Annotated in this window: 224 protein-coding genes and 1 tRNA gene (2 of these 225 only partly in view); 139 read left to right on the top strand and 86 right to left on the bottom strand. The window is 72.0% G+C overall.

Translation table 11 applies throughout. The annotated features are described in order from the left end of the window. The 14 genes from FBY23_RS13325 to der all read left to right on the top strand — a co-directional run. On the top strand, positions 1–1,987 hold the 3' portion of the coding sequence (locus FBY23_RS13325; RefSeq protein ID WP_141798582.1) for an RNA helicase. Its footprint begins 554 nt before the window's first position; 1,987 of the gene's 2,541 nt are visible here — the last part of the coding sequence; its start codon lies beyond the left edge, outside the window; it ends in the stop codon at positions 1,985–1,987. Between the two features lie 190 nt (positions 1,988–2,177). Beyond that, a complete protein-coding gene (locus tag FBY23_RS26420; protein ID WP_222117813.1) occupies positions 2,178–2,366 on the top strand; it encodes a hypothetical protein in 189 nt (62 codons plus the stop codon). 81 nt (positions 2,367–2,447) lie between these two features. Further along, positions 2,448–3,122 (top strand): DUF6766 family protein, encoded by a 675-nt coding sequence (locus FBY23_RS13335; protein WP_141798583.1) that lies wholly within the window; start codon positions 2,448–2,450, stop codon positions 3,120–3,122. Positions 3,123–3,230: 108 nt separating this feature from the next. After that, positions 3,231–4,271 (top strand): ParA family protein, encoded by a 1,041-nt coding sequence (locus FBY23_RS13340; RefSeq protein WP_396954495.1) that lies wholly within the window; start codon positions 3,231–3,233, stop codon positions 4,269–4,271. 2 nt (positions 4,272–4,273) lie between these two features. Continuing rightward, complete coding sequence (locus FBY23_RS13345; RefSeq protein ID WP_141801040.1) at positions 4,274–4,597, top strand: hypothetical protein; 324 nt, start codon at positions 4,274–4,276, stop codon at positions 4,595–4,597. Between the two features lie 7 nt (positions 4,598–4,604). Beyond that, positions 4,605–5,453 carry a ScpA family protein gene (locus tag FBY23_RS13350; protein ID WP_222117814.1) on the top strand — a complete coding sequence of 283 codons (849 nt, stop codon included), beginning with the start codon at positions 4,605–4,607 and terminating at the stop codon, positions 5,451–5,453. Then, the gene (scpB, locus tag FBY23_RS13355) at positions 5,446–6,087 is read left to right on the top strand and encodes an SMC-Scp complex subunit ScpB (protein ID WP_141798585.1); all 642 of its coding nucleotides are present in this window, start codon (positions 5,446–5,448) and stop codon (positions 6,085–6,087) included. Before FBY23_RS13350 ends, scpB begins: the two co-directional genes overlap by 8 nt. Beyond that, positions 6,077–6,829, top strand: coding sequence for a pseudouridine synthase (locus FBY23_RS13360; RefSeq protein WP_141798586.1), 753 nt, complete (start codon positions 6,077–6,079; stop codon positions 6,827–6,829). The genes scpB and FBY23_RS13360 overlap by 11 nt, the downstream gene beginning before the upstream one ends. A gap of 16 nt (positions 6,830–6,845) precedes the next feature. Further along, positions 6,846–7,667, top strand: a complete 822-nt coding sequence (locus FBY23_RS13365) for an AraC family transcriptional regulator (RefSeq protein ID WP_141798587.1) — start codon at positions 6,846–6,848, stop codon at positions 7,665–7,667. Beyond that, positions 7,664–8,071 carry a VOC family protein gene (locus FBY23_RS26690; protein WP_141798588.1) on the top strand — a complete coding sequence of 136 codons (408 nt, stop codon included), beginning with the start codon at positions 7,664–7,666 and terminating at the stop codon, positions 8,069–8,071. The genes FBY23_RS13365 and FBY23_RS26690 overlap by 4 nt, the downstream gene beginning before the upstream one ends. A 25-nt stretch (positions 8,072–8,096) precedes the next feature. Further along, complete coding sequence (locus tag FBY23_RS13375; protein ID WP_260805950.1) at positions 8,097–9,182, top strand: prephenate dehydrogenase; 1,086 nt, start codon at positions 8,097–8,099, stop codon at positions 9,180–9,182. 10 nt (positions 9,183–9,192) lie between these two features. Further along, entirely contained in the window at positions 9,193–9,858 is a 666-nt protein-coding gene (gene cmk / locus FBY23_RS13380) for a (d)CMP kinase (RefSeq protein WP_260805951.1), read from the top strand. After that, positions 9,855–10,550 (top strand): 1-acyl-sn-glycerol-3-phosphate acyltransferase, encoded by a 696-nt coding sequence (locus tag FBY23_RS13385; RefSeq protein ID WP_141798589.1) that lies wholly within the window; start codon positions 9,855–9,857, stop codon positions 10,548–10,550. Before cmk ends, FBY23_RS13385 begins: the two co-directional genes overlap by 4 nt. Then, positions 10,543–11,883, top strand: a complete 1,341-nt coding sequence (gene der, locus FBY23_RS13390; RefSeq protein ID WP_141798590.1) for a ribosome biogenesis GTPase Der — start codon at positions 10,543–10,545, stop codon at positions 11,881–11,883. The genes FBY23_RS13385 and der overlap by 8 nt, the downstream gene beginning before the upstream one ends. Before the next feature lie 44 nt (positions 11,884–11,927). On the opposite strand, the gene FBY23_RS13395 is transcribed toward der, so the two are convergent. Then, entirely contained in the window at positions 11,928–13,091 is a 1,164-nt protein-coding gene (locus FBY23_RS13395; protein WP_141798591.1) for a steroid 3-ketoacyl-CoA thiolase, read from the bottom strand. A 171-nt stretch (positions 13,092–13,262) separates the two neighbouring features. Between FBY23_RS13395 and FBY23_RS13400 the strand changes: the two genes are divergently transcribed. The 5 genes from FBY23_RS13400 to FBY23_RS13420 all read left to right on the top strand — a co-directional run bounded on the left by FBY23_RS13400 (position 13,263) and on the right by FBY23_RS13420 (position 17,391). Next, complete coding sequence (locus FBY23_RS13400) at positions 13,263–14,501, top strand: cytochrome P450 (protein WP_141798592.1); 1,239 nt, start codon at positions 13,263–13,265, stop codon at positions 14,499–14,501. A gap of 75 nt (positions 14,502–14,576) precedes the next feature. After that, a complete protein-coding gene (locus FBY23_RS13405; RefSeq protein WP_141798593.1) occupies positions 14,577–15,254 on the top strand; it encodes a response regulator transcription factor in 678 nt (225 codons plus the stop codon). 1 nt (position 15,255) lies between these two features. Further along, positions 15,256–16,545, top strand: coding sequence for a HAMP domain-containing sensor histidine kinase (locus tag FBY23_RS13410; RefSeq protein ID WP_141798594.1), 1,290 nt, complete (start codon positions 15,256–15,258; stop codon positions 16,543–16,545). A gap of 85 nt (positions 16,546–16,630) precedes the next feature. Continuing rightward, positions 16,631–17,170, top strand: coding sequence for a PepSY domain-containing protein (locus FBY23_RS13415; RefSeq protein ID WP_141798595.1), 540 nt, complete (start codon positions 16,631–16,633; stop codon positions 17,168–17,170). A gap of 35 nt (positions 17,171–17,205) precedes the next feature. After that, positions 17,206–17,391 carry a hypothetical protein gene (locus FBY23_RS13420; protein ID WP_141798596.1) on the top strand — a complete coding sequence of 62 codons (186 nt, stop codon included), beginning with the start codon at positions 17,206–17,208 and terminating at the stop codon, positions 17,389–17,391. A 15-nt stretch (positions 17,392–17,406) separates the two neighbouring features. Here the strand turns inward: FBY23_RS13420 and FBY23_RS13425 are convergent, their stop codons facing one another. Genes FBY23_RS13425 through FBY23_RS13450 form a run of 6 tightly spaced genes read right to left on the bottom strand, consistent with a single transcriptional unit; the run spans position 17,407 to position 23,337 of the window. Then, on the bottom strand, positions 17,407–18,504 hold the full coding sequence (locus FBY23_RS13425) for a glutamate--cysteine ligase (protein ID WP_141798597.1): 1,098 nt from the start codon (positions 18,502–18,504) through the stop codon (positions 17,407–17,409). A 54-nt stretch (positions 18,505–18,558) separates the two neighbouring features. Next, positions 18,559–19,326, bottom strand: a complete 768-nt coding sequence (gene map / locus FBY23_RS13430) for a type I methionyl aminopeptidase (protein ID WP_141798598.1) — start codon at positions 19,324–19,326, stop codon at positions 18,559–18,561. Positions 19,327–19,336: 10 nt separating this feature from the next. Continuing rightward, a complete protein-coding gene (locus FBY23_RS13435) occupies positions 19,337–20,098 on the bottom strand; it encodes a hypothetical protein (RefSeq protein WP_141798599.1) in 762 nt (253 codons plus the stop codon). A 45-nt stretch (positions 20,099–20,143) separates the two neighbouring features. Then, positions 20,144–21,307 carry a thiolase domain-containing protein gene (locus FBY23_RS13440; protein WP_141798600.1) on the bottom strand — a complete coding sequence of 388 codons (1,164 nt, stop codon included), beginning with the start codon at positions 21,305–21,307 and terminating at the stop codon, positions 20,144–20,146. After that, positions 21,307–22,359: a thiolase domain-containing protein gene (locus tag FBY23_RS13445; RefSeq protein ID WP_141798601.1), complete on the bottom strand. Its 1,053-nt coding sequence runs from the start codon at positions 22,357–22,359 to the stop codon at positions 21,307–21,309. The genes FBY23_RS13440 and FBY23_RS13445 overlap by 1 nt, the downstream gene beginning before the upstream one ends. Positions 22,360–22,377: 18 nt before the next feature. Beyond that, positions 22,378–23,337, bottom strand: a complete 960-nt coding sequence (locus tag FBY23_RS13450) for a Zn-ribbon domain-containing OB-fold protein (protein WP_141798602.1) — start codon at positions 23,335–23,337, stop codon at positions 22,378–22,380. 79 nt (positions 23,338–23,416) lie between these two features. Between FBY23_RS13450 and FBY23_RS13455 the strand changes: the two genes are divergently transcribed. The 4 genes from FBY23_RS13455 to FBY23_RS13470 are packed head-to-tail and all read left to right on the top strand — an operon-like array spanning position 23,417 to position 27,038. Then, a complete protein-coding gene (locus FBY23_RS13455) occupies positions 23,417–24,460 on the top strand; it encodes an LLM class F420-dependent oxidoreductase (protein ID WP_141798603.1) in 1,044 nt (347 codons plus the stop codon). A 41-nt stretch (positions 24,461–24,501) separates the two neighbouring features. After that, positions 24,502–24,891: a hypothetical protein gene (locus FBY23_RS13460; protein WP_141798604.1), complete on the top strand. Its 390-nt coding sequence runs from the start codon at positions 24,502–24,504 to the stop codon at positions 24,889–24,891. A 57-nt stretch (positions 24,892–24,948) separates the two neighbouring features. Beyond that, positions 24,949–26,547: a fatty-acid--CoA ligase FadD8 gene (fadD8, locus tag FBY23_RS13465; RefSeq protein WP_260805952.1), complete on the top strand. Its 1,599-nt coding sequence runs from the start codon at positions 24,949–24,951 to the stop codon at positions 26,545–26,547. 17 nt (positions 26,548–26,564) lie between these two features. Then, positions 26,565–27,038, top strand: coding sequence for a hypothetical protein (locus FBY23_RS13470; RefSeq protein WP_141798605.1), 474 nt, complete (start codon positions 26,565–26,567; stop codon positions 27,036–27,038). Positions 27,039–27,061: 23 nt separating this feature from the next. Here the strand turns inward: FBY23_RS13470 and FBY23_RS13475 are convergent, their stop codons facing one another. Then, positions 27,062–27,490, bottom strand: coding sequence for a hypothetical protein (locus FBY23_RS13475; protein WP_141798606.1), 429 nt, complete (start codon positions 27,488–27,490; stop codon positions 27,062–27,064). 32 nt (positions 27,491–27,522) lie between these two features. Then, positions 27,523–28,215, bottom strand: a complete 693-nt coding sequence (locus FBY23_RS13480; protein WP_141798607.1) for a hypothetical protein — start codon at positions 28,213–28,215, stop codon at positions 27,523–27,525. A gap of 65 nt (positions 28,216–28,280) precedes the next feature. On the opposite strand from FBY23_RS13480, the gene FBY23_RS13485 reads away from it, so the two are divergent. Beyond that, positions 28,281–28,895 carry an HAD family hydrolase gene (locus tag FBY23_RS13485; RefSeq protein ID WP_141798608.1) on the top strand — a complete coding sequence of 205 codons (615 nt, stop codon included), beginning with the start codon at positions 28,281–28,283 and terminating at the stop codon, positions 28,893–28,895. Here the strand turns inward: FBY23_RS13485 and FBY23_RS13490 are convergent. The 3 genes from FBY23_RS13490 to FBY23_RS13500 form a co-directional block, all read right to left on the bottom strand. After that, the gene (locus FBY23_RS13490; RefSeq protein ID WP_141798609.1) at positions 28,882–29,301 is read right to left on the bottom strand and encodes a hypothetical protein; all 420 of its coding nucleotides are present in this window, start codon (positions 29,299–29,301) and stop codon (positions 28,882–28,884) included. The two genes, FBY23_RS13485 and FBY23_RS13490, sit on opposite strands and share 14 nt — an antisense overlap. Further along, positions 29,289–33,080, bottom strand: coding sequence for a hypothetical protein (locus FBY23_RS13495; protein WP_141798610.1), 3,792 nt, complete (start codon positions 33,078–33,080; stop codon positions 29,289–29,291). Before FBY23_RS13495 ends, FBY23_RS13490 begins: the two co-directional genes overlap by 13 nt. A 153-nt stretch (positions 33,081–33,233) precedes the next feature. Further along, positions 33,234–34,016, bottom strand: a complete 783-nt coding sequence (locus FBY23_RS13500) for a crotonase/enoyl-CoA hydratase family protein (RefSeq protein WP_141798611.1) — start codon at positions 34,014–34,016, stop codon at positions 33,234–33,236. A gap of 47 nt (positions 34,017–34,063) precedes the next feature. Between FBY23_RS13500 and FBY23_RS13505 the strand changes: the two genes are divergently transcribed. Genes FBY23_RS13505 through FBY23_RS13525 form a run of 5 tightly spaced genes read left to right on the top strand, consistent with a single transcriptional unit; the run spans position 34,064 to position 38,990 of the window. Beyond that, the gene (locus tag FBY23_RS13505) at positions 34,064–35,707 is read left to right on the top strand and encodes an acyl-CoA synthetase (protein WP_141798612.1); all 1,644 of its coding nucleotides are present in this window, start codon (positions 34,064–34,066) and stop codon (positions 35,705–35,707) included. Further along, positions 35,707–36,813, top strand: a complete 1,107-nt coding sequence (locus tag FBY23_RS13510) for a nitronate monooxygenase family protein (protein WP_141798613.1) — start codon at positions 35,707–35,709, stop codon at positions 36,811–36,813. Before FBY23_RS13505 ends, FBY23_RS13510 begins: the two co-directional genes overlap by 1 nt. 36 nt (positions 36,814–36,849) lie before the next feature. Continuing rightward, the gene (locus FBY23_RS13515; RefSeq protein WP_141798614.1) at positions 36,850–37,776 is read left to right on the top strand and encodes a hypothetical protein; all 927 of its coding nucleotides are present in this window, start codon (positions 36,850–36,852) and stop codon (positions 37,774–37,776) included. A gap of 47 nt (positions 37,777–37,823) precedes the next feature. After that, complete coding sequence (locus FBY23_RS13520; RefSeq protein ID WP_141798615.1) at positions 37,824–38,312, top strand: hypothetical protein; 489 nt, start codon at positions 37,824–37,826, stop codon at positions 38,310–38,312. Positions 38,313–38,336: 24 nt separating this feature from the next. After that, positions 38,337–38,990 carry an SDR family oxidoreductase gene (locus FBY23_RS13525; protein WP_141798616.1) on the top strand — a complete coding sequence of 218 codons (654 nt, stop codon included), beginning with the start codon at positions 38,337–38,339 and terminating at the stop codon, positions 38,988–38,990. 9 nt (positions 38,991–38,999) lie between these two features. Here the strand turns inward: FBY23_RS13525 and FBY23_RS13530 are convergent, their stop codons facing one another. Next, positions 39,000–39,638, bottom strand: a complete 639-nt coding sequence (locus FBY23_RS13530; protein ID WP_141798617.1) for a maleylpyruvate isomerase N-terminal domain-containing protein — start codon at positions 39,636–39,638, stop codon at positions 39,000–39,002. Positions 39,639–39,735: 97 nt separating this feature from the next. On the opposite strand from FBY23_RS13530, the gene FBY23_RS13535 reads away from it, so the two are divergent. After that, positions 39,736–41,241, top strand: a complete 1,506-nt coding sequence (locus FBY23_RS13535; protein ID WP_141798618.1) for an LVIVD repeat-containing protein — start codon at positions 39,736–39,738, stop codon at positions 41,239–41,241. A 28-nt stretch (positions 41,242–41,269) separates the two neighbouring features. On the opposite strand, the gene FBY23_RS13540 is transcribed toward FBY23_RS13535, so the two are convergent. After that, complete coding sequence (locus FBY23_RS13540; protein ID WP_141798619.1) at positions 41,270–42,280, bottom strand: acyl-CoA dehydrogenase family protein; 1,011 nt, start codon at positions 42,278–42,280, stop codon at positions 41,270–41,272. 11 nt (positions 42,281–42,291) lie between these two features. Next, a complete protein-coding gene (locus tag FBY23_RS13545; protein WP_141798620.1) occupies positions 42,292–43,482 on the bottom strand; it encodes an acyl-CoA dehydrogenase family protein in 1,191 nt (396 codons plus the stop codon). A gap of 37 nt (positions 43,483–43,519) precedes the next feature. Between FBY23_RS13545 and FBY23_RS13550 the strand changes: the two genes are divergently transcribed. From FBY23_RS13550 to FBY23_RS13560, 3 genes are read left to right on the top strand one after another with little or no spacing between them, the layout of a single operon-like run. Continuing rightward, on the top strand, positions 43,520–44,662 hold the full coding sequence (locus tag FBY23_RS13550) for a Rieske 2Fe-2S domain-containing protein (protein WP_141798621.1): 1,143 nt from the start codon (positions 43,520–43,522) through the stop codon (positions 44,660–44,662). Between the two features lie 15 nt (positions 44,663–44,677). Further along, positions 44,678–44,980: a hypothetical protein gene (locus tag FBY23_RS13555; protein WP_141798622.1), complete on the top strand. Its 303-nt coding sequence runs from the start codon at positions 44,678–44,680 to the stop codon at positions 44,978–44,980. 27 nt (positions 44,981–45,007) lie between these two features. Beyond that, a complete protein-coding gene (locus tag FBY23_RS13560) occupies positions 45,008–46,105 on the top strand; it encodes a ferredoxin--NADP reductase (protein WP_141798623.1) in 1,098 nt (365 codons plus the stop codon). 72 nt (positions 46,106–46,177) lie between these two features. Here the strand turns inward: FBY23_RS13560 and FBY23_RS13565 are convergent, their stop codons facing one another. Both FBY23_RS13565 and FBY23_RS13570 read right to left on the bottom strand, forming a co-directional pair. Next, on the bottom strand, positions 46,178–46,567 hold the full coding sequence (locus tag FBY23_RS13565) for a hypothetical protein (RefSeq protein ID WP_141798624.1): 390 nt from the start codon (positions 46,565–46,567) through the stop codon (positions 46,178–46,180). Positions 46,568–46,647: 80 nt separating this feature from the next. Continuing rightward, positions 46,648–48,588, bottom strand: a complete 1,941-nt coding sequence (locus FBY23_RS13570; RefSeq protein WP_141798625.1) for a GMC family oxidoreductase — start codon at positions 48,586–48,588, stop codon at positions 46,648–46,650. Between the two features lie 45 nt (positions 48,589–48,633). Here FBY23_RS13570 and FBY23_RS13575 point away from each other — a divergent pair, with 45 nt between their 5' ends. After that, entirely contained in the window at positions 48,634–49,242 is a 609-nt protein-coding gene (locus tag FBY23_RS13575; RefSeq protein ID WP_141798626.1) for a DNA-3-methyladenine glycosylase I, read from the top strand. Here the strand turns inward: FBY23_RS13575 and FBY23_RS26695 are convergent. After that, positions 49,226–50,176 carry an NUDIX domain-containing protein gene (locus tag FBY23_RS26695; protein WP_141798627.1) on the bottom strand — a complete coding sequence of 317 codons (951 nt, stop codon included), beginning with the start codon at positions 50,174–50,176 and terminating at the stop codon, positions 49,226–49,228. The two genes, FBY23_RS13575 and FBY23_RS26695, sit on opposite strands and share 17 nt — an antisense overlap. A gap of 646 nt (positions 50,177–50,822) precedes the next feature. On the opposite strand from FBY23_RS26695, the gene FBY23_RS13585 reads away from it, so the two are divergent. After that, positions 50,823–52,250: a hypothetical protein gene (locus tag FBY23_RS13585; protein WP_186348230.1), complete on the top strand. Its 1,428-nt coding sequence runs from the start codon at positions 50,823–50,825 to the stop codon at positions 52,248–52,250. A gap of 18 nt (positions 52,251–52,268) precedes the next feature. Here the strand turns inward: FBY23_RS13585 and FBY23_RS13590 are convergent, their stop codons facing one another. Both FBY23_RS13590 and FBY23_RS13595 read right to left on the bottom strand, forming a co-directional pair. Next, positions 52,269–52,940, bottom strand: coding sequence for an MBL fold metallo-hydrolase (locus FBY23_RS13590; RefSeq protein WP_141798628.1), 672 nt, complete (start codon positions 52,938–52,940; stop codon positions 52,269–52,271). Then, positions 52,937–53,632, bottom strand: coding sequence for a maleylpyruvate isomerase family mycothiol-dependent enzyme (locus tag FBY23_RS13595; RefSeq protein ID WP_160158235.1), 696 nt, complete (start codon positions 53,630–53,632; stop codon positions 52,937–52,939). Before FBY23_RS13595 ends, FBY23_RS13590 begins: the two co-directional genes overlap by 4 nt. A gap of 148 nt (positions 53,633–53,780) precedes the next feature. On the opposite strand from FBY23_RS13595, the gene uvrA reads away from it, so the two are divergent. Genes uvrA through FBY23_RS13610 form a run of 3 tightly spaced genes read left to right on the top strand, consistent with a single transcriptional unit; the run spans position 53,781 to position 57,746 of the window. Beyond that, positions 53,781–56,798, top strand: a complete 3,018-nt coding sequence (gene uvrA, locus FBY23_RS13600) for an excinuclease ABC subunit UvrA (protein WP_141798630.1) — start codon at positions 53,781–53,783, stop codon at positions 56,796–56,798. 34 nt (positions 56,799–56,832) lie between these two features. Beyond that, positions 56,833–57,321 carry a Rieske (2Fe-2S) protein gene (locus FBY23_RS13605; RefSeq protein WP_141798631.1) on the top strand — a complete coding sequence of 163 codons (489 nt, stop codon included), beginning with the start codon at positions 56,833–56,835 and terminating at the stop codon, positions 57,319–57,321. Continuing rightward, the gene (locus tag FBY23_RS13610) at positions 57,318–57,746 is read left to right on the top strand and encodes a Rieske (2Fe-2S) protein (RefSeq protein ID WP_141798632.1); all 429 of its coding nucleotides are present in this window, start codon (positions 57,318–57,320) and stop codon (positions 57,744–57,746) included. Before FBY23_RS13605 ends, FBY23_RS13610 begins: the two co-directional genes overlap by 4 nt. On the opposite strand, the gene FBY23_RS13615 is transcribed toward FBY23_RS13610, so the two are convergent. Beyond that, on the bottom strand, positions 57,647–59,020 hold the full coding sequence (locus tag FBY23_RS13615; RefSeq protein WP_186348231.1) for a pyridine nucleotide-disulfide oxidoreductase: 1,374 nt from the start codon (positions 59,018–59,020) through the stop codon (positions 57,647–57,649). The two genes, FBY23_RS13610 and FBY23_RS13615, sit on opposite strands and share 100 nt — an antisense overlap. Before the next feature lie 67 nt (positions 59,021–59,087). On the opposite strand from FBY23_RS13615, the gene uvrC reads away from it, so the two are divergent. The 9 genes from uvrC (at position 59,088) to FBY23_RS13660 (ending at position 67,701) form a co-directional block, all read left to right on the top strand. Next, entirely contained in the window at positions 59,088–61,046 is a 1,959-nt protein-coding gene (gene uvrC / locus FBY23_RS13620; RefSeq protein ID WP_141798633.1) for an excinuclease ABC subunit UvrC, read from the top strand. Further along, complete coding sequence (gene rapZ, locus FBY23_RS13625) at positions 61,039–61,905, top strand: RNase adapter RapZ (protein WP_222117816.1); 867 nt, start codon at positions 61,039–61,041, stop codon at positions 61,903–61,905. The genes uvrC and rapZ overlap by 8 nt, the downstream gene beginning before the upstream one ends. Further along, positions 61,898–62,878: a uridine diphosphate-N-acetylglucosamine-binding protein YvcK gene (yvcK, locus tag FBY23_RS13630; protein WP_260805953.1), complete on the top strand. Its 981-nt coding sequence runs from the start codon at positions 61,898–61,900 to the stop codon at positions 62,876–62,878. The genes rapZ and yvcK overlap by 8 nt, the downstream gene beginning before the upstream one ends. A 22-nt stretch (positions 62,879–62,900) precedes the next feature. Further along, positions 62,901–63,887, top strand: coding sequence for a DNA-binding protein WhiA (gene whiA / locus FBY23_RS13635; RefSeq protein WP_141798635.1), 987 nt, complete (start codon positions 62,901–62,903; stop codon positions 63,885–63,887). A gap of 89 nt (positions 63,888–63,976) precedes the next feature. Next, the gene (gene gap, locus FBY23_RS13640; protein WP_141798636.1) at positions 63,977–64,975 is read left to right on the top strand and encodes a type I glyceraldehyde-3-phosphate dehydrogenase; all 999 of its coding nucleotides are present in this window, start codon (positions 63,977–63,979) and stop codon (positions 64,973–64,975) included. 4 nt (positions 64,976–64,979) lie between these two features. Continuing rightward, positions 64,980–66,194, top strand: a complete 1,215-nt coding sequence (locus tag FBY23_RS13645) for a phosphoglycerate kinase (RefSeq protein WP_260805954.1) — start codon at positions 64,980–64,982, stop codon at positions 66,192–66,194. Continuing rightward, a complete protein-coding gene (tpiA, locus tag FBY23_RS13650; RefSeq protein WP_141798637.1) occupies positions 66,194–67,012 on the top strand; it encodes a triose-phosphate isomerase in 819 nt (272 codons plus the stop codon). The genes FBY23_RS13645 and tpiA overlap by 1 nt, the downstream gene beginning before the upstream one ends. A gap of 27 nt (positions 67,013–67,039) precedes the next feature. After that, positions 67,040–67,276 carry a preprotein translocase subunit SecG gene (gene secG, locus FBY23_RS13655; protein ID WP_141798638.1) on the top strand — a complete coding sequence of 79 codons (237 nt, stop codon included), beginning with the start codon at positions 67,040–67,042 and terminating at the stop codon, positions 67,274–67,276. 65 nt (positions 67,277–67,341) lie between these two features. After that, positions 67,342–67,701 carry an RNA polymerase-binding protein RbpA gene (locus FBY23_RS13660; RefSeq protein ID WP_141007576.1) on the top strand — a complete coding sequence of 120 codons (360 nt, stop codon included), beginning with the start codon at positions 67,342–67,344 and terminating at the stop codon, positions 67,699–67,701. Positions 67,702–67,726: 25 nt separating this feature from the next. Here FBY23_RS13660 and pgl read toward each other — a convergent pair whose 3' ends face one another. From pgl to FBY23_RS13695, 7 genes are all read right to left on the bottom strand, one after another. Beyond that, positions 67,727–68,458 carry a 6-phosphogluconolactonase gene (gene pgl / locus FBY23_RS13665; RefSeq protein ID WP_141798639.1) on the bottom strand — a complete coding sequence of 244 codons (732 nt, stop codon included), beginning with the start codon at positions 68,456–68,458 and terminating at the stop codon, positions 67,727–67,729. Beyond that, a complete protein-coding gene (gene pgi, locus FBY23_RS13670) occupies positions 68,455–70,101 on the bottom strand; it encodes a glucose-6-phosphate isomerase (protein ID WP_141798640.1) in 1,647 nt (548 codons plus the stop codon). The genes pgl and pgi overlap by 4 nt, the downstream gene beginning before the upstream one ends. A 5-nt stretch (positions 70,102–70,106) precedes the next feature. Next, positions 70,107–71,225 (bottom strand): transaldolase, encoded by a 1,119-nt coding sequence (gene tal, locus FBY23_RS13675; protein WP_141798641.1) that lies wholly within the window; start codon positions 71,223–71,225, stop codon positions 70,107–70,109. A gap of 43 nt (positions 71,226–71,268) precedes the next feature. Next, positions 71,269–73,380, bottom strand: a complete 2,112-nt coding sequence (gene tkt, locus FBY23_RS13680; RefSeq protein ID WP_141798642.1) for a transketolase — start codon at positions 73,378–73,380, stop codon at positions 71,269–71,271. Positions 73,381–73,471: 91 nt separating this feature from the next. Next, positions 73,472–74,653: a nitrilase-related carbon-nitrogen hydrolase gene (locus tag FBY23_RS13685; RefSeq protein WP_141798643.1), complete on the bottom strand. Its 1,182-nt coding sequence runs from the start codon at positions 74,651–74,653 to the stop codon at positions 73,472–73,474. Next, positions 74,650–75,978, bottom strand: coding sequence for a M20 family metallopeptidase (locus tag FBY23_RS13690; RefSeq protein WP_141798644.1), 1,329 nt, complete (start codon positions 75,976–75,978; stop codon positions 74,650–74,652). The genes FBY23_RS13685 and FBY23_RS13690 overlap by 4 nt, the downstream gene beginning before the upstream one ends. Next, positions 75,975–77,690, bottom strand: a complete 1,716-nt coding sequence (locus tag FBY23_RS13695) for an amidohydrolase (RefSeq protein WP_141798645.1) — start codon at positions 77,688–77,690, stop codon at positions 75,975–75,977. Before FBY23_RS13695 ends, FBY23_RS13690 begins: the two co-directional genes overlap by 4 nt. 102 nt (positions 77,691–77,792) lie before the next feature. Between FBY23_RS13695 and FBY23_RS13700 the strand changes: the two genes are divergently transcribed. Together FBY23_RS13700 and FBY23_RS13705 are read left to right on the top strand one after the other, a co-directional pair. Beyond that, complete coding sequence (locus FBY23_RS13700; RefSeq protein ID WP_160158236.1) at positions 77,793–78,392, top strand: TetR/AcrR family transcriptional regulator; 600 nt, start codon at positions 77,793–77,795, stop codon at positions 78,390–78,392. Between the two features lie 109 nt (positions 78,393–78,501). Further along, positions 78,502–79,419: a heme o synthase gene (locus FBY23_RS13705; RefSeq protein ID WP_396954517.1), complete on the top strand. Its 918-nt coding sequence runs from the start codon at positions 78,502–78,504 to the stop codon at positions 79,417–79,419. Positions 79,420–79,433: 14 nt separating this feature from the next. On the opposite strand, the gene FBY23_RS13710 is transcribed toward FBY23_RS13705, so the two are convergent. The 6 genes from FBY23_RS13710 to FBY23_RS13735 all read right to left on the bottom strand — a co-directional run bounded on the left by FBY23_RS13710 (position 79,434) and on the right by FBY23_RS13735 (position 85,120). Continuing rightward, complete coding sequence (locus FBY23_RS13710; RefSeq protein ID WP_260805955.1) at positions 79,434–80,312, bottom strand: heme A synthase; 879 nt, start codon at positions 80,310–80,312, stop codon at positions 79,434–79,436. Positions 80,313–80,314: 2 nt separating this feature from the next. Then, entirely contained in the window at positions 80,315–81,082 is a 768-nt protein-coding gene (locus tag FBY23_RS13715) for an ABC transporter permease (protein ID WP_260805956.1), read from the bottom strand. Continuing rightward, the gene (locus FBY23_RS13720) at positions 81,079–82,017 is read right to left on the bottom strand and encodes an ABC transporter ATP-binding protein (protein WP_260805957.1); all 939 of its coding nucleotides are present in this window, start codon (positions 82,015–82,017) and stop codon (positions 81,079–81,081) included. Before FBY23_RS13720 ends, FBY23_RS13715 begins: the two co-directional genes overlap by 4 nt. A 23-nt stretch (positions 82,018–82,040) precedes the next feature. Next, positions 82,041–83,732 (bottom strand): NAD(P)/FAD-dependent oxidoreductase, encoded by a 1,692-nt coding sequence (locus tag FBY23_RS13725; protein WP_141798649.1) that lies wholly within the window; start codon positions 83,730–83,732, stop codon positions 82,041–82,043. Continuing rightward, positions 83,729–84,547, bottom strand: coding sequence for a carbon-nitrogen hydrolase family protein (locus FBY23_RS13730; RefSeq protein ID WP_222117817.1), 819 nt, complete (start codon positions 84,545–84,547; stop codon positions 83,729–83,731). The genes FBY23_RS13725 and FBY23_RS13730 overlap by 4 nt, the downstream gene beginning before the upstream one ends. A 117-nt stretch (positions 84,548–84,664) precedes the next feature. Further along, positions 84,665–85,120 carry an Lrp/AsnC family transcriptional regulator gene (locus tag FBY23_RS13735; protein ID WP_141798650.1) on the bottom strand — a complete coding sequence of 152 codons (456 nt, stop codon included), beginning with the start codon at positions 85,118–85,120 and terminating at the stop codon, positions 84,665–84,667. Positions 85,121–85,163: 43 nt separating this feature from the next. On the opposite strand from FBY23_RS13735, the gene FBY23_RS13740 reads away from it, so the two are divergent. From FBY23_RS13740 to FBY23_RS13785, 10 genes are all read left to right on the top strand, one after another. After that, on the top strand, positions 85,164–85,529 hold the full coding sequence (locus tag FBY23_RS13740; protein ID WP_141798651.1) for a hypothetical protein: 366 nt from the start codon (positions 85,164–85,166) through the stop codon (positions 85,527–85,529). Further along, positions 85,522–85,941, top strand: coding sequence for a hypothetical protein (locus FBY23_RS13745; protein ID WP_141798652.1), 420 nt, complete (start codon positions 85,522–85,524; stop codon positions 85,939–85,941). The genes FBY23_RS13740 and FBY23_RS13745 overlap by 8 nt, the downstream gene beginning before the upstream one ends. Positions 85,942–86,120: 179 nt before the next feature. Next, a complete protein-coding gene (locus FBY23_RS13750) occupies positions 86,121–86,780 on the top strand; it encodes a metalloregulator ArsR/SmtB family transcription factor (protein ID WP_141798653.1) in 660 nt (219 codons plus the stop codon). Next, positions 86,777–88,195 carry a Fe-S cluster assembly protein SufB gene (gene sufB / locus FBY23_RS13755; protein WP_141798654.1) on the top strand — a complete coding sequence of 473 codons (1,419 nt, stop codon included), beginning with the start codon at positions 86,777–86,779 and terminating at the stop codon, positions 88,193–88,195. The genes FBY23_RS13750 and sufB overlap by 4 nt, the downstream gene beginning before the upstream one ends. Continuing rightward, on the top strand, positions 88,195–89,364 hold the full coding sequence (sufD, locus tag FBY23_RS13760) for a Fe-S cluster assembly protein SufD (protein WP_141798655.1): 1,170 nt from the start codon (positions 88,195–88,197) through the stop codon (positions 89,362–89,364). The genes sufB and sufD overlap by 1 nt, the downstream gene beginning before the upstream one ends. Then, positions 89,361–89,696 carry a non-heme iron oxygenase ferredoxin subunit gene (locus FBY23_RS13765; protein ID WP_141798656.1) on the top strand — a complete coding sequence of 112 codons (336 nt, stop codon included), beginning with the start codon at positions 89,361–89,363 and terminating at the stop codon, positions 89,694–89,696. The genes sufD and FBY23_RS13765 overlap by 4 nt, the downstream gene beginning before the upstream one ends. Continuing rightward, on the top strand, positions 89,693–90,460 hold the full coding sequence (sufC, locus tag FBY23_RS13770; protein WP_141798657.1) for a Fe-S cluster assembly ATPase SufC: 768 nt from the start codon (positions 89,693–89,695) through the stop codon (positions 90,458–90,460). Before FBY23_RS13765 ends, sufC begins: the two co-directional genes overlap by 4 nt. Before the next feature lie 2 nt (positions 90,461–90,462). Further along, complete coding sequence (locus FBY23_RS13775) at positions 90,463–91,734, top strand: cysteine desulfurase (protein WP_141798658.1); 1,272 nt, start codon at positions 90,463–90,465, stop codon at positions 91,732–91,734. Positions 91,735–91,736: 2 nt separating this feature from the next. Further along, positions 91,737–92,204 (top strand): Fe-S cluster assembly sulfur transfer protein SufU, encoded by a 468-nt coding sequence (gene sufU, locus FBY23_RS13780; protein ID WP_141798659.1) that lies wholly within the window; start codon positions 91,737–91,739, stop codon positions 92,202–92,204. After that, a complete protein-coding gene (locus FBY23_RS13785) occupies positions 92,201–92,593 on the top strand; it encodes a metal-sulfur cluster assembly factor (protein ID WP_141798660.1) in 393 nt (130 codons plus the stop codon). The genes sufU and FBY23_RS13785 overlap by 4 nt, the downstream gene beginning before the upstream one ends. Positions 92,594–92,597: 4 nt before the next feature. Here the strand turns inward: FBY23_RS13785 and FBY23_RS13790 are convergent, their stop codons facing one another. Next, positions 92,598–93,092 carry a DUF1472 domain-containing protein gene (locus FBY23_RS13790; protein WP_141798661.1) on the bottom strand — a complete coding sequence of 165 codons (495 nt, stop codon included), beginning with the start codon at positions 93,090–93,092 and terminating at the stop codon, positions 92,598–92,600. A 51-nt stretch (positions 93,093–93,143) separates the two neighbouring features. Continuing rightward, positions 93,144–93,656 carry an SRPBCC family protein gene (locus FBY23_RS13795; RefSeq protein ID WP_222117818.1) on the bottom strand — a complete coding sequence of 171 codons (513 nt, stop codon included), beginning with the start codon at positions 93,654–93,656 and terminating at the stop codon, positions 93,144–93,146. A gap of 61 nt (positions 93,657–93,717) precedes the next feature. Here FBY23_RS13795 and FBY23_RS13800 point away from each other — a divergent pair, with 61 nt between their 5' ends. Beyond that, on the top strand, positions 93,718–94,356 hold the full coding sequence (locus tag FBY23_RS13800; RefSeq protein WP_141798662.1) for an acVLRF1 family peptidyl-tRNA hydrolase: 639 nt from the start codon (positions 93,718–93,720) through the stop codon (positions 94,354–94,356). On the opposite strand, the gene FBY23_RS13805 is transcribed toward FBY23_RS13800, so the two are convergent. Together FBY23_RS13805 and FBY23_RS13810 are read right to left on the bottom strand one after the other, a co-directional pair. Further along, positions 94,340–94,795, bottom strand: coding sequence for a GNAT family N-acetyltransferase (locus FBY23_RS13805; protein WP_141798663.1), 456 nt, complete (start codon positions 94,793–94,795; stop codon positions 94,340–94,342). The two genes, FBY23_RS13800 and FBY23_RS13805, sit on opposite strands and share 17 nt — an antisense overlap. A gap of 196 nt (positions 94,796–94,991) precedes the next feature. After that, positions 94,992–95,465, bottom strand: coding sequence for a GbsR/MarR family transcriptional regulator (locus FBY23_RS13810; RefSeq protein ID WP_141798664.1), 474 nt, complete (start codon positions 95,463–95,465; stop codon positions 94,992–94,994). 54 nt (positions 95,466–95,519) lie between these two features. Between FBY23_RS13810 and FBY23_RS13815 the strand changes: the two genes are divergently transcribed. The 3 genes from FBY23_RS13815 to FBY23_RS13825 are packed head-to-tail and all read left to right on the top strand — an operon-like array spanning position 95,520 to position 98,888. Beyond that, entirely contained in the window at positions 95,520–96,425 is a 906-nt protein-coding gene (locus FBY23_RS13815; RefSeq protein ID WP_141798665.1) for an ABC transporter ATP-binding protein, read from the top strand. Then, positions 96,422–97,972: an ABC transporter permease gene (locus tag FBY23_RS13820; RefSeq protein ID WP_141798666.1), complete on the top strand. Its 1,551-nt coding sequence runs from the start codon at positions 96,422–96,424 to the stop codon at positions 97,970–97,972. Before FBY23_RS13815 ends, FBY23_RS13820 begins: the two co-directional genes overlap by 4 nt. A 10-nt stretch (positions 97,973–97,982) precedes the next feature. Then, a complete protein-coding gene (locus FBY23_RS13825; protein ID WP_141798667.1) occupies positions 97,983–98,888 on the top strand; it encodes a phosphotransferase in 906 nt (301 codons plus the stop codon). 11 nt (positions 98,889–98,899) lie between these two features. On the opposite strand, the gene FBY23_RS13830 is transcribed toward FBY23_RS13825, so the two are convergent. Next, complete coding sequence (locus FBY23_RS13830) at positions 98,900–99,865, bottom strand: neutral zinc metallopeptidase (RefSeq protein ID WP_260805958.1); 966 nt, start codon at positions 99,863–99,865, stop codon at positions 98,900–98,902. 68 nt (positions 99,866–99,933) lie between these two features. On the opposite strand from FBY23_RS13830, the gene FBY23_RS13835 reads away from it, so the two are divergent. Genes FBY23_RS13835 through FBY23_RS13845 form a run of 3 tightly spaced genes read left to right on the top strand, consistent with a single transcriptional unit; the run spans position 99,934 to position 102,747 of the window. Beyond that, on the top strand, positions 99,934–101,532 hold the full coding sequence (locus tag FBY23_RS13835) for an ABC-F family ATP-binding cassette domain-containing protein (protein ID WP_141798668.1): 1,599 nt from the start codon (positions 99,934–99,936) through the stop codon (positions 101,530–101,532). 46 nt (positions 101,533–101,578) lie between these two features. After that, a complete protein-coding gene (locus tag FBY23_RS13840) occupies positions 101,579–102,166 on the top strand; it encodes a helix-turn-helix domain-containing protein (RefSeq protein ID WP_141798669.1) in 588 nt (195 codons plus the stop codon). After that, the gene (locus FBY23_RS13845; RefSeq protein WP_141798670.1) at positions 102,163–102,747 is read left to right on the top strand and encodes a DUF6036 family nucleotidyltransferase; all 585 of its coding nucleotides are present in this window, start codon (positions 102,163–102,165) and stop codon (positions 102,745–102,747) included. The genes FBY23_RS13840 and FBY23_RS13845 overlap by 4 nt, the downstream gene beginning before the upstream one ends. Before the next feature lie 137 nt (positions 102,748–102,884). Here FBY23_RS13845 and FBY23_RS13850 read toward each other — a convergent pair whose 3' ends face one another. From FBY23_RS13850 to FBY23_RS13865, 4 genes are all read right to left on the bottom strand, one after another. After that, positions 102,885–105,443, bottom strand: a complete 2,559-nt coding sequence (locus tag FBY23_RS13850; protein ID WP_141798671.1) for an ABC transporter permease — start codon at positions 105,441–105,443, stop codon at positions 102,885–102,887. Beyond that, complete coding sequence (locus FBY23_RS13855; RefSeq protein WP_141798672.1) at positions 105,431–106,183, bottom strand: ABC transporter ATP-binding protein; 753 nt, start codon at positions 106,181–106,183, stop codon at positions 105,431–105,433. Before FBY23_RS13855 ends, FBY23_RS13850 begins: the two co-directional genes overlap by 13 nt. 71 nt (positions 106,184–106,254) lie before the next feature. Further along, the gene (locus FBY23_RS13860; RefSeq protein WP_141798673.1) at positions 106,255–107,340 is read right to left on the bottom strand and encodes an S-adenosylmethionine:tRNA ribosyltransferase-isomerase; all 1,086 of its coding nucleotides are present in this window, start codon (positions 107,338–107,340) and stop codon (positions 106,255–106,257) included. Positions 107,341–107,343: 3 nt separating this feature from the next. Next, the gene (locus FBY23_RS13865) at positions 107,344–108,057 is read right to left on the bottom strand and encodes an SDR family oxidoreductase (RefSeq protein WP_141798674.1); all 714 of its coding nucleotides are present in this window, start codon (positions 108,055–108,057) and stop codon (positions 107,344–107,346) included. Between the two features lie 86 nt (positions 108,058–108,143). Between FBY23_RS13865 and glpK the strand changes: the two genes are divergently transcribed. Genes glpK through FBY23_RS13880 form a run of 3 tightly spaced genes read left to right on the top strand, consistent with a single transcriptional unit; the run spans position 108,144 to position 112,182 of the window. Continuing rightward, positions 108,144–109,667 (top strand): glycerol kinase GlpK, encoded by a 1,524-nt coding sequence (gene glpK / locus FBY23_RS13870; protein WP_141798675.1) that lies wholly within the window; start codon positions 108,144–108,146, stop codon positions 109,665–109,667. Beyond that, positions 109,664–111,421, top strand: a complete 1,758-nt coding sequence (locus tag FBY23_RS13875; protein ID WP_141798676.1) for a glycerol-3-phosphate dehydrogenase/oxidase — start codon at positions 109,664–109,666, stop codon at positions 111,419–111,421. Before glpK ends, FBY23_RS13875 begins: the two co-directional genes overlap by 4 nt. Then, complete coding sequence (locus FBY23_RS13880; RefSeq protein WP_141798677.1) at positions 111,421–112,182, top strand: SDR family oxidoreductase; 762 nt, start codon at positions 111,421–111,423, stop codon at positions 112,180–112,182. Before FBY23_RS13875 ends, FBY23_RS13880 begins: the two co-directional genes overlap by 1 nt. Here the strand turns inward: FBY23_RS13880 and FBY23_RS13885 are convergent. After that, positions 112,068–112,982: an SURF1 family protein gene (locus FBY23_RS13885; protein ID WP_260805959.1), complete on the bottom strand. Its 915-nt coding sequence runs from the start codon at positions 112,980–112,982 to the stop codon at positions 112,068–112,070. The two genes, FBY23_RS13880 and FBY23_RS13885, sit on opposite strands and share 115 nt — an antisense overlap. Positions 112,983–113,059: 77 nt before the next feature. On the opposite strand from FBY23_RS13885, the gene moaA reads away from it, so the two are divergent. Next, the gene (moaA, locus tag FBY23_RS13890; RefSeq protein ID WP_141798678.1) at positions 113,060–114,052 is read left to right on the top strand and encodes a GTP 3',8-cyclase MoaA; all 993 of its coding nucleotides are present in this window, start codon (positions 113,060–113,062) and stop codon (positions 114,050–114,052) included. Positions 114,053–114,114: 62 nt separating this feature from the next. Here the strand turns inward: moaA and FBY23_RS13895 are convergent, their stop codons facing one another. The 3 genes from FBY23_RS13895 to FBY23_RS13905 all read right to left on the bottom strand — a co-directional run bounded on the left by FBY23_RS13895 (position 114,115) and on the right by FBY23_RS13905 (position 115,668). Then, positions 114,115–115,044: a DUF559 domain-containing protein gene (locus FBY23_RS13895; protein WP_141798679.1), complete on the bottom strand. Its 930-nt coding sequence runs from the start codon at positions 115,042–115,044 to the stop codon at positions 114,115–114,117. Between the two features lie 152 nt (positions 115,045–115,196). Beyond that, a complete protein-coding gene (locus FBY23_RS13900; RefSeq protein ID WP_141798680.1) occupies positions 115,197–115,385 on the bottom strand; it encodes an acetone carboxylase in 189 nt (62 codons plus the stop codon). Beyond that, positions 115,375–115,668, bottom strand: a complete 294-nt coding sequence (locus FBY23_RS13905) for a DUF3099 domain-containing protein (protein ID WP_141798681.1) — start codon at positions 115,666–115,668, stop codon at positions 115,375–115,377. Before FBY23_RS13905 ends, FBY23_RS13900 begins: the two co-directional genes overlap by 11 nt. 42 nt (positions 115,669–115,710) lie before the next feature. On the opposite strand from FBY23_RS13905, the gene FBY23_RS13910 reads away from it, so the two are divergent. The 3 genes from FBY23_RS13910 to fabI all read left to right on the top strand — a co-directional run bounded on the left by FBY23_RS13910 (position 115,711) and on the right by fabI (position 117,532). Next, positions 115,711–115,926, top strand: coding sequence for a dodecin (locus tag FBY23_RS13910; RefSeq protein WP_141798682.1), 216 nt, complete (start codon positions 115,711–115,713; stop codon positions 115,924–115,926). A 110-nt stretch (positions 115,927–116,036) separates the two neighbouring features. Next, complete coding sequence (gene fabG / locus FBY23_RS13915; protein ID WP_141798683.1) at positions 116,037–116,747, top strand: 3-oxoacyl-ACP reductase FabG; 711 nt, start codon at positions 116,037–116,039, stop codon at positions 116,745–116,747. Between the two features lie 2 nt (positions 116,748–116,749). Beyond that, a complete protein-coding gene (gene fabI, locus FBY23_RS13920) occupies positions 116,750–117,532 on the top strand; it encodes an enoyl-ACP reductase FabI (RefSeq protein ID WP_141798684.1) in 783 nt (260 codons plus the stop codon). Positions 117,533–117,536: 4 nt separating this feature from the next. Here fabI and FBY23_RS13925 read toward each other — a convergent pair whose 3' ends face one another. After that, positions 117,537–118,211: a TIGR02206 family membrane protein gene (locus tag FBY23_RS13925; protein ID WP_222117819.1), complete on the bottom strand. Its 675-nt coding sequence runs from the start codon at positions 118,209–118,211 to the stop codon at positions 117,537–117,539. 18 nt (positions 118,212–118,229) lie between these two features. Here FBY23_RS13925 and FBY23_RS13930 point away from each other — a divergent pair, with 18 nt between their 5' ends. After that, positions 118,230–118,739 (top strand): histidine phosphatase family protein, encoded by a 510-nt coding sequence (locus tag FBY23_RS13930; RefSeq protein ID WP_260805960.1) that lies wholly within the window; start codon positions 118,230–118,232, stop codon positions 118,737–118,739. Between the two features lie 340 nt (positions 118,740–119,079). Here the strand turns inward: FBY23_RS13930 and serB are convergent, their stop codons facing one another. Both serB and FBY23_RS13940 read right to left on the bottom strand, forming a co-directional pair. Next, positions 119,080–120,300: a phosphoserine phosphatase SerB gene (serB, locus tag FBY23_RS13935; RefSeq protein WP_141798686.1), complete on the bottom strand. Its 1,221-nt coding sequence runs from the start codon at positions 120,298–120,300 to the stop codon at positions 119,080–119,082. Between the two features lie 34 nt (positions 120,301–120,334). Then, positions 120,335–121,051 (bottom strand): hypothetical protein, encoded by a 717-nt coding sequence (locus tag FBY23_RS13940; RefSeq protein ID WP_141798687.1) that lies wholly within the window; start codon positions 121,049–121,051, stop codon positions 120,335–120,337. Between the two features lie 41 nt (positions 121,052–121,092). On the opposite strand from FBY23_RS13940, the gene FBY23_RS13945 reads away from it, so the two are divergent. Genes FBY23_RS13945 through FBY23_RS13960 form a run of 4 tightly spaced genes read left to right on the top strand, consistent with a single transcriptional unit; the run spans position 121,093 to position 124,233 of the window. After that, entirely contained in the window at positions 121,093–121,890 is a 798-nt protein-coding gene (locus FBY23_RS13945; protein ID WP_141798688.1) for an ABC transporter ATP-binding protein, read from the top strand. A gap of 29 nt (positions 121,891–121,919) precedes the next feature. Continuing rightward, a complete protein-coding gene (locus FBY23_RS13950; RefSeq protein ID WP_141798689.1) occupies positions 121,920–122,393 on the top strand; it encodes an NfeD family protein in 474 nt (157 codons plus the stop codon). After that, entirely contained in the window at positions 122,390–123,448 is a 1,059-nt protein-coding gene (locus FBY23_RS13955) for an SPFH domain-containing protein (RefSeq protein WP_141798690.1), read from the top strand. The genes FBY23_RS13950 and FBY23_RS13955 overlap by 4 nt, the downstream gene beginning before the upstream one ends. Next, positions 123,445–124,233, top strand: a complete 789-nt coding sequence (locus tag FBY23_RS13960) for a sulfite exporter TauE/SafE family protein (protein ID WP_141798691.1) — start codon at positions 123,445–123,447, stop codon at positions 124,231–124,233. Before FBY23_RS13955 ends, FBY23_RS13960 begins: the two co-directional genes overlap by 4 nt. A 90-nt stretch (positions 124,234–124,323) precedes the next feature. On the opposite strand, the gene FBY23_RS13965 is transcribed toward FBY23_RS13960, so the two are convergent. Then, positions 124,324–124,716, bottom strand: a complete 393-nt coding sequence (locus FBY23_RS13965) for a hypothetical protein (RefSeq protein ID WP_141798692.1) — start codon at positions 124,714–124,716, stop codon at positions 124,324–124,326. 48 nt (positions 124,717–124,764) lie between these two features. On the opposite strand from FBY23_RS13965, the gene FBY23_RS13970 reads away from it, so the two are divergent. Then, positions 124,765–125,190, top strand: a complete 426-nt coding sequence (locus FBY23_RS13970) for a DUF4190 domain-containing protein (RefSeq protein ID WP_141798693.1) — start codon at positions 124,765–124,767, stop codon at positions 125,188–125,190. Here the strand turns inward: FBY23_RS13970 and FBY23_RS13975 are convergent. Continuing rightward, positions 125,175–126,140, bottom strand: coding sequence for an alpha/beta hydrolase (locus FBY23_RS13975; RefSeq protein ID WP_141798694.1), 966 nt, complete (start codon positions 126,138–126,140; stop codon positions 125,175–125,177). The two genes, FBY23_RS13970 and FBY23_RS13975, sit on opposite strands and share 16 nt — an antisense overlap. A 216-nt stretch (positions 126,141–126,356) precedes the next feature. Here FBY23_RS13975 and FBY23_RS13980 point away from each other — a divergent pair, with 216 nt between their 5' ends. The 4 genes from FBY23_RS13980 to FBY23_RS13995 all read left to right on the top strand — a co-directional run bounded on the left by FBY23_RS13980 (position 126,357) and on the right by FBY23_RS13995 (position 130,169). Then, on the top strand, positions 126,357–127,070 hold the full coding sequence (locus FBY23_RS13980; protein ID WP_160158237.1) for a PP2C family protein-serine/threonine phosphatase: 714 nt from the start codon (positions 126,357–126,359) through the stop codon (positions 127,068–127,070). 88 nt (positions 127,071–127,158) lie between these two features. Beyond that, positions 127,159–128,313, top strand: a complete 1,155-nt coding sequence (locus FBY23_RS13985; protein ID WP_141801053.1) for an LLM class flavin-dependent oxidoreductase — start codon at positions 127,159–127,161, stop codon at positions 128,311–128,313. Further along, on the top strand, positions 128,310–128,957 hold the full coding sequence (locus FBY23_RS13990; protein ID WP_141798696.1) for an FMN reductase: 648 nt from the start codon (positions 128,310–128,312) through the stop codon (positions 128,955–128,957). Before FBY23_RS13985 ends, FBY23_RS13990 begins: the two co-directional genes overlap by 4 nt. A gap of 60 nt (positions 128,958–129,017) precedes the next feature. Beyond that, a complete protein-coding gene (locus tag FBY23_RS13995; protein WP_141798697.1) occupies positions 129,018–130,169 on the top strand; it encodes an acyl-CoA dehydrogenase family protein in 1,152 nt (383 codons plus the stop codon). Between the two features lie 169 nt (positions 130,170–130,338). Here the strand turns inward: FBY23_RS13995 and FBY23_RS14000 are convergent, their stop codons facing one another. Further along, the gene (locus tag FBY23_RS14000) at positions 130,339–130,866 is read right to left on the bottom strand and encodes a YbhB/YbcL family Raf kinase inhibitor-like protein (protein WP_141798698.1); all 528 of its coding nucleotides are present in this window, start codon (positions 130,864–130,866) and stop codon (positions 130,339–130,341) included. A 71-nt stretch (positions 130,867–130,937) separates the two neighbouring features. On the opposite strand from FBY23_RS14000, the gene cobA reads away from it, so the two are divergent. Both cobA and FBY23_RS14010 read left to right on the top strand, forming a co-directional pair. Beyond that, on the top strand, positions 130,938–132,170 hold the full coding sequence (gene cobA / locus FBY23_RS14005) for a uroporphyrinogen-III C-methyltransferase (RefSeq protein ID WP_260805961.1): 1,233 nt from the start codon (positions 130,938–130,940) through the stop codon (positions 132,168–132,170). A 10-nt stretch (positions 132,171–132,180) separates the two neighbouring features. Further along, entirely contained in the window at positions 132,181–132,996 is an 816-nt protein-coding gene (locus FBY23_RS14010; RefSeq protein WP_141798699.1) for an RNA methyltransferase, read from the top strand. On the opposite strand, the gene FBY23_RS14015 is transcribed toward FBY23_RS14010, so the two are convergent. Beyond that, positions 132,993–133,886 carry a LysR family transcriptional regulator gene (locus FBY23_RS14015; RefSeq protein WP_141798700.1) on the bottom strand — a complete coding sequence of 298 codons (894 nt, stop codon included), beginning with the start codon at positions 133,884–133,886 and terminating at the stop codon, positions 132,993–132,995. The genes FBY23_RS14010 and FBY23_RS14015 overlap by 4 nt on opposite strands. 90 nt (positions 133,887–133,976) lie before the next feature. Between FBY23_RS14015 and mdlC the strand changes: the two genes are divergently transcribed. The 5 genes from mdlC (at position 133,977) to FBY23_RS14040 (ending at position 139,925) form a co-directional block, all read left to right on the top strand. Continuing rightward, a complete protein-coding gene (gene mdlC, locus FBY23_RS14020) occupies positions 133,977–135,575 on the top strand; it encodes a benzoylformate decarboxylase (protein ID WP_222117820.1) in 1,599 nt (532 codons plus the stop codon). A gap of 14 nt (positions 135,576–135,589) precedes the next feature. Further along, on the top strand, positions 135,590–136,837 hold the full coding sequence (locus FBY23_RS14025; protein WP_141798702.1) for an aromatic acid/H+ symport family MFS transporter: 1,248 nt from the start codon (positions 135,590–135,592) through the stop codon (positions 136,835–136,837). Next, entirely contained in the window at positions 136,834–138,222 is a 1,389-nt protein-coding gene (locus FBY23_RS14030; RefSeq protein ID WP_141798703.1) for an aldehyde dehydrogenase family protein, read from the top strand. The genes FBY23_RS14025 and FBY23_RS14030 overlap by 4 nt, the downstream gene beginning before the upstream one ends. Positions 138,223–138,318: 96 nt before the next feature. Further along, the gene (locus tag FBY23_RS14035; RefSeq protein WP_141798704.1) at positions 138,319–139,434 is read left to right on the top strand and encodes a dihydrodipicolinate reductase; all 1,116 of its coding nucleotides are present in this window, start codon (positions 138,319–138,321) and stop codon (positions 139,432–139,434) included. After that, positions 139,434–139,925, top strand: coding sequence for a carboxymuconolactone decarboxylase family protein (locus FBY23_RS14040; RefSeq protein WP_141798705.1), 492 nt, complete (start codon positions 139,434–139,436; stop codon positions 139,923–139,925). Before FBY23_RS14035 ends, FBY23_RS14040 begins: the two co-directional genes overlap by 1 nt. A 3-nt stretch (positions 139,926–139,928) precedes the next feature. Here the strand turns inward: FBY23_RS14040 and FBY23_RS14045 are convergent, their stop codons facing one another. The 3 genes from FBY23_RS14045 to FBY23_RS14055 are packed head-to-tail and all read right to left on the bottom strand — an operon-like array spanning position 139,929 to position 142,897. Beyond that, positions 139,929–140,846: an alpha/beta hydrolase gene (locus FBY23_RS14045; RefSeq protein ID WP_141798706.1), complete on the bottom strand. Its 918-nt coding sequence runs from the start codon at positions 140,844–140,846 to the stop codon at positions 139,929–139,931. Between the two features lie 24 nt (positions 140,847–140,870). Beyond that, positions 140,871–141,476 carry a peptide deformylase gene (def, locus tag FBY23_RS14050; protein ID WP_141798707.1) on the bottom strand — a complete coding sequence of 202 codons (606 nt, stop codon included), beginning with the start codon at positions 141,474–141,476 and terminating at the stop codon, positions 140,871–140,873. Positions 141,477–141,496: 20 nt separating this feature from the next. Next, the gene (locus FBY23_RS14055) at positions 141,497–142,897 is read right to left on the bottom strand and encodes a hypothetical protein (RefSeq protein ID WP_141798708.1); all 1,401 of its coding nucleotides are present in this window, start codon (positions 142,895–142,897) and stop codon (positions 141,497–141,499) included. A 162-nt stretch (positions 142,898–143,059) separates the two neighbouring features. Between FBY23_RS14055 and FBY23_RS14060 the strand changes: the two genes are divergently transcribed. The 3 genes from FBY23_RS14060 to FBY23_RS14070 all read left to right on the top strand — a co-directional run bounded on the left by FBY23_RS14060 (position 143,060) and on the right by FBY23_RS14070 (position 147,155). Next, complete coding sequence (locus FBY23_RS14060) at positions 143,060–144,496, top strand: hypothetical protein (RefSeq protein ID WP_141798709.1); 1,437 nt, start codon at positions 143,060–143,062, stop codon at positions 144,494–144,496. A 71-nt stretch (positions 144,497–144,567) separates the two neighbouring features. Beyond that, the gene (locus FBY23_RS14065; protein ID WP_141798710.1) at positions 144,568–145,938 is read left to right on the top strand and encodes an acyl-CoA dehydrogenase family protein; all 1,371 of its coding nucleotides are present in this window, start codon (positions 144,568–144,570) and stop codon (positions 145,936–145,938) included. Beyond that, positions 145,938–147,155 carry an acyl-CoA dehydrogenase family protein gene (locus tag FBY23_RS14070; protein ID WP_141798711.1) on the top strand — a complete coding sequence of 406 codons (1,218 nt, stop codon included), beginning with the start codon at positions 145,938–145,940 and terminating at the stop codon, positions 147,153–147,155. Before FBY23_RS14065 ends, FBY23_RS14070 begins: the two co-directional genes overlap by 1 nt. Positions 147,156–147,436: 281 nt before the next feature. On the opposite strand, the gene FBY23_RS14075 is transcribed toward FBY23_RS14070, so the two are convergent. Continuing rightward, positions 147,437–148,462, bottom strand: a complete 1,026-nt coding sequence (locus FBY23_RS14075) for a galactokinase family protein (protein ID WP_141798712.1) — start codon at positions 148,460–148,462, stop codon at positions 147,437–147,439. Positions 148,463–148,485: 23 nt separating this feature from the next. On the opposite strand from FBY23_RS14075, the gene FBY23_RS14080 reads away from it, so the two are divergent. Both FBY23_RS14080 and FBY23_RS14085 read left to right on the top strand, forming a co-directional pair. Then, entirely contained in the window at positions 148,486–149,043 is a 558-nt protein-coding gene (locus tag FBY23_RS14080; RefSeq protein WP_141798713.1) for a nucleosidase, read from the top strand. Beyond that, positions 149,040–149,897, top strand: coding sequence for a patatin-like phospholipase family protein (locus FBY23_RS14085; RefSeq protein WP_222117821.1), 858 nt, complete (start codon positions 149,040–149,042; stop codon positions 149,895–149,897). The genes FBY23_RS14080 and FBY23_RS14085 overlap by 4 nt, the downstream gene beginning before the upstream one ends. Positions 149,898–149,918: 21 nt before the next feature. Here the strand turns inward: FBY23_RS14085 and FBY23_RS14090 are convergent, their stop codons facing one another. The 3 genes from FBY23_RS14090 to FBY23_RS14100 form a co-directional block, all read right to left on the bottom strand. Beyond that, positions 149,919–150,512 (bottom strand): LysR family transcriptional regulator substrate-binding protein, encoded by a 594-nt coding sequence (locus tag FBY23_RS14090; RefSeq protein ID WP_141798715.1) that lies wholly within the window; start codon positions 150,510–150,512, stop codon positions 149,919–149,921. Positions 150,513–150,550: 38 nt separating this feature from the next. Continuing rightward, complete coding sequence (locus FBY23_RS14095; RefSeq protein ID WP_141798716.1) at positions 150,551–150,826, bottom strand: Fe-S cluster assembly protein HesB; 276 nt, start codon at positions 150,824–150,826, stop codon at positions 150,551–150,553. Positions 150,827–150,888: 62 nt separating this feature from the next. Further along, a complete protein-coding gene (locus tag FBY23_RS14100; RefSeq protein ID WP_141798717.1) occupies positions 150,889–151,257 on the bottom strand; it encodes a DUF4267 domain-containing protein in 369 nt (122 codons plus the stop codon). Positions 151,258–151,365: 108 nt separating this feature from the next. Between FBY23_RS14100 and FBY23_RS14105 the strand changes: the two genes are divergently transcribed. The 5 genes from FBY23_RS14105 to FBY23_RS14125 all read left to right on the top strand — a co-directional run bounded on the left by FBY23_RS14105 (position 151,366) and on the right by FBY23_RS14125 (position 154,097). Continuing rightward, positions 151,366–152,310: a helix-turn-helix domain-containing protein gene (locus FBY23_RS14105; RefSeq protein ID WP_141798718.1), complete on the top strand. Its 945-nt coding sequence runs from the start codon at positions 151,366–151,368 to the stop codon at positions 152,308–152,310. An 88-nt stretch (positions 152,311–152,398) separates the two neighbouring features. Next, positions 152,399–152,647 carry a hypothetical protein gene (locus tag FBY23_RS14110; RefSeq protein ID WP_141798719.1) on the top strand — a complete coding sequence of 83 codons (249 nt, stop codon included), beginning with the start codon at positions 152,399–152,401 and terminating at the stop codon, positions 152,645–152,647. 3 nt (positions 152,648–152,650) lie between these two features. Continuing rightward, positions 152,651–153,280, top strand: coding sequence for a class I SAM-dependent methyltransferase (locus FBY23_RS14115; protein WP_141798720.1), 630 nt, complete (start codon positions 152,651–152,653; stop codon positions 153,278–153,280). Between the two features lie 71 nt (positions 153,281–153,351). Continuing rightward, a tRNA-Leu gene (locus FBY23_RS14120) sits at positions 153,352–153,440 on the top strand. Between the two features lie 84 nt (positions 153,441–153,524). Continuing rightward, positions 153,525–154,097, top strand: a complete 573-nt coding sequence (locus FBY23_RS14125; RefSeq protein WP_141798721.1) for a DUF488 family protein — start codon at positions 153,525–153,527, stop codon at positions 154,095–154,097. 23 nt (positions 154,098–154,120) lie between these two features. Here FBY23_RS14125 and FBY23_RS14130 read toward each other — a convergent pair whose 3' ends face one another. The 3 genes from FBY23_RS14130 to FBY23_RS14140 form a co-directional block, all read right to left on the bottom strand. Next, the gene (locus FBY23_RS14130) at positions 154,121–154,726 is read right to left on the bottom strand and encodes a hypothetical protein (protein ID WP_141798722.1); all 606 of its coding nucleotides are present in this window, start codon (positions 154,724–154,726) and stop codon (positions 154,121–154,123) included. Continuing rightward, complete coding sequence (locus FBY23_RS14135; RefSeq protein ID WP_141798723.1) at positions 154,723–155,787, bottom strand: serine/threonine-protein kinase; 1,065 nt, start codon at positions 155,785–155,787, stop codon at positions 154,723–154,725. Before FBY23_RS14135 ends, FBY23_RS14130 begins: the two co-directional genes overlap by 4 nt. Before the next feature lie 70 nt (positions 155,788–155,857). After that, positions 155,858–156,829, bottom strand: coding sequence for an AraC family transcriptional regulator (locus FBY23_RS14140; RefSeq protein ID WP_141798724.1), 972 nt, complete (start codon positions 156,827–156,829; stop codon positions 155,858–155,860). Between the two features lie 70 nt (positions 156,830–156,899). Between FBY23_RS14140 and FBY23_RS14145 the strand changes: the two genes are divergently transcribed. From FBY23_RS14145 to FBY23_RS14160, 4 genes are read left to right on the top strand one after another with little or no spacing between them, the layout of a single operon-like run. Continuing rightward, positions 156,900–158,369 (top strand): NAD(P)/FAD-dependent oxidoreductase, encoded by a 1,470-nt coding sequence (locus FBY23_RS14145; RefSeq protein ID WP_141798725.1) that lies wholly within the window; start codon positions 156,900–156,902, stop codon positions 158,367–158,369. Beyond that, on the top strand, positions 158,366–160,042 hold the full coding sequence (locus FBY23_RS14150; protein ID WP_141798726.1) for a GMC oxidoreductase: 1,677 nt from the start codon (positions 158,366–158,368) through the stop codon (positions 160,040–160,042). The genes FBY23_RS14145 and FBY23_RS14150 overlap by 4 nt, the downstream gene beginning before the upstream one ends. 9 nt (positions 160,043–160,051) lie before the next feature. Then, a complete protein-coding gene (locus FBY23_RS14155) occupies positions 160,052–160,672 on the top strand; it encodes a LysE family translocator (protein WP_141798727.1) in 621 nt (206 codons plus the stop codon). Next, on the top strand, positions 160,669–161,178 hold the full coding sequence (locus FBY23_RS14160; protein ID WP_141798728.1) for an aminoacyl-tRNA deacylase: 510 nt from the start codon (positions 160,669–160,671) through the stop codon (positions 161,176–161,178). The genes FBY23_RS14155 and FBY23_RS14160 overlap by 4 nt, the downstream gene beginning before the upstream one ends. On the opposite strand, the gene FBY23_RS14165 is transcribed toward FBY23_RS14160, so the two are convergent. Beyond that, the gene (locus FBY23_RS14165) at positions 161,141–161,836 is read right to left on the bottom strand and encodes a hypothetical protein (protein ID WP_141798729.1); all 696 of its coding nucleotides are present in this window, start codon (positions 161,834–161,836) and stop codon (positions 161,141–161,143) included. The genes FBY23_RS14160 and FBY23_RS14165 overlap by 38 nt on opposite strands. A 40-nt stretch (positions 161,837–161,876) precedes the next feature. Here FBY23_RS14165 and FBY23_RS14170 point away from each other — a divergent pair, with 40 nt between their 5' ends. From FBY23_RS14170 to FBY23_RS14180, 3 genes are all read left to right on the top strand, one after another. Then, positions 161,877–163,220, top strand: a complete 1,344-nt coding sequence (locus FBY23_RS14170) for a M20/M25/M40 family metallo-hydrolase (RefSeq protein WP_141798730.1) — start codon at positions 161,877–161,879, stop codon at positions 163,218–163,220. 92 nt (positions 163,221–163,312) lie between these two features. After that, a complete protein-coding gene (locus FBY23_RS14175; RefSeq protein ID WP_141798731.1) occupies positions 163,313–163,867 on the top strand; it encodes a PAS domain-containing protein in 555 nt (184 codons plus the stop codon). Then, positions 163,864–165,084, top strand: coding sequence for a methyl-accepting chemotaxis protein (locus FBY23_RS14180; protein WP_141798732.1), 1,221 nt, complete (start codon positions 163,864–163,866; stop codon positions 165,082–165,084). The genes FBY23_RS14175 and FBY23_RS14180 overlap by 4 nt, the downstream gene beginning before the upstream one ends. A gap of 14 nt (positions 165,085–165,098) precedes the next feature. Here FBY23_RS14180 and FBY23_RS14185 read toward each other — a convergent pair whose 3' ends face one another. Next, positions 165,099–165,332: a DUF5703 family protein gene (locus FBY23_RS14185; RefSeq protein WP_396954496.1), complete on the bottom strand. Its 234-nt coding sequence runs from the start codon at positions 165,330–165,332 to the stop codon at positions 165,099–165,101. Beyond that, positions 165,329–166,282 carry an aldo/keto reductase gene (locus FBY23_RS14190; RefSeq protein ID WP_141798733.1) on the bottom strand — a complete coding sequence of 318 codons (954 nt, stop codon included), beginning with the start codon at positions 166,280–166,282 and terminating at the stop codon, positions 165,329–165,331. The genes FBY23_RS14185 and FBY23_RS14190 overlap by 4 nt, the downstream gene beginning before the upstream one ends. 87 nt (positions 166,283–166,369) lie before the next feature. On the opposite strand from FBY23_RS14190, the gene FBY23_RS14195 reads away from it, so the two are divergent. Beyond that, positions 166,370–167,212: an undecaprenyl-diphosphate phosphatase gene (locus FBY23_RS14195; protein WP_260805962.1), complete on the top strand. Its 843-nt coding sequence runs from the start codon at positions 166,370–166,372 to the stop codon at positions 167,210–167,212. A 102-nt stretch (positions 167,213–167,314) separates the two neighbouring features. Here FBY23_RS14195 and corA read toward each other — a convergent pair whose 3' ends face one another. Beyond that, positions 167,315–168,295 (bottom strand): magnesium/cobalt transporter CorA, encoded by a 981-nt coding sequence (gene corA / locus FBY23_RS14200; protein ID WP_141798735.1) that lies wholly within the window; start codon positions 168,293–168,295, stop codon positions 167,315–167,317. Positions 168,296–168,325: 30 nt separating this feature from the next. Between corA and FBY23_RS14205 the strand changes: the two genes are divergently transcribed. The 4 genes from FBY23_RS14205 to mshC are packed head-to-tail and all read left to right on the top strand — an operon-like array spanning position 168,326 to position 171,625. Continuing rightward, positions 168,326–169,054: a histidine phosphatase family protein gene (locus FBY23_RS14205; RefSeq protein ID WP_141798736.1), complete on the top strand. Its 729-nt coding sequence runs from the start codon at positions 168,326–168,328 to the stop codon at positions 169,052–169,054. 9 nt (positions 169,055–169,063) lie between these two features. After that, positions 169,064–169,630, top strand: coding sequence for a DUF3090 domain-containing protein (locus FBY23_RS14210; protein WP_141798737.1), 567 nt, complete (start codon positions 169,064–169,066; stop codon positions 169,628–169,630). Further along, positions 169,627–170,367 (top strand): SCO1664 family protein, encoded by a 741-nt coding sequence (locus FBY23_RS14215; RefSeq protein WP_260805963.1) that lies wholly within the window; start codon positions 169,627–169,629, stop codon positions 170,365–170,367. Before FBY23_RS14210 ends, FBY23_RS14215 begins: the two co-directional genes overlap by 4 nt. 22 nt (positions 170,368–170,389) lie before the next feature. Further along, positions 170,390–171,625, top strand: coding sequence for a cysteine--1-D-myo-inosityl 2-amino-2-deoxy-alpha-D-glucopyranoside ligase (mshC, locus tag FBY23_RS14220; RefSeq protein ID WP_141798738.1), 1,236 nt, complete (start codon positions 170,390–170,392; stop codon positions 171,623–171,625). A 111-nt stretch (positions 171,626–171,736) separates the two neighbouring features. Here the strand turns inward: mshC and FBY23_RS14225 are convergent, their stop codons facing one another. After that, positions 171,737–172,582 carry a PAC2 family protein gene (locus tag FBY23_RS14225; protein WP_396954518.1) on the bottom strand — a complete coding sequence of 282 codons (846 nt, stop codon included), beginning with the start codon at positions 172,580–172,582 and terminating at the stop codon, positions 171,737–171,739. Between the two features lie 218 nt (positions 172,583–172,800). Here FBY23_RS14225 and metH point away from each other — a divergent pair, with 218 nt between their 5' ends. Beyond that, complete coding sequence (gene metH, locus FBY23_RS14230) at positions 172,801–176,433, top strand: methionine synthase (protein WP_396954519.1); 3,633 nt, start codon at positions 172,801–172,803, stop codon at positions 176,431–176,433. Positions 176,434–176,442: 9 nt separating this feature from the next. On the opposite strand, the gene FBY23_RS14235 is transcribed toward metH, so the two are convergent. Further along, the gene (locus FBY23_RS14235) at positions 176,443–177,105 is read right to left on the bottom strand and encodes a LysE family translocator (RefSeq protein WP_260805965.1); all 663 of its coding nucleotides are present in this window, start codon (positions 177,103–177,105) and stop codon (positions 176,443–176,445) included. 96 nt (positions 177,106–177,201) lie between these two features. On the opposite strand from FBY23_RS14235, the gene FBY23_RS14240 reads away from it, so the two are divergent. Then, positions 177,202–178,656, top strand: coding sequence for a PLP-dependent aminotransferase family protein (locus tag FBY23_RS14240; protein WP_222117822.1), 1,455 nt, complete (start codon positions 177,202–177,204; stop codon positions 178,654–178,656). Positions 178,657–178,665: 9 nt separating this feature from the next. Beyond that, positions 178,666–179,319: an HAD family phosphatase gene (locus FBY23_RS14245; RefSeq protein ID WP_260805966.1), complete on the top strand. Its 654-nt coding sequence runs from the start codon at positions 178,666–178,668 to the stop codon at positions 179,317–179,319. Here FBY23_RS14245 and FBY23_RS14250 read toward each other — a convergent pair. Then, positions 179,282–180,196, bottom strand: a complete 915-nt coding sequence (locus FBY23_RS14250) for a PD-(D/E)XK nuclease family protein (RefSeq protein WP_141798742.1) — start codon at positions 180,194–180,196, stop codon at positions 179,282–179,284. The genes FBY23_RS14245 and FBY23_RS14250 overlap by 38 nt on opposite strands. 75 nt (positions 180,197–180,271) lie before the next feature. On the opposite strand from FBY23_RS14250, the gene FBY23_RS14255 reads away from it, so the two are divergent. The 3 genes from FBY23_RS14255 (at position 180,272) to arc (ending at position 184,279) form a co-directional block, all read left to right on the top strand. After that, positions 180,272–181,402: a site-2 protease family protein gene (locus tag FBY23_RS14255; protein WP_260805967.1), complete on the top strand. Its 1,131-nt coding sequence runs from the start codon at positions 180,272–180,274 to the stop codon at positions 181,400–181,402. A gap of 17 nt (positions 181,403–181,419) precedes the next feature. Next, the gene (locus tag FBY23_RS14260) at positions 181,420–182,385 is read left to right on the top strand and encodes a tRNA (adenine-N1)-methyltransferase (RefSeq protein ID WP_141798743.1); all 966 of its coding nucleotides are present in this window, start codon (positions 181,420–181,422) and stop codon (positions 182,383–182,385) included. Between the two features lie 130 nt (positions 182,386–182,515). Next, positions 182,516–184,279: a proteasome ATPase gene (gene arc / locus FBY23_RS14265; RefSeq protein ID WP_141798744.1), complete on the top strand. Its 1,764-nt coding sequence runs from the start codon at positions 182,516–182,518 to the stop codon at positions 184,277–184,279. Here the strand turns inward: arc and FBY23_RS14270 are convergent. The 8 genes from FBY23_RS14270 to FBY23_RS14305 form a co-directional block, all read right to left on the bottom strand. Further along, complete coding sequence (locus FBY23_RS14270; RefSeq protein WP_141798745.1) at positions 184,276–185,631, bottom strand: M20/M25/M40 family metallo-hydrolase; 1,356 nt, start codon at positions 185,629–185,631, stop codon at positions 184,276–184,278. The genes arc and FBY23_RS14270 overlap by 4 nt on opposite strands. Continuing rightward, a complete protein-coding gene (locus FBY23_RS14275; protein ID WP_141798746.1) occupies positions 185,628–186,680 on the bottom strand; it encodes a branched-chain amino acid aminotransferase in 1,053 nt (350 codons plus the stop codon). Before FBY23_RS14275 ends, FBY23_RS14270 begins: the two co-directional genes overlap by 4 nt. A 10-nt stretch (positions 186,681–186,690) precedes the next feature. Continuing rightward, the gene (locus FBY23_RS14280) at positions 186,691–187,782 is read right to left on the bottom strand and encodes a low specificity L-threonine aldolase (protein ID WP_141798747.1); all 1,092 of its coding nucleotides are present in this window, start codon (positions 187,780–187,782) and stop codon (positions 186,691–186,693) included. Continuing rightward, entirely contained in the window at positions 187,779–188,516 is a 738-nt protein-coding gene (locus tag FBY23_RS14285) for an aldolase/citrate lyase family protein (RefSeq protein ID WP_160158238.1), read from the bottom strand. The genes FBY23_RS14280 and FBY23_RS14285 overlap by 4 nt, the downstream gene beginning before the upstream one ends. Beyond that, positions 188,513–189,232, bottom strand: coding sequence for an aspartate/glutamate racemase family protein (locus tag FBY23_RS14290; RefSeq protein ID WP_141798748.1), 720 nt, complete (start codon positions 189,230–189,232; stop codon positions 188,513–188,515). The genes FBY23_RS14285 and FBY23_RS14290 overlap by 4 nt, the downstream gene beginning before the upstream one ends. A 117-nt stretch (positions 189,233–189,349) precedes the next feature. After that, positions 189,350–190,870 carry a PucR family transcriptional regulator gene (locus tag FBY23_RS14295; protein ID WP_141798749.1) on the bottom strand — a complete coding sequence of 507 codons (1,521 nt, stop codon included), beginning with the start codon at positions 190,868–190,870 and terminating at the stop codon, positions 189,350–189,352. Then, positions 190,867–191,919 (bottom strand): DUF917 domain-containing protein, encoded by a 1,053-nt coding sequence (locus FBY23_RS14300; protein WP_141798750.1) that lies wholly within the window; start codon positions 191,917–191,919, stop codon positions 190,867–190,869. The genes FBY23_RS14295 and FBY23_RS14300 overlap by 4 nt, the downstream gene beginning before the upstream one ends. Next, positions 191,912–193,498 (bottom strand): hydantoinase/oxoprolinase family protein, encoded by a 1,587-nt coding sequence (locus FBY23_RS14305; protein ID WP_260805968.1) that lies wholly within the window; start codon positions 193,496–193,498, stop codon positions 191,912–191,914. The genes FBY23_RS14300 and FBY23_RS14305 overlap by 8 nt, the downstream gene beginning before the upstream one ends. 255 nt (positions 193,499–193,753) lie before the next feature. On the opposite strand from FBY23_RS14305, the gene FBY23_RS14310 reads away from it, so the two are divergent. The 7 genes from FBY23_RS14310 to FBY23_RS14340 are packed head-to-tail and all read left to right on the top strand — an operon-like array spanning position 193,754 to position 202,462. Then, positions 193,754–194,809 (top strand): sugar ABC transporter substrate-binding protein, encoded by a 1,056-nt coding sequence (locus FBY23_RS14310; RefSeq protein ID WP_141798751.1) that lies wholly within the window; start codon positions 193,754–193,756, stop codon positions 194,807–194,809. 10 nt (positions 194,810–194,819) lie between these two features. Next, entirely contained in the window at positions 194,820–196,379 is a 1,560-nt protein-coding gene (locus tag FBY23_RS14315; RefSeq protein ID WP_141798752.1) for a sugar ABC transporter ATP-binding protein, read from the top strand. After that, positions 196,376–197,371 (top strand): ABC transporter permease, encoded by a 996-nt coding sequence (locus tag FBY23_RS14320; RefSeq protein ID WP_141798753.1) that lies wholly within the window; start codon positions 196,376–196,378, stop codon positions 197,369–197,371. The genes FBY23_RS14315 and FBY23_RS14320 overlap by 4 nt, the downstream gene beginning before the upstream one ends. A gap of 42 nt (positions 197,372–197,413) precedes the next feature. Beyond that, positions 197,414–198,979: a hydantoinase/oxoprolinase N-terminal domain-containing protein gene (locus FBY23_RS14325; protein WP_222117823.1), complete on the top strand. Its 1,566-nt coding sequence runs from the start codon at positions 197,414–197,416 to the stop codon at positions 198,977–198,979. Further along, the gene (locus FBY23_RS14330) at positions 198,976–200,055 is read left to right on the top strand and encodes a DUF917 domain-containing protein (RefSeq protein WP_141798754.1); all 1,080 of its coding nucleotides are present in this window, start codon (positions 198,976–198,978) and stop codon (positions 200,053–200,055) included. Before FBY23_RS14325 ends, FBY23_RS14330 begins: the two co-directional genes overlap by 4 nt. After that, positions 200,052–201,257 carry an amidohydrolase family protein gene (locus FBY23_RS14335; RefSeq protein ID WP_141798755.1) on the top strand — a complete coding sequence of 402 codons (1,206 nt, stop codon included), beginning with the start codon at positions 200,052–200,054 and terminating at the stop codon, positions 201,255–201,257. The genes FBY23_RS14330 and FBY23_RS14335 overlap by 4 nt, the downstream gene beginning before the upstream one ends. After that, a complete protein-coding gene (locus FBY23_RS14340) occupies positions 201,254–202,462 on the top strand; it encodes a cysteine desulfurase-like protein (RefSeq protein ID WP_141798756.1) in 1,209 nt (402 codons plus the stop codon). The genes FBY23_RS14335 and FBY23_RS14340 overlap by 4 nt, the downstream gene beginning before the upstream one ends. Before the next feature lie 223 nt (positions 202,463–202,685). Here FBY23_RS14340 and FBY23_RS14345 read toward each other — a convergent pair whose 3' ends face one another. Further along, positions 202,686–203,501, bottom strand: a complete 816-nt coding sequence (locus FBY23_RS14345) for a DUF1206 domain-containing protein (protein ID WP_160158239.1) — start codon at positions 203,499–203,501, stop codon at positions 202,686–202,688. A 104-nt stretch (positions 203,502–203,605) separates the two neighbouring features. Here FBY23_RS14345 and dop point away from each other — a divergent pair, with 104 nt between their 5' ends. From dop to FBY23_RS14370, 5 genes are all read left to right on the top strand, one after another. Further along, complete coding sequence (gene dop, locus FBY23_RS14350; RefSeq protein ID WP_141798758.1) at positions 203,606–205,114, top strand: depupylase/deamidase Dop; 1,509 nt, start codon at positions 203,606–203,608, stop codon at positions 205,112–205,114. Between the two features lie 78 nt (positions 205,115–205,192). Beyond that, positions 205,193–205,390: a ubiquitin-like protein Pup gene (locus FBY23_RS14355; RefSeq protein WP_141798759.1), complete on the top strand. Its 198-nt coding sequence runs from the start codon at positions 205,193–205,195 to the stop codon at positions 205,388–205,390. 6 nt (positions 205,391–205,396) lie between these two features. After that, entirely contained in the window at positions 205,397–206,251 is an 855-nt protein-coding gene (prcB, locus tag FBY23_RS14360) for a proteasome subunit beta (RefSeq protein ID WP_141798760.1), read from the top strand. Between the two features lies 1 nt (position 206,252). Then, the gene (gene prcA / locus FBY23_RS14365; RefSeq protein ID WP_141798761.1) at positions 206,253–207,146 is read left to right on the top strand and encodes a proteasome subunit alpha; all 894 of its coding nucleotides are present in this window, start codon (positions 206,253–206,255) and stop codon (positions 207,144–207,146) included. Positions 207,147–207,315: 169 nt separating this feature from the next. Beyond that, complete coding sequence (locus tag FBY23_RS14370; RefSeq protein ID WP_141798762.1) at positions 207,316–208,278, top strand: hypothetical protein; 963 nt, start codon at positions 207,316–207,318, stop codon at positions 208,276–208,278. Positions 208,279–208,323: 45 nt separating this feature from the next. On the opposite strand, the gene FBY23_RS14375 is transcribed toward FBY23_RS14370, so the two are convergent. Beyond that, on the bottom strand, positions 208,324–209,673 hold the full coding sequence (locus FBY23_RS14375; RefSeq protein WP_141798763.1) for an FAD-dependent oxidoreductase: 1,350 nt from the start codon (positions 209,671–209,673) through the stop codon (positions 208,324–208,326). A 44-nt stretch (positions 209,674–209,717) separates the two neighbouring features. Between FBY23_RS14375 and pafA the strand changes: the two genes are divergently transcribed. The 8 genes from pafA (at position 209,718) to FBY23_RS14415 (ending at position 219,124) form a co-directional block, all read left to right on the top strand. Next, positions 209,718–211,079, top strand: coding sequence for a Pup--protein ligase (gene pafA / locus FBY23_RS14380; RefSeq protein WP_141798764.1), 1,362 nt, complete (start codon positions 209,718–209,720; stop codon positions 211,077–211,079). A gap of 39 nt (positions 211,080–211,118) precedes the next feature. Then, complete coding sequence (locus FBY23_RS14385; protein WP_260806580.1) at positions 211,119–212,225, top strand: FKBP-type peptidyl-prolyl cis-trans isomerase; 1,107 nt, start codon at positions 211,119–211,121, stop codon at positions 212,223–212,225. Further along, positions 212,206–213,168 (top strand): YafY family protein, encoded by a 963-nt coding sequence (locus tag FBY23_RS14390; protein ID WP_141798766.1) that lies wholly within the window; start codon positions 212,206–212,208, stop codon positions 213,166–213,168. The genes FBY23_RS14385 and FBY23_RS14390 overlap by 20 nt, the downstream gene beginning before the upstream one ends. A gap of 94 nt (positions 213,169–213,262) precedes the next feature. Beyond that, positions 213,263–214,270, top strand: coding sequence for a YafY family protein (locus FBY23_RS14395; protein WP_141798767.1), 1,008 nt, complete (start codon positions 213,263–213,265; stop codon positions 214,268–214,270). Between the two features lie 59 nt (positions 214,271–214,329). Continuing rightward, positions 214,330–214,611, top strand: coding sequence for a twin-arginine translocase TatA/TatE family subunit (tatA, locus tag FBY23_RS26850; RefSeq protein WP_141798768.1), 282 nt, complete (start codon positions 214,330–214,332; stop codon positions 214,609–214,611). Positions 214,612–214,614: 3 nt separating this feature from the next. After that, on the top strand, positions 214,615–215,457 hold the full coding sequence (gene tatC, locus FBY23_RS14405; RefSeq protein ID WP_141798769.1) for a twin-arginine translocase subunit TatC: 843 nt from the start codon (positions 214,615–214,617) through the stop codon (positions 215,455–215,457). A gap of 20 nt (positions 215,458–215,477) precedes the next feature. Further along, on the top strand, positions 215,478–216,347 hold the full coding sequence (locus tag FBY23_RS14410; RefSeq protein WP_141798770.1) for a diacylglycerol kinase: 870 nt from the start codon (positions 215,478–215,480) through the stop codon (positions 216,345–216,347). After that, positions 216,344–219,124, top strand: a complete 2,781-nt coding sequence (locus FBY23_RS14415) for an RNA helicase (protein WP_141798771.1) — start codon at positions 216,344–216,346, stop codon at positions 219,122–219,124. Before FBY23_RS14410 ends, FBY23_RS14415 begins: the two co-directional genes overlap by 4 nt. A 4-nt stretch (positions 219,125–219,128) precedes the next feature. Here the strand turns inward: FBY23_RS14415 and FBY23_RS14420 are convergent, their stop codons facing one another. Continuing rightward, positions 219,129–219,488 carry a MarR family winged helix-turn-helix transcriptional regulator gene (locus FBY23_RS14420; RefSeq protein WP_160158240.1) on the bottom strand — a complete coding sequence of 120 codons (360 nt, stop codon included), beginning with the start codon at positions 219,486–219,488 and terminating at the stop codon, positions 219,129–219,131. An 89-nt stretch (positions 219,489–219,577) separates the two neighbouring features. On the opposite strand from FBY23_RS14420, the gene FBY23_RS14425 reads away from it, so the two are divergent. Beyond that, entirely contained in the window at positions 219,578–220,654 is a 1,077-nt protein-coding gene (locus tag FBY23_RS14425; protein ID WP_260805969.1) for a substrate-binding domain-containing protein, read from the top strand. Here the strand turns inward: FBY23_RS14425 and FBY23_RS14430 are convergent. The 4 genes in view from FBY23_RS14430 to FBY23_RS14445 are tightly spaced (at most 55 nt apart) and all read right to left on the bottom strand, a layout consistent with a single transcriptional unit that may run on beyond the window. Then, positions 220,651–221,322: an urease accessory protein UreD gene (locus FBY23_RS14430; RefSeq protein ID WP_160158241.1), complete on the bottom strand. Its 672-nt coding sequence runs from the start codon at positions 221,320–221,322 to the stop codon at positions 220,651–220,653. The genes FBY23_RS14425 and FBY23_RS14430 overlap by 4 nt on opposite strands. Positions 221,323–221,377: 55 nt before the next feature. Next, positions 221,378–222,085 carry an urease accessory protein UreG gene (gene ureG, locus FBY23_RS14435; RefSeq protein WP_141798774.1) on the bottom strand — a complete coding sequence of 236 codons (708 nt, stop codon included), beginning with the start codon at positions 222,083–222,085 and terminating at the stop codon, positions 221,378–221,380. After that, the gene (locus FBY23_RS14440) at positions 222,078–222,737 is read right to left on the bottom strand and encodes an urease accessory protein UreF (protein ID WP_141798775.1); all 660 of its coding nucleotides are present in this window, start codon (positions 222,735–222,737) and stop codon (positions 222,078–222,080) included. Before FBY23_RS14440 ends, ureG begins: the two co-directional genes overlap by 8 nt. Positions 222,738–222,746: 9 nt before the next feature. Next, positions 222,747–223,346, bottom strand: the 3' portion of a protein-coding gene (locus tag FBY23_RS14445; RefSeq protein WP_141798776.1) for an urease subunit alpha. It continues 1,107 nt past the right edge of the window; 600 of the gene's 1,707 nt are visible here — the last part of the coding sequence; the start codon falls outside the window, past its right edge — the gene reads right to left on this strand; the stop codon is at positions 222,747–222,749.

The raw sequence follows: 223,346 nt of genomic DNA on the forward strand, positions 1-223,346 counted from the left end.
CGACACGACGATCGTCGACCAGGCCGAACGCCCCGTCCCGCTGGACTTCTCGTGGTCGCTCGAGCCGATGGGGGAGAAGCTGGAGGAGCTGGTCACCACCGGCCAGGGCCCGGTCTACGTCGTCCACTTCACCCAGGCCGCGGCCGTCGAGCACGCCGTCTCCCTGCTCAGCGGACCCGGGCGCCTGGACACCGTGCTGCCTCGGGAGCGCAAGGAGCAGATCGCCGAGCGGATCGCCGGCGTCCGCTTCGCCGCCGGCTTCGGCAAGACGCTCAACAAGCTGCTGCGGCAGGGGATCGGCGTCCACCACGCAGGCATGCTGCCGCGCTACCGCCGCCTGGTCGAGCAGCTCGCCCAGGCCGGGCTGCTGACGGTCATCTGCGGCACCGACACCCTCGGTGTCGGCATCAACGTCCCGATCCGCACGGTGCTGTTCACCGGTCTGGCCAAGTTCGACGGGTCGCGGCAGCGGGTGCTGCGCACGCGCGAGTTCCTCCAGATCGCCGGCCGGGCGGGGCGAGCGGGCTACGACACGGCCGGCTACGTCGTCGTCCAGGCCCCCGAGCACGTCATCGAGAACGAGAAGGCCAAGGCGAAGTCCGAGGCCAAGAACGCGGCACTGAGCCCTGAGAAGAGGGCGAAGAAGAAGTCGAAGCCCCAGCTGAAGAAGCCCCCCGAGGGCACGGTCGTGTGGAGCGAGCAGACCTTCGCGAAGCTGGTCGAGGGCAAGCCGGAGCCGCTGAAGTCGCAGATGAAGGTCGACAACGCGATGCTCGTCAACGTGGCCTCCCGCGAGGAGGACGCGTTCCCGGTCATGCGGCGGCTGCTGACCGACAACCACGAGGACCGGCGCAGCCAGCTGCGACTGGCCAAGCGGGCGGTGCGGCTGGCCCGCAGCCTGGTCGCCTCCGAGGTGCTGACCCGGCTCGACCAGGTCGACGGGTTCGGCCGGCGCTACGTGCTGACCGAGGCGCTGCCTGCGGACTTCGCGCTCAACCAGCCGCTCTCGCACTTCGCGCTCGCGGTGCTCGACGTCCTCGACCCCGACAGCGACACGTTCACGCTCGACGTCGTCTCGGTCGTCGAGGCGACCCTCGAGGCGCCGCGGCCGCTGCTGATGGCCCAGCGCCACGCCGCCCGTGGCGAGGCGATCGCGGCGCTCAAGGCCGACGGCGTCGAGTACGACGAGCGGATGGCCCTGGTCGAGGACATCACCTGGCCCGAGCCGCTGGGCGAGCTGCTCGAGCCGCTCTTCGAGACCTACCGCGAGCGGCACCCGTGGCTGGTGCCGGACGCGCTGGCGCCGAAGTCCGTCGTCCGCCAGATGTGGGAGCAGGGGATGGGGTTCACCGACCTCGTCTCGCGCTACCAGGTGGCCCGGTCCGAGGGACTGGTGCTGCGCTACCTCACCGACGCCTACCGCGCGCTGCGGCAGACCGTACCGGCGTCCTACCGCACCGAGGAGCTCGAGCTCCTGACCGAGTGGCTGGGGGAGACGGTCCGTCAGGTCGACTCCTCGCTGCTCGACGAGTGGGAGGCGCTCAACGACCCCGACCACGCGACCCGCCAGGTCAGCCACCACGAGCCGCCGCCCCCGCCACGACCGCTCAGCCAGCAGGGCCGGGTGTTCGAGGTGATGGTGCGCAACGCGCTGTGGCGCCGGGTCGAGCTCGTCGCGCGCGACGACCTCGACGGACTGGCCGCGCTCGAGCCCGAGGGATCCGAAATGACCTCGGACCGTTGGGATTCCGCGCTCGACGGGTACTACGACGAGCATGAACGGCTCCTCACCGATGCCGATGCCCGCGGACCGGCGCTCCTCGTCGTCGACAAGAGCGCGCCGGGGGAGTGGCGCGTCGTCCAGACCCTGCACGACCCCGAGGGGCATCACGACTGGGTCATCGAAGCGGTGGTCGACCTCGCCGCCTCCGACGAGGCGGGCGAGGCCGTCGTTCGCACGGAGGCGATGCGCGCCCTGGGCGGCTAGCGCGACCCTGCTCGCGCTCGCCCTGTCCGGCTGCGGCGGCGACGCCGACCGGGACCGAGCCGTCGCGCAGGTCACCCAGCAGTTCCAGGCAGCCGTCGACGCCGGGGACGGGGTCGGCGCCTGCCGGCTGCTCGCACCCGCGACCCGCGACACCCTCGAACGCGACGCGCAGGCCGCCTGCGCGGCCGCCGTGCTCGACGAGGACCTCCCGCCTGCCGGCGACGACGTCGACACCGAGGTCTACGGCACCGCGGCCCAGGTCCGGACCGGCACCGACACCGTCTTCCTGGGCCGGTTCGACCACCGCTGGCGGGTGATCGCGGCGGGCTGCGAGGCCTCGGGCGACGCGCCGTACCGGTGCGCGGTGGAGGGAGGCTGAGGTGAAGGCCCTGTTCATCACCTACGCCCTGGTCATCACGATCGGCATCGTGCTGCTCCTCCTGGCGGGATCGCGGCACACATGAAGCGTTTCGTGACCCTCAACGCACTGGGCCTCGCGTTCGGCGTCCTGTTCCTCGCCACCCTCGGTGCCCAGGCAGTCGCGGGCTGGCAGTCGTTCAACGACCAGCAGGTCGCTGCCCAGGTCGGCACCATCGGCCTCGGCGACTACGTCACCTCCACCGACTACGCCGTCGCCGTGGCCGAGAACTGGCAGAGCGAGTTCCTCCAGTTCCTGCTCTACCTGCTCGCCACGGTCTGGCTGCTGCAGCAGGGCTCGCCGGAGTCCAAGCAGCTCGACAAGGCCGGCCTGGAGAGTGACGAGGACCAGATGGTCGGTGAGTACGCCCGTCCGGACTCACCGGCCTGGGCGAGGGCGAGCGGCTGGCGCCGTCACGTGTACGGCACCTCGCTGGCCCTGGCGATGGGCACGATCTTCGTCTGCTCGTGGCTCGTCCAGTCGGTCGCCGGTCGGGCGGCGTACGACGAGCAGCGGCTCCAGGACCTGCGCGACCCGGTCAGCTGGCCGGCGTACGTCAGCTCCGCGGACTTCTGGGAGCGCACCCTGCAGAACTGGCAGTCGGAGTTCCTCGCCGTCGGCGCCATGGCGGTGTTCTCGATCTACCTGCGCCAGCGCGGGTCCTCGCAGAGCAAGCCGACCGGGGCCCCGCACGCGGCCACCGGCATCGACGGCTGACCGACGCGCGGCGCGCCTCCCGAATGTCGCCGTGTCGACATTGTTGGATGGAGGAGTCCCGGGCTCTGGGGAAGGAGCCCGCAACCACTCCAGACAAAGGTGAGGGCAATGGCCGGCTTCTACGGAGGATCCAGTGCACCCGACATGCCGCCGAGGATGCCGATCCCGGCACCCGGCAGCGACGTACCGCTCGGCACGGAGGACGCAGCCGTGACCAGCGACGCGACGCGCGAGGACGCGATGACGCTGCAGTTCCCGCTGCCCGACCGGAACGCGCCCGAGCCCGCCTCGGTGCAGACCGTGACCGGCGAGCTCGGCCCGACCGGGCGCCCGATGCCGGTGCTCCCGGACCCCAAGCCGGTCACCGCCCACGGTCACGCCCGGGTCATCTCGATGTGCAACCAGAAGGGTGGGGTCGGAAAGACCACGACCACCATCAACCTGGGCGCCGCACTGGCCGAGTACGGCCGCAAGGTGCTGCTGGTCGACTTCGACCCGCAGGGCTCGCTCTCGGTCGGCCTCGGCCTCAACCCGCACGAGATGGAGAGCACGGTCTACAACCTGCTCATGGACCCCGAGGCCACGCTCGACGAGGTCGTCGTGCCCTCCGGTGTGCCCGGCATGGACCTGCTGCCCTCCAACATCGACCTGTCGGCCGCCGAGGTGCAGCTGGTCCACGAGGTCGCCCGCGAGCAGACGCTGCAGCGCGTCCTCGCCCCGGCGATCGAGGAGTACGACGTCATCCTCATCGACTGCCAGCCCTCGCTCGGCCTGCTGACGGTCAACGCGCTCACCGCCTCCGACGGCGTGATCGTGCCGCTGGAGTGCGAGTACTTCGCGCTGCGCGGCGTGGCGCTGCTCAAGGCCACCATCGACAAGGTCAAGCAGCGGCTCAACCCCGGCCTCGAGGTCGACGGCGTCCTCGGCACCATGTTCGACGGCCGCACCCTGCACGGCCGCGAGGTGCTCGAGCGCCTGGTCCAGGCCTGGGGCGACAAGGTCTTCCACACCGTCATCCGCCGCACCGTGAAGTTCTCCGACTCCACCGTCGCGGGCGAGCCGATCACGTCCTACGCCTCCGGCTCGAGCGGGGCGGAGGCGTACCGCCAGCTCGCGAAGGAGGTGGCGCTGAGGTGTCTCGACGTGTGAGCATGCCGGCCGCGGACGACCTGTTCCGGCCCACCGGCGACTCGACCGGGCCGGCCGTCCGCGCCGTCCCCGACCCGCCGGCCGACGTACCCGACAAGCCCCAGAAGGGCCCGTCCGGCCGGGTCCGCCACGAGGAGAAGATCACCGTCTACGTCTCCTCCGCGGAGCTGATGGAGCTGGAGCGGGCCCGGCTCACGCTGCGCGGGGAGCACGGCATGGCGGTCGACCGCGGCCGCCTGGTCCGCGAGGCGCTGCACCTGGTCCTGGGTGAGCTCGAGGCCGAGGGGGAGGGCTCCGCGCTGGTCAGGCGCCTGCGTGAGTCATGATGCAGGCGTGAGCGAGGTCGAGGCGGGCGCCGAGCCCGGCGAGCAGCACGGTGGCTTCGCCGTACGCCTGGCGAACTTCGAGGGCCCCTTCGACCTGCTGCTGAGCCTGATCTCCAAGCACAAGCTCGACGTCACGGAGATCGCGCTCTCGAAGGTCACCGACGAGTTCATCGCACACATCAAGGAGCTCCCGGACGACTCGCTCGAGGAGACGACGTCCTTCCTGCTGGTCGCGGCGACCCTGCTGGACCTCAAGGCAGCCCGGCTGCTGCCGGCGGGCGACGTGGAGGACGAGGAGGACCTGGCGCTGCTGGAGGCGCGGGACCTGCTCTTCGCGCGCCTGCTGCAGTACAAGGCCTACAAGCAGGTCGCGGCCGTCCTCGACGAGCGGCTCCAGGCCGAGTCCCGCCGCTACCCGCGCGCGGTCGGGCTCGAGGAGCGCTACGCCGGCCTGCTGCCCGAGGTGTTGATCGGGATCGGCCTCGACCAGTTCGCGGCGCTGGCGGCCAAGGCGATGACACCCCGGCCCGAGCTGCAGCTGACCCTGCACCACATCCACGCCCCGACGGTCAGCGTGCGCGAGCAGGCCGCGATCGTGGTCGATCGGCTGCGCCGCAGCGGCACGCTCACCTTCCGGGCGCTGTGCGGCGACTCGCCGGACACCCTGACCACGGTGGCACGGTTCCTGTCCCTGCTCGAGCTGTTCCGCGAGGGGGCGGTCGCCTTCGACCAGGTGACCCCGCTGGGCGAGCTGTCGGTCCGCTGGACCGGCGACGAGGCGGTCGACGTGGAGGACCTGATCACCGACGAGTTCGACGGGGCGGCACCGCCCGAGGAGGAGCCCACCGATGAGTGAAGAGCCCCTGGCCCCGCCCGTGGCCGAGCTGCGTCCCGCGCTGGAGGCGGTGCTGATGGTCGCCGACCAGCCGCTCGACGCGGTGGCGCTGGCGACCGCGGTCGGCCACCCGGAGCCCGAGGTCGTCGCTGCGCTCGCCGCCCTTGCGGCGGAGTACGACGACCAGGGCCGCGGCTTCGAGCTGCGCAATGTCGCCGGCGGCTGGCGCTACTACACCCGCGAGGAGCTGGCACCCGTCGTCGAGGCGTTCGTGCTCGAGGGTCAGCAGGCCAGGCTCACCCAGGCCGCGCTGGAGACGCTCGCGGTCGTGGCCTACCAGCAGCCGGTCTCCCGCGCGCGGGTCTCGGCCGTGCGCGGGGTCAACGTCGACGGCGTGATGCGGACCCTGCTCAGCCGCGGGCTGGTCGAGGAGGCCGGCCGCGACGGGGAGCACGGCGCGACTCTCTACCGGACCACGAGCTACTTCCTGGAGCGCATCGGCATCGTCTCGCTCGACGAGCTGCCCGACCTGGCGCCGCACCTGCCCGAGCTCGCCGACGTCGAGGAGGAGCTGCGCGAGAGCGTCGCTGAGCCGGCCGCCGCGGACGCCGACGAGCCCGCGCCGGTGGCCGAGGAGGACGACGATGACGCGTGACATCGCCGTCGACGACGACGGCCAGATCCGCCTGCAGAAGCTGCTCGCCCAGTCCGGCGTGGCCTCCCGGCGCCGCTGCGAGGAGCTGATGCTCGAGGGCGAGGTCGAGGTCGACGGTGAGGTCGTGACCCGGCTCGGCACCAAGGTCGACCCGCGCACCGCGGTGATCAAGGTGTCCGGCAAGCGGCTGCCCCCGATCTCCGACCACGTCTACCTCGTGCTCAACAAGCCGCGCGGGGTCGTGTCCACGATGTCCGACCCGCAGGGGCGTCGTACGCTCTCCGACCTGGTGGCCGACCGGCCCGAACGCCTGTTCCACGTCGGGCGGCTCGACACCGACACCTCGGGCCTGCTGCTGCTCACCAACGACGGCGACTTCGCCCACCGGATGGCGCATCCGTCGTTCGAGGTCGAGAAGACCTACGTCGCCGAGGTCGCCGGCCGGCTCGCCAAGGGCACCGTCGCAGAGCTGCTCGCCGGCGTGACGCTGGAGGACGGCCCGGTGGAGGTACGCCGGGCGCGGGTGATCGACACCTCGACCGACAAGTCGATCATCGAGCTGGTCATCCACGAGGGCCGCAACCGGATCGTGCGCCGCCTGCTCGACCAGGTCGGGCACCCGGTGCGCCAGCTCAGCCGCACCAGGTTCGGGCCGATCGAGCTCGGCACGCTCGGCGGCGGCAGGCTGCGGGAGCTGTCCGACGACGAGCTCGGCCAGCTGCTGGAGCTGGTCGGGCTCTAGAATCTACGGTGGTCGGATGATCCCGGCTCCACCGGTGCCCGCGGCCCTGCGGGGGTATGTCGTCGCACGCATCCCGTACGACGTCGACTTCGGCGCGCCCGGCATGCACCGCGGGCTGCCGTCGACCACGATCACCCTGGTGCTCCCGCTCGACGACCCCCTCCGGGTCTCGTGGGCCGGGCGTCCGGCGAGCCTGCACTCCGCCTGGGCGTCCCTGTCCGGGCTGCACACCGAGCCGGCGGCGATCCACCACGACGGCTCGCAGCGCGGGGTCCAGGTCGCGCTGACGGTCGAGGGGGTGCGGGTGCTGCTCGGGAGGCCGGCGGCGGACCTGTCGGGAGCGCTGACCGACCTCGACGAGGCCGTCGTACCGCAGGCGTTGCGGGACCTGCCCGAGCGGTTGCACGCGCTGGCGTCCTGGCCGGCGCGGGTCGCGCTGGTGGACCGGACGCTGGCGGGGCTGGCGGCGCGTGGGGGAGACCCGGCCCCGCGGGCCGAGGTCGCGCACGCCCTCGCGCTGCTCACGTCGGGGAACCGGGTGGCGGAGGTGGCCGAGGAGGTCGGCTACAGCCGGCGCCGGCTCGGGACGCTGGTGCGGGCGGAGTGCGGGCTCGCGCCCAAGGCGTTCCAGCGGGTAGCGCGGTTGGAGACGGCGCGTGGGCTGCTCGGGCACCGTCCGCTGGCGGAGGTGGCCGACGCGTGCGGGTACGCCGACCAGGCGCACCTGACGCGCGAGTGGACCGCGCTGGCCGGGTGCACGCCGACGACGTGGCTGCGCGAGGAGTTCCCGTTCGTTCAAGACCGCGACGACGACGGGGGAGCAGGCTTGCAGGCATGACAACGACAGCTACCTCCGCAGCAACCGTCCGCCTCTGGGCCGCGATGCAGTTCCGCGATGTCGACACCATGACCGCGTGGCTGCGCGGGATCGGCTTCGTCGAGCACGCCACCCACCGCGACGACGCCGGCACCGTCGTGCACGCCGAATGGCTCTGGCCCGGCGGTGGCGGGATCATGTTCGGCGCCGTGCGGCCCGATGCCCCGCTCCAGCCGGCGGGGAGCGCCGCCGTCTACCTCGTCACCGACGACCCCGACGCCGTCTTCGACGCCGCCGTCGCGGCCGGGGCCGCGGTGGAGCGCCCGATGGTCGACCAGGACTACGGCGGCCGCGGCGGCAGTGTCCGCGACCCCGAGGGCAACCACTGGTCCTTCGGGTCCTACCAGCCCGGCGCGGACGGGTGAGCCCGATCCCACTAGCCTTGCCTGCGTGTCCGAGACGAGCCTGACCAGTCCGCTCACCGGCCCGGTCGAGATCGTCGGGACCGGGTTGATCGGCACCTCCATCGCGCTGGCCTGCCGACGCGCGGGCCTCGAGGTGCTGCTGACGGACACCACGTCCGACCACGTGCGTACGGCGACCGGGCTCGGCGCCGGTCGCGCACGCACGGCGGACGACGTCCCGCAGCTGGTCGTGGTCGCCGTACCGCCCGACGCGCTGGGCAGTGTCATCAACCAGGTCCTCGACGCCGTCGGCCACGACACGGTGGTCACCGACGTGGGCAGCGTCAAGGCCGGTCCGCTGGCCGCGGTGGCCGGGCACGCGGCGATCGGCAGGTACGTCGGCAGCCACCCGATGGCCGGCACCGAGCACTCCGGTCCGCTCTCGGCCAATGCCGAGCTCTTCGACGGCCGCCCGTGGGCGATCACTCCCGGGCCGGACGCCACCGCGTCGGCGACCCGCGTGGTCGAGGCGCTGGCGCTGGTGTGCGGCGCGGTGCCGGTGCACCTGAGCCCGGTCGAGCACGACCGCGCGGTCGCGCGCACCTCGCACGTCCCGCACCTGATGGCCTCGCTCGTCGCCGGCACCCTGGCCGGCGCCTCGGCCGACCACCTGGCCCTGTCGGGCACCGGTGTGCGCGACGTCACCCGGGTGGCCGGCGGCGACCCGCGGCTGTACAGCCAGATCATCAGCGGCAACGCGACCGCGGTCGCCGCGCTGCTCAGCGAGGTCCGCGACCGGCTGGACCTGGCGCTGGAGGCGGTCGCCGGGGGCGACCGGGTCGGCCTGGAGTCGCTGCTGGCCTACGGGCAGGCCGGCACCCGGGCGATCCCGGGCAAGCACGGCGCGGCGCCGGAGCCGATGGAGGCCGTGCGGGTGGCCCTGCCCGACCAGCCGGGCGGGCTGGCGCGGCTGTTCGCGGACGCCGGCGACAGCGGCGTCAACATCGAGGACGTGCGCATCGACCACGACCCCGGTCGCCCCGTCGGCCAGGTCGAGCTCGACGTCGTCGTGGGCCGTGCCGAGGAGCTGCGGGCCGCTCTGGAGTCGAGGGGCTGGGTGACTCACCGGTAGGGTGCCGCCCGTGAGTGTGCCGGTGAACGTGGTCGTAGCAGTTGACGGAACCTCCGGCTCGGGCAAGTCCAGCACGTGCCGCGCGGTCGCCGACCGGCTCGGCCTGCGCTACCTCGACACCGGGGCGCAGTACCGCGCCATCACCTGGTGGATGCTCGACCAGGGTGTCGACGTGCACGACCCGGCCGCGGTGGCCGCCCGCGCCTCCGAGCCGGTCCTCGTCTCCGGGACCGACCCGCTCGCGCCGACCATCACGGTCGACGGCCGCGACGTCTCCGTCGAGATCCGCAGCGACGAGGTCAACGGCGCGGTCTCGCCCGTGAGCGCGGTACCCGAGGTCCGCACCCGGCTGGTGGGCCTCCAGCGCGCCCTGATCGGCGCCGGCGGCATCGTCGTGGAGGGCCGCGACATCGGGTCCGTGGTCTGGCCGCAGGCCGAGCTCAAGGTCTACCTCACCGCCGACCCGGCCGCCCGCGCCGCCCGCCGCGCCCTGGAGAACGGTGGCGCCGACGTCACCGCCACCCAGGAGTCGCTGCTCGCCCGCGACAAGATCGACTCCGGCCGGGCCGTCGCCCCGCTGACCATGGCCGAGGGCGCGGTCCACGTGGACTCGACCGAGCTGAGCCTCGACGAGGTCGTCGACGTCGTGGTGGGCCTGGTGATGGAGCGCGTGTGAGCGCGCACGAGGTCCGGCGACCCGCTCGCTGGCTCCTGGTCCGGGGACGGCCGGCCTCGCGGTGGCTGATCCGGCGCCGGTACGACGTCCGGGTGCACCACCCGGACCGCTTCCCCGCCCACGGGGCAGCGGTGGTCGCGGGCAACCACATCGGGTTGGTTGACGGACCACTGATGGCGATCTTCGCGCCGCGACCCGTGCACGCGCTGACCAAGATCGAGATGTTCTCGGGCCCCTTGGGCCCGTTCCTGCGGGCGTCGGGGCAGATCCCGCTCGACCGCGACCACACCGATCCGGCGGCCGTGCGGACCGCGCTGCGGGTGCTCCGCGACGGCCACGCGGTGGGCGTGTTCCCCGAGGGCACGCGGGGGCCGGGGGACCTCGAGCGGATCCACGGCGGGGCGGCGTACCTGGCGCTCGTGACGGGGGCACCCGTCGTACCGCTGACCTTCCTGGGATCCCGTGACCCCGGCGGCTCGAGCAGCTCGCTGCCCCACAAGGGGGCCCGGATCGACATCGTCGTGGGGGAGCCGTACGCCGTCGATGCGGCTCCGTGGCCCCGGACGCGGGAGAATGTCCGTCTGACCTCGGCCGCGCTGCGCACCCACCTGCAGCAGCAGCTGGCCGAAGCCCTGGACGAGACGGGGCGGCGCCTGCCCGGACCGCTCCCGCAAGGAGAACGTGATGAGTGAAGACACCCCGACCGGGGTGGTCCCGGTGCTGGCCGTCGTCGGCCGCCCGAACGTCGGCAAGTCGACCCTGGTGAACCGGATCCTCGGCCGCCGCGAGGCCGTCGTCGAGGACATCCCCGGCGTGACCCGCGACCGTGTGTCGTACGACGCCGAGTGGGCCGGGCGGGCGTTCACGCTCGTCGACACCGGTGGCTGGGACCCCGACGCGCGCGGCATGGCCGAGCGGATCAAGGTCCAGGCCGAGGTGGCCGTCACCCTGGCTGACGCCGTGCTCTTCGTGGTCGACGCATCGGTGGGCATCACCGACGCCGACGAGGCCGTCGTCCGGGTGCTGCGCAAGTCCGGCAAGCCGGTCGTGCTGGCCGCCAACAAGGTCGACGACGAGCGGGCCGAGGCCGAGGCCCACGGCCTGTGGAACCTCGGCCTCGGCGAGCCGTTCTCGGTCTCCGCGCTCCACGGCCGAGGCTCGGGCGACCTGCTCGACGCTGTGCTGTCGGTGCTGCCCGAGGCGCCCGACAGGGTCGAGCAGGAGCTCGGCGGCCCCCGCCGGATCGCCATCGTCGGTCGCCCCAACGTCGGCAAGTCCTCGCTGCTCAACAAGCTCGCGGGCGAGGAGCGGGTCGTCGTCGACAACGTCGCCGGTACGACGGTCGACCCGGTCGACGAGCTGGTCTCGCTCGGTGGCCGCGAGTGGCGCTTCATCGACACCGCCGGCATCCGCAAGCGGGTCAAGGAGGCCTCGGGCCACGAGTACTACGCGTGGCTGCGCACCTCCACCGCGATCGAGCGGGCCGAGGTGTGCGTGCTCGTGCTCGCCGGCAACGAGTCGATCGCCGAGCAGGACATGCGGATCCTGCAGGAGGTCCGCGAGGCCGGCAAGGCGCTCGTCATCGCCTTCAACAAGTGGGACCTCGTCGATGCCGAGCGCCGCTACTACCTCGACCGCGAGATCGACCGCGACCTCGTGCAGGTGCAGTGGGCGCCGCGGATCAACATCACCGCGAAGACCGGCTGGCACATCGACCGGCTCGTGCCCGCACTCGACCGCGCCATCGAGGGTTGGGAGACCCGGATCTCCACCGGCTCCCTCAACGCCTTCCTCGGCCGCATCGTCGCGGAGCACCCGCACCCGGTGCGGGGCGGCAAGCAGCCTCGGATCCTGTTCGGAAGCCAGGTGCAGAGCGCGCCGCCGGTGTTCAAGCTGTTCACCACCGGCAAGCTCGACCAGGGCTACGAGCGGTTCATCGAGCGCCGGCTGCGCGAGGAGTTCGGGTTCGTCGGCACGCCGATCGAGATCAAGGTGCAGCCGCGGGAGAAGCGCGGCCGACGCTGAGCAGTCGGCTGACCCGGGCGTTCGCCCGGGCCAGCCGGGCGAGGTCAGATCCGCTCGATGACGGTGCCGGTCGCCATCGCACCGCCGGCACACATCGAGATCAGCGCGGTGCCCTGGTCGCGCCGCTCCAGCTCGTGCAGCGCGGTGGTGATCAGCCGCACGCCGGTGGCCCCGACCGGGTGACCGAGCGCGATAGCACCTCCGTTGACGTTGACCTTGTCCAGGTCGACGCCGTGGACGCCGGCCCAGGAGAGCACGACGGACGCGAACGCCTCGTTGACCTCGAACAGGTCGAAGTCGCCGATCGCCATGCCGGTCTTCTCGAGCAGTCGCGCAGTGGCGTCGATCGGGCCGTCGAGGTGGTAGTAGGGGTCGGACCCGACCAGGCACTGCGCCTTGATCCGGGCCCGCGGGGTCAGGCCCAGGGCGCGCGCCCTGTCCTCGTCCATGATCAGCAGCGCGGCCGCACCGTCGGAGATCTGCGAGGAGGTGCCGGCCGTGTGCAGACCGTCCTCGAGCACGGTGCGCAGGCCGGCCAGGCCCTCGGCGGTGGTCTCGCGCAGGCCCTGGTCGGCGTCGACGAGACGGGTCTCACCGGTCGGCTTGCCCTCGTCGTCGAGCACCGGCGCCTCGATCGCGGCGATCTCGCGCTTGAAGCGGCCCTCGTCGACGGCGACCCGGGCCTTGGCCTGGGAGGCGAGGCCGAGCGCCTCGAGGTCGGCGCGGGTGAGGCCGCGGTTCCTCGCGATCCGGTCGGCGGCCTCGAACTGGTTCGGCATGTCGATCGACCAGTCGTCGGGGCGCGGGTCGCCCATCCCCGGCGGGACGTTGGCGCCCAGCGGGATGCGCGACATCATCTCCACGCCGCAGGCGATACCGACGTCGATGGTGCCGGCGGCGACCATGTCGTTGACCAGGTGGGCGGACTGCTGTCCCGAGCCGCACTGCGCGTCCAGCGCGGTCCCCGCGGTCGCCATCGGCAGCCCGGCGTACAGCCACGCCCGGCGCACCATGTCGTTGGACTGCTCGCCGGCCTGGGTGACGCAGCCGCCGACCACCTGCTCGACGAGCGCCGGGTCGACCCCAGCGCGACGGAGCACCTCGGCCTGGATGAAGCCCAGGGTCTGGGCCGGGTGCAGGCCGGCCAGCCAGCCCTTGCGCTTGCCCAGGGGGGTGCGGACTGCTTCGACGATCACAGGGTTGCCCATGTCCGCACGGTAGCACCGAAGTAGAACACGTTCTAGCCAGTGTCCCGTCGTGATCCGCGCCACGGGAAAAGTCCTTTCACGAAACCCTTTCGTATTGGCGCGATGCTTTGTACGGTGGCTCTAGAACGTGTTCCACCCCCCATGGTCGTCCAGTAGCGAAAGGTTCGTCGCGTGACCGAGCTCCTCATTCCGGAGGGATGGGATCCCACCGATCCCGACATCAACGAAGTGGCCCTGCCGCACGACGAGTTCCGTGCGCTGCGGGCCAACGAGCCGATCCGCTGGATCGAGCAGGTCCCCGAGGCGCGCGCCGGCTTCCTCGACACCGGCTACTGGGCGCTGACCCGCCACGCCGAGGTCCGCCAGGTCTCCAAGGACAACGAGAACTGGTCGGCCATGGAGAACGGCGTGATCATCCGGTTCGCCCCGGACATGACCCGCGACCAGGTCGAGGTCCAGCGCGCGATGCTGATCCACCACGACCCGCCGGACCACACCCAGATGCGGGGCATCGTCTCGCGCGGCTTCACCCCCCGCGTGATCGCCGCCCTCAAGACGGTCCTGGAGGAGCGGGCCCGCGAGATCGTCGCCGACGCCGTGGCCAAGGGTTCCGGCGACTTCGTCGAGGACATCGCCGCCGAGCTGCCGCTGCAGGCGATCGCCGACTTCCTCGGCGTACCGCAGGAGGACCGCAAGAAGCTCTTCGAGTGGTCCAACCAGATGATGGGGTACGACGACCCCGACATCGGCGCCGACCCGGCGGTCGCGTCCATGGAGATCCTCGTCTACTTCGACCAGCTCGCCAACGAGCGCCGGGCGAACCCGCAGGACGACATCGTCACCAAGCTGATCAGCGTCGGCGCCGACGACGACCACGGTGCGCTGACCAACGACGAGTTCGGCTTCTTCGTGATCCTGCTGACTGTGGCGGGCAACGAGACCACGCGCAACGCGACCAGCCACGGCATGCACGCCTTCTTCGAGCACCCCGACCAGTGGGAGCTGTGGAAGAAGGAGCGCCCGGAGACGGCCATCGACGAGATCGTCCGCTGGGCGACCCCGGTCACCGTCTTCCAGCGCACGGCCAAGAAGGACACCGAGCTGGCCGGCCAGGCGATCAAGAAGGGCGACCGCGTGGCGATGTTCTACGCGTCCGCGAACTTCGACGAGACCGTCTTCGAGGATCCGTTCAAGTTCGACATCATGCGCGAGAACAACCCGCACGTCGCGTTCGGCGGCCACGGCGCGCACTACTGCCTCGGGGCGAACCTCGCGCGCCTGCAGATCAACCTGATCTTCAACGCGATCGCCGACCTCGCGCCCGACATCGAGCTCGTCGGCAAGCCGCGTCGGCTCCGCTCCGGATGGCTCAACGCCATCAAGGAGATGCAGGTCAACTACACCAAGTAGCGCACCTCTTCAGCGCAGGTTCAGGGTGGCTCCGCGACAATGGGGCCACCCTGAGCCGTTTCTCCCGGAGGTCGCATGCGTGTCCTGGTCGTCGACGACGAGCGACGGCTCGCCCGCACGCTGCAGGTCGGGCTCGGTGCCGAGGGCTTCGCCGTCGACCTCGCCCACGACGGCACCGACGGGCTGTGGCTGGCCCGCGAGAACGCGTACGACGCGATCGTGCTCGACCTGATGCTGCCCGGGATCAACGGCTACCAGGTGTGCCGGGCACTGCGCGAGGAGGGCAACTGGACCCCGATCCTGATGCTCACCGCCAAGGACGGCGAGTGGGACCAGGTCGAGGGCCTCGACACCGGAGCCGACGACTACCTGACCAAACCGTTCTCCTTCCCCGTGCTCGTCGCCCGGCTGCGAGCGGTCGCCCGGCGAGGTGCGCGGGAGCGCCCGACGGCACTGGAGATCGGCGACCTCGTCGTCGACACGGCCGCCCGGCGGGTGCACCGCGGGGACGTCGAGATCGGGCTGACCGCCCGCGAGTTCTCGGTACTGGCCTTCCTCGCGCGGCACAAGGGCGACGTGGTGTCCAAGCGCCAGATCCTCGACGCCGTCTGGGACGGCGACTTCGAGGGCGACCCCAACATCGTCGAGGTCTACGTGCGTCACCTGCGCAACAAGGTGGACCGGCCCTTCGGCCGGGGCGCGATCGAGACCCTGCGCGGCGCCGGGTACCGCCTCGCGAGCGACGGCGGCTGACATGCGGTTGCGCACGACGCTCGCCGCGGTCCTCGTCGTGGCGGTGGCCCTCGTGGTGGCCGCGGTGCTGCTCGTGCTGGCGGTGCGCTCCTCGCTGCGCGACGCGGCCGAGACCACCGCGGAGCACAGGGCGAGCGACCTCGTGACCCAGGTTGACTCCGGACGGCTGCCCGAGCCGGGGGAGACCGACGACGAGCCCGACGATGTCGTCTGGCAGGTCACCGGCGCCGACGGGCAGGTCGTCGTCGCGTCCGGGTCGCTGAGCGGCCGGATCCCCGTCGAGGACGGCGAGGTCGTCGCCCTTCGCGGCGGCGAACACCGCTACGTCGTCGTCACCGAGGACACCGGGGCCGGTGGCGTGGTCGCGGTCGCCGCGTCTCTCGAGGACCTCGACGAGACGACCGCCGCATTGGTCGTCCCCCTGCTGCTCGGCGTTCCACTGCTCCTCGTCGTCGTCGGCGCGACCACCTGGCTGGTCGTCGGGCGCGCACTGCGTCCCGTCGACCGGATCCGGGCCGAGGTCGAGCGGATCAGCGGATCCAGCCTGGAGCGGCGGGTCCCGGTGCCGACGGGCAAGGACGAGATCGGTCGCCTGGCCCGCACCATGAACCTGATGCTCGGTCGCGTGCAGGAGGCGAGCGAGCTGCAGCAGCAGTTCGTCTCCGACGCCTCCCACGAGCTGCGCTCACCGGTGGCCAGCCTGCGCCAGGTCGCCGAGGTCGCCCAGGCCCATCCCGGCGCACTGCCGGAGGGAGAGCTGGCCGCGACGGTGCTGGAGGAGTCGCTGCGGATGCAGCTGCTCGTCGACCAGCTGCTCGTGCTGGCCCGGGCCGGCGAGGGCGCGCCCAGGATGCGGCGGGTCGACGTCGACGTCGACGACCTGGTGCTGCTCCACGCCCGCCGCGGAGGACGGCCGTGCCCCGAGATCGACACGGGCGGGGTCGGCCCGGGCCGGGTCCGTGGCGACGCCGTGGCCCTGGGGCAGGTGGTGCGCAACCTGCTCGACAACGCCGTGCGTCACGCCGACCGGCGCGTGGTCGTCGGGGTGCGCCAGCAGGACGACAGCGTCGTGGTGAGCGTCGAGGACGACGGCCCCGGCGTGCCGGCGGCCGAGCGGGAGCGGGTCTTCGAGCGGTTCCGGCGCCTGGACGAGGCCCGGGCCCGCGACGCCGGCGGCAGCGGACTCGGTCTGGCCATCGTCCGTGAGGTCGTGGCCGCCCACGGGGGCTCGGTCGTGCTGGACTCGTCGCCGCTCGGGGGCGCGCGGTTCGTCGTACGGCTGCCGGGCTGAAGGCCCCTTCAGGAAGGTTCAGCAGGGGTTCAGCGAGAGGGTGCCAGAGTCGGAGCCGAACATCCCCTCCGAGACAAGGAAACCCATGAACACCGCACGCCTGCGCAGCAAGCGCGTCCTCATCCCCGCCGTCGTCGTCGTGGCCGTCCTGGCCGTGGGCGGCACGGTGTGGGCGGCCTCCGGCGACGACGAGGTCGGTGGCGAGGAGCGCGACCGGGTTGCCGCCGCAGCCGAGAAGGCCGCCGGCGGCGGCGAGGCCGTGTCCGTCGAGAAGAGCGACGACGCGGGCGAGGCCTACGAGGTCGAGGTACGCCGCCCCGACGGGACCGAGGTGGACGTCACCCTCGATGAGGACCTCGCCGTCGTCGGCCAGGAGAGCGACGACGATGACACGGACGACAACGACGTGAACGACGCCGACGACCGGGTGCTCACCGCCGAGGAGCGGGACTTCGTCGAGAAGGCGGCGCTGGACGCCGTCGGCGGCGGCACCCTGCTCGAGGCGAGCGCGAGCGACGACCCGGGCGTGGCCTACGAGGCCGACGTGCGCGACACCCAGGGCGTCGAGTGGAACGTGGACCTCGACGCGGCCTTCGCCGTCGTCCAGAAGACCGAGGATCGTTGATCCTCCCGAGGGACCCGATGGAGTAGCGTTCGTTCGTGCAGGACGCCGAGCATCAGGAGGACGACGCGATGAGCGAGATCAACGCCGAGCAGTTCCCCGGTTTCTCCGAGAACCACTACCAGCACGGGATGCACTCCCTTGCCTGGGTCTCACTATGGGTGATCGTCGGACTCGGCGTCGCCTGCGGCATCTTCGGCTTCATCTGGGGCGTCAGCCACTGATCCCCTCCGACCTGGTCAGCCGGCGTTCGTGCGGCTGACCAGGTCGTCGACCACCGCCGTCATGCTGCCGCCGCTGCGCTCGTAGCTGGCCCGCTGTCGGGTCGCGCCACCCTCGGCCAGGACTCGCGGCACTCCCCTCCGCACGACCTCGTCGTCGCCGTACGCAGCCAACGGGTCCGCGACGACGGCGACCAGGTGGTTCAGCACCTCTCGCGCCGGGGCCAGGTCGCCCGTCACCGGGTCGAGCAGCCGCTCGGTCAGGCCGTAGCGCGCCGCGCGCCACCGGGCCGCGCGGAGCAGCTCGGCCCGCCAGTGACCGCTGGGCAGCCCGTCGCCGTCGACCTCGCGGGAGACCAGCGCGCGGGCCAGCACCGCCACCAGGACCGCGTCGTCGGGATCGGTGCACACGTCGGCGATCCGCACCTCCACCGTCGGCTGGTGGGCCGAGAGGCGGGCGTCGAAGTACAGCATCCCGTCGTCCATGGCGGCGCCCGAGGCCACCAGGGCGCGGCCGAGGGCGTGGTACGAATCGGCCGAGCCGAACCGCTCGGTCGAGCACGCGCTGGGCCAGTGCGCCCAGGCCTCGGCCCGCCATGACGCATAGTGCGTGTCGCGGCCGTGGAAGTACGGCGAGTTGGCGCTGATCGCCAGCAGCACCGGCAGCCAGGGCGTGATCGCGTCGATGGCGCGCACGCCCTGCTCGTCGGAGTCGACCTGGACGTGCACGTGCTGCCCGCAGGTCCCGCCGGGGCGGGCGATCTCCCCGAAGGTCGCCACCATGGCCAGGTAGCGGTCATCACGGGTCGTGCGGGGCGGGCCGCCCTGCAGCGGCACGGCACCGGTGGCTGCGGTCCGCGCTCCCACCGCCTCGGCGGCCCGGCGGGCGCGGTCCCGGAGCCGGACCAGGTGGCGGCGCAGGTCCGCCGCGTCGCGGACCGGGGGCGTGCGGGTCTCGAGCTGGTGCGCGAACAGCTCGTGGTCGAGCTCGTCGGCGGGTTCCGGGTCGTGCTCCGCGGCGTACCTCAGCACCTGCTCGGCGCGCGACGTCGTCGCCCGGGTCTCCGGATCGACGAGGAGCAGCTCCTCCTCGACGCCCAAGGTGCGCCGCTCCATCCCACCTCCCGACCGCTCGGGTCGTGGGGATGGAGGTACCCCGAAGCGAGGGGGTCAGTCGCGGGCGGTGAGCACCAGCGGGTCGCCGGAGGTGATGGCGACGGTGTGCTCGGCGTGCGCGCCGCGCGAGCCGTCGGCGCTGCGGATGGTCCAGCCGTCGGGGTCGAACACGATCTCGTCGGTGGTGTGCAGGAACCACGGCTCGATCGCGATGACCAGGCCCGGGCGGAGCTTGATGCCGCGGCCGGGGCGGCCGTCGTTGGCGACGTGCGGCTCACCGTGCATGGTGCGGCCGACGCCGTGGCCGCCGAACTGCAGGTTGACCTGGAGGCCGGCCGCGTGGGCGACGTCGCCGATGGCGGCCGAGATGTCGCCGAGGCGGTTGCCGGCGCGGGCGGCGGCGATCCCGGCGGCGAGGGCCTGCTCGGTGGTCTCGATCAGGCGGAGGTCCTCCTCGCGCGGGGTGCCGACGACGACCGACAGGGCGGAGTCGGACACCCAGCCGTCGACCGAGGCGGCGAAGTCGACGGACAGCAGGTCGCCGTCGCGCAGCGTGTAGTCGTGGGGGAGACCGTGCAGCACCGCGTCGTTGACCGACGTGCACAGCACCTTGCCGAACGGGCTGGCGCCGAAGGACGGGTGGTAGTCGATGTAGCACGACTCGGCACCGGCGTCCTTGATCATCTGGTGCGCCAGGGCGTCGAGCTCGAGCAGGTTGACGCCGACCGCGGCCTTCTCGGAGAGGGCCTGGATCACCGAGGCGACGAAGCGCCCGGCCGGACGCATCTGCTCGATCTGGGTGGGGGTGCGCAGCTCGATCACGGGGACGAGCCTACTGACCCGAGGAGGCGTCCCCGGCATCCACGACGACCGCGCTGTGACTGGACGCGTCGTCGGCGTCGAACACGATCCCGTCGAGGTGGCGGGTGCCGGGCTGGACGCTGCCGGCCAGGGACATCTCGGCGCCGGGCGGTACGTCGACGCCGGCCGAGTAGGTGTCGCCCTGGGCGGGGTCGGACACGTCGGCGCTGCCCCACTCGCCGTCCAGCACCGACTTCACCGTGATGTCGTCGAGCTCGATCGTGCGGTCACTGCGGTTCTCCACGTCGAAGGCGAAGGTGCAGTCGAGGTCGTCGGTGCCGGCGTACTCCGAGTCGTCGGGGTGGCACTCGAGCGAGGTGACCTTGATCCGCAGGTCGCCGTCGTCGGTGGTGAACCACTCGCCGACCTCGGCGCTGGGGTCGGGCGGGTCGACGGTGTCGAACCAGTCGCCGAGGTAGCGAAGCGTGTAGTACGAGACCACCGCGGACACGGCGAGCGCGGCGACCGAGAGGCCGATGCCCCAACCCGCGAGGTGCGCCGGACGTGCCAGTCTGCGGGCGCGGATCACGCCGGCGACGCCGAGGCCGATCCCGATCACTGCCAGGACCACGGAGACGACGTTGACGAGCGGGACGACGGCGACGCAGATCGCCACGATGCCGAGGACGAACGCTGCTACCGCCTGGCCGTTGCCGGGTGACGCGGGAACCGGCGCGGCGCCGTACGGCGGTCCGGGCGGCGGGGGCGGCGGCGGGTACGACGCGTCACTCACGTCGTGAACCTAGCCGTCCCCGCGCCGGCCGAAACCGCAGGTGGGTCAGTTCGTCGGCTTGTCGGCGCCGACGACCCACATCGCGAAGAACTGCGACCCGCCGCCGTACGCGTGGCCGAGCGCCTTGCGGGCGCCGTCGACCTGGTGCTCGCCGGCCGCGCCGCGGACCTGGAGGGCGGCCTCACCGAAGCGGAGCATCCCCGAGGCGCCGATCGGGTTAGAGGAGAGCACGCCGCCCGAGCAGTTGACCGGGATCCGGCCGGTCATCGCGGTCTCGCCGGCCTCGGTGAGCTTCCAGCCGTCGCCCTCGGCGGCGAAGCCGAGGTTCTCCAGCCACATCGGCTCGAACCAGGAGAACGGCACGTAGATCTCGGCCGCGTCGATCTCGTCGATCGGCGAGGTGATGCCGGCCTGCTTCCACAGCGCGGCCGCGGCGTCGCGACCGGCCTGGGGGTTGACCTGGTCGCGCTCGGCGGCCGTGGTGGCCTCGGACCGCATCACGGTGCCGTGGATCCACGCCGGGTTCGGCGAGGTCCTCGCGGTGTCCTCGTCGACGATGACCAGCGCGCAGGCGCCGTCGCTCGAGGGGCAGGTCTCGTCGTAGCGGATCGGGTCCCAGAGCATCTGCGAGGCCAGCACCGACTCGACGGTCGTGCCCTCGTTGTGCAGGTGGGCGTAGGGGTTCTTCAGCGCGTTGTTGCGGTCCTTGGCGGCCACGACCGCGCCGATGTGGGTGGGCGCCTGGGAACGGCGGATGTAGGACCGCACGTGCGGCGCGAAGTAGCCGCCCGCTCCCGCGTGGACGGGCATGTTGAACGGCAGCGGCACCGAGAGCGCCCACATCGCGTTGGACTCGGACTGCTTCTCGTAGGCGACCGTCAGCACGCGCTTGTGGACGCCGGCCTGGACCAGTGACGACGCGACGATGGCGGTCGAGCCGCCGACCGAGCCGGCCGTGTGGACCCGGAGCAGCGGCTTGCCGGCCGCGCCGAGCGCCTCGGCGAGGAACAGCTCGGGCATCATCACGCCCTCGAACAGGTCGGGTGCCTTGCCGACGACGATCGCGTCGATGTCGTCGAGCGTCAGGTTCGCGTCGACGAGCGCGCGGTCGATGGCCTCGCGGCACAGGCCGGCCATGGAGACGTCCTCACGCTTCGCGCGGTGGTGCGTCTGGCCGACGCCGATGATCGCTGCAGGCTGCTTGCCCATCAGATCTTTCCTTCCAGGGTGCACACGAGGTTCTGCTGCAGGGCAGGACCGCTGGTGGCGTGGGCGAGGGTCTTGTCGGCCTCGCCGGACCAGACCCTCTTCGCGGCCTCGCCGACGCGGATGCCCCCGCCGGAGAACATCGGGTTGCTGGCCAGCGCGCCGCCGGACGGGTTGATGACGACGTCGTCGCCGAGCCCGAGCTCCGTGCGCAGGATGAGCTCCTGGTGGCTGAACGGGGCGTGCAGCTCGGCCACCTCGACGCCGCCGAGGTCGAGCGCGGCACCGGCCCGCTGGGCCGACGGCGACCGGGTGAGGTCGCGCACACCCATGCCCATCGGGTCGACGTAGTGCGAGATGCCGGTCAGCCAGGCGGGACGCTCGCGGACCTCGCGGGCCCTGTCTCCGGCGGCGAGCACCAGGGCCGCCACGCCGTCGGTGACCGGGGAGCAGTCGTGCTTGCGCAGGGGGTCGGCGTACATGGGCCGCGCGAGCAGCTCCTCGACCGACGAGCCGCCCTTGCGGATGGCGTGCTCGTTCTTCTCCGCGTCGGTCAGCGAGCGGTTGGCGACCTCGGCCATCGCACGCTCGTCCCAGATCCCGGCGTCGATGCCCGCGCGGGCCTGGAGACCGGCCAGGGACACGGTGTCCGGCCACAGGGGCGTCATCGTGTAGGGCTCGAGCTGGAGCGCGAGGGTGCGGCGCAGGACTCCGGCCGAGCTCTTGCCGAAGGCGTAGACGAGGGCGGTGTCGACCTCGCCCGTCTGGATCTTGAGCCACGCCTCGTACATGGCCCAGGCGAGGTCCATCTCGACGTGGGACTCGTTGACCGGTGGGATGACGCCGATCGCGTCGACCGCCTGGACGAACGAGAACGAACGTCCGGCGAGGTAGTCGGAGGAGCCGGAGCACCAGAACCCGACGTCCTTGCGGGTCCAGCCGGTCTGCTCGTAGAGCTCCTTGAAGACCGGAACGAGCAGCTCCACACAGGTCGGGGACCCGTCGAACTCAGGCATCTGTCGCTGGGCGAACCCGACGACGGCGACGTCACGCATCTGTCCTTGTCTCCCGTCTCAGAGGTGGTGCTTGTAGGTGTCGAAGTCGGCGTCCGGTTCCCCGGTCGGCGCGAAGTGGTCGATGTTCTCCAGGGAGTAGGCCCACTCGTCCTTCGGCTTCCAGACCGCCTTGACCCGCATGCCCATCCGCACCTCGTCGGCGGGGACGCCGAGGATCAGGTGCAGCACGGCGATGTCGGCGCCGTCGAGGAGGACGTACGCCGAGACGTAGGGCGGGGTGATCTTCTGGCCGAGGAAGGGCACGTTGACGACGCAGAACGTCGTGATCGTGCCGGTCTGCGAGAGCTCGATCTCCTCGACGGTCGGGGTGCCGTCGGAGGGACAGGCACTGCGCGGCGGGACGTAGACCTTCTGGCAGGTCGGGCAGCGCTGGCCCATGATCCGGCCCTCGTTGAGGCCGCGGTAGAACAGCGACTCCTCCGGGGAGGCTGCGTACTGGTAGTCGAGCGAGACCGGGGTCACCACACCGGTGACCGGCTCGTCGCCGGCGGCGGTCGGGACAGCGGCCTCGGCCTCGCCGGGAGCCAGGGGCTCGAAGCACGCGATGTCGTTGATGTGACCGACCCGCTCCGCGGCCCAGCGCACCCGCACCCGCATGCCGGTGGTGACCTCGGCGGGTGACGCGACGTCCAAGGCGTGCAGGAAGGGCACGTCGGCGCCGTCGAGGGTGACCAGGGCGAAGGCGAACGGCCGGTCGAACGGCTGGTCCTTGACCGGTTCGGGGACCCAGGTCCACGACGTGACGGTGCCGACGGAGGAGACCTCCGTGAAGTCGGTCGTCGCCTCGTGGGTGACGGGGTCGAACTCGAGCGGGGGGACGACGACCTGACCGGTCGAGGTCCGGCCGCCCACGACGACGCCGTCGCGGAGTCCGGAGAGGAAGCGACCGACGACGGGGCCGGTCGACCGGGTGTAGTCGAAGGCGACCGTGACCGGCGCCGAGAGGGTGCGACTCATGGTCGAAGTGAAACATGTTCTGCCAGAAAGTGAAACACGTTCTAGAAATGGATCTGGTCGATCCGTCATGATGCGGAGCATGAAACTGGGCTTGCAGCTGGGTTACTGGTCCGCGCAACCGCCGCAGGGCGTCGGCGAGCTCGTCGCCGCCGCGGAGGGCGCGGGCTTCGACGCGATCTTCACCGCCGAGGCGTGGGGGAGTGACGCGTTCACGCCGCTGGCCTGGTGGGGCCGTGAGACCTCCCGGGTCCGGCTCGGCACCTCGATCGTGCAGATGTCGGGCCGCACGCCGACCTCGATCGCCATGCACGCGCTGACGCTCGACCACCTCACCGGTGGACGGGTGATCCTCGGCATGGGTGTCAGTGGTCCGCAGGTCGTCGAGGGCTGGTACGGCGTGCCGTTCTCGAAGCCGCTGGCCCGCACCCGCGAAGTGGTCTCGATCATCCGCCAGGTGCTGGCCCGCGAGGCGCCGGTGACCAACGGCGGCCCGCACCACCCGCTGCCCTACGACGGACCCGGCGCCGTCGGCCTCGGCAAGCCGCTCAAGCCGATCGTGCACCCACTGCGCGCCGACCTGCCGATCTGGCTGGGTGCGGAGGGCCCCAAGAACGTCGCCCAGACCGCTGAGATCGCCGACGGCTGGATCCCGATCTTCTACACGCCCAAGAGCGCCGGGATGTACCAGCCGTGGCTCGACGAGGGCTTCGCCAGGCCCGGCGCCCGTCGTACCCGTGCCGACTTCGAGATCGCCGCCACCTGCCACCTGCAGGTCGTCGAGACGCCTGCGCAGAAGCAGATGGTGATCGACGGGATGAAGCCGTTCGTTTCGCTCTACATGGGCGGCATGGGGGCCAAGGAGCAGAACTTCCACCACCAGGTCTTCACGCGGATGGGCTACGGCGAGCTGGCCGACGAGGTCCAGGAGCTCTACCTGTCGGGCGAGAAGGACAAGGCCACCGCGCTCATCCCCGACGAGCTGGTCGACGACATGCACATCATCGGCACGCCCGGCGAGGTGCGCGAGCGGGTGGCGCAGTGGGAGGAGACGGGCGTGACCACGCTGCTGCTGTCGTGTCGCAGTGCCGACGAGATCCGGGGGATCGCGGAGCTGCTGGCCTGATCGCTGGTCGTTGTCGGCGGCGCGGGCTACCGTCCTGTCGCATGAGGCGCGAGCCGCACGAGAACGTCGCCACGGTGCTGGTCGATCCTGCCCTGCTGCCGGATCTCGAGCTGGAGCTGGTCGAGCTCGACCTGTGGGCGTGGCCGGTCCGCTCGGCGCCCATCTGCGCCGACGGTCCGCGCACCGAGTTCCAGGTGCGCCGCCGCCTCGTCGAGGCGCAGCGCGGGGCGTGGGACTGCGCGGCCGACTGGGTGCCGGTGTGGATCAGCTTCGGCGAGCGCTGGGCCAGCGGCGACGACCCGCTGCCGTGGGCCGCGCACCGCGCTCTGTGGGACCTGCTGGACGCGCACGCCGACCGGGTCCGGTTCCACCGCCGACTCGGCGGGGTGCGGCCGCTGGTCGCGCCGGTCGAGCGGCGACCGGCCGGCTGAGGCGCCCCGTCGGTAAGGGTCCTTGCTCGTGGATAGAACACGTTCTAGTCTGCGAGGGTGACCGACACGCTCCGCATGCCTGCCCACAACGGCCACCTGATGGTCGCTGCCCTCAAGCGCCACGCGAACCGCCCGATCGTGCACCTCGGCGACGTGACGCTGACCGGCAAGGAGACTGCGGACCGGATCTCGCAGTACATCCAGGCCTTCGAGTCGCTCGGCGCCGGGCGAGGTACGCCGGGCGCGCTGCTCGCGCTGAACCGCCCCGAGGTGCTGTTCATCCTCGGCGCAGGGCAGACCCAGGGCTTCCAGCGCACCTCGCTGCACCCGCTCGGCTCCGCCGACGACCACGCGTACGTCATCAACGACGCCGGGATCACCACGCTGGTCATCGATCCCTACTTCGCCGCCCGCGCGGTCGAGCTGCTGGGCAAGTGCCCGGGCCTCAAGCAGGTCCTGACCATCGGCCCGGTCCCGCCGGAGCTCGCCGAGGTCGGCACCGACCTGACCGAGGTGGCGGCGTCGTTCGAGCCGCAGCCGTTCCAGGCCGCGCTGCTCGAGCCCGACCACATCACGTCGATCACCTACACCGGCGGCACCACCGGCAAGCCCAAGGGCGTGATTGGCACGGTGCGTGCGTTCTCGACCATGGCGCAGGTGCAGATGGCCGAGTGGGAGTGGCCCGAGGAGCCGCGCTTCCTCATGTGCACGCCGCTCTCCCACGCCGGCGCCGCCTTCTTCGTCCCGGTCGTGCTCAAGGGCGGCACCCTGTTCGTGTCCTCGCGGTTCGACCCGGCCGAGGTGCTGGCGACCATCGAGGAGAAGCGGATCAACTCGCTGATGCTCGTGCCGACCATGCTCTACGCGCTGATGGACCACCCGGACTCGCGCACCCGCGACCTGTCGTCGCTGGAGACCGTCTACTACGGCGCGTCCGCGATCAACCCGGTCCGGCTCAAGGAGGCCATCGAGCGGTTCGGCCCGATCTTCGCCCAGTACTACGGGCAGTCCGAGGCGCCGATGGTGATCAGCTACTTTCCGAAGGGCGACCACGTCGACGCCTCGGGTGCGCCGATCGAGTCCCGGCTCACCTCGTGTGGACGGCCCTCGGCGTACCTGCGCGCGGCGCTGCTCGACGAGGCCGGCAACCCGGTCGCGCCGGGCGAGCCGGGCGAGATCTGCGTCGCCGGACCGCTCCTGTCGGCCGGCTACTGGCAGCTGCCCGAGGCCACCGCCGAGACCTTCCGCGACGGCTGGATGCACACCGGCGACGTCGCGCGCGAGGACGAGGACGGCTTCTGGTACATCGTGGACCGCACCAAGGACATGATCGTCACCGGCGGCTTCAACGTCTTCCCGCGCGAGGTCGAGGACGTCATCGCCGAGCACCCGGCGATCGCCCAGGTCGGTGTCATCGGTACGCCGCACGAGAAGTTCGGCGAGGCGGTCACCGCGGTGGTGGTGCTGCGTGAGGGCTTCGAGCTCACCGACGAGGTCGTCGCCGAGATCAAGGACGCGGTCAAGGAGCGCAAGGGCTCCGTGCAGTCGCCCAAGGACGTCCTTGCCGTCGACGCGCTGCCGCTCACCGCGCTCGGCAAGCCGGACAAGAAGGCGCTGCGCGCACGGTTCTGGACGGGGGAGCGCTCCGTCGGCTGAGTGCTAACGTCCCCGACATGCGTCGACTCTCTCGGGCACTCGCCGTCGCGGTCGTGGCCCTCGCCGTCCTGTTCACCGCCTCGCCCGCGCCGGCTCAGGCGGCTGCCGGTCCCGACGGCAGCTACACCGCAGGGGAGACGCCGACCGAGCCGAACCCGCTCGACCGCCTGGACATCCGGTTCAAGGTCGCCAAGAACGGTCGCAAGGTGAAGGGCTGGCTGGTCACGATGAACGTGGTCTGCGGGCTCGACGTGAAGCTCGTGCAGCAGACCATGCCGACCATGAAGGTCAAGAAGAACGGCCGGTTCAGCAGCGTCTTCGCCGGCACCCAGGACAACGGCACGTCGTACCACATCGAGGTCGGCGGCAAGCTCATCGCGAAGAAGCGCAAGGTCAAGGACGGCACGCTGTCCTACGAGGTCGGCTCCTGCCGCCGCGGCACCGACCCGGCGAGCCCGCTGCGCTGGGCGGGCAGGCGCACCGGTCACTGACGTGTCGGACCGTGCCGGTGGGCCTATGACTCGCCGGCAAGGAGCCGCTCCCAGACCCGCTCGGGGATCCGGTCGAGCAGGGCCTCCATCATCTCCAGCTTCGCGTCGACCTCGGCCGGCGCGTGGCGGCCCGGACTGACGACGAGCAGCGAGTCCCCCGTGATGCGCCAGGTGAGGTCCGGGTGGTGCCTCACGACCTCGCGCACGTCGGAGAGCAGGACGTCGATGGCGAACTCCGGACTCGGTGAGCGGACCGTGAAGTGGCCGTCGAAGGCGGGATCTCCGATCTCGATGTCGCCCCCTGTGAGTCCGTCGGCCCAGCGACCGAGCAGCGTGGTCGGCCCCACGAACAGGTCGGGCGCCCGGAGGCCGAGGCTGCCGGCCTCGACGGAGTAGAAATGCTGGTTGTTGTTCTCGCCGATGACGTCCGTGTACTGGTAGTCGAACGCCACGAACGGGCGCCCTTCGCGCCGGTCGACTCCTCTCAGCGCGCCTGCTCACCGCGCAGGCGCTCCCAGACCCGCTCCGGGATCCGGTCGAGCAGGGCGTCCATCAGGTGCAGCTTGGCGTCGACCTCGGCCGGGGTGTGCTCACCGGCGCGGATGACGAGCAGCGAGTCGCCGGTGATCCGCCAGGCGACGTTCGGGTGGTGCTGCATGACCTCGCGCACGTCGGAGAGCAGGACGTCGACCGCGAAATCCCGCACGGGGGAGCGCACCGTGAAGTAGGCGTCGAACGCCGGGTCGCCGATCTCGATGTCACTGCCGCTGAGGGAGCTGATCCAGCGCCCCACCATCGTGGTCGGGCCGACGGAGAGCGGCGGTGCCTGGACGCCGAGGTTGATGGCCAGCACGGAGTGGACGTGGCGGCTCGTGCTGTCGCCGCTGCCTGTCGTGTGGTGGTAGTCGAAGGCGGTGAACGGGCGCCCGTCGTGGCGCCCGATGAGGACGTTGACGGCCTGGCGGGAGTGCCCGCTCCCGAAGGGCGCACCAGTGAAGCGGTCGACCAGGCCGGGGTCGTTCGGCCGATACTCCCACTCCCGCGCCCACGCCAGGCCGGCCAGGCCCTGCCGCCGCTCGGCCGCGCGCTTCATGCCGGCGGACACGCCGAGGACCAGCAGCACGATGACGGCGACGAAGACCAGGCCGAACACGGCGAAGACGAGGAGGGCAGCCATGGCGCCATCCTGCCCCGTCGCCGCCCGCCCACGCCTCGCCGGACACGGGTGGATAGCGTGCGGCCATGGCGGATCTCGTCGTCGGGTTCGATCTCGACCTGACCCTCATCGACACCGTGCCCGGGTTCCGGGACGTGCTGCTGGAGCTCGGCCGCGAGCTGGGCGTGGACTTCCCGGTCGAGGAGATGACCGACAGGCTCGGGCCGCCGCTCGAGATGCTGCTCGCGCCGTACCTGCCGGCAGACGTGATCCCGGCCGCGGGCGACCGGTTCCGCGCGCTCTACCCCGACCACGCGATCGCCAACGTGCCGGTGCTGCCGGGCGCGCACGAGGCGATCGCCGCCGTACGACGCCACGGCGGGCGGGTCGTCGTGGTCACCGGCAAGTACGCCCCCAACGCCCAGCTGCACCTGGACCACACGGGCCTCGACGTCGACCTGCTCGAGGGCTGGGTCTGGGGCGTCGGCAAGGCCGGCGTGCTGCGCCGCGAGGGCGCCTCGGTCTACGTCGGCGACCACGTCCACGACGTCGAGGGTGCCCTGGCCGCCGGCGTCACCAGCGTGTCCGTGCTGACCGGCGGGTGCACCGCCGCCGAGCTCGTCGCCGCCGGCACCCACGCCGTGCTGGACGGTCTCGATGAGTTCCCGGACTGGCTGGCCGGCTACGTCAGCACTCGCTGAGGATCCAGGCCGTCACGGCCTGGCTGTCCTCGGAGAGCCCGGACGACAGCGCGGCCAGCTCTGCGGTGTTCGCCGGGGTCGGGTCCGCCAGCAGCTCCTGCGCGGCGCGGAAGCCCGCGCCGAGCGCGGTCAGCGCCTCGTCGACGTCGTCCGGCGCGTCCTCCTTGAGCGCGTCCAGCTCGGTCACGAGGTCCTCGACGGCCGTCGCGTCCTCGGGGGAGTCCTTGCCGTCGTAGAGCGCCGTCTGGGCGTCGGTGATCCGCTGCGCGGTGGCAGCGAAGCGGTCGCACTCGACGGTGATGTCCGTGACGGGTGCGGACGGGTCGGGCCCGGCCTGCTCCGGGGTGTCGTTGCACCCGGAGCAGGCCAGCGCGAGGGCGGCGAGCGCCAGACCTACACGAGCCACTGACACTCGGGGTACACCTTGATGTTGTTGCCGTAGGGCGAGAGGAAGTAGGCGATGATGTCCAGCCCGAAGTCGGGCAGCGACAGCCCGAGCAGGTTGATGTCGGGCGTGATCAGCCAGGCCGGCGTGTGTGTCCCGTCGCCGGCGGGCTGGCCGAGCGTGAACGTGTTGCCCGGTGTCGTGTAGCCCGGTGCCGGGCGGACGTCGAACGAGACGCCGCAGTCCGCGATCCCGAAGTGGATGATCGGCAGGTGGAGTGCACGCTCCTGCACGTTCTGGTTGATGTGCCAGCGCGGCGCGACGTTGCCGAACGGGATCGAGGCGTGCGGGATGTCCACGATGGTGATCGTGTCCGTACCGAGCGGGTCGGGCCAGTCGATGAAGACCGAGAACCTCTCCTCGAGGTCGACCGTCAGGTCGGTGTCCTGGCCGAACGTGAACGTCCCGAAGTCGCCGTCGAGGCCGGTGGTGAAGCCCAGGCGGAGGTTGACGTCCGAGAAGTCCGTCAGACCCAGCGTGACCCGGTGGATCTTCAGGTCGGCCGACAGGTTGCCCCGGTTCTGGAAGAAGCCGGTCTGACCGTCCTCACCGCTGCCCCAGTCGAGGGAGATCGACTTCTGGACCCGCCCGGCCGCCTCCAGGGCGAAGGCGTGGGTCGCCGGCGCGGAGGTGATGTGTAGGCGGGCCCCGATCAGGTCGGCCGTGACCAGCTGGCCGAGGTCGGTGACGTCGAGCGTCACCGCGGCGGCGGCGTCGACGGGGTCGGCGATCCTCGCCGAGGCGAAGGCGTCGATGTCGAGGCCGGGGGAGAAGGCCGTCATCGTGAAGACCGGCGCGTCGACGGTGGTGCCGCTGCCGGCCTGGGTCTTCTTGCCGATCAGCAGGTCGACCGTCTTCGGTACGTCGTGCAGGTGCACGGACGCGGCGAAGTCGAGGTCACCCACGTGCTTGTACGCCGCCGTGATGTCGCTGATGCCCTGGTCCATCGCGACGCCGACCTCCTTCGTGTCGGCCCCGAAGGAGGCGTCCACGCTGATGGTCTTCGGGATCGCGCTGATGGTCAGCTGCGCCTCGTCGGTGTTGTCGTACTGCGCGTTGGCCGTGAACGCCCCGAGCGTCTCGCTGGCGACGTAGTCGATGCCGATGGTGTGCTGGCCGTCGGGCTCGGTGCGCGTGACGATCGGGCCGAAGGTGAAGTCGACGGGGTTGGCCGTCGGGATGCCCTGGGTCAGGTAGAGGCTGAGCGGCTTGGGCGCGAGCGCCTGCAGCTTGGCGTCGACCACCAGGGTGCCGTTGGTCGGGTGGAAGCCCGTCACCGTGTAGGTGCCGTGGGTCGAGTCGAGGTCGAGACCCGTCGGCAGTCCGGTCAGGTAGAGCTTGGCCCGGACCGCCTTGTCGGACCCGCTCGCACCGTCGCGGACGGCGACACCGTGGACCTGTGGCGGCACGGGCGTGGCGGCCAGCGCGGCGGCCTTACCTGCGGCGACCGACAGCGTCAGGTCGGGGTTGGTGTTGCCTTCGTAGGTGATCCGGCCGCCCTCGCTGCGCAGTGTGACCTGCGACGGCAGGTTGCTCAGCTGGCCGGAGGCGACGACGTCGCCCTGCGCCAGGTGCGCCTCCGCGGCGAAGGCGAAGATGCTGTTGTCACCCATGTCGAGCCCGGCCTCGAAGCCACCGCCGTCGCCGTCGTCGGGCAGCTTGGAGAACGCCGCCCGGCGCAGGTTGCTGATCTTCAGGCTGGCGTCGAGGTTGCCCGAGGCCTCGTCGTAGTACGCCGCGAGGTGGTCGCCCGACAGCGTCGAGAACGTCTCGTGGTTGGTGACATTGGCGACGATCGAGCCGATGCCCCCCGCAGGTGCCTCGAAGAGGACGTCGCCGTCCGCCCAGGAGGCGTTCCACTTCGCCGGGATCGAGGTGATCGCCAGACCCGCGTCGAAGTCGCGGTCCGTGCCGAGCGTCGCGGCCGTGAGATGTGCGGTGGCCGCGGCGCTCGTGGTCGCGGTGTCGGCGTCCCAGTCGAGGACGGAGCCCTTCCCGTCGAAGAGCACCTCGGCGTGCGCCGGGATGCCGAGTACCTCGGCCGTGATCCGGTCGCCTCCCATCCGCTCGACGCCGGCGTACACCTTGTCGATGGAGTCGCTGGCGTCGTAGGTGATCAGGTCGCCGTCGAGGTCGACCGACATGTGCTTCGGGATGCCGTTGACCCGGTAGACCGCGTGGTCGACCTCCGTCGGCCTGGTGATGTCCGGGGTGGTCGTGTCGGTCGCCTCCACGAGGGCGATCTCGTCGTTGGCGGTGTACTCGATGTTCTGGTGCGTGCCCTGGCGGGTCAGGTCGACGCGCACCGACGACGGCAGCTTGTCGACCGTCGCGGTGAACCGGCGGTCGCTGTCGACGGGGCCCGACGTCGTGGCCTGGTCGATGACGGCGTCGACGCGGGTCGCGGTCGGGGTGTTGACCGTGATCGTGTCCTTGCTGCCGGTGCTTCGGTGCGTCATCTGGGCGCCCACGTCGAGCGTGGTCGGGAACGGGCTGAGCTGCACGGAGCCGGTCAGCGGGTCCTGCTCGGTCAGCGGTACGCCGCCGCTGCCACCGGTCAGCGACTTCACGCCGAACGTGATCGCCTCCGTCGGGCCGGGGTTGGTCGACGTGACGTCCGCTGCGATCTTGATGTCGCCCGTGATGGCGTCGACGATGTTCTTGAGCATCACCCGCGCGGTGCTGTTGCCCCCGAGCGTCGAGGCCCGGCCGTCGATCCCGACGGTGACTCGCTTCTTCACGATCGGGGTGTCGTAGACGGCGAACACGTGCGCCGGGAGCGGACCGCTGTTGGGCGCGATCCGCTGGACTGCGAACCGGGCGCCCACGTCGATCAGGTTGGTCACCGGGTTGAGCTGACCGAGCACGTCGGGCAGGTGGTCACCGGTCACGTCGGCCGGCACCGGGACGCCCACGGGCAGCGAGATGCTGCACGACAGGGTCATGGTCGGTGACTCGGCGCAGATCTTGTAGAAGAGCGGCGAGAGCAGGTTCACGACCGGCAGTGTGAACAGCTTGCCCTGGACCTTGCCGACCTCCTGCAGGAGCTCGTCGAGTGCGTCGAGCACCAGCGGGACGAGCGGCAGCGACGTGAGCGTGTCGTTGAAGCTCGGGGGGAGGCCTGCGGTGACGGCGCTCGACGTCCGGGCGGACGGAGCGGCCTTCGAGGTGCGCGGCAGCTGCGCGGAGGTCAGGCTCGGCGCCTCCGCGAGCTCCTCGGCGACGTCGTCCAGCGCCTCGCCGGTCTGGTCACGGTTCACCGGCGGCAGGTCGGAGGCGGGCGGCGTCTCGGCCGGTTCGTTCATGTCCTCCTTGAGCTGCTCTGTGCCCTCCTTGCCGAAGATCACCATCGCGACCCCGGCGAGGTAGGTCTCGCGCTCCTGCGCGGTCGGCGTCGTGTGGGTGACGGCGAGCAGGTCCTCGAGGAGACAGGAGCTCAGCCACAGCTGGGTGGGCTCGGGCAGTGCGTGGAAGCCCTCGGCGAGGATGTCGGCAGGAACCTCCTCCAGCGCGACGAAGTCCTTGCGCCAGGCATTGTCGGTGAACCGTGGCGACCACAGCTCGACGAAGCGGTCACGGTTCTCCGCTGTCGTGCCCTCGGTGGGCGGCGGTTCGGCGCAGCGTACGGCGCTGCCGCCGGCCTGCGCCGGGAGGGGCGCGGCATGCGCGGCCCCCGGGTTGACGAGGACGGCCAGCAGCACGGCCGAGGAGAGCGCAGCGCAAAGGGTCCGAGGGCGCACGGAGGTCACCTGCCGAATCGGGGGGATCGGGAGCAGAGCAGGATGTGGCGGTGCTCACTATCTTCTCGTGAGCGCCCGGGCGCCATAGCCCGTTCGAATCATTGTCCCGCCACGGCCGTGCCCGCTCCCGACCCGCGACCGGTCAGCGACTGATCAGCGACCCCGGAACTGCGGAGCCCGCTTCTCGAGGAAGGCACGCGGGCCCTCCTTGGCGTCCTCGGAGGAGAACACCGCGGCACCGATCTTCGCGTCGTCGGCCCAGCACTCCTCCTCGTGCTTGCCCTCGGAGTCGCGCATCGTCTTGAGGATCGCCTGGACGGCGAGCGGGCCGTTCGCCGCGATCCGGTCCGCGATCTCGTGCGCCTTGGCCAGCGCCTCGCCGTCGGGGACGACGTGGCCGATCAGGCCGAGCTCCTTGGCCTCGGGAGCGCCGAGGGTGCGCCCGGTGAGCAGCAGCTCGGCGGCGACCGTGTAGGGGATCTGCCGGGGGAGCCGTACGGCGGAGCCGCCGAGCGGGTACAGCGACCAGCGCGCCTCCGCGACGCCGAACTTGGCCGACTCGCCCGCGATCCGGATGTCGGTGCCCTGCAGGATCTCCGTTCCGCCGGCGATGGCGGGGCCCTCGACCGCGGCGATCAGCGGCTTGGTGAGCCGGAAGCCCTTGAGCAGGCCCTTGATCGTGGTCGGGTCGTAGGCGCCGGACTCGAAGCTCTCCGAGGGCGGCTTGTCGTCGGCAGCCTTGAGGTCCATGCCGGCGCAGAAGTACCCGCCGGCGCCGGTGAGGATGCAGACCCGGATCTCCGGGTCCTCGTTCACCCGGTCCCAGGCGGCCTCCATGATCCGCAGCATCTCGCTCGACAACGCGTTGCGGCGCTCCGGGCGGTTCATCGTGACGACCAGCTTGTGGCCGTCCTGCTCGACGAGGCAATCACTCATGTGAACAACGCTAGCGAAAAAGTGAAACGTGTTCTACTGTCGGCCTCGTGGCCCTGAACATCGCCGATCTCTTCGAACACGCCGTCGACGCCGTTCCCGACAAGCCCGCCGTCCAGGTGGGTGACGACGTCATCTCCTTCGCCGAGCTGGAGGCCGAGTCCAACAGGCTCGCGCACTACCTGCAGGCGCAGGGCATCGGAACGGGCGACCACGTCGGCCTCTACGCGAAGAACAGCATCGAGCACGTCATCGCCCTGATCGGGATCCTCAAGGTCCGGGCGGTCGCGATCAACGTCAACTACCGCTACGTCGCCGGCGAGCTCGAGTACCTCTTCGACAACGCCGACCTCGTCGGCCTGGTCCACGACCGCGTGTATGCGCCGCTGGTCGCCGAGGTGCTGCCCAAGGTCGGTGCCATGAAGGCCGTGATCGCGGTGCCCAACCCGCTCGAGCCCGGCGACGAGAGCGACCTGTCGTCGTACGGCGGCGTCACGCTCGAGGAGGCGGTCGCCGGCCAGTCCGCCGCCCGCGACTTCGGCGAGCGCAGCCCCGACGACATCCACATCATCTACACCGGCGGGACCACCGGCTTCCCGAAGGGCGTCATGTGGCGCCACGAGGACTTCTGGCGGGTGCTCGGCGGCGGCATCGACTTCATGACGGCCGAGCCGCTCGAGGAGTACGACCAGTCCAAGAAGGCGCTGCAGGACAGCCTGGTCACGCTTCCCCTCAGCCCGCTCATGCACGGCGGCGCCCAGGCCTCGCTGCTCATGCACCTGTTCGCCGGCCAGGTCACCATCCTGGAGCCGAAGTTCGACCCGGTCCGCACCTGGGACCTCGTCGACAAGCACGGCGTGCAGATGCTCTTCATGACCGGCGACGCCATGGCGGTGCCGCTGATCGACGCCTACGAGGCCGGTGGGTACGACGGCCAGACCCTGTTCGCCATCGCCTCCAGCGCCGCGATCTTCTCCAAGTCGGTGAAGGAGCGCTGGATGAAGCACTTCCCCAACGCCGTCTTCACCGACTCGGTCGGCTCCTCGGAGACCGGCTTTCAGGGCACCGGCCTGCAGGACGCCAGCGCCCTGTCCACCGACGGCCCGGTCGTCTCGATCCCGCCGACCACCGTGATCCTCGGCGACGACAACCGGCCGCTCGACCCGGTCAAGGACGTCGGCAGGATCGGCCGGACCGCTCGCTCGGGAAACGTGCCGGTCGGCTACTACAAGGACCCCGAGAAGTCCGCCAAGACCTTCGTCGAGATCGACGGCGTGCGCTACTCGATCCCCGGCGACAACGCCCGGATCGAGGAGGGCAACCGGATCACCCTGCTCGGCCGGGGCTCCAACTGCATCAACACCGGTGGCGAGAAGGTCTACCCGGAGGAGGTCGAGCAGGCGATCAAGGCGCACCCCGGTGTGTACGACGTCCTGGTGGTCGGCCTCCCCGACGAGAAGTACGGCCAGAGCGTCGCCGCCGTCGTCGAGACCCGCCCGGGACACGAGGTCGAGCTCGAGGAGCTGCGCACCTTCCTGCGCGCGCACCTGTCCGGCTACAAGCTGCCCCGCGCACTGACCATCGTCGAGGAGATCCCGCGCAACGCCACGGGCAAGGCGCAGTACCCGCGGGCCAAGGAGCTCGCGCTGGCCTCCCGTGAGCAGCGCGCAGAGAACGAAGGAGCGAACGCCTGATGCACACCGCCCTGTGCGATGCCTTCGGCATCGAGTACCCGATCTTCGCCTTCACCCCCTCCGAGCACGTCGCGGCCGCCGTCTCGCGCGCCGGTGGCCTGGGTGTGCTGGGCTGCGTCCGGTTCAACGACACCGACGAGCTCGACCGCGTACTGACCTGGATGGACGAGAACACCGACGGCAAGCCGTACGGCGTCGACGTGGTCATGCCGATGAAGATCCCCACCGAGGGCACCTCGGCCGACCTGTCGTCGTACATCCCCGAGGACCACAAGAAGTTCGTCGACGAGACCCTGCTCAAGCTCGGCGTGCCGCCGCTGCCGGAGGGCGAGGGCCGTGAGGGCGTCCTCGGCTGGCTGCACTCCGTGGCCCGCTCGCACGTCGACGTCGCGCTGCAGCACCGCCCGGTCCTCATCGCCAACGCGCTCGGCTCGCCGCCGGTCGACGTGATCGAGCAGTGCCACGAGGCCGGGCTCAAGGTCGCCGCGCTCGCTGGTGCGCCGAAGCACGCGCTGAGCCACGTCGCCAACGGCGTCGACATCATCATCGCCCAGGGCTACGAGGCCGGCGGGCACACCGGCGAGATCGCCAGCATGGTGCTCACGCCTGACATCGTCGACGCGGTCGGCCCGGACGTCCCGGTCCTCGGTGCCGGCGGCATCGGCTCGGGCCGCCAGATCGCGGCCTCGCTCGCGCTCGGCGCGCAGGGCGTGTGGACCGGCTCGATCTGGCTCGGCACCGAGGAGTACCGCAACCTCGCCGGCAACAAGGGCTGGGAGACCGCGTTCCTGCGGGCCACCTCGTCCGACACGGTGCGCACCCGGATCTACACCGGCAAGCCGGCCCGGCTGCTCAAGACGAAGTGGACCGAGGCATGGTCGGAGGAGGACGCTCCGGCGCCCCTCCCGATGCCGCTGCAGAACCTCCTCGTCGCCGACGCCCACAACCGGATCAACGCCTCCGGGGACCCCGACGTGATCTCGATGCCCATCGGGCAGATCGTCGGCCGGATGAACGAGGTCCGCCCGGTCGCCGAGGTCGTCGCCGACCTGGTGGCCGAGTTCGAGGCGACGGTCAAGAAGCTCGACGGGATCGCGGGGATCTGACGGATCTTTTCGCCGTACCGGCCGCACCAGTACGGCGTGACCGACTCCTCCCTCCTCCCGTGGGGCTTCGACGACATCGCTGCGTTCGGCGCCCGCCCTCACCTCGCCCCGCACCGGCTGCACGAGCAGCCGATGTTCACCGACGACGCCCTCGCCGACCTGCTGGACCGGCTGCCGCGGTCGGTCGTCCATCCGTACACGATGGGCGACGACCCGGCGCGCCCGGACCAGTGGCGGCGCGGTGCCGAGACCGACCTGCCGGGCAAGGAGCTCCTGGAGGTCGTCGCCCGCGGCCACCTGTGGCTCAACCTGGTCGGCATCGACCGCCACGACTCTGAGCTCGCCCGTCTCGTCGACGAGCTGTATGCCGGGATCCGCGCGCTGGTGCCCGGCTTCGCCCCGATCCGCACCTCGGCCACGCTGCTGCTGTCCTCGCCGTCGGCGATGGTCTACTACCACGCCGACAACCAGCCGAACCTGCTGTGGCACCTGCGCGGACACAAGCGCGCCTACGTGTACCCGTGCACCCAGCGGTTCGTGAGCGACGAGAACCTCGAGCGGCTGGTGGCAGGGGAGACCGAGGAGGAGCTGCCGTTCGACCTCGGGTACGACGAGCAGGCCGCGGTGCTCGACCTCGAGCCGGGCCAGGTCGCCTGGTGGCCGCAGAACAGCCCGCACCGCGTCGAGAACCTCGGCGACATGAACGTCTCGCTGTCCACGGAGCACTGGACGGCCGCCTCGGTGCGCCGCGAGCACCTGTGGACGGCCAACTACTACCTGCGCAACCGGCTCGGCCGGGTGCCGCGCTCGACCCGCGAGCACGGCCTGCTCCCGGCCGCCAAGGTCGCGGCGATGCGGCTCGGTCGCCGCGCCGGCGTGCTCGCGCCCGGGCGGCAGCGGGGACTCGTCCCGACCTTCACCGTCGACCCCGAGGTGCTCTCGGGGGTCGGCGGGCTCGGCTGAGCCTGCGTACTCAGCCGGATCCGGGCCCGGGTGCGCAGGATCGGAGCATGACCACACGCCTGCGTCCCGTCCTGCTCGCCCTCGTCCTCGCGCTTGCGCTCACCGCCTGCGGCAACGTGGTCACCGCCGACGTCATCGGTACGACGGCCGTCACCGTCGGCGCCGACGGCCGGCCGGTCGCGCTGGTCCGGGTGTGCACGGGTGGCATCGACACCGTCCAGGTCCTCGGTGACCGCGTCGGGCTGGCAGACGACGACCCGAACCCGGTCCTCGGGACCTGGCGGGCGGGTAGCGGGCACGACGGCACCGTCGAGCTGGTCCTCGGCGCCACCAACGACGGGTGGAGCGGTCCCGAGGAGCTCTCGCTCGACGACGACCGCACCTACGTGCTGAGCGCCCTCGACTCCGCAGCGGACGCCGAGGCCACCCAGGTGACCTTCACGCCGGTCCAGCTCGCGTCCCTGGCTCCGGGCGAGGTCGTCGTACGTGACGGCGAGGTCGTGCCGCGGGCCGAGGCCACCAGCTGCCCGGAGTAGCGACTACTCATCTAGGTTGGTGCCATGACCCGCAACGTGCTGATCGCCGGAGCCGGACCCGGGGTGAGCGGCTCGCTCGCCCGCCTGTACGCCGCGGAGGGCGGCTCGGTCGGCCTGCTGGGCGCCGAGGAGGACGTCCTCACCCAGCTGCGGGGCGAGGTCGAGGCCGCCGGGGCGCTCGCCGGCTCGTCGGTCGTCGACCTCACCGACGATGCCGCCACCCGCGCGGCCGTGACCCGGATGGGGGAGCACGTCGGTCACTTCGACGTCGTCCACTTCAACCCCTCGGCGTACCGCGAGAAGGACCCGCTGAGCCTGAGCCCCGACGAGCTGCTCGCGGACGTGCGCCTCGGCGTCGGCGCGCTGCTCTCGGTCCTCCAGGCCGCCCGTCCGTTCATGGGGCCCGGCGGCAGGGTCACGGTGACCGGGAGCATGGCCGCGGACACGCCGTGGTTCGGCGCGGCGTCACTGGGCGTGCAGAAGGCCGGGGTGCAGAACCTGGTGCGCAGCATCGACGCGACGCTGAAGGGCGACGGCATCCGCGCGGTCTCGGTGACCGTTCGCGGCCTGCTGAAGAAGGAGGGCCCGTTCGCGCCCGACAACGTGGCGCGCGCGTTGCGGGCCGCGATCGACCAGGACGAGGCGGACTGGCGCGCCGAGGTCCCCTACACCGGCTGAGCCTGGATCTCAGAAGGCAGAGACGTCCCCCGGCGCCCGCTGCGGCCGGCTGAGGGCCCGCACGAGTGCCACCTGCCCGTGGCGGCGTACGGCGACCGCGCTCAGCAGCGCGAGGACGTCGGCGACCACGTCGTCGGGGAAGTCGGGCGTCTCGACACCGACGCTGCTCGCCAGGTCGTCGGCGTGCACGACGATCTCCATCGCGCGGGTGACGAGGAAGTCGCTCGTGGAGAGTGACCAGCCCTGCCAGGGGATCCGGACCTGGTCCGGGATCCGGCGGTGGTGGTCGCGGAGCAGATCGGGCAGGCGCTCGAGTGCGGCGGTGCCGTGCGCGATGACGTCGTCCGGCCCGGTGCCGGCGGCGGCGTCGGCACCCTCGCGGATCGTCACGTTCACCTCGTCGTCGGGGCCGGCCTCGACCCAGGCCGCGCGGGCGTAGTGCTCAAGCAGTGGGATCGGCGGCTCCGCGACCGGCTCCATCTCCAGCAGCCGCACCGTGTTGCCGGCCTGCTGGACCAGGTGGTGCGCCAGGCCGCCCACGGACATCCCCGCGCACGAGCTCTCCTCGAGCCAGCCGGCCTTCACCTCGGTGCTCGAGGCGAGGTCGAGGGCGATCCGGGCGGCATCGACGAACGAGGCGTGCTCCATGCCCGCACACTAGCCACGGGTCGGTGGTCGACGTGAGCGCCGTCACCGTGCGAGGGTGGGCGCACTCGGCGGCCGGGGCCGCCCTACCGCAGACGACATGGGGGTCGCCATGGTGCACGAGGACACGACGCAGCGCACGGGCAGCCGGCCGCACGCGGTACGCCGGCTGGGCCTCGCCGCGGTGGCGGCCACGGTGGTCCTCGCCGGGGCGGTGCTGACGGCGGGCTCCTCGCAGGCCGACCTGTCGCTGAGCGGCGTGCCGCGCGCGACCTGCGCCACCGGCGACCTGCCCGAGACCGCGCAGCAGGGCCGGGTGCCGGCGGCCGACTACACGTCGGGGCGCGCGGCCCAGGGCTACCGCTGCAACACGGTGCAGGTCGGGCACCACGGCAAGCGCTCGGCGCTCGGGTCGGGCGGCTACAAGGTGCAGCGCTACACCGACGTCACCGGCCGCACCTGTGCCTACTACGACTCGGCGATGATGGTCGGCCTCAACCTGCCGGGCCTGCTCACCGGCGGTGCGGGCCTGGGCGTGGTCGTGCTCGACATGACCGACCCCGCCCATCCGGTGAAGACGGCCAACCTGATCACGCCCGCGATGCTCCAGCCGCACGAGTCGCTGCTGGTCAACCAGGAGCGCGGCCTGATCGCCGCCGTCATGGGCACCCTGGCGACCGCGCCGGGCGTGCTCGACGTGTACGACGCCAGCCAGGACTGCCGCCACCCGCGGCTGATGTCCACGACGCTGTCCGGCGTGATGGGCCACGAGAGCGGCTTCGCGCCCGACGGCCGGACCTTCTGGACCGCCGGCGCCGCGGGCTTCACGCTCACCGCCGTCGACCTCACCGACCCGCGGCGACCGCGCGTGCTGAAAACGAAGACCGGGGTGGTCTACCACGGGCTGCGGCTCTCCGACGACGGCCGCACCATGTACGTCGCCAACATCGGCAGCCCCAGCATCCTCACCGGCGGCCTGCTCGAGGGCGCCGGGCTCGACGTCCTCGACGTCTCCGACATCCAGGACCGTCGCCCGGACCCGGCCATCCGCACGCTCTCGCGGCTGACCTGGGACGAGTCGTCGATCCCGCAGGTCGCCGAGCCGTTCACCCGCGACGGGCGGCAGTACGTCCTCGAGGTCGACGAGTTCAGCGACCTGTTCGGTGACTTCTCACGCATCAACTCGCCGAAGAGCCCGGTCGGGGCCGCGCGGATCATCGACGTGACCGACCCGCGCGCGCCCTCCGTCGTCTCCAACGTGCGGCTCGAGGTCCACGACCCGTTGCTGCGCGCCGACGTGATGGGCGACCCCGGCGCCCGGATGATCGTGCGCAGCTACACCGGGCACTACTGCTCGCTGCCGACCCGCGACGAGCCGCGGATCGCCGGCTGCTCGATGATCGGCTCCGGGCTGCGGCTCTTCGACATCTCCGACCTGGCCCACCCGCGCGAGGTCGGCTACTTCAACCAGCCCGGCCCCGACGGCGGCGCGGCGCTCTCGCAGCCCGCATGGGACGTGGAGCGCCAGCAGGTCTGGTACACCGACCTGGACGAGGGCTTCTTCGCGGTCGGGCTGCAGGGACCGGCCGCGGCGCTGCTGCCCTGACCGGGCGGCTCAGGGCAGCAGCCGGCGATCAGGACGCGAAGCTGCGGCCGATCGCCAACGCCTGCTCGGTGGCGCCCCCGAAGAGGAACTCGAAGCGCTTGCCGCTGGTGAAGTAGCGGTGCGCCTCGCCGTCCAGGTCGATGCCGACGCCGCCGTGCACGTGGACCGTGGTGTGCGCGATCCGGTGGCCCGCGTCGGCGGCCCAGAGCTTCGCGGTCGCGACCTCGGTCGCGGCCGGCAGGCCCTCCTCGAGGCGCCAGATCGCCTGCCACAGCGTGAGTCGCTGGCCGAGGACGTCGATGAACCCGTCGGCCAGGCGCTGCGAGACGGCCTGGAAGGTGCCGATCGGGCGACCGAACTGCTCGCGGGTCTTGGCGTACTCCGAGGTCAGGCGCAGCGCACCCTCGGTCACGCCGAGCTGCTCGGCCGCGGCGAGCGCGACGAGGAGCTGGCCGAGGCGCTCGGGCGCCTCCGGCCCGCCGACCTGGGTGGCCGCGGCGCCGGAGAGGGTCACCAGCGCAGCCACGTCGCCGTCGCTGGTCCTCTGCGCGACCCGCTCGACGCCGGGCGCCGTCGCGTCGACGAGGTGGACGCCCACTCCGGACGGACCGGTTGCGGTGACGAGCAGCGCATCGGCAGCCATGCCGGCCCGGACCAGGGTCTTGGTCCCGCTCAGCGCACCGGACGCGTCCGCCGTGACGGTCGGGGAGGCGGGCAGGTGCGCGCGCTCCTCGGCCACCGCGGCGGCGTACAGCTTGCCCGAGTCGGCGGCGTCACCGAGCGCGGCGAGGCAGGCGGCGTGCACGGCGAGCGGCACGGGTGCGACGCGCTTGCCGCACTCGACCAGCACGCGCGCGACCATGACCAGGTCCAGCTCGGTCCAGTCGAAGGCGTCGCCCAGCGTCGCCCACAGGTCGCGGTCGAACCGGTCGCCGCCGGCCTCGACCTCCTTGAGCCGCTCGTTGGTGGTCTTGTCAGCGAGGATCTGCGCGGCCAGCTCGGCGGCCTCGTCCTGCTCGGGGGTGAAGAGGAAGTCCATGTCCGTGCTCCTCAGGCTCGCTTGGCGGCGGGCAGGCCGAGGCCGACGTACCCGATGATGTCTCGCTGGATCTCGTTGGTGCCGCCGCCGAAGGTCATGACCAGCGACGAGCGGTGGAAGCGCTCGAGGCGGCCGGCGAGCACGGCGCCGGGGGAGTCGCCGGTGACTCCGGCGTGCGGCCCGACGACCTCCATCAGCGAGCGGTAGACCTCGGTCGCCAGCTCGGAGCCGTAGATCTTGGTGGCCGACGCCTCCGCCGGCGACAGGGGTACGCCGTGGTCGGCGTCCGCGGCCAGCTTCCAGTTGATCAGGGTCAGCGCCTCGATCCGGGCGTGCGCGCGGCCGAGCGCGATCTGCACCCACTCGGTGTCGATGACGCGGCTGCCGTCGGGGTTGTGCGTCTCACGGGCCCAGTCCTTGACCAGGGTCAGCGAGTGCTGGAGGGGGGCGGCCGAGGTCAGCGCGACCCGCTCGTGGTTGAGCTGGTTGGTCATCAGCGCCCAGCCGCCGCCGCGCTCGCTGACCAGGTTGGACGCGGGCACCCGGACGTCGGAGTAGTACGTCGCCGACGTACCGACCCCGGCGACGGTGTGGACGGGGGTGTAGGACACGCCCGGCGCGTCGGCCGGGACCAGGATCATCGACAGGCCCTTGTGGCGGGGCGCGTCCGGCTCGGTGCGGCACGCCATCCAGAGCCAGTCGGCGTACTGGATGAGCGAGGTCCACATCTTCTGGCCGTTGATGACCCACTCGTCGCCCTCGAGCGTCGCCTTGGTCTTCAGCGAGGCGAGGTCGGTGCCGGAGCCGGGCTCGGAGTAGCCGATCGAGAAGTGCAGCTCGCCGGCGAGGATCTTCGGCAGGAAGTACTCCTTCTGCTCCTCGCTGCCGTAGCGCATGATCGTCGGTCCGACGGTGTTGAGCGTGAGGTAGGGGATCGGCACGCCGGCGATCGCCGCCACGTCGGTGAAGATCAGCTGCTCCACCATGGAGCGGGCCTGGCCGCCGTACTCCTTCGGCCAGCCGATCCCGAGCCAGCCGTCGCTGCCGATCTGGCGGATGACGTCCTTGTAGACACCCGCCTCGCCGAACTCGCCGGTGGCGGACGCCAGGCCGGCGCGGATCTCGGGGGTGACGAGCTGGGCGAAGTACTCGCGAAGCTCCTCGCGCAGGGCCACCTGCTGCGGCTCCAAGTCGATGTGCATGTTGTCACCTTAACGTCAAAACTGTAACGTGTTCTACATGAGCGACACGCGACTTCTCGACCAGGGCACCGTGCCGATCCGCTTCGCTCGCGGCTGGCACTGCCTGGGGCTGGCCTCGGACTTCGCCGACGGCAAGCCGCACGCCGTCCACGGGTTCGGCACCAAGCTGGTCGTGTGGCAGGGCGGCGACGGCGAGCTCAACGTGCTCGACGGCTACTGCCGCCACATGGGAGGCGACCTGACCCAGGGCGAGGTCAAGGGCGACAACATCGCCTGCCCGTTCCACGACTGGCGCTGGGGCGGCGACGGCAAGTGCAAGGAGATCCCGTACGCGCGGCGCGTCCCGCTGCGGGCCCGCACGCAGCGCTACGAGACCGTCGTGCGCAACGGCCAGCTGCTGATCTGGCACGACCCGGAGGGCTCGGCGGCCGACCACGACATCCTGCCGCCGGAGCTGCCCGAGGTGATGTCGGACGCGTACACGCCGTGGTCGTGGAACACCAAGGAGATCAACGGCTCGCACTGCCGTGAGCTGATCGACAACGTCGCCGACATGGCGCACTTCTACTACGTGCACTTCGCGTTCCCGACGAGCTTCCGCAACATCTTCGACGGCCACACCGCGACCCAGTTCATGGAGTCGAAGGGCCGCCCCGACACGATGGGCGGTGGGTACGGCGACGAGAACTCGACCCTCAAGTCGGTCGCGACCTACTACGGGCCGTCGTACATGATCAACTGGCTCGAGGTCGACTACAAGGGCTTCGTCACCGAGGTCATCCTGATCAACTGCCACATCCCGACCGGGCCCGAGTCGTTCCTGCTGCAGTACGGCATCACGGTCAAGAAGCCCGAGGGCCTCGACGAGAAGACCTGCGCCTACATCGCCGAGCGCTACACGGAGTCCTTCGGTGACGGCTTCCTCCAGGACGTCGCGATCTGGGAGAACAAGGTCGCCGTGCAGAACCCGCTGCTGTGTGAGGAGGACGGCCCGGTCTACCAGCTGCGTCGCTGGTACGAGCAGTTCTACGTCGACGTCGCCGACATCGCGCCCGAGATGACCGACCGGTTCGAGTTCGAGGTCGACACCACCAAGGCCAATGAGTACTGGCACGCCGAGGTCGCCGAGAACCTCGCCAAGCGGGCGGCCGCCGAGGCCGCCGCGCCCGCGGACGCCTGAGGCCGGCGACGCGCGATGGCATCGTTCGTCCCGACCAGCGAGGAGACCCTCGACGACCTGCGGCGCTACACGGAGGACCGGCTGGTCGACGTGGCCTGCCTGGACTGCCTGGCGCGGGTGCGGGTCAAGAAGAACAGCGACCACCAGACCTCCGTGCAGTGGAGCGCAGAGGCGAGGTCGGCGTGTCAAGAGTTCGTGCGACGAGATCAGCGTCCCGGCGGACGGGACGTGCACAAGCCGTGCACGCGGCTGATGGCTAGCATCGACGACGCAGTCCGGGCCGGAGATGTCCCGGTCGGCGCGTACGACGGCTACTGAGCCATCTGTTCGAGGAGTGGGAGTTTCGTGGACATCGAGTCCTTCGTGCTGGACGTCGTCGGTGTGGTCGAGGAGACCGCCGACGCGAAGTCGATCAGCTTCGCCGTGCCCGCGGGCCAGGAGGAGACGTTCGACTACAAGCCCGGCCAGTTCCTGACCGTGGCGGTGCCCAGCGACCAGACCGGGATCGCGGCGCGGTGCTACTCGCTCTCCAGCAGCCCCCACGACGGCGGTCCGCTCACCGTCACCGTCAAGCGCACGGCGGAGGGGTACGCGTCCAACTGGATCTGCGACAACCTCGAGGTGGGCGACACGCTGCGTGTGCTCCCGCCGTCCGGCATCTTCACCCCGGCCTCGATCGACGCCGACCTGCTGCTCTTCGCCGGCGGCTCCGGTGTGACGCCGATCATGTCGATCACCCGTACCGCCCTCGCGCACGGCAAGGGCCAGATCGTGGTCTTCTACGCCAACCGCGACGAGTCGTCGGTCATCTTCGCCGCCGAGCTCACCCGCCTGGCCGCCGAGAACCCCGAGCGCCTGCAGGTCATCCACTGGCTCGAGTCCGTCCAGGGCCTGCCGACCGAGGCCCAGATGAAGGCCTTCGCGTCGCAGTACGGCGGCTTCGACTCCTTCGTCTGCGGCCCGGCGCCGTTCATGAAGATGGTCACCACGGTCCTCAAGGACCTCGAGGTGCCCCGCAGCCTGCGCCACCAGGAGAAGTTCGTCTCCCTGGGCGGCAACCCGTTCGGCGACCTGGAGGAGCTGCAGGCCGTCGAGGCCGAGATCGCCCTCGCCGAGTCCGACGACGACGGCCCGGGTTCCGACGTCTTCGCCGACGCCCCGGCCGGCCCGGTCAAGCTCGAGGTCGAGCTCGACGGCGAGGAGTACACCTTCGACGACTGGGACCCGCGCACCAAGATGCTCGACTTCTTGGAGTCGAAGGGCGTCAAGGCGCCGTACTCCTGCCGTGAGGGTGAGTGCTCGGCCTGCGCCATCCGCCTGATCGAGGGCGACGTCAAGATGGTCTACAACGACGTGCTCGACAACGACGACCTCGAGGACGGGATCCGCCTGGGCTGCCAGTCGGTGCCCTTGACCGACACCGTGAAGGTGAGCTACTCCTAGAGACGACAACGGCCACCGGCTGCACCCCCCTAGGATGCAGCCGGCGGCCGTCGGTCTGTGTGGCTACCGGCCTCAGGCGGTCGGGGCCGGGGTGGCCGGCTGGGCGGCCAGGCACTTGTCGAGGCGCGCCTGCGCGTGCTCGACGCGCTGCACCTGGAACTTCTTGGCCTTCTGGACGTGCTGCTTCTTCTCCTTGGCCGTGGCGAGCTCGGCCTTGGCGTTGCGCTTCTCCTGGGCCGTGTCGGAGGCCTTGACCTCGGCCTTCGCCTCGGCGACGGCCTCCTTCTTGGCGGCGAGCTTCGCGGTCAGCGACTCGAGCTTGGCCTCGGCCTTGTCGAGCTGCGCCTGCTGCTTCGCGCAGGGGGCGTCGGTGGGCGGCGCGGCCACGGCGCCGGTCAGCGGCGCGACGGTGAAGCCGAGGGCGAGCACGGCCGCGGCGGCGGCGGTACGGGCGAGAGTCATGGGTGACGCTCCTTTTCGTTGGTCGAATCGTTCGTCACCCGGTACATGTCGCTGACCGGCCCGTGCGTTACATCGCTGCCTCAGCGCATCCGGGCGGCGAGCCTGGTCGCGGTCATGTGGGCGATCGACTCGATCGAGATCATCGGGTTGACGCCGGAGGCGGTCGGGAAGCAGGAGCCGTCGGCGACGTACAGCCCCTCGACCTCCCACGTGCGTCCGTCCGGGTCGACCGCGGACGTGTCGCGCGAGCCGCCCATCCGTGCGGAGCCCATGATGTGGAGCGCGGCGAGGGCGAGGGTGGCGGGCGCAGCACCGGCCGCGCGCAGGTCCTGCTCGAAGGTCGTGGCGGAGCCGCGGACGCCCGGCTCGTAGCTGACCGTGCGGTGGTGGGTCGAGGCGATCCAGCGGGCGCCGGCGGCCTCCGCGATCCGGGCGCCACCGACCAGGCCCTGGACTAGGTGGTCGGTGTCGCGCGGGGACAGCCGGTAGCGGACGACGGGCTCGCCGTGCCGGTCGACCTGCACGGTGCCGCCCGGGTCGCGGTCGCGCACGATCACGGCGACGCCCAGCGTGTGCCGCAGCTCGTTCATGCGGCGCCGGAAGTCCTCGGCGCCGCGCCAGTTGACGAAGCCGGTGCCGAACGCCGGCGTCAAGGGGGCGGTCTCGAAGAGCACGCCGTACCCGTCGCCGTCGAGGTCGGTGAGCGCATCGACGTACCGGCTCTGCATGGCGCCCACCCATCCGTCGACAGGCTCCTCCATCCGGCCCCAGACGGCGGTGGCGGGGTGCAGGCGGAGGTGGCGGCCGATGTTGGGGTTGGTCAGCCCGCTGCGCTGGAGCAGTGCCGGGGTCTGGATCGCGCCCGCCGCGACCACGACGGCGCGGGCGCGGACCTGGACCCGGTGGCCGTCCGCGGTGACGCCCTCGATCCCCGTCGCGCGCCCGAAGCTCGTCGTGACGGTGCGGACCGTGACACCGGTGCAGATCCGGGCACCCGCGTGGGCCGCGTCCTCGAGCCAGGTCTTCGCCGTGGACTGCTTGGCCCCGAGCCGGCAGCCCATCCCGCACCGGCCGCACTCGACGTCCTGGTCGCACCCGACCACGTTGCGCGGCATCGCGCCCACGTCCCAGCCCAGCGCCCGGGCGCCCCGCTCGAGGATCGCGTCGCGCGGGGCAGCCTTGTCGTGGTCGGTGTTGACGCCGAGGCGGGTGCACACGGCGTCCATCGAGGCGGCGTACTCACCGGTGGCGAACTGGGGTACGCCGTGCCCGGCCCACTCCTCGCGCACGCGGTCGGGTGTGCGGAAGGAGGTCGAGTAGTTCACGACGGTGCCGCCGCCGAGGCCCCGCCCGGCCAGCAGCGCCACCTGGCCCTCCGCCGTCGACTGCGGGCTCAGGGCGTAGAGCTCGAGGAAGCCGGTCTCCTCGCTGCCGTCGAAGTGCCGCTCGTCGTGCAGGCCGCCCGCCTCGAGCACGACGACGTCGAGCCCGGCGGCCGCGAGCACCCCGGCCGCCGTACCGCCGCCGGCGCCGGAGCCCACCACGACCACGTCGCAGCTCATCGTCGTGTCATGGGTCAGCGGCATCGGCCGGACCACCGGCGTCGGCGGGTCGGCGCGGACCCCGAGCGGGCCCGGGTAGCCCATCTCGTCCCACAGCGCCTGGCCGCCGGTCATGAAGTAGGGGAGCAGGCTCGCGGTCTTGAGGCCCTGGAAGAGCACCCGCTTCGCACCCACGCGGCTGTCGGACAGCGACAGCAGGACCTGCTCGCGCGCCGACTGGTCGAGCTCGGAGAAGCGGCGGGGGCGCCCGGCGAGGGCCAGCCCGAGCGCGCGGCTGTCCCACGCGTCGAGGAGCGCCCGCAGCTGTCGTACCTCGCCGGTGCGCGGGTTCGCCTCCGCGATCCGCAGCGCCAGCTCGTGGGCGCCGACCTCGGTCGGGGCCGGGACGCCGTCGCCACCGGGGGCGAAGGTGTCGGCGATGAGGCCCATGGCCCTGACCTGCCGCGCAGTGAACGCCATGACGGGACTGTAGGGCGTGTCGGTGGGTCGTGGGAGGGTCTCGGCATGACTGCTGCTGTGCCCGGTCCCGACGGCCTGCCCCGCTGCCCGTGGGCCGTCAGCGCCCCGGAGTTCCCCGCCTACCACGACACGGAGTGGGGCTTCCCGGTCGTCGACGACCAGCGGCTGTTCGAGAAGGTCAGCCTCGAGGGCTTCCAGTCCGGCCTGAGCTGGCGCACCATCCTGGTGAAGCGTCCCGCCTTCCGCGCCGCCTTCGCGGGCTTCGCCTTCGACGTGGTCGCGGGCTACGACGAGGCCGACGTCGCCCGGCTGCTCGCCGACGCCGGGATCGTGCGGCACCGCGGCAAGATCGAGGCGGTGATCAACAATGCCGGCCGCGCGCTCGACCTGGTCGAGGAGCGCGGCTCGCTGGCGGCGTACTTCTGGGGCTTCGAGCCGCCCCTGTCCGAGCTGGGCGACCCGCAGACCCTCACCACCTCGCCGGCCGCCGTCGCGATGTCGAAGGACCTCAAGAAGCGCGGCTGGCGGTTCGTCGGGCCGACCACCGCGTTCGCGTTCATGCAGGCGATGGGGCTGGTCAACGACCACGTCGCGGGGTGCGTGACCCGCGAGGAGGTCGCCCGCGCCCGGGCCGGCTTCACGCCCCCGGCGTGAGGGGCTGCGCCTCGACGACCCAGATCGTGTTGCCATCGGCATCGGCGACGGAGAACATCAGCGGCACCGGGCCCTCGCCGCCCATGAGCTCGCCGACGGCGACCCCCTCGTGCGAGAGGCGGGACCGCTCCCCGCGGACGTCCGTCGCCTCCACGCCGACGGCGCCCCCGCCCGGCGCGGAGCCGTCCCAGGCGACGTTGAGCGCCAGTACCGCGACCGATCCCGGCGGTGCGACCTCCACCCACCGGCCGGCGGCCTCGCCCTCGCCGAACGCGAGGTCCGAGCGCAGCTCCCAGCCGAGCGGTCCGGTGTAGAACGCGACGGCGGCGTCCTGGTCGGCGACGGTGAACATGGCGGTGGCGAGCGAGGTCACGGTGGTCACCTCCCGAGACTCCCACAGCGGTTCCACGCCGTGAAGCCACGCGCCCAGCACCGCCACGGTGTCCGGCACGAACTCCCGCGTCGCCAGCATCTCCCGCAGCCGCTCGACGCTCACCCACTCGCCCCAGGCGACCTCCTCGGCCTGCCAGGTGATCGGGCCGTCGTAGACGCAGGTGTAGGCGAACGCGTGGTACGACGTGTGCGCGTCGGTGTAGTCGTCCTCGCCCAGCGGTTGGAGGTCGACACCGGTGACCCCGAGCTCCTCGGCCGCCTCGCGCACCGCGGCGTCGTACGGCTCCTCGCCGGCCTGGAGTACCCCGCCGGCCGCGAAGTCGTAGCAGCCGGGGAAGACGTCCTTGGTGTCGGTGCGCCGGTGGACGTAGACCTCGCCCGCGCTATTGCGCACCACGACCAGGGTCGCCGCGTGGCGCAGGTTCCGGGCCCGCATCTGTGAGCGCGGCACCGACTCGCCGGTCGGGCGGCCGTCGGCGCCGTACAGGGCGACCTGTTCCTCAGCGGGTCCGGTCGGGGCGTCGTGGGACGGTCCAGGCATGTCCTCATCCTTCCGTCTCGGTGGTTGCGGTGCGAGGAGCGCCCGCGACGAGCCTCGGAACCTCCGGGCAATCCGCGCTGACTGTCCGCGGGCTTCGGCTGCATAGCCGGCACAGTGCGGTAAGGCGCAGCAACGACGAAGGTCCGTAGGAGCCGGGTTCTGCGGTCGGCTTGCGGTTCCCGCCAGGAGGTCGAGGAGGTCGCGCCGCGACCGTCACGAGACCACCGCAACCGACCTCGCCCGATGGTTGAGGCGCGAGGAGCGTCAGCGACGAGCCTCGAAACCACCGGCCATTCCCGCGGACTGTCCACGGGCTCCGGATGCGTAGGTGGTCGCGTTCCGAAAGGCGGCGACGAAGAACGTCAGGAGGTCGCCGGGTCCCGCGGTCGGGCTGCGGTTCGCGCGCCCGGAGGTCGAGGAGGTCGCGCAGCGACCGTCACGAGACCACCGGGGCCGTACGTGGCAACTGTCCGCGGGCCTCGGGTACGTAGCCGGTCGCGTTCCGAAAAGCAGCGACGAAGACGGTCGGGAGGTCGCCGGGTTCCCCGGTCGGGATGCGGTCTGCACGGTCGGAAACCCCTAGAAACAAGGCGAAAGTCTCCTCCAACCTCTTGGAGTCGAACATATGTTCTAGTAGAATGGGTGCATGATCTCGGACCTCTCGGATGCCACGCCGGAGCAGCTGCTCCGCGCGGCCGAGGACGGCGTCCGGGATCGGCGGAAGGCCGAGGTCCGGCAGCTCGAGCTGCTGCTCGCGTGGGCCGACCTCCACTCGGGTGACCCGCAGGCCGAGCCCGGCGCGGTACCAGTGAGGTTCGGCGGACCGCGGCTGATCAGCCTGGGTGGGGACGGGACTCCGGAGGTGGCCGACCTGGCACTGGTGGAGATGGCGATCGCCCGTCACGAGCACGTGCTCTCGACCCGTGGCGCCCTCGCCGATGCGTTCGACCTGCGCCACCGCCTCCCTGCCGTGTGGGCCGGGGTCCGCGCGGGACGGTGCGAGGTGTGGGTGGTGCGGCGGGTTGCACGGATGTCCCGCACGCTCGACCGCCACCAGATCAGGATCGTCGATGAGGCTGTCGCTGCCGCGTTGGACGAGTCGCCGTCGCGGATCCTGGCCATCGCGGAGGCCAAGGTGATCGAGGCCGACCCCGCCGCCCACCGGGCCCGGGTCGAGAAGAACCAGCAGGACAAGGGTGTCTGGTACCCCAAGGCGCGTCCCGGGTCCCAGGTCGACGACGCCGACAACACGGCCGGTGTGGGAACGGTGTTCGCGCGGCTCGACGAGGCCGACGCCCTCGCCCACCAGCACACGGTCGACGACCTCGCGGCTGCCCTCGCCGAGCACGCCGACGTCCCCGAGGGCGCCGAACCACTGTCGATGGAGCTCTGGCGGGCCGAGGCGTTCGCGATGCTCGCCGACCCGGCTGCTGTCCTCGCGTTCCTCCACGACATCAACGACACCCCGGGCACCTCGGAGGTCGAGGAGGTTGCGCAGCAACCGTCACGAGACCCCCGCCGGTCCGCGGAGATCGTTGTCCACGTCGCGCTCGACGACACCGGCGCCCTCGGACCCGTTGCCCGGGTCGAGAGCCTCGGCCCACGACTCCTCACCCAGGTGAGCGACCTCCTGGGTCGCCACGCGGCGATCAGCGTGCAGCCGGTGATCGACCTGCACACCGGACGGTCGGTCAACGGCTACGAGCACCCCACCGACGTCAAGCACCGCACCCAGCTACGCACGGTCGGCGACGTGTTCCCCCACGCCACCGGCCTCTTCACGCGCAGCGGCCGGGCACCGGACCACGACCACACCGTCGCCTACGACAAGCACGGACCACCCGGCCAGACAGGCGACCACAACGACACCCCACTCACCCGACACCACCACCGAGCCAAGACCCACGTGCCCGGCTACACGGTGCTGCAGCTCGGACCCGACAAGTGGATCTGGGGCACACCCCACGGCCTCTACAGGCTCGTCACCAGCGGCGGCACCACCGCGATCACCCGTGCCGAGTACCAGCTCCACGCCCAGGACGCGATCGTCCTCGCGGAGGGCTACGCCGCCTGAGGGTGGCGCACCTCGGGCCTACCAGCCCCGCTCGCGCCACTCCGCGACGTGCGGCCGCTCGACGCCGAGCTGCGAGTCGTTGCCGTGGCCCGGGTAGAACCACGTGTCGTCCGGCAGCGCGCCGAACAGCTTCGTCTCGACGTCCCCGATCAGCGACACGAACGCATCGGCATCGCCGAAGGTCCCGCCGACGCCGCCGGGGAATAGGGAGTCGCCGGTGAACAGGTGGGGATGCCCGGCGGGGTCGCGGTAGAGCAGGCAGATCGAGCCGGGGGTGTGGCCGGTGATCCGGATGACCTCGAGCTCGCAGGAGCCGACCGGCACCCTGTCGCCGTCGGTGACGCGCCGGGAGACCGGGACGCCGGTCTGCTCGGTGATGGCGTCGGCGTCGGGCTCACCCGCGACGACCTCCGCCCCCGTCTGTCGTACGACGTCGGCCAGCGCCCGGTGGTGGTCCCAGTGCTGGTGGGTGGTGAGCACGGCCGACAGCCCGTCCGCGCCGATGAGCGGGAGCAACACGTCGGGCGAGGCGGCGGCGTCGATGAGGACCTGGTCGCCGGTGTCGGTGCAGCGCAGCAGGTAGCAGTTGTTCGACATCTTCTCGTCGACGGCGACCTTCGTGATGGTCAGCCCGGCCAGCTCGCGCACGTCGGCGGGACCGCCGACCGTGACCTCTCCGGTGTAGCTCATCGTCCCTCCAGGCTCGGCAGCGTTCCGGTCGTGCTCGAGACTACTGGCGCCGCGGTGCGGCCGGTCGCCCACCAGGCGAGGGCGCCGAGCGGGCCGCTCACGGTCGGGGCGTCGGCGGCGGGGGAGCCGAAGGCCCAGCGGGCGGGCTCGTCGGTGGCGACGACGTGGAAGCCGGGGCCGTCGTACCGCTCGGCATCGTCGTGCAGGAACGTCATCGCGGTGCTCGGCGGCCAGTCGGAGGCGGAGTAGCCGGCGCCGAGGTCGGCGTGGTGGATCTCCACCTCCCTCAGCCGGAGGTGCGGTACGGCGTTGGCGGACATCAGTCGTCCGCCGGGGGTGCGCTCGAAGGTCGTGCCCGGGGCCAATCCGGCGGCGACGTCGAGCACCGCGGCGAGGCTCGCGGCCCCGGCGACCAGGCGCGCGAGGACCTCCTGCGGGGTCGCGGTGGCGAGCACGGCGATGTCGCCGTCCCTCGCCTCGTCGGAGGAGTACATGCTCGCCGGAGCACCGTCGCGGATGCCGCGGAGAACCCCGGCGAGGCTCTCGGCGTTGAGCGCGAGGTGGGCGAGCACGTGGCCGCGGCTCCAGCCGGTGCACAGCGACGGGGCGGCCCAGTCGGCGGCGGGCAGGGCGCGGGCGGTGGCGAGGAGCCGGTCGGTGGCGGCGGCGAGGGTGGAGGTGGGGGAGGTCACGCCCCCATCATCCACATCCCGGCCTGCGCGAACAGCGCGGGTGTCGGTGCCGGGTGAGAGGCTGTTCCCTGTGCGTCGCGGCTTGCCCGCCGGCGTACGATGGCGAACACTTGTTCGAAGACGTCGAGACTCTCAAGAGGGACCGGTAGTGACCGATCAGCTGATCATCCGTGGGGCACGCGAGCACAACCTCAAGGACGTCTCGATCGACCTTCCCCGCGACTCCCTCATCGTGTTCACCGGCCTGTCCGGCTCGGGCAAGTCCAGCCTCGCGTTCGACACGATCTTCGCCGAGGGCCAGCGGCGCTACGTCGAGTCGCTGTCGGCCTACGCCCGACAGTTCCTCGGCCAGATGGACAAGCCCGACGTCGACTTCATCGAGGGCCTCTCGCCCGCGGTCTCGATCGACCAGAAGTCGACGTCCAAGAACCCCCGCTCGACCGTCGGCACGATCACCGAGGTCTACGACTACCTCCGTCTGCTCTACGCCCGAGCCGGCCGCGCCCACTGCCCGACCTGCGGCGCGCCGATCGAGCGGCAGACGCCGCAGCAGATCGTCGACCGGATGCTCGCGCTCGAGGAGGGCACCCGGTTCCAGGTGCTGGCGCCGGTCGTCCGCGGCCGCAAGGGCGAGTTCGTCGAGCTGTTCCGTCAGCTGCAGTCCCAAGGCTTCTCCCGGGCCCGCGTCGACGGGGAGACGCACAACCTCGACAACCCGCCCACGCTCGACAAGAAGTACAAGCACACCATCGACGTCGTCGTCGACCGGCTCGCGGTCAAGGAGTCGGCCAAGCGCCGGCTCACCGACTCCGTGGAGACCGCGCTCGGCCTGGCCGGCGGACTGGTCGTGTTCGACCTCGTGGACAGCACCGAGCCCGGGGGCCAGGAGCTCAAGTTCTCCGAGAAGATGGCGTGCCCCAACGACCACCCGATCGAAACCGACGACCTCGAGCCGCGCTCCTTCTCGTTCAACTCGCCCTTCGGCGCCTGCCCTGCCTGCACCGGCCTCGGCACCCGGATGGAGGTCGACCCCGAGCTGGTCGTCCCCGACCCGACCGCGACCCTGGCCGAGGGTGCGCTGCAGCCGTGGAGCCACGCCCACGTCGCCGACTACTTCGGCCGGCTGCTGATCGCGCTCGGCGAGGAGCTCGGCTTCGACGTCGACACGCCGTGGGAGCAGCTCACGCCCAAGGCCCGCAAGGCGATCCTCGAGGGCCACCCGACCAAGGTGCACGTCGTCACCCGCAACCGCTACGGCCGCGAGCGCTCCTACTACGCCGACTTCGAGGGCGTGCGCACGTACGTCGAGCGCCGCCACCGCGAGGCCGAGAGCGACACCAGCCGGGAGCGGTTCGAGGGCTTCATGCGCGAGGTCCCGTGCCCGGTGTGCGCCGGCAGCCGGCTCAAGCCAGTGTCGATGTCGGTGACCCTCGGCGCCCGCGACAGTGCTGACGGACGCGGCGGCAAGAACATCGCCGAGGTCTGCGCACTGCCGATCAACGAGGCCGCCGCCTACCTCGCCGACCTCGACCTGTCGCCGCGCGAGCGCCAGATCGGCGAGCGGGTGCTCAAGGAGATCCAGGAGCGGCTCAACTTCCTGCTCGACGTGGGCCTCGACTACCTCTCGCTCGACCGGCCCTCGGGCTCGCTGTCGGGCGGTGAGGCCCAGCGGATCCGGCTCGCGACCCAGATCGGCGCCGGCCTGGTCGGCGTCCTCTACGTCCTCGACGAGCCGTCCATCGGTCTCCACCAGCGAGACAACCAGAAGCTGATCGAGACCCTGGTCCGGCTCAAGGACCTCGGCAACACCCTGATCGTCGTCGAGCACGACGAGGACACCATCCGGGTCGCCGACTGGATCGTCGACATCGGGCCCGGTGCCGGCGAGCACGGCGGCCAGGTCGTCCACTCCGGCACGGTCAAGGACCTGCTCGAGCACCCCGACTCGATGACCGGGCAGTACCTCTCCGGTCGTCGCGAGATCCCCGTGCCCGCCATCCGCCGTCCGCGGACCAAGGGCCGCGAGCTCAAGGTGATCGGCGCCCGCGAGCACAACCTGAAGAACGTCGACGTCGCGTTCCCGCTCGGCGTCTTCACCGCGGTCACGGGCGTGTCCGGCTCCGGCAAGTCCACGCTGGTCAACGACATCCTCTACACGTCGCTGGCCAAGCAGATCTACAACGCCCGCGCCATCCCCGGACGCCACCAGAGGATCACCGGCCTCGAGCACGTCGACAAGGTGATCCACGTCGACCAGTCGCCGATCGGCCGCACCCCGCGGTCCAACCCGGCGACCTACACCGGCGTCTTCGACCACGTCCGCAAGCTGTTCGCGCAGACGCCCGAGGCGAAGATGCGCGGCTACCAGCAGGGCCGGTTCTCGTTCAACGTCAAGGGCGGCCGCTGCGAGGCGTGCGCCGGCGACGGCACGATCAAGATCGAGATGAACTTCCTGCCGGACGTCTACGTCCCGTGCGAGGTCTGCCACGGCGCCCGCTACAACCGCGAGACGCTGGAGGTGCACTACAAGGGCAAGACCATCGCCGAGGTCCTCGACATGCCGATCGAGGAGGCGCAGGAGTTCTTCGCCGCCGTGCCGGCGATCGCGCGGCACATGACCACACTGACCGAGGTCGGGCTGGGCTACGTCCGGCTCGGGCAGCCGGCGACCACGCTGTCCGGTGGCGAGGCGCAGCGGGTCAAGCTCGCCGCCGAGCTGCAGAAGCGGTCCACCGGGCGCACGGTCTACGTGCTCGACGAGCCGACCACCGGCCTGCACTTCGAGGACATCCGCAAGCTGCTCGGCGTGCTGTCCGGCCTGGTCGACAAGGGCAACACCGTCCTGGTCATCGAGCACAACCTCGACGTCATCAAGACCGCCGACTGGCTGATCGACATGGGTCCCGAGGGTGGCTCCCGCGGCGGCACCGTGGTCGCCGAGGGCACGCCCGAGGACATCGCGGCGACCGCGGGCAGCCACACCGGCGCCTTCCTCAGGCCGCTGCTCGAGGGACGCTCCGCGCGCCAGCCGACGGGCCTCAAGCGGGCCCCGGCAGCGGCGGTCAAGGCACCGGCCAAGAAGGCCGCCGCCAAGAAGACGGCAGCGAAGAAGGCGCCCGCCAAGAAGGCACCTGCGAAGAAGAGCGCGGCGAGGGCGGGCTCATAGGTCGCTCTCAGGAGCGGACCGTAGCCTGACGCCCATGACTTCCTCGGTGAGCAGGAGACGGGCCCTCGCGGGCGCCGCCACCCTCGGTGTCGGCGTCCCCCTGCTGGCGGCCTGCGGCGACGACTCGACCGCCGCCACGGACCCGGCGACGACCCCTGACCCCACCTCGGCCGCGCCCACGACGGCGCCGACGACCGCGACCACGACCGCCGACGCCGGCGCTGCGACCGGGGGCGCGACCGGCCTGGTCGCCGCGGCCGACGTGCCGGTCGGCGGTGGCGTGGTCCTCAAGGCCGAGGAGATCGTGGTGACCCAGCCGACCGCGGGCGACTACAAGGCGTTCTCGGCGCTGTGCACCCACCAGGGCTGTCTGGTCGGCTCGGTGAGCGACGGCTCGATCCACTGCCCGTGCCACAACAGCCTGTTCTCCGCGGCCGACGGGTCCGTGGAGAGCGGTCCGGCGAGCGGTCCGCTCGCCGCGGTCGCGGTCAACGTCGTCGACGGGCAGGTGCAGCGCGCATGACGCCGCGTACGACGATCGGTGAGGTCCGCGCCAGCCGCCGCATCGTCTTCTCCGGCCTGGGTGCCCTCGGCGTCGCCACCGCCCTGGCCGGGTGCGCCGGCAGCGACGGCGGCTCGACGAAGACGAAGGTGAGCGCCGGCACCGAGCTCGCGACCACGTCGGAGGTCCCGGTCGGGGGCGGCATCATCCTGGCCGACCAGAAGGTCGTGATCACCCAGCCCACCGCGGGGACGTACGACGCGTTCAGCGCCGTGTGCACCCACCAGGGTCTCCTGGTGACCTCGGTCGAGGACGGCACCATCCACTGCGCCAACCACGGCTCGTCCTACTCCGCGACCACCGGTGCGGTCGAGGGCGGCCCGGCGCCGTCGGCATTGGCGAAGGTCGACATCAAGGTCGAGGGCAACAAGATCCTCGCCGCCTGATCGGCGGCCGACCGGCGCCACGCGCGATCCCTCGGCGACACCCTGCGGTCGAGCCGCGCGTCGAGGACCTGCCGCGCCTCGTCGTACCGGCCCGCGCGGAGCAGCGCCGCGATCCGAGCCTCCTCGACGATCTCGCGCTGGGCGTCCGACCCGCCGAGTCGCCACGTCGACGATGCGAGAGCCGCGAGCCGGTCGGCGGCGGCCGAGGAGCGACCGGCCGCGAGCAGGCCCAGCGCCGTCGCCAGCGGAGCGACCACCTCGCGGTGCGTCGGACTCGGGTGGTGGGCGCACCAGGCGGCCAGGTCCCGCAAGCCCGCCCGGTCGCCGGTGGCCAGCAGCGCGACCGCCGCGTGCAGACCCAGGAACGCCGTCCCGGGCCGCTCGAGCACGTCGCGGCCGGTGTCGGCGACGACCTCCGCGAGCGGAGGCACGTCGGTGGCGTCCGGGGTGATCGCCCAACGGAACAGCAGCGACCCGCTGTCGACGAGTGCTCGGCAGCCGACCGCCTGCCGCGGCTGGAGCTGGCGCTCGTACCGCGCGCGGACCGCTGCGAGGTCGCCGATCGACAGCTCGTGCAGGGCGGCGTGCCAGGAGAAGTGGGTGAGGCTGTCGGTCGAGGCACCGTCGCCGAGGATCCAGCCGTCCATCCACGCCAGCCCGGCCGCGTGGTCGCCCGTCTCGTAGTGGGCGTGCGCCCGGGCATGGGCCGCGTGGCCGCCCGAAGGCTCGGCTGCCAGGGAGCGGCAGGAGAGCTCCATCGCGTCGTCGAACCGACGCTGCTCCTGGCGCACGAACGCCATCAGGCCGGTGATCCAGGGGTCGTCGCCGTACGCCGGCGCCGCGTCCTCCACGATCCGCCACGCCTGCTCGGGGACGTCGGTGACGCCGGCGAACGCGATGGTCGGCATGGCGACCGAGAGCAGCAGCGCATCCCTCGGGTACGACGCCAGGTGGGCCACCAGCGGCGCCGGGTCGCCGACCAGGTGCCGCTCGATCGCGTGCACGTGGCTGCGCTCGCGCTCGCTCGCCCGCGCGGCGTGCAGCCGGGCGTCCGCGAGCCGGGCCGCGATGTCGACCTCGACGCACATCTCGTGGCCGAGCAGCGCGAGCGCCGCGTGCCCGACGGCGAAGGTCGGGTCGAGGGCGACGGAGGCGGCGATCCGGTCGGCGGCGCCGGAGCGCAGCCGCAGCAGGTCGCGGATCCCGCCGACGTAGGCGTCGGCGGCCAGGGGGCCGGTGGTGAGCTCGTAGTCGTAGGCGTCCCGACATCGCATAACTGTAGTAAAGCACGCGACTAACGCGAATAAGGAGGTGTCGGCGCCGCTCCGTAGGGTTGTGGGCGTGTCACCCGCGCTGAGCTACCGGCCGAAGGCCGGCTCGATCCCCACCCAGCCGGGGGTCTACCGGTTCCGTGACCGCAACCAGCGGGTGATCTACGTCGGCAAGGCGAAGAACCTGCGCGCCCGGCTGTCGTCGTACTTCCAGGACATCGGCAACCTGCACCCCCGCACCGCCACGATGGTCACGACCGCGACCTCGGTGGAGTGGACGGTCGTGGGGACCGAGGTCGAGGCGCTGCAGCTGGAGTACTCCTGGATCAAGGAGTACGACCCGCGGTTCAACGTGAAGTACCGCGACGACAAGTCCTACCCGTGGCTCGCGGTCACCGTGTCCGAGGAGTTCCCGCGGGTGATGGTCGGGCGCGGCGCGAAGCGCAAGGGCACTCGCTACTTCGGCCCCTACGGGCACGCCTGGGCCATCCGCGAGACCGTCGACATCCTGCTGCGCGTCTTCCCGATGCGCTCGTGCAGCAACGGCGTGTTCAAGCGGTCCAGCCAGATCGGGCGGCCCTGCCTGCTCGGCTACATCGACAAGTGCTCGGCGCCCTGCGTCGGCAACATCACGCCGGAGGACCACCGGGCGATCGTCGACGACTTCTGCGAGTTCATGGCCGGGCGCACGCGTCCGTTCATGAGGCGCATCGAGCAGGAGATGTACGCCGCGTCCGACGCCCTCGACTTCGAGAAGGCCGCGCGGCTGCGCGACGACCTCGGCGCGATGAACAAGGCGCTGGAGAAGCAGGCCGTCGTCTTCGGCGACGGCTCGGACGCCGACGTGATCGCGCTGGCCGAGGACCCGCTCGAGGTCGCGGTGCAGGTGTTCTACGTGCGCGGTGGCCGCATCCGCGGCCAGCGGGGCTGGGTCGCGGACCGCACCGACGACGGCGACACCGCCGCCCTGGTCGAGGACTTCCTGCTCCAGCTGTACGCCGGCGTCGCGCCCGAGGACGTCCGCGACGCCGTCCCCAGGGAGATCCTGGTGCCCGCCCTCCCGGCCGAGCACGCGACCTTCGAGCAGCTGCTCTCGGACCTGCGTGGCGCGAAGGTCGAGATCCGGGTCCCGCAACGCGGCGACAAGAGGACGCTGCAGGAGACGGTGGCCCGCAACGCCACCGAGTCACTCGCGCTGCACAAGACCAAGCGGGCCAGCGACCTGACCACCCGCAACATCGCGCTCGGCGAGATCGCGGAGGCGCTGGAGCTCGACGAGGCGCCGCTGCGCATCGAGTGCTACGACGTCTCCCACATCCAGGGCACCGAGATCGTCGCGTCGATGGTGGTCTTCGAGGACGGCCTGGCGCGCAAGGGGGAGTACCGCCGCTTCGTGATCAAGGACCAGGACGGCTCCGACGACGTCAAGGCGATGCACGAGGTGATCACCCGCAGGTTCCGCCGGCTGCTCGACGAGCAGGCGCGCTCGGAGCTGCGACCCGGCGACCCCGACGCCGGCACCGGCCCGATGCTGGTCGACCCCGACACCGGCCGGCCGCGGAAGTTCGCCTACGCGCCGGGGCTGGTCGTGGTCGACGGCGGTGCGCCCCAGGTTGCCGCGGCCCAGCGGGCGCTCGACGAGCTCGGCATCGACGACATCCCGGTCTGCGGCCTCGCCAAGCGGCTCGAGGAGGTCTGGGTGCCGGGCGAGGAGGACCCGGTCATCCTGCCGCGCACCTCCGAGGGTCTCTACCTGCTGCAGCGGATCCGCGACGAGGCCCACCGGTTCGCCATCACGCACCACCGCAACCGCCGCTCCAAGTCGATGGTCGAGAGCCTGCTCGACGACGTACCAGGCCTGGGGGAGGTACGCCGCAAGACGCTGCTGCGCCACTTCGGCTCGCTGCGCAAGCTGCGTGCCGCCACCGTGGAGGAGATCGCCGCCGTCCCCGGGGTGGGGCCGCGCACGGCCACCGCCATCAAGGAGGCCCTCGACGGCGGAACTGGGCACAATGACGCCCATGGATGAGACGCACGGTCAGCTCGTGGTCGTCACCGGCATGACCGGTGCCGGCCGCAGCACCGCGGCCAAGGAGCTCGAGGACCTCGGCTTCTTCGTCGTCGACAACCTCCCGCCCGGTCTGCTGCCCGAGGTGGTCCGCCTCGTCGACGAGAGCCACGGCCCGGCCCAGCCGGTCGCGGTCGTGGTCGATGTCCGGTCCGGCTCCTTCTTCCAGGGCCTGCGCAGCGCGATCGCCCACGGCGTCGCCGGCCGGGTCACCACCCTGGTCTTCCTCGACGCGACCGACGACGTGCTGGTCCGCCGCCAGGAGGCCGCGCGGCGCCCGCACCCGCTGCAGGGGGGCGGCAGGCTGCTCGACGGGCTCCAGCGCGAGCGCGGCGTCCTCGCCGACCTGCGCTCCGAGGCCGACCTGGTCATCGACACCAGCAGCCTCAACGTGCACCAGCTCACCGACCGGATCGCGGAGTCTTTCGGCACCCGCGAGACGACGCAGCTGCGGGTCTCGGTGATCAGCTTCGGCTTCAAGTACGGCATCCCGGTCGATGCCGACCACGTCGCCGACATGCGGTTCCTGCCCAACCCGCACTGGGTCCCCGAGCTGCGACCCCGCACCGGGCAGGACGCCGAGGTGTCGGCGTACGTCCTCGGCCGGCCGGGTGCCGCCGAGTTCGTCGATGCCTACGTCCCCCTGCTGTCCGGGGTCGCGGAGGGCTACCTGCGCGAGGGCAAGCGATTCATGCGGGTCGCGATCGGCTGCACCGGCGGCAAGCACCGCAGCGTGGCGATGACCGAGGAGATCGCCCGCCGGCTGGGGGAGCAGGGGTACGTCGCCCGCGCCATCCACCGCGACCTGGGCCGTGAGTGAGCGCGCGCAGGCGGTCGTGGCGCTCGGCGGCGGGCACGGCCTGCACGCCTCCCTCAGCGCCCTGCGCCACCTCGTCGACGACCTGACCGTCGACGAGCTGACCGCCGTGGTCACCGTCGCCGACAACGGCGGCTCGTCGGGCCGGCTGCGTGGCGAGTTCGGCGTGCTGCCGCCCGGCGACCTGCGGATGGCGCTGGCCGCGCTGTGCGGCGACGACGAGTGGGGCGACACCTGGGCGAAGGTGCTGCAGCACCGCTTCGAGGGCGACGGCGAGATGCGCGGCCACGTGGTCGGCAACCTGCTCATCGTCGGCCTGTGGGAGCTGCTCGGCGACCACGTCGACGCCCTCGACTGGGTCGGCCGGCTGCTCGGCGCCAAGGGCCGGGTGCTGCCGATGGCGATGACGCCGATGGACATCACCGCCGAGGTGCGCGGCCTGGTCGCCGGCGATCCCGACGCCCTCACCGCGGTGCGGGGACAGGTCGAGGTCGCCACCACCGACGGCGTGATCGCCGCGATCGCCCTCGAGCCCGCCGACCCGGAGGTGAGTCCCGCGGTTCTGGACGCGATCGGCGCTGCCGACTGGGTGGTCCTCGGGCCCGGCTCGTGGTTCAGCAGCGTGCTGCCGCACCTGCTCGTCCGGCGGCTGCGCGAGTCCCTCGTCGCGACCGACGCCCGCGTGGTCGTCGTGCTCAACCTCGAGGAGCAGGCCGGCGAGACCGGCGGCTTCGGGCCGGCCGACCACCTGGCCGTTCTCGCCGAGCACGCCCCGGACCTGGGCATCGACGTGGTGCTGGCCGACCGCACCTCGGTCGCCGACGACCTCGCCGAGCTCGAGGAGACGGTCGCGGCCCTCGGTGCCCGGCTCGTCATCGACGACCTGGCGATCGGCGACGGGACGCCGCGGCACGATCCCGTGAGGCTCGCCACGGCGTACGCCCACGTCTTCGGCAGCGCCGAGTGGGGTTGTTGACCCGCGTGGGAGGATCGCCCCTATGGCGATGACGGCACAGGTCAAGGCGGAGCTCGCCAACATCCCGGTGACGAAGGTCTGCTGCCGCAAGGCCGAGGTCGCCTCGATGCTGCGCTTCGCCGGCGGGCTTCACATCGTGGGCGGCCGGATCGTCGTCGAGGCCGAGCTCGACACGGGTGCGGCCGCACGCCGCCTCCGCAAGGACATCTCCGAGATCTACGGCCAGGGCTCCGAGGTCGTCATGGTGCAGGGCAACGGCCTGCGCAAGGGCAGCCGCTACATCGTGCGGGTCGTCAAGGACGGCGAGGCGCTGGCCCGCCAGACCGGCCTGCTCGACCAGCGCGGCCGCCCGGTCCGCGGCCTGCCGCCCGCCGTCGTGTCCGGTGGCGCCTGCGACGCCGTGGCCGCTTGGCGCGGTGCGTTCCTGGCCCACGGCTCGCTCACCGAGCCCGGCCGCTCCTCGTCCCTCGAGGTCACCTGCCCCGGCTCCGAGGCCGCGCTCGCCCTCGTCGGCGTCGCCCGCCGCCTCGGCATCCAGGCCAAGGCCCGCGAGGTGCGTGGCGTGGACCGGGTGGTCATCCGCGACGGCGACGCCATCGGCCAGCTGCTCGCGCGGCTCGGCGCCCACGAGACGCTGATGGCGTGGGAGGAGCGCCGGATGCGGCGCGAGGTCCGGGCCACCGCCAACCGGCTCGCGAACTTCGACGACGCCAACCTGCGCCGCTCCGCCCGCGCCGCCGTCACCGCCGGCGCCCGGGTGCACCGGGCCATGGAGATCCTCGGCGACGAGGTCCCCGACCACCTGAAGATGGCCGGCGAGCTGCGCCTCGAGCACAAGCAGGCCTCGCTCGAGGAGCTCGGTCAGCTGCACGACCCAGTGCTGACCAAGGACGCCATCGCCGGCCGGATCCGCCGGCTGCTGGCCATGGCCGACAAGCGGGCCGAGGAGCTCGGCGTACCGGACACCGAGGCGTCGCTGACGCCCGAGATGCTCGCCGGCGACGCCTGAGCCGCCCCGCGCGCGACCGCTGACGCGGTTGGAGCCTCCGGGATAGGGTCGGAGGACCGGCAAGGTCCCGCTCTCCCAGGAGGTTCGCAGTGACTGTTCGCGTAGGCATCAACGGCTTCGGTCGGATCGGCCGCAACTTCTTCCGCGCGGTGCGCGCGGGTGGTGCGGACATCGAGATCGTCGGTGTCAACGACCTGACGGACACCGCGACCCTGGCCCACCTGCTGAAGTACGACTCGATCCTGGGGCCGCTGGATGCCGACGTGCACGCCAGTGACGGCGTGATCGTGGTGGGCGACGCGGAGATCAAGGTCTCGGCCGAGCGGGACCCGGCCGCGCTGCGGTGGGGCGAGCTGGGGGTCGACGTCGTGGTCGAGTCGACCGGGTTCTTCACCGACGCGACCAAGGCGCGGGCGCACGTCGACGGCGGCGGGGCGAGGAAGGTGATCATCTCGGCGCCGGCCTCGAACGAGGACGTGACGATCGTGATGGGCGTCAACCACGAGGCCTACGACCCGGCCGCGCACACGGTGATCTCGAACGCCTCGTGCACGACGAACTGCCTGGGTCCGATGGCCAAGGCGCTCAACGACGGCCTGGGCATCGTGAAGGGTCTGATGACCACGGTGCACGCCTACACCGCGGACCAGAACCTGCAGGACAACATCCACAAGGACCTGCGCCGGGCCCGGGCGGCGGCGTTGAACATCATCCCGACCTCGACGGGTGCGGCGAAGGCGATCGGGCTGGTGCTGCCCGAGCTCAAGGGGCGCCTCGACGGCTACGCGCTGCGGGTGCCGACCCCGACGGGCTCGTTGACCGACCTCTCGTTCGAGGCGTCGCGGGAGACGAGTGTGGAGGAGGTCAACGCGATCGTGAAGGCGGCTGCCGACGGCCGTTACCTGGTCTACTCGACCGACCCGATCGTGTCCTCCGACATCGTGACCAACCCGGCCTCGTGCATCTTCGACGCGCCGTTGACGAAGGTGATCGGCAACCAGGTCAAGGTCGCGGGCTGGTACGACAACGAGTGGGGCTACTCCAACCGGCTGGCCGACCTGATCACGCACGTGGGCACTACGCTCTGACCCCGTGACTGAGTTCAACGGCCTTCGCCGCGAGTTCCTGGACAGTGTCAGCGGCAAGCGGGTCCTGGTCCGCTCGGACCTCAACGTGCCGCTCGACGGCACCCGGATCACCGACGACGGCCGGATCCGGGCGAGCGTCCCGACGATCCGGGCGCTGGCCGACGCCGGCGCCCGCGTGGTCGTCATGGCGCACCTCGGCCGGCCGAAGGGCGAGCCGGACCCGGCCTACTCCCTCGCGCCCGTGGCCGCCCGCCTCGGCGAGCTGCTCGGCGCCCCCGTCGCCTTCGCGACCGACACCGTCGGCGCCTCGGCCCGGGAGACCGTGACCGCGCTGCAGGACGGCCAGGTGGCGCTGCTCGAGAACGTCCGGTTCAACGCCGGCGAGACCAGCAAGGACGACGCCGAGCGCGGTGCCTTCGCCGACCAGCTCGCCGGCCTGGCCGGTGCTGACGGGGCCTTCGTGTCCGACGGCTTCGGTGTCGTGCACCGCAAGCAGGCCAGCGTGTACGACGTCGCGCAGCGCCTCCCGCACGCCATGGGCGGCCTGGTCGCAGCCGAGGTCGAGGTGCTGCGTCGCCTCACCGTGGACCCGGAGCGCCCGTACGTCGTCGTGCTCGGCGGGTCGAAGGTCTCCGACAAGCTCGGCGTGATCGACAACCTTCTCGGCAAGGCCGACAAGCTGCTCATCGGCGGCGGCATGGTGTTCACCTTCTTGCGCGCCGACGGCCTCGAGGTCGGCAACAGCCTGCTCGAGGAGGACCAGCTCGACACCGTGCGCGCCTACCAGGACCGCGCGAAGGAGCTCGGCGTCGAGATCGTGCTGCCCACCGACATCGTCGTGGCCGACAGCTTCGGCGACGAGGCCTCGGCCCGCGTCGTCGCTGCCGACGCCATCCCGGCCGACAGCCTCGGCCTCGACATCGGTCCCGAGTCCGGCAAGGCCTTCGCGGCCGCGCTCGCCGACGCGCGGACGGTCTTCTGGAACGGCCCGATGGGCGTCTTCGAGCAGCCCGCCTTCGCCGAGGGCACCCGGGCCGTCGCCGATGCGCTGACCAAGGTCGACGGCCTCTCGGTCGTGGGCGGCGGCGACTCCGCGGCCGCCGTACGCACCCTCGGGTTCGACGAGGCCGCGTTCGGCCACATCTCGACCGGCGGCGGTGCGAGCCTCGAGTACCTCGAGGGCAAGGAACTCCCCGGCATCACGGTTCTGGAGGACTGATGGTTTCGACAAGCTCAACCACCGGGGCTGCGCGCACCCCGCTCATGGCGGGCAACTGGAAGATGAACCTCAACCACGCCGAGGCCGTGGTGCTCGTGCAGAAGCTGGCGTGGACGCTGTCCGACAAGCGGCACGACTACGGCAAGGTCGAGGTCGCGGTGATCCCGCCCTTCACCGACATCCGGTCGGTGCAGACGCTGATCGACGGCGACCGCCTCTCCATCCGGTACGGCGCCCAGGACGTCTCCCAGCACGCCGGCGGTGCCTACACCGGCGAGATCTCGGCGGCGATGCTCGCCAAGCTGGGGTGCTCGTACGTCGTGGTCGGCCACTCCGAGCGACGTCAGTACCACGCCGAGACCGACGCGGTCGTCAACGCCAAGGCCAAGGCGGCCCTGGCCGAGAAGATCACGCCCATCGTGTGCGTCGGCGAGGGCCTCGAGGTCCGCCAGGCGGGCGGGCACGTCGAGTTCACCAACGCCCAGGTCGAGGGCTCCCTCGACGGCCTGACCAAGAAGCAGGTCGCCGGACTGGTCATCGCCTACGAGCCGGTCTGGGCGATCGGCACCGGCGAGGTCGCGACCCCCGACGACGCGCAGGAGGTCTGCGCGGCCATTCGCGAGCAGGTCCGCAAGAGCCACGGCGACGAGGCGGCGGACGCCGTCCGGATCCTCTACGGCGGCTCGGTGAAGGCCGCGAACGTCGCCGGCATCATGGCCAAGGCCGACGTCGACGGCGCTCTCGTGGGTGGCGCGAGCCTGGAGGCCGACGAGTTCGGGGGAATCTGCCGGTTCTACGACATGCCGGTGCTGTCCTAGCACCGGGCCTGACGTAGGATTCCTGGCGTGTCGACGCTTCTGACTGTGCTGCTCATCGTGACGAGCCTGATCATGATCCTGCTCGTGCTCCTGCACAAGGGGCGCGGCGGTGGTCTCTCGGACATGTTCGGTGGCGGTGTGTCGAGCTCGCTCGGCGGATCCTCGGTCGCTGAGCGCAATCTCGACCGGTTCACGGTCGGCATCGGCGTGATCTGGTTCGCCTGCGTGATCGCGCTGGGCCTCCTGCTCGCCTATCAGAACTGACAGCACAGATCGCTTTGCAACCGACCCGGGCACCGGGTCGTCCGAGGGCTTGAGGAGAGAATCCGTTGGCTGGTGGTGGGAACGCGATCCGCGGTAGTCGCGTCGGTGCGGGTCCGATGGGCGAGGCCGAGCGCGGTGAGGCCGCGCCTCGTCAGGCGGTCACGTACTTCTGTGCGAACGACCACCGTTCGGTGATCACCTTCTCCGTCGAGGCGTCCGTCCCGGACTCGTGGGACTGCCCCAAGTGCGGCCTGCCCGCCGGCCTCGACTCGGAGAACGCGCCGCCGGCACCGAAGATCGAGCCCTACAAGACCCACCTCGCCTACGTGAAGGAGCGCCGCTCCGACAAGGAGGCGGAGGTCATCCTCGACGAGGCGATCCAGCTGCTCCGGTCGCGCCGGAAGTCCGGCGAGATCATCTTCTGAGGCGTCAGTACGCTCCAGCAGGCTCCTAGAGCTGGCTGGCGGCGTCGCGGTCGAGGAACCAGACGGTCTCGGCGGTGCCGGTGACGCCCCGGGCGGGCGTCTCGGCGATCGAGCCCTCGTCGGCGAGCGCTCGTCGTACGGCGTCGGCCTTGCCCTCGCCGCTGACCAGGAACCACACCGACTGTGAGCGGTTGAGGGCCTCGAAGGTCAGGCTGACGCGGTCCGGTGGCGGCTTGGGGGAGTCGTGCACGGCGACGGTGATGGTGCCCGTGGCCTCGAGCCCGGGATGCCCGGGGAACAGCGAGGCGACGTGGCCGTCCGGACCGAGGCCGAGCATCAGCACGTCGAAGTCGCCGCTGCCGTCGGCACGGAGCGTGTCGGCGTACGCCGTCGCGGACTCCTCGGCGGAGCCCACCTCGGTCGAGGAGGGGGCGGTGTGCACCCGGTGCGCGCCGACCTCGTCGAGGAAGGCGGTCCTGGCCTGGTTGAGGTTGCGGTCGGGGGAGTCGGCCGCGACGAAGCGCTCGTCGCCGAACCAGAGCACGACGGCGCCCCAGTCGACCCCGGACGCGGGGGCGAGGCGGGCGATCTCGCGGTGGACGGCGTCCGCGATCGTGCCTCCGGTGAGCCCGACGTTCGGCACGTGCCCGGCGGCCTGGGCGTCGGCGATCCGGTTGAGGAGCTCGCCGGCCACGGCGGTCGCGAGGGTGTCGGCGTCGGGGTGGACCTCGACGAGGGGTGGCGGGGTCTCGGTCATGGTGCGCGGTGCTCCCGGTAGTAGTCGATCATCGCCCGCGTGGACGCGTCCTGCTCGGCGAGGACGGCGGCGTCGCCGGCGAGGCCCGGGGCGATCTGCAGCGCGAGCTGCTTGCCGAGCTCGACGCCCCACTGGTCGAAGCTGTCGATGCCCCACACGGCGCCCTGGGTGAAGGTGATGTGCTCGTAGAGCGCGATCAGCTGGCCGAGCACGGACGGCGTCAGCGCCGGCGCCATGATCGAGGTGGTGGGCCGGTTGCCCGAGAACACCCGGGCCGCGACGATCGCCTCCGCAGTGCCCTCCGCGCGGACCTCCTCGGCCGTCTTGCCGAACGCCAGCGCCTTCGTCTGGGCGAGGAAGTTGGCCAGTAGCAGCTCGTGCACGTCGGTGTCGCCGTCGGCGAGCGGGTACGCCGGCGTGGCGAAGCCGATGAAGTCGGCGGGGATGAGCCGAGTGCCCTGGTGGATGAGCTGGTAGAACGCGTGCTGCCCGTTGGTGCCGGGCTCGCCCCAGAAGACCTCGCCGGTGTCGGTGGTGACGGGGGAGCCGTCCCAGCGCACGCTCTTGCCGTTGGACTCCATGGTGAGCTGCTGGAGGTACGCCGGGAACCGGTGCAGCAGCTGGGAGTACGGCAGGACGGCGTGGGACTGGGCACCGAGGAAGTTGGTGTACCAGACGTTCAGCAGGCCCATCAGCATCGGCACGTTGTGCTCGACCGGCGCCGAGACGAAGTGGTCGTCGACGGCCCGGAAGCCGCCGAGGAACTCCTCGAACCGCTCGGGACCGATCGCCACCGCGAGCGACGTGCCGATCGCGGAGTCGACGGAGTAGCGCCCGCCGACCCAGTCCCAGAACCCGAAGGCGTTGGCCGGGTCGATGCCGAAGGCCTCGACCTTGTCGAGCGCTGTGGAGACCGCGACGAAGTGGCGCGCGACCGCCTCGTCGCCGGCGCCGAGGCCCTCGAGCAGCCAGGCCCGGCACAGCCGGGCGTTGGTGAGGGTCTCCAGGGTCCCGAAGGTCTTGCTGGAGACGATGAAGAGCGTCGTGGCGGGGTCGAGGCCGGCCAGCTCCTGCGCCGCGTCGGTCGGGTCGATGTTGCTGATGAACCGGCACTCCAGGCCAGCCTGCACGTAGGGCTTCAGCGCCTCGTAGGCCATCACCGGTCCGAGGTCGGAGCCGCCGATGCCGATGTTGACGACCGTGCGGATCGGCTGCCCGGTGAACCCGCGCCAGGCGCCGGAGCGGACGTCGTCAGCGAACGCGTAGACCCGGCGCAGCACGGCCCGGACCTGCTCCACGACGTCGGCGCCGCCGACCTCGAGGTCGGAGCCCGCCGCGCGCCGCAGGGCGGTGTGGAGCACCGCTCGGTCCTCGGTGACGTTGATGTGCTCGCCGCGGAACATCGCGTCGCGCTGAGTCGGGAGGTCGACCTCGCCGGCCAGCGCCTGGAGCGCCTTCCAGATCTCCGGGGTGACCAGGTTCTTGGACAGGTCGACGCGCAGGTCGCCCGCCTGCACGGTGGACCTCGTCACCCACTCGGGGTCGGCGAGCATCCGGCGCAGGTCGGGCCGGAAGTCCGAGGCGAGGTCGGCGAGCCGGCCCCAGGCCTCGGTCGTGGTCGGGTCGACGGGAGCCGCGCCCACGGAGGTCAGGCTCCGGCCCGGCCCGAAGTCGCCGCCATCTGCGCCTCGACGGTGGCGACCAGCTCGGTCCAGGAGACCTTGAACTTGTCGACGCCCTCGGTCTCGAGGACCCGGAACACGTCGTCGAGGTCGATCCCGGCAGCCGACAGCCGGTCGAAGACCTCCTGGGCGTCCGCACCCTTGCCGCTGACCTGGTCGCCCGTCACGTCACCGTGGTCGGCGAACGCCATCAGCGTCTTCTCCGGCATCGTGTTGACCGTGTCGGCCACGACGAGGTCGGTGACGTAGAGGGTGTCGGGGTACGCCGGGTTCTTCACGCCGGTCGAGGCCCACAGCGGGCGCTGCGGGTTCGCGCCGGCCGCCGCCAGCGCCTGCCAGCGGTCGGAGGCGAGGACCTCCTCGAACGCCGCGTAGGCGAGCCGGGCGTTGGCCACGGCCGCCCGGCCCCGCAGGGCGAGTGCCTCGTCGGTGCCGATCTTGTCGAGGCGAGCGTCGATCTCGGTGTCGACTCGCGAGACGAAGAAGGACGCGACCGACTGGATCGTGCCGAGGTCGATGCCGGCGTCGCGGGCCTGCTCGAGGCCGGCGAGGTAGGCGTCCATGACGGCGCGGTAGCGCTCGACGGAGAAGATCAGGGTGACGTTGACGCTGATCCCGGCCGCGATGGTCGCCGTGATCGCAGGCAGGCCCTCGAGGGTCGCCGGGATCTTGATCAGCGCGTTCGGGCGGTCGACGGCGGCCCACAGCGCCTTCGCGGAGGCGATGGTGGCGTCGGTGTCGTTGGCCAGGGTCGGCTCGACCTCGATCGAGACCCGGCCGTCGGCCGGGTGGCCGGCAGCCACCGGCGCGAGCACGTCGCACGCGTTGCGGACGTCGTCGGTGGTGAGCGCGAAGATCACCTGGTCCACGCCCATGCCGCCCTCGACGAGCTGACGCACCTGGGCGTCGTACCGCTCACCGTTGGCGATCGCCCCGGCGAAGATCGTCGGGTTGGTCGTCACGCCGACGACCGAGCGCTCGCGGACGAGGTCGGCGAGGTTGCCGGTCTCGATCCGCTCGCGCGACAGGTCGTCGAGCCAGATGGACACCCCCGCGTCAGCGAGGGCCTTGAGTCGATCAGTCATCGGTTCCTCCTTCTGCGGTGGCTTCTGTGGTGCGGTGCCCGGTTCAGTCCCGGGCAGCCGCCGCGATGCTCTCGCGGGCGGCCTGGACGACCGCCTCGGGCGTGAACCCGAACTCGCGGAACAGGGTTCCGGCGTCCGCGCTCGCACCGTAGTGCTCGATGCTGACGATCCGGCCCTTGTCGCCGACGTACTCGCGCCAGCCCTGCTTGATGCCGGCCTCGACGGACACCCGCGCCTTGACGGTCGGCGGGATCACGCTGTCACGGTAGGCCTGGGTCTGCGCGTCGAACCACTCGAGACAGGGCATCGAGACCACCCGGGCGTGGATGCCCTCGGCCGCGAGCTGGGCGCGGGCCGCGACGGCGTACTGCACCTCGGAGCCGGTCGCGATCAGGACGACGTCGGGCTGGCCGCCCTCGGCCTCGAGCAGGACGTAGCCGCCCTTGGCCACGTCGTCGGTGGTCGCATAGCCCTCGGCGCCGCGGGGGAAGGTCGGGACGTTCTGGCGGCTCAGGATCAGGCCGGCGGGACGGTCGCTGTTGCGGAGCACCTGCAGCCAGGCGGCGGCCGTCTCGTTGGCGTCGGCCGGACGGACGACGTCGAGGCCGGGGATCGCGCGCAGGGCGGCGAGGTGCTCGATCGGCTGGTGGGTCGGGCCGTCCTCGCCGAGTCCGATCGAGTCGTGCGTCCACACGTGCACGACCGGGGCGCCCATCAGCGCGCCCACGCGGACCGCGCCGCGCATGTAGTCGGAGAAGGTGAGGAAGGTGCCGCCGAAGACGCGGGTGCCGCCGTGGACGGCGATGCCGTTCATGATCGCGCCCATGCCGTGCTCGCGGATGCCGAAGTGGAGCACGCGGCCCTGGTAGGGGTCGGCCGGCCACTCCTCGACGCCGCGGTCGAGCGGGAGGAAGGACTTGGCGTCCTTGATGGTCGTGTTGTTGGAGCCGGCGAGGTCGGCGGAGCCGCCCCACAGCTCGGGCATCACGCCGGCGATGGCGTTGATGACCTTGCCGGACGCGGCCCGGGTCGCGACGCCCTTGGCGTCGGCCTCGAACACCGGCAGGGCCTCCTCGATGCCGTCGGGCAGGCGGCGGTCCTTCATCCGGTGCAGCAGCGCGGCCTGCTCCGGGTTCGCCTCGGCCCAGGCGTCCCGCTCGGTCTGCCACTTGGTCTGCCAGGCCTTGCCGCGCTCGACCAGACCACGGGTGTGGACCAGGACGTCGGCAGGGACCTCGAAGGTCTTCTCCGGGTCGAAACCCAGCACCTTCTTGGTGGCCGCGACCTCGTCGGCGCCGAGCGCGGAGCCGTGGGCGGCCTCGGTGTTCTGCGCGTTGGGCGCGGGCCACGCGATGACGGTCTTGAGGACGATCAGTGACGGCTTGTCGGTGACCTCGTCGGCGACCTTGAGGGCGTCGTACAGCGCCGGCACGTCCTCCTCGTAGTGGGCCAGGTCGTTGTGGTCGTTGCCAGTCCAGTCGACCGTCTGGACGTGCCAGCCGTAGGCCTCGTAGCGCTTCGCGACGTCCTCGTTGAACGCGATGTGGGTGTCGCCCTCGATCGAGATCCGGTTGGCGTCGTAGACGACGGTGAGGTTGCCGAGCTCCTGGGTGCCGGCGATCGAGGACGCCTCGCTGCTGACGCCCTCCTCGAGGTCGCCGTCGGAGGCGAGGACGTAGACGTGGTGGTCGAACAGGGACGGGCCGTCGCCGGCCTCCGGGTCGAGCAGGCCCTTCTCGCGCCGGGCGGCCATCGCCATGCCGACCGCGTTGGCCAGGCCCTGGCCGAGCGGGCCGGTGGTGACCTCGACACCGGCGGTGTGGCCGTACTCGGGGTGGCCCGGGGTCTTGCTGCCCCAGGTCCGCAGGGCCTCGAGGTCGCCGAGCTCGAGGCCGAAGCCGCCGAGGAAGAGCTGGGTGTAGAGCGTGATCGAGGAGTGGCCGCAGGACAGGACGAACCGGTCGCGGGCGATCCAGGCCGGGTCGGCGGGGTCGTGCCGCATCACCTTCTGGAACAGCAGGTAGGCAGCGGGAGCCAGGCTCATCGCCGTACCCGGGTGGCCGTTGCCGACCTTCTGCACGGCGTCCATCGCGAGGACGCGGGCGGTGTCAACAGCCTTGCGGTCGAGGTCGGTCCACTCGAGCTCCGGGATCATGGCTCCGAGCCTACCGAGCGGCGTGCGCGGAGGGACAACCGCGTGGTGCCCGTCCGGCGGGCTGCCGGACGGACACCACGGTGGGATGCTCCTAGCGCCAAGCGGACAGGATCGCGTCCAGGTCGCCATCGGCCGGGGTGGGGTGGTGGCGGGCGCCCGGGAACCGCGTGGACGGCTCCACGTAGGTCCCCCTGGCGACCAGCCGGCTGATGTTGGCGCGGTAGATCTCGTCCACCTCGGCGTGCCGCCCGGGTTCGGTGTCCAGCCACAGGTTGGCGGGGTGGATCGGGTGGTCGTACATGCGACGGAAGAGCTCGGTCCGCACGTCCTTGAGCCAGTTCGAGTTGAGGTTCATCATCCGGAACTGGCGCAGCGCCTCGATGTCCACGGGCGCCGCGATGATCGCGTTGGCGCCCGACGACGACCGGGCCACCACGTGGCCGTTGTAATCGACGATGTGCCCGTTGCCCCCGGCGATGTCGACAGGGTGCTCGGCCGCAGGAGAGGAGTAGACCGGGCCGGTGTTGGGGCACAGCATGTAGAGACTGTTGAAATGGGCGTGCGCCCGGTTCTGCAGCAGCCAGGTGCCGCCGTCGTCGGGGCCGGACGTCGTCATCGGGACCGCCTCGCTGGGCCGGTAGACGAGCTCTGCGCCGTTGAGCGCCAGGGCCCGGACCGCTTCCGGGTACTCGCCGTCGCTGCAGCAGATCGTGCCGATGTTGCCGATGTCCGGCGTGCGCAGCACGGGGTAGAAGGCGTCGATGCCGTCGCCGAACAGCTCCACCCAGCGGTCGTAGACGTCGTGCGGTGTGCACGAGTGCTCCCGGCACCACACGTGGTTCTTCGCGGCCCGATGGACGATCTCGCCGCTGGGTGAGACGACCACCATCACGTTGAAGAACCGGTCCTCGATCACCTCGGGCCAGCGCGCCTTGCACTGGACGATCACGTAGGTGTCGTACATCCGCGCCAGCTCGGCGATCCGATCGGTCTCCGGACCGGGGATGTCGATGAAGAGGTCGCGGGCGCTGCGGACGTGGGGAAGGTCGTAGATCTCGTCGGTGAAGCCGGTGAGTGCTCCCTCGGAGAGGGCCACGAGCCTGACCGGCATGTTGATGCCGACGATCGACACCGCCGCATGGAATGCCTCCTCGATGGTGTCGAGGTTGCGAGCGATGTGCTCGCGGGCGCCGATGCCGTGGACGAACGTCGAGAGCCCGACCGCCAGGTACGGCGCGATCGGTGTGCTGGGCGCTGAGAGGGGCGCGGTCATGCGACACCGCACCAGCGGATGGCAGCCGTCGCGTAGGACTTCGCTGCGCAGACGATCTCCTCGATCGCGCACCGCTCGTCGACGGCGTGTGCCATGGCCAGAGCCCCGGGGCCGAGGCCGACAGCGGGGATGCCGGCGGCCGTGAACCAGGTGAGGTCCGTGGCGCTCGGGAACGGTCGTACGTCGGGTTCCCCCGCGTACGCCGTGCCGGCGGTGGCCTCCGTCCGGGCATCGACGACGACTTGGCAGAACGGATCGTCCCGGTCGGTCCGGCCGCCGGGATAGTGCATCGGCCAGTCGACCGCTGGCGGGTTGCGTCGCAGCCACGGGTCGGCCCCGGCCGCCGTCGCGATGGTCGCGGTGATCTCCGCCTGGACCGTGGCGACCTCGACCGACGGCGGGTAGAAGATGGCGTAGTCGAGCGTCGTCTCGTCCGGGATGAAGGCGACGTTGCGCGCAGCCCGGGCGCCGCCGTCGATGACGTCGAGGCCGATGGTGAACTGGCCGGGCTCGAACAGCGGGTCGGTGAGCGTCACCTCCCACTCCTCCTCCAGCCGGCGCAGCGCGTCGTGGAGGAGCAGAGCGCCGTCGAGGGCGCTGGCGGCGATCGGCTCGGCGTCCGGGCTCCCGCGCAGCTGTGCGCGCATCAGTGAGCGGGCGGAGGCGTGGCCCGTCTTGCCGGTGACGGTGATCCGCATGACCAGCACTCCGGGCGTGGCGGGCATCACGCTGAGCGGGCCGACGGCGCCGGTCGGCTCGGCGATGATCGCGCCGTGCGCGGTGTAGCCGTTGCCGAGGACGAGCGAGGTGCCGAGGTGGTGCTCGAGGTTCTCCTCGCCTGCGACGCCCTGCAGGATCAGGTCGCCGCGCAGGCGGACGCCGGACTCGTGCAGCGCGCGGGCCGCGAAGGCCTGCGCCACGAGCCCGCTCTTCATGTCGACGGAACCGCGACCCCAGACGTGGGTGCCGTCGACGTGCCCCGCGAAGGGGTCGTGGGTCCATGCGGCGGCGTCCCCGGCCGGGACGACGTCCAGGTGACCGTTGAGGATCAACGAGCGGCCGCCGCCGGTGCCGCCGACCACGCCCACGACGTTGTCACGGCCGGGAGCCTCGCCGAACAGCTCGACGTCCGCGCCCGCCTGCCGGTAGTGCCTCCCGAGCAGCTGGGCGACCTCGGTCTCGCCGCCGACCGTCTCCTCGTAGTCCTGGTCGGGATAGGTCGGGTTCACGCTCTGGATCGCGATGGCCTCCTGGAGCGTGGTGACCAGCTCCTCGCGCAACGCGTCGATCCGACCCAGTACGAGGTCGACCTTGGTCGCGATCATGCCGTCAGCTCCTTGCTGTCGTGGACGATCTCGCCGCCCAGGTAGGTCCGCAGCACGCGCGTGTCGCGGAGGTCGTCGATGTCGCAGGTGAGCGGATCGCGGTCGACGACGACGACGTCGGCGTGCTTGCCGGGCGCCAGGGAACCCACCTCGTCCCAGCCGATGACGCTCGCCGCTCCCGACGTCCACATCCGCAGCGCGTCGAGGCGCGACACGCTCTGGTCGGGGCCGTCGTTGCGGTGGTTGCTGCCCGCGAACCGGTGGGTCTGGGCGAGCTCGATCTGCTCCCAGGGGTTCTTCGGGCCCCAGTCGGAGCCGCCGGCCAGCTCGAGACCATGGTCCAGCAGCCGCTGCAGCGGCTCGAGGTCGCGCCAGGCGTGCTCGCCGATCCGCTCGCCGTACATCGCGCCCTTGCCCCAGGCGAACCCGGCACTGGTGGTGACCTTGAAGCCGAGCTCCTTGTAGCGACGGGCCTGGGCGGGCGTGATCGTGATCGCGTGCTGGAGGATCCAGGCCTGGTCGCGGAAGTCGTGGTCCCGCACGACCCGCTCGGCGATCTCGAGGAAGTCGTCGTGCTCGCGGAAGGCGCCGAGGCACACGTTGCCGCGGATGCCCTCGCTCGCGCAGAACCGGACGAAGGCCTCTTCCTTCTCGACCGAGATGAAGCGAGTGCCACGGGTACGCCGGCCGAACGGGTCGAGCGCCGGCTCGTAGGTCGCGTAGTAGCCGGAGAAGCACGGCCCGCCGGGGCTGATGGTGAGGCCGTTGAACCGGAGCAGCTCGTCGGACACGTCGCTCACCTGCGCGGCGAGCTGGGGGAGCCGGGCCGCGAACTCCTGGTCAGACAGTGGGTCGAACGGGTAGAAGATCACCGACTCGACGTCGAGCGTGGCGAGGACGCGCATGGTGAGGGCGCCGGACTCGCGCAGGTGCTTGTAGAGGCCCAGGTGCTCAGGCTCCATCGCGTGGCCCTCGTAGGCGGTCGTGACGCCCTGGGCGGTGAAGCGCGCCATCTCGGCGAGCGTGCCGGCAGCGGCGTTCTCCAGGTTCGGTGGGGGGAGCTTGGTGAGCAGCTGCCCCCAGAACGGGTCGTAGGTGTAGTAGTTCGTCACCGGCCCGCGCAGGATGCCGGTCAGCTCGCCGTCGTCGGTCTTCTCGAGCTGGACGTCGCTGACCTGGTCGGGGATGAAGGCAGTGAGCCCGAGCGCCTTGAGTCCTGCGCTGTTGAACGCGACGACGTTGGGCATCCGTGGCGCCCACGCCTGGATCATCACGGGGTGCTCGCTGGTGGCTGCATCGAGCGTCCAGCGGGTCGGGAGATGCCGCTCCGCCAGGTCCTTCTCGTTGCGGCGGATGAAGTAGTGCGGCTCGCCGACGGGAGTGCAGATGATCCACTCGCCGGCCGGTGTCGTGGCGGCCTTGGCGCGGATCCGGGCGACGATGTCGGCGTGGTCGACGGCGTCGGTCAGGTCGACGAGGCCGCCCGCGAGCATCCCGAAGTGCATGACGTGCGGGTGGGTGTCCACGAGGCCGGGCATCACGACCCCGCCGCCAGCGTCGACGCGTTCAGCGCCCGCACCGGCGAGGTCCTCCATCGGCCGGCGGTCGCCGACGGCGAGGACCCGGCCGCCGGAGAGCACGACGGCCTCCGCCTCGGGCCGGTCCGGATCCATGGTGAGCACCCGCCCACCGGTGATGAGTGTGTTGGTCATGCGTGGCCTTTCGTCGCGGTCGAGAAGTGACGTGCGCCACCGTAGTCCTGTTTTCTCCAGATGGAGAAGAGTGTCGCGAAAACTCGTCGCTACGATGCGGTCATGAGCTCGACCTCCTCGGTGCGCGAGCCCCGGATGGCCAGGGGTGTGGCTCGACGCGACGCGCTGCTCGACGCGGCGGTCCGCTTGCTGGCCCGCGACGGAGTCGCCGCGCTGACCCACCGGTCGGTGGCTGCTGAGGCAGGGACGACCCACGGAAACGCCCGGTACTACTTCGGGACGCTCGACCAGCTGCTCGACGAGGCTCTGCGCCGGCTCGCCTCTCGGCAGATCGACGAGGTCCGCGCGCTCTTCGAGGAGCTGCCCGACATCGACGTCGCCGAGAGGGTCGACCGCCTCGCGTCGTACGTGATGGACGCGCTCACGGTCGACCGCGATGCCGCGATCGCGCGCTACGAGCTGTTCCTCGGGGCTGCCCGACGACCGGAGCTGCGCGCCAGTCTCGACGAGTGGGGCGCGACCCAGCGGTCGGCGTTCGCGGGCGAGCTGCGCGGTGCCGGCGTCGCGGACGCGGAGGCTGCGGCTGCCGACCTGCTCACGGCTGTCAACGGCCTTGTGCTCGAGCACCTGGCCCTGCCGGTGGACGACTTCGAGGACGCGCGGCTACGGCCGTTGATCGCGAGATTCTTCCCACAGCCGTGAGCGGCCCTGTCCGCTTTCGGCCCGGGGATGTCGTCGGGCTACACTCGGAGCGCTTCTGCCACTGTTTGCGAGGACTTCCGTGACCTACGTCGACCCGACCAGCCCCGAGCTGCTGTCCGGTGACGAGGGACCGCAGAAGGCGACCCTCCGTGACGTCGTGATGGCGTACGTCGGCCTGACCAAGCCGCGCGTCATCGAGCTGCTGCTCCTCACGACCGTCCCGGTCATGTTCTTCGCCGCGCGGGGCGTGCCCGCGCTGGGCCTCGTGGTCGCGACCGTCATCGGCGGGACGCTCTCGGCGGGGTCCGCCTCGGTCTTCAACTGCGTCTACGACCGCGACATCGACGAGCAGATGCGTCGTACCCGCCGCCGGGCGCTGCCGCGTCACATCGTCTCGCCCGGTGCCGCGCTGGTCTTCGGCGTGGTCCTCGGCGTGCTCTCGACAGTGATCCTGTGGGCGTGGGTCAACCCGCTCTCGGCGATCCTGTCGGTCTCCGCCAACGCGTTCTACGTGTTCGTCTACACGATGCTCCTCAAGCGTCGTACGACCCAGAACATCGTCTGGGGCGGCATCGCCGGCTGCTTCCCGGCCCTGATCGGCTGGACCGCGGTCACCGGCGAGCTGTCCTGGGTGCCCGTCGTGCTGTTCCTCGTGGTCTTCTTCTGGACGCCCCCGCACACGTGGGCGCTCGCGCTGCGCTACCGCGAGGACTACGCCCAGGTCGACGTGCCGATGCTGCCGGTCGTGAAGTCCGCCCGCGTCGTCTCATTCCAGATCGTCGTCTACTCGTGGGTGATGGTCGCGACCTCGCTGGTGCTGTGGCCGGTGGCCTCGACCGGCCCGGTCTACCCGATCGCCGCTGCGGTGCTCGGTGCCGTCTTCCTTGCCCAGGCCCACGGCCTGCACCGCCGGGCCCGCACCTCCGACGAGCTGAGCGTGCTCCAGCCGATGCGGCTGTTCCACTCGTCGAACCTGTACCTCTCGCTGCTCTTCGTCGCCGTCGCGATCGACCCGCTCCTGCACTGAGACCGAGCTCGAGCTCAGCGGCGGCGGGTGGTGACGACCACGCGGGCGAGGCCGGCGGCGACGAGCGCGGCGCCCAGCATGTGCAGGCCGACGAGGATCTCGGGCAGGTCGGTGAAGAACTGGACGTACCCGAGCAGGCCCTGGGCGAGCTCGACGCCGAGCAGGGCCGCGGCGAAGGTGGCCACCCAGCGGTCGTGCCGACGACGGGCGGCGAGCAGCAGCGACAGGGTCAGCACGACCAGCACGCCGACCGAGATGCCGTGGACGTGGGAGACCACCTCCGGGTCCAGTCCGGTACGACGGGACTCCAGGTCGCCGGAGTGGGGCCCGGAGCCGGTGACCACGGTGCCGAGCCAGAGCACCACCCAGCCGACGGCGAAGGTGGCCCAGGCGAGCCGGCGCACCGCACCGGAGGCCACGCCACGTGCGGGGCCGGTCAGGTCGTCGAGCACCCACACGCACACCCCGACCATGGCCATCGACACCAGGAGGTGGCCGGCCACGACCCAGGGGTTGAGGTCGGTGAGCACGGTGATGCCGCCGACGATCGCCTGGGCGGGGATGCCGGCGAGGATCACCAGGCCGAGGGTGCGCACCCGACCGGCGCGCTGCCACACCGCGACCACGAAGGCGAGGGCGATGGCCAGCAGGACGTAGGTGAGCAGCCGGTTGCCGAACTCGATGACGCCGTTGATGCCGAGCGCCGGGTGGGTCGTGTACGACTCCTCGGTGCACTTCGGCCACGTCGGGCAGCCGAGGCCCGAGCCGGTGAGCCGGACGGCACCGCCGGTCACGACGATCCCGATGTTCGCGACCAGGTTGGCCCACGCCAGCGGCACGAGCCGCGCCTCCAGCGCTCGCTGCAGGTCGGTCAGTCGGGTCGCGGTGCTCACGGTCACTCCCACTTGAAGGTTCGGGCGGTCAGGGCGGAGCCGAGGACGGTCCAGGCGAGCAGCACCACGAGGTCGCGTACGGCGACCGAGCCGTCGCACGCAGCGCGGACCGCCTCGCCGAGAGCGCCCGAGGGCAGCCAGCGCACGACGTCGCCGAGCCCGCCGTACAGCGAGGCGGGCAGGATCACGGCGCCGCCGGCGAGCAGCAGCAGGTAGACGAGGTTCGCGGCGGCGAGGGTCGCCTCGGCGCGCAACGAGCCGGCCAGCAGCATGCCGAGCGAGGCGAAGGCGGCGGTCCCGAACAGCGCGGCGACCACGAGCAGGAGCGCGCCGCCGACGCCCGACGGACCGGACCAGCCCAGGGCCAGGCCGACGCCGCCGATGACGACGAACTGGAAGACCTCGACGAGCAGCAGCGCGAGCACCTTGCCGCCGAGCAGCGTGGCGCGGGACAGGGGAGCGGTGCCGAGGCGCTTGAGGACGCCGTACCTGCGCTCGAAGCCGGTCGCGATCGCCAGCGAGGTGAACGCGGTGGACATGATCGCCAGCGCGAGCACACCGGGGGTCAGTACGTCGATCGGGCGGCCGTCGAGGTCGAAGCCGACTCGCTCGACGCCGCGGACCGAGCCGATCAGCACGATCACCGGGATCACCACGGCCAGCAGCAGCTGCTCGCCGTTGCGCAGCATCAGCCGCGCCTCCATCCCGGCCTGCGTGATCAGCTGGCGGACGACGGGAGCGGCGCCGGGCGCCGGGGCGAAGGTGCTCACAGCGACTCCCTGCCGGTCAGCTCGAGGAACACGTCCTCGAGGTTGCGCTGGCCCAGCGACAGCGACTCGGGCAGCACGTCGTGGGCGGCGCACCAGGAGGCGACGGTGGCGAGCGTGGTGCTGTCGGCCGGACCCGACAGCTGCAGGCTGAGCGGGTCGAGCACGGTCAGCTCGGTGCCGTCGCCCAGCGCGCGGACCAGCTCCTCGGGCGCACCCGGAGGGAAGGGCTGGGTGACGACGATCCGGATCGTGGCGACGGTGCCGCCGCGGGTCAGCTCGAGCGGGGTGCCGCTGGCGACGAGGCGCCCGCGGTCCAAGATGTGCACCCGGTCGGCCAGCCGCTCGGCCTCCTCCAGGTAGTGCGTGGTCAGTACGACGGTCACCCCGTCGGCCCGCAGCTCCTCGAGCAGGTCCCACACGGCTCGCCGGATCTGCGGGTCCATGCCGGCGGTCGGCTCGTCGACGAACACCAGCTCCGGACGCCCGATCAGGGCGAGGGCCAGGCCCAGCCGCTGCTGCTGGCCACCCGAGAGTCGTCGGTACGGCGTGCGCCCGCACTCGTGCAGCGCCAGCCGCTCCATCAGCAGGCCCACGTCCTGGGGCCGGGCGTGCAGGCGGGCGAAGTGCTGGAGCATCTCCTCGGCCCGCGCGCCGCTCCAGGCGCCACCGGACTGCAGCATCACGCCGATCCGCGGCAGCAGCTCGGCCCGCTGGCGCACCGGGTCCAGGCCGAGCACCCGGACGGTGCCGCCCTGGGCCCGCCGGTAACCCTCGCAGGTCTCCAGGGTGGTGGTCTTTCCGGCCCCGTTGGGACCGAGGACGGCGGTGATGGTGCCGCGCTCGACAGTGAGCGACAGGCCGTCGACGGCGACCGTGTCGCCGTACCTCATCACCAGTCCGTCGACCTCGACAGCAAGGTCAGCAGCGTGAGGCACGGCGACAGTCTAGGAACGCCCGGTCAGAGCCCGTCCGGCAGGGCCACGGGTGCGAGGTCGGCGAACCTGTCCCCCGGACCGGGGTTGCCCGGGGCGCTGCCTCCGCCGAAGTGACGCACGACACCCCACACCGCGTTGAGGGCGGTGGTGACCGCGCCCTCGGCCCAGCCGGCGGTCCAGGAGATGTCGTCGCCGGCGAGGAAGATGCCGCGCCGGTGGGCGGGCAGGTCGTCCTGCACGAAGTGCGAGAACAGTCGCCGTTGGTAGCGGTAGTGGCCGGGCAGGTTGGCCTTGAACGCGCCCATGAAGTTGGGGTCGGACTCCCACGACACGGTGATCGGGTCGCCGACGATGTGCGAGGCGATGTCGACGTCGGGATAGATCTTGCGCAGCGAGTGCAGCTGGAGCCGCACCCGCTCCTCGACCGGCAGCGCCAGCCACTTCAGCGCGTCGTCGTTCCACGTGTAGGACAGGCAGATCGAGGCGGCGCCGTCGTCCTCGAGGAGGTACGTCGCCCGGTTCAGCCGGTCGGTGAGCGTCATGCTCATCACGTCGCGCCCGGTGGCCGGGTCGACGTCCTTCCAGAACGGCCGGTCCACGCGCACGAACGTCTTCGACGACTGCATGTAGTGGGTGCGCTCCATCGCCATCCACAGGTCGGGGGAGAAGAGCGACTCGTCGACGTCGATCCGCGCGGACAGCAGCCAGACCTGGCAGGTGACCACCACGGCGTCGTAGGAGCGGGTGCTGCCCCAGCGGTCGGTGACCTCGAACCGCCCGTCGTCGGACCCGTCACGGGCGATCCGGGCCACCCCGGGCAGCGGGGAGCCGCCGTGCAGGCTCTCCAGCGAGGTACCGGCCGGCCAGTGCGCGCACTCCGGCGTGTCCTGCCACAGCCCGACGGGCAGCTGCTGGGCGCCGCCGTGGATCATCTGGTGGTCCTCGTCGGCGTTGGTGAAGATCACCCGGAGGATCTCGAGCATCGAGTTCGGGAAGTCGGTGTCCCAGCCGCCGGTGCCGAAGCCGACCTGGCCGAACACCTCGCGGTGCCGGAAGCTGCGCGAGCCGAACGCCTTGGAGTTGGCGAGGAAGCCGGAGAAGGTCTCCTCGTCGAGGCTGAGGACCAGCTCGTTCCACAGCTCCTTGAGCCGGGGCACGTCGCGCCCCGCAATCGCGCGCTGGGCGTCGGCGAAGCCGATCTCGCCGAGGGCCTCGTGCCACGCGTCGGCGACGTCCTTGAGGAAGTCCGGCAGGTCGTCGTACCCGCGGGCGTAGAAGGACTCGCCGCCCAGCTCGACGACCGTGCTCGGGGTCGCCTCGGACAGCGGGTTCGGGAACGGCGAGGTGCGCAGACCGAGGTGGTCGATGTAGTGGAACAGGGCCCGCGATGAGAGTGGGAAGCGCATCCCGCCGAGCTCGGCGACGGGTCCGTGCGGACCGCCGAACGGCTGCGAGCGCAGCCGCCCACCGATCCGGTCGGCCTCGTAGACGACCGGCCTGAGGCCCAGGCGCATCAGCTCGTAGGCGGTGACCATGCCCGAGAGGCCGCCACCGATGATCGCGACCTCGCGGCCGTGGTTCTCGGCGGGGACCGAGCCGAGGCCGTCGGGGTGGGCCAGGTGCTCGTCGTACTCGAACGGGAAGTCGGGGCCGAGCATCGTCACCGGCGCCGGGACGGTGTGGGCCGGGTCGGGCGTGGTCTGTCCGGTCGTCATCGGGTCAGGCCTCCGTAGACCTCGGGCCGGCGGTCGGCCAGGTGGGTGTTGGCGCGGCGCGCGTCGTCGAGCGCGGCGGAGGTGAGGGTGCCGACCACGAGGCCGGCCCGGTCGTCCGCGCGGGCGAGGTCGACGCCGTCGGGGCCGACGACGCAGCTCAGCCCGGTGTAGGTCAGGTCGTTCTCGGAGCCGGCCCGGTTCGCGTAGGCCACGGCCATCTGGTTCTCGAAGGCACGGGCCGGGACGATCAGCGTGCTGACCGCGTCGTACGGCGCCATCAGGGCGGTCGGGCAGGCCAGGAGGTCGGCACCGGCGAGGGCCACCATCCGCACCTGCTCGGGGAACTCGACGTCGTAGCAGACCAGGAGCCCGACCCGGTACCCGTCGACCTCGCCGACCGCAGGCGTCCCGTCGCCGGGGACGTAGGCGCCGGCCTCGTCGGGACCGTAGAGGTGCGCCTTGCGGTGCCGGGCCAGCACGGTGCCGTCGCGGTCGACGAGCTCGGCGGCGATGTGGACCTGCTCGCCGTCGCGCTCGGGCCAGCTCCATGCGATCGCCAAGCCGTGCTTGCGGGCGATCTCCGCGACGGCGGCCGCCATCGGGCCGCCGGCGGGCTCGGCCAGCTCGGCGGCCTGCGGGGCGATGTCGTAGCCGGTGAGGGTCAGCTCGGGGCACACGAGCAGGCGGGCGCCCGCGAAGGCGGCCTCGGCGGCAGTGGCGTCGAGGGAAGCGAGGGCGGCGGGTACGTCGAGCAGCGGCCCGTCGGGCTGCCAGGCGGCGACGACCAGCGCGTCGGCACGGGGGGTGTCGGTCACCCGACAAGACTAGGAACGCGGCGGCACAAGATCGAGGCGTGCACGTTGCTCGCTTGCGACGATCCGTTGCGCCGATCTCACCGTCTGCAGTGATCTGTTGCGCCACCGGGCGAGGATTCAGTCGGGAAGGCTGCCCTGCTCGCGTCGTACCAGCGGCGAGAGCACCAGCTCGCTCCTGGTGCGGGCAACGAACGGCTCGCCGGCGATCCGCTCCACGACCTGCTCGAAGTGCCGGATGTCGGAGGCGTGGATGTGCAGGATCGCGTCCGCCTCCCCGGTGACCGTCGACGCGGAGACCACCTCGGGCACGTGGTCCACCGCCGCCAGGATCTCCGCCGGCGTCGTCGAGCCCTGGCAGTAGATCGACACGTAGCCCTCGGTCGACCAGCCGACCACCGCCGGGTCGACCCGCACGGTGAAGCCGGTGATCGCGCCCGACGCCACCAGGCGGTCCACCCGCCGCTTGACGGCCGGCGCGGACAGCCCGACCCGGTGTCCGATCTGCGCGAACGTGGCGCGGCCGTCCTCCAGGAGGGCGCCGACGATCAGGCGGTCGAGCTGGTCGAGCTGCATGCGGGTCATTGTTGCGGAACGTCACCGGTCTACGCTGACCGCCGTGAATCCCTGGCTGTACGGCGTCGCGCTGGTCCTCGCGGGCGCCCTCGCCGTCCTCCTCGTGGTCGACCTGGTCCGCGACCGGGCCGCGCAGGACTCCCACTTCATCGGTCTGGCCGTGGTCGAGGTCGTGATGCTCGTCCAGCTGGTCGGGGGAGTGGTCGCCCTGGCCCGCACCGAGCGCGACATCGAGGGCGCGGTGTTCGTCAGCTACCTGGTCACCAACCTGCTGGTCCCGGTCGTCGCCGCCTTCTTCGCACTCGCGGAGCGCTCCCGGGTCGGTACGACGATCCTGCTGCTCGGCGTGGCGACCGTCGCGGGCCTCGAGGCCCGGCTGTGGGACGTGTGGAGTGGTCCGGGTGCCTGACCGATCCGCACAGCCGTCACATCCCCTCTCCCAGGGCTGGGGCCGCGCCCTCGTCTTCGTCTACGGCCTGTTCGCCGTCGCCGCCACCGGCCGCTCGGCGGTCCAGCTCGGCATGGAGCCCGACAAGGCACCGCTGGCGTACTCCCTCTCGCTCGTGGCCGCGGTCCTCTACCTGGTCGCGACCACCTGCCTGCTCCTCGGCGGCAGCACCGGCTGGCGGGTGGCCGGGATCGCGGTGACCATCGAGCTGCTCGGCGTGCTCTCTGTCGGCACGCTCAGCTATCTCGCCACGGACCTGTTCCCCGACAAGACCGTCTGGTCGCACTTCGGCCAGGGCTACGGCTTCCTGCCGCTCGTGCTGCCCTTCGCCGGGCTGGCCTGGTTGCGCCACACGAGTCCCGCGCGCAGTTAGTGGCCGGTCGGAGTGCTGCGGTTTGGTCCCAAACCGCAACATTCGGGGCCGAAAACCTGCGGTTTGGGACCAAACCGCAACAATTCCGGCGCCGACCCAGCGGGTGAGGCAGGCCTGAGTAAGCCTTACCTTCCTTGAACCGCCGGAATCAATAACGGCACACTGCTGTTGTGGAATTCATGACCGAGACCGACCAGCCGACGCGGCAGCGCGTCGCGCGGGCGATCCTGGTCAACGGTCCGTCCACCGCGGCGGCGCTCGCCGAGCGCCTCGAGCTGACGCCCGCGGCCGTGCGGCGCCACCTCGACCAGCTGCTCGCCGAGGGCGCGGTCGACGCCCGCGACCCCCGTCCGGTGGGCTCGCGCGGCCGGGGCCGGCCGGCCAAGGTGTTCGCGCTCACCGAGCGTGGCCGCGACGCCTTCGACCAGCAGTACGACGACCTGGCCACCGAGGCGCTCCGCTTCCTGGCCGAGACCGGCGGCGACGACGCCGTCCGGGCCTTCGCCGAGCGGCGGGCGTCGTTCATCGAGGAGAAGTTCCCGGTCGTCGCCGCCGCCAACCCGGGTGCGTCGCCCGCGCAGGTGCTGGCGCTGGTGTTCTCCGACGAGGGGTACGCCGCCGCCGTGCGCGAGCTGCCGGTCGTGGGGGAGCAGCTGTGCCAGCAGCACTGCCCGGTCTCCCACGTCGCCCACGAGTTCCCCCAGCTGTGCGAGGCCGAGACCGAGGCCATCGGCCGGGTCCTCGGCACCCACGTCCAGCGCCTGGCCACCATCGCCCACGGCGACGGGGTGTGCACCACGTGCATCCCCTCAACACAGAAGGAGCAGGTCACGCCATGACCTCGATCGAAGAGCTGAACCCCGAGCTCAAGGGGATCGGTCGCTACGACTTCGGCTGGTCCGACAAGAACGACGTCGGTGCCAACGCGAAGCGCGGCCTCAACGAGGACGTCGTACGGGACATCTCCTCGAAGAAGAGCGAGCCGGGCTGGATGCTCGACCTGCGCCTGAAGGGCCTCAAGCTCTTCGACCGCAAGCCGATGCCGACCTGGGGCTCCGACCTCAGCGCGATCGACTTCGACAACATCAAGTACTTCGTGCGGTCCACCGAGAAGCAGGCCCAGAGCTGGGAGGACCTGCCCGAGGACATCAAGAACACCTACGACAAGCTCGGCATCCCGGAGGCGGAGAAGCAGCGCCTGGTCGCCGGCGTCGCCGCGCAGTACGAGTCGGAGGTCGTCTACCACCAGATCCGCGAGGACCTGGAGGAGCAGGGCGTCCTCTTCCTCGACACCGACACCGCGCTGAAGGAGCACGAGGAGCTCTTCAAGGAGTACTTCGGCACCGTCATCCCCGTCGGTGACAACAAGTTCTCCGCGCTCAACACCTCGGTGTGGTCGGGTGGCTCCTTCATCTACGTCCCCAAGGGTGTGCACGTCGACATCCCGCTGCAGGCCTACTTCCGGATCAACACCGAGAACATGGGCCAGTTCGAGCGGACGCTGATCATCGTCGACGAGGACGCCTACGTGCACTACGTCGAGGGCTGCACCGCGCCGATCTACTCGTCGGACTCGCTGCACTCCGCGGTCGTCGAGATCATCGTCAAGAAGGGCGGCCGCTGCCGCTACACGACCATCCAGAACTGGTCGAACAACGTCTACAACCTCGTCACCAAGCGCGCGGTCTGCGAGGCGGGCGCGACGATGGAGTGGGTCGACGGCAACATCGGCTCCAAGGTCACCATGAAGTACCCCGCCGTCTACCTGATGGGCGAGCACGCCAAGGGCGAGACGCTGTCGATCGCGTTCGCCGGCGAGGGCCAGCACCAGGACGCCGGCGCGAAGATGGTCCACGCCGCGCCCCACACGTCCTCCTCGATCCTCAGCAAGTCGGTCGCCCGCGGTGGCGGTCGTACGTCCTACCGCGGCCTGATCCAGGTCAACGAGGGCGCCTACGGGTCGAAGTCCAACGTGCTGTGCGACGCGCTGCTGGTCGACCAGATCAGCCGCTCCGACACCTACCCGTACGTCGACATCCGCGAGGACGACGTGTCGATGGGCCACGAGGCGTCCGTCTCGAAGGTCTCCGACGACCAGCTGTTCTACCTCATGTCGCGTGGCATGGAGCAGGACGAGGCGATGGCGATGATCGTGCGCGGCTTCGTCGAGCCGATCGCCAAGGAGCTCCCCATGGAGTACGCCCTCGAGCTGAACCGACTGATCGAGCTGCAGATGGAAGGTGCCGTCGGCTGATGACTGCCGAAGTTCTCGAAGGTGCTCTCGAGAAGGTCGAGAGCCACCTCCACCCCGAAGGATCCTTCGACGTCGACGCCCACGAGGTGCCGACCGGTCGTGAGGAGATCTGGCGGTTCACGCCGCTCAAGCGGCTGCGCGGGGTCCACACGGACGCCGCGCTGGACGGCTCGTCGTTCAAGGTCGAGGCCGACCTCGCCGACGGCGTGACCGCCCGCACCGTCGCCGCTGCGGACTCGCGGCGCGGCTCGTCGGGCTTCGTCCCGCTCGACCGGATCTCCGCCCGCGTCTGGGAGGCCGCGAGCTCGGTCTACGAGGTCGAGATCCCCGAGGAGGCCGTCGTCGAGGGCGCCTCGACGATCCGGCTCACCGGCACGGGCACCGACCACGCCACGGCCGCGCACCTGCTGGTGCGCGCCGGACGGTTCAGCAAGGCCACCGTGGTGGTCGTCTACTCCGGGTCCGCGACCTGGGCTGAGAACATCGAGGTCGTCGTCGAGGACGGCGCCGACCTGACGTTCGTCACGGTGCAGGACTGGGAGGACGACGCGGTCCACGTCGTCAGCCAGCGTGCCCGGATCGGTCGCGACGCCGCCCTCAAGCACGTCGCCGTCACCTTCGGTGGCGACGTGGTGCGCAGCGACAGCACCGCCGACTACGCCGGACCGGGTGGCTCCTACGAGGGTCTCGGTCTCTACTTCGCCGACGCCGGCCAGCACATCGAGCACCGCCTGTTCGTCGACCACACCGCGCCGCGGACCAAGTCCAACGTGGTCTACAAGGGCGCGCTGCAGGGCGAGAAGGCGCACACCGTGTGGATCGGCAACGTGCTGATCCGCAAGGTCGCCGAGGGCATCGAGACCTACGAGGAGAACCGCAACCTGGTCCTCTCCGACGGCTGCCAGGCCGACTCGGTCCCCAACCTGGAGATCGAGACCGGCGAGATCGAGGGTGCGGGGCACGCCTCCGCGACGGCCCGCTTCGACGACGAGCAGCTGTTCTACCTGCGCTCGCGCGGCATCTCCGAGAAGGAGGCGCAGCGCCTGGTGGTGCACGGGTTCTTCAACGACCTGATCCGCAAGATCGACGTCCCGGAGATCGAGGAGAAGCTCCTCACCACCGTCGAGGCCGAGCTCGCCAAGAACGTGCTGCGCGAGGTCGGGCAGTGAGCTTCGAACGCGCCTGCTCGCTGGCCGACGTACCGGCCGACGAGGCCCTCGCGGTCACCGTCGACCGCTACGACGTCGCCATCGCCCGCGACGGCGACGAGGTCTTCGCCCTGCAGGACCTGTGCTCGCACGCGGCCGTCCAGCTGAGCGAGGGCGAGGTCGCCGACTGCACCATCGAGTGCTGGCTGCACGGGTCGACCTTCGACCTGCGCACCGGCAAGCCCACCAGCCTCCCGGCGACCGAACCGGTCGCCACCTTCCCTGTCGAAGTGCGTGACGGCGACATCTACGTCGACGTCACCACGACCCTGAACGGAGTCACCCCCGCATGAGCACCCTCGAGATCAAGAACCTGCAGGTGTCCGTGGACACCGAGGACGGCGCCAAGGAGATCCTCAAGGGCGTCACGCTGACCGTCAAGGACGGCGAGACCCACGCGATCATGGGCCCCAACGGCTCGGGCAAGTCGACCACGGCGTACTCCATCGCGGGCCACCCGAAGTACACGATCACCGGCGGTGAGGTGCTCCTCGACGGCGAGAACGTGCTCGAGATGACCGTCGACGAGCGCGCCCGCGCCGGCCTGTTCCTGGCGATGCAGTACCCCGTCGAGGTCCCCGGCGTCTCCATGTCGAACTTCCTGCGCACCGCCAAGACCGCCGTCGACGGCGAGGCGCCCAAGCTGCGCACCTGGGTCAAGGACGTCAACGGCGCCCTCGACCGGATGAAGCTCGACACCGCGTTCTCCAGCCGCTCGGTCAACGAGGGCTTCTCCGGTGGTGAGAAGAAGCGCGCCGAGATCGCCCAGCTCGACCTGCTCGACCCGAAGTTCGCGATCCTCGACGAGATCGACTCCGGCCTCGACATCGACGCGCTCAAGGTCGTCTCCGACGGCATCAACGACTACGCCGGCCGCGAGGGCAAGGGCCTGCTGCTGATCACGCACTACACGCGGATCCTGCGCTACGTGAAGCCGGACGTCGTGCACGTCTTCGTCGACGGCCGGATCGCCGAGTCGGGCGGACCGGAGCTGGCCGACGAGCTCGAGGCCAACGGCTACGAGAAGTACGTCGGCACCCAGGCAGCCGGGGTCTGACCATGACCCTGGAGGGGCTCCTCCCCGAGCTGGCGGTCATCCGCAAGGACTTCCCGATCCTCGAGCGCACGCTCGCGGGCGGGCTGCCGCTGGTCTACCTCGACAGCGCCAACACCTCGCAGAAGCCGCAGGTGGTCATCGACACGATGGTCGACCACCTCGAGCGCCACAACGCCAACATCGCCCGCGCCATGCACCAGCTCGGCGCGGAGTCGACCGAGGCCTTCGAGGCCGCGCGCGACAAGGTGGCGGCGTTCATCGGTGCGCCCGACCGCGACGAGGTGATCTTCACCAAGAACGCCTCCGAGGCGCTCAACCTGGCCGCCAACACGCTGGCCTGGGCGGGCCCGCGGCAGGTCGGTGCGGGCGACGAGGTGGTCATCACCGAGATGGAGCACCACTCCAACATCGTGCCGTGGCAGCTGCTCACCCAGCGCACCGGCGCGACGCTGCGCTGGTTCGGGCTCACCGACGACGGACAGCTCGACCTGTCGGGCATCGACGAGCTGATCAACGAGCACACCAAGGTCGTCTCGTTCACCTGGGTGTCCAACATGCTGGGCACGATCAACCCGGTCGCTGAGCTCACCCGCCGCGCGCACGCGGTCGGCGCCATCGTCGTCGTCGACGCGTCGCAGGCCGCGCCGCAGCTGCCGATCGACCTGGCCGCGATGCCGGTCGAGGAGCGCCCCGACCTGGTCGCCTTCACCGGCCACAAGGTCGTCGGACCGACCGGCATCGGCGTGCTCTGGGGCTCGCGTGCGGTGCTCGACGAGCTGCCGCCGTTCCTCGGTGGCGGCGAGATGATCGAGACCGTGCGGATGGAGGGCTCGACGTACGCCGGCATCCCGCACAAGTTCGAGGCCGGCACCCCGCCCATCGTCGAGGCGATCGGTCTCGGCGCCGCGGTCGACTACCTCGGCCACATCGGGCTCGACGCGATCCACGCCCACGAGCAGGCGATCACCGGCTACGCCCTCGAGGGCCTGCAGTCGGTCAAGGGCCTGACCGTGCTCGGCCCGCTCGACGCCGCCCAGCGCGGCGGTGCGATCTCCTTCGAGCTCGACGGCGTGCACCCGCACGACATCGCGCAGGTGCTCGACAGCCGCGGCGTCGCCGTACGCGCCGGCCACCACTGCGCCAAGCCGGCCCACGCCCGCTTCGGTGTGCAGGCCTCGACGCGGATGTCGTCGTACCTCTACACGGAGCCGCGCGAGATCGACGCCCTGGTCGAGGCGCTGGAATACACCCGCTCCTACTTCAAGTTGGACTGAGGATGACAGCGCAGGATCTAGACGCCCTGTACCAGGAGATCATCCTGGACCACTACAAGAACCCCCACGGCAAGGGGCTTCGTGAGCACGCCGACCACACGGCCGAGGTGCACCACGTCAACCCGACCTGTGGCGACGAGGTGACCCTGCGGGTCCACCTGGCCGACGGGGTCGTCGACGACGTGTCGTACGACGCCCTCGGCTGCTCGATCTCGCAGGCCTCGGCCTCGGTGCTCCACGACCTGGTCGTGGGCAAGAGCGTCGACGAGGCGATGGCGATCCACCAGGAGTTCCTGACCCTGATGCAGGGCAAGGGCGCGGTGGAGCCCGACGAGGACGTGCTCGAGGACGGGATCGCGTTCGCCGGTGTGGCGAAGTTCCCGGCCCGCGTGAAGTGTGCCCTGCTGTCGTGGATGGCGTGGAAGGACGCGACGGCCCAGGTCGTCGCAGGAGACGGAGACAACTCATGACCGAGTCCATCGACAACAGCGACCTGCCCGAGGTCCCCGAGGCCGGCGGCTCGACCAACGCCTCGACCAACGCCTCGACCAACGTGGCGCTGGCCGACATCGAGGAGGCGATGAAGGACGTCGTCGACCCCGAGCTCGGCATCAACGTCGTCGACCTCGGCCTGGTCTACGGCATGCACGTCGACGAGAACACCAACCTCGTCCTCGACATGACGCTCACCTCTGCGGCCTGCCCGCTGACCGACGTCATCACCGACCAGACCAACTCCGCGCTCGAGGGCCTGGTCAACGACGTCGCCATCAACTGGGTCTGGATGCCGCCGTGGGGTCCCGACAAGATCACCCCCGACGGCCGCGAGCAGCTGCGCGCACTGGGCTTCAACGTCTGATCGGTCAGGAGCAGCGGCCCGTGCCGTAGCGCCAGACGAACGCCGCGACGATCCGACCCTCGGGTCCGCGTCCGGTCAGCGTCACCCGGTAGGTCCCGTGGTACGCGGGGCGCCGGACCCGGTAGTCGTGCTCGCCGAGACGACGCACCCGTCGGGTCTCCCGGCACGCCGGGCTCGCCGGGCGGGTGCTCTCGTAGCGCGCACTCCAGCGCCACCCGGACCCGGCGAAGGTCAGCCGGAGGGCGCCGTCGTGCCGCAGCGTGGGCGCCGGGCGCCGGCTGTGGTTGCCGCAGGTGCTGGACCCGATCTCGCCCTGCTCGGTGACGACGTCCGGATAGGTCCAGCAGTACTCCTGCACCGCTGGGTCGACGGTGCGCACTGCCGTGCCGACCGTCAGGCCGGGCAGGCCGTCGTCAGCCGACGCCGCCGCGGGTGCGCCGAGCAGTGCGGCCAGGACGGCCAGCGCGAGAACGAGCGTGCGACGGGGGAGCGGGAGCACGCTGCGACGCTATGTCGCGCGCGCGTTCGCCGCGGTCGATCGCGGATGAATTTACGAAACCGTCGCGAACCGGCGGTCGGTGTAGCGGCGCAGGTTCCGCAGGAACCACCGGAACGACAGGTTCGAGACCAGCCCGCTGACCGGCATGAAGTGCTTGCCGGGCCCGGTCACGTCGAGCGCCAGGGTCCAGGTGAGCCGGCAGCCCTGCGGGGTCGGCTCGACGTCGTACCGCTCGGCGAAGGCGCGGATCGACCTCTCCGAGGCCTCGTTGAACCGGAAGACCATCCGCCGGCCGGGCTCCCAGGCCAGGAACTCCTCGGCGCCCTCGAGGCCGCCGAGCATCGACACGACACGGGTGCTGCCGACCCCCGGCGGGAGCGGCGAGGTCCACTCGACGTGCCGGATCACCTTCGCCCAGTGCGGCCATGCGTCGGCGTCGGCGAAGACCTCGAACAGCTGCTGCGGGGTGATCGCGAGGTCGACGCTGTTGGCGTAGCGGTGCGGCGCGGTGTCGACGTACTCGATCCCGACCCGCTCGCAGGGGTGCATGGTGGGCTCCGACATGGAGAGAAGTAGAACACGTTCTTGTTGCTGTCGGCGACGGGATGCGCACTAGGGTCGCGCTGTGCCCGAGGTCCTCGTCCCGTCCGCCCGCTGGCCGCGGTGGCTGGAGAACTTCATGTCGTCGCACGGCGGCACGGCCCTGACCGTCGTCGACGGCGGCGTGCGCGGCGTCGCGGAGGACGGGTCGACCTTCACCGCCCGGTTGCCCTTCTCCCGGGCGTATGACGGCCGGCCCGACGACCTCGCCGATTTCGCCGACCACACCGAGCAGCCGCCGGTCTGGGGTGTGCTGCTGGTCCGCAAGGGCGGTTTCGCCGTTGCACGCCTCGAGGCCGGCGAGGTCGTCGCCAGCAAGGTCGGCCAACGCCACGTCCAGGGCCGGACCAAGGCCGGCGGCCAGTCCCAGCAGCGGTTCGCCCGTCGGCGCGCCAACCAGGCCCGGGTCGCCTACGAGGCGGCCGCCGAGCATGCCGTGGCGGTGCTGGCCGGGGCGAGCGAGATCGTGGCCGGCGGCGACCGGGGCGCGGTGGACGAGGTGCTCCGTGACCCGCGGTTGCGGTCCGTCGCCGTGGTGGGGCCGTGGCTCGCCGTACCCGATCCGCGACGAGCGGTGCTCGAGCAGGCGCTGCGCGACGCGCAGTCGCTGGTGGTGGTCGTGGAGAACGCCGGCGGGGTCGCTCGCCTCACAGATCGAGGGTGAGGAAGACGCTGTTCGGGTCGAGGACGTAGCCCTCGAACGGCCCGCACTCGGTGAACCCGCGGGTCAGGTAGAGCGCGCGGGCCGGGGCGAAGTAGTCCTCGGTGCCGGTCTCCAGGCTGATCCGGGCGTGTCCGCGCTCGCGGGCCTCGGCCAGCACGTGGTCGAGCAGCCGCCCGGCCACGCCGCGGCGGCGGGCCGTCGTCGCGGTACGCATCGACTTGAGCTCGGCGTGCCCGTCGCTGAGCTGCTTGAGGGCGACGCAGCCCAGGAGGACGTCGTCCTCGCGGGCGGTCCAGAACGTGATCGACGGCGCCGCCAGGGCGTCCGGGTCGAGGGCGTGCACGCTCTCGGCGGGCGAGGTCGCGTACATGTCGGCGAGGTGCTCCTCGAGCAGCCCGAGCACGTCGCTCCGGCGGGGGTCGTCGGTCGCGATCTGCATGCTCCGATCCTCCCGTATGCCGGGGCGTCGAACGGTCGTCGCCCCCCTCGTTGAGTTGCCCGTGCTAGGCGTTGAGTTGCCGCTTTCTCGCGGTTGAGTTGCCATCTCGGGACAACGACCCTCCGCGGGGTGGCAACTCAAGGGTGAGTTTGTGGCAACTCAACGGTGAGAAAGCGGCAACTCAACGGGCTAGGAGTCAGTCGAGGCCGAGCTCGGTACGTCGTAGGGCCCACCGCTGGTCGAGGTCGGACATCTCGGCGAGCACGAAGGCCAGGAACTCGCGTGAGAGGCGCAGCCGCCGCCGGGCGGGGTCGCCGTCGGCGAGCTCGGCGAGGCCGCGGTCGAGGGCGGCGATGAGCGGCGCGTAGAACTGGTCGAGCCGGCCGATCATCCCGTGCCAGGCATCGTCGTCGACCACGAACACGTCGCGGCGGGACCCGCGCTCGCGCTCGCGGCGGATCATGCCGATGCCGTCGAGGTAGCGCACGGCGCCGGAGACGCCGGCCGGGCTGATGCCGAGGCCGGCCGCGATCTCGGCGGCGGTCATCCGGCCGTCGTCGTCGACGAGGAGGGCCGCGAAGACCCGCGAGGGGAGCCGGGCCAGGCCGGCGCTGGTGAGCGCACCGCCCATCCGCTCCACGAAGGAGTCGCGGGAGGTCTCGGTCGCCATGCCCAGATCCTATACAACATTCAGAAATTGCTGAAACAGGTGCATGATGGAGTCATGACGAGTCCCCTCATCGAGGTGCACGGCCTCGTGAAGACGTTCGGCTCCTTCCGCGCACTCGACGGCCTCGACCTGGTCGTCGAGGCCGGCGAGGTGCACGGCTTCCTCGGTCCCAACGGAGCCGGGAAGTCCACGACCATCCGGGTGCTCCTCGGCCTCCTGCGCAAGGACGGCGGCGAGGTCACCATCCTCGGCGGCGACCCGTGGCGCGATGCCGCGGACCTGCACCGCCGGCTGGCCTACGTGCCCGGCGACGTGAGCCTGTGGCCCAACCTCAGCGGCGGCGAGATCGTCGACCTGCTCATCCGGATGCGCGGCGCCGACCCGGCGACCTCGCGGCGCGAGGAGCTGATCGAGCGGTTCTCCCTCGACCCGACCAAGCGTGGTCGCGCGTACTCCAAGGGCAACCGGCAGAAGGTCGCGCTCGTGGCCGCCTTCGCCACCGACCCGGACCTGCTCATCCTCGACGAGCCGACCTCCGGCCTCGACCCGCTCATGGAGCAGGTGTTCAACGAGTGCGTCGCCGAGCAGACGGGCCGCGGTGCGACGGTGCTGCTGTCCAGCCACATCCTCAGCGAGGTCGACCGGCTCGCCGACCGGGTCACCATCATCCGCGAGGGCAAGGTCGTCGAGAGCGGGCGGATCAGCGACCTGCGCCACCTCAGCAGGTCGAGGATCGTCGCCTCGCTCAGCGGTACGGCGCCGGACCTGTCCGCCGTACCCGGCGTCCACGACCTCGCGGTCGCCGACGGTCAGGTCAGCTGCACCGTCGACCCCGATGGCCTGCCCGGCGTGCTGACCGCCCTCACCGCCGCCGGCGTCACGGCGCTGACCAGCACCCCGCCCAGCCTCGAGGAGCTCTTCCTCGACGCCTACCGGGACCGCGTCGGAGCGGGCCGGTGACCGGCTGGCCGCTCCTGCTGCGCCTGGGCCTGCGCCAGGACCGGATCCTCGCGCCGGTGGCACTCGCCGTACTCGTGCTGATGAGCGTCGCGTCCGCGGCCGCGACCCCGGGCCTGTACGCCGACCAGGCCGACCGGGTCCGGGCCGCCGAGGCGATCAACGCCAGCCCCGCGATCGTCGCGCTCTACGGCCCGATCCTCGACGTCACCAGCGAGGGCGAGCTGGCCATGACCAAGATGACGGTGCTGTACGCCGTGTTCGTGGCCGTGCTGTTCATCGTGGTCGTGCGCCGGCACACCCGGGTCGAGGAGGAGACCGGCCGCACCGAGCTGATCGGCGGCACCGCGGTCGGCCGCCACGCCTCGCTGGTCGCCACGCTCCTCGAGGCCGTGCTCCTGGCCCTCGTGCTGGGTGTGCTCACCGCTCTCGGCAACACCGTGTCCGGGCTCAGCGCCGCCGGGTCGGTGGCCTTCGGCGCGCTCTGGGCCGGCACCGCCCTGGTGGCCGCCGGCATCGCCGCCGTGACCGCCCAGCTCTCCGCCAGTGCACGCACCTGCGCGGCGTACGCGGCCGGGGTGGTGGGGATCCTGTTCGTGCTGCGTGCCGCCGGCGACACCGGCCCGGAGTGGCTCAGCTGGCTCTCGCCGCTGGGCTGGAACACGCAGGTGCGCGCCTACGGCGAGGTCCGGTGGTGGCTGCTGCCCTGCTACCTCCTCGTCGCCGGCGTCCTGGCCGCGGCCGCCTTCGTGCTGCGCGCCCGCCGCGACCTCGGCTCCGGCCTGGTGCCGACCCGCCCCGGTCCGCGGACCGGCTCGCCCCGGCTGGCCGACGCGCTCACCCTGGCGCTCAAGGTGCACGCCACCACCCTCCTGCTCTGGTCGGTCGCGGCCGGCGTGCTCGGCGTGGTGTTCGGCATGATCGCCCCCGGCATCGGCGACCTGCTGGACTCCGAGGTCGCCCAGTCGATCATCGACGAGCTCGGCGGGGCGCTGGTCGCGGCGATCCTGTCCGTCGTCGCCGTCGTGCTCACCTACTTCGCGGTGACCGTGGTGAGCCACGCCGGCCGCGACGAGGAGGACGGCCGCGCCGAGCTCGTGCTCGCGACCGCGACCAGTCGCAGCGGGTGGTTCGCCGCGTCCGCGGTGCTCGCGCTCGTCGGTACCGCGTGGCTCCTCGTCGTGACCGGCGTCGGCCTGTGGATCGGGTACGTCGCCGCGGACGGTCCCGGCATCGGCAACCTGGTCCTCGCGGCCCTCGCGTGGGTGCCCGCGGCCTGGGTGGTCGGCGCGCTCGCCGTGCTCTCGCTGGCGCTCGGGCTGCGGTGGTCGGCCCTGGTCTGGGCCTGGCCGGCGGCCTTCCTGACCCTCAGCCTGCTCGGGGACCTGCTGGACCTGCCGGGGTGGCTGACCGGGCTCTCGCCGTACTCCCACGTGCCGTCGCTGCCCTCCGACGCATGGAGCTGGGGGAGTGCCGGTGGGCTCAGCGCGGTGACCGCCGCGTTGCTGGTCGTGGCGTGGTGGCGGTTCCGCGAGCGTGACATCGGCTAGTTTCAGCCGCATGTGGCAGCCCGAGCCCGACTGGGTGGCGCTCCCCGGAGGCACGGGGACGTCCACCGTCGGCGTGTGGCGGACCGCGCTCGGCGGGCGGCCCGTGGTGGTCAAGCGGCTCGGCGCGCCGGTTCCGGGCGACCCGGCCGTCCTCTCGGAGCGCACCCACGCCGGGTACTGGCGCCGCGAGGCCGACGTCCTGGTCGCCGGCCTCACCGCCGGCACGCCCGGGCTGCGCTCGGCCGGCGCCTCGGTCGAGGAGGACGACGAGGGCGTCACCATCGTGCGGGACTGGGTCGAGGACGCGGCGTCGAGCGGGCTGTTCCTCGCGCTGTCGCTCGGCCGGTTCTCGGGCGCCGACCTCGGCCACCCGGCCTTCCTCGCGACCTCCCTGCTCCGCGACCGCCTGGCCCGCGTCTCCAGGAGCGGCGGCTGGACGACCCTGGCCCGGACGACGGTCGCCGACGTCGCCGAGCACCTGTGGACCCACCGCGAGCGGATGCTCGCGCTGCTCGACGACCTGCCGCAGATCCCGCAGCACGGCGACCCGACGGCGCTCAACGTCCCCGGCCGGTTCGGCGACGACGCGCTCGCCATCGACTGGGGGACCCTCGGCCACGGCCCGGTCGGCGGCGACCTGGGCTACCTGTCACTCTCCTCGCGCGAGGAGTTCGAGCCCCTTCTGGACGCCTACCTGCTCGGCCTTCCCGACGGGATCGCGGAACGCGACGCCGTGGTCCTCGGCGCCCAGGTCGTGTCCGTCTACACCGCGCTCAACCGCGCCGAGTGGGCGCTGGCCCGGGTCGCGGGTGGGGAGGGCGCGCTCGCCGGCAAGTACCGCCACCCCGCGGTGGCCCCGCACCTGCGCGCGCTTCAGCGCACGTTCGGGCACATGGAGTCCCTGCTGGCGCTGTAGGACCCGCTGGCTCAGACCTTGGGGGCCGCGAAGGTGTCGCAGGCGTCGAGGGTGCCGTCGGTGAAGCCGACCATGAACCACTTCTGGCGCTGCGCCGAGGAGCCGTGGGTCCACGCCTCCTCGTTGACCCGACCGCCCGAGCGCTTCTGGATGTAGTCGTCGCCGACGGACTTCGCGGCCTCGATGGCCTGGTTGATGTCGTCCTGGGTGAGGTCGAGGATCAGCTTCTCGCCCGACGCGTCCTCGGTGGTGGTCGCGTGCTTGGCCCACATGCCGGCGTAGCAGTCGGCTTGCAGTTCGAGGCGTACGCCGTCGCTCTGCGGCCCGGTCTGCTGGCTGCGCACCTGGCCCATGTAGCCGAGCAGGTTGGAGATGTGGTGGCCGTACTCGTGGGCGAGCACGTAGAACTCCACGAAGCTGCCGTCCGGCCCGCCGAGCTGACCCTCGAGCACGTCGTCGAAGAAGGTGGTGTCGAGGTAGATCGTCTCGTCGGTCGGGCAGTAGAACGGGCCGACCGCCGACGACGCCGCACCGCACCCGGTGTCGACCGAGCCGGTGAAGGTGACCATCGCCTTCTCCGGGCGGAACTTGCCGCCGAGCTCGCTGTCCCAGTAGGCGGTGATCGAGTTCTCGATCGCGACCCGGGCGCAGTCCTGGCTGTTGTTGGCGTCCTCGCCGGTCTTGCAGTCGGCGTAGCGATCGGTGCCCTGCTGCTGGTCGCTCAGGCGCGAGGGCGAGTAGACGTTGCCCAGCCCGCCGGTGCCGCCACCGCCGCTGAGCGGGTTGCCGCCGAGCAGGAGGGTCACCACCACGACCAGGATCACTCCGATCAGACCACCGATGCCGCCCTTGCCGCTAGGGATGGGGATGCGCATGCCGCCGCCACCGAGACCGCCACCCATGCCGCCGCCACCGCCGGAGCCGGCATCACGCACTCGGGACTGGTCGAGGCGGGCCTTGGGATTGAATCGCACCACGTCAGCACCCTAGAGGACAGGGCCGTCATTTAGGGGGCGCCGAACCGCCGTGGGAGAATGGCCTCCTCATGATCACCGTGCACCAGCTCGAGGTACGCGTGGGTGCGCGACTCCTCATGGAGAACGTCAGCTTCCGCGTCGGCCCCGGCGACAAGGTCGGCCTCGTCGGCCGCAACGGCGCCGGCAAGACCACCCTCACGAAGGTGCTCGCCGGCGACGCGCTGCCCGCGGGCGGCTCCGTCACGAACAGCGGAGAGCTCGGCTACCTCCCGCAGGATCCGCGCGTGGGCGACCCCGAGGTCATCGTGCGCGACCGGATCCTGTCCGCACGCGGCCTCGACGACGCCGTACGGCGGATGCGGGCCGCCGAGGTCGCGATGGCCTCCGACGACCCGAACGAGCGGGACCGGGCGTTCCGGAAGTTCCAGCGGGCGCAGGACGAGCTCGACGCCGGTGGCGGGTACGCCGCCGAGACCGAGGCACTCCAGATCGCCCAGAGCCTCGGCATCCCGGACCGGCTGATGGACCAGCCGCTCGGGACCCTGTCCGGCGGCCAGCGGCGTCGCGTCGAGCTGGCCCGGATCCTGTTCTCGAGCGCCGAGGTGCTCGTCCTCGACGAGCCGACCAACCACCTCGACGCCGACTCGATCACCTGGCTGCGGGACTGGATGAAGTCCTACAAGGGCGGCTTCATCGTGATCAGCCACGACAACGACCTGCTCGAGGAGACCGTCAACAAGGTCTTCCACCTCGACGCCAACCGCTCGGTCATCGACGTCTACAACATGGGCTGGAAGAACTACCTGACCCAGCGAGAGACCGACGAGGCGCGCCGCAAGCGTGAGCTGATGAACGCCCAGAACAAGGCGAAGACGCTCACCGACCAGGCCAACAAGATGCGTGCCAAGGCCACCAAGGCGAGTGCCGCGCAGCAGATGCTCAAGCGGGCCGAGAAGCTCCTCGACGGGGTCGAGGGGGAGCGGCAGTCCGACAAGGTCGCCGCGATCAAGTTCCCGACGCCCGCCGCCTGCGGCAAGACCCCGCTCTCCGCGCACGACCTGTCCAAGTCGTACGGCGCCCTCGAGATCTTCACCGCCGTCGACCTGGCCATCGACAAGGGCTCCCGCGTGGTCATCCTGGGCCTCAACGGCGCCGGCAAGACCACGATGCTGCGCATCCTCGCCGGCGTCGACAAGCCCGACACCGGCGAGGTCGTCGCCGGCCACGGCCTCAAGGTCGGCTACTACGCCCAGGAGCACGAGACGCTCGACGTGACCCGAACCGTGCTGGAGAACATGCAGTCCTCCGCGCCCCAGCTCACCGACACCGAGGCCCGCTCGGTCCTCGGCTCGTTCCTGTTCTCCGGTGACGACGTGCACAAGCCTGCCGGCGTGCTCTCCGGCGGCGAGAAGACCCGCCTGGCGCTCGCCTCGCTGGTCGTCTCGGCCGCCAACGTGCTGCTGCTCGACGAGCCCACCAACAACCTCGACCCCGCCTCGCGCGAGGAGGTGCTCAACGCGATCCGCCGCTATGAGGGCGCGATCGTGCTGGTCACCCACGACGAGGGTGCCGTCCACGCGCTCGAGCCGGACCGCGTGCTCATCCTCCCCGACGGCGTCGAGGACCTGTGGAGCCCGGACTACGCCGACCTGGTCGCGCTGGCGTGACCGCCGGTGGTACCTGATCGGGTACCATTGTCGTGAAGGAGGCGTGATGGACGTCGACACCCGCGAAGTCGCCCGCCGGCTGAGTGAGGCCATGAAGAGCAGCGGTCTCAGCCTGCGTGGGTTCGCTGCTGCCCTGGGGACCTCCCACTCCCGCCTGTCCTCCTACCTGAAGGGGACTGCAAGCCCGTCGGCAGCGCTGTTCGTCCGGGCGTGCCGCATCGGTGCCGCACTCGGAGAGGCGCGTGATCAGGGGTGGCTCACGCCGGACCTCGCCCAGCGAGCGTTGAAGGACGCGGTCGACGAGGGTGACGAGGCCTGGGCCTTCAAGATCGCGGTCCAGGCTCGGGACCAGGTTCGTGAGTTGCTCGCGACGCCGGGTGCACCCGCCGACGCATGGGAAGCCCGGCCGAGCGCTAGGACCACCGATCGCTGGGACGCACTGCTGGGCGCCTTCGTCGCCCACGAGTTCATGGCCGCCGACCGCACGGCTCCTGCATGGACGGACCTGCGCGCCGACGAGGAATGGATCAAGCCGAACCTCCTGCTCGATGACGCCGAGATCCGGGATGCCACCCCTGGCTGGCTTTCGGTGCGCGGGATCTATGTCGCCGAGCGCGACTTGGCGACGGCATGAGCGCGCTCGTCGAGCTCGGCCGTGAGCAGCTCGAGATGCTGCTGGCTGAGCTCGACGAACGCCTCGCCGAGCGAGGGATCGCCGCCGGCATCTATGTCGTCGGCGGAGCTGCTATCGCCCTGACCGTCGTGGAGCGCCGGGTGACGGTCGACGTCGACGCCATCGCTACGGACGCCGCCGTGTACGACGAGGCAGCGGCGATTGCCCACCTCCATGGACTGCCCCCGCGCTGGCTCAACCCGGGAGCTGCGCCGTGGGTTCCGCCGCGCAGGTCGACGTCGGTGCCGAAGTCGCCCGGCCTGTCGATCGACTACGCCCCGCCCGAGCACTTGCTGGCGATGAAGATGGTGGCGATGCGCGAACGCGACTACGCCGACATCGCCACTCTCGCGGCGGTGCTGGGGCTCGTGGAGCCGGATGCCGACGTCTTCGCCGCGCTTCTCCGCGAGGCGTACGTCGATGCAGAGACACTCGAGATGGCATTGGGGCTGCGCCGGTCGGACGACCTCGACGCGGAGGTCGACGCTCTGGCGAACAGCGCCGTCCGAATCGTTCGGCACTTCCGGGACTCCAGCGACTGACGGCGAGCTCCGCTACTCCAGCGAGGCGAGCAGGTCTCCGTACGTCCGCCTCTGGCTCCTCGATTGGGCAGGAACCGCAGGTCAAAGGGCCGAATTGCTGCGGTTTGGGACCAAACCGCAACAACTCGCCGGCCTGATCACTCGCTCGCGATCGCGTCCAGCACGTCCAGCCGGCTCGCCCGGACGGCGGGGATGACGGCAGCCAGCACGCCCACCACGATCGCCACGACGAGGAACCCGAGCAGCTGGCCGAGGGGCAGGCCGAGGCTGCTGAGGTCGTCGGAGAGCGAACGCTGGAGCAGGATGCCGATCAACAGGCCGAGGGCCATGCCGAGCACGGCGCCGAGGACGGCGATGGCGACCGACTCCAGGGTGATCATCCGGCGCAGCTTGGCGCGGCTCATGCCGACCGCACGGAGCAGGCCGATCTCGCGGGTGCGCTCGATGACGCTGAGGCCGAGGGTGTTGATGATGCCGATGACGGCGATCACGATGGCCAGGGTCAGCAGCCCGTAGATGATGTAGAGCAGCTGGTTGACCTGGTCGCGGATCTGGTCGGCGAAGCCCTCCTTGTCGAAGACGCCGACGATCGGGGCCGAGGCCGCGGCGGCGTCGACGGCGTCGCGGACCTTCGCCTTGTCGGCGCCGGGCTCGATGAGGACGCTGAGGGTCGAGTCCTGCCGCAGCACGCCGGCCGCCACCAGTTGGTCGAGCGGGACCGTGACCTCGGAGGTGGTGTCGGCGGACTCGACGATGCCCGCGACCTTCAGGTGCAGCGTGGTCCCGCCCTGGAAGCCGAGGTCGAGCCGGTCGCCGACCTTCAGGCCGAGCGAGCGGGCCAGCGAGCGGAAGAGCACTGCCTCGGCGCCGGTGGGCGACGCGACGCCGGAGACCACGTCCTGGTGGTAGATCCGCGCGAACTCCGCGTCGTTGCCGGCCACGCTCACCGTCTCGCCGTCGCGTGGTCCCGAGGCCACGTGAGCCGCCGTCCACTGCTGGCGGCTGACGACGGCGACGCCCGGCACCTTCGCGACCTCGTCGCCGATCGTCGTGGAGAACGGCAGGAAGTTCGAGTTCTGCACCAGCAGGTCGGCGGTGAACTGCTCGTCGACCACGTCGTCGACCGACGCGTTGAGCGAGGCGGCGAGGACGCCGATGGTGGAGACGAGGGCCAGGCCGATCATGAGGGCGGACGCGGTGGCACCGGTACGGCGCGGGTCGCGCAGCGCGTTCTCGCCGGCGAGGCGTCCGGTGGTGCCGAAGACCGCGCCGAACAGCGAACGGCACAGGGCGAGCACCGGCTTGCCGACGACCGGGCTGATCGCGGCGACGGTGAGGATCCAGATCACCGCGCCCACGCCGATCCATGCGGCGTCCGAGCCGGGAGCGCCGGCGACGCCGACCGCCGCGAAGCCGGCGCCGATCACGAGCAGCACCGCACCGATGAGGGTGCGACGACGCAGCGATCCCCGCTCCGGCACGGCGTCGGCCCGCATCGCCGCCACGGGCGCCACCTTCGCGCCGCGCCGGGCGGGCAGGTAGGCCGCCGCCATCGTCACGCCGACGCCGACAACATAGCTGGTGACCACCGCGCGCGGGGTGAGGTCGAGCGCAGCGCCGGCGATGTCGAGACCGAGGGAGCGGAACATGGCGGCCAGGCCTCGGGCGAGCAGGAGACCGAGCGCGATGCCGGCGGTCGTGGCCACCACGGCCAGCACGAACGCCTCCAGCAGCACCGAGCGGGTGACCTGGCCCCGGCCGGCACCGAGCGCACGGAGCAGGGCGAGCTCGCGAGTGCGCTGGGCCACGAGGATCGAGAAGGTGTTGACGATGATGAAGCCGCCCACGATCACGGCGATGATCGCGAACACCAGCAGGAAGGTGCTGATGATGCCGAGGAACGAGCCGACCGCGTCCTGCGACTCCTCGGCCACCTTGTCACCGGTGACCGCCTCGAAGCCGTCGGGCAGCACCGCCGAGGCCGCGGCCGCGAGCTGCTCCTGCGACACCCCGGCGGCCGCGGTGAGGCTGATCTGGTTGTAGACGTCCTTGCCGCCCAGGAACAGCGCCTGCGCCTCCTGGGTCGTGAAGACCAGCAGGGTCGCGCCCGCAGTACCGCCGCCGTTGAACTCCGCTGTGCCGACCAGCTCGGCGGTGCGCTCCAGGGTCCCGAACGGTGCGAGCAGCTTGACCTGGTCGCCGACCTCGTAGTCGCCCGCCTTCGCGGCGGCCTCGTCGAGCACGATCTCGCCCGGCCCGCCCGGCCAGCGACCGGAGGTGAGCAGCAGCGCTCGCTCCCCGTCCATGTTGGGGCCGTCGGTGTGGTTGAACGCGAGCGTCGGGGCACCGGTGCCCCCGACGAGGGTGCCGTCGCTGGCGAGCAGGCTCATGCCGAACCCGGCGACGTCGCCGTCGGCCCGCGCGACCTGCGGCAGCGCCTTCAGCCGGGCCACGTCGTCGGGCGTGAGGGCCTTGAGGGTCTGACCGGAGACCCCGCCGTCGAAGGACGCCGTGTCGGCCGCCCGGACGACGCCGTCGGGTGTCGAGCCGTGGATGATCCCGTCGAAGGTCGTCGAGAGCCCGTTGCTGAACACCAGCACGCCGGACAGGAACGCCACGCCGAGGATGATCGAGAGCCCGCTCATCACGAGCCGCACCTTGCGGGCGAACAGGTTGCGCAGGGTCAGGCGAAGCACGTCATCTTCTCCAGGATCGCCTCGCGGTCGGGCTCGCGGAGCTCGTCGACGACCCGGCCGTCGGCGAGGAACACGACGCGGTCGCAGTACGACGCCGCGACCGGGTCGTGGGTGACCATCACGATCGTCTGGTCGAACTCGTCGACGCTGCGGCGCAGGAAGCCGAGCACCTCCGCTCCCGAGGTGCTGTCGAGGTTGCCGGTCGGCTCGTCGGCGAACACGATCGCCGGCTTGCTGACCAGCGCCCGCGCGCAGGCGACCCGCTGCTGCTGGCCACCGGACATCTGGGAGGGCCGGTGTCCGAGGCGGTCGCGCAGCCCGATCGTGTCGACGACCGTGTCGAACCAGTCCTGGTCCGGCTTGCGGCCGGCCAGGCTGAGGGGGAGCAGGATGTTCTCGCGCGCGGTGAGGGTGGGCACCAGGTTGAAGGCCTGGAAGACGAAGCCGACCTTCTCGCGGCGCAGCGCGGTGAGGGCCTTGTCACGCAACCGGGACAGGGTGACATCGCCGATCTGGACCTCGCCGGAGGTGGGGGTGTCGAGGGCGGCCAGGCAGTGCATCAGCGTCGACTTGCCCGAGCCGGAGGGCCCCATGATCGCGGTGAACTCATGGGCGCCGATGTCGAGGGAGACCCCGTCGAGCGCGCGCACCTCGGAGTCACCCGAGCCGTAGCGCTTGTGGAGGTCGATCGCACGAGCCGCGACCGCGGCCGGGGAGGCGAGAGGGGTGTCGGCCGTCATGACACCACCTTGCCCGATGCAGCCGCGCGCCATCATCAGGAAACACCCCCAGACGCCCCTGAGCCTGCGGATCAGGGGCGGGCGGGCAGCAGCAGGCAGGAGTCGCCGAACTCGTGCCACAGGTAGCCGCCGTGGGTGGCGGCGGCGTAGGCCTGCTGGGCAAGAGCGGCCCCCGCGACGGCCTCGACCAGCAGCAGGTGGGAGGCGCCCGGGTCGTGCCAGCCGGTGACCAGGCCGTCGACGACTGCCGGCGGCCGGCCGGGCGTGACCACCCGGGTCGTCCAGCCTGCCGTCGCGGCCACGGTCGTCGGCGAGCCGGCGACCACGGCCGACTCCAGCGCCCGTGTCGCGGAGGTGCCGACGGCGACGACCCGGCGCCCGCGCGAGCGGACCAGGTTGACCAGGTCCGCCGTGGCCGCGGGTACGACGAACCGCTCGGCCTGGGGCGACTCCCCGGCCTCCTGCGAGGAGAGGCCGGTGTGCAGGGTCACCGGGGCGAGCAGGACTCCACGGGCGACCAGCCGGGTCACCAGGTCGGCGGTGAAGGGCCGCGCGGCGGAGGCCATCTCGGCGCTGCCCGGCACTCGCGCGAAGACGGTCTGGTAGTCGGAGAGCGGGTAGCGGTCGTCCAGGTAGCCATACGCGATCGCGCGCCCGTAGCGGTGGGCGGTGCGCGCCAGCGGGGCACCGGTCGGCACGGCCCGCCACAGCCGGTTGCCGACGCCGGTCGGCGAGGACCCGGCCGGCGGATACGGCTCCTGCAGCCGGAGGACGGTCCTCCCAGCGGCGATGCTGATCGTGTCGCCCGCCTGGGCGTCGAGGATGCTGCGGTCGGCGTCGGGCGCCCGACGCACCTCCACCACCCAGGTGTCGTCGTCGAGCGGCATCGCGAGATGGACCACGACGTCCCCGTGCCGCTCGGAGCGGCCGTCCAGGGCGCCGGCGACCGTGGCCGAGTCGTTGACCACGAGCAGGTCGCCGGCGGACAGGTGGTCGCCGATGCGGTCGAAGCGCGTGTGCGTGACGCCGGTGGCGCCGTCGGCGACGAGCAGGCGGACCCCGTCACGGGCGAGGCCGCGACGCTCGGCCGGGGCGCCGGCGTACGTCGTGCGCGGAGCCTCGAACCGGACGGCAGGGCTCTCGTCGAGTAGGCGCACGGCTCAGCCCCCTGCCGCGACGGGCACCGTGATGTCGGCGGCCCGGTACCGGCCGGACGGCGGCCGCTGCTCGAGGAGCGCCAGCAGGTGGGGGACGACGGTCTCCGGCAGCGGCCGGTCGGAGATGTCCTCGCCGGGGAACCACTCCTGGTGCATCCGGGTGCGCATGTCGCCGGGATCGACCGCGTAGGCACGGATCTCCGGGTTCTCGGCGGCGAAGGTCATCGTGAGGTGGTCCAGCGCGGCCTTGGAGGCGCCGTACAGGCCCCATCCCTCGTAGTGCTCCAGCGCGGCGTCCGAGGAGATCGACAGCAACGTGCCGCGCGAGGCGGCGAGCTCGCCGACGAGGAGGCCGGTGACCACGATCGGCGCGCCGACGTTGTGCCGCCAGACGTGCTGCAGGTCCTCCGGCCCGACCTCGGCGAGCGCGCGCCGCCGGGTGGTCCCGGACGCCGGCCCGAGGACCCCGGCGTTGTGGACCAGCAGGTCGAGCCGTCCGCGGGAGCGCACGGCCGCGACCAGCCGGTCCCGGTGTGCAGCGTCGGTCAGGTCGCCGGGGATCGCCGTGGCGCTGCCGGCCCAGGGGCGGGCCGCGGTCGCCAGCGCGTCGGCGTCGCGCCCGTCGGTGATCACGTGCCAGCCGGCTGCGACGAGACCGTCGGCCAGCGCCCGGCCGAGGCCCCGGCTGCCGCCGGTGACCAGTGCGACGTGGGTCATGGGAACTCCCTTGCTCGGTGGGTCGAGCCACCATCGTCGAACCTGAAGTTCACTTGAGGTCAAGGGTGATGTGCCAGAGTTGCCCCATGGCGAGCTTTGTGGGGGCGATCGACCAGGGCACGACGAGCACCCGGTTCATGGTGTTCGACCACGCCGGCACCGAGGTCGCCCGCCACCAGCTCGAGCACTCCCAGATCCTGCCGCGGGCCGGCTGGGTCGAGCACAACCCGATCGAGATCTGGGAGCGGACCTCCGCGGTCGTCCAGACCGCGCTCGCGAAGGCACGGCTGGGCGCCGAGGACCTGGCCGCCGTCGGCATCACCAACCAGCGCGAGACCACGATCGTGTGGGACCGCCGCACCGGACGCCCGCTGTCCAGCGCGATCGTGTGGCAGGACACCCGCACCGACGCGATCGCCGCCGCCCTCGACCGCGACGGTCGTGGCGACGTGATCCGGCACCGCGCCGGGCTGCCCCCGGCGACGTACTTCTCCGGCGGCAAGCTGCAGTGGATCCTCGAGAACGTGCCCGGCGCGCGGGAGGCGGCGGAGCGCGGCGACGCCCTGTTCGGCACGCCGGACACCTGGGTGCTGTGGAACCTCACGGGCGGCCCCGACGGCGGCGTGCACGTCACCGACGTCACCAACGCCGGCCGCACCATGCTGATGGACCTCGAGACCCTCGACTGGGACGACGAGCTGCTCGGCTTCTTCGGGGTCCCGCGCGCGATGCTGCCCGAGATCCGGGAGTCGTCGGCGACCACGCCGTACGGCGTCACGCGGGCCAACGGCCCCTTCGGTGGCGAGGTGCCGATCACGGGCATCCTCGGCGACCAGCAGGCGGCGACGGTCGGGCAGGTCTGCTTCGCGCCCGGCGAGGCCAAGAACACCTACGGCACGGGCAACTTCATGCTGCTCAACACCGGCACCGAGATCGTGCGGTCGAAGTCCGGACTGCTGACCACGCCGGCCTACAAGCTCGGTTCCGAGGCCTGCGTGTACGCGCTGGAGGGCTCGATCGCCGTCACCGGGTCGGCCGTGCAGTGGCTGCGCGACCAGCTCGGCATCATCAGCGGCGCCGCCGAGTCCGAGTCGCTGGCCCGCCAGGTCGAGGACAACGGCGGGGTCTACTTCGTGCCCGCGTTCTCGGGCCTGTTCGCGCCGTACTGGCGCTCGGATGCCCGCGGCGCGATCGTCGGACTGTCGCGGTTCAACACCAACGCCCACGTCGCGCGCGCCACGCTGGAGGCGATCTGCTACCAGTCGCGCGACGTGATCGAGGCGATGTCGGCCGACTCCGGCGTCGAGCTGGAGGTGCTCAAGGTGGACGGCGGGGTCACCCTCAACAGCCTGTGCATGCAGATCCAGGCCGACGTGCTCGGCGTACCCGTGTCCCGGCCGGTGGTACCCGAGACGACGGCCCTGGGTGCGGCGTACGCAGCCGGCCTCTCGGTCGGCTACTGGCGCGACACCGACGAGCTCCGGCAGAACTGGCGCGAGGACACCCGCTGGGAGCCCCAGTGGGACTCCGAACGCCGTGACGCCGGCTACGCGCAGTGGCAGAAGGCCGTGCAACGCACGCTCGACTGGGTGGAGGTGGCGGACCGGTGAAGCCCGCGGCCCTCTCGCCCCGCGCCCGCACCGCGGCTCTGAAGCGGCTGGCGAGCCAGCAGCTCGACGTCCTGGTCATCGGCGGCGGTGTCGTCGGCTCCGGTGCGGCGCTCGACGCCGCCACCCGGGGCCTGTCCGTCGGCCTGGTCGAGGCCCGCGACTTCGCGTCCGGTACTTCGAGCCGCAGCTCGAAGCTGGTCCACGGCGGCCTGCGCTACCTGGAGATGCTCGACTTCCGCCTGGTCGCCGAGGCCCTCAAGGAGCGCGGCCTGCTGATGCAGCGCCTCGCCCCCCACCTGGTGCGCCCGGTGCCCTTCCTCTACCCGCTCACCGGGCTGGGCTGGGAGCGCTGGTACGCCGGCACCGGGGTCGCGATGTACGACGCGATGTCCAAGGCCAGCGGCTACGGCGAGGGGATGCCGGTCCACAAGCACCTCACCCGCCGCGGCGCGCGCAAGGCGTTCCCCTCGCTGCGCAAGGACGCGCTGGTGGGCGCGATCCGCTACTACGACGCGCAGGTCGACGACGCCCGGCACACGATGTTCCTGGCGCGCACGGCCGCGACGTACGGCGCCGCGGTCGCCTCCCGCACCCGTGTCATCGGGCTGGTCAAGGAGAGCGAGCGGGTCGTCGGGGCGGAGGTGGTCGACCTCGAGACCGGCCACCGCTTCGAGATCCGCGCCTCCCAGGTCATCAACGCGACCGGCGTGTGGACCGACGAGACACAGGCGATGGCGCGCGAGCGGGGACAGTTCAAGGTGCGGGCCAGCAAGGGCATCCACCTGGTCGTGCCGCGCGACCGGATCCGCGGCGAGACCGGCCTGATCCTGCGCACCGAGAAGTCCGTGCTCTTCGTGATCCCGTGGAAGCGGCACTGGATCATCGGCACCACCGACACCGACTGGGAGCTGTCCAAGGACCACCCGGCGGCCAGCAGCAGCGACATCGACTACCTGCTCGAGCACGTCAACCGGGTGCTGGAGGTGCCACTGACCCGCGACGACGTCGAGGGCGTGTACGCCGGCCTGCGCCCGCTCCTCGCCGGCGAGTCGGAGGCGACGTCCAAGCTCTCCCGCGAGCACGCGGTCGCCCACAGCGTGCCGGGGCTGGTGGTGGTCGCGGGCGGCAAGTACACGACGTACCGGGTGATGGCCGCCGATGCGGTCGACGAGGCGGTGCACGGGCTGGAGACGGTGCTGGGCCGCAAGGCGGGGGAGTGCGTGACCGAGACGGTGCCGCTCGTCGGCGCCGACGGCTACCAGGCGCTGTGGAACCAGCGCCGGGCGCTGGCCACCCAGTCGGGGCTGGCGATCAACCGGATCGAGCACCTGCTGGAGCGCTACGGCTCCCTGGTCCTCGAGGTCCTCGACCTGATCGCCGCCGAGCCCGACCTCGGCGAGCCGCTGCCGGGCGCCGAGGACTACCTGATGGTCGAGGCGGTGTACGCCGTCACCCACGAGGGTGCCCGGCACCTCGACGACATCCTGACCCGGCGGCTGCGGGTGTCGTTCGAGACCTTCGACCGGGGCGCCGCGGCGGCGCCGTACGTCGCCGACCTGGTGCGGGGCCACCTGCACTGGGACTCCGACCAGCACACCCGCGAGCTGCAGCACTACCTCAAGCGGGTGGAGGCGGAGCGCGAGAGCCAGCGGCAGCCCGACGACCACACGGCCGACGCGGCGCGCAAGGGTGCGCCCGACGTCGTACCGGTGTCGCGGGTGGCCGAGTCGATCGAGACCATGGAGAGCTCCTGATGGACCTGCAGCTGACGGACCGGGTCTACCTGGTCACCGGTGGTACCCGCGGCCTGGGCCGCGCGACGGCCGAGGCGCTGGTCGCCGACGGCGCCCGGGTGGTTGTCTCGGGGCGGCACGCCGACTCCGTGGAGGCGACCGTCGCGGCGCTGGGCGGGCCCACCTGCGCGCTCGGCGTTGTCGCCGACAACGCCGACCCGGGGACGCCCACCCGGCTGATCGCGGCCGCCCACGATGCCTGGGGCCGCATCGACGGCGTACTGATCAGCGTCGGCGGCCCGCCGGCCGGGCTGATCACCCAGATGAGCGACGAGCAGTGGACCGATGCCTTCGGGTCGGTGTTCCTCGGCGCGGTCCGCCTGGCTCGCGAGGTCGGGGCCGTGCTCGGCGAGGGCGGCTCGATCGCGTTCGTGCTGTCCAGCAGCGTGCGCCAGCCGATCCTCGACCTGGCCATCTCCAACGGGCTGCGGCCGGGGCTGGCGATGGCCGCGAAGACCCTCGCCGACGAGCTCGGCCCGCGCGGCATCCGGGTCAACGGCCTGCTGCCGGGCCGGCTCGCCACCGAGCGGGTCGCCGAGCTGGACGCCGCCAGCGGCGACGCCGACGCCTCTCGTGAGCGCGCCTCGCAGCAGATCCCGCTGCGGCGCTACGGCCGGCCCGAGGAGTTCGGGCGGGTGGCGGCCTTCGTGCTGTCGCCGGGGGCGTCGTACGTCTCCGGGGTGATGCTGCCCGTCGACGGCGGGATGCTCCGCTCGCTCTGAGGCTGGGGCCTGCGGGAGAACGGGCCGCCGGAGCGGCGCTTGGTGCCGACCCGCTCGCCGCGCGGCCCGAGCTTGCGCTCGTCCCAGGCGAGGTAGCCGAAGCCGCCGACGGCGAGCACGCCGAAGAACCACCACTGCAGGCCGTAGAAGAAGTGCGGTCCCTCGCCGAGGTCGGGCAGCTCGACGGCGGCCAGCTCCTTGGCGGGCTTCGGGTCCTCGGACTTGAGCGCGACGAAGCCGGTGAAGACCGTGCGGTCGATGGCCCTGCCGATCGGGCCGCTGGCGATGGCGCGGGTGGAGTGGTCGTCGACGGCGGTGCTGCCGCCGGTGCCGTCGGCGCGGACCCAGCCGGTCACGGTGACCTCGCCGGACGGGGGTGCGGGGAGCTCGGCGCCCTTGATCACGGGGTTGTCGGTGCCGAACCAGCCGCGATCGACCAGGAGCGTCGTACCGTCGGCGGTGACGAGGGGAACCACGACCTCGACCCCCGGGTAGCCGTTGCGGGTGCGGTAGCGAACCACGACGGTGTCGTCGCGCACGTACTCCCCGGTCGCGGTGACCAGGCGCCACTCGTCCTCCTCGGCGACCTTGCGCCCGGGGGCGAGGACCTCGGCGACGTCGGCCGGGTCGCGCACCTCGTTGGCGCGCACGATCGCGTTCTGCTCCTTGCGGTCGTCGAGGCGCCCGAACTGCCACTCGCCCAGCCACCAGGTGGCCCAGCCCACCAGGATGATCGCGAGGAAGAACAGCACCCAGCGGCGACTGAGCAGGAATCGCCACGAGGACAGCCAGGAGAACACGGGACAACGGTAGCCATCGGGTCGGCGCGACCCGGCACCAGCCGGGAGCCAACCGGGGCGCCGCCTAGACTGGGGGTGTGCAGCCACTCATCGACCAGCACGGACGGACCGCGACGGACCTGCGGGTCTCGCTCACCGACCGCTGCAACCTGCGCTGCACCTACTGCATGCCGCCCGAGGGCCTCGACTGGATGCCGACCGACGAGCAGCTCACCGACGACGAGGTCGTCCGGCTGATCGGCGTCGCGGTCAGGGAGCTCGGCGTCGACGAGGTCCGGTTCACCGGCGGCGAGCCGCTGGTACGCCGTGGCCTGGTCGACATCGTGCGCCAGGTGCGCGCCCTCGACGCCGGTGTCGAGATGTCGATCACCACCAACGCCCTCGGCCTCGCGAAGACGGCGCAGGCGCTGGCCGACGCCGGCCTCAACCGGGCCAACGTCAGCCTCGACACGATCCGCAGCGACACCTTCCACGAGATCACCCGGCGCGACCGGTTCGCCGACGTGGTCGAGGGCCTCGCCGCCGCCGAGGCCGCGGGCCTGGGGCCGGTGAAGGTCAACGCGGTGCTGCTGCGCGGCGTCAACGACGACCAGGCCCCCGAGCTGCTGGCCTGGTGCCTCGAGCGTGGCTACCAGCTCCGCTTCATCGAGCAGATGCCCCTCGACGCCCAGCACGGCTGGGACCGGGACTCCATGGTGACCGCCGACGAGATCCTCGCCTCGCTGTCCTCCGCGTTCCGGCTCTCGCCGGCGTCCGAGCCGCGGGGGAGCGCCCCCGCCGAGCTGTTCCTGGTCGACGACGGCCCCGCGACCGTCGGTGTCATCGCCTCGGTCACCCGCCCGTTCTGCGGCGACTGCGACCGGGTCCGGCTCACCGCCGACGGCCAGGTCCGCAACTGCCTGTTCGCCCGCTCCGAGTCCGACCTGCGCCTGGCCATGCGGGCCGGCGCGAGCGACGAGGAGCTGGCCGCGCGGTGGCGCACGGCGATGTGGGGCAAGCTCCCCGGCCACGGCATCGACGACCCGACGTTCCTCCAGCCCGACCGCCCCATGTCCGCGATCGGTGGTTGAGTTTCCCCATCCTCACCGTTGAGTTGCCACTTTCTCCTCGTTGAGTTGCCCCTCCGGTCGAGTCACCATTTGGTCCAACGGCGGTTGTTGTACGACGGCGCCAGCGCGGCCTCGAGCCGGCGGATCCAGCGTGTGCGGGCGGTGCCGGTGAAGTCACCGCGCTTGACGACGATCACGGTCCAGCCGTGCTCGCGCAGCCAACGGCGGCGTTCGTCGTCGTACTCGCGCTGCTCCTCCAGCAGGTCGTGGAACTCCTCACCGTCGTACTCGACGCACACGCGTGCGGACGGGTAGGCGAAGTCGAGCCGGTAGGTCGGCACGCCGTCGATCTCGATCCACCACTGGGGCTCGGGCTTCGGCAGGCCCTCGTCCAGGATCTCGAGCAGTACCCACGCCTCGCGGTGCGACTCCACGCGTGGATCTACGAGGGCGACGAGCGGCCGGCACTGGACCACGCCCCTGCGGCGACGGAACCTCGCCGACTCACGCTGCAGATCTGCGTTGGTGAATCCGTTCAGGCGAGCGAGCAGGCACATCGCGGCGAACGCATCACGACGGTGGAGGTGGCAACCGAGGTCGAGGGCGGTCCGGATGGGTGAGGTGACCCGCAGGCCATCGACCTCGACGATGTCGCTCGGCACGAGGTCACGCTGCCGGCCGTTGAGCTCGCGTCGACGCGTGGCGTGACGACCACGCAGCGAGCACGTCTCCACAGCCGGTGTCACGTCCTTCTCCTCGATCGTGTGGACGTCGACCCCGTGGATCCACGCAGCGGTTCGGTCGACCACGATCTGACCTGCGGCGACGTGGCAGCGCAGCGCGTGCACGCGCAGGGCGACCGAGTCGGGGATGTCGACCCGGCGATAGGTGCCGGACCCGACGCGGACGAGGAGACCCATCGCAACGCCACGCCAGATCTGTCGTCGGGTCAGGCCGTGCTCGGCCGCCTCGTCGAGGTGGATTGGTTCAGTCGGGAAGTCGTCGATGACCATCCGACGACGGTTGCTGATCCGGAGGCTGTACGGAACGTCCCACCCGCGGCCTGTGGATGGGGCTGGCGACGGGTCCCCCTGTGGATGAAGAACGGCGCTATCGGCAACTCAAGGGCGAGGATGCGGCAACTCAACGGGGAGGATGCGGCAACTCAACGGTGGGGGACGGTCTCCTTCAGGAACCCACGGGCTCCGAGGAACGCCTCGAGCGACTCGCGGTGGCCGTCACAGGCGAGCCAGATCTTGCGGCGATCGGGCGTGTGCAGCTTGGGGTTGTTCCACAGCAGCTGCCACACGGCCGGCTCACGACAGCCCTTGGCCGAGCAGAGTTCAGGCTCCATGCCCACCCTGCTCGAGCTGGCGCTGCGCGTCGCCACCGCCGGTGAGCGGCAGCTCGCTGCTCCGGCTGTCCTCCGCGTTGGCCATCACCACGGCGACGTAGGGCAGGATGATCGCGCCCGCGATCAGGATCGGCCACAGCCAGTGGATGCCGGCGGCGCCGCTGATCGCCGCACCTATGAAGCACAGGGTCCGGATCGTCATCGCGATGACGTACTTCCTCTGCCGCCGCGCAAGGTCCTCCTGCGCGCTGGAGCCGGCCGTGGTGATCCGGATGGCGTCCATGGCCTCAGCCTACGCCGGTACGCCGCTGAGTAGGCTGGCGGCATGTCGAACCGCACCTACCGCGTCAGCGAGATCGTCGGCACGTCCCCCGACGGCATCGACCAGGCCGTCCGCAACGGCATCGAGCGAGCCAGTCAGACCCTGCGCCACCTCGACTGGTTCGAGGTCACCCAGGTGCGCGGCCAGATCAAGGACGGCGCCGTCGAGCACTTCCAGGTCACCATGAAGATCGGGTTCCGGCTCGAGGACGACGAGTAGCCGAGGAGGAGCCGACGGGTGACCTTGTAGGGGTCCTACAAGGGACCGGACCGAACTTGGTGCCTGCCGCCCGTGAGGTCGGCAGGCCCGCGGCACTAGCGTCACAGAGCGTGAGCCAACCACGTTCCGTCCTCGTCACCGGAGGCAACCGCGGCATCGGCCGCGCGATCGCCGAGGCCTTCATCGCCGCGGGCGACAAGGTCGCCGTCACCACCCGGAGCGGAGGTGCTCCCGAGGGCGCGCTCGAGCTCAAGGCCGACATCACCGACGCCGCTGCGGTCGAGGCGGCCTTCGCCGCCGCCGAGGAGGCGCACGGCCCGATCGAGGTGCTGGTCGCCAACGCCGGCATCACCAAGGACACGCTCCTGCTGCGCATGTCCGAGGACGACTGGTCCTCGGTCATCGACACGAACCTCACGGCCTCCTTCCGCCTGGCCAAGCGCGCCGCCAAGGGCATGCTGCGGCAGAAGAAGGGCCGGATCATCTTCATCTCCAGCGTGGTGGGCCTGCTCGGCTCGCCGGGTCAGGTCAACTACGCCGCCTCCAAGGCCGGCCTGGTCGGCATGGCGCGCTCCCTGGCGCGTGAGCTCGGGCCGCGCTCGATCACGGCGAACGTCGTGGCGCCCGGGTACGTCGACACCGACATGACCGCGGTGCTGACCGACGAGCAGAAGGAAGGGATCCGCAACCAGGTCCCGCTGGGTCGGTACGCCGACCCGACCGAGATCGCCGGGGCGGTGCTGTTCCTTGCCAGCCCCGAGGCGGCGTACGTGACCGGCGCGGTGATCCCCGTGGACGGCGGACTGGGAATGGGGCACTGACAATGACCGGAATCCTCGCAGGCAAGAACATCCTCGTCGCGGGTGTCACCCTCGACACCTCGATCGGCTTCGCGGTCGCGAAGTTCGCTCAGGAGCAGGGCGCGACCGTGCTCGTCTCCAACTTCGGCCAGGCGCTGCGGATCACCCGCCGCATCGTCAAGCGGCTCCCCGAGCTGCCCGCCGTCATCGAGCTCGACGTCACCGACGCCGAGCACCTGGCCGCCCTCCCGGACGCGGTCCGCGAGGCGCTCGGCCCGGACGCCAAGCTCGACGGCGTCGTCCACTCGATCGCCTACGGCAACCCCGAGACGCTGCTCGGCGGCAAGTTCCTCGAGGGCCCCTGGGAGGACGTCGCGCAGGCCGTCCAGGTCTCGGCGTACTCCCTCAAGTCCCTCGCCGTCGCCTGCCGCCCGCTGATGAGCGAGGGCGGCTCGGTCGTCGGGCTCACCTTCGACGCCAGCGTCGCGTGGCCGGTCTACGACTGGATGGGCGTCGCGAAGGCGGGCCTGGAGTCGTGCGCCCGCTACCTCGCCCGCGACCTCGGCGGCGACGGCATCCGGGTCAACCTGGTCTCCGCCGGCCCGCTGCGCACCCTCGCGGCCAAGGCGATCCCGGGCTTCGAGGACCTCGAGTCGATGTGGTCGACCAAGTCGCCGCTCGGCTGGGACAACACCGACCAGGAGCCGACCGCCAAGGCCGTCTGCGCGCTGCTGTCGGACCTCTTCCCGGCCACGACCGGCGAGATCGTCCACGTCGACGGCGGCTTCCACGCGATGGGCGCCTGACGACCTATCCGGTACGACGCGCCCACCGTTGCGCAGCGACGGTGAGCAGCGCCCACACCACGACGACGATCCCGACCTCCTCGAGCACGTACCACGGCCACGGGCCGAGGAGGTCGAGGATCGACGTGCCCGGCTTGCGCACCAGGTAGCCGTAGTTCGTGTCGGCCACCACGTTGAAGGCGTACGTCGCCACGGCCCACCCCAGCGTCACCGCGACCGCTGCGCGGTAGTCACGCCACCGGGGCGCCTTGCGCAGCCCCACCACCAGGTAGACCGCCGACCACACGATCAGCAGGTGCAGCGCCCAGAACGCGAAGTACCGCGGGTGCGGGAAGTCCTCGTTGAGCGAGGGCGTGACGACCCCCTGGATGGTCAGGGTCAGGCCCCAGAAGTAGGTGAGCGTCACCGCCAGCGGCCGGTGCGTCCACAGCGCCCACGTCGCCGCGATCCACGCCAGGTCGCACAGGTGCAGCGGCAGTGTCACGTCGAGGTCGAAGTTCACCAGCAGGTCGACCAGCTGCAGCGGCACCGTGGCCAGGGGAATGAGCACCGCGAGGGTCCGGCTGAACCGGCTCGGTCCGTCGTGCGACGCATCGCGCCGTCCCCGCAGCACGGCCACCACCAGCCCCACGGCGAACACCGCCAGCGGCACCAGATGGGTGATTCCGTAGGGCGTCACGGGGACTACGATGCCCGGGTGGAGAAGCAACGGCTGCTCGTCGTCGTCCGACACGCCAAGGCCGAGCAGTTCGCCGCCTCCGACGTCGAACGCGTGCTGAGCGAGCGGGGCCGAGATGACGGCCGCGCCCTGGGGAAGTGGCTGGCCGGCGCCGGGGTCGTGCCTGACGTCGCCTACGTGTCGTACGCCGCCCGCACCCGCGAGACCTGGGACGTCCTGGCCAGCGGCGCCGGCTGGGACCTCGCCCCCCAGATCGACGGCGCCCTCTACGGCACCGACGAGGCCGGCGTCCTGGAGCTGGTGCACAGCACCCCCGACGACGCGTCGACGGTGATCGTGGTCGGCCACAACCCGACGATGGCCATGCTGGTGCAGCTCCTCGACGACGGTGAGGGCCAGGCGTCGGGCGCGATCGAGCTGGGCAGCTTCCCGACGAGTGCGGCCGCGGTCTTCGCCGTCGACGGCACGTGGGACGACGTGGTGCCGGTCGGGTGCCGGTTGCTCGCGTTCCAGGTGGGGCGGGGCTGAGCAAGGCGGCGTGAGCCGGCTCTTGGCACGGGGGCGGTGCGTCTCGTGAGGGACTCACGGTGTTGGTTTGGCTCGCTTCGCTCGCATGTCGCGCCGCCTTTGGCGCCGTTTCTTCCTCCCCCGCTCGCTCGTTCCTCGCTCGCTCCTCCGTGCAGAAACGGCGGGCGGCGCGACGAGCTCCAGACGGATGCCACGCGTGTGTGCACCACACTCGGCTGAGTGTCTTTCGTCGGGCGCCCCGCGTTGCCTGGACGGAGCGGAGCGAGCGCCAGCGAGCGCAGCGGAGGAAGGCGACGCGCAAAAGGGCGGCCGACATGCCGGAGCGAAGCGACGGCCAAAATCACACCGGCGGTGCCGGCGTGACGATGCCCGCCGCCGCGTCGGCCGCCTCGATCTCCTCGCGGGTGATGCCGAGCAGGTACATGATCGCGTCGAGGTACGGCACGTTGAGGGCCGTGTCCGCGGCCTCCCGGACGACAGGGCGGGCGTTGTAGGCGATGCCCAGGCCCGCGGCGGCGAGCATGTCGAGGTCGTTGGCGCCGTCGCCGATGGCGATGGTGGCGTCCTCGGGTATGCCGAGGTCGGCGGCGAACTCCCGCAGCGCGCTGGCCTTCCCGGCCCGGTCCACGACCTCGCCGACGACCTCGCCGGTGAGCTTGCCGTCGACGATCTCGAGGGTGTTGGCGCGGGCCCGGTGGATGCCGAGGTCCTCGGCGAGGCGGTCGGTGATCTGGCTGAAGCCGCCGGAGACGATGGCGAAGCGGTAGCCGAGGCGGCGCAGGGTGCGCACCATGGTGCGGGCGCCGGGGTTGACGACGATGGCGTCGTAGACGGCGTCGAGGACGGACTCGTCGAGACCGGCGAGCAGCTTCACCCGGGCCCGCAGCGACTGCTCGAAGTCGAGCTCGCCGCGCATCGCCCGTTCGGTGACGTCGGCGACCTCCGCGCCGAAGCCGGCGTGCTCGGCGAGCATCTCGATCACCTCGCCCTGGATCAGGGTCGAGTCGACGTCCATCACGATCAGCCGCACGCCGTGGCGCAGCAGGTTGGCGGGCTGGACGGCCACGTCGATGCGGTGGGCGGCCGCGTCGACGGCCAGCAGCTGCCGCAGCCGGTCGGGGCGCGCGCCGGAGACGTCGAGCTCGAGAGCGGTGACGGGGTAGCGCGCCATCCGCTCGATCCGGTCGATGTTGCCGCCGCAGTCGGCGATCCGGCCGGCGATGGCGGCCATGGCCGAGGCCTTGAGCGGCGCACCGATGACGGTGACGTGCGCCCGGTCCTGGTGGCGGGAGCGGTTGTCGCCCGAGCCCTTCTCGATCTCGACCGTCATGCCGAGCGCCTCGACCGTCGCCTCCAGCTGCCGGCGCAGCTTCTTGCGGTCGCGCGGCGCGGTCACCAGGACGCCGAGGACGAGCCGGCCGCGCATCAGGATCTGCTCGAGGTCGACGACACTCACGCCGGAGCCGGCGAGGCTCTCCAGCACCGTGGAGGTGACGCCGGGCCGGTCGGCTCCGGTGACGGTGATCAGGAGGGTGTCGTCCGCTGCATCGTGAGGGCTCATCGCGGGGTGCAGGCTACCGCTGCGCGGCCCCGGCTCACGCCGGTGGCCAGCCGTCGGGCGAGCAGGCCGCCGTCAGCGCGTGCCTGGCGGCTCGCTCGAGCGGCTCGAGCGCGGCCCGGCGGATGCCCGCCTCGCCCGCCGACAGCGCCCCTCCGTCGTCGCGCAGCGCGAGCTCCACGACCGCCTCGAGGTGCAACGCCCGGCCGGCGAGGTCGATGCAGCGGGGCGGCGTACCGGCCGGAGCCAGCACGGGTACGGCGGTGCGCAGGTCGTGCAGCTCGTCGGCGACCAGCGGCTGCCATCGGGCGACGTCGAGATCGGCGAGCAGGTTGGCCGCCGTGAGGAGGACCGCGCGCAGCTGCCGGTCGGCGTCGCCGAGGTCGGGCGGCGGCCGGCGCTCGGCGGGCAGCACTGTCCACTCGACGGCGCGTCCGACCTGTCGCGGGACCAGGCCCGTGCCGGGCAGGAGCACCACCTCGCCGGCCTCGACGGCTGCTGTCGTGAGCTCCCGCGGCCCCCGCAGCCCGGCCGGATCGCCCGGTGCCGGGAACGCTGCAGCGACCCCGTCGGCCCCGGCGTTGCGGGCGGCGGCGAGCTCGAGCAGCAGCGAGGACGGTCCGTCGGAGGTGCTCACGACGTGGGTCACGTCGTCGCCGTGGACGGCGTCGAGGACCTCGTCGGGGCCGACCCGTCCGCGCAGCCAGGCGGTTCCCCACCACGCCAGCCGGGCCGAGACGGGGAGTGCGCTCACCCGGCGACCCTACTGCCCGCGGACTCGTTAAGGTGGCTCGCATGTCCGCCGTGCTGGAGCTCGCCGAGGTGTCCGTGCGTCGTGGCCGGGCGACCCTGCTCGACCGTGTCAGCTGGGTGGTCCGTGAGGGCGAGCGGTGGGTCGTGCTCGGCGCGAACGGAGCGGGGAAGACCACCCTGATGCAGATCGCCGCGGCACAGCTGCACCCGACCGCGGGCGCGGTGGGCCTGCTGGGCGAGCTGCTCGGCACCGTCGACATCTTCGAGCTGCGCCCCCGGATCGGTGTCTCCAGCGCCGCCGTCGCCGAGCAGATCCCGCGCAACGAGACCGTGCGCGACCTGGTGCTCACCGCGTCGTACGCCGTGCTGGGCCGCTGGAACGAGGCGTACGACGCCGTCGACCACGACCGCGCCGACGCGCTGCTGCGCGAGGTCGGCGTCGCCGGGCTCGCCGACCGCACCTACGGCACCCTCAGCGAGGGCGAGCGCAAACGGGTCCAGATCGCCCGGGCCCTGATGACCGACCCCGAGCTGCTGCTGCTCGACGAGCCGGCGGCCGGGCTCGACCTCGGCGGCCGCGAGGACCTCGTGTCCACCCTCTCGGTCCTCGCCTACGACCCCCTCTCGCCCGCGACGGTGCTGGTCTCGCACCACGTCGAGGAGATCCCGCCGGGGTTCACCCACGTCCTCATGCTCCGCGGCGGCCAGGTGGTCGCGGAGGGCCCGATCGAGGAGACGATGACGGCCGAGGCGCTCTCGGCCACCTTCGGCATGCCCCTGGTACTCGAGAACCACGACGGGCGCTACGCGGCCCGCCGCAAGCAGCACCACCGCGGGTGACGTAGAGGGCTCTCAACTAGAGTCGTGGCATGGACTGGCTGCGGGACCACCTGTGGGAGACCTGGCTGGGCGTCGGGATCGCACTGGCCCTGGCCGAGCTGCTCAGCCTGGACCTGTTCCTGCTCATGCTCGCCGGCGGCGCCGTCGCCGGATCGCTGACCGCACTGGTCACCGACAACGTCGTCGTCACGGTCCTGGTCGCCTCGGCCGCCGCGGTGGCCCTGCTCGCCGGGGTCCGGCCGCAGCTGGTACGCCGGCTGCACGGCGGTCCGGACCTCGTGCTCGGGCCGGCCAGCCTGGTCGGCAGCCGGGGGATCGTCACGGAGCCGGTCGCCGAGCACCGACCGGGCAGGGTGAAGATCGGCGGCGAGTCCTGGCTCGCCGTCGCCGAGCCCCCGGAGGGCAGTCTGGCCGTCGGTGAGGCGGTGGAGGTCGTCTCCATCGTCGGCGCCACCGCCCACGTCCGTCCCGTGTCCGACCCCCAGATCGAGGAGCCCCGATGATCGTCCTGGTCCTGCTCGCCCTGCTGCTCCTGCTGGTGATCACCGTGGTCGCGAAGTCGATCCGAGTGATCCCGCAGGCCTACACCGGCATCGTGGAGCGCTTCGGCAAGTACAAGGAGACCCTGCCGGCCGGCCTCAACTTCGTGCTGCCGTTCGTCGACAAGGTGCACTACGTCATCGACCTGCGTGAGCAGGTCGTGAGCTTCCCGCCGCAGTCGGCGATCACCGAGGACAACCTCACCGTCGACATCGACACCGTCATCTACTTCCAGGTGACCGACCCGATCGCGGCGACGTACGAGATCTCCAACTACATCCAGGCCATCGAGCAGCTCACCATGACCACGCTGCGCAACGTCGTCGGCGGCATGGACCTCGAGCAGACCCTGACCAGCCGCGAGTCCATCAACAGCGGGCTGTCCGCCGTTCTCGACGAGACGACCGGGCGGTGGGGCATCAAGGTCAAGCGCGTGGAGATCAAGGGCATCGAGCCGCCGCCGTCGATCAAGGACGCGATGGAGAAGCAGATGCGCGCCGAGCGCGACAAGCGCGCCCTCGTCCTGACCGCCGAGGGTGCTCGTCAGTCCGCCATTCTCACGGCCGAGGGCAACAAGCAGTCCGCGATCCTCAACGCCGAGGGCGAGCGGGAGTCCCAGATCCTGCGGGCCCAGGCCGAGCGCGAGGCGCAGATCCTGCGCGCCCAGGGTGAGGGCCAGGCCATCCAGACCGTCTTCCAGGCTATCCACGACGGGCGGCCGGACCAGTCGCTGCTGGCCTACCAGTACCTCCAGATGATGCCGAAGATCGCCGAGGGCGACGCCAACAAGGTGTGGGTGATCCCCTCGGAGATCACCAAGGCCCTCGAGGGTCTCGGCTCCTCGATCCACGAGATCGCCGGCATCCCGAAGTCCACCCCGGGTCCGGCGAAGCGGGTCGACATGGGCCCGACCGAGCTCGAGCTGCCCGACACCGGCACCAGCGCTGCCGTCCAGGAGGCGATCGCCGAGGCCGAGAGCGCGGCCCACCCGGGCCAGAAGGACCCCTCCGCGGAGTGACCCTCCTCGAGATCGCGGCGGTCCTGCTCGCCGGGGTCGGCGCCGGCACGATCAACGCCGTGGTCGGCTCGGGCACGCTGATCACCTTCCCGACCCTGCTCGCCCTCGGCGTCCCGCCGGTCACCGCCAACATGTCCAACAGCCTGGGCCTGGTGCCCGGCTCGATCGCGGGCGCCGTGGGCTACCGCCGCGAGCTGGTCGGGCAGCGCGACCGGATCCTGCGCCTGCTGGCGTTCTCGACCGCGGGCGGCGTGCTCGGCGCCGTGCTGCTGCTGGTGCTGCCGCCGGGGGCGTTCAAGGCCGCCGTTCCGGTGCTGATCCTGCTCGGCATCGTCCTCGTCGTCGTGCAACCGCGGCTGTCGAAGGCGGTCGCTGCCCGTGCCGAGCACCGCGAGGAGGGCGCCGTCGAGCGGTCCTGGTGGGTGCCGCTGGCCGTGTTCGGCACCGGCGTGTACGGCGGCTACTTCGGCGCGGCGCAGGGCGTGCTGCTGATGGGGGTGCTCGGGATCGGCATCTCCGAGTCGCTGCAACGCCTCAACGGTGTCAAGAACGTGCTCGTCGCCGTCGTCAACGGGGTCGCGGGGCTGGTGTTCGTCGGCGTGGCCGAGCTGGGCCTGTTCGGCAGCGAGGCGAAGGTCGACTGGCTGCTCGTGCTGCTCGTCGGCGTCGGCGCGGTCTGCGGCGGCCTGCTCGGCTCCGCGATCGGCCGCAGGCTGCCGCCGATCGTGCTGCGTGCCGTGATCGTGGTCGTCGGCCTGGTGGCCGTGGCCAACCTGCTGTGGTGAGCCTGGGCTGGTGAGCCTGGGCTGGTGAGCCTGGGCTGGTGAGCCTGGGCTGGTGAGCCTGGGCTGGTGAGCCGGTCCGGGTGAGTCCGGTCAGGCGGCCTTGGCCCGGCCGCGGCCGCGGACCAGGGCGAGCACGCCCGAGCCGACCGCACCGGCCGCCGCGCCGATCAGCATCCCGCTGGCCAGCTTGGAGACGTTCTTCTGACCGAGCTCGATCACGCCGTTGGCGAGGTCGGCTCCGTCGACGGCGATGCCGACGGCGGTGAGGTTGCGGCGCAGCGCACCCCGGGACACCAGCGTCACCGCGCCGAGAGCGATCTCGCGGGCACCGAACATCCGGCCCATGTAGTCGAGCTGCGGGTTCGCGGCCGGGTCGAGGCCGAGCACGCGGGCGGTGGTCGAGGGCGCGGCGAGTGCGCCGACGCCGATGGCGATGCGACCCAGGGAGAGTCCGGTCACGGGGTCGAGCTGGAATGCGGCCATGGGGAGACCCTAGTGGCCCGGCTCGTGGGCGCGTGGGATCCTTCCGCCATGACGACTCCGCCGCCCGAGAACGACCCGTACCAGCCCTACGGCCAGCCCTCGGGTCAGTACGGCCAGCCCTACGGGCAGCCGGCGCAGCCGTACGGCCAGCCGGTGGCGCCCTACGGCTACCCGCCGACCCCGACCACCAACGGCCTGGCCATCGCCTCGCTCGTCGTCAGCATCATCTCGCTCACCGCCTGCCTCGGGGCGACCGGCATCGTCGGCGCGATCCTCGGCCACATCGCCAAGGGCCAGATCCGGCAGCGCAACGACCAGGGCGGGGGCCTGGCGACGGCCGGCATCATCATCGGCTGGATCGGCTTCGCGCTCTTCCTGCTCGGCGTCGCCGCGGTGATCGTGCTCGGGGTGTGGGCCGAGAGCAGTGTCGACGACTGCTACACCCACTCCGACGGCGTCTACCGCTGCAGCTGAATGTAGGCGCGCAGCCAGCGCTCGATCTCGTCGTACGCCCGCGCCCGCGGCCCGCTGCGCGAGAGCACCACGTCGTGCACCGCGCCGGGCACGGCGGCGTAGGTGACGTGCCGGCCGACGGCGACCGACCAGCGCCGGATCTGCTCGACGTCGAGCACGATGTCGGTGGAGAAGACGTCCTCGTCCATCCCGGCCGGCTGACCGGTGCGGTCGGAGGAGAGCACCAGCACCGGCGCGGGTACGTCGAGCCCGGCCTGGAGGCGGGCGTGGCCCTGCCGCACGGCGCGCAGCCAGCCGAAGCGCACCGGGAAGGACTCGACCGGCTTCCAGGTGAGGTCGAAGTCCCACTCGCCCTCGTGGTCGCGGTGCAGGCTGCGGCCGTAGTAGCCGCTGACGTCGCGCGGCAGCTCCCGCATCGGGCGTCGCCGGCCGGCCTCCTCGATCATCCGGTTCGCGACGGGGGAGCGCAGCCAGGCCTTGCCCTGCAGGTCGAGCCACGGCGAGTTGAGCAGCAGGCCGGCCAGCTCGGGCGGCCGGCGCTCGTCGGCCCACAGCGCCACGACCAGCCCGCCGGTGGAGTGGCCCGACAGCACGACCTGCCGGTGCCCGTCGCGCACGGTGATCCGCTCCCAGGCGGCGTCCAGCTCGGCGAAGTAGTCGGTCAGGTCCGCGACGTAGGTCGCCGACTGGTGCGGTCGCAGGGATCGCCCGTACTTGCGCAGGTCGAGCGCGTACATCGCGTGCCCGTGCGCGAGCCACCACTCGCCGTACTCGGTGTGGAAGAAGTAGTCGGAGAACCCGTGCACGTGCAGGGTGGCCGGACCGTCGGGCTCCGCGGCCGGGCGGCTGACCAGGGTCGCGACGACCTCGCCTTCGAAGTCGTCCTCGAGCGCGATGGTCTCCGCCGTCCACGGCTCACCCAGGATGTCGACGTCCCTCGTGTCGGTCACGGCGAAAGTCTAGGGAAGAGCTGATCGATGGCGCCGTCGCGAGCGTCACGAGGCGCGCGCGATGGCAAGGCGCAGGCGCGAAGCCATGCTGGGCGCACGTCGAGCGTCTGCAACGCCGCCAGCGTGCGTGCGTCGCGACGCGTAGCAGGCGGGATCGATCAGCTCTTCCCTAGGGAAGAGGTCGACGGCGGGGGTCCGTCTCCTACGCTGTGCCGAATGGAGGAGGGCGTCAGCTGGGCCCGGTTGCGCGAGCGGTTGCTCGCCCGCGGCCGGATGCCCGCGCTCCCGGACGGCTGGCGGCACCAGTCGGCGATGCTGGCCGCCCACGGCCACGCGTACGGCGGCGACTTCATCGTGGCCGACCTGCAGGTCGCTGCCGGGCGGCTGCGGACGGTCCTGGTCGACGTGTGCGGCGGTGGCGAGGCGGCGGTGCCGGCAGCCCTGCAGTTCGCCGGGGCGCTGGAGAGCCTGATCCCGGTGGTACCGGGCGAGGAGCTGCTGCTGGACGCGAACGCCTTCCTGCTGCGCCAGCCCTCGGACGAGGCGATCGCGACCGCGGTCCAGCTCGACCTCGACCTGGCCACCGGGCACTACCTGATCCGCAGCGCGGGGCACCCGCCCGCCCTCGTCTGGTCGGCGAACGAGCAGCGGTGGCGCATCGACAACGCCCGCGGGACCGCGCTCGGTGTCAGCGAGCTGCCGGAGATCGTCGAGAGCGGCGGCGTCCTCGGGACAGGGGACGCGCTGATGTTCTACACCGACGGCGTGGTCGAGTCGTGCTCGGCGGACATCGACGAAGGGATCGCCTGGCTGCAGGAGACCGCCCGCACGTCGTACCTCGGCGGCTGGGAGGGCGCGGCACAGCGGATCGTGGACCTGGTCGAGCGCGGCGACGACGACCGGGCGGTGCTGGTGCTGGCCCGGCGCTGACGCCGGGGCCCGGATGGAATATAGTTGACATGTCATCTGTTGAGCCGGGTGACTGACCACCATCCACCAGGAGCGCGAAACCATGGGCATGCAGATCGGCATCTTCACCGTCGGCGACGTCACCACGGACCCGACCACCGGGCAGACGCCGTCGGAGTACGAGCGGATCAAGGCCACCGTCGCCATCGCGAAGAAGGCCGAGGAGATCGGCCTCGACGTGTTCGCGACCGGCGAGCACCACAACCCGCCGTTCATCGCGTCCAACCCGACCGCGACGCTCGCCTACATCGGCGCGCAGACCGAGAACATCATCCTGTCGACCGCCACGACGCTGATCACGACCACCGACCCGGTGCTGATCGCCGAGGACTACGCCAAGATCCAGCACCTCACCGACGGCCGCGTCGACCTGATGATGGGCCGCGGCAACACCGGCCCGGTCTACCCCTGGTTCGGGAAGGACATCCGGCAGGGCATCAACCTGGCGATCGAGAACTACGCGCTGCTGCGCCGGCTGTGGACCGAGTCCGACGTCGACTGGGAGGGCCGCTTCCGGACCCCGCTGCAGGGCTACACCTCGACCCCGCGCCCGCTCGACGGCGTCGCACCGTTCGTGTGGCACGGCTCGATCCGCAGCCCCGAGATCGCCGAGCAGGCGGCGTACTACGGCGACGGCTTCTTCCACAACCACATCTTCTGGCCGAAGTCGCACACCGAGCAGATGGTCGCGCTGTACCGCGAGCGCTTCGCGCACTACGGCCACGGCACGGCCGAGCAGGCGATCGTCGGCCTCGGCGGGCAGTTCTTCATGCGCAAGAGCAGCCAGGACGCCGTACGCGAGTTCCGCCCGTACTTCGACAACGCCCCGGTCTACGGCCACGGCCCGTCGCTCGAGGACTTCACCGAGCACACGCCGCTGACCGTCGGCTCGCCCCAGCAGGTGCTGGAACGGACCCTGTCGTTCCGGGAGTACGCCGGCGACTACCAGCGCCAGCTCTTCCTGGTCGACCACGCCGGGCTGCCGCTCAAGACGGTCCTCGAGCAGCTCGACCTGCTCGGCGAGATCCTGCCCGAGATGCGCAGGGGCTTCGCCGAGGGTCGTCCCGACACCGTCCCGGACGCCCCGACCCACGCCTCGCTCGTCGCGGCGGCGGGTGGCGCGAAGGACGTCACGGTCCACGCGAAGGACACCATGACCGGCACCACCGACCGTGCCGAAGAGGCTGAGGAGGTCCAGGCATGACCACCAGGATCGTCGTCGTCTCGGCGGGACTCTCCGTCCCGTCGTCGACGAAGCTGCTCGCCGACAAGCTCGGCGACGCCGTTGCGCGGGCCGTGGGCGCACGCGGCCGGGAGGTCGACGTCCAGCACGTCGAGCTCCGACCGCTGGCCCACGCGCTGGCCGACCACCTGTTGACCGGCTTCGCCACCGGCGAGCTCGCGCAGGCTATCGAGGCCGTGCGGCACGCGGACGGACTGGTCGTCGTGACGCCGGTGTTCTCGGCGTCGTACTCGGGGCTCTTCAAGACCTTCTTCGACGTCCTGGAGAACGGCATGCTCGACGGGAAGCCCGTCGTCATCGCGGCCACCGCCGGCACCGCCCGGCACAGCCTGGTCCTCGACCACGCGCTGCGTCCGCTGCTCGCCTACCTGCGGGCGGTCGTCGTACCCACCGGGGTGTTCGCGGCGAGCGAGGACTTCGGCGCCACCGACGACGGCTCCCTGGACAAGCGGGTCGAGCGCGCGGCCGGCGAGCTGGCGGCGCTGCTCGGGGGCGGCTCCGCGCCAGAGAGGGCGCCGCGGCGTCGTACCGTCGACGACGAGCTCGCGGCGCCCACGCCGTTCGAGCAGCTGCTGCGCGAGGCGGGCGGCAGCTCGGTCCGCTGACCCGGTCCGCTGGCCCGGTCCGCTGGTCCGGCCCGTTGACGCCGGTGGCAGCATGAGCGCATGCGCCGCACAGTGTTCAACGAGGACCACGAGGACTACCGCCGGACGATCCGTGCCTTCCTGGAGACGGAGGTCGTCCCCCATTACCAGGAGTGGTACGACGCGGGCCAGGTCTCGCGCGAGCTCTACACCAAGCTCGGAGACCTGGGTGTCTTCGGCATCGAGGTCCCCGAGGAGTACGGCGGCGCCGGGATCCACTCGTTCAAGTTCTCCGCGATCCTCACCGAGGAGTGCGCCCGGGCGGGCGTGAACCTCGGCGGGTCCGGGGTGCACGTGGAGCTGTGCCTGCCGTACCTCCTCAAGCTCGGCACCCCCGAGCAGCTCAAGCGCTGGATGCCGGGCTTCGTCGCTGGCACCGAGATGTGGGCGATCGCGATGACCGAGCCGGGCACCGGCTCGGACCTCGCCGGAATGCAGACCACCGCCAAGCGCGACGGGGACCACTACGTCCTCAACGGGGCGAAGACCTTCATCACCGGCGGTGTGCTCGCCGACCGCGTCATCGTGTGTGCCCGCACGTCCCCGCCGCTGGAGAGCAACCGCCGCTTCGGGATCTCCCTGTTCTGCGTCGACACGAAGTCCGAGGGCTGGGCGGTCGGGCGCAAGCTCGACAAGCTCGGCCTGCGCACCTCCGACACCGCCGAGCTGTCGTTCACCGACGTGATGGTCCCCGCCACCGACCTGCTCGGTGAGGAGAACGAAGGCTTCTCCTACCTCGGCCAGAACCTGCCGCAGGAGCGCCTCGGCATCGCGTACGGCGCCTACGCCCAGGCCGCCGCCGCGATCCGGTTCACCCAGGCCTACGTCGAGGAGCGCAAGGTCTTCGGTGCGACGGTGGCCTCCTTCCAGAACACCAAGTTCGAGCTGGCCGCCTGCCAGAGCGAGGTCGACGCCGCCCAGGCCGTGTGCGACCGGGCCCTCGAGGCCCACGACCTCGGCGAGCTGACCGCCGTGGACGCCGCCTCCGCCAAGCTGTTCTGCACCGAGGTCGCCGGGCGGGTCATCGACCGCTGCCTGCAGCTGCACGGCGGCTACGGCTACATGAACGAGTACCCCATCGCCCGGCTCTACGCCGACACCCGGGTCACCCGGATCTACGGCGGCACGTCCGAGGTGATGAAGCTGATCATCGCTAAGTCGATGGGGCTGTGACCCCGGACGTCGAGGAGGTTGCGCAGCAACCGTCACGAGACGCCTGGCCGCGCTGCCGGAACTCTCCACGGACAGTTCCGGCAGCACCTCACCTGGTCTCGTGACGCGTCCTCGACCTCCTCGCTCTTCGGGGACTCTCCTCGTCCCTCGGAGAGTCCCCGCGCTCGGATCAGTGCTGGTAGGTCCCGTGCAGGATCGCCCGGCCGAGCGTCTTGAACGCCAGGTTGAAGCCGACGACGGCGGGCGTGGCGGAGCTGTCCACGCCGAGCTGCGCCTGCGAGACGGCGTGGACGACGAAGAAGTACCGGTGGACCTGGTCGCCCTGGGGCGGTGCGGCGCCGGCGAAGTCGAGCGTGCCGAAGTCGTTGCGGACGTGGAAGGCGCCCTCGGGCAGGGTGGCGTCGGACGCGCCTGCCCCGGTGTCGAGGCTGGTCACGTCGGCCGGGATGTCGACGGCGACCCAGTGCCAGAACCCGCTCGGGATGGGCGCATCCGGGTCGAAGCAGGTCACGACGTAGCTCTGGGTGCCCTCGGGGCCAGGCTCCCAGCTCAGCTGCGGCGAGGTGTTCCCGCCGTCGTAGACCTGGTCGGCCTTGAGCGGCTGTCCGGCGGTGACGTCCTCGCTCGTCACGGCGAAGGACGCAGCGGCGGGGAGCAGGGGGTAGGGGTCCGGGGTGACCGGGCGATCGAGACTCATGTCACCGAAGTTAGTCCGGGTACTGGTCCCGTGTCAGGGGCGCCCCGGTGCATGCCGGGAGAATGGTCGGCGTGAGCGACTTCCCGCCGTACCCCTCCGGTCTGCGCCTCGCCGGGCGCCGCGTGCTCGTCGTCGGCGGGGGCCATGTGGCCCAACGCCGGGTGCCGCAGCTGATCGCCGTCGGCGCCGACGTCCACGTCGTCTCGCCGTCGGTCACCCCGGCCATCGAGGGTCTGGTCGGCTCGGGCGAGATCACCTGGCACGAGCGGGCGTTCGCCGACTCCGACGTGGACGGCGCGTGGTACGTCATCGCGGTCACCGACGACCGGGCCGTCAACGACCACGTCTCGGCGCTGTGCGAGGCCCAGCGGGTGTTCTGCGTCCGCTCCGACGACGCCACGCTCGGTACGGCGTGGACGCCGGCGGTCGGTCGTGAGGCCGGCATCACCGTGGCCGTGGTCGGCAACCGTGACCCGCGGCGCTCCGCCTCGGTGCGCGACGAGATCGTCGCCGGCCTGCGCGACGGCACCATCGCCGCGCCCCACCACCGCGCCGGTACGCCGGAGCGCACGCCCGGCGTCACGCTGGTGGGCGGGGGACCGGGCGACCCCGAGCTGATCTCCATCGCGGGGCGCAAGGCGCTGATGGCGGCCGACGTGGTCGTCGCCGACCGGCTCGCGCCGCGCGAGCTGCTCGGCGACCTGCCCAGCGACGTCGAGCTGGTCGACGTCGCCAAGCTGCCGCGCGGCCGGTCGGCCCAGCAGGAGGAGATCAACCGGATCATCGTCGAGCGCGCGCAGGCCGGGAAGCGGGTGGTCCGGTTCAAGGGTGGCGACAACTTCGTCTTCGGCCGCGGCTTCGAGGAGATCATCGCGTGCCGGGCGGCCGGCGTACCCGTCACCGTGATCCCCGGCCTCACCTCGCCCGTCTCGGTCCCGGGCATCGCCGGCATCCCGGTCACCCACCGCGGTGTCACCCACGAGTTCACCGTGGTCTCCGGCCACCTCCCCCCGGGGCATCCCGAGTCGCTGGTGAGCTACGACGCGCTCGCGCAGATGCAGGGGACCGTGGTCGTGATGATGGGCGTCGAGAACGCCCCGCACATCGCGAAGGCGCTCGTCGCCGGCGGCCGTCCCGAGGGCACGCCGGTCGCGGTGATCTGCGACGGCACCATGCCCACCCAGCGCACCGTCCTGGCCACGCTCGGCACCCTCGCCACACGCCTGGCCGAGGAGGACGTCAAGCCGCCCGCGATCATCGTGATCGGCGAGGTCGTCGCCGTGGCCCACCCCGACGCCTTCTGAGCGCAGCCCGATGGCCGAGCTCGTCGAGATCACCGACCCCGCCGATCCGCGGCTGGCCGACTACCGCGACCTGCGCGACGTCGAGCTCCGCAAGCACCTCGAGGCCGAGCACGGGTTGTTCCTCGCCGAGGGGGAGAAGGTCGTACGACGAGCCGTCGAGGCCGGCTACGCACCACGCTCCTTCCTGATGGCGCCACGCTGGCTCGACGGCCTCGCCGACGTGCTCGACCGCTCCGAGGCTCCCTGCTACGTGCTGTCCGAGGACCTGGCCGAGGAGGTCACCGGCTTCCACGTCCACCGCGGCGCCCTGGCCTCGCTCGAGCGCCGTCCGCTGCCGGGCCTCGACGAGGTCCTCGCCGGAGCGCGCACGATCCTGGTCCTCGAGGACCTCGTCGACCACACCAACGTCGGCGCCATCCTGCGCAGCGGCGCCGCGCTCGGCTTCGACGCCGTCCTGCTCGCGCCCCGCTGCGCGGACCCGCTCTACCGCCGCGCGATCAAGGTCGCCATGGGAGCCGTGTTCGCGCTGCCCTGGACCCGGCTCCCGGACTGGTACGACGCCCTGCCGGGTCTCACCGAGCGCGGCTTCACCACCGTCGCCTTGACCCTGGCCGCGGACGCCGTGCCCATCGAGGAGGCGGTGGCCGGCCGGGACAAGGTCGCGCTGGTCCTCGGCTCCGAGGGTCACGGGCTGTCCGCACGCTGGGAGCAGGCGGCCGACCGGCGCGCGATCATCCCCATGGCGCGCACCATCGAGCACGGTGTCGACTCGCTCAACGTCGCCGCCGCGACGGCTGTCGCGTGCTACGTCACCGCTCGTCGCTAGGAGAGCCGCCGCTGCGACAGCGTCTCGACGACGAGATCGGCGAGCCACTGCTGGGCCGTTCCGGGGGTGCGCCGGATGTAGGCGGCGACGTCGATCGGCGCGACGTAGAAGGGCAGCTCGACGACCTGCAGGTCGTGGCGCCGGGCGAACACCTCGGCGATGTGGCGCGGCACGATGGAGATGAGCTCGGTCGCGGCGACCACATAGGGCGCCGAGGAGTAACTGGTCAGCTCGAGCTCGACCTGGCCGCGTAGGCCGACCTGGTCGAGGAGCCGGGTGGGCCCGTCATGCCCGGCACGGCTGCGGACGTGGATGAACCGCTCGGCCGCGAACTGCTCGGCCTCGATCACCGGCTGCCCTATCCGCGGGTGGTCGGCGGCGGCGATGATCGCCCAGCCGACGCTCATGAAGGGACGGCGCTCCAGCCGCTCGTCGTCGATCAAGGCGCCGGTCAGGGCGAGGTCGACGCGGCCGCGGACCAGCTGCTCGACGACGTCCTCGGCCGAGAGGCTCTCGACCCGCAGCCTCGCCTGAGGCGCGTGCCGGGCCAGCTCGGGAAGCAGCAGGGGTAGGAAGGACAGCTCGCCGAACTCCGAGAGCAGCGCGGTGAAGACGCGGTCGGTCGTCGCCGGGTCGAAGGTGTCGGCGCCGCCCGTGGTGCGCTCGATCGTCAGCAGGGCCTCCCGCAGGGGGCCGTACATCGCGCTGGCCTGGGTGCTCGGCTCGAGGCCCGTGCGGGAGCGGGTGAAGAGGTCGTCGCCGAAGCGTCGTCGCAGCTTGGCGAGGGTGTAGCTCACCGTGGGCTGGGTGACGTGGAGCCGCTCCGCGGTGCCGGTGACCGAGCCGGTCTCGTAGAGCGTCACGAACGTCCGCACCTCGTTCAGCTCCACTCCGGCCTCCTCTGGATATCGATGCCATCGATGTGGCGTCACCGCCGATTCTATTGGTCATCGATGGGGACGCGACCCTACGGTTCCCGTGTGACGACCGCCACGATCCGCGACCACAGCCACGCCCTGCTCCGGCAGGCCGGGGTCTCCATGATCTTCGGGAACCCCGGCTCCAACGAGCTGCCGTTCCTCGCCGGACTGCCCGAGGGCGTGCGCTACGTCCTGGCGCTCCACGAGGGCGCGGCGATCGGCATGGCCGACGGCTACGCCCAGGCCGGCGGCGGCCTCGGCGTGGTGAGCCTGCACGCCGCGTCGGGCACCGGCAACGCGATGGGTGGACTGAGCAACGCCGCCGTCTCCCGTTCGCCACTGCTGCTCCTGGCCGGCCAGCAGGTCCGTTCGACCGTGGGCCAGGACGTGATGCTCGCCAACGTCGACGCCGCCCAGCTCACCCGGCCGCTGACCGGCTTCGCCGCCGAGCCGCTGAGCGCCGACGACGTCCCGCGCACGCTCGCGGAGGCGATCCACAGCGCGACCGCGGGCCGGCGCGGCCCCTCCTTCGTCTCCGTCCCGTACGACGACTGGGAGCGCCCGGCGCCCGCCGGCTCCGAGCTCGTGGTGGGCCGGCGTGTGCGCCGCGCCCACGGCGCCGACCGGGCCGTCGTCGAGGACCTGGCCGCACGGCTCGCCGACGCCCGCTCGCCGCTGCTCGTGCTCGGCTCCGACCTGGACGGCACGGTCGCCATGGACCTGCTGGTCCGCCTCGCCGAACACCTCGACGCGCCGGTTGCAGTGGCCCCGTCGCCGTACCGGCTGCCGTTCCCCAACCGGCACCGCCTGTGCCGCGGCGTGCTCCCCGCCAGCATCCGCGCGATCCACGACGCGCTGAGCGGCCACGACCTGGTCGTGGTGCTCGGAGCGCCGGTGTTCCGCTACCACCAGCACGAGCCCGCGGCCTACCTCCCCGAGGGGACCGCGCTCGTGCAGGTCACCGACGACGACGCGGCCGCGGCCCGGGCGCCCTTCGGCGACACCCTGCTCGCCGAGCCCGCCGCCGTCGTCGCGCTGCTCGCCGAGCACCTCGGCGTCCCGGACGAGGTAGGCCCCGACGACGGGCGCTGGGTGGCCTGCCCGGAGCCGGCGCGGGGGGAGGCGGGCCGGCTGCAGCCCGCCGAGGTCTTCGCGGCGCTGCGCCGCACCCAACCGGCCGACACCGCCTACGTCGTCGAGTCGACGTCGACGAGTGCCGACTTCTGGGCCCAGATGGACCTGCGCGCCCCCGGCAGCTTCTACTGGCCGGCCTCCGGCGGGCTCGGCTTCGGCCTGCCCGCTGCGGTCGGCGTCGCGCTCGCCCGCCCCGAGCGCCGGGTGGTCGGCGTGATCGGCGACGGCTCGGCCAACTACGGCGTCACCGCACTGTGGACGGCGGCCCAGCTGAGGCTGCCGCTCACGATCGTGATCCTGCGCAACGGCACCTATGGCGCGCTGCGCTGGTTCGCGGGTCTGCTCGGCACCCCCGACGTCCCCGGCCTCGACATCCCCGACCTCGACCTGGTCCCCGTCGCCGAGGGGTACGGCGTGCCCGGCACCCGGGTCAAGGACGTCGCCTCCCTCGAGCGCGAGCTCGCCCGGGAGCCCGACGGACCCCGGCTGATCCAGGTCGACACCACCCTCACCACGCCGCACTGATCCCAGGAGCACCGATGACCGCACCCGACCGGACCCAGACCTGGGTCCGCGCCCTCTGCTGGGCGACCGTCACCCTCGAGGGCTTCGACATCGTCGCCCTCAGCGCCGCGTTGCCGACCATCCTCGACGGCGGACACGTCGGCATGGACAAGGCCTCGGCCACCTTCGTCACCACGATCTCCCTGGTCGGGATCATGGTCGGCGCCATCCTGGTCGGCCCGCTCTCGGACCGGTGGGGCCGGCGCCGCTGCATCCTCGCCTCGATCGCGCTGTTCTCGGTGTTCACCCTCGCCGTTCCGCTCGCGACGAACCCCGAGACCTTCGGCGCGCTGCGCCTCGTCGCCGGTCTCGGCCTCGGCGCCTGCATGCCCGCCGCGCTCACGATGATGAGCGAGGCGACCCCGGAGACCCAGCGGGCTCGCGCCACCACGCTGACCATGACCGGCTACCACGTGGGCGCGGTACTGACCGCGCTCGTCGCGCTGGCCGTCGTGCCGCAGTGGCACCTGCTGTTCGTGATCGGCGGCGTCGCCGGGCTCGTCATCCTGCCGCTGATGTGGCTCAAGCTCCCCGAGACCAACGCCGTCGCGCTGGCTCGCCGCGGTGCCACCGCCGGCCAAGGGGAGTCGGCGGTGCCGGCGCCGCGCGCCTCGGAGATCCTGCGGTCGCCGTACCGCACCGCCAGCCTGGCCACCTGGGCCGCCTGCTTCATGGGTCTGCTGCTGGTCTACGGCCTCAACAGCTGGCTGCCGACGATCATGCGCGAGGCGGGCTACGAGATCGCTGCCTCGCTGACCCTGCTGCTGCTCCTCAACCTCGGCGGCATCGCGGGACTCGTGCTGGCCGGCATCGTCGGAGACGCCCGGGGCATCCGGCGCAGCACACTGGGGTGGTTCGCCGCCGCCGCCGTGCTGCTGGCCGTGCTGAGCGTGCACCTGCCGACCCTCGTGCTCAACGGCGCGGTGTTCCTGACCGGGGTCTTCGTCTTCAGCGCCCAGGTGCTCGTCTACGCGTGGATCACCCGCTACTACCCGCCGCACCTGCGCGGCACGGCCCTCGGCCTGGCCTCCGGTGTCGGACGACTGGGCTCGATCGTCGGCCCCGCGATCACCGGCGCCCTGGTCACCGCCGACCTGGCCTACCCGTGGGGGTTCTACGTCTTCGCGTTCGTCGCCGTCCTCGCCGCGGTCGCCATCGTGGTGATCCCGCAGCGGTTCGAACGCACCACCACTCCCGTCCCGACCCAGGAGGTCTCCGCATGATCGACGTCACCGACAAGTCCACCGGCGAGGTGCTCGCCTCGCTCGAGGAGGCGTTCGCCGCCGACGTCGACCAGGCGGTCGCGCGGGCCCGGCTCGCGCAGCGGGCCTGGGCCGACCTGCCGTACGACCGGAGGGCCGCGGTCCTGCTCCGGGCGGCCGCGATCGCCGAGGCCGAGCCCGAGCGGCTGGTCCCGTGGCTGCAGCGCGAGGCCGGCTCCGCGCCGGGCAAGGCCGCCTTCGAGCACGGGCTGGTCGTCTCGGAGCTGCGTGAGGCTGCGGCGACGGCGTCGGCGCCGTACGGCCGGATGCTCCGCTCGACCCGACCCCGGATGTCGCTCGCCCGGCACGTGCCCGTCGGCGTGGTCGGCGTCATCTCGCCGTTCAACTTCCCGGCGATCCTGTCCATGCGCTCGGTGGCCCCGGCGCTCGCGCTGGGCAACGCCGTCGTCCTCAAGCCCGACCCGCGTACCGCGGTCGCCGGCGGTGTCGCCCTCGCCGAGATCCTGCACGAGGCCGGGCTGCCGGACGACGTCCTGCAGGTGCTGCCCGGCGGAGCGGAGGCCGGACAGCGGCTGGTCGCCCACCCGGACGTGCCCTGCCTGAGCTTCACCGGCTCGACGGCCGCGGGACGCGCCATCGCGGCGACGGCGGCGCCGATGTTCAAGAAGGTCCATCTCGAGCTCGGTGGCAACAACGCCCTGCTCGTGCTGCCCGACGCCGACCTCGACCGAGCCGCCTCCGCCGGGGCCTGGGGGTCGTTCCTGCACCAGGGCCAGATCTGCATGACCACCGGTCGCCACCTGGTGCCCCGGGCCTTGGCCGACGAGTACGCCGATCTGCTGGCCGCGAAGGCCGGGGCGCTGAGCGTCGGCGACCCGTTCGCCGGCGACGTCGCGCTCGGCCCGCTCATCGACGCCGGCCAGCGTGACAAGGTGCACGGGCTGGTCACCGACACCGTCGCGGCCGGCGCCCGACTCGCCGCGGGCGGCACCTACGACGGGCTGTTCTACCGCCCGACGGTGCTCGCCGACGTCCGGCCCGACCACCCGGCCGCGCGCGAAGAGATCTTCGGCCCGGTCGCCCCGGTCATCGCCTACGACGACGTCGAGGAGGCGGTCGCGCTCGTCAACGACGACCCCTACGGGCTCTCGGTCGGCGTGCTCACCGGCGACGCGATGCGTGGCTTCGAGCTCAGTGCGCGGCTGGAGTCGGGCATGGTCCACATCAACGACCAGACGGTCGACGACGAGGCCGTCATCCCGTTCGGCGGCATCAAGGCCTCGGGCAGCGGCGGGCACTTCGGCGGCGCCGAGGCGAACCTGGACACCTTCTGTCACCTGCAGTGGGTCACGATGCAGGCGGAGATCGAGCGCTATCCCTTCTGACGGATCCCGCGGGATCGTCGAGTTCGTGAAGATCTCTCAAAAACTGACACGCTGTCGCACTACCGCTCGCGCTCCGGGCCGCCTAGTGTCCCGTCCATGGCGGATGAGAACACGTTCTACCAAGCGGTCCCGGTGGTCGTCTGGGGCACCGGCAACATGGGCCGCGCGTCCATCCGGGCGGTCGCGGCGCACCCTGGGCTGAGCCTGGCAGGGGTGATCGTCAGCGACCCGGCGAAGGTCGGGCGCGACGCCGGCGACCTCGCCGAGCTGGGGCGCACCCTGGGCGTCCGAGCGACCGCCGACGTCGATGCGGCCCTGGCGACCCTCGACGGCGGCGGCGCGGTCGCCTACACGGCGTCCGGCGAGCTGCGGCCCGACGAGGCCGTCGTCGACATCGCGCGAGCGCTGGCGAACGGCGCCGTGGTCGTGACGCCCTCGGTCTACGCGCTCTACGACCACCGCAGCGCGCCCGCCGAGCTGACCGACCCTCTCAGCAAGGCCTGCGCCGACGGCGGCAGCGCGCTGTTCGTCAGCGGCATCGACCCGGGCTGGGGCAACGACCTGCTGCCCGCGCTCGTCAGCGGCCTGGCCTCGGAGATCGAGCAGGTGCGCTGCCAGGAGATCTTCGACTACTCGACGTACGACGCCGAGGACTCGGTCCGCTACATCGTCGGCATGGGCCAGCCGATGGACTACGAGCCGCCGATGGTGGCCGAGGGGATCCCCTCGATGGTCTGGGGCGGGCAGATCCGGCTGATCGCCCGGGCGCTGGGCGTCGAGGTGGACGAGCTGCGCGAGACGGTGGAGCGGCGGGCGCTCGACGCGTCCGTGACCACCGCCCTCGGTGACTTCGAGGCCGGGACCCAGGGCGGGCTGAGGTTCGAGGTGCAGGGCATCGTCGGCGGCGCGCCGAAGATCGTCGTCGAGCACGTCACCCGGATCGCGGCGGCCTGCGCCACGGACTGGCCGATGCCGCCCGACGGCGGCGACGGCGCCCACCGGGTGATCATCGAGGGCCGCCCGCGCATCGAGATCAACGTCGAGGCCACCGACGAGGGCGGCAACCGCGCCGCCGGCGGCAACGCCACCGCCGCCAACCGGCTGGTCAACGCGATCCCGTGGCTGCGCACCGCCACGCCGGGCCTGTACGACGGCCTCGACGTGCCGCTCGTGCCGTCGACGTACCTGCGCACGATCGGCGAGGAGGCCTGATGTTCCTCGAGATCCCCGACGGCAAGGACCCGATCACCTACGTGTGGGGCGAGCTGGTGCCGGGCATCGGCCCCGCTGCGTCCACGCTCGCGATGAGCGTCTACGAGCACAGCACGCTCGGCCTGCGCGAGTTCGAGGCGGCCCGGCTGCGGATCGCGCAGGTCAACGGCTGCCTGTTCTGCCAGGACTGGCGCACCGAGCGCGACGGACAGAGGGTCGAGGACACCTTCGACCGCGCCGTCCAGGACTGGCGCACCACGCGCGACTTCGACGACCGCACCCGCCTGGCGGCGGAGTACGCCGAGCGCTACGCCCTCGACCACCACGGCATCGACGACGGCTTCTGGCAGCGGATGCGCACGCACTACTCCGACCGCGAGATCGTCGAGCTGTCGATGTGCCTGGGGTCGTGGCTGGCGTTCGGCCGGCTCAACCGGGTGCTCGGCCTGGACGCGGCATGCGTCCTGCCGAGCCACGCCGGTCAGGCCTGAGCGTCAGGCCTCGCGGAGCAGCTCCGCGAACTGCGCGACGGTGTCGTCGGCCGCGGCCTGGCAGGCAGGCGACCACGGGCCCATGTCGAAGAAGCCGTGGATCAGCCCGGGGTAGGTCGTCTGGCGCACGGGTACGCCGGCCGCGGCCAGCCCGTCGGCGTACGCGATGCCCTCGTCGCGCAGCGGGTCGAACTCCGCCGTGACAACGACCGCGGGCGGCTGCCCGGTCAGGTCGCCGCGCAGCGGGGAGAGCAGTGGGTCGCTGAGGTCGGTGTCTGCCTCGACGTAGTTGCCGACGAACCAGACCATGGTCGCGTCGTCGAGGAAGTACCCGGTCCCGTTCTCCTTGCGCGAGACGTAGTCGCCGAGCACGTCGGTCGCGGGATAGACGAGCAGCTGGGCCGCGATCCCGGGGACGTGCTGGGCCGCGACCGCGCACAGGTTGCCGCCCGCGGAGTCGCCGGCGAGGGCGAGGACCTCGCTGCCGCCGTACTCGCCGATGCGCGCCTGGACGTCGCGGACCGCGGCGATCGCGTCCTCGGCGGCTGCGGGGAAGCGGGCCTCGGGCCCGAGGCGGTAGTCGACCGCGACGACGACGGAGCCGGTGCCGGCACAGATCGAGCGGGCCATCGCGGCGTGCGTGTCGAGGTCGCCGACCACCCAGCCGCCGCCGTGGAAGAGCACCACGGTCGGCACCGGGCCGTCACCCTCGGGACGGTAGATCCGCGCGCGCAGCGGACCGGCGCCACCGGCCACCTCGTCCTCGGCGATCGAGCCGACGGGCGCCAGGCTCTCGGGCGGCCGTCCGCCCACGGTCAGGGCGCGGAACACGGTGCGGGCCTCGGCGGGGGACAGCTCGGACATGGGGGTGCCGGCCTCGATCGCCATGAGGAGACCGGCCAGGGACGGGTCGACGGGCATGGCCTGACGCTAGTGCCCCACGGCTCAGGTGGGCCACTCCGGCGGGTAGTCCTCGGCCGCGGCGTCGTGCTGCTTGCGCAGCTTCTTCATCGCCTTCGCCGAGATCCGGTCGCCGAACACGGTGCCGAGGGTGTGGTCGGTCTCGTGCTGCAGGCACTTGGCGAGCAGACCGTCGCCCTCGAAGCGCACCGGGGCGCCGTCGAGACCGGTGCCCTCGACCACCGCGTAGTCCGGCCGGGCGCAGTCGACGAACGCGCCGGGGTACGACAGGCAGCCCTCGGGGCTGTCGTCGAGGCGCCGGGACACGCCCTCGGGCTCGACCAGGACCGGGTTGCACACGACCCCGACGACCCGCGTGCCCTCGGCGTCGGGGCAGTCGAAGACGAACATCGCGACGTCCTCGCCGATCTGGCAGGCGGCCAGGCCGACCCCGTCGGCGGCGTACATGCTCGCGACCATGTCGGCGGCCAGCGCGGTGAGGGCGGCGTCGTAGACCTCGACCCGGGCCTGGGGGCGGTGCATGACCGGCGTGCCCCAGCGGGTCATCGGGCGGACCCGCCCGTTGCGGGGCAGCGGTCCGTACGGCGCCAGCACGGCCTCCGGGGTCGTGTCGTCGAGGTCCTCGGGCATGGGCCCATGCTAGGAGAGCGCTAGTGCGGGGTGAGCCGGTGGTGGGCCGACGGGGGCACGGTGCCCTTCGGTGCGTCGGTGGGGACGTGCGTGACGGGCACGGGGACGTAGACGGGCTGCGGGACCGGCTGGGGCTGCGGCAGGGGACGTGGCAGCACCCGGATCCGGGTGCCGGGCGTGACGCTGGCCCCGTTGCCCTTCGCGGCGGCCACGGCGACCCGGACCGTCCACCGCCCGGTGTTGCTCGCCCTCACCCGCAGCGCGAACCTGCCGTTGGCCCGCGTCCTGGCCCGGTCGACGGTGCGCCAGTGCTTGCCCACCTTGCGCTGGAGCGTCACCCGGACGCCGGCGTCACCCGGCGCGACCCGGCCCTTGACCCGGATCGGCTGACCCTGCCGGACCCGGGTGGCGGGCGCGCGGGCGTCGACCTGCCGCGCCACGGTGACCAGCAGGGTCGCGGACGTGCTGGCCTCGAAGGTGTCGTCGCCGCTCGTGCGGACCTGGTACTCGGTCTGGCGGTCCGGCTGGACGTGGAACTGGGCGTAGGTGTCGGTCCCGAAGCCGCCGCTCGCGACGGGGGAGAAGTCGGGAGCACCCCACGGGCGTGCCCACAGGGTCGCCGTTCCCGGGACGTACCCGGGCGACCACACGCCGTCACCGGGTGTCTTGGCGTCGGCCAGCAGGTAGTGGTCCTGTCCCTTGACGAGGTCCAGGCGGGTGATCCCTCGCTCGAGGTCGCTGCTGTGGTGGGTCGGTGCCGCCGAGATGAAGGCCTGGGACGGCACGCCCTCGAAGTCGTACGTCGTCGCGCCGGTCGTCGTCCGGATGCGGAGGTCGTCGAAGAAGAAGTCGCGGCCGCGGCAGCCGAGCTCGAAGGCGATCCGGGCCCGCCCGGGTGACCCCCAGTCGTCGGCCTCCTGCGCGAGCGTGCGGTCCTCGTCGGCGAGCGTCGCGTCGTCGGACCAGTACCAGTCCGTCGCGATGTCGGCGACGTCGTCGCCCGCGTGCCGGCCGCCCAGGCCTGAGACGTCGTAGCGGCCCTCCAGCCAGAGCGGGTCCGGCCCCTCATCGAGGTAGAGCCTGATCACGATCTGGCCGTCGCGGGCGAAGCCGGGGGAGACGCTCGGGTGGTAGGTCGCGAGGGACGCGTCCAGCAGGGTGCTCGGCTCCGCCACCCACACGGCGACGCCGGCCATGCCGCCGCTCTGCCCGCCGAACGCGAGGCCGATCGCGTGGTCGCCGAGGACGTCGTCGCGGCGGTAGGCGGCGTACGGCGCCCGGAGCACGCCACCGGGGCACGGGTCCGCGACGTACTCCAGCACGCCGTGGGGGAAGGCGTAGCCGTTGACCACCACCGTCTGCGCGGCCGCGAGCGCGGGCGGTGGCGGCACGACGCCGAGCGCGGCGAGTGCCGCCGTCACTGTCACGAGGATCCTGCGCATCGTCGCCCCCAGGTGTCTGCGACCGGTGATCGTCCCGTGCAGCCGAACGTACGGTCGCCGGAGCCGCCGTGCCGTCCCCCGAACTCGGTATAGATCGGTCGGGACCGGCCGTACGACGGGCGCCGGTGCGATGGTGCTCGGGTGGAGACCCACCACGAGCTGGCCGCTCTGGTGGCCCGACTGGGACCGGCGGTGCTCGACGACCCGCAGGACTTCCGCGCGGCCTTCGACGACTACGCCCCGGCCGGCCGGACGACCGACGGCCAGGTCAACCTGCTCACCGACGCCATCCGGCTCGGCGCGCTCGCCCGCGTGCTGGCCCAGCTCGCCGAGGGGGCCCAGCCCCGGCACACCCTCGACGCGCAGGCCTTCCGGCTGGCCCGGCTGCGCGGTGGAGCGGACGTGATGAGCGCGCGCTGGGCGCTCGCGGCGCTGCTGTTCGCGCTGGGCAAGGTGAGCGAGGACGAGGTGGCCGGCTCGCAGCCGCGCACGGTGCTCCCCGAGGAGCGCACCGTCCTGGCCGGCCCGCTCCTGCCGCTGTCGCTCGCGCCGCCGTCGCGCGAGGTGGAGCGCTCACGAGCGCGGAGCGGCCTGAAGGTCGCGGCCCTGGTGGCGGTGGCCGTCCTGGTCGTCGTCGCGCTCATCGTGCTGGCGGTGGTCGTGTCGCGCGGCGAGGGCACACCACGGTCCGGTCCGGCCCGGCGCGCCGCGCCGCCGGACCTGCGCGTGGTGCCGGCCGGGACGGTCGTGGGCACCGGAGACCCGGCCGGTGCCGGTGTCGTCGCCGCGACCCTGGCCGGACGCACCGCCGGCGTGCGGGTCGGCGACCTGGGTGCGGTCGAGCAGGCCGAGGACGAGATCGGGGTGCTGCTCTCCGCGCCCGGCAGTCGGCTGCGCAGGTTCACGCTCGCCGACGGGCCGTGCCAGGACCAGCCGTGCGCCCCGTGGGCCGCGGCCGGTCTGGCGGTCGTCGTCGACGGCATGGCAGTGCCGCTGCCGGCCGGCGGACCGTCGTACGTGGTCGCGGTGCCGGACGGCGCGAGCGTCGAGCTGCGCCTCGACGCGGACGGCTACGACCAGCGGGTCTCGCTGGTCGACGGTACGGCGACCGGACGCAACATCGCGGTCCTCACCCGGCCCGACCCGCAGGCCGACCTCGACGCCGACCTCGTGCTGCGTCCGACCGCGGACGCACCGCTCGGCCCCGACGCGGTGCGCTCGGTCCACGTCGGCCTGGCGCGGCTGTTCTTCTTCAACGGCCCGCGTGGACTGCGGGACCCGGGCCAGGCCTATCTCGCGGTCGAGGTCACCTACACGACGCCCGACGACCCGCGCCCGCGCGGCTTCGAGCTCGCCGAGCTGCACCTCGAGGCGGACGACGGGACGGCGTTCCCTCGCCGGGACCTCTCCCCGGACACGCCCACGCCGGACCCGGCCTTCGTCGTACCGGCGTCGTTCACGTCGGGGACGCTGGTGATCGAGGGCACCCGGCGGGTCACCACCCGCACGAGCACGGGCGGGACGGGCAGTGTGCTGCTGACCTTGCCGCGCACGACGATCGGGGTCCGGATCGACTGACGCCCAGATCACACGCGGTGATTTGGGACCATCTGTAGCGCAATGTGTAACTCATAGTTACATTTAGTGTCATGTCCCTGATCAGCAACCTCAAGCCGGGCGGCAAGCACGGGGTCCCGAGCAGCGAGAGCCGTGACCCGATCGGTTACCTCGTCGCCGGCCTCAACCGGCTCGCCCAGACCGACCTCCTCGACAAGGTCCGCCTCCGCAAGCCGGCCGAGCAGGCGGTCTTCTCCGTCACCCGGACCGGGTTCAAGACCATGACCAACGCGAGCCGCACGTTCGCGAAGGCCGGCAAGGGCGGCCAGCCCGGCACCCGGCCGACCAACGCCGCCGCGAGCGGCGTCTTCGACCTCACCCCGGGCGAGGACGAGCAGATGCTCGTCGACGTCGTCACCGAGTTCGCCGACGAGGTCGTCCGGCCCGCCGCGGCCGAGGCCGACAAGGCCTGCGCGGCGCCCGACGACCTGCTCAAGGCCAGCCTCGAGATCGGCCTGCCGATCCTCGGCCTGCCCGAGTCGCTCGGCGGCGTCTCCGAGGAGCGCTCGGCCATGGCCGGCACCCTCGTCGCCGAGGCCCTCGCCAAGGGCGACATGGGCCTGGCCGTCGCGACGCTGGCGCCCGGCTCGGTCGCCACCGCGATCGGGCTGTGGGGCACCGACGCCCAGCAGCAGACCTACCTCCCGGCGTTCAGCGCCGAGGACGGCACCGTGCCGGCGGCCGCGTTGGCGCTCACCGAGCCCACCGTCCTGTTCGACGTGCTCACCCCGTCGACCACCGCGAAGAAGGCCGGCGACGGCTACGTCCTCAACGGCACCAAGAGCCTGGTGGCCCGCGGCGACAGCGCCGAGCTGTTCGTCGTCGGCGCCAGCCTCGACGGCAAGCCCGTCCTGTTCCTCGTCGAGTCCTCCACCGAGGGCCTCTCGGTCGAGGGCGACCCGGCGATGGGCGTGCGCGCCGCGTCGATGACCAAGCTGGTCCTCGAGGACGTCAAGGTCCCGGCGGATGCCGTGCTGGGCGAGACCGACGGGTCGACGTACACCGAGTGCGTGCGCCTGTCCCGTCTCGCCTGGTGCGCCCTCGCGGTCGGCACCGGCCAGGCCGTGCTCGACTACGTGACGCCGTACGTCAAGGGCCGCGAGGCCTTCGGCGAGCCCATCGCCAACCGCCAGTCGGTGGCGTTCATGGTCGCGAACATCGCGATCGAGCTGCAGGGAATGCGGCTGCTGACCTACCGCGCCGCCTCGCGCGCCGCGGCCGGCAAGGACTTCTCCCGCGAAGTCGCCCTGGCCCGCAAGGCGTGCACCGACAAGGGCATGCAGATCGGCCTCGACGGCGTCCAGCTGCTCGGTGGCCACGGGTTCGTCAAGGAGCACCCGGTCGAGCGGTGGTACCGCGACCTGCGTGCCATCGGCATCATGGAAGGGACGGTGCTGGTCTGATGGCCATCAACCTCGAGGTTCCGAAGAAGCACCGGGCGCTGGTCGACCAGGCCCACCAGGTCGCGATGAACATGCTGCGACCGATCTCTCGCAAGTACGACATCGCCGAGCACGAGTACCCCAAGGAGCTCGACATGCTCGCGGCGATGATCGACGGGCTCTCCGAGTCCGGCGCGAGCGAGGGTGCCGGCGCGACCGGCGTACGTCGTGACAGCGACGACTCAGACAAGAAGAGCGTCAAGAACGGCGCCAACCTGGCCTCCGTGACCTCGGTCGCCGAGATGTGCTGGGGCGACACCGGCCTCCTGCTGTCGATGCCCCGCCAGGGCCTCGGCAACTCGGCCATCGCCTCGGTCGCCAACGACGAGCAGCTCGAGCGCTTCAAGGGCCGCTGGGCCTCGATGGCGATCACCGAGCCGTCGTTCGGCTCCGACTCGGCCGCGATCTCCACCACCGCGGTGCTCGACGGCGACGAGTACGTCATCAACGGCGAGAAGATCTTCGTCACCTCCGGTGAGCGCTCCGACTGCATCGTCGTGTGGGCGACCCTCGACAAGTCCCTGGGCCGCGCGGCGATCAAGTCGTTCGTGGTCGAGAAGGGCACGCCGGGCGTCAAGGTCGAGCGGCTCGAGGAGAAGCTCGGCATCCGCGCCTCCGACACCGCGGTGATCACGTTCACCGACGCCCGGGTCCCGAAGGACAACCTCCTCGGCTCACCGGAGATCAACGTCGAGCAGGGCTTCGCCGGCGCGATGGCGACCTTCGACAACACCCGGCCGCTGGTCGCCGCGATGGCCGTGGGCTGCGCCCGTGCCTCGCTCGACCTGACCCGCGACCTGCTCGAGGAGGCCGGGATCGAGGTCGACTACGACAAGCCGGCGATCCTGCAGAGTGCGGCGGCGGCGAAGTTCCTCCAGCTCGAGTCCGACTGGGAGGCCGGGCGCCTGCTCACCCTCCAGGCCGCGTGGATGGCCGACAACCGCAAGCCCAACTCGCTCGAGGCCTCCATGGCCAAGGCGAAGGCCGGCCGGGTCGGCTCCGACGTGACGCTGTCGTGCGTCGAGCTGTGCGCCTCGATCGGCTACAGCGAGGAGGAGCTGCTCGAGAAGTGGGCGCGCGACTCCAAGATCCTCGACATCTTCGAGGGCACCCAGCAGATCCAGCAGCTGATCGTCGCCAGGCGGGTGCTCGGCCTGTCGAGCGCCGAGCTGAAGTGAGCTGACCAGCCGGGGTGCTTTGGGCCCGTTCTCGCTGAGGCGGGGGCGGGCCCGAGGCGTTGGTGACGGTCGGTGGGCTGGTCTGACCAGTTGCGGTTTGGTCCCAAACCGCAGGTCTGGAGGCCCGGATGTTGCGGTTTGGGACCAAACCGCATGCCGGAACAGCCACGTGACACGTGGGCGAGGCCGGACGAAGAAGGTCGGAATCCAACGAGGAACCGGCGGGTTCGCCGAGGTGCTCGGCATCCGGCCCGCCGGGTTCTCCGACGGCGCGTTCTGCCTCATCCCGCAGTGCTGAGGACCTCCGCTCCCGGACCCGGCTCGACGAGGTGGTGCACCGGGTTCGCCCAGCCGCGCTCGGCGTAGGCCGCGTCCACCGCCTCCCGTACGACGGCCGCCCGGTCCGCCGCGACGAGAGTGATCGTGCAGCCGCCGAACCCGCCGCCGGTCATCCGCGAGCCGAGGGCGCCGGCGCCGTTGGCGGTCTCGACGGCCAGGTCGAGCTGGGGGACGGAGACCTCGAAGTCGTCGCGCAGGGACGCGTGGGACGCCGTCATCAACGCACCCAGGCGGTCCCACTCGCCGTCGTCGATCGCCTCGACCGCCGCGCGGACGCGGTCGTTCTCGGTCGTGACGTGGCGTAGCCGACGCGGCTCGCCCGCCTCGCACTCACGCCGGCGCTGGGCGTACCCGCCGTCGCCGTCGGCGAGCGAGTGCCGGACGCCGGTGTCGGTGACCAGCAGGGCGAGCCCGGCCGCCGTCACGGGCAGCGGGACCGGGGTGGTGGCCGGTCCGCCCGGGTCGGCGAAGTCGACGAGCAGGGCGTGGCCCTCGGCGCCGAGCATGCTGGCGAGCTGGTCCATGCCGCCGGTCGGGGCACCCACGTGGTCGGTCTCGGCCCGGCGGCAGGCACCCGCCAGCAGCCGCCGGGTGTCGGCGTCGAGGGGGATGCCGAGCAGGCCCGCGACGGCGGTGGCGACGGCGCACTCCAACGCGGCCGAGCTGGAGAGGCCGCCGCCGAGCGGCACGGTCGAGGCGAGCCCGATGTCGAGGCCGGGCACCGTCCAGCCGGCCGCGCGGAGCTCGGCGACCACGCCGACGACGTACCGCTGCCACAGGGTGTCACCCGAGGCCGCCTCGGTGCTGGTCATCCGCAGCTGGTCGTCGGCGCGGGGCGTCACGGTGGCGGTGGTGGCGAGCCGGATCGCGAACGGCAGGCACAGGCCGCCGTTGTAGTCGGTGTGCTCGCCGATCAGGTTGACCCGGCCGGGGGCACGGGCCACGACAGCCGGGCGGGGGGAGTGCACGGGGCCACACTAGGGTGACCGCCGTGCCCCGTCCGCTCATCGTCGCCGCCACCCGCGCCGAGGTCGCCCACGTCCCCGCCGGTCTCGAGGTGCTGGTCACGGGCATGGGCAAGACCGCCGCGGCCACCGCCCTCGCCCGCCACCTGGCGGTCCGCAGCGACCTCGCGGACCTGGAGGTCGTCAACCTCGGCACCGCCGGCGGTCTGCACGACGGGCTGTCGGCCGAGTCGGGGCTCTACGAGATCGGCACCGTCCTCAACCACGACATCAACGCCGACGCGATCCGCGCGCTCGGCTACGACCCGCGCGAGCGGATCGTCGTCGGGCCGGGCGGGACCGTCCTCGCGACCGGCGACGTCTTCGTCACCGACCCGGTCGTGCGGGCCCGGCTGGCCGAACAGGCCCAGCTCGTCGACATGGAGGGCTACGCCGTCGCGTACGTCGCCCAGGAGCTCGGCGTACCCGTCCGGCTGGTCAAGCACGTCTCCGACAACGCCGACGCGGGTGCGTGGGAGTGGGCCACCCTCGTCGACCGCAGCGCCCGGGTCCTCGGCGAATGGGCGGCGAGCCACCTGTCATGAGCACGCGAGCACTCGTCCTCGGTGGCGGCGGCGCCACCGGCAACGCCTGGCTGGTCGGCGTCGTGGCCGGGCTGCTCGAGGCGGGCGTCGACGTCACGACCGCCGACCTGGTGGTCGGTACGTCGGCCGGCTCGACCGCCGCCGCCCAGCTCACCAGCAGCTCCGCGGCGGAGCTGCTCACGGCGGTCCTGCAGGCCCCGGTCCCGCAGCGTCCCGCACAGCCCGGAGCGGCGCGACCCGTGGCGGACCAGATGGAGCGGACGGCGCGCCTGATCGCGGCCGCCACCGACGCGGCCGACATGCGCCGGCGGTTGGGCGCCGCGGCGCTCGACCTCGCGGCGGGGTCGGGGGAGTCCTGGGCCGAGCGTTGGCGAGCCACGGTCGCGACCCGCCTGCCGAGCCCGGCCTGGCCGGCACAGCGGCTCCTGGTCACCGCCGTCGACGCCGCGACCGGCGAGCCCGTGGGCTTCGAGCGCGACAGCGGGGTCGACCTCGTCGACGCGGTGGCGGCCAGCTGCTCGAGCGGGCCGGCGTACCCGATCGGGCGCCGGTCCTACATCGACGGCGGCTTCCGGGCCAATGCCGACAACGCGGACCTGGCGGCCGGCTACGACGACGTCCTGGTGCTCTCGCCGTTCGGCGGCCGGTCGCGTGCCCCGCAGGAGTGGGGCCTCGACCTCGCGTCCCAGGTCGCCGGGCTGCGCGCGGGCGGCAGCCGGGTGGAGACGCTCTTCCCGGCCACCGAGCACCTCGGCGCGAGTGCCATGGACCTCTCGCTGCGCGCACCGGCGGCACGTTCCGGTCGGGACCAGGGGCGGGAGCTGGCGGCGCGGGTCGGCGCGACCTGGGGCTGAGCCGACGCAGGGGCGAGCGGGTCAGCGGCTGCTGCTGGCGCGGCGGCCGCGCACCACGCCGACGAAGTCCTGGTGGACCGGGCTGTCCGCGTCCCGCAGCCACACGAGGGCCACGCTGGTCGGGTCGAGCTCGACCGGACGCTGCACGACGTCCTTGCGGTGGTGCAGGCGGGCCACCGACATCGGCACGATCACGATCCCGCTGCCCGAGGCCGCGACCTCGATCGCGTCCTTGACGTCCATCGCGGGGAACGGCAGCTGCTCCACCGACGGCGTCCACCCCGACGGGTGCGGCAGCACGAGCTGCTCCTCGGCGAGGTCGGCCAGGGGGATCGGCGTGTCGGGATCGGAGGCTGCCACGAAGTGCTCGCGCCCGGCGACGACGACCGGCACCTCGTCGTACAGGCGCACGCAGTGCAGCGGCGCCGGCGACTCGAGGTCGACCGGCAGCCGTACCAGCGCCATGTCGGCGTCGCCGTCGTCGAGGACGCCGCGTTGCTGCTCCTCCTGGACCGGGAGGAGGTGGAGCCGGATCCGCGGGTTGCGCTCGCGCCACACCCGCGCCCACTTGTCGGGGGTCACTCCGGGAACGAAGGCGATGCGCAGGTCCTGCATGCGCCCACGATCCCAGAGCGAGCCCGACGGGCCTACATCTAGGCCTGGGCGAGCAGCCCGAACTGCAGCGTGCCGGAGTCGTCGATGCCCGCGTCGAGCGTCATCGCGTCGAGCTTGGTGGCGGAGTCCTCGTCGAGGTAGACGGTCGCACCGTCCTGTTCGACCACCTTGTCGCCGGGTTCGGCCTGGTCGGCCGCGGACACGGCGAAGCCGGCCTCGGCCTGGGTGATGCGCAGTCCCGCGGAGTCCGGGACGTCGGGGGCGTCGGTCATCTGCTTGACGATCGTGCAGGCGTTCTCGGTGAGGGTGAGCATGGCTTGCCTTCTCGGTTCGAGGTCAGAGACCTTTCCCACCGTTGCAGGTGCCCGCACCTCGTTCAAGGGCGCCGGGCGTGTCGGCCCGGCGCGCGCACCGCTCCGACCGCCGCGTAGCTCCCGGTCAGCGCCGTCACCAGCACCATCGCGCGCGGGCTGCTGTCGCGTCGTACCAGGTGCCCCAGGCCGGTCACCGTGTCGGACACGTCGATGCCGAGCCCCAGCAGGTGGAGGCGGTCGCGCTCAGCCCTTCCGCCGAGGAGGTACGCCGCCCCGAGGGCGATCGCGCGGGCACCGTAGATCCGGGTCAGGTACGCCACCTCCGGGGTCGGCGCGATCCCGAAGGTGCGGCTGGTCGTGCCGGGTGCGGCGAGCGCCGCCGCCCCCAGTCCGATTCGCCCCCACGCCAGGACGTCCAGGCTCGATTTCATGCGGCCATCGTCCGACCGGTCGCGGCCGCTGCCCATGACCTGGGAGGTCATGACTGTCCGTAGCGGGTACTAGGGTCCGTGGAGAAGTGTGCAGGAGGCGCGGCGACGATGTTGTTCGAGAGTGACGGTCTCGAGGAGACCGAGCAGTTCCTGAGCGAGAACTACGCGCCCATGCGGATCGGGAGCACCACGACCACCGCGTCGACCCGGATCGCGCGGGCCGCCGCTCCAGCGATCAGCGTGGACCGCGTCGACCTCGGGTTCGTCATGTCCTACGAGGTCGAGCCGCTGCAGATGATCAGCCTGTGCGACGTCGCGTCCGGCACCGTCGAGGACCACGGACCGGAGCGCACGACGGCCGAGAGCTTCGGCGCCGGCGAGCTGTTCTCGCTCGCGCCACCGCAGCGCGCCTACGGCGGCACGATCAACCGGGCGAGCTACACGGTGACCATGCTCGACCCGTCGGTCCTGGCCCAGGTGGCCTCCCCGGCGCCCGGTCACGACACGGTCGAGCTCACCGGCCACCGTCCGGTCGACGCGGCCGCGGCACGTCGGGTCCGGGCCGCCATCGACCACCTCGACAACGTCGTACTGTCCGACCCGGACGCAGTGGCCAGCCCGCTGGTGCTCGGGACGGCGACGCGCTACCTCGCGGCCCAGCTGCTCGAGGCGTTCTCGAACACCTCGGTCGCCGGTCCGAGCCTCGCCGACAGTCGCGACGCCCACCCGGCCGCCGTACGCCGGGCGATCGCCTTCATCGACGCGAACGCCGATCTCGACCTCTCTCCGGTCGAGATCGCGGCGGCCGCCCACGTGAGCGTCCGGTCGCTGCAGCTGGCCTTCCGGCGTCACCTGGACACCACGCCGATGACGTACCTGCGCGACGTCCGCCTCGCCCGGGCGCACCGCGACCTCGCCGCCGCGGGTTCGGGTGACGGCGCGAGCGTGACGGACATCGCGCTGCGGTGGGGGTTCACGCACCAGGGCAGGTTCGGGCAGGCCTACCGGCGTGCGTACGACGAGACGCCCGGCGCCACGCGTCGCCGGGGGTGACCAGCTCCGTGCCCGGGTTCGCTGGACGGCCACGGAGACTGGCGCGCAGCGGATATCGGACGGACCAGCCGGTGCCTAGCGTGGAGGGATGCAGCAATCCCCCTCGAGCGGCTGCGGGAGTGCTGCGCCGGCGCCGGACCCCCGCGTGGTCGCCGCGCGTCTCGTCCCCCACGGCCGGACGGCCGGCAGTCCACAGCAGGTGCGGCGTCTGGAGTGCCTGTCCTGCGGCACGACCACCGAGCACGTCCGGGGGCCGGTCACGCTCGCTCCGGACGGCTCGGTCCTCGTGCAGTGGTGGGCCTGCCGGGAGTGTCCCGACGGCAAGACGGTCGGCTGACCGGTGACCCGCCGCCCCACGGGGGGCCGCAGCGTTCCCTTCGGCTCCCTGACGATCAGCTACGACGAGCGGGTGCTGGCGCCGCGGGCATGGACGCAGACCCAGGCGCTGTGGGCCCACGACCTGCTGTCCGTCGTACTACCCGGACCCGTGCTCGAGCTCTGCAGCGGCGTGGGCCACCTCGGCCTGCTGGCCGTGCACGGCACCGACCGCCGCCTCGTGTGCGTGGACGTGGACCCGGTGGCCTGTGCCTACGCCCGCCTCAACGCGGAGTCGGCGGGCCGCGCGGCGCTGGTCGACGTGCGCACCGTGTCGCTGGAGGAGTTCAGCTCCGACGAGGTGTTCGCGCTGGTCGTCGCCGACCCGCCCTGGGTGCGCAGCGAGCTCGTCGGGTGCTTCCCCGCGGACCCGGTCCTGGCGATCGACGGCGGTGCCGACGGGCTGGACCGGGCACGAGACTGCGTGCGGCTGATCGAGCGCCATCTCCATCCCGACGGAGCCGCCCTGCTCCAGCTCGGCTCGTACGCCGAGGCCGAGGCACTCGGCGCCGAGCTCCCCGACACCCTCACCGTGGTCGCCAGCGAGGCGGAGCCGGGCCGCGGCCTGGTCGTGCAGCTCGTCCGCCCGCAGTGAGCCCACGTAGCGGAAAAAGGGGTGCCGATTCCGTGTCTGCGCGCAGCCTTTGCTACGGTTTCCCAGCACTCGTCCGGGTGGCGGAATTGGCAGACGCGCTAGCTTGAGGTGCTAGTGCCCGTATTAGGGCGTGGGGGTTCAAGTCCCCCCTCGGACACCAGACAGAACGGCGGCCCCAGGGCCGCCGTTCTGCATTTCACGCATCGCGCCGACCGGCCGACCACCGGTGGTGTAGACCGGTCTGATGGGTGACCACGGGCCAGGGACGCCGGCGACGACCGGCGAGACGCTGTGGACGATCGGACACTGGACGTGTCCGGAAGCGGCGTTCCTCGAACCGCTGCTCGCGGAGCAGGTGGACCTGGTGGTCGACGTTCGAGCCTTGCCGGGGTCCCGTCGGAGTCCGCAGTTCGACGGTGACGCGATGCCGGGGTGGCTGGGCGAGGCCGGCATCGACTACCTCCGGGTGCCTGAGCTGGCCGGGCGCCGCCGGCGCCAGGACGTCGATCCGGCCCTCAACGCCGGGTGGCGCAACCAGAGCTTCCACAACTACGCCGACTACACGCTCACCGCACCCTACGCACAGGGACGCGCGGAGCTCGAGGAGCTGGCGCGTGCCCGGAACGCGGTCCTGCTCTGCGGGGAGCCGATGCCGTGGCGCTGTCACCGGCTGCTCATCGCGAACGACGTCGTCGCACGCGGCTGGACGGTGTGGCACCTCAGCGTCGGCCAGGCGCCACGACGTCACGTGCTGGGCCGGTGGGGTGCGGAGCCGGAGGTGGGCCCCGACCGTACGGTGACCTATCCCGCCGCGTAGTCACACCCGCGGCGCGCACTCGGTCACGGTGCGTTCGCCGTGGTACTGGCCGTGGCGGCCTGCGTGGCGGCCCCGGACGGGGAGGGCGTCGTGCCGTCGGCCCCCGGGCTCGACGCGGGGGCCCCGGGACCTGCCGGGTCCGAGGACGCCGACGTGGGCGCTTCTGACGGCAGCGGACCGGGAGTCGGTGTCGAGGTCGGTGTCGAGGTCGGTGTCGGGATGGGTCCGGGCGACGACTCGCTGCGCGGGGTCCTGGTCGGGCGGGGAGTCGCGTCGTTCCCCGGACTCTCACCGACCGCGGGTGTCGGAGGGTCAGCAGCCGGGGCGTCGACGCCCAGGCCCGCCAGCAGCGCACGCGCCGCGGCGAGGATGTCCCTCGCCGCTGCCGCGTCGAGGTCCCCGGCAGCGCGTGCGCGCCGGACCTCGGCGATGAGCTGGAGCAGCGCCTCCTGTGCCGCCGGGTAGTGCCGCGCGGCCATCGCGTGATCGACCTTGCTCAGCGACGCGCGGAGCGCAGGCACGTCGTCCGCGGCAGAGGTCCGCTCCGCCGCCCCGCAGCCCGCGACGCCGAGTGCAGGCAGGAGGACGAGGGCGGCGGCGGCGAGCGCGACTCGGATGCGCCGGCTCACTGCGGCTCCTCGATGGCGTCGTGGAGGTCCTGCAAGGGTGCCTGATACTGCTCCGGAACGCCCGCGGGAACGTCCGTGCGGCCGTCGGTGGGCGCTGGGTCGCGCGACGTCACGACGAGCACCAGGGCGGTGAGGGCCAACGCGACCAGCAGCGCGGCAGCCAGGAGCGAGCGGCGTCGGTGGCGGGACGCGGGCTCGCCGGGACGCGGCACGGCCATCGGCTGGGTGCTCTCGCTCGGTTCAGGGGCGGGCGGCACCAGGTCGTTCGCGACCGCGGCCAGCGCCGAGGCGACGTCCTCGGCGGTCGGCCTGGCGTCGGGGTCACGGGCGGTCATCGCCTGTAGCAGGTCCCGCCAGGCGCGTGGTAGCGACGCCGGGAGCGCCGGCTGGGTGCAGAGCCGGCGTACGGCTGACTCGAGCGGCGGACCTGGGAACGCCCGTTCCCCGGTGAGTGCTTCGAGCAGCACGAGGCCCAGGGAGTAGACGTCCGCCGCCGGAGTGATGGCCTCGCCCGCGGCCTGCTCGGGCGCGAGGTAGGCCGGAGAGCCGACCGTCTCGCCGGACCGGGTGTGCTGCTCGAGGTCGCCGGCGAGGCGTGCGATCCCGAAGTCGGCCAGCAGCGCCCGCGAGTCGGCACACAGCAGCACATTGCTCGGCTTGACGTCGCGATGCGTGACCCCCTGCTCATGGGCGTAGGCGAGCGCTGCGGCGAGCTGTGTCCCGATCTCAGCGACCGTCCTCGGCGGCAGGGCTCCCGCGCTGAGCTGGCCGGCGAGGGTCGGCCCTTCGGCCAGAGTCATCACGAGATAGGGCCGGTCGGACCGGATGCCGGCATCGAGCAGCGTGACCAGTCCGGGGTGGTTGAGTCCTGCGAGCAGCTGGGCCTCGGCGACGAACCGTGCCCGGAGCACGGGATCCTCGACCTCGCGCAGGACCTTCACGGCCACCTCGCGCTTCAACACGTCGTCGAAGGCGCGGAAGACGTCGGACATCCCGCCGTGGCCCAGCTCGTCGAGCAGCCGGTAGCGGTCGTCGAGGACGGTGGCCGACTCGATACCCATGCTCAGGCAGTACCCGTGGCCGATCGCATCAGTATCGCGAACCCGGGCGGGGCCGGAAGGGACGAGGCGGCTACCTGCGTGCGCTCGACGCCTGACGGCGCGGTGTGCGGCCGGTCCACCGCCGGTGGGCCACGACCAGGCTCGACGCCTCGGCGTACCCGAGTCGCCGCGCGACCTCGTCCAGCAGCAGCCCGTCGGCGAGCAGGTCCTCGGCGGCCGCGGCGCGGACGTCGTCGAGCACGGTGCGGTACGACGTCCCCGCGGCGGCCAGGCGGCGGCGCAACGAGCGCTCGCTGAGCCCGAGGGCGGAGGCGACGTCGGCCATCGGGGCGCCCGCCTCGAGGTGCTGGGCGACGAGGATCCTGACCTGCCCGGTGAAGGCGTCGCGGCCGCGACGCGGTGAGACGAGGTCGCGGCACAGGGCCTCGGCGAGTGCGCAGGCGTGGGTGTTGGCCTGGGGGAGCGGGTGGGCCAGCCAGGTGCTCGCGAAGCGGAGCTCGCCGCCGGCCGGATCGCCGGTGGCGACGAGGCCTCGCGGGTTGCCGCAGATCTCCCGCAGCACCGTCCAGATCGCGGTCAGGTCTCGCTCGACCAGGAACCGGCGGACGTCGTCGGGGACACCACGGTGGTCGACGCGCACGACCACCTCGTCGTCCTCGACGCTCGCCGACGGGATCGTGAACGTGAAGCTGAGGTCGATGAAGCGCAGCGCCAGGTTGGCGGCGTCCCCGAGTGTCGGGCTGCTCAGCAGGGCGAAGCCGAGCGGACCGAACGTGGAGGCGTGGTAGGCCGCACCGACCTGCCCGCCGGTCACGCCAGGAGCGGCGGCGAGCAGGTTGCGGACCACCCGGAGCTCCTGGTCCGCGGTCACCTCGCGCTGCGGGTCGGCGACGTCACGCGCGCCCAGGCCGCTGCCGCGCAGCAGCGCCGTCACCGGTGCGCCGGCCGCCGCGCCGACCGTCACGAGCAGTGCCGTCCCGGCGACGTGACGCGGGAACTGCCAGTCACGGGCCGCGGCCGGCTCGAAGGACGTGGAGATCATGGCCGGAATTATGGATCTCCTGGCCGGACGTCGCTGGCAGCGGTCCACCTCCGGTTCCTAGCGTGGGCTCATGGCCCATCCCTCCGTGATCGTCATCGGCGCCGGCTTCGGCGGTCTCGCCGCTGCCCACCACCTCCGCGAGGCGGGCGTCAGCGACGTCACGGTCCTGGAGCGCGCCGACGACGTCGGTGGGGTGTGGCGGGAGAACACCTACCCGGGGGCGGCGTGCGACGTGCCGTCGGTGCTCTACTCGTGGTCCTTCGCGCGCAAGCACGACTGGTCGCACCGCTACGCCCGCCAGCCCGAGATCCTCGACTACCTCCGTTCCCACGCCGTTGCGAGCGGCCTGCGCGAGCTGGTCCGCACCGGCGCGGAGGTGACCGGCGCGGCGTGGGACGACGTCGGGCGGCAGTGGACGGTCCGCCTGGCCGGTGGAGAGGAGCTGCGCGCCGACGTCCTCGTCTCCGCGGTCGGCCAGCTCTCGCGTCCCTCGATCCCGGCCCTCCCGGGCCTCGGGAGCTTCACGGGCCCGTCCTTCCACACGGCGACCTGGGACCACGGGGTCGACCTCACCGGACAGCGCGTCGCGATCGTCGGCACCGGCGCGAGCGCGATCCAGGTGGTGCCCGCGATCGTCGACCGGGTCGCCTCGCTGAGCGTGTTCCAGCGCTCGGCGCCGTACGTCGTCCCGAAGCCCGACGGTCCGTACTCGCCCCGGCAGCAGCACCGGTTCGCGGCGCACCCGCGGCTGCACCGCCTCACCAGGCAGGGGGTGTTCCATCTGTCCGAGCAGCTGAACCGGACCCTCGACTCCGACGGCCGTCTGGTCGGCGTGCTGCACAAGGCGTGGCAGCTGCACCTGCGCCGCCAGGTGCGCGACCCCGCCCTCCGGGCGCGGCTGATGCCGGACTACCCGCTGGGCTGCAAGCGGCTGCTCTTCTCCAACGACTGGTACCCAGCCCTCACCCGCCCCCACGTGGACGTGGTCGACGACCGGATCGAGGCCGTCGAGTCCCGCGGCATCAGGACCGCCGACGGCAGGCTGCACGAGGCCGACGTCATCGTCTTCGGCACCGGCTTCGCGGCCACCGAGTTCCTGGCTCCCATGGACATCCGCGGACGGAGCGGCCGCCTGCTCGCCGACGCATGGCAGGGCGGCGCCCGCGCCCACCTCGGCATCACCGTCCCCGGCTTCCCCAGCTTCTTCGTCCTCTACGGCCCCAACACCAACCTCGGCGGCAGCTCGATCATCGGGATGCTCGAGGCGCAGGCCGGGTATGTCGCGCAGGCGGTCACCTCCCTCGGGCGACACGGCCCGGTCGAGGTCCGGGAGGACCGCGCGGCGGCGTACGACACCGAGGTGCAGCGCCGGCTGGCCGAGAGCGTGTGGAGCTCGTGCACGAGCTGGTACCGCGACCCGAGCGGCCGGATCACGACCAACTGGCCCGGCACGGTGCGCGAGTACCAGCAGCGCACCGCCCGCCTGGACCCCGACGACTTCCGCGCCGACCTCCCTGCCCAGGAAGGAGCGACCCGATGACCCACTACGACGTCGTGGTGGTCGGCTCCGGCTTCGGCGGCAGCGTCACCGCGCTCCGCCTGGCCGAGAAGGGCTACCGCGTCGGCGTGCTCGAGGCCGGCCGGCGCTTCTCCGACGACGAGCTCCCCACCACCTCGTGGAAGGTGCGCGACTACGTGTTCAACCCGGCGCTCGGCTGCTACGGCCTGCTCCGGATGACACTGCTCAAGGACGTCCTCGTGCTCACCGGGGCGGGGGTCGGCGGCGGGTCGCTGGTCTACGCGAACACGCTCTACGAGCCGCCGCGCGCGTTCTTCGACGACCCGCACTGGGCCGGGATCACGGACTGGGCCGACGAGCTGGCGCCGTACTACGACCAGGCGCGGCGGATGCTCGGCGTGACGCCGTACCCGCGGCGCTCGCCCTCCGACCTGGTGATGAAGGCCGTCGCACAGGACCTCGGCGTCGGCGACAGCTTCCGGCCGACGCCGGTCGGCGTGCTCTTCGGCGAGAGCCCGGGCGAGCGGGTCGCCGACCCGTTCTTCGGCGGCGCCGGCCCCGAGCGCACCACCTGCACCGACTGCGGCGCCTGCATGACGGGCTGCCGGGTCGGCGCCAAGAACACGACCGTCAAGAACTACCTGCACCTCGCCGAGGCCGCGGGCGCCGTCGTGCACCCGATGACGACGGTGACCGATGTCCGGCCGCGCCCGGGTGGTGGGTACGACGTCACGACCCGCCGCACCGAGGGCAAGGTGCGCCGCGGCCGGCGCACCTTCACCGCCGACCAGGTGGTGTTCGCCGCGGCATCGCTCGGGACCCAGCGCCTGCTGCACCGGCTCCGCGACGGCGGCAGCCTGCCCGCGATCTCCCCGCGTCTCGGCGAGCTCACCCGCACCAACTCCGAGGCGATCCTCGGCGTCCGGGCCCGCGGCGACGAGGTCGACTACTCGCGCGGCGTGGCGATCACGTCCTCTCTGCACGTCGACGACCACACCCACGTCGAACCGGTCCGCTACGGCCGGGGCAGCAACCTGCTCGGGCTGCTGATGGCCACGCTCACCGACGTGCCCGCCGACGGCCGCAACCGTGCCCTCGCCGGCCTGCGGGAGATGTGGCGCCGGCGGCGTGACCTGCCCCGGCTGCACGACCCGCGCGGCTGGTCCGAGCAGACCATCGTGCTGCTGGTGATGCAGAGCCTCGACAACTCGCTGACGACGTACCTGCGCCGTCGCGCGTGGGGCCGGACCCTCACCACCCGGCAGGGGACCGGCGCCGCGAACCCGGTCTGGATCCCGCAGGGCCACGACGTCGCACGCAAGGTCGCCGAGGAGGTCGACGGCATCCCGGGCGGCACCTGGGCCGACCTCGTCAACGTCCCCGCGACCGGCCACCTCATCGGCGGCTGCCCGATCGGCGAGTCCGCGACGAGCGGTGTGGTGGACCCGTACCACCGCGTGCACGGGTACGACGGCCTCCACGTGATCGACGGGTCCACCGTCGCGGCCAACCTCGGTGTCAACCCGTCCCTGACCATCACGGCCATGGCCGAGCGGGCCGTCGCGATGTGGCCGAACAAGGGCGAGGCCGACCCACGGCCGGCGGCGGGATCGTCGTACCGCCGGGTCGAACCGGTCGCACCGCACCGTCCGCAGGTGCCCTCGGACGCCCCGGCGGCCTACCGGGTCTCCTAGCATCGCTGCGTGAGCGCGTACCTGTCCTTCGTGGTGTTCGCGGCCCTGCTGGCCACCGCACCCGGTCCCGACACCTTCCTGACCCTGCGGGCGACCGTCGTCGGCGGCCGCGCCCGCGGCGTCGCCACCGCGACGGGCATCACCGCCGCAGGAGCGCTGCAGGGCGTGCTCGCCGCGACCGGGCTCGGGGCGGTGCTGGCGCACGCCGAGCCGGTGTTCCTCGCGGTCCGCTGGGCCGGCGTGGCCTACCTGGTGTGGCTCGGCGTCAATGCGCTGCGCGACGCGCTGCGTCGCGACGGCAGCGTGTGGTCGGTGGGCGAGGGGACGGGCGTGGTCCGTGCCCGTACGGCGTTCCGGCAGGGCTTCGTCTGCAACATCACCAACCCCAAGGTGCTCGCCTTCAACCTCGCGGTGCTGCCGCAGTTCGTCGGCACCGACCAGGGCATCCCGGTGCTGCTGGCCTACGCGCTCACGCTGGTCGTGATCGGCGCGATCGTGCTGCTGGCCGTGGTGTGGATCGCCGGCAAGGCCGCCTCCGCGCTCACCCGGCCGTCCTTCCGGCGCAGCGTGGACGGCGCGACCGGCGTCGTGATGCTCGGGTTCGCGACGGCGCTGGCGGTCGAGGCATGAGCGACCCCGCCACCGAAGGGACCGACCGGTCCGGCCGCGCGATCGCGGCCGCCGAGGCGCTGGGCCTCGCGTTCGAGGTCACCCGGCACGGGCCGGTGGGGTCGCTGGAGGAGGCCGCCGCGGTGCGCGGGATCGAGCCGCGCCAGATCGTGAAGACCATGGTCGTCCGGGTGGCCGAGGGCGATCATCGGTTCGTGCTGGTGCCCGGCGACCGGGAGATCTCCTGGCCGCTGCTGCGCGCCCTGCTCGGCGTCAGCCGGCTCTCGATGCCCTCGGCCGACGCCGCCCGCGAGGTCACCGGCTACGTCCGCGGCACGATCACGCCCCTCGGTGCGCTGAGCGCGCTGCCCGTGATCGCCGACAGCCGGGTCACCGGGCCGGTGTCGATCGGCGGTGGCGGGTACGGCGTCGCGCTCACCGTCGACGGCGACGCGCTCGTGGCGGCGCTCGGCGCCACCGTCGCCGACGTCACGTCGCCGGGTGGACCTCGACCTGGGTCCCGCTGAGGTCGTACTCCACGTAGGCGGTCTGGTTGAACTCGTTGCTCGCGTATGCCGAGATCCACGCCGGCGTCTCGTCCTCGGGATCCGGCTTCTCGATGATCAGGTAGCAGTTCGTCGCGTCCTCGACCAGCTTCCGCACCTGCGGGCACAGGCCGTCGAGGACGAGGCTGTCGACCGTGGCCAGGTCGAACGACTCCTCGTCGCCGGTGGTCTTCGACGGCTCGTTCAGCTCGCCGTCCCAGTAGTAGTCGAGCTGGCGCTCGTCGGCCGGGTCGTCGGGCTTGTACGGCGTCGCGACGCTCGCGTACTCCGGGTAGATGACCGCGCGCCGCACGAGGGTCGAGCCGCGCTCCTCCTGCAACGCGGCCACCAGCGCGTCGAAGCCCTTGTCGGTCTGCGGCCGGCCCGCGGCAGGGGCGTCCTCGCTGCCCGCGATCGCGAAGACCGCCGCCGTACCGAGCGCGACGACCACCCCGCCGACCGCGATCAGCAGCCCGACGGGATGGATCCGCTGCTTGCGCACCGTCCGCTCCTCGAGGCTGCGGACCCGCTTCGGCTGCTTCGGCGGCGTGTACGGCTTGTGCGTGGGCGGCTGCGCGGGCGCACCATCCGGGTCGGGAGTGTCGTCGGGGCGGTACTGCTTCCACTTGCGAGGGGCCACGGCAGAACGCTAGTGCGAAGGCGCGTGCAACGATGGCCGCATGGCCGAATCGACGACCCCCACGCCGGTGCCCGAGCACGATGTCGCCGCCGAGGTCGTCGACCTGTGTCGTGACCTGATCCGGATCGACACCTCCAACTACGGCGGTGGCGAGAGCACCGGCGAGAGGAAGGCCGCCGAGCACGTCGCGGCGCTGCTCGACGAGGTCGGGATCGCCGCCGAGGTGATCGAGACGAAGCCGGGCCGCGCGAACGTCGTGGCCCGCTGGGGCGGCGCCGGATCCCGGGCCACGGCCGAGCGGGGCGCGCTGCTGCTGCACGGCCACCTGGACGTCGTGCCCGCGGCGGCGGAGGACTGGGCCGTGCACCCGTTCAGTGGCGAGGTGCACGACGGCTACGTCTGGGGACGCGGCGCGGTCGACATGAAGGACTTCGACGCGATGCTGCTCTCGGTCGTCCGCGCCCGCCAGCGCGCCGGACGCGCACCCGAGCGCGAGGTGGTGCTCTGCTTCACCGCCGACGAGGAGGCCGGTGGCCACGAGGGCGCCCAGCTGCTCGTCGAGAACCACGCCGAGTGGTTCGAGGGCTGCACCGAGGCGGTCGGCGAGGTCGGCGGGTTCAGTACGACGGTTCGCGGCCGCCGCCTCTACCTGATCGAGGCGGCCGAGAAGGGCATGGCCTGGATGCGCCTGAGCGCCCGTGGCCGCGCCGGCCACGGCTCGATGATGAACGACGACAACGCGGTCACCCGGCTCGCCTCCGCGGTCGCGCGGATCGGCGCCCACGACTGGCCGGTGCGGCTCACGCCCACCATGCAGACCCTGCTCGCCACGGTCGGCGAGCTCGCCGGGGTCGAGGCGACGCCGGAGAACGCGCCGGCGTTGGTCGAGGAGTTCGGCGGCGCCGCGCGGATGCTCGGCGCGGTGCTGCGCAACTCGACCAACCCGACCATGCTCGAGGCCGGCTACAAGGTCAACGTCATCCCCACCGACGCGACCGCCCACGTCGACGGCCGCTTCCTCCCGGGCTTCGAGGACGAGTTCTTCGCGACCCTGGCCGAGCTGACCGGCGAGGGCGTCGACATCGACTTCGTCTCGCGGCAGGCGCCCTGGGAGACGCCGTACGACGGCGAGCTGGTCGACGCGATGACCCGCAGCCTGCTGGCGGAGGACCCCGAGGCCCTGGTGGCGCCGTACCTGATGAGCGGCGGTACCGACGCCAAGCACTTCTCCAAGCTCGGCATGCGCTCCTTCGGGTTCGCCCCGCTGCGGCTCCCCGACGACCTCGACTTCACCGCCCTCTTCCACGGCGTGGACGAGCGGGTCCCGGTCGACGCGCTGGAGTTCGGGGCGCGGGTGATGGACCGGTTCCTCGACCAGGCCTGAGGCAAAGACTCGCTCAGCCGCCTCAACCCCGCCCGGGCTCGGCCGATCCTCCCTCTGAGCCGTCCGAGCGGACGGGAGAGGGGAGTGGCACCGTGGCTCGCACCGCGATCGCGCCGACCGGCGTGGAGAAGACCTTCCACCCGGACCAGATCATCGTGTCCAAGACCGACCGGCAGGGACGGCTGACCTACGTCAACGACCTGTTCGTGGAGATCAGCGGCTACCCGGAGGCCGAGCTGGTCGGCAAGCCGCACAACGTCATCCGGCACCCCGACATGCCCCGGAGCGTGTTCTGGCTGCTGTGGGACCGGATCGCGGCCGGCCAGGAGATCTTCGCCTACGTCATGAACCTCAGTGCGGACGGCAGCCACTACTGGGTGCTCGCCCACGTCACCCCGACCTTCGACGCGACCGGCTCGATCGTCGGCTACCACTCGAACCGGCGTACGGCGGACGCCACCGCGCTGGCCGCGGTGACCGCGCTCTACCAGCGCCTGGTCACCGAGGAGCGCCGCCACCCGAACGCCCGCGATGCCGTCGAAGCGGGCTGTCGCCTGCTCGAACAGGAGCTCGCCGAGGCCGGTGCGTCCTACGACGAGTGGGTCTGGTCCCTCAACAACGGCCCGGTCCAGGCGGTGGCCGCATGACCGCCGTCCTGGCCCCGGAGAGCGTGGGCAACGAGGAGGTCGACGCGCTGCGCGAGGAGCTCGTGCGCTGCCGGGCCGCCCTCACGGCCGTCACCGCCGTGTGCCGCTCGGCCGCCGCCGGGGACCTCGAGCCGCGGGTCCCGGTCCTCGGCGACGACCCCGAGCTGGTCGCCGCCCGGTCCGCGGTCAACGACCTGCTCGACCGCACCGACGCCTACGTGCGGGAGTCGTCGGCGTCCCTGGAGTTCGCCGCGGAGGGCAGGTTCTACCGCCGGTTCCTGGTGCGCGGCATGCTCGGCTCGTTCAAGGCCGGGGCCGTCACGATCAACACCGCGATCGGCGCGATGGCCGAGGCCAACGAGCAGCTCGCCGCCCAGGAGCGGCAGCGCCTCGAGCTCGCGGACGGCTTCGAGGAGGCCGTGCTCGGCCTCTCCGACCAGGTGGCTGCGGCCGCCGCCGAGATGGAGGCGTCCTCGCGCACCCTGGCCGCCAACGCCGAGGGTACGGCGGTCCGCGCGGCCCAGGTCTCCGAGAACTCCCACACCGCCGCCGATGCCGTCACCGTCGCCGCGGCCGCCGTCGAGCAGCTCGTGAGCACGGTGCGGGCGATCGAGGAGCAGGCCAGCCAGTCCAACGTGGCCGGTGTCCGCGCGGTCGAGGAGACCGAGCAGGTGATGACGACCGTGCAGAGCCTCTCGACGGCCTCGCAGGAGATCGGCGACGTGGTCGGCGTGATCAGCCAGGTCGCCAGCCAGACCCGGCTCCTGGCACTCAACGCGACCATCGAGGCCGCCCGCGCGGGCGAGTACGGCAAGGGCTTCGCGGTCGTCGCCTCCGAGGTCAAGACGCTCGCGTCCGAGACCGCCGACGCGACCAGCCTGATCGAGCAGCAGGTGCACGCGATCCAGGCGGCCGCCGGGGCTGCGGTGACCGCGATCGAGACGATCGGCGCCGCCGTCCGCGGGATGGGGGACAACGTCGCCACCATCGCCGGCGCCGTCGGCGAGCAGCGGCACGCCGCGGCCGAGCTGAGCCGGACGACCTCCGAGGCCGCGGGCGCGGTGTCCGGGGTCAACGAGGACGTGACCGCGATCGAGGAGGCGACCATCGCGACCAGCACCGGCGCCACCGAGATGACCGGGGCCTCGCTGGAGCTCTCGCGCCTCTCGGCGGACCTGCGCACCCACGTGGCGGGCTTCCTCCAGCAGATCCGCTGACCTGCCGGGGGAAGTCAGGCCGTGCGGACGGCCCGGATGATCTTGCGCCGCAGCACCACGCGGCGCCGGCCGTCCGGGCCGATCTGCACCCGGTCGAGCTCCCAGCCGCCGTGCTCGGCGCGCTCGACGAGCAGCTTGGCGACCATGTTGCGGGAGAACGCGCGGTCGAAGGTGATCCGCTCGAACTCCCACTCCACGCCGCGGCCCAGGCCGCGCATCACGCCGGGACGGAGCAGCGAGACGTTCATGCGGCACCTCCGGAGACGTCGTCGAGAGCGGCCCTGATCTCGGGAGGCAGGGCCTTCGCCTCCGAGCCGAGGGCCCCCGCGAGCTGGGCGGCGGTCCGGGCGCCGACGACCGGCGCGGTGACGCCGGGGGAGTCGCGCACCCAGACCAGGGCGACCTCGAGCGGGGTCCAGCCGAGACCGTCTGCAGCGCGGGCCACGGCCTCGACGATGCTGCGACTGTGGTCGTCGAGGTAGGCGTCGACGAAACCGGCGAACACGGGTGAGGCGGCGCGGGAGTCGGACGGCGTGCCCGTGCGGTACTTGCCGGTCAGCACCCCGCGCCCCAGCGGCGACCACGGGAACAAGCCCAGGCCGAGTGCCTCGACCGCGGGCAGCACCTCCCGCTCGACGCGCCGGTTGACCAGGGAGTACTCCATCTGGGTCGAGGCGATCCGCGCCCGCCCCGCGGCGGCCTCCTGCAGGGTCACCGCCCGGGCGGTCTGCCAACCGTTGAAGTTCGAGATCCCGACGTACGTCGCCCGCCCGCTCGACACCGCGAGGTCGAGCGCCCCCAGCGTCTCCTCGAGCGGCACGTCGTCGCTCCAGATGTGGACCTGCCACAGGTCGACGTGATCGGTGCCGAGGCGCTTGAGCGAGGTGTCGAGGCCGCGGAGCATGGCGCCGCGCGAGGTGTCGGTGACCCGGTCCGAGCCGCGCCGCCAGATGCCGGCCTTCGTGGCGAGCACGACCTCGTCGCGGCGCACGACGTCGCCGAGCAGCGACCCGAGCAGGGCCTCCGAGCGACCGTCGGTGTAGCCCGCGGCGGTGTCGATCGTCGTACCGCCGGCCTCGACGAACGCGGTCAGCTGGTCGCGTGCCTCGTGCTCGTCGGTGTCCTTGCCCCACGTCATCGTGCCGAGGGCGAGGCGCGACACTTGGAGGCCGCTGGCGCCGACGTACCGCTGCTGCATGGGGCACAACGTATCCGGCCGGCGCAGCGCGGCGCGCCGGGCACGCCGATGATGGACCCGACCAGGCACTCCCTAGGATGGCCCCTCGTGGCGGACTTCCTGCAGGCAGTGTTCCTCGGCGTGCTCCAGGGGCTGACCGAGTTCCTCCCGATCTCCAGCAGCGCGCACCTGCGGATCTTCCCGGAGCTGTTCGGCTGGGGCGACCCCGGCGCGGCGTTCACCGCGGTGATCCAGATCGGCACCGAGCTCGCCGTCCTCGTGTACTTCCGCAAGGACATCTGGCGCATCGCCAGGGCGTGGGTCCTGTCGCTCTTCAAGCCGGAGTACCGCGGCGCCGTGGATGCCCGGATGGGCTGGTACATCATCGTCGGCTCGCTGCCGATCGTGATCCTCGGCGTGCTGTTGAAGGACGTCATCGAGCGCGACTTCCGCAACCTGTGGATCATCGGGTGCACCCTGATCGTCCTCGGCCTGGTCCTCGGCCTCGCCGACCGGGTCGGCAGGAACGAGAAGGCGATCAAGCAGATGTCGCTGCGCGACGCGGCGCTCATGGGTGGGGCCCAGGCGCTGGCCCTGATCCCGGGCGTCTCCCGATCCGGCGCCACCCTCTCGATGGGTCGCTTCCTCGGCTACGAGCGCGAGGCGGCGACCCGCTTCGCATTCCTGCTCGCCATCCCCGCCGTCGTCGGCGCGGGCGTCTTCGAGCTCAAGGAGATCGGGAACGTCGGCGTCGCGCACTCGGGGGAGGCCAGCTACGGCTGGGGGCCGACGATCGTGGCGACGGTCATCTCGTTCGTCGTCGGGTACGCCGCCATCGCGTGGCTGCTGAAGTGGGTCACCACCAAGTCGTACACGCCGTTCGTGGTCTACCGGGTCGTGCTGGGCGCCGCCGTCCTCGTGCTGCTGGCCACCGGGGTGCTGACGGCCTGAGGGGCGCGCCAACTGGTCTGACCACCTGCGGTTTGGTCCCAAACCGCAGGTCGACGGCCTGAATTGTTGCGGTTTGGTCCCAAACCGCAACAACCTACGGCCTCAGAACCAGCCGGACCTCTTGAACAGGACCCACAGCCCGGCCACCGTCGAGGCCATCAGCAACAGCGCGAACGGGTAGCCGAAGGTCCAGGCCAGCTCGGGCATGTGCCTGAAGTTCATGCCGTAGACCCCGGCGATGAGCGTCGGTACGACGACCAGCGCCGCGCCCGCCGAGATCCGGCGCATGTCGTCGTTCTGCTGCATGGCGATGCGGGACACGTGGGCGTCGAACGCGGAGGACAGCAGCGAGTCGAGGGTGTCGATCTCCTCGGCGGCCTGGGCGAGGTGATCGCTGACGTCGCGGAAGAACGGCGCCGCCTCGGCCTCGACGAGGTCGACGGTCCCGGTGGCGAATCGACGCATCGGCTCGCGCAGGGGGAGCACCGCCCGGCGTACCTCGGACAGCTCGCGCTTGAGCACGTAGATCCGGTCGCCGTCCTGGGTGCGCCTGTCGGAGAAGACCGAGGCCTCGACCTCGTCGACGTCGGTCTGCAGCTCGGCGACCACCGAGGTGTAGCCGTCGACGACGGCGTCGCACACGGCGTAGATCACCGCTGACGGCCCGTGGTCGAGCACGGCCTGCTTCTTCTCGAGGTCGTGCCGGGCGTCGCTGAGCGCCGAGCCGCGGCCGTGGCGGACCGTGATCACGAAGTCCGCGCCGATGAACACGTTGATCTCGCCGGTCTCGACGGCGTCGTCCTCGTCGACGTACCAGAGCGTCTTGAGGACCAGGAACAGGTTGTTCTCGTAGCGCTCCAGCTTGGGCCGCTGATGCGCGACCACCGCGTCCTCCACCGCGAGCGGGTGGAGGTCGAAGGCCTTGGCGATCTCGCCGAGCTCGATGTGGCTCGGCTCGTAGAGCCCGACCCAGACGAAGTCGTGCTCGGCGTTCGCCGCGGCGCGCAGCGCGGCGTAGTCGTGGAGATGGCAGTCCACCGGGACGCGGACACCGTGCCGGTACACAGCGCTGTCGACGATCACGCTCCCACGCTAGTGGCTAGGCTCCCCGGCATGGCGACACTGCTGCTGGTCCGGCACGGCCGGACCACCGCGAACGCGTCCGGGCTCCTCGCCGGGCGTACGCCGGGCGTCCGGCTCGACGACCTCGGCTCCGAGCAGGCGGCCCGGGCGGGCGCCCGGATCGGCTCGGTCCCGGTCGTCGCACTCGTGACCAGCCCGCAGGAGCGGTGCAAGCAGACCGCGAAGGCGATCGGCGACGCGCAGCGCGCGAGTGGCCACGCCACCACGAGGGCGGTCACGGAGAAGGCGCTCGCCGAGTGCGACTACGGCGAGTGGCAGGGCCGGCCGATCAAGGAGCTGCTGCGCGAGCCGCTGTGGACGACCGTGCAGCGCCAGCCGTCCGCGGCGGTGTTCCCCGGCGGCGAGTCGATGGTCGCGATGCAGCACCGCGCGGTGGCCGCCGTACGACGCCTCGACGCCGCCGTCACCGAGCAGCACGGGGCCGACGCGGTCTGGGTGGCCGTCAGCCACGGCGACATCATCAAGTCCGTGCTCGCCGACGCCCTCGGCATGCACCTCGACCTGTTCCAGCGGATCAACGTCGACCCGGCCTCGGTGTCGGTCATCCGTTACGCACCCGACCGCCCCTACGTCCTCGCCACCAACACCCACGACGGCGACCTGTCCTGGCTGGCGCCCAGGCCCGGCCGCAAGCGTCGCGGGAAGGCCACGGGCGCGGTCGTCGGCGGCGGCGCCGGACCCGGCCCGGTCGACCACTAGGCTCGGGGCATGCCGATCGTCCACGGATTCGACCCGCCCGAGCGCTTCGTCGCCGGCACCGTCGGCGAGCCCGGCAGCCGCACCTTCTTCCTGCAGGCCCGCGCCGGCACCCGGCTGGTCTCGGTGGCGCTGGAGAAGCAGCAGGTCATCGCGCTGGCCGAGCGGATCGACGAGCTGCTCGACGAGGTGATCGCCGACGGGCGCACCCAGGGCGTCGTGCCTGCGATGGCGCCGTTCGGGCTGGCCGACGACCAGCCGCTCGAGCTGCCCATCGAGGAGGAGTTCCGCGCCGGCACCATGACCCTGTCGTGGGACCCCGAGGACGAGCGGGTCGTGGTCGAGGTGTTCCCGGTCGGCGAGGAGCCGGTGGAGCTCACCGACGGCGAGGACCCCGCCGAGCTGCTCCTGGTCCGCCTCGAGCCCGGGCAGGCCCGGGCGTTCGTACGACGCGCCGAGCACGTCGTCGGGGCCGGGCGCCCGACCTGCCCGTTCTGCGGCCAGCCGATCGACCCCGACGGCCACCTGTGTGTGCGCGCCAACGGCTTCAGGCGGCGCGAGCCCACCGCTGAGCAGTGACCCTGGAGATCCGCGGCCGGATCATGCCGGCGTCCAACGCGACCTTCCTGGCCGAGCTCGACGGGCGCGAGGTCGTCTACAAGCCGGTCGCGGGGGAGCGGCCGCTGTGGGACTTCCCGGACGGCACCCTGGCCGACCGCGAGGTGGGCGCCTACCTGGTCTCCGAGGCGACCGGCTGGGACCTGGTCCCGCGCACCTGGTGGGGCGAGGGACCGCACGGCCCCGGCATGGTCCAGGAGTGGCAGGAGGTCGACCCCGACGACGAGGCGGTCACGCTCGTCCGCTCCGGGGCCGCTCCGGACGGCTGGCTCGAGGTGGTCGAGGGACTCGACGACCGCGACCGTCCGGTCACCCTGGTCCACGAGGACTCGCTCGCGCTGCGGCGGCTCGCGGTCTACGACGTGCTGATCAACAACGCCGACCGCAAGGGCGGCCACGTGCTCGCGATGACCGGCGGCCACCGCTACGGCGTCGACCACGGCGTCGCCTTCCACCACGAGGCCAAGCTCCGCACCGTCCTGTGGGGTTGGGCCGGCTCGCCGCTGACCGCGGAGGAGACCGAGGTCGTCACCCTGGTCCTGGCCGCCGTCCGCGGCGAGCTGGGCGAGCGGCTGGGGACGCACCTCGCGGAGCACGAGATCCGCGCGCTGGAGCGTCGTACCGAACGACTGCTGGCCGCCGGCGTCCTGCCCGGGCCCTCGGGGAGCTGGCCGGCGATCCCGTGGCCGCCGTTCTAGAGGCAACCCCTAACATCAAGGCATGCGCGCATGGAACGCCCCGGGTCTCCCGGTGCTCCCGGTCACCGGCCCCCAGGTCGTCCTCCACGACACCGCCACCGGCGGCAAGGTCGAGAGCCGTCCCGACGGCGCCGCGCGCCTCTACGTCTGCGGGATCACGCCGTACGACGCCACGCACATCGGCCACGCCAACACCTACGTCGCCTTCGACCTGCTCAACCGTGCCTGGCGCACGGCGGGCCACGACGTCACCTACGTGCAGAACGTCACCGACGTCGATGACCCGCTGCTCGAGCGCGCCGACAAGGTCGGGGTCGACTGGGTCGAGCTCGCCGAGCGCGAGACCGAGCTGTTCCGCAAGGACATGGAGGCGCTGCGCGTCCTCCCGCCGGTCGCGTACGTCGGCGCCGTCGAGTCCATCCCGCTGGTGATCGCGCTGATCGAGCGCCTCGAGGCCGCCGGCTCGATCTACCGCGTCGACCAGGACCTCTATTTCTCCGTCGCCGCCGACCCCGCCTTCGGCCAGGAGTCCAACTACGACCGCGAGACGATGCTGCGCTTCTTCGCCGAGCGCGGCGGCGACCCGGACCGCGACGGCAAGAAGGACCCTCTCGACTGTGTCGTGTGGCGTGGTGAGCGCGAGGGGGAGCCCGCCTGGGAGAGCCCCTTCGGCCGCGGCCGGCCCGGCTGGCACATCGAGTGCGCCGCGATCGCGCTCGAGCACCTCGGCGGCGCCTTCGAGGTCCAGGCCGGCGGCAGCGACCTGGTCTTCCCGCACCACGAGATGTGCGCGGGCCACGTCCAGGTCGCGACCGGTGAGCCCTTCGCCAAGGTCTACAGCCACGCCGGGATGGTCGCCTACGACGGCGAGAAGATGTCCAAGTCGCTCGGCAACCTGGTCTTCGTCTCCGCGCTGCGCAACAGCGACATCGACCCGATGGCCATCCGCCTCGCGCTGCTGCGCCACCACTACCGCACCGACTGGGAGTGGACCGACGCCCACCTGTGGCAGGCCGTCGACGACGTCGCCGCCTGGCGCCGTGCGCTCGCCCTGGGTGCCGGTGCTCCGGCGGGTCCGGTCGTCGAGGAGGTCCTCGCCGCCCTCGCCGACGACCTCGACGCGCCCCGGGCGACCGCCGCCGTCGACGCCTGGGTCGCCGCCACGCTCGGCACGGACGGACTCGCCGACACCAGCGACGCCGAGGCGGCCGTCGTACTGCTGCCGGTGCTGGACGCCGCGCTCGGGCTCGCCCTGTAGTCTTGCTCCGCTGGTCAGACCAGTCGTCGATCGGGCAGAGACTGCACGTCCTCAGCGCGAAATGTTGCGGTTTGGGACCAAACCGCAACAGTCGGAGCGCCCCGAGCCTGGCTAGGAGTCCTCACCCCGCCGCTTGAGGTACCGCTCGAACTCCCGCGCGATCGCCTCACCCGAGGCCTCGGGCAGGTCGGCGGTGTCCCGCGACTCCTCGAGCGAGCGGACGTAGTCGGCGATGTCCTCGTCCTCCTCGGCCAGCTCGTCGACCCCGCGCTCCCAGGCCCGCGCCTCGTCGGGCAGGTCGCCCAGCGGCATCCGGATCTCCAGCAGGTCCTCGAGGCGGGTGAGCAGTGCCAGCGTCGCCTTCGGGCACGGCGGCTGGGCGACGTAGTGGGGGACGGCGGCCCAGTAGGACACCGCCGGGATGTCGACCCGGGCGCAGGCGTCCTGGAGGACGCCGACGATGCCGGTCGGGCCCTCGTAGGTCGACTGCTCGAGGACCAGCCGGTCCATCAGGTCGGCCTCGGTGGTGGACCCCGAGACGGGGATGGGCCGGGTGTGAGGGCTGTCGGAGAGCAGGGCGCCCAAGGTCACGAACAGCTCGCCGCCGAGGTCGTCGATGGCGGCCAGGATCTCGGCGGTGAACGCGCGCCAGCGCATGTTGGGCTCGATCCCGCGGATCAGGATCACGTCGCGGTCCAGGTCCGGGGGAGAGGCGACCGCGATGTGGGTGCTGGGCCAGGTCAGCTTGCGGAAGCCGTTGTCGTCGATGCCGACGGTGGGCCGGTTGACCTGGAAGTCGTAGTAGTCCTCCGGGTCGATCGCCGCCACGACCCGAGCGTCCCAGGCCCTCATCAGGTGGTCCACGACCGCGGTCGCGGACTCGGCGGCGTCGTTCCAGCCCTCGAAGGCAGCGATCACCACGGGCCGGACCAGCTCGGGAACCGTCTCGATCTCCATCACTCCACCAGCCTAGTCACGAGAACATGGGTAACATCGGCATCAGCCGAGAGGCGTTGCAACGGACACCAGTCCGCCACGCTCGGCGAAAGCTGCAAGGACGCCTTCCGACACTGGAAGGACCACCCGTGACCGCCTTCGAGCAGAATCTGCGCCCCGACTGCACCGAGGCGCTGACTCGTGCCCTCTCCGAGCGCATCCTGGTCATCGACGGGGCCATGGGCACGGCGATCCAGCGCGACCGTCCCGACGAGGCCGGCTACCGCGGTGAGCGCTTCAAGGACTGGGCCACCGACGTCCAGGGCAACAACGAGCTCCTCACGCTCACGCAGCCCGACATCATCACCGGCATCCACCGCGAGTACCTCGAGGCCGGCGCCGACATCATCGAGACCAACACCTTCAGTGCCAACCAGGTCTCGATGGCCGACTACGACATGGCCGAGCTGTCGTTCGAGCTCAACTACGAGTCGGCGCGGCTGGCCCGCGCGGCCTGCGACGACTTCGCGAGCCCCGAGAAGCCGCGGTACGTCGCCGGCGCGATCGGCCCCACGACGCGCACCGCCACGATCTCGCCCGACGTCAACGATCCCGGCGCGCGCAACATCACCTACGACCAGCTCGTGGAGGCGTACCTCGAGGCGGCCAACGGCCTCGTCGACGGCGGCTCCGACATCCTGCTGATCGAGACGATCTTCGACTCGCTCAACGCCAAGGCCGCGATCTTCGCCGTCGAGACGCTCTTCGAGGAGCGTGGACGCCGTTGGCCGGTGATCATCTCGGGCACGATCACCGACGCGTCCGGCCGCACCCTGTCCGGTCAGACGACCGAGGCCTTCTGGAACGCGATGCGGCACGTGAAGCCGGTCGCCGTCGGCCTGAACTGCGCGCTCGGCGCCCCGGAGATGCGGCCCTACCTGGCCGAGATGTCACGGATCGCGGACACGTACGTGTCGGCGTACCCGAACGCAGGCCTGCCCAACGCCTTCGGAGAGTACGACGAGAGCCCCGAGCGGCAGGCGTCCTACATCGCCGAGTTCGCCGACGCCGGCCTGGTCAACATCGTGGGCGGCTGCTGCGGCACGACGCCCGCCCACATCGCCGAGATCGCCAAGGCGGTCGAGGGCAAGTCGCGACGCCCGGTCGCCGAGGTCGAGGTCGCCACCCGCCTTTCCGGCCTGGAGCCGCTGAACATCACCGAGGACTCGCTCTTCGTGAACATCGGCGAGCGCACCAACATCACCGGCTCGGCGCGCTTCCGGAACCTGATCAAGGCCGAGGACTACGACACCGCGCTGTCGGTCGCCCTGCAGCAGGTCGAGGTCGGTGCGCAGGTCATCGACATCAACATGGACGAGGGCATGATCGACGGCGTCGCCGCGATGGACCGGTTCACCCGGCTGATCGCCGCCGAGCCCGACATCAGCCGCGTCCCGGTGATGATCGACTCCTCGAAGTGGGAGGTCATCGAGGCCGGCCTGAAGAACGTCCAGGGCAAGCCGATCGTCAACTCGATCTCCCTGAAGGAGGGCGAGGAGAAGTTCGTCCGCGAGGCGCGCCTGTGCCGCAAGTACGGCGCTGCGGTCGTCGTGATGGCCTTCGACGAGGCAGGGCAGGCTGACGACCTCGAGCGGCGCAAGGAGATCTGCGGCCGTGCCTACCGGATCCTGACCGAGGAGGTCGGCTTCCCGGCCGAGGACATCATCTTCGACCCCAACTGCTTCGCGCTCGCCACGGGCATCGAGGAGCACGCCACCTACGGCATCGACTTCATCGAGGCCTGCGCGTGGATCAAGGAGAACCTGCCCGGCGTCCACATCTCCGGCGGCATCTCCAACGTGTCCTTCTCGTTCCGGGGCAACAACCCGGTGCGTGAGGCGATCCACGCCGTCTTCCTGTTCCACGCCATCAAGGCCGGCCTCGACATGGGCATCGTCAACGCCGGTGCGCTGGTCGTCTACGACGAGATCGACCCGGAGCTGCGCGAGCGGATCGAGGACGTCGTCCTCAACCGTCGCGAGGACGCGGCCGAGCGCCTGCTGGAGATCGCCGAACGCTTCAACACCAAGGGCGACGACCTCGACCCGGTGGCCGCCGAGTGGCGCAGCCTGCCCGTCCGCGAGCGCATCACGCACGCCCTGGTCAAGGGCATCGACGCCGACGTCGAGGCCGACACCGAGGAGCTGCGCGCGGAGATCGCGGCCGGCGGCGGTCGCCCGATCGAGGTGATCGAGGGCCCGCTGATGGACGGCATGAACGTCGTCGGCGACCTGTTCGGCGCCGGCAAGATGTTCCTGCCGCAGGTCGTGAAGTCGGCGCGGGTGATGAAGAAGGCGGTGGCCTACCTGCTGCCCTTCATCGAGGCCGAGAAGCAGCCCGGTGACGCCGAGTCGACCAACGGCACCATCGTGATGGCGACCGTCAAGGGCGACGTCCACGACATCGGCAAGAACATCGTCGGCGTGGTGCTGCAGTGCAACAACTACACGGTGATCGACCTCGGCGTCATGGTCCCTGCGCAGAAGATCCTCGACGCGGCCAAGGAGCACGGCGCGGACATCATCGGCCTGTCCGGGCTGATCACCCCCTCGCTCGACGAGATGGTCAACTTCGCCGTGGAGATGGAGCGCCAGGGCCTCGAGATCCCGCTGCTGATCGGTGGCGCCACGACATCGCGGGCGCACACGGCCGTCAAGGTGGCGCCGCGTCGTACCGGCCCCGTGGTGTGGGTCAAGGACGCCTCCCGCTCGGTGCCGGTGGCGGCTGCACTGCTCTCGGACGAGCAGCGTCCCGCGCTGCTCGAGGCGACCGAGGCTGACTACGCGGCGCTCCGTGAGCGCCACGCGCAGAAGCAGGAGCGCCCGACGATCACGCTGGAGAAGGCGCGCGCCAACCGCACGCCGATCGACTGGGAAGGCTACGTCCCGCCGGTCCCGACTCAGCAGGGCGTGCGGGTCTTCAACGACTACGACCTGAGCGAACTGCGCGAGTACATCGACTGGCAGCCCTTCTTCAACGCTTGGGAGATGAAGGGCAAGTTCCCCGACATCCTCAACAACCCCGCCTCGGGCGAGGCGGCGCGCAAGCTGTACGACGACGCGCAGGCCATGCTCGACCAGCTCATCAAGGAGAAGTGGCTCACCGCCAACGGCGTGATCGGCTTCTTCCCGGCGAACGCGGTCGGTGACGACATCGAGGTGTACGCCGACGAGTCGCGCACGACGGTGATCCAGACATTGCGCAACCTGCGCCAGCAGGGGGAGCACCGCGAGGGCATCCCGAACCGGTCCCTGGGCGACTTCGTCGCGCCGAAGGACACCGGGCTGACCGACTACGTCGGCGGCTTCGCCGTCACTGCGGGGCTCGGCAGCCAGGCCAAGATCATGGAGTTCAAGGCGGCTCTCGACGATTACAGCGCGATCCTCCTGGAGTCCGTCGCCGACCGGCTCGCCGAGGCCTTCGCCGAGCGGATGCACGAGCGGGTCCGCAAGGAGTTCTGGGGCTACCAGCCCGACGAGGACCTCGACAACGACGCTCTCATCGGCGAGCGGTACGTCGGCATCCGCCCGGCACCCGGCTACCCGGCCTGCCCCGAGCACACCGAGAAGGAGACGCTCTTCGCGCTGCTCGACGCCACGGCGAACACCGGCATCGAGCTCACCGAGTCGATGGCCATGTGGCCCGGCGCGGCGGTCAGCGGCTGGTACTTCTCCCACCCGCAGTCGCAGTACTTCGTCGTGGGGCGGCTCGCCCAGGACCAGGTCGCCGACTACGCCACCCGCAAGGGCTGGACGCTGAAGGAGGCCGAGCGCTGGCTCGGCTCGAACCTCGGCTACAACCCCGAGGACTGAGCCGACGGCTCACGCCGCCGCACCGTGCGTGACGGCGGCCGCCGCGATCGCCAGGTAGACGCCCGCGACGGGCAGCCGCCGCAGCGCGGGGTGCCGTGGAGTCCGGCGCGGCCGGCGCCGGAGCCGCTGGCCCAGGGCGCCGGCCACGACGGCGTACGCGAGGTCGACCGCGAGGGCGACCACGACGGTGACCAGGCCGAGGGCGAGCACCTCCGCCTGGGCGGCCGGGCCGCTCGCGCCGCGGGTCAGGAACTGGGGGAGGAAGGCCAGGAAGAACAAGGCGACCTTCGGGTTGAGCAGGTTCATCAGCAGGCCGTCGCGGTACACCCGACCGAGCCGGGCCGGGCCGTCCGGATCCGCGGTGGCATCGCCGTGCCGGCGCCGGGTCAGCTCCCGGGCGGCCAGGTACACGAGGTACGCCGCGCCGAGGTAGCGGATCACGGTGAAGGCGGTCGGGCTCGCGGCGATCAACGCGGACAGTCCGAGCGCGGTGGCGGCGGCGTAAACCGCCGTGCCGGTCTCGACGCCGAGAACCGAGACCACGCCGGCCCGCGTGCCGTGGGCGAGGCTGCGGGTCGTGATGTAGATGATGTTCGGGCCGGGCATGCCGACCAGGACGACGGACGCGGCCGCGAAGGCCAGCAGCTGGGTGGGTTCGAGGGCGGGACTCACGGGGTGCTCCGTTCGGGTGGCAAGGGCTCGGACTGCTGCCCGCCCACTAGCGTGGGCGCCGACCGCCCTGCCGGACCCGGGCCAATGGAGGCGCAAGTGGATCGTTTTCGCGACCCCGGCGAGCTCGCCCGCGTGCTCGGCGACGCGATGTCCGGCACCGGTGGGCTCTATCGCCAGCTCGCCGCGGCGCTGTCGTCGGCGGTGGGCGACGGGCTGCTCCTCGCGGGGGACCGCCTGCCGTCCGAGCGCGACCTCGCGGCAGCGCTGCACGTCAGCCGGGCGACCGTGGTGGCGGCGTACGACGAGCTGCGGGGCCGCGGCGTCGTCGAGAGCCGGCAGGGGAGTGGCACGCGGGTCGCCGCACCCGCCGACCGTGAGCCGGCCGCGGTGACCCGGCGACTGCAGCGGGGACTGTCCGCGGCCGCCGTACGACGCTTCGACCGGGCGCCCGACGGCCTGATCACGATGAGGTACGCCCTCGAGCCCGGCGACGCGCGGATCGCCTCGGCGATCGCGGACGTCGTCGAGGAGGACCTGCCAGCCCTGCTCGACGACGTCGGCTACGCGCCCCGCGGCCTGCCCGCGCTGCGTCAGGCGGTCGCCGACCACCACACCGCCCTCGGCGTGACCACGAGCCCGGACGAGGTGCTGGTCACCACGGGCACCCAGCAGGCGGTGGCCCTCGTCTCGCAGCTGCTGGTCGAGCGGGGTGCGACGGTCGCGGTCGAGTCACCGAGCTGGCCGGGCTGCTTCGACACCTTCAGTGCTCTGGGCGCCCGGCTGGTCGGCGTGCCGATGGACGACGACGGGCTCCGGGGTGACGCGCTCCGCGAGGTCCTCGCCGCCCACCGGGTCGCCGCGCTGTTCGTGATGCCGACCTTCCACAACCCGACCGGCACCCTGATGTCGGCGGTACGGCGCCGCGACGTCGCCCGCCTCGCCGCCGAGCACGGCGTACCCGTCGTCGAGGACCTCGCCTACTCCACCGCGCTCACCCACCCCGGCCCGGTCCCGCCGCCGATCGCCGCCTCCGCCCCACCCGGCGCCCGCGTGCTCAGCCTCGGCTCGCTGTCGAAGGCGCTGTGGGCGGGCCTGCGCGTCGGCTGGGTCCGCGCGAGCACGGGCGACATCGAGCAGCTCGGCTACCTCAAGGCCAATGCCGACATGGGCACCCCGCTGCTCGACCAGGCCGTCGCCGCCCGGATGCTGCCCCAGCTCGCCGCGCTGACCGCGGACCGCACCGCCGTCGCCCTCGAGCGGCTCGAGCACGCCACGGCGCTGCTCCGCACGCACCTGCCGGACTGGGCCTGGCGGGTCCCCGACGGCGGCACGGCCCTGTGGATCCGGCTGCCCGGCTACGACGCCTCGGTGCTCGCGCAGGTCGCGCTGCGTCACGGCGTCGAGGTCACGCCGGGCCGCGAGACGGATCCCACCGGGGCCTGGGACGACCACCTGCGGCTGCCGTTCACGTTCGAGCCGGCGCTGATGACCGAGGCGGTACGGCGCCTGGCCGCTGCCGCGGATGAGCTGACTCGGCGCTCCGGCTCCTAGGCTGGTCCCGTGAACCTGCCTGCTGCGGTCCTGTGGGACATGGACGGCACCCTCGTCGACACCGAGCCCTACTGGATGGCCACCGAGGAGGCCATCGCCGCCGAGCACGGCGGTACCTGGACCCACGAGGACGCGATGCAGCTGGTCGGCAACGACCTCATCGTGTCGGGGGAGTACATCAAGGCCAAGCTCGGCCTCACCCAGTCCGCCGAGGAGGTCGTCGAGCTGCTGCTCGACGGCGTGGTCGACCAGGTCCGGCACGCCGTACCGTGGTGCGCGGGCGCCCGCGAGCTGCTGCTCTCCCTGCACGACGCCGGGGTGCCGTGCGGCCTGGTCACGATGTCCTACCAGCGCTTCGTCGCGCCGATCCTCGAGCACCTGCCACCCGAGACCTTCCGGGTGATCGTCACCGGCGACATGGTCGACAACGGCAAGCCCCACCCCGAGGCGTACCTCACCGCGGCCGCTGCGCTGGGCGTCGACCCGGCCGACTGCGTCGCGATCGAGGACTCGCCGACCGGCGCCACGTCGGCGGCCGCGGCGGGGTGCACCGTGCTCGTCGTACCGAACCACGTGCCGGTCCTGCCGGGCCCCGGCCGGGTGTTCCGCGAGACCCTCGAGGGGGTCACTCCGCAGGAGCTGGGCTCGCTGCGTCCGGTCTGACGGCGTCTCGCGGGAGCGGGTACGGCGGCGGGGTGCCGCCGTAGGCCGGGCACAGCGCCTGGTGGGCGCACCACTTGCAGCCGGCGCCCTTGCGCGCCTCGAACGCCTGTCGCTCGGTGGCCGCCCGGATCGCGTCCCACACGGCCAGCACCTTGCGCTCGGTGGCCAGCAGGTCGCGCTCGTCGGGCTCGTAGCGCAGCACCTCGCTGTTGCCGAGGTAGACCAGCTGCAGCATCCTCGGCACGACGCCCCGCATCCGCCACAGCACGAGGGCGTAGAACTTGAGCTGGAAGAGCGCCCTGCCCTCGAACATCTCGCCCGGCGATGGGCCGGTCTTGTAGTCCACCACCCGGATCGCCCCGTCCGGCGCGACATCGACCCGGTCGATCACCCCGCGCAGCAGCAGCTTCGCGTCGGTGAGTGTCTCGACGTACAGCTCCCGGTCGGCGGGCTCGAGGCGGGTGGGGTCCTCGAGGTCGAAGTACTTGGCGAGGGTGTCGTGGCAGGACGCGAGCCACGCGGTGATCTCGGGGCCGTCCTCGGGGAACATGACGGTGACCGCCGGCTCGAGCTCCTGCAGCTCCTCCCAGGCCGGGGCGAGCATCCGGCCGGCGCGCTCGGGCGTGCGGTCGACGGCGGGCAGGTCGAAGAGCTGCTCGAGCACCCGGTGGATCACCGTGCCGCGGACGGCAGCGGGGGAGGCGGGCTCGGGGAGGCGGTCGATGCTGCGGAAACGGTAGAGCAGCGGGCAGTTGAGGAAGTCGCCGACCCGCGACGGGGAGAGCGCACCGAGCACCTCGACACCGTCGACGCGGGTGCCGCCTCGCTCCGACGGATCGGCCGGCTCGATGCCGGGGGCTGCTGGTGTGCTCGTCATGCGTTCGACAGTAGGGCAGCCCTCCGACACCGCGCCGAGGACGTCCGGCAGCCGAATCCCGGATAGCCTCGTGGTGTGTCCGGAAGCCAACGATCCGCCCAGGGGCGCGCGCCCCTGCCCCGGGGGATGTTCCGGATCGGCCGGATCGCGGGCAGCGACGTGCTCGTGTCCAGCTCGTGGTTCCTGATCGCCGGGCTGATCGCGGTGGTGATGAGCCCGCGGGTCGAGCAGGTGCAGCCCGGGCTGGGGGCGTGGACGTACGTCGTCGGAGTCGCCTTCGCGATCGCGCTCTACCTCGCGGTCCTGCTCCACGAGGCCTCGCACGCCGTCGTGGCCCGCCGGTTCGGGTTCACCGTGCACTCGATCACGCTGCACTTCCTCGGCGGCGCCACCTCCATCGAGGGCGAGGCCCGGCGCCCGCGCCAGGAGTTCTGGATCGCCGTCGTCGGCCCGATCACCTCGATCGCGGTCGGCGCGGCCGCGCTGGCCGCCTGGTTCGTCACGCCCGACGGACTGCTGCGGCTGGTGATCGAGGGACTCGCCGGCGCGAACCTGATGATCGGCGTGCTGAACCTCGTCCCCGCCCTGCCCCTCGACGGCGGCCGGGTGCTCAAGGCCGGCGTCTGGGCGATGACCGGCCGGGTCCACACCGGCACCGCCGTCGCAGCCTGGACCGGCCGGGGCACGGCTGTGCTCGTGGGGCTGTTCGCGCTGTGGTCCTCCCGCGACGGGTCCGTCGTCAACCCGCTGGTGCTGCTGATCGTGGCGTTGTTCCTGTGGACCGGCGCGAGCCAGGCGCTCGCCGTCGCGGGCATCACCCGCCAGTTCAGCGGCGTGGTCGCCAGCGACCTCGCGCGCCGCGCGCTGACCGTCCCCAGCGACCTCCCCCTGGCCGAGGCGATGCGCCAGGCGCGGGAGGCCGGCGCGGGCAGCATCGTCACCGCGACCGCCGACGGGCGACCGGTCGGCGTCGTGGACGAGACCGCCGCGCGCGCCGTACCCGCGGACCGGGCACCGTGGGTCGCCGTCTCCACCGTCGCCCGCACGCTCGAGCCCGGGCTGACGCTGCCGGTGCGGATCACCGGGGCCGCGCTGCTCGACACGGTCCGGTCCACCCCGGCGTCCGAGTACGTCCTGCTCGACGACGACGGCCGGGTGTACGGCGTGCTCGCCGCGGCCGACCTGATCCGCGCCGTGCGACCCTGAGCCGGTAGATTGCGCCGGTGACCGATGCGCCCCACAGCCCCGCCGCCGACGTTGCCGGCGACGTAGCCCCCGAAGCCTGGTCCGGCGTCCACCGCGGCCCCCTGCGTGCCGGCGAGTGGGTCCGCCTTGTCGACGGCAAGGGCCGCAAGCACAACTTCGAGCTCGTCCCCGGCAAGCGGTTCTTCTCCAACAAGGGCCACCTCGAGCACGACGAGCTGATCGGGCGCGAGGAGGGCTTCGCGGTCACCTCGTCGGTGGGCGGCGAGTACCTCGTCTTCCGGCCGCTGCTCTCGGAGTTCGTCGTCTCGATGCCCCGAGGCGCCGCGGTGGTCTACCCCAAGGACTCCGCGCAGATCGTCGCGATGGCCGACATCTTCCCCGGCGCCCACGTCGTCGAGGCCGGCGTCGGCTCCGGTGCGCTGACCTGCTCGCTGCTGCGCGCCGTCGGACCGCACGGCAAGGTGTCCTCCTTCGAGCGGCGTGAGGAGTTCGCCGACGTCGCCCGCCGCAACGTCACCCAGTTCTTCGGCGGCGACCACCCGGCCTGGCAGCTGACCCTCGGCGACCTGGCCGAGGCGCTGCCGGCGTCGGGGGAACGGTGCGACCGCATCATCCTCGACATGCTCGCCCCGTGGGACTGCCTCGACGCCGCTGCCGACGCCCTCCTGCCCGGCGGCATCGTGTGCGCCTACGTCGCCACGACCACCCAGCTCTCCAAGTTCGTCGAGGCGGTGCGGGTGCACGGAGGGTTCACCGAGCCCGCCCCGTGGGAGTCGCTGGTGCGCGACTGGCACGTCGAGGGTCTCGCCGTACGCCCCGGCCACAAGATGATCGGCCACACCGCGTTCCTCGTCACCGCCCGCCGGATGGCCCCCGGCGAGCGGGCGCCCCTCAAGAAGCGCCGTCCCGCGCCCGGTGCGTACGGCCCCGACTACACCGGTCCGCGGCCGCCCGGCGTACCCGAGACGCCGGCCGACGACTGAGCGCACCAAGGTTGCGGTTTGGTCCCAAACCGCAACATTTCCGGCTCGAAACATGGTGTTTCTGCCCAAAGGCCGTTAATCACTTCCTTGTAACACCCGCCCGAGTAGTGTCGGACCAAGGAGGTGTGCCATGACGAGCATGGGAGAAGGCACGACAGGCGGACACCGTTCCCCGAGCCGCGAGGAGCTCGAGGACCAGGTGCGCTACCTCGAGGAGGAGGTCGGCGACCTGCGCCGTCGTCTGGTCGACAGCCCGACCGGCGCGGCCCGTTCGCTGGAGGCCCGACTCGCCGAGGCCCAGCGGTCCCTGGCGGCCGTCACGTCCCAGAACGAGCGGCTTGCCGGCACGCTGCGCGACGCCCGCGACCAGATCCTCAAGCTCAAGGAGGAGGTCGACCGGCTGGCACAGCCACCGGCGGGCTTCGGCACGTTCCTGCAGCGCAACGAGGACGACACCGTCGACGTGTTCACCGGCGGCCGCAAGCTGCGGGTGACCGTGAGCCCGAGCGTCGAGCTCGACACCCTGCGTCGTGGCCAGGAGGTCATGCTCAACGAGTCCCTCAACGTGGTCGCCGCCTTCGACTACGAGACGGTCGGCGAGGTCGTCATGCTCAAGGAGGTGCTGGCCGACGGTGAGCGCGTCCTGGTCATCGCCAACGCCGACGAGGAGCGCGTGGTCCGGCTCGCGGACCCGCTGCTGACCGAGACCCTGCGCGCCGGCGACTCGCTGTTGCTCGACTCCCGCGCCGGCTACGTCTACGAGAAGGTCCCGAAGTCCGAGGTCGAGGAGCTGGTCCTCGAAGAGGTCCCCGACATCACCTACGACACGATCGGTGGCCTCGGCAACCAGATCGAGGCGATCCAGGACGCCGTGGAGCTGCCGTACCTCTATCCCGAGCTGTTCGCCGAGCACGAGCTCAAGCCGCCCAAGGGAATCCTGCTCTACGGTCCTCCCGGCTGCGGCAAGACGCTGATCGCGAAGGCCGTCGCCAACTCGCTGGCCAAGAAGGTCGCCGCGAAGACCGGCCAGGAGGGGAAGTCGTACTTCCTCAACATCAAGGGCCCCGAGCTGCTCAACAAGTACGTCGGTGAGACCGAGCGCCACATCCGGCTTGTCTTCCAGCGGGCGCGGGAGAAGGCGAGCACCGGTACGCCGGTCATCGTGTTCTTCGACGAGATGGACTCGCTGTTCCGCACCCGTGGGTCGGGTGTCTCCTCCGACGTCGAGAACACGATCGTGCCCCAGCTGCTCAGCGAGATCGACGGCGTCGAGCTGCTCGAGAACGTCCTGGTCATCGGTGCCTCCAACCGCGAGGACATGATCGACCCGGCGATCCTGCGCCCGGGCCGGCTCGACGTGAAGATCAAGATCGAGCGCCCCGACGCCGAGTCGGCACGCGACATCTTCAGCAAGTACCTCACCCAGAGCCTGCCGCTGCACGCCGACGACCTCGCGGAGTTCAGCGGCGACCGCAAGGCCACCGTCGGCGGCATGATCCGGGCCACGGTCGAGCGGATGTACTCCGAGACCGAGGAGAACCGCTTCCTCGAGGTCACCTACGCCAACGGTGACAAGGAGGTCCTCTACTTCAAGGACTTCAACTCCGGCGCGATGATCCAGAACATCGTCGACCGGGCCAAGAAGATGGCGATCAAGGACTTCCTCGAGCACGACCAGAAGGGGCTGCGGGTCTCCCACCTCCTCCAGGCGTGCGTCGACGAGTTCAAGGAGAACGAGGACCTGCCCAACACGACCAACCCCGACGACTGGGCGCGGATCTCGGGCAAGAAGGGCGAGCGGATCGTCTTCATCCGCACCCTCATCACCGGCAAGCAGGGCACCGAGCCGGGTCGATCGATCGACACGGTCAACGACACGGGCCAGTACCTCTAGGAGCCGGCGAGACCGGAATCGATCCGGTCGAGCAGCAGCGCCTCGGCGAGGCACGCCCTGCGGAACTCGCCGAGGTGCAGGCTCTCGTCGATGCCGTGCGCCCGGGTGTCGGGGTCCTCGACGGCGGTGACCAGCACGGTCGCGTCGGGGAAGGACTCGGCGAGCAGGTGGATCAGCGGGATCGAGCCGCCGACGCCGATGTCGACCGGCTCGGCCTCCCAGGCGTCGCGCAGGGCACCGGTCATCACCGCGTGGGCGGGGCTGTCGTCGCCGAGGTCCACCGGGTGCGCGCACGCGCGCACAGTGGTAGTGACGGTCGCGCCGTGCGGCACGTGGGCCCGCAGGTGGGCGGTGACCGCATCCACCGCCGCCTCGGGTACGACGCCCGGCGGGATCCGCACCGAGAGCCGGGCCGTCGCGCGGGCGCGGAGCACGTGGGCGGCGTCGCCGACAGCCGGCAGGTCGGTTCCGATCAGCGTGATCGACGGCTGGCGCCACAGCCGCGACGTGAGCGAGCCGCGGCCGGGCAGGGAGCTGGTGGCCGGGATGCCGGCGTCGGCGCGCAGCACCTGCTCGTCGTACTCGACGCCGGGGGTGAGACCGGGGCCCGCGAGGCCCGGGACCGCGACGGAGCCGTCGGTGTCGTACAGGCTCGCCACGGCGCGCACCAGAGCGCCGGCCGCGTCCGGCACGGCGCCGCCCCAGGCGCCCGAGTGGAGGTCGTGGTCGAGGACGCTGACGGCCACCTCGAGGTCGAGGATGCCGCGCAGTGAGGTGGTGAGCGAGGGTGTGCCGACGGCCCAGTTGACCGAGTCGGCGACCACGACGACGTCCGCGGCGAGTGCCTCACCGTGCTCGACGAGCAGCTTCGGCAGGCTGGGGGAGCCGATCTCCTCCTCGCCCTCGACCAGGATCCGGACGTTGCAGCCCAGCTCCGGGCCGAGCACGGCCAGCGCGGCCAGGTGGACGCCGATGCCGGCCTTGTCGTCGGCGGCGCCCCGCCCGAACAGCCGGTCACCGCGGCGGGTCGCCGTGAACGGCGGGCTGGTCCAGGAGCCGGCCTCGCCGGTGGGCTGCACGTCGTGGTGGGCGTAGAGCAGCACGGTCGGCCCCTCGACCTGCCGGGACCGGCCGAGCACAGCCGGCTGTCCGCCGTCGACGCTCACGACCGACACCTCGAGCCCGAGGTCGCTGAACGCCTCGGCGCTCTGCCGGGCGCTGCGCAGCACGTCGGCGCGATGCGCCGGGTCCACGCTGACCGACGGCACGGCGACCAGGTCGGCCAGCCGCTCCAGCACCGTCGGCAGCACCGCGTCGAGGCGGCCCGCGAGCTCCGCGGTGCGCGCGCTCACCGGACCACCCGCGTCCAGCCGTAGCGGTCGGGCGTGCGGCCCTCCTGCAGGCCCAGCAGGTCGTCGCGCAGGGCCGTGGTCCAGCGGCCCGGGCGTCCGTCGCCGATCCGCACGGAGCCGCCGGTCCAGCACAGCTCCGCGATCGGCGTGACGACCGCGGCGGTCCCGCACGCGAACAGCTCGGCCACCCGCCCGGACCGGGCACCGGCCTCGATCTCGGCGAAGGCGACCTGGCGCTCCTCGACCCGGGCGCCGAGGTCGCGGGCCAGGGTGAGGATCGAGTCCCGGGTGACCCCGGCGAGGATGGTGTCGCTGGTACGTGGCGTGACCAGGGTCGTTCCGCTCGGCTCCTCGAGGACGACGACGACGTTCATCCCGCCGAGCTCCTCGAGGTGGCGCCCCTCGCGGGCGTCGAGGTAGAGCACCTGCTGGCAGCCGCGGTCGGTGGCGGCCTGCTGGACCAGCATGCCGCCGGCGTAGTTGCCGGCGCACTTGGCGGCGCCGGTGCCACCGGGGAAGGCCCGGGGCTGGTGCTCCTCGACCCAGACGCGGATGCCGTCGTACCCGGAGGCGAAGTAGGACCCGGCGGGCGAGCCGATGACGTGGAACGCGTACTCCCGGGAGGGCCGGGTGCCGAGGGCGGGCTCGGTGGCGATCATGAACGGGCGGAGGTAGAGGCTGCGCCCCGATCCCACCGGTACGACGTCCGCGCAGGCCGCGGTGAACAGCTCGACGGCCGCGACGAAGTCGGCGACGGGCAGCTCGGGCATCGCCATCCGGCGCGCGGACGACTGGAGCCGGGCGGCGTTCACCTCGGGTCGGAAGAGGCGGACCGCGTCGTCCTCGCCGCGGTAGGCCTTCATCCCCTCGAAGATCGCCTGCCCGTAGTGGAGGACCATCGCGGCCGGTGACAGTCGCAGGTCGGTGAGCGGGCCGAGGCGCGCGGCGGTCCAGCCGCCGTCTGCGGTCCAGCGCAGGGTGACCATGTGGTCGGCGAGCGCGGCGCCGAAGGTCGTGCTCGGGTCGGCGGCGAGCGATGTGTCGGTCATGTCGGCGACCCTAGGGACGCGCCGCGTCCGGGGCAGTGGGCGAGCTGCACACCGGTTCGGCGTGGTTCGGGCGGCACGCCTCCACGGCTCGTGCGACGCACTCGACGACACGGTCGACGTCGGCCGGATCGGTGTCCCACGCGGTCATCAGCCGCACCAGCCGGCGATCGCCGCGGCCACGCCAGGTCGTCAGCGCGACCTCCCGGGCGACCTGCTGGGCGACCGGGGCCGCGAGATCGGCGAAGACGGCGTTCGCCTCGGTGGGCACCGGCAGGGCGACATCGTCGAGCGGCGCGAGCCCGGCGGCCAGCCGCAGCGCCTGGTGGTTGGCGTGGTCCGCGTTGCGCCGCCACAGGTCGTCGTCGAGCAGGGCGAGGAGCTGGGCGGAGATGAACCGCGTCTTCGCCGGCAGCTGGCCGACGGCCTTGTGCAGGTAGTCGATGCCGGGCACGGCGTCGGGATCCAGGATCACCACTCCGTCGCCGAGGAGTCCGCCGTTCTTGCTGGAGCCCAACGACACCACGTCGACGCCGACGGCGGTCGTGAGCTCGGCCCAGGAGACGCCGAGGGTGACGGCGGCGTTGGCGAGTCGCGCCCCGTCGAGGTGCACCGCGAGGCCGAGGTCGTGGGCCTCGGCACACAGCGCCCGCAGGTCGGCGACCGAGTAGCAGGTGCCGAGCTCGGTGCTCTGGGTCAGCGACAGCACCGCCACCTGGGCGCGGTGCCGGTTGCCGTGGGCGAGGTGCTCGGCGAGGCGGCCCGGCCGGATCCGGCCGTCCGGCGACGGCGTCAGCACCAGCTTGAGCCCGGCCTTCTCAGGCGCCGCCGTCTCGTCGGTGTGGATGTGCGCGTCCTCGGCGCACAGCACCGACTCCCAGCGCCGCGTCATCGCCGACAGGGCCAGCAGGTTGGCGCCGGTGCCGTTGAAGACAGGGACGTACGACGCCCGCGGCCCGAGCAGTTCGCGGAGTCGGCGCTCGGCCTCCCGGGTCCACGGGTCGGCGCCGTACGACGGCGCCCGGCCCCGGTTGGCCTCGGCCACCGCGGCGAGCACCGCGGGATGGGCCGGGGCGGCGTGGTCACTGGCGAAGTCGAGGGTCATCGGGCGCCTCCGAAGGTGCGGGCGACCGCCGTGCCGAGCAGGCCGAGATCGGTGCCGAGGGCGACGAGGTCGAGGGGCGGCAGGGTCGCGGCGTGCTCCGCGGAGAGGGCGAACATCGCGAGCAGGCGGCCGGAGTTCCGGGTCCGGACGGACAGGCCCGCGACGGCGGCCAGCAGCTCGGGGCCGTCGGGACGCCAGCCGGACGAGCGGGCCAGGTCGATCGGGCCCACGAAGACGCCGCTGACGCCGTCGACGCCGAGGATCCCGGCGGCGGCGTCGAGCCCGGCGGCGGTCTCGACCATCGGCAGCACCAGCGGGTCGGGGAGGTCGTCGAGCGGCCCGGGCGCCCGGGCTGTCCGGTTGCGTCGGTAGCCGTCGCTGCGCACACCCTCGGGCGCGAACCGGGTCGCCGCGACGACGGCCTGCGCCTGGGCGGCGCTCTCGACGGCGGGCACCACGACCCCGCGGGCGCCGAGGTCGAGCGCGCGGCCGATGGCGGCGGGGTTGTGGTCGGCGGTCCGGACCAGCACGGGAGTGGCGTGGAGCTCGGCGCAGCGCAGCAGGTCCGGCAGGCCGGACTCGGCGATCTCGCCGTGCTGGAGGTCGATGCCGAGCCAGCGCGGCCGGGTCTCCTCGTCGGTGAGGACGGCGGCGAGCGCCGCGGCGCCGAGCACGGTGACCCAGAGCCCCGGCACGGGAACGGTGCCGGGGCTCTGGGGGAAGGTCTGACTCACGCGTTGCGGGCCTTCTCCGGCGGCACCATGTAGGTCGTGCGGCTCGGGAACAGGCCGAGCCGCACGCTGCTCTCCAGCCAGGAGATCGCCGCTCCGGTCGGGTCGACGACCGGGACCCGGTGGCCGGCCTCGGCGAGTGCCTCCCGGATCCGGTCGACGACGCCGAGCATGCCGGTGCAGCCGAGGACGATGACGTCGGCCTCCCCGGACTCGACCAGGTCGATGGCCTGCTCGGAGAGGCGCTGGATCATCAGCTCGTGGTCGTCGAGGCCGAGGACCGGGAGGTCGATGACCCGGATCGCGGAGATGCGGTCCTCCACGCCGTAGCGGCGCGCGAGGGAGCGCAGCATGGGCAGCACGTTCGGCAGCACGGTGATGATCGCGACCCGCTCGCCGTGGGCCATCGCGGTGAAGATGGCTGGCTCGAAGCCGCCGACCACGGGTACGTCGATCACCTCGCGCGCCGCGTGCACGCCCGGGTCTCCGAAGCAGGTGATGAAGACGCCGTCGACGCCGTCGGCCTTGGCCTCGGCGATCCGGTCCAGGATGCCGGGCGCGGCGAGCGCCTCGTCGTACTCCGACTCGATGCTGGCCGTGCCGCGCAACAGCGGTACGGCGTCGATCTTGGTGTCGGGCAGCGCCCAGGACGTGGCGTCGTCGAGGGCGGCCTGCAGGAAGGTGTCGCCGATCGCGGGCAGGATGACTCGGATGTGCATGAAGGGCTCCTGTTGTTCGGGGACCTCCGACGCTAGGTCCGGGTCCCGGCCACGGGGCATGGGCGAGGTGCACAGACCCGGGGGAGCGGCTGGGCCGGTGGCCGCATCGGGACCGGCTCAGGCCCGCAGCGACCGGCAGGCCACCTGGAGCGCGAGCCGCTGGCTGGGGTCGTTGAGGTCGACGCCGAGCCGCTCGCGGATCTGTTGCAGCCGGGTGGTGATCGTGTTGCGGTGCACCCCGGTCGCGGCGGCCGTCTCGACCACGGACCCGCCACACTCGAGATAGGCGCGCAGGGTCGCGAGCAGGCCCTGGGACGCGGCATCCATCAGCGGAGCGAGCGCGGTCTCGGCGAAGGACCGGGTCACCTCCGACTCCTGCCAGGTGGCCAGCAGTCGCGCGACGCCGAGCTCGTCGGAGTGCTCGACGACGGGTCGGTAGTCGTGGCTCAGCGCCAGCAGCGCCGCATTGCGCGCCTCGTCGAGCGTCTCGACGAGGCCGCCGGGACCGCGGTGGGGACGCCCGATGCCGACCGCGATGCCGAGATCGCGGGGCATCGCGGCCGCCGCCCGGCGGACCCGCTGCAGCACGGCGCGCGCGTCCGCGGTCGGCGGCTCGGCCTCCGCGGAGGACCAGGCCAGCCAGCGGTCGCCGTCGTCCTGGCAGGCGACCACGGCGATGCCCTGGGCGGCGAGCTCGGCCGCCCACCGGGCGCGGGCCCGCTCCCGCTCGCTGTCGTCGAGCCCGGTTCGGGGCACCGCGTGCAGACCGACATGCCACTGCTGCAGCTGCCAGCCCAGGGACACCGCGCTCTCCACGACGCCGCGGCTGACGCCGTCGCGGTGCGCGACGATCTCGGCGAGGGTCTGCCGCTCGACGAGAGCGTCGTGCCGGCTCTGTGCCCGCTGCGTCGTGAGCCAGCTGCGCACGTGGGGCTCGGCGACGGCGAGGGCGCTGGCGACCTGGTTCATCCGGCCGTGGGAGGGCAGGGGGAGCCGGCAGCCCAGCCAGGCCGTGACTCGCGGGCTGTCGGGGTCGTGCACCGGATGTACCAGGCAGCCGTCGTCGCGCTGGGGGATGGCCCGGTCCAGGTGGATGTCCGGGGGGAGCTCCACCTCGGGACCGACCAGGCTGCGTCCGTCGGCGGTCAGCATCGCCACCGCGATGCCGAGCTCGTCGGCGACGGCGCCGAGGATCTCCGGCGCGGTGTGCCGGCCGTGGATCCGGCGGACCACCCGGTTCACCACCCGCGCCTCGGCGAGCTCCGGTGCCCGCACCCGCACGGTCAGCTCCTGCAGCACCTGCACCGGGCGGCCGTGCGGCAGCCACACCAGGGGTACGGCGAGCCGGTCGGCGAGCCGGCTGGTGGCCAGCAGCGGCAGCTCGGCCTGGGCGATGACGAGCAGCCCGGCGACCCCCGCGTCGTGGGCCCGGCGCACCAGCGCGTCGAGCCGGTACGCCGGGGCGACCGCCTCCGGGCGGCACAGCAGCAGGCTGTCAGCGACGGCCTCGGGGTCGTCGGCGTCGTACCAGGCGACATCGAGGACCAGCCGCTCCAGGCCGGCGGCGCCCGCGACCACCCGGGCGTCGCGCAGCTCCGGCTCGCCCAACAGGTCCGCGACCCGCAGCGTCTCGCTCATCGTTCCTCCGTCTCGACCAGGCCGAAGGCACTCGGCCCGACCAGGTGGCGGGCGCTCTCGGGCCAGGCGTGCAGCGCCGGCAGTGAGCAGACGACGACCGCCTGCCCGACCCGGACCTCCTCGACCTGGAGCGGGCGCCGGCTGCGGTTGTCGAGGACCGCGACGACGTCGGGCGTCAGCGCGCCCGGCACGCCGTCGACGGTCGTCGCCAGGAACTCCTCCTGGTGGTCGACCCGCACGACCGCGCCGTCGCCGCCGTCGATCACGGTCAGCGTCCCGGGGGCGTCGCTGCTGCGCGGGACGATCTCCTCGACCCGGCCGACCCCGTGCAGCCGGGCGCCGAGGTCGGCGATGAGCACGGGCAGCGCGGCGGATCGGGCGGCCAGGAACCGGCGACCGAGCTCGATGCAGGCGCTGACGCTGCCACGCACGCCCATCCGGTCGAGGTCGCCGGCGGCGATCGGGTAGCCCGCGACCGAGGCGGCTCCGCCCATGCCGGCGGTGATGCCCGCCAGGATCGGCTCGACCGCCCGTGGCCCCATCAGCGGTACGACGACCACGTCGCCCGCGGGGCTGGCCACCGCGAGGGGAACCGGCGCGACTCCGTTGAGGGCCAGTGTGTTCTGGGTGAGCCTCGGGAAGGCGCGGCCCATCAGGTCGCCGTCGACGAACGGCAGGCCGAGCTCGATGGCGCCGATCGCGCCGACGAGGGCGTTGAGTCCGCCGATCTCGAAGGCGGCGGCGGCGCGGATCGGCCCCATGACCTGCTCGGCGACGGCGGCCGCCGCCCGGGCCAGGTCGACCGGGCTGAGCAGGCGCTCGGAGATCACGTCCGGGGAGCCGACGGCGCCGGTGTGGACCACGATGCCGTCAGGCGCGAGGTCCGCGGCGGGCACCAGCCGCAGGGAGCGGTCCGCGAGCAGGTGCCGGAGGAGGTGGGCCCCGACCCGCACGTCGCCCCCGCCGCCCGCGCCGAGGACCGCGGCGCCGGCGGCGAAGGCGTCGACGTCCTCGCGCTCGATACGGCGCTCGATACGGCGCTCAGCCATGGCGCAGCTCCGGCGGCGGGTCCTGGAGGGCCAGCTCGCCGACGGCCTTCACCCGCACCCGGTAGGCCTCGCCGGGCAGGTAGTTGAGGGGAAGCCGGACGGTGTCGACGACCTGCACCGTGCTCGGCCGGGCCCCGGCGGCGATGGCGCGGTCGACCGCCTCCTGGGCGGCGGCCTCGACGGCGTCGCGCGCCCCTGTGCCGGTGACGGTGACCACCCGGTCGACCTCGCCGCTGACGCGCGCGACGGCCGCGCCGACCGCGTTGGCGACCTCGTGGTGATCGGGCCGGAGCACCTCGGCGACCTCGGGCAGGTCGTCGGGGACGATGGCACCGCCGCCGCCGACCACGACCGCGGTCACCGGGTCGACCGAGAGCCGCATCCGGTCGACGGCGTCCGCGACGGACTGCCGGACCCCTCCCAGCACGGCGTCGACCAGGGGGCGCGGCACACCGCGGGTCAGGCTGCGGTCGCCGAGGTCGCACCGTCCGGCCGCGACCGCGATGTCGGTCGCGGTGAGGACGTCGCCGCCGAAGACGAGGGCGTCCTGGCGCAGGCGGAGGCCGACGCTGCGCGGGCCCAGGGTCGGTCGCTCCGCCGACCCGCCCACGACGCTGCCGCCGCCGAAGCTCAGCGAGATCACGTCAGGCATCCGGACGTTGGTCGGTACCAGCGCGACGCTGACGTCGTCGGGAGCCTCGCGCGGATAGCCCTGCTCCAGCACGCCGATGTCGACGGTCGTGCCGCCGACATCGATGACGGTGCAGGTGCTCCGGCCCGCGAGCACGGCCGCGCCGCGCATCGAGTTCGCGGGGCCGGACGCGAGCGTCGTGACGGGGAACCGGCGGGCGTACTCGACGCCCATCAGCGCGCCGTCGTTGCTGCTGAGGAAGATCGGCGCGTCGACCCGAGCGGCCCGTACGGCGGCGACGAGGCCGTCGGTGACGCGCTCGGCGAGCTCGCGCAGGGCGGCGTTGATCGCGGTCGCGTTCTCCCGCTCGAGCAGGCCGAGCGTCCCGATCTCGTGGGACAGGCTGACCGGCGCGTCGGGCAGCTCCTCGGCCAGGATCTGCGCCGCGGCCAGCTCCAGGTCGGGGGCGACGGGGGAGAAGACCGACGAGATGGCGTAGGACCGGGCGCCGGCGTGGTGGGCGGCGTCCAGCGCGGCGCGGAACTCGGCAGGGTCGAACGGCGCGATCAGCCGGCCGTCGTACTCGTGACCGCCGTGGCACAGGAAGACGTGACCGCCGACCGACGCGCGGAGCCGCTCCGGCCAGCCCGACAGCGGGGGCACCGCGGCGGCCGCCGGCAGGCCGAGGCGGATGACGGCGGTCGGTGCGAGGTGGGAGCCGTCGACCAGCGCGTTGAGGAAGTGCGTCGTGCCGATCATCACGGCCGCGACCTCGCGCGCCAGGCCGGGCCGGGAGGCGACCACGGCGCTGATGGCGCGGGCGATGCCGGTGGTGACGTCGGCGGTGGACGCCTCCTTGGCGCTGGCGACGACGGTGTCGCCAGCGAGCAGCACCGCGTCGGTGTTGGTTCCGCCGACGTCGATGCCCAGGCGCAGCACGCGGTCCACGAGCGGCAGCCTAGTGATGCGGGGTGGGCGCTGACCATGCATCCCGCACAGCACTCTCGGAGGTCGCTGGGCTGGTTGCACAGTCGTGTGACGGCCGTCGCGGCGCAGTAGACCGGATCGTGGGCGACGGTGCGGGCGCAGATCGGGCGATGTGCTCAGTGCGGGACGCGACGCAGTGCTCAATGCCTCCTGTGCCCGGGGGCCGGCGGGACTTGACTGCCGCCACACCGAACAGCCCCTCCACCGGGAGACATCATGAACCGTCCACTCCTCCTCGCTCTCGCCACCTCGGCCACGCTCGCCATCACCGCGTGCAGCAGCGGCTCGACCGGCGGCTCCGGGAACGGCGCCGCCGCCCCCGAGGTCAAGGCCGCGACCATCGACGCCTCGGGCCCGCTGGCCGGCAAGACCGTCACCTACATCGACGGCTTGCCCGGCAACGCCCTCATGGAGGGCATCGCCCAGGGGCTCGCGACCGAGCTGAACGCCCAGGGCGCGAAAGTCGTCGACGTCTACCAGACGAACGCGCAGAACCAGCTGGACCTCGCCGTCGCCAACCAGCGCATCCAGGAGGCGATCGCGCAGGACGTCGACGCCATCGTCGCCTTCCCGCTCGACGTGAACTCGATCAGCCCCGGCGTCGCGGCCGCCAAGAAGGCCGGCATCCCGCTGTTCATCTTCCAGGACCTCGGTGGCCTGGACGTGACCGGCAAGCTCGCCTTCCCCGACGAGGAGCGGGGTCGCGACACCGGCAAGGCACTCGCGGAGATCGTCGGCGGAGAGGGAGAGGCGACGGTCCTCTCGGGCATCCCCACCGACAACATCGAGAACGCCGTGGCCGGCGCCGTCGAGGGGCTCGAAGCCGGCGGACTGAAGATCGTGGGCGACCCCGCCAACCAGCGCAACCTCAAGGACGACGCTCCCGGCGCCCAGCAGATCGCGCAGGGCATCTTCGCCCAGCACCCCGACCTCGACGCCCTCGTCGTCTACAACTCGGCCTCCGCGACCGGCGCGATCGCCGCCGCCAAGCAGGCCGGCATGCTCGACCAGGTCAAGATCGCGACGATGGCCGGCGAGGACGCCAACATCGAGCAGCTCAGGACCGGCGAGCTGGCGCTGTCGTACGACTTCGACGGCACCAACTACGGCAAGGAGATGGCGCAGCTGGTCGCGCGCTCGCTCGAGGGGGAGCAGCTCGACAACGAGGTCGTCGAGGCGCCGCTGGGCAAGATCTTCACGCAGGACAACGTGGCCGACTTCGTGCCGTGGCCCGAGCGCATCCAGTACGTCGAGCTCCCGCACACCTACTGAGGCGCCGGCCGTGAACGCGCACCGTCTCGAGACGACACCCGCGCTGTCGGTCGTGTCCGTGTCCCGCAGGTTCGGTCCGACCCTCGCCCTCGACGAGGTGGACCTCAGCTTCGCGCCCGGCCGGGTCACCGCCGTGGTCGGCGCGAACGGCTCCGGCAAGAGCACCCTGCTCCGCATCCTCGCGGGCCTGCTGGCTCCGTCAGCGGGGCGGGTGCTGGCCTTCGGCGCGCACGAGGTCCGGTCCGTCCACTCGGCGCTCGACGCCGGCGTGGTCCTGGTTCCCCAGGAGCCGACCCTGGCCGGGCACCTCACCGTGTGGCAGAACGTCAGCCTGGTCAGCGCGGCGCGGCGCACCGGGTTCTTCCTCAACGACCGCCGGGCCCGCCGGTTCGCGGCCCAGCACGTCGCGGGCCTGCTGCCGGCCGAGATGCTGGACCGCCCGACCGGCTCGCTGAACAAGTCCTCGCGCCAGCTGGTGCAGCTCGCGGCGGCGATGGCCCGGGACCCGCAGGTCCTGCTGCTCGACGAGCCGACCGCCGTGCTCGACGAGGACGGCGTGGTCGCGCTGCACGCGCTGGTGCGCTCCTTCCGCGAGCGCGGCGGCACGGTGCTGATCGTGTCGCACCGGCTCAAGGACGTGCTCGAGCTCGCCGACGACGTGGTGGCGTTGCGCAACGGGCGGGTCCAGCTCGACTGCGCGGTCACGCCGCAGACCGAGCGGGAGATCGTCGCCCTGCTGTCCGCCGAGTCCCGGGTCGACCGCGACCACCGGGCCGTGGACGACGCCCCGGCCGTGCTGCGGGCCGCCGGCCTGAGGGGCTGGCGCGGGCTCGACGTGCCGGAACTGGCCGTCCGGGCCGGCGAGATCGTCGGCGTCGCCGGGCAGAGCGGCAGCGGCCGCTCCCGGCTGGCCGCGGCGCTCGCCGGGTCACACCCGGCGCAGGGCACGGTCACCGTCGACGGGACGTCGGTGCGCACCGGCAGCATCCGCTCGGCGCGGGCCGCGGGCATCGCCTACATCCCGGAGGACCGGCACGCTGCCGCGATCATGGGCAACCAGACCGTCGAGGCCAACCTGCTCCTCGGGCAGGTCGACCCGACCCTGCGGACCGGGCTGTTCCGGTCGCGGCGCGGCGAGCGCCGGGTCGGGCGGGGCCTGGTGGCGTCGTACGACATCCGGCCCCCGCTGCCCGACAAGCAGGCCGGCCTGCTCTCGGGCGGCAACCAGCAGAAGGTCGTGGTCGCCCGCGCCCTGGCCGGCCGGCCCAAGGTCGTGATCGCCGACGAGCCCACCCAGGGCGTCGACGCTGCCGCGCGCAGCGCCATCCACGACGCGCTGGTCGCCAGCGCCGAGGAGGGCACCGCGGTGCTCGTGGTGTGCAGCGAGTTCGAGGAGCTGTTCGCGCTGGCCGACCGGATCGTCGTGCTCTACGACGGCCGCGTGGTCCTGGACCGGCACTGCTCGGCCACCACCCCCGACGAGGTGCTCGCCGCCTCGCTCGGCTCGACGGCGCCGGCCGTCGTACCTCCGACCGATCCCACCGACAACCTGGAAGAGGTGCTCGCATGACTGCCGTGACCGCTCCCGTGGAGCCCTCCGGCTCGGGCAGCCCGCTGCTCGACCGGGTCCGCGCCCTCCCGCCGACGCTGCGCCAGCAGACCCTGTTCGGCCTGATCCTGCTCGCGATGTTCCTGGGCTCGATGCCGTTCGTCGCCCAGATGCGGGACGCCGACTTCCTGATGCTCCAGCTCGCGACCTACTCCGCCGTGCTGGTCATGGCGCTGGGGCAGACGTTCGTCGTCCTCCAGGTCGGCTTCGACCTGTCGACCGGAGCGGTCCAGGGCTTCACCGGGGGACTGGTCTACCTGCTGGTCGGCCACGGCTTCACCGACGGCCTCATGATCGTCGTGTGCCTGCTCGCGGCCACCGCGATCGGCGCGGTCGTGCACGGCCTGCTGATCACCCGGGCCCGGATGAACTACTTCATCGTCACGCTGGCGACGTACACGATCCTGCCGAGCCTGCTGCGGGTGATCCTCGACGGCGCCAGCAAGCCGGTCCACAGCCCCGCGCTGGACACCCTTGCCAACGGCGAGGTGCTCGGCATCCGCACCCCGATCGTGGTCGCCGCTGTCGTGTTCGCACTGCTGTGGGTGGTGCTCAACCGCACCGTGTTCGGCCGCAACGTGTACGCCGTCGGCAGCAACCGCGAGGCCGCCCGCCTCGCCGGGCTCCCGGTCACCGCGATCACCATGGCCTGCTACGGCATCTGCTCGCTGTGCGCCGGTGTCGCCGGCCTGCTGCTGCTCGGGAACCTCGGCGCCGCGGACCCCTCGGCCGGGCTCGGCAACGAGTTCTTCGCCCTCACCGCGGTCCTTCTCGGCGGGACCCGGTTCTCGGGCGGCCAGGGCAGCCTGTTCGGCACCCTGCTCGGGATCCTGTTCCTCGTCGTCCTCGCCAACATCCTGCTGCTCAGTGGGATGCCCCAGTTCTGGATCGGCGCCGTGCAGGGCGTCGTCCTCCTCGTCGCCGTCGGCATCGACCGCGCCCGGCGCGACTGACCCTGCGCATCCGCGCGTCCACACCCTCGAGAGGAAGTCCCCATGTCCCTGCGCATCGGAGTCGACGTCGGTGGCACGAACACCGACGCAGCCGTCCTCGACGGCTCCCGGGTGGTGGCCTCGACCAAGAGCCCGACCACCCCCGACGTCACGTCCGGCATCCTCGCCGCCCTCACCGAGGTGCTCCGCGAGGTCGATGCCCCCGACGTCTCGTCGGTCTTCATCGGCACGACCCACTTCATCAACGCCATCGCCCAGGCCCGGGGCCTCGAGCCGGTCGCCTTCGTGCGGCTGGCGACGCCGCCGCAGAGCATGTTCCCGCACAACGGCTGGCCCGAGCACCTGCGCTCGGTCGTCGGAGAGCACATCTTCGTGTGCGCGGGCGGCTCCCAGTTCGACGGGCGGCTGCTCTCGGACCTCGACGAGCCGGGGCTGCGTGCCATCGCGGCGCAGATCCGGTCCGCCGGCCTGCGCCGGGTCGCGCTCAGCTCGGTGTTCTCCTCGGTCAACCCCGAGCCGGAGGACCGGGCCGCGGTGATCCTCGCCGAGGAGCTGCCGGACGCGACCATCACCAAGTCGGCCGACGTCGGCCGGGTCGGCCTCCTCGAGCGGGAGAACGCGACCATCCTCAACGCCGCCCTGCTCGGGCTGGCGGAGAACGTCGTCGACGGTCTCGAGAAGGTCGTGGCCGGGGTCGGGATCGCCGCTCCGGTGCTGCTCTCCCAGAACGACGGCACCGTGATGTCCCTCGACCGGGCCCGCGCCTACCCGATCTTCACCATCGCGTCAGGGCCCACCAACTCCATGCGCGGCGCGGCCCTGCTGACCGGCCTCCAGGACGGCGTGGTCGTCGACGTCGGCGGTACGACGAGCGACATCGGCCTGCTGCAGAACGGCTTCCCCCGCGAGTCCACGGTCGCGATGAGCCTGGCCGGGGTCCGCAGCAACTTCCGGATCCCCGACGTCTTCTCGCTGGCCCTCGGCGGCGGCACGATCGTCTCCGACGGCGGCGCCGTGGTCGGCCCGGAGAGCGTCGGCTACCGCATCACCGAGGAGGCGCTGGTCTTCGGCGGCTCCACCGTCACGTTCACCGATGTCGCCGTCGCGGCGGGCGCACCCGAGGTGGGCGAGGCCGCCCGGGCCGCCGGGATCGACTCGGCGACCATCGAGCAGGCGCTGGCCGTCGTACGCGACCGGCTGGTGCACGCTGTCGAGCGGACCAAGCTGAGCGAGGACGCCGTACCCGTGATCGTGGTCGGCGGCGGCGCCCCGCTGCTCAAGGCCGTGCCGGGACTCGAGGACCTGGTCATCCCCGACCAGGCGGGCGTCGCGAACGCCGTCGGCGCCGCCTTCGCCGAGGCCGGGGGAGAGGTGGACCGGACCTACTCGCTGGCCACCCGGACCCGGGCCGAGGTGCTCGCCGAGGCCGAGGAGGAGGCCTGCCGCCTCGCCGTCGAGGCCGGCGCCGACCCGGACCTCGTCCGGGTCATCGACGTGGAGGACGTGCCGCTCACCCACCTGCCCGGCGGCGGCGCGGTGCACGTCCGGATCAAGGCAGTCGGGCCGTTCACGGCCACCAAGAGCGAGTTGGAAGGTGCACTGGCATGAAGCTGATCGACGAGCAGGCGCTGCTCGACATGACCCTCGGATCGACGATCCTCGGCTCGGGCGGAGGTGGCGACCCGCACGTCGGGATGCTGCTGGCCCGCGACGCGATCCGCAAGCACGGCCCGGTGCCGCTGGTCGACCTCGAGGAGGTGCCCGACGACGCCAACATCGTGTTCATCGCGGGCATCGGCGCGCCCGGCGTGCTCATCGAGAAGCTGCCCCGGGCCGCCGAGTACGAGCGGGTGCTGCAGGAGCTGGAGCGGTTCACCGGCCAGCGGTACGACTACGTCTGCCCGGCCGAGGCCGGCGGCCTCAACGCGGTCACGCCGTTCGCGTGCGCCGCGCCGTCCGGGGTGCCGGTGATCGACGCCGACGGCATGGGCCGCGCGTTCCCGAAGCTGGAGATGGTCACCCCGACCCTCTACGGCGGGAAGGCGACGCCCTTCGTGATGCTCGACGAGCACGGCAACACCATGTTCGCCGAGACCGCGACGAACGCCTGGGCCGAGGACTACGCCCGGGCCGGCGTCCTGGCCAGCGGTGCGAACGCCGCGATGGCGCTCTACCCGATGACGGGCGCCGAGGCGAAGCAGCGGCTGGTCCGCGGCGCGCTCACGACGGCCTCCGACATCGGCCGCGCCATCCGTGAGGCCCGCGAGCAGCACGTCAACCCGGTGCAGGCGGTGCTCGACCAGCAGGACGGCGTGCTGCTGTTCACCGGCAAGGTGCAGTCCGTGCAACGGCAGAACAAGGACGGCTGGACCATCGGCGAGGCGACCATGGTGGGTCTCGACGCGTTCGAGGGCCAGGATTTCGTCATGTACTTCCAGAACGAGAACCTGGCGGCCACGCGCAACGGCGAGTTCGTCGCGACCACTCCGGACCTGATCATGGCGATGGAGCTGGACTCCGGTGAGCCGATCCCGTCCGAGGTGATCCGCTACGGCTACCGGGTCGCGGTGATCGGCCTGCCGGCCGACGCGCACTGGCGCACCCCGGCCGGCGTCGAGATCAGCGGTCCGCGCCGGTTCGGCTACGACACCGACTTCCGGGCGGTCGAGGAGATCGCTGGATGACCAGCACCCTGCTGCGGGGTGGTCGCGTCCTCGTCGGGGACGGGACCACCCCGGTGCGGGCCGACGTGGTCGTCGCCGACGGGCGGATCGCCGAGGTGGCCCTCGGCGGGCCGCTGGCGGCCGCCGCCGACGAGGTCCTCGACATCGCCGGCGCCGTGGTCGCGCCGGGCCTCGTCGACTGCCACGTGCACCTCGTCTTCGACGGGATGGACTCGCAGCGGCTGCAGGCCGAGCCGTTCTCGCTGCAGTACTTCCAGGCCGCCCGGGCGATGGCCGCCACCCTCGCCACCGGCGTGACGACGGTGCGCGACGCGGGCGGCGCGGACCTCGGGATGAAGGTCGCCCAGGAGCGTGGACTGCTGCCCGGGCCCCGGCTGCGGACCGCGGTGTCGGTGCTGAGCCCCACCGGCGGCCACGCGGACGGCTGGACGGTCCACGGCGACGACGTACGCCTGCTGGTTCCGCATCCCGGACGTCCGGCCTGCGTCGTCGACGGCGTCGAGGCGATGCGGCTGCGGGTGCGCGAGCTGGCCCGAGCCGGCGCGGACGTGATCAAGGTGTGCGCCTCCGGCGGCGTCATGTCGACCCGTGACGACCCGCACCACCCGCAGTTCTCGTACGACGAGCTCGCGGTCTGCGTCGCCGAGGCCGCCGACCACGGCCTCGGTGTGATGGCGCACGCGCACAGCGCGGAGGGGATCCACCGCGCGCTGCGCGCCGGCGTGCGGTCGATCGAGCACGGCGTGTACCTCGACGACGCCGGCATCGAGCTGCTGCTGGACCGCGACGCCTGGCTGGTCCCGACCCTGCTGGCGCCGGTCGCCCTCGTCGAGTCGATCGACGCCGGGATGCGGGTGCCGCCGGAGGTCGAGGCCAAGGCCCGCCGGATCGCCGAGGGTCATCTCGCCGCCGTCGCCCGCGCCTACGATGCCGGCGTGCGGATCGCGCTCGGCACCGACAGCGGTGTGTTCGCCCATGGCCAGAACCATCGTGAGCTGGCCCTGCTGGCCGAGGCCGGGATGCGGCCCGAGGAGGTCCTGGCCACCAGCCGTGCCGGCGCCGAGCTGCTCGGGCTCGACGACGTCGGGACGGTCACCGTCGGCGCCCGCGCCGACCTGGTCGTCCTCGACGGCGACTGGGCCGACCTGGGTCGCTTCGCCGACAACCTCCGACTGGTGCTGCAGGACGGGGTGGTCCGGTGACCTACGACGTCGCCCGGCTGCGGTCGCTGGTTCCGGCGCTGGCCGCCGGGACCGTCTTCCTCGACGGTCCCGGCGGCACCCAGACGCCGCTCCCGGTCGCCGACGCCATGCGCGCGGTGCTGCTCGCGCCGCTGTCCAACCGTGGCTCGGCGACCGCATCCGCCCGCAACGCCGAGGCCGTCGTCCAGGGCTTCCGCCGCGCCGTCGGAGACCTGTTCGGCACCACCGACCACGCCGTGGTCACCGGCCGCAGCGCCACCCAGCTCGCCTTCGACCTGGCCCGCACCATCGCCGCCGACTGGGCGCCCGGCGAGGAGGTGGTCGTCTCGACCCTCGACCACGACTCCAACGTCCGGCCCTGGGTACTCGCAGCGGCCGCCGCCGGGGCCGTCGTACGCCGGGTCGACCCGGACCCGGAGACCACCGAGATCCCGGTCGAGCGGATCGCCGCCCAGCTCTCGGGGCGGACCCGGCTGCTCGCGATCACCGGTGCGTCCAACCTGGTCGGCACCCGCCCTGACCTGCCCGCCGCGGCGGCGCTCGCCCGGTCCCACGGCGCGCAGGTGTGGGTCGACGGTGTGCACCTGGCCGCCCACGCCCCCGTGCACCTCGGGGAGCTCGACGTCGACTTCCTGGTCTGCTCGCCGTACAAGCTGATGGGGCCGCACTGCGGCGTGCTCATCGCCCGTCCCGAGGCCCTGGAGCCCCTGCGGCCGGCCAAGCTGGCGCCGTCGACCGACGCCGTGCCCGAGCGGTTCGAGCTCGGCACCCTGCCCTACGAGCTGCTTGCGGGCACCACCGCGGCCATCGACCTGCTGGCGTCCCTGGCGCCCGCGCAGGAGGGCGAGGACCGTAGGAGCCGGCTGGCGCGCGCGATGAGCGCGGTCGAGGAGCACGAGGACGGGCTCCGCCGGATCCTGGAGCGGGGCCTGGCCGGGCTGCCGGGGGTGCGGGTCCACTCTCGAGCCGCCCGGCGAACCCCGACCCTGCTGCTCACCGTCGAGGGATGCGACCCGCAGCAGCTCGTCGCCGGGCTCGCGGAGCACGACGTCGTCGCGTCGGCCGGCACCTTCTACGCCGCCGAGGGCGCGCGGGCGCTGGGCCTGCCCGTGGGCGGAGGACTCCGGTTCGGGCTGGCTCCCTACAACGACCGGAGCGACGTCGACCGCGCGCTCACCGCGCTGGGTGCGGTCCTCGGGGCTTGACCGGGGCGGGCGGGGCCGCGCGTCGCCGCGCGTCGATTCCCACCGGCTTGCCATGATGGTCCCGACCACCCCCGACTCCCGAAGGAGCCATCCCATGAAGAAGCTCATCATCGTCGCTCTCGTCGCGCTCGGCGTCACCGCCGCCGTCAAGGTCGCGAAGAGCCGCTGACTCCTCGACGTGCCGGGCCCGGACCGGGCCCGGCACGTCGCGTCTGCGGCCGGCTCAGTTCCCGCGGAGGAAGCCGGCGCGCAGGACGTGGAACACGCCGTAGCACCCCAGTCCCGCGGCGACCACCAGCATCAACGGCGGGCCGTACGGCTCGTCGCGGAAGCGGACGATGGCCTGGTCCAGGCCTCCCGACTTCTCCGGGTCGTGCGTGATCGCGCTCCAGACGAACATCCCGGCGAGCACCAGGAAGGCCACGCCCCTGGCGCCGAAGCCGATCCTGGCCAGCACCGTCACCACCTGCCCGAGCACACCCGCGCGGGCTTCCGGCTCGAGGCCGCGTCGCCACCGGTCCGACACCGCGTGGACGATGCTGAACACGCCGACGCAGGCGATGCCGAGGCCGATCAGCACGACGATCACCGGTCCGACCGGCAACGCCATCAGCCGGCCAGTAGCGCCGCCCGAGCCGCTGCCGGAGCTCTCGTGGCCACTCGCCGTCCGGATCGCCAGCACGGCCAGCACGGCGAACACGACGCCGCGGCCGGCCGAGACCCCGCGGGCGGCCCAGCGCTGGGCGCCCTCCTGGTCGCGATGGCCGCCGACGGCCTGGCATGCCTCCCACAGCACGAGTCCGCTCAGGCCCGCGGCCACCAGCCACAGCACGACGGCGCCCAGCGGCTGGTCGCGGAGCTGCTCCAGCGCGCCCTGCCCGGACGCCGGGCCGTCGGGGCTGCCGAGCACCAGCTGCGCTGCCAGCCACGCCACGATCACGTAGACCACGCCGTACGCCGCCATCCCGGCCCGCGCCACGCCGGTGACCGCGGGATTGTCGCGCGCCTCGCGCGCGGCCTGCTCCGTGCGCTGCTCCACACCCGCCACCGGGCTCACCCCCCTCTTCCCCCGTGGCTGTTCGCTACCCGATCGGGGGTGCGCCATCCCGCCGCACGGTCGGTCCGACACCGTAGGCTGGACGCATGAGCGTGCGCCGCGTGATGGGCACCGAGGTGGAGTACGGCATCTCGGTCCAGGGCCAGCCGACCGCCAACCCGATGGTGGCGTCGTCCCAGGTCGTCAACGCCTACGCGACGGCGACCGTGCGGGCCCGCCGGGCCCGGTGGGACTTCGAGGAGGAGTCGCCGCTGCGTGATGCCCGCGGCTTCGACATGTCGCGGCAGATCGCGGATCCCACGCAGCTCACCGACGAGGACCTGGGGCTCGCGAACGTCATCTTGACCAACGGCGCTCGGCTCTACGTCGACCACGCCCACCCGGAGTACTCCACGCCCGAGGTGGTCACCCCGCTCGACGTCGTGCGGTGGGACAAGGCAGGGGAGCAGGTGATGCTCGACGCCGCCCGTCGTGCGCAACAGCTGCCCGGCAACCCGGCGATCGTGCTCTACAAGAACAACACCGACAACAAGGGTGCGTCGTACGGCGCGCACGAGAACTACCTCATGCGCCGCTCGACCCCCTTCGCCGACATCGTCCGGCACCTCACGCCGTTCTTCGTCAGCCGCCAGGTGTTCTGCGGCGCCGGACGGGTCGGCAAGGGCCAGGACGGGCGCGACCACGGCTTCCAGATCAGCCAGCGCGCCGACTTCTTCGAGGTCGAGGTCGGCCTCGAGACCACGCTCAAGCGGCCGATCATCAACACCCGCGACGAGCCCCACGCGGATCCGGAGAAGTACCGCCGGCTGCACGTCATCATCGGCGACGCCAACCTCTCCGAGATCGCGACCTACCTCAAGGTCGGCACCACCTCCCTGGTGCTGGCGATGATCGAGGACCGCTTCATCGGGCGCGATCTCGCGGTCGACACGCCGGTCGCCGCGCTGCGCGCCGTCTCCCACGACCCGTCGCTGCGGCAGACCGTCACGATGGCCGACGGCCGGCGGCTGACCGGCATCCAGCTCCAGCTGGAGTACCTCGACCTGGCGAAGAAGTACGTCGAGGACCGCTACGGCGCGGACGCCGACCCCCAGACCGTCGACGTGCTCCACCGGTGGGAGGACGTCCTGGCGCGCCTCGAGGCCGACCCGATGTCGCTGGCCGACCAGCTCGACTGGGTCGCGAAGCTGAAGCTGATCGAGCAGTACCGCTCCCGCGACGGGCTGGCGTGGGACGACGCGAAGCTGCAGCTGATCGACTACCAGTACTCCGACATCCGTCCCGAGAAGGGCCTCTACCACCGCCTCGTCGGCGCCGGCCGGATCCAGCGTCTCCTCACCGACGACGAGGTCGAGCAGGCGATGACCAACCCGCCGGAGCAGACCCGCGCGTACTTCCGCGGCCGCTGCCTGGAGAAGTACGCGCCCGACATCGCCGCCGCGTCGTGGGACTCGGTGATCTTCGACCTGCCCGGACGCGAGTCGCTGCAGCGGGTCCCGACGATCGATCCGCTGCGTGGCAGCAAGGCCCATGTCGGCGAGCTGATCGATCGGTGTGCCACGGCTGACGAGTTGGTCCGCGCGCTCAGCCGTTAGGCCGGGACGGGTCGGCGGGTGGCGACGCGTAGTAGCCAGCCGCCGACGCGTCCGGGCCTAAGTGGATAGGCTGGCGTCATGGCCCAGGAGCAGAAGCAGCCGCGCAAGTCCGACGAGACGGAGGAGACGACCGAGGTCGCTCCCGAGTCCGACGTGGCCGAGCGCAAGGAGGCCCTCGACGACGACGTCGACGCGATCCTCGACGAGATCGACGACGTCCTCGAGACCAACGCCGAGGACTTCGTGAAGTCGTTCATCCAGAAGGGTGGCGAGTAGCCCCCGATGAGCGACGCACGCATCCCGGGCGCTTTCCTGCGCCCTGGCACCTCCTCGTTCAGCGACTTCCTGGCCGAGAACGCCCCCGACCTGCTGCCCGCCCGCCGCTCGCTGCCGGCCGGTTCCGGCGGCGCTGGAGACATCGCCCCGCACGGTACGACGATCGTCGCGGTGACCTTCCCCGGCGGCCTGGTCATGGCCGGTGACCGCCGCGCCACGATGGGCAACGTGATCGCCCAGCGCGACATCCAGAAGGTCTTCCCGGCCGATGAGTACTCCGTGGTCGGCATCGCCGGCACCGCGGGCCTCGCGGTCGAGATGGTCCGCCTGTTCCAGGTCGAGCTCGAGCACTACGAGAAGATCGAGGGCTCGATCCTCTCCCTCGACGGCAAGGCCAACCGGCTCTCCGCCCTCATCCGCGCCAACCTCGGCATGGCCATGCAGGGCCTGGCCGTCGTCCCCATGTTCGCGGGCTTCGACCTCGACAGCGGCACCGGCCGGATCTTCGGCTACGACGTCACCGGCGGCCGGCACGAGGAGGCCTCCTTCTTCACCGTCGGCTCGGGCTCGCTGTTCGCCCGCGGCGCGCTGAAGAAGCTGTGGCACGACGGGCTGTCCTCCGACGACGCCGTCCGGGTCTGCCTGCAGGCGCTCTACGACGCCGCCGACGACGACTCCGCCACCGGCGGGCCCGACCTGACCCGCCGGATCTTCCCGATCGTGTGGGTCGTGACCGCCGACGGCGCCGTCCAGCTCGACGAGGCCGCCATCGGTGCGCTCGCCGACCAGGTCGTGGGCGCCCGGATGGACCGACCCGACGGACCGCTCGCACCCCTGCCCGGCGCGGGGGAGGAGGCCTGAGATGAGCACCCCCTTCTACGTCTCGCCCGAGCAGCTGATGAAGGACCGGGCCGACTTCGCCCGCAAGGGCATCGCCCGCGGCCGGTCCCTCGCCGCCGTGCAGTACGCCGACGGCGTGCTGCTGGTGACCGAGAACCCGTCGCAGGCGCTGCACAAGGTGTCCGAGCTCTACGACCGCCTCGCGTTCGCCGCGGTCGGCCGCTACAACGAGTTCGAGAACCTCCGCATCGCCGGCGTCCGACTCGCCGACATGCGCGGCTACGCCTACGACCGCCGCGACGTGACCGGCCGCGGTCTCGCCAACGCCTACGCCCAGACCCTCGGCACCATCTTCTCCTCGGGCGGCGAGAAGCCCTACGAGGTCGAGATCTTCGTCGCCGAGGTCGGTGCCACCGCCGCCGACGACCAGATCTACCGGCTGACCTACGAGGGCCGGGTCGCCGACGAGCACGGGTTCGCGGTGATGGGCGGCGACAGCGAGACCGTGTCGTCGTACCTATCCGAGCACTACACGGCCGGCGCGTCGCTCGCCGAGGCGCTCACCGTCGCCGTGGCCGCTCTGGGGCACACCGGCGACGGCGACCGGGTCATCCCCGTCGAGGACCTCGAGGTCGCGGTGCTCGACCGGACCCGCACCCAGCCGCGGAAGTTCTCGCGGTTGCGTCCCACCCGGGTCGCCGAGCTTCTCGGCCCCCGCGGCACTCCGGAGCACGCTGCCCCGCTCCCTGACGACGGCGCCCCCGGCACCGGTGCCTCCGCTTCGGCCACCGACGACCCGGCCGACCCGACCGACCAGGTCTCCGGCAACATCCCGCCGCTCGAGAACCCGACCAGCGGCGAGGCGCCCTCCGGCGGGCCGCCCTCCGGCGAGCCGCCGGTCGCGCCCCCGCTCTAGGTCGTCACGGCCCGAATTCATGCGGTTTGGTCCCAAACCGCATGAATTCGGGATCGGAACCTGGGGTTTGTGCCCAATCCACGGTTCGAGTGCCAGCGCGGCCGCCGGCTTCTCCACAGGTCCCAAAGCTGCGGTTGATCGCGACGGCCTTGCCCTCGACGCTTTGGGCATGAAGATCGGGTCCGACGGCGCCGTACGTGGCGAGGTGAGGAGCGCGGGCAGCCAGCGCGTCGCTCATGGTCTCTTCCGTCCTGAAACTCCGGGCCTAAGCCCGTGGGACAACTTCCTCAAGGATCTGAGCGCACTGCTGCTCGTGCTCCCGGAGGGCGCCGCCTTCACGCACATCACGGGAGCTCGGCTGCTCGGCTGGGACCTGCCGGCGCTCCCGGAACAGGTACCTCACTTCGCGGCCGTACGCGGGAACAAGCGACCCCGGCGACCGGGCCTCATCTGCTCTCGCCTGACACACGAGACGAAAGCCCTGACTGTGCTTGACCTGCCCGTCGACCCTCCCGCGGAGATCCTGCTGCGCAGCGCGCGCGACATGGGCGACCTGGACCTCGCGATCATGGTCGAGTCCGCCGTCCGTGAAGGCCACGTCACGGATGGCGACATCCAGGAGGTCCTGACGTCGAGAAGACCAGGAGTACGCCGGCTCCGGCGGGTTTGGAACGGGCGGAACGCTCGGTCGGAGTCGGCAGGTGAGACGCTCCTCTACTGGTTCCACCAGGTGATGCAGATCCCGACACAGCCGCAGGTGGACATCTACGACGACCAAGGCACCTTCGTGTGCCGTGCTGATCTGTTGGTGACCGGCCGAATCGACATCCACGAGTACGACGGCGAGGTGCATCGCGACAAGAACGTCCACCGACGCGACCTCCGCCGGGAGCGTGCGTTGGCCAACACACGCTACGTTCGTCGCGGCTTCGCCCTTGACGACCTCCTGAACCACGCGGCGTTGTTGATGCACGAACTCGACCGCGTCCTCGGCCGGCCCCACAAACCCAAGCGGCTGCGGGCGTGGCGCGCTCTGGTCGCCGACTCGCTCTATTCGGAGACCGGCAGGGCGCGGGCGATGAACCGCTGGTATCGCTCCACGACGCCGGTCGATTGGGCAGGAACCGCGTGATTTCGAGCAGAATTGCTGCGGTTTGGGACCAAACCGCGTCAGTTCTCACCGCAATGGTCGAACCGCCGGCCCCTCGAGGACCGATCCGTCGGCGGCGAACCGCGAGCCGTGCAGCGGGCAGTCCCAGGAGTCCTCGGCGTCGTTCCAACGCAGTACGCCGCCCAGGTGGGTGCACAGCGGCGGGCGGTCACCCGCGAGCAGCCGTCCGGCATGCCCGCAGGCCAGCTGCCAGCCCACCTCGGCGTTGGTCACCGCCGCCTGCGGTGCTGCCAGCGCCTGGCGTGGCGCCCACGTGCGCAGGGCGTCCGCCCAGGAGGGCCGGCCGCCGCCCAGCAGGTCGGAGACGAGCAGGAGCGCGGCAGCCGGAGCCGTGCTCAGGCCCCACTTGTCGAAGCCGGTCGCGACCTGGATCCGGTGGTCGCCGGGGACGGCGGGGCCGACGTACGGCAGGCCGTCGACGGGGGACTGGTCCTGCGCCGACCACGCGTGGCGCAGCGAGGCGCCCGGGAAGGTCTCCCGGGTCCAGTCCAGGAGCCGGTCGCGGTGCGCGGCGGCGGAACCGCGTCCGGTGACGTGGCCTGCCCCGCCGACCATCAGCAGCGGCTCGCCGCCCGATTGGGACGAGCGGAGCGAGCGCGTGTCGTCGTCGGCCGACAGGTGCATGCCGGCCGGCGCCCACGCGTCCGCGAACGTGGCGGCATAGGACCGCATCGTCCGCAGGCGGGCGAAGAAGAGTCCGCGCAACAGGATGGGCTGGTTCGTGGCGACCACGGCGGACCCGGCACGGAGCACCCGGCCGTTCTCGGTGCGCACCCGGACGCCCTCACCGGCGTGCCGTACGTCGAGCGCCCGGACCTGCTCGTGGACCTGACCGCCCTCGGCCTCGACGTCGGCGACGAGGAGGTCCAGCAGCCGTGAGGGATCGACCTGGAACTGGTCGTCGAGCTCGACGGCACTCCGTACCGCGAACGGCAGCTCGGTGTCCCTCGTCGATCGGACGGGGAGGCCCGCTCGCGTCGCGGCGTCCAGCTCGGCCCGGACCCGGTCCTCGCCCCGGTCCGTGACGGCGTACGTCGACGCCACCCGCCCCGGCACCGACAGGCCGTGCCCCTCGCAGTACCGGCGCAGCCAGGCCTGGCCCTCCGTGCCGGCCTCGAGGTAGCGCCGCACCACCGGCAACGGGTTGGTGCGCAGAGCGCGACTCAGCTTCGTGCCCTGGAGCAGGCTGACCTTGCCGGTGCTGTGCCCGGTGGTCCCGTCGCCGATCCGACGGGCCTCCAGGACCGCCACCGAGCAGCCTCCACGGGCCAGCAGCAGGGCGGTGAGCAGGCCGACGGCACCTGCGCCGAGCACGACCACGTCGTATGACTCCGAGAACTCTTCGGGCGCGTCCATGCGTGTGCGGTACCCGCTGCCCAGCACAGCAGTAATGTGCGTACATGGACCGTCGGATCTTCGGGATCGAGAACGAGTACGGCGTCACGTGCACGTTCCGCGGGCAGCGTCGGCTCAGCCCCGACGAGGTCGCGCGCTACCTGTTCCGCAAGGTCGTCAGCTGGGGTCGCAGCAGCAACGTGTTCCTGCGCAACGGGGCCCGCCTCTACCTCGACGTGGGCAGCCACCCGGAGTACGCCACGCCCGAGTGTGACGACGTCGCCGAGCTCGTCACGCACGACAAGGCGGGGGAGCGGGTCCTCGAGGGGCTGCTGCTGGACGCCGAGCAGCGGCTGCACGACGAGGGGATCGCCGGCGAGATCTATCTCTTCAAGAACAACACCGACTCGGCCGGCAACTCCTACGGCTGCCACGAGAACTACCTCGTCTCCAGGGCCGGCGAGTTCAGCCGGCTGGCCGACGTGCTCATCCCGTTCCTGGTGACCCGCCAGATCATCGTGGGCGCCGGCAAGGTCACCCAGACGCCCCGGGGCACGAGCTACTCGGTGAGCCAGCGCGCCGAGCACATCTGGGAGGGCGTGAGCAGCGCGACCACGCGCAGTCGCCCGATCATCAACACCCGCGACGAGCCGCACGCCGACGCGGAGAAGTACCGCCGTCTTCACGTCATCGTCGGCGACTCGAACATGAGCGAGACGACCACGATGCTCAAGGTCGCCTCGTGCGACCTGGTGCTGCGGATGATCGAGGAGGGCGTGGTGATGCGCGACCTCACGATGGAGAACCCGATCCGGGCGATCCGCGAGATCTCCCACGACGTCACCGGCCGTCGCAAGGTCCGCCTCGCCAACGGCCGCGAGGCGAGCGCGCTCGACATCCAGGGCGAGTACCTCTCCAAGGCGCGCGACTTCGTCGACCGGCGCGGCCTCTCGACGCCGATCATCGAGCGGGCCCTCGACCTGTGGGAGCGCGGCCTCAAGGCTGTCGAGTCCGACGACCTCAGCCTGGTCGACCGCGAGATCGACTGGGTCATCAAGTGGAAGCTCATCGACCGCTACCGTGCCAAGCACGGCATCCCGCTGAGCCACCCGCGCGTCGCCCAGCTCGATCTCGCCTACCACGACATCCACCGCGGCCGCGGCCTCTACTACCTGCTGGAGAAGCGCGGCGCCGTCGCGCGGGTGACCAGCGACCTCAAGATCTTCGAGGCCAAGTCGGTCCCGCCGCAGAACACCCGTGCCCGGCTTCGTGGCGAGTTCATCCGCCGCGCGCAGGAGCGGCGGCGCGACTTCACGGTCGACTGGGTGCACCTCAAGCTCAACGACCAGGCGCAGCGCACCGTGCTCTGCAAGGACCCGTTCCGGGCGTACGACGAGCGGGTGCAACGCCTTATCGACGGCATGTGACACGAGCCTTCGGGCACTCGGTAGGGTTTGCGCGTGCTGATGCGCCTGCGACGTCCCTCGATGCTCCTCCTGTCGACCCTGCTCCCGGCGAGCCTCGTGCTCGCCGCCTGCGGCGGGTCGGACTCCGACGAGGCCAAGGGCCTCGACGCGGTCACGATCAGTGGCCCGGTCGGTGAGGCGCCGAAGCTGGACTGGAAGTCCGTGATGACAGCCAAGAAGCCGGTCGCCAAGGTGCTCACCGAGGGCGACGGCGCGGCGCTGAAGAAGGGCGACGTCGTCCGGGTCGAGTTCACTCTCGCCGACGGCTGGACCCACAAGGTGCCGTTCGACAGCTATGCCGCGACCTCGCTCAGCACCCTGGTCACCGTCGGTACCGAGAAGGAGCCGCAGACCCTCACCGACCTGCTGTCCCTCGGCTTCGCCGACCAGATCAAGGCGGGCCAGAAGGTCGGCAGCCGGATCGCCGTCACCGTCGGCAGCGACGTCGCCTTCGGCGGCTACCTCGGCAGCCAGGCGGCCGGCCTGCTCGCGGGCCTCGACATCGGCAACGAGGACGGACTGCTGTTCGTCGCCGACATCGCCGGCATCGCCGGACCGGAGGGCTCCGAGGAGCCCGCGCCCGGCTGGGCACCGAAGGTGGTTGAGACGGACGGCGTACCGACCAGCCTCGACTTCAAGGGCGCGCCCAAGCCGTCCGGCGACCTCGAGGTCGCCACGCTCGTCAAGGGCACCGGCCCGGTCGTCGCCAAGGGTCAGACCATCCTGGCCAGCTACCTCGGCCAGATCCCCGGCGCCGACAAGCCGTTCGACGAGAGCTACTCCAAGCACACCGGTCTCGAGGCCGTCGTCGGCGGCAAGGACGCCAGCGTGGTCAAGGGCTGGTCGCAGGCCCTCGTCGGCCTGCCCGTCGGCAGCCGGGTGCTGATCCAGATCCCGCCGAAGCTCGGCTACGGCGACAAGGCCCAGGGCGAGGACATCCCGGCCAACTCGACGCTCTACTTCGTCGTCGACATCCTCGACGCCGCCGACACGCCGCCCAAGCCGGAGCCGGCCCCCGAGGCCACGCCGACCGACGGCGCGGCTCCGACCGACGGCGCCACCGACCCCAGCGCCGAGCCGAGCACGGATGCCAGCACCGAAGAGTGAGCGTCTCCTCAACCTGCTGATCATGCTCCTGGTGCAGCGCCGGCCGATCGCCAAGGAGCGGATCCGCGAGCTGCTGTACCCGGACTCCCGCCCCGACGCCTTCGAGAAGATGTTCGAGCGGGACAAGGAGGAGCTGCGCAGCCTCGGCGTCCCCGTCGAGGTCGCGACCATCGACCCGCTCTTCGAGGACGAGGTCGGCTACCGCATCCCGCCCGAGGCGTTCGCGCTGCCCGACGTCGAGCTGACGCCGGAGGAGGCGGCCGTGGTCGGCATCGCCTCCCGGGTCTGGCAGCACGCCACCATGGCGCAGGCGACCACGGACGCGGTCCGCAAGCTCACGGCAGCCGGGATCGACGTCGACCTCGACGCGCTCGAGATCGCCCGGCCGCTGCTGACCGCGGAGGAGCCGGCGTTCGAGAAGTGCTGGGTCGCGGTGTGCGAGCGCAACGCGATCGAGTTCGACTACCAGCGCCCGGACGCCGACGCGCCGATGCGCCGCCGGGTCCAGCCGTGGGGCGTCGTGCGCTACTCGGGCCGCTGGTACCTCGTCGGGTACGACGCCGACCGTGCCGCCGAACGGGTCTTCCGTCTCTCCCGGGTCCAGGGCGAGGTCGAGCTCGTCGGTCCACCGCGCGCGTACGACGTCCCGCCGGAGACCGACGTGCGCGAGATCGCTCGCCGGATGGCGCCGCCCACGCCCAGCACGACCGCCGTGCTGCTCGTCCGCGACGGCGCCGGTCACGGCCTGCGGCGCGCCGCGGAGCGGATCGAGGCCGGCGTCGAGGGACCCGACGACCGCACCCGCTGGGACCGGCTGGTCCTGGTCCGGCCCACCCAGGGGCTGGCCGACGAGGTGTTGTCGCACGGTCCCGACGTCGTGCTGGTCGAGCCGGCCGCCGTCCGCGAGCAGGTCGTCGCGCGTCTGGTCGAGGCGGTGTCGTGACCGGCCGTGCGGTTGCGGTTTGGTCCCAAACCGCAACGACACGCCGGAAAAGTGTGCGGTTTGGGACCAAACCGCATCCCTTGGGAGCCCTGGAATGAGCCGCACTGCCGCACCGGGAGCCCGCGACCAGGTGGCGCGGCTGCTCACCCTGGTGCCGTTCCTGCACCACCGTGACGGGGTCCGGCTGGAGGAGGCCGCCCAGCTCTTGGGTACGACGCCCCAGCAGGTCGTGCGGGACCTCAAGGTCCTGTTCATGTGCGGCCTGCCCGGGGGGCTGCCGGACGACCTGATCGACGTCGACCTGGACGCCATCGTCACCGAGGAGGGCAGCCCGGTCACCGAGGGGGTGATCCGGGTCGAGAACGCCGACTACCTCGCGCGGCCGCTGCGGCTGAGCGCGACGGAGGCGTCGGCGATGATCGTCGCGCTGCGGATGCTTCGCGACACCGCCGCGGCCGGTGCGACCCCGGAGCTCGTCGACCGCGTGCTCGCGAAGCTGGAGGCCGCCGCGGGCGCGCCGCACGTCGAGATCACGCCCTCGCCGCGCGACGCCCAGCAGGTCGTCGCCGCCCAGCTGGGCGCCCTGGTCGAGGAGGCCGTGGCCACGAACCGGCAGATCCGGCTGCTCTACTTCGTGCCCTCGCGCGACGAGGAGTCCGAGCGGGTCGTGGACGCGTACGGCGTGGTCACCCACGGCGTGTTCTCCTACCTCGACGCCTACTGTCACCGCGCCGAGGGGGACCGCCTGTTCCGGCTGGACCGGATCACCAAGGCCGAGCTGCTCCCGTCGGCCCGCACGGCGCCCGACCGGGAGCCACGCGACCTGAGCGACGGGCTGTTCACCGACGACGCGGCCCCGGACGCGACCGTCGTGACCCTGCGGCTGGGCCCGCAGGCACGGTGGGCGACCGACTACTACCCGATGCGCGACGTCCGACCGCACGACGACGGGTCGGCCGAGGTCGACCTGGTCGTGGTCGACAGGCGGTGGCTGACCCGGCTGTTGTTGCGCCTGGCGCCGCACGCGACGGTGGTCCGACCTGTGGAATTCACCGACACTTTCACCGCTCGGGCACAGGAGACCCTCAGGCTGTACCGGTGAGAGCGGCGTAGGATGGTCCACGTCTGCACAACCCGACGATCGAGAGTTGGTCCCCGCCGATGTTTCCCCTGATCGGAATGCCCCAGGGCGCCGAGTGGCTCGTCATCCTGGCGATCGTGGTGCTGGTCTTCGGCGCCGCCAAGCTCCCCGACCTGGCCCGTGGCACGGGCCAGGCGCTGCGCATCTTCAAGGCCGAGACCAAGGGGCTCCGCGACGACGAGGACAAGGACGACAAGAAGAAGCCCACGACGCCGACCGGTGAGCTGAACGCCGCCGACACGCGGCTCGACGACGTGGCCGAGGGCGAGATCGTCGAGGACCGCCGCGAGAACAACGCCTGACCCTTGGCGTACACGGGACTCCTCAAGCTCTTCATCGGGAAGCCCGTCCATCCCGTCGGTGACGACGGGCGGATGGCGCTGTCCGATCACCTGCGGGAGCTGCGGGCGCGGATCCTCAAGGCCGCGTTCGTGCTCCTCGTCGGGTTCATCGTCGCGCTGTTCTTCTTCGACCCGATCTTCGCGGTCATCAACGACCCGTACCAGAAGGCTCGCGAGGCGCTCGGCGCGGAGCGCACCATGGCGACGACCAGCGGCGTCGCGGGCGGCTTCATCCTCTACCTGAAGCTGTGCGGGCTGACCGCCGTCGTCGGCACCAGCCCGATCTGGCTCTACCAGATCTGGGCGTTCATCCTGCCCGGGCTGCACGCCAACGAGAAGCGCTGGACGATCCTGTTCGCGCTGATCGCCGGCCCGCTGTTCCTCGGTGGCATCGCGCTCGGGTACTTCACCTTGCCCAAGGGCCTGGAGATCCTGATCGGGTTCACCCAGGCCGACCTCACCAACCTGGTCGAGTTCAACGACTACCTCAGCTTCTTCACGCGCACGCTGCTCGTCTTCGGCATCGCGTTCGAGATCCCGGTGTTCGTCGTCCTGCTCAACATGGCCGGCGTGGTCAAGGGCAAGGCCCTCGGCGCCGCCCGGCCGTGGATCGTGATCGGCACGTTCATCTTCGCCGCGGCCGCGACCCCGTCCACGGACCCGTTCACGATGACGTTCATGGCCGTGCCGATGATCGTGCTGTTCCTCGTCTCCGAGGTGATCGCCCGGCTCAACGACCGCCGGCGCGCGCGCAAGGCCATCAACGCCGGGCTCTCGCCCGACGAGGCCAGCCCGCTCGAGCTGTGACCCGCGGCTAGCCTTCACCCGTGCCCCGCGCGATCGTCCTCACCAACCCCACCTCCGGCAAGGGGCGGGGTGCGCGGATGCGCGACGAGGCGCTGCCCCGGTTCCACGGCGCCGGGTGGCGTACGACGGTCCTCACCGGCCGCGACGCCGACGACGCGCTCGACCTGGCTCGGGTGGCCGCGGCCGAGGAGCCGGACGCGCTGGTCGTGTGCGGCGGTGACGGGATGGTCAACATCGGCATCCAGGCCGTCGCCGGGACCGACGTGCCGCTCGGCATCCTGCCCGCCGGCACCGGCAACGACTTCGCCCGCTACTTCGACCTGCCGCGCGGCGACGGGGCCGCGGCCGCCGTACGCATCCTGCACGGCACCCGCCGCACCATCGACCTGGCCAGGATCGGCGAGCGGTACTTCGGCGGCGTCCTCGCCGCCGGCTTCGACGCGGTCGTCAACGAGCGCGCCAACCGGATGCGCTGGCCCAAGGGACAGATGCGCTACAACCTCGCCACGCTCGCCGAGCTGCGCACCTTCCGGCCGCTGCGCTACGTCCTCGAGCTCGACGGGGTCGAGCGGCAGGTCGAGGCGATGCTGGTCGCGGTCGGCAACGGCCCGTCCTTCGGCGGCGGGCTGCGGATCACCGAGGGCGCACTGCTCGACGACGGGCTCCTCGACGTGGTGCTGATCAAGCCGCTGAGCCGCCGCGAGCTCGTGCGGACCTATCCGAAGCTGTTCGACGGGAGCCACGTGACCCATCCGCAGTACGAGCGCCACCGGGTGCGCCGGGTGACCGTCGCCTGCTCCGGGATCGTCGGGTACGCCGACGGCGAGCGCTTCGGCCCGTTGCCCCTGACCGTCGAGTCCGTTCCCGCGGCGCTGCAGGTGATCGCATGAGCGAGCACGACGACGACCTCAGCCCGGCGCAGCGCTACGCGTCGTACCGCAAGCACAAGGGCCATCCCGTCTTCCGCGACTTCGCGGCCGGCTTCCCCTTCGAGCTCGACGAGTTCCAGGTCGAGGGCTGCAAGGCGGTCGAGGACGGCGACGGCGTGCTGGTCGCCGCGCCCACCGGCGCGGGCAAGACGGTGGTGGGGGAGTTCGCGGTCCACCTCGCGCTGGAGACCGGCCGCAAGTGCTTCTACACGACGCCGATCAAGGCGCTGTCGAACCAGAAGTACGCCGACCTGGCTGCCCGCTACGGCAAGGACAAGGTCGGCCTGCTGACTGGCGACACCACGATCAACGGCGAGGCGCCGGTGGTCGTGATGACGACCGAGGTGCTGCGCAACATGCTCTACGCCCGGTCCCGGACCCTCGTCGGGCTCGGGTTCGTCGTGATGGACGAGGTGCACTACCTCGCCGACCGCTCCCGCGGCGCCGTGTGGGAGGAGGTCATCATCCACCTGCCCGAGTCGGTGTCGGTGATCTCGCTGTCGGCGACCGTGTCCAACGCCGAGGAGTTCGGCGAGTGGCTGGAGACGGTCCGCGGCGCGACCCGCACCATCGTCGCCGAGCGCCGTCCGGTGCCGCTGTTCCAGCACGTGATGGTCGGGCGCCGGCTCCTCGACCTGTTCGCCTCCTCCGACGTCGACGCCGCCGCCGGGTTCGTCCGCGAGGGTGCGCCGGTCAACGACGAGCTGATGAAGCTGGCCCGCGACGACTGGGCCTCGAGCCGGCTCAAGGGGCACCGGCAGCCGCGCGGGTCCCGGCAGGGCGGTCCCGGCAGCCGCAACGTCGGCAACGGGCGCCGGATCTGGATCCCGGGCCGCCTCGACGTCGTCGAGCGGCTGCAGCGCGACAACCTGCTGCCCGCGATCGACTTCATCTTCAGCCGCGCCGGCTGCGACGCCGCCGTCCAGCAGTGCCTCGACGCCAACCTCCGGCTCACCTCCGCCGAGGAGCGCGACGAGGTGATCGCGTACGTCGAGAGCACCCTCGGCGGGCTGCCGTCGGCCGACCTCCACGTCCTCGGCTACCACGACTTCCTCGACGCCGCCTCGCGCGGCGTGGCCGCCCACCACGCCGGCATGCTGCCCGCCTTCAAGGAGTGCGTCGAGGAGCTCTACCTGCGCGGGCTGATCAAGATCGTCTTCGCCACCGAGACCCTCGCCCTCGGCATCAACATGCCCGCGCGCACGGTGGTACTGGAGAAGCTGAGCAAGTGGAACGGCGAGACCCACGCCGACATCACGCCGGGGGAGTACACCCAGCTCACCGGCCGCGCCGGTCGTCGCGGGCTCGACATCGAGGGCCACGCCGTCGTGCTCTGGCAGCCGGGGATGAACCCGCGCGAGCTCGCAGGACTCGCCTCGACACGCACCTATCCGCTGCGGAGCAGCTTCCGCCCGTCGTACAACATGGCGGTCAACCTGGTGCACTCCTACGGCCGCCACCAGGCGCGTGAGCTGCTCGAGCAGTCCTTCGCCCAGTTCCAGGCCGACCGTGCCGTCGTCGGGCTGGCCCGCCAGCTGCGCAAGGCCGAGGACGCGCTCGCCGGGTACGCCGACGCCGCGCAGTGCCACCTCGGCGACTTCATGGAGTACGCCGGGCTGCGCCGGCGGATCTCGGAGCTCGAGAAGGAGTCGAGCAAGGTACGCCGGAAGGACCGGCGCGACGAGGCGCTGGCCTCCCTCGAGCGGCTGCAGCCGGGCGACGTGATCGTCGTACCCGTCGGCAAGTTCGCCGGGCCGGCCGTCGTCGTCGACCCCGGCCTGTCCGAGCACGGCCACCGCCCGTTGGTCATCACCGCCGAGCGGCAGGGCCGCCGGCTGGCGATGATGGACTTCCCGACGCCGGTCGAGCCGGTCGCCCGGATCAAGCTGCCGAAGCGGGTCGACGCCCGCAACCCGCACCAGCGCAAGGACATCGCCCAGCAGGTCCGCGAGGCGGTGCGGGCGCTGCCGCTGTCGGTCACCCGGCCGCGCGGCGAGCGCGGTCCGGTCGACGAGGACGTCGCCCGCCAGATCCAGGCCCTGCGTGCCCAGGTCCGCGAGCACCCCTGCCACGGCTGTGCCGACCGCGAGGACCACGCCCGCTGGGCGGAGAGGTACGCGAAGCTGCAGAAGGACACCGAGCTCCTCGCGCAGCGGATCGAGCGTCGTACCAACACCGTCGCGCGGACCTTCGACCGGGTGTGCGAGGTGCTCGAGGCGCTCGACTACCTCCACGACGACGAGGTCACCGAGCGCGGCCGCGGCCTGATGCGGATCTACTCCGAGCTCGACCTGGTCGCCGCGGAGTCGCTGCGCACCGGCCTGTGGGACGACCTCACGCCCTCCCAGCTCGGCGCGGTGCTCTCCGCCTTGGTCTACGAGGCCCGGCGCCCAGAGGAGGGCCCGCCGAACATGCCGGGTGGCGCGATCGCGGTCACCATCGAGGCGATGGTGCGGCTGTGGGGCGAGCTGGAGCGACTCGAGCGTGACCACCGCCTCGACTTCCTCCGCAAGCCCGACGCCGGGTTCGCGTGGACCGCGTGGCGGTGGGCCGAGGGACAGGAGCTCGACGAGATCATCACCCGCAACGACCAGACCGCCGGCGACTTCGTGCGCCAGATGAAGCAGCTCATCGACTTCGCCGGCCAGATCGCCGACGCCGCTGCCGGTACGCCGGTCCGCGACACCGCCCGGCAGCTGGTCAAGCAGCTGCGGCGCGGGATCGTCGCGACGGGCTGACCGGTCAGCCGAGCCCGCCCGGCGCCACGGAGCGCTCAGCGGCACGCAACCGGGCGGCGTAGGCCTCACCGCGGGGCGACAAGGCCGCCACGGCGCGGCGCCGGTCGTCCGGGTCGATCCGACGCACGATGATGCCCTGGGAGACGAGCCGGTCGACGTGCCGGGTCAGGCTGGCGGCCGGGACGACGGCGGCCGTCGCGATCTCGCTCATCGCGAGACCGGGCTCGGCGCCGACCACGGCGATGATCCGCCAGTGGTCCATCGCGAGGCCCTGCTCGTCGAGGATCGGCTGGAGCACGCGGCGCAACCCGGCCTCGACCTGCCGCACCTTCACGGCCAGGCTGGCCTGTGGCTGCTGGTTCACCGCGGCCTCCTCGCCTGGTTTGTGACGTTCGTGTGAACGCGTGTGAACGCCGGGGGCACCTCGCCATTCCGGTCCTAACCTAGGCATCCGTGCCCCTCCTGCGCCACGACGACCGGCTGACCATCGCCTTCGTCGTCCCGCTCCAGGGGCCGACGGGCATCTACGGCCCCTCCTGCCTGGCCTGCGGCGAGCTCGCGGTCGAGCAGCTGAACGCCGGCACCGGGATAGCCGGGAGGCAGGTCGAGCTGGTGGTGGTCGACGGCGGGCGCGAGCCACGGGTGGTGGCTGCCGAGGTCGGTCGCCTGGTCGACGACGGACGTGTGCAGGCGGTCGCGGGCTGGCACACGTCGGCGGTGCGCCAGGCGGTCACCCGACGGGTCGGGGGCCGTGTCGTCTACGCGTTCGGCGCCATGCACGAGGGCAGCGACCCGACGCCCGGCGTCTTCCTGATCGGGGAGCGTCCGGTCAACCAGCTGCTGCCCGCGGCGCACTGGATGCGCGAGGAGTTGGGGGTGGGCCGCTGGGCGATCCTCGGCAATGACTACGTGTTCCCGCGGGTGACCGGTACGACGGCGCGCCTGGCCCTGGAGGACACCCCGTCCGAGGTCGTGAGCGAGACCTACGTGCCCCTCGGCACGACCGACTTCGCGACCGTCATCGACGGCCTTGCTCGCGAGCCGGTCGACGGGGTGATCATGCTGCTGATGGGCCAGGACGCCGTGCACTTCAACCGGCAGTTCGCCCGCTCCGGCCTCACCGCGACCATGCCGCGGCTGAGTCCCGCGGTCGAGGAGAACACGCTGCTCGCCGGCGGGCCGGCCGCCGGCGAGGGCATGTACGCCGCAGCGGCGTACTTCGACGGCATGGGCACAGCCGAGAGCTCGGCGCTGGCGCGCGACTACTACGCCCGCTGGGGACGGTGGGCGCCGGCGCTCAACGCGGTCGGGGAGTCCTGCTACGAGGTGCTCACCTTCCTCGCCCGGGTCGGTGAGGTCTGCGGCTCGCTGAGCGTCGCCGCTGCAGCGGCGCTGCCGGACGGCCACTTCTACGCCAGCCCGCGGGGTCTGATGCGGCTCGACGGCAACCTGCTCGACCAGGACGTGTACCTCGCGGTCGCCGACGGACTGGGCTTCCGCGTCGAGCAGCAGATCGCGCGCGTGCACTAGAGGCCACCTGCCGCACCGCGGGCGGTCTGCCACACCGTTGCCAGGTCCGCCTCGTGAGCCTGCACCCCGAGCCGGCGCCACAGCACGGCCCCGCCCTCGAGGTCGTAGCGGTGCTCGGCGTCGCCGGGCTGCGGCGCACCCACCAGCAGCACCGACGACATCACCCGGTGCCCGCCCAGAAGTGCGCGGGCCGTGAGCGCGTCGATGGTGAGGTCCTCGACCAGGACCGGGCCGCTCCCGGAGAGCACCTCCGTGGTCTGGTGGACCCGTCCCGGTTCCTCGCCGTGGCGGCCGAGAACCAGCGACTCCCGCAGCGCCAGCACCGCCCCGTCGCGGATCCGGGCCCGGGTCGACCGCTGCACCGCGGCCCCGGCGGAGACCACGAAGGGCTCCCCGGCCCAGGTCAGGACGGCACCCCGTCCGAGCGTGAGCCGTACGTCCCAGCGGGCCCGGCCGCCGCGCATGTCGAACGCGACCGTGCCGCCCGGTTCGACCACGTCGAGACGCGTACCGGCGTCCACCGCGATGTCGACCTCGACCCGGTCCCCGGCCAGGAGCAGGGCGCCCTCCGGCACGAGCGAGATCCGAGCGCACGTGTGGTCGTGGTCGACGAGCACGGGCCGCAGGGAGGACGCGGTCGGGTCGGAGAGGGTGACCGTGCTGCGCACGAGGCATCGACCCGTGTCCGTCGGAGAGACGCGGATCCGGGTCCGTGCCGTGCGCTCAGTGCTCGTGAGCATGCACGTGGTGCGCCATCGGGCCGGGGTCGACGGGCACGTGCACTCCCGCCGTCTGGCTGCGGCGGACCTCCTCGACCCACCCGACGAGCTCGTCGATGCTCGACCGGTCGGAGCGGGAGAGCCCGATGACTGGCCCTTCGCCGCGGGCGGCAGTGGCGTCGGCGAGCATGCGGGGCACGTCCACGCCGACGTACGGCGCCAGGTCGGTCTTGTTCACGATGAGCAGGTCGGCGCGCTCGATGCCGGGGCCGCCCTTGCGGGCGACGTCGCCGCCTCCGGCGACGTCGAGGACGAACACCTGGGCGTCGACGAGGGCGGGGGAGAAGGTGGCGGTGAGGTTGTCGCCGCCGGACTCGAGCAGGACCAGGTCCAGGCCGGGGAAGGCGTCCTCGAGCTCCTCGACGGTCGTGAGGTTCGCGCTGATGTCGTCCCGGATCGCGGTGTGGGGGCAGGCGCCGGTCTCCACCGCGCGGATCCGCTCCGGCGCCAGCACGCCCGCTGAGCGCAGGAACCGGGCGTCCTCGTCGGTGTAGATGTCGTTGGTGACCACGGCGAGCTCGAGCCGGGCGGACAGCTCGCGGCACAGCAGCGCGATCAGAGAGCTCTTCCCGGTGCCGACCGGACCGCACACGCCGAGGCGGAGCGGCCGCGTGGGAGGCGAGGCCGGGTGGGGATGGCGGTGGTCAGGCACGGAACAACCTCCTGGTGCTGGCGGCGTGGGCCTGTGCCCACGCCTCGATCTGGGGGGCCGAGCAGGCCGGGATGTCGGTGGGCAGCTCCGCCCACGACACCGCGGCCTCCAGGTCGGCGATGCCGGTGAGCGACTCGGCGGCCCACCCGGCCACCGTGAGCGGGTCGAGGGGCAGCAGCTTGAGCGCCGCCGCGCAGACGGTCTGCACGTCGTCGTACGCGACCAGACGGGCGACGGAGGCCGCGCCCAGGCCGAGGCCGGCGCACAGGGCGCCGAGAACAGTGCCGCGGCTCGGGCGCGGGACGTCGTCCAGCGGTCTCGACAGGTCCGGCCAGGTCCGGCGCACCAGCCGCAGCAACGCATGGCCTTGCACCCGGGACGCCTCGCGCAGGGCGGGCGACACCGTGCGGGCCGCCCAGGCCCGCTCCACCTGGTCGAGGGGGCCGTGACGCTCGACGGTGGCTCGGGCGACGACGGCTGTGCCCGCTTCGACCCGGGTGCTGCTCAGCAGCCGGGTACGGAGGTAGCCGGGTACGTCGGCCGCCGTCAGCCCCTGGGCCAGGGCCCCCTCCAGGGTTCCGGACTGGGTGTGCCCGCCGACGGGCAGCCGCGCGTCGGCGAGCAGCAGGAGGACGAGCTCGGGATGGGCCATGGCAGTGCCTCAGAACATCGAGTAGAGGCGCGACAGCGGCAGCTCGGTCGCCGGGTAGGGAACGACCCGCTCGCCGTCGACGTCGATCTGGAAGGTCTCGGGATCGATGTCGATGCGGGGCAGCGTGGTGTTGTTGATCATGTTGGCCTTCGTCACCGTGCGGGTCGGCTTGAGTGCGGCCAGACGCCGGCGCAGGGCGAGGCGGTCCGTGATGCCGTCGGCCAGCGCTGCCGGCGACACGAAGGTGACGGCATGCACACTGCCGTCCTCGACGAGCGTCGGACGCATCAGCACCGGCTGGGGCGTCGGGATCGAGGCGTTGGGGTCCCCGAGCGCTCCCCACACGAGCGTTCCGGACTTCAGCACCACCTGCGGACGGATCCCGAAGAACCGTGGGTCCCACAGCACGAGGTCGGCGAGCTTTCCGGGCTCGACGGAGCCGACCTCGTGGTCGATTCCGTGCGCGACCGCGGGGTTGATCGTGTACTTGGCGACGTAGCGTCGGGCGCGGGCGTTGTCGGCCGGCCCCTCGGCGAGGTCGCCGTGCGCGCCGTACTGCGCCTTCATGACGTGCGCGACCTGCCAGGTCCGGCAGACCACCTCGCCGAT

The sequence above is a fragment of the Nocardioides sp. SLBN-35 genome, from assembly GCF_006715725.1.
Lineage (GTDB): Bacteria > Actinomycetota > Actinomycetes > Propionibacteriales > Nocardioidaceae > Nocardioides.

Coding starts and splice junctions, on each gene's coding strand:
- FBY23_RS13965 (WP_141798692.1), bottom strand. CDS start 124,716: ATGGCCGCATTCCAGCTCGACCCCGTGACCGGACTCTCCCTGGGTCGC.
- FBY23_RS13540 (WP_141798619.1), bottom strand. CDS start 42,280: ATGGACTTCCTCTTCACCCCCGAGCAGGACGAGGCCGCCGAGCTGGCC.
- FBY23_RS13500 (WP_141798611.1), bottom strand. CDS start 34,016: ATGAGTGATTGCCTCGTCGAGCAGGACGGCCACAAGCTGGTCGTCACG.
- fabI (WP_141798684.1), top strand. CDS start 116,750: ATGACCGGAATCCTCGCAGGCAAGAACATCCTCGTCGCGGGTGTCACC.
- FBY23_RS13835 (WP_141798668.1), top strand. CDS start 99,934: ATGATCACCGTGCACCAGCTCGAGGTACGCGTGGGTGCGCGACTCCTC.
- FBY23_RS13520 (WP_141798615.1), top strand. CDS start 37,824: ATGACCACACGCCTGCGTCCCGTCCTGCTCGCCCTCGTCCTCGCGCTT.
- FBY23_RS13555 (WP_141798622.1), top strand. CDS start 44,678: ATGGCATCGTTCGTCCCGACCAGCGAGGAGACCCTCGACGACCTGCGG.
- FBY23_RS14150 (WP_141798726.1), top strand. CDS start 158,366: ATGACCCACTACGACGTCGTGGTGGTCGGCTCCGGCTTCGGCGGCAGC.
- FBY23_RS14320 (WP_141798753.1), top strand. CDS start 196,376: ATGACTGCCGTGACCGCTCCCGTGGAGCCCTCCGGCTCGGGCAGCCCG.
- FBY23_RS13565 (WP_141798624.1), bottom strand. CDS start 46,567: ATGACTCTCGCCCGTACCGCCGCCGCCGCGGCCGTGCTCGCCCTCGGC.
- FBY23_RS13900 (WP_141798680.1), bottom strand. CDS start 115,385: ATGGAGCCTGAACTCTGCTCGGCCAAGGGCTGTCGTGAGCCGGCCGTG.
- tal (WP_141798641.1), bottom strand. CDS start 71,225: ATGACTGATCGACTCAAGGCCCTCGCTGACGCGGGGGTGTCCATCTGG.
- FBY23_RS13910 (WP_141798682.1), top strand. CDS start 115,711: ATGTCGAACCGCACCTACCGCGTCAGCGAGATCGTCGGCACGTCCCCC.
- FBY23_RS14185 (WP_396954496.1), bottom strand. CDS start 165,332: ATGAACGTCTCGCTGCTCCGTCCCGGCGTGATGCGCGGCCTGGGCCGC.
- FBY23_RS13990 (WP_141798696.1), top strand. CDS start 128,310: ATGACCACCAGGATCGTCGTCGTCTCGGCGGGACTCTCCGTCCCGTCG.
- FBY23_RS13775 (WP_141798658.1), top strand. CDS start 90,463: ATGACCCTGGAGGGGCTCCTCCCCGAGCTGGCGGTCATCCGCAAGGAC.
- FBY23_RS13470 (WP_141798605.1), top strand. CDS start 26,565: ATGCGTCGACTCTCTCGGGCACTCGCCGTCGCGGTCGTGGCCCTCGCC.
- whiA (WP_141798635.1), top strand. CDS start 62,901: ATGGCGATGACGGCACAGGTCAAGGCGGAGCTCGCCAACATCCCGGTG.
- FBY23_RS13455 (WP_141798603.1), top strand. CDS start 23,417: ATGAAACTGGGCTTGCAGCTGGGTTACTGGTCCGCGCAACCGCCGCAG.
- FBY23_RS14100 (WP_141798717.1), bottom strand. CDS start 151,257: ATGAAATCGAGCCTGGACGTCCTGGCGTGGGGGCGAATCGGACTGGGG.
- serB (WP_141798686.1), bottom strand. CDS start 120,300: ATGAGCCCTCACGATGCAGCGGACGACACCCTCCTGATCACCGTCACC.
- FBY23_RS13690 (WP_141798644.1), bottom strand. CDS start 75,978: ATGATCGCGACCAAGGTCGACCTCGTACTGGGTCGGATCGACGCGTTG.
- FBY23_RS13535 (WP_141798618.1), top strand. CDS start 39,736: ATGGGGGTCGCCATGGTGCACGAGGACACGACGCAGCGCACGGGCAGC.
- FBY23_RS13805 (WP_141798663.1), bottom strand. CDS start 94,795: ATGCAGATCGCGACCGACGACCCCCGCCGGAGCGACGTGCTCGGGCTG.
- FBY23_RS14010 (WP_141798699.1), top strand. CDS start 132,181: ATGGCCGAGCTCGTCGAGATCACCGACCCCGCCGATCCGCGGCTGGCC.
- FBY23_RS13575 (WP_141798626.1), top strand. CDS start 48,634: ATGACTGCTGCTGTGCCCGGTCCCGACGGCCTGCCCCGCTGCCCGTGG.
- FBY23_RS14225 (WP_396954518.1), bottom strand. CDS start 172,582: ATGGAGATCGAGACGGTTCCCGAGCTGGTCCGGCCCGTGGTGATCGCT.
- FBY23_RS14300 (WP_141798750.1), bottom strand. CDS start 191,919: ATGGCTGAGCGCCGTATCGAGCGCCGTATCGAGCGCGAGGACGTCGAC.
- FBY23_RS13590 (WP_141798628.1), bottom strand. CDS start 52,940: ATGAGCTACACCGGAGAGGTCACGGTCGGCGGTCCCGCCGACGTGCGC.
- mshC (WP_141798738.1), top strand. CDS start 170,390: ATGCGCGCATGGAACGCCCCGGGTCTCCCGGTGCTCCCGGTCACCGGC.
- FBY23_RS13785 (WP_141798660.1), top strand. CDS start 92,201: ATGACCGAGTCCATCGACAACAGCGACCTGCCCGAGGTCCCCGAGGCC.
- FBY23_RS13485 (WP_141798608.1), top strand. CDS start 28,281: ATGGCGGATCTCGTCGTCGGGTTCGATCTCGACCTGACCCTCATCGAC.
- sufC (WP_141798657.1), top strand. CDS start 89,693: ATGAGCACCCTCGAGATCAAGAACCTGCAGGTGTCCGTGGACACCGAG.
- FBY23_RS13845 (WP_141798670.1), top strand. CDS start 102,163: ATGAGCGCGCTCGTCGAGCTCGGCCGTGAGCAGCTCGAGATGCTGCTG.
- pafA (WP_141798764.1), top strand. CDS start 209,718: ATGGACCGTCGGATCTTCGGGATCGAGAACGAGTACGGCGTCACGTGC.
- FBY23_RS13550 (WP_141798621.1), top strand. CDS start 43,520: ATGAGCGACACGCGACTTCTCGACCAGGGCACCGTGCCGATCCGCTTC.
- rapZ (WP_222117816.1), top strand. CDS start 61,039: ATGGATGAGACGCACGGTCAGCTCGTGGTCGTCACCGGCATGACCGGT.
- FBY23_RS14110 (WP_141798719.1), top strand. CDS start 152,399: ATGCAGCAATCCCCCTCGAGCGGCTGCGGGAGTGCTGCGCCGGCGCCG.
- FBY23_RS13525 (WP_141798616.1), top strand. CDS start 38,337: ATGACCCGCAACGTGCTGATCGCCGGAGCCGGACCCGGGGTGAGCGGC.
- def (WP_141798707.1), bottom strand. CDS start 141,476: ATGCCCGAGGACCTCGACGACACGACCCCGGAGGCCGTGCTGGCGCCG.
- FBY23_RS13815 (WP_141798665.1), top strand. CDS start 95,520: ATGACGAGTCCCCTCATCGAGGTGCACGGCCTCGTGAAGACGTTCGGC.
- FBY23_RS13480 (WP_141798607.1), bottom strand. CDS start 28,215: ATGGCTGCCCTCCTCGTCTTCGCCGTGTTCGGCCTGGTCTTCGTCGCC.
- FBY23_RS14160 (WP_141798728.1), top strand. CDS start 160,669: ATGAGCGACCCCGCCACCGAAGGGACCGACCGGTCCGGCCGCGCGATC.
- FBY23_RS13985 (WP_141801053.1), top strand. CDS start 127,159: ATGCAGATCGGCATCTTCACCGTCGGCGACGTCACCACGGACCCGACC.
- FBY23_RS13460 (WP_141798604.1), top strand. CDS start 24,502: ATGAGGCGCGAGCCGCACGAGAACGTCGCCACGGTGCTGGTCGATCCT.
- FBY23_RS14385 (WP_260806580.1), top strand. CDS start 211,119: ATGCGCCTGCGACGTCCCTCGATGCTCCTCCTGTCGACCCTGCTCCCG.
- FBY23_RS14090 (WP_141798715.1), bottom strand. CDS start 150,512: ATGCAGGACCTGCGCATCGCCTTCGTTCCCGGAGTGACCCCCGACAAG.
- FBY23_RS13725 (WP_141798649.1), bottom strand. CDS start 83,732: ATGACGACCGGACAGACCACGCCCGACCCGGCCCACACCGTCCCGGCG.
- FBY23_RS13970 (WP_141798693.1), top strand. CDS start 124,765: ATGACGACTCCGCCGCCCGAGAACGACCCGTACCAGCCCTACGGCCAG.
- FBY23_RS14085 (WP_222117821.1), top strand. CDS start 149,040: ATGAGCACGCGAGCACTCGTCCTCGGTGGCGGCGGCGCCACCGGCAAC.
- FBY23_RS13530 (WP_141798617.1), bottom strand. CDS start 39,638: ATGGAGCACGCCTCGTTCGTCGATGCCGCCCGGATCGCCCTCGACCTC.
- prcA (WP_141798761.1), top strand. CDS start 206,253: ATGAGCACCCCCTTCTACGTCTCGCCCGAGCAGCTGATGAAGGACCGG.
- FBY23_RS13615 (WP_186348231.1), bottom strand. CDS start 59,020: ATGCGATGTCGGGACGCCTACGACTACGAGCTCACCACCGGCCCCCTG.
- tpiA (WP_141798637.1), top strand. CDS start 66,194: ATGGTTTCGACAAGCTCAACCACCGGGGCTGCGCGCACCCCGCTCATG.
- prcB (WP_141798760.1), top strand. CDS start 205,397: ATGAGCGACGCACGCATCCCGGGCGCTTTCCTGCGCCCTGGCACCTCC.
- FBY23_RS14370 (WP_141798762.1), top strand. CDS start 207,316: ATGAAGATCGGGTCCGACGGCGCCGTACGTGGCGAGGTGAGGAGCGCG.
- FBY23_RS13445 (WP_141798601.1), bottom strand. CDS start 22,359: ATGCGTGACGTCGCCGTCGTCGGGTTCGCCCAGCGACAGATGCCTGAG.
- FBY23_RS13340 (WP_396954495.1), top strand. CDS start 3,231: ATGGCCGGCTTCTACGGAGGATCCAGTGCACCCGACATGCCGCCGAGG.
- tatA (WP_141798768.1), top strand. CDS start 214,330: ATGTTTCCCCTGATCGGAATGCCCCAGGGCGCCGAGTGGCTCGTCATC.
- FBY23_RS14030 (WP_141798703.1), top strand. CDS start 136,834: ATGATCGACGTCACCGACAAGTCCACCGGCGAGGTGCTCGCCTCGCTC.
- FBY23_RS14025 (WP_141798702.1), top strand. CDS start 135,590: ATGACCGCACCCGACCGGACCCAGACCTGGGTCCGCGCCCTCTGCTGG.
- FBY23_RS13825 (WP_141798667.1), top strand. CDS start 97,983: ATGTGGCAGCCCGAGCCCGACTGGGTGGCGCTCCCCGGAGGCACGGGG.
- FBY23_RS13545 (WP_141798620.1), bottom strand. CDS start 43,482: ATGCACATCGACTTGGAGCCGCAGCAGGTGGCCCTGCGCGAGGAGCTT.
- FBY23_RS13865 (WP_141798674.1), bottom strand. CDS start 108,057: ATGACCCACGTCGCACTGGTCACCGGCGGCAGCCGGGGCCTCGGCCGG.
- FBY23_RS14375 (WP_141798763.1), bottom strand. CDS start 209,673: ATGGACGCGCCCGAAGAGTTCTCGGAGTCATACGACGTGGTCGTGCTC.
- FBY23_RS14125 (WP_141798721.1), top strand. CDS start 153,525: ATGGGTGACCACGGGCCAGGGACGCCGGCGACGACCGGCGAGACGCTG.
- FBY23_RS13345 (WP_141801040.1), top strand. CDS start 4,274: ATGCCGGCCGCGGACGACCTGTTCCGGCCCACCGGCGACTCGACCGGG.
- FBY23_RS13700 (WP_160158236.1), top strand. CDS start 77,793: ATGAGCTCGACCTCCTCGGTGCGCGAGCCCCGGATGGCCAGGGGTGTG.
- FBY23_RS14250 (WP_141798742.1), bottom strand. CDS start 180,196: ATGACGAGCACACCAGCAGCCCCCGGCATCGAGCCGGCCGATCCGTCG.
- FBY23_RS14065 (WP_141798710.1), top strand. CDS start 144,568: ATGTCCCTGATCAGCAACCTCAAGCCGGGCGGCAAGCACGGGGTCCCG.
- FBY23_RS14170 (WP_141798730.1), top strand. CDS start 161,877: ATGGCCGAATCGACGACCCCCACGCCGGTGCCCGAGCACGATGTCGCC.
- FBY23_RS13840 (WP_141798669.1), top strand. CDS start 101,579: ATGGACGTCGACACCCGCGAAGTCGCCCGCCGGCTGAGTGAGGCCATG.
- FBY23_RS13880 (WP_141798677.1), top strand. CDS start 111,421: ATGGACCTGCAGCTGACGGACCGGGTCTACCTGGTCACCGGTGGTACC.
- FBY23_RS13365 (WP_141798587.1), top strand. CDS start 6,846: ATGATCCCGGCTCCACCGGTGCCCGCGGCCCTGCGGGGGTATGTCGTC.
- FBY23_RS13425 (WP_141798597.1), bottom strand. CDS start 18,504: ATGGAGCGGCGCACCTTGGGCGTCGAGGAGGAGCTGCTCCTCGTCGAT.
- FBY23_RS13950 (WP_141798689.1), top strand. CDS start 121,920: ATGGACTGGCTGCGGGACCACCTGTGGGAGACCTGGCTGGGCGTCGGG.
- FBY23_RS14355 (WP_141798759.1), top strand. CDS start 205,193: ATGGCCCAGGAGCAGAAGCAGCCGCGCAAGTCCGACGAGACGGAGGAG.
- FBY23_RS26695 (WP_141798627.1), bottom strand. CDS start 50,176: ATGCCTGGACCGTCCCACGACGCCCCGACCGGACCCGCTGAGGAACAG.
- FBY23_RS13585 (WP_186348230.1), top strand. CDS start 50,823: ATGATCTCGGACCTCTCGGATGCCACGCCGGAGCAGCTGCTCCGCGCG.
- FBY23_RS14135 (WP_141798723.1), bottom strand. CDS start 155,787: ATGGGTATCGAGTCGGCCACCGTCCTCGACGACCGCTACCGGCTGCTC.
- arc (WP_141798744.1), top strand. CDS start 182,516: ATGACGAGCATGGGAGAAGGCACGACAGGCGGACACCGTTCCCCGAGC.
- FBY23_RS13810 (WP_141798664.1), bottom strand. CDS start 95,465: ATGGCGACCGAGACCTCCCGCGACTCCTTCGTGGAGCGGATGGGCGGT.
- FBY23_RS13395 (WP_141798591.1), bottom strand. CDS start 13,091: ATGGGCAACCCTGTGATCGTCGAAGCAGTCCGCACCCCCCTGGGCAAG.
- FBY23_RS14325 (WP_222117823.1), top strand. CDS start 197,414: ATGTCCCTGCGCATCGGAGTCGACGTCGGTGGCACGAACACCGACGCA.
- FBY23_RS13685 (WP_141798643.1), bottom strand. CDS start 74,653: ATGACCGCGCCCCTCTCAGCGCCCAGCACACCGATCGCGCCGTACCTG.
- FBY23_RS14280 (WP_141798747.1), bottom strand. CDS start 187,782: ATGACCCTCGACTTCGCCAGTGACCACGCCGCCCCGGCCCATCCCGCG.
- FBY23_RS14000 (WP_141798698.1), bottom strand. CDS start 130,866: ATGAGTCTCGATCGCCCGGTCACCCCGGACCCCTACCCCCTGCTCCCC.
- FBY23_RS13695 (WP_141798645.1), bottom strand. CDS start 77,690: ATGACCAACACACTCATCACCGGTGGGCGGGTGCTCACCATGGATCCG.
- FBY23_RS13955 (WP_141798690.1), top strand. CDS start 122,390: ATGATCGTCCTGGTCCTGCTCGCCCTGCTGCTCCTGCTGGTGATCACC.
- sufB (WP_141798654.1), top strand. CDS start 86,777: ATGACCTCGATCGAAGAGCTGAACCCCGAGCTCAAGGGGATCGGTCGC.
- FBY23_RS13905 (WP_141798681.1), bottom strand. CDS start 115,668: ATGGACGCCATCCGGATCACCACGGCCGGCTCCAGCGCGCAGGAGGAC.
- FBY23_RS13510 (WP_141798613.1), top strand. CDS start 35,707: ATGCACACCGCCCTGTGCGATGCCTTCGGCATCGAGTACCCGATCTTC.
- FBY23_RS13895 (WP_141798679.1), bottom strand. CDS start 115,044: ATGGTCATCGACGACTTCCCGACTGAACCAATCCACCTCGACGAGGCG.
- FBY23_RS13945 (WP_141798688.1), top strand. CDS start 121,093: ATGTCCGCCGTGCTGGAGCTCGCCGAGGTGTCCGTGCGTCGTGGCCGG.
- der (WP_141798590.1), top strand. CDS start 10,543: ATGAGTGAAGACACCCCGACCGGGGTGGTCCCGGTGCTGGCCGTCGTC.
- FBY23_RS14330 (WP_141798754.1), top strand. CDS start 198,976: ATGAAGCTGATCGACGAGCAGGCGCTGCTCGACATGACCCTCGGATCG.
- FBY23_RS26690 (WP_141798588.1), top strand. CDS start 7,664: ATGACAACGACAGCTACCTCCGCAGCAACCGTCCGCCTCTGGGCCGCG.
- FBY23_RS14335 (WP_141798755.1), top strand. CDS start 200,052: ATGACCAGCACCCTGCTGCGGGGTGGTCGCGTCCTCGTCGGGGACGGG.
- FBY23_RS13610 (WP_141798632.1), top strand. CDS start 57,318: ATGACGCCGCGTACGACGATCGGTGAGGTCCGCGCCAGCCGCCGCATC.
- FBY23_RS13605 (WP_141798631.1), top strand. CDS start 56,833: ATGACTTCCTCGGTGAGCAGGAGACGGGCCCTCGCGGGCGCCGCCACC.
- FBY23_RS14140 (WP_141798724.1), bottom strand. CDS start 156,829: ATGATCTCCACGTCCTTCGAGCCGGCCGCGGCCCGTGACTGGCAGTTC.
- FBY23_RS14395 (WP_141798767.1), top strand. CDS start 213,263: ATGAGCCGCACTGCCGCACCGGGAGCCCGCGACCAGGTGGCGCGGCTG.
- FBY23_RS13995 (WP_141798697.1), top strand. CDS start 129,018: ATGCGCCGCACAGTGTTCAACGAGGACCACGAGGACTACCGCCGGACG.
- FBY23_RS13795 (WP_222117818.1), bottom strand. CDS start 93,656: ATGTCGGAGCCCACCATGCACCCCTGCGAGCGGGTCGGGATCGAGTAC.
- glpK (WP_141798675.1), top strand. CDS start 108,144: ATGGCGAGCTTTGTGGGGGCGATCGACCAGGGCACGACGAGCACCCGG.
- FBY23_RS14440 (WP_141798775.1), bottom strand. CDS start 222,737: ATGGCCCATCCCGAGCTCGTCCTCCTGCTGCTCGCCGACGCGCGGCTG.
- FBY23_RS14205 (WP_141798736.1), top strand. CDS start 168,326: ATGGCGACACTGCTGCTGGTCCGGCACGGCCGGACCACCGCGAACGCG.
- FBY23_RS14070 (WP_141798711.1), top strand. CDS start 145,938: ATGGCCATCAACCTCGAGGTTCCGAAGAAGCACCGGGCGCTGGTCGAC.
- FBY23_RS13405 (WP_141798593.1), top strand. CDS start 14,577: ATGCGTGTCCTGGTCGTCGACGACGAGCGACGGCTCGCCCGCACGCTG.
- FBY23_RS13855 (WP_141798672.1), bottom strand. CDS start 106,183: ATGACGGCCGACACCCCTCTCGCCTCCCCGGCCGCGGTCGCGGCTCGT.
- FBY23_RS13750 (WP_141798653.1), top strand. CDS start 86,121: ATGACCGAGACCGACCAGCCGACGCGGCAGCGCGTCGCGCGGGCGATC.
- FBY23_RS13360 (WP_141798586.1), top strand. CDS start 6,077: ATGACGCGTGACATCGCCGTCGACGACGACGGCCAGATCCGCCTGCAG.
- FBY23_RS13440 (WP_141798600.1), bottom strand. CDS start 21,307: ATGGGCAAGCAGCCTGCAGCGATCATCGGCGTCGGCCAGACGCACCAC.
- FBY23_RS13450 (WP_141798602.1), bottom strand. CDS start 23,337: ATGAGTCGCACCCTCTCGGCGCCGGTCACGGTCGCCTTCGACTACACC.
- FBY23_RS14145 (WP_141798725.1), top strand. CDS start 156,900: ATGGCCCATCCCTCCGTGATCGTCATCGGCGCCGGCTTCGGCGGTCTC.
- pgl (WP_141798639.1), bottom strand. CDS start 68,458: ATGACCGAGACCCCGCCACCCCTCGTCGAGGTCCACCCCGACGCCGAC.
- FBY23_RS14290 (WP_141798748.1), bottom strand. CDS start 189,232: ATGCACATCCGAGTCATCCTGCCCGCGATCGGCGACACCTTCCTGCAG.
- FBY23_RS14310 (WP_141798751.1), top strand. CDS start 193,754: ATGAACCGTCCACTCCTCCTCGCTCTCGCCACCTCGGCCACGCTCGCC.
- FBY23_RS14295 (WP_141798749.1), bottom strand. CDS start 190,870: ATGAGCGAGACGCTGCGGGTCGCGGACCTGTTGGGCGAGCCGGAGCTG.
- FBY23_RS13335 (WP_141798583.1), top strand. CDS start 2,448: ATGAAGCGTTTCGTGACCCTCAACGCACTGGGCCTCGCGTTCGGCGTC.
- dop (WP_141798758.1), top strand. CDS start 203,606: ATGAGCGTGCGCCGCGTGATGGGCACCGAGGTGGAGTACGGCATCTCG.
- FBY23_RS14095 (WP_141798716.1), bottom strand. CDS start 150,826: ATGCTCACCCTCACCGAGAACGCCTGCACGATCGTCAAGCAGATGACC.
- FBY23_RS14390 (WP_141798766.1), top strand. CDS start 212,206: ATGCCAGCACCGAAGAGTGAGCGTCTCCTCAACCTGCTGATCATGCTC.
- FBY23_RS14190 (WP_141798733.1), bottom strand. CDS start 166,282: ATGCAGCAGCGGTACGTCGGCGCCAGCGGCCTCCAAGTGTCGCGCCTC.
- FBY23_RS13410 (WP_141798594.1), top strand. CDS start 15,256: ATGCGGTTGCGCACGACGCTCGCCGCGGTCCTCGTCGTGGCGGTGGCC.
- scpB (WP_141798585.1), top strand. CDS start 5,446: ATGAGTGAAGAGCCCCTGGCCCCGCCCGTGGCCGAGCTGCGTCCCGCG.
- FBY23_RS14105 (WP_141798718.1), top strand. CDS start 151,366: ATGTTGTTCGAGAGTGACGGTCTCGAGGAGACCGAGCAGTTCCTGAGC.
- FBY23_RS14035 (WP_141798704.1), top strand. CDS start 138,319: ATGGCGGATGAGAACACGTTCTACCAAGCGGTCCCGGTGGTCGTCTGG.
- sufD (WP_141798655.1), top strand. CDS start 88,195: ATGACTGCCGAAGTTCTCGAAGGTGCTCTCGAGAAGGTCGAGAGCCAC.
- FBY23_RS13570 (WP_141798625.1), bottom strand. CDS start 48,588: ATGGCGTTCACTGCGCGGCAGGTCAGGGCCATGGGCCTCATCGCCGAC.
- FBY23_RS14275 (WP_141798746.1), bottom strand. CDS start 186,680: ATGACCGACACATCGCTCGCCGCCGACCCGAGCACGACCTTCGGCGCC.
- FBY23_RS14415 (WP_141798771.1), top strand. CDS start 216,344: ATGAGCGAGCACGACGACGACCTCAGCCCGGCGCAGCGCTACGCGTCG.
- FBY23_RS14045 (WP_141798706.1), bottom strand. CDS start 140,846: ATGCCCGTCGACCCGTCCCTGGCCGGTCTCCTCATGGCGATCGAGGCC.
- FBY23_RS14040 (WP_141798705.1), top strand. CDS start 139,434: ATGTTCCTCGAGATCCCCGACGGCAAGGACCCGATCACCTACGTGTGG.
- tkt (WP_141798642.1), bottom strand. CDS start 73,380: ATGATCCCGGAGCTCGAGTGGACCGACCTCGACCGCAAGGCTGTTGAC.
- FBY23_RS13735 (WP_141798650.1), bottom strand. CDS start 85,120: ATGCAGCTCGACCAGCTCGACCGCCTGATCGTCGGCGCCCTCCTGGAG.
- FBY23_RS13980 (WP_160158237.1), top strand. CDS start 126,357: ATGGAGGAGGGCGTCAGCTGGGCCCGGTTGCGCGAGCGGTTGCTCGCC.
- FBY23_RS13415 (WP_141798595.1), top strand. CDS start 16,631: ATGAACACCGCACGCCTGCGCAGCAAGCGCGTCCTCATCCCCGCCGTC.
- FBY23_RS14180 (WP_141798732.1), top strand. CDS start 163,864: ATGACCGCCGTCCTGGCCCCGGAGAGCGTGGGCAACGAGGAGGTCGAC.
- FBY23_RS14210 (WP_141798737.1), top strand. CDS start 169,064: ATGCCGATCGTCCACGGATTCGACCCGCCCGAGCGCTTCGTCGCCGGC.
- metH (WP_396954519.1), top strand. CDS start 172,801: ATGGGCACGGCGATCCAGCGCGACCGTCCCGACGAGGCCGGCTACCGC.
- sufU (WP_141798659.1), top strand. CDS start 91,737: ATGACAGCGCAGGATCTAGACGCCCTGTACCAGGAGATCATCCTGGAC.